The organism is Paenibacillus sp. M2, from assembly GCF_046713495.1.
In the GTDB taxonomy this organism is placed as follows: Bacteria; Bacillota; Bacilli; order Paenibacillales; family Paenibacillaceae; genus Paenibacillus; species Paenibacillus amylolyticus_B.
Map to the genome: position 1 here is coordinate 6,218,551 of NZ_CP169648.1, position 230,686 is coordinate 6,449,236.

The 230,686-nt window shown below is 47.7% G+C and carries 167 protein-coding genes, 13 tRNA genes, 4 rRNA genes, 1 pseudogene and 2 riboswitches (2 of these 187 running past the window's edge); of the genes and pseudogenes, 36 read left to right on the forward strand and 149 right to left on the reverse strand.

Annotated elements, in window-relative coordinates; genetic code table 11:
* Positions 1–603, reverse strand: partial view of a PAS domain-containing sensor histidine kinase gene (locus ACETMN_RS28550; RefSeq protein ID WP_091019320.1) — the 5' end (the start) only. The gene continues 2,244 nt to the left of window position 1, outside the view; 603 of the gene's 2,847 nt are visible here — the first part of the coding sequence; its start codon is at positions 601–603; its stop codon lies beyond the left edge, outside the window.
* Between the two features lie 346 nt (positions 604–949).
* Here ACETMN_RS28550 and ACETMN_RS28555 point away from each other — a divergent pair, with 346 nt between their 5' ends.
* Positions 950–1,648, forward strand: a complete 699-nt coding sequence (locus ACETMN_RS28555; RefSeq protein ID WP_036668013.1) for a response regulator transcription factor — start codon at positions 950–952, stop codon at positions 1,646–1,648.
* Positions 1,649–1,697: 49 nt separating this feature from the next.
* Here the strand turns inward: ACETMN_RS28555 and ACETMN_RS28560 are convergent, their stop codons facing one another.
* Positions 1,698–2,117, reverse strand: coding sequence for a hypothetical protein (locus tag ACETMN_RS28560; RefSeq protein WP_210110118.1), 420 nt, complete (start codon positions 2,115–2,117; stop codon positions 1,698–1,700).
* 242 nt (positions 2,118–2,359) lie between these two features.
* Between ACETMN_RS28560 and ACETMN_RS28565 the strand changes: the two genes are divergently transcribed.
* From ACETMN_RS28565 to ACETMN_RS28575, 3 genes are all read left to right on the forward strand, one after another.
* Positions 2,360–3,502 (forward strand): virulence factor, encoded by a 1,143-nt coding sequence (locus ACETMN_RS28565; RefSeq protein ID WP_047841582.1) that lies wholly within the window; start codon positions 2,360–2,362, stop codon positions 3,500–3,502.
* A gap of 147 nt (positions 3,503–3,649) precedes the next feature.
* Positions 3,650–3,865: riboswitch (Lysine riboswitch) on the forward strand.
* Between the two features lie 117 nt (positions 3,866–3,982).
* The gene (locus ACETMN_RS28570) at positions 3,983–5,461 is read left to right on the forward strand and encodes an amino acid permease (RefSeq protein ID WP_091019314.1); all 1,479 of its coding nucleotides are present in this window, start codon (positions 3,983–3,985) and stop codon (positions 5,459–5,461) included.
* 233 nt (positions 5,462–5,694) lie between these two features.
* Entirely contained in the window at positions 5,695–6,336 is a 642-nt protein-coding gene (locus ACETMN_RS28575; protein WP_091019312.1) for a class D sortase, read from the forward strand.
* Between the two features lie 126 nt (positions 6,337–6,462).
* On the opposite strand, the gene ACETMN_RS28580 is transcribed toward ACETMN_RS28575, so the two are convergent.
* From ACETMN_RS28580 to xylA, 10 genes are all read right to left on the reverse strand, one after another.
* Positions 6,463–10,974 carry an LPXTG cell wall anchor domain-containing protein gene (locus ACETMN_RS28580; protein WP_179198628.1) on the reverse strand — a complete coding sequence of 1,504 codons (4,512 nt, stop codon included), beginning with the start codon at positions 10,972–10,974 and terminating at the stop codon, positions 6,463–6,465.
* A gap of 163 nt (positions 10,975–11,137) precedes the next feature.
* On the reverse strand, positions 11,138–12,265 hold the full coding sequence (locus ACETMN_RS28585; protein WP_105601880.1) for a transglutaminase domain-containing protein: 1,128 nt from the start codon (positions 12,263–12,265) through the stop codon (positions 11,138–11,140).
* A 198-nt stretch (positions 12,266–12,463) separates the two neighbouring features.
* Positions 12,464–14,857 (reverse strand): S-layer homology domain-containing protein, encoded by a 2,394-nt coding sequence (locus ACETMN_RS28590; protein WP_341073962.1) that lies wholly within the window; start codon positions 14,855–14,857, stop codon positions 12,464–12,466.
* 227 nt (positions 14,858–15,084) lie between these two features.
* Positions 15,085–16,011, reverse strand: a complete 927-nt coding sequence (locus tag ACETMN_RS28595; protein ID WP_223199777.1) for an alpha/beta hydrolase — start codon at positions 16,009–16,011, stop codon at positions 15,085–15,087.
* A 169-nt stretch (positions 16,012–16,180) separates the two neighbouring features.
* Positions 16,181–16,807: a bifunctional 4-hydroxy-2-oxoglutarate aldolase/2-dehydro-3-deoxy-phosphogluconate aldolase gene (locus ACETMN_RS28600; RefSeq protein WP_091019305.1), complete on the reverse strand. Its 627-nt coding sequence runs from the start codon at positions 16,805–16,807 to the stop codon at positions 16,181–16,183.
* Between the two features lie 243 nt (positions 16,808–17,050).
* Positions 17,051–18,121: a glycosyltransferase gene (locus tag ACETMN_RS28605; RefSeq protein ID WP_218780912.1), complete on the reverse strand. Its 1,071-nt coding sequence runs from the start codon at positions 18,119–18,121 to the stop codon at positions 17,051–17,053.
* 1,082 nt (positions 18,122–19,203) lie between these two features.
* Entirely contained in the window at positions 19,204–19,920 is a 717-nt protein-coding gene (locus tag ACETMN_RS28610) for a glycosyltransferase family 2 protein (RefSeq protein WP_256975288.1), read from the reverse strand.
* A 221-nt stretch (positions 19,921–20,141) separates the two neighbouring features.
* Positions 20,142–21,635: a xylulokinase gene (gene xylB, locus ACETMN_RS28615; RefSeq protein WP_091019301.1), complete on the reverse strand. Its 1,494-nt coding sequence runs from the start codon at positions 21,633–21,635 to the stop codon at positions 20,142–20,144.
* 51 nt (positions 21,636–21,686) lie between these two features.
* Complete coding sequence (locus tag ACETMN_RS28620; protein WP_192135787.1) at positions 21,687–21,845, reverse strand: hypothetical protein; 159 nt, start codon at positions 21,843–21,845, stop codon at positions 21,687–21,689.
* 570 nt (positions 21,846–22,415) lie between these two features.
* Complete coding sequence (gene xylA / locus ACETMN_RS28625; RefSeq protein ID WP_091019299.1) at positions 22,416–23,732, reverse strand: xylose isomerase; 1,317 nt, start codon at positions 23,730–23,732, stop codon at positions 22,416–22,418.
* Between the two features lie 198 nt (positions 23,733–23,930).
* On the opposite strand from xylA, the gene ACETMN_RS28630 reads away from it, so the two are divergent.
* Both ACETMN_RS28630 and ACETMN_RS28635 read left to right on the forward strand, forming a co-directional pair.
* Positions 23,931–25,097, forward strand: a complete 1,167-nt coding sequence (locus ACETMN_RS28630; protein WP_091019297.1) for an ROK family protein — start codon at positions 23,931–23,933, stop codon at positions 25,095–25,097.
* 147 nt (positions 25,098–25,244) lie between these two features.
* Complete coding sequence (locus tag ACETMN_RS28635; RefSeq protein WP_053779005.1) at positions 25,245–25,442, forward strand: hypothetical protein; 198 nt, start codon at positions 25,245–25,247, stop codon at positions 25,440–25,442.
* Positions 25,443–25,582: 140 nt separating this feature from the next.
* Here the strand turns inward: ACETMN_RS28635 and ACETMN_RS28640 are convergent, their stop codons facing one another.
* Together ACETMN_RS28640 and trxB are read right to left on the reverse strand one after the other, a co-directional pair.
* A complete protein-coding gene (locus ACETMN_RS28640) occupies positions 25,583–25,813 on the reverse strand; it encodes a glutaredoxin family protein (protein WP_091019295.1) in 231 nt (76 codons plus the stop codon).
* Positions 25,814–25,875: 62 nt separating this feature from the next.
* Complete coding sequence (gene trxB, locus ACETMN_RS28645; RefSeq protein ID WP_036668032.1) at positions 25,876–26,817, reverse strand: thioredoxin-disulfide reductase; 942 nt, start codon at positions 26,815–26,817, stop codon at positions 25,876–25,878.
* A 256-nt stretch (positions 26,818–27,073) separates the two neighbouring features.
* On the opposite strand from trxB, the gene ACETMN_RS28650 reads away from it, so the two are divergent.
* A complete protein-coding gene (locus tag ACETMN_RS28650) occupies positions 27,074–27,805 on the forward strand; it encodes a ZIP family metal transporter (RefSeq protein ID WP_036606933.1) in 732 nt (243 codons plus the stop codon).
* Positions 27,806–27,928: 123 nt separating this feature from the next.
* On the opposite strand, the gene ACETMN_RS28655 is transcribed toward ACETMN_RS28650, so the two are convergent.
* The 7 genes from ACETMN_RS28655 to kduI form a co-directional block, all read right to left on the reverse strand.
* Positions 27,929–28,738, reverse strand: a complete 810-nt coding sequence (locus ACETMN_RS28655; RefSeq protein ID WP_411735445.1) for an alpha/beta fold hydrolase — start codon at positions 28,736–28,738, stop codon at positions 27,929–27,931.
* 132 nt (positions 28,739–28,870) lie between these two features.
* Positions 28,871–30,886, reverse strand: coding sequence for a heavy metal translocating P-type ATPase (locus ACETMN_RS28660; protein WP_411735446.1), 2,016 nt, complete (start codon positions 30,884–30,886; stop codon positions 28,871–28,873).
* A 420-nt stretch (positions 30,887–31,306) separates the two neighbouring features.
* Entirely contained in the window at positions 31,307–32,614 is a 1,308-nt protein-coding gene (locus ACETMN_RS28665; RefSeq protein ID WP_411735447.1) for a homocysteine synthase, read from the reverse strand.
* Positions 32,615–32,853: 239 nt separating this feature from the next.
* Entirely contained in the window at positions 32,854–33,699 is an 846-nt protein-coding gene (locus tag ACETMN_RS28670; protein ID WP_091019285.1) for a sugar phosphate isomerase/epimerase family protein, read from the reverse strand.
* 37 nt (positions 33,700–33,736) lie between these two features.
* Positions 33,737–34,489, reverse strand: a complete 753-nt coding sequence (gene kduD / locus ACETMN_RS28675; RefSeq protein ID WP_091019283.1) for a 2-dehydro-3-deoxy-D-gluconate 5-dehydrogenase KduD — start codon at positions 34,487–34,489, stop codon at positions 33,737–33,739.
* A gap of 77 nt (positions 34,490–34,566) precedes the next feature.
* Positions 34,567–35,325: a DeoR/GlpR family DNA-binding transcription regulator gene (locus tag ACETMN_RS28680; RefSeq protein ID WP_091019281.1), complete on the reverse strand. Its 759-nt coding sequence runs from the start codon at positions 35,323–35,325 to the stop codon at positions 34,567–34,569.
* Between the two features lie 87 nt (positions 35,326–35,412).
* Positions 35,413–36,252 carry a 5-dehydro-4-deoxy-D-glucuronate isomerase gene (kduI, locus tag ACETMN_RS28685; protein WP_036606918.1) on the reverse strand — a complete coding sequence of 280 codons (840 nt, stop codon included), beginning with the start codon at positions 36,250–36,252 and terminating at the stop codon, positions 35,413–35,415.
* Between the two features lie 197 nt (positions 36,253–36,449).
* Between kduI and ACETMN_RS28690 the strand changes: the two genes are divergently transcribed.
* Positions 36,450–37,343, forward strand: coding sequence for a MaoC/PaaZ C-terminal domain-containing protein (locus tag ACETMN_RS28690; RefSeq protein WP_179198627.1), 894 nt, complete (start codon positions 36,450–36,452; stop codon positions 37,341–37,343).
* Here the strand turns inward: ACETMN_RS28690 and ACETMN_RS28695 are convergent.
* The 33 genes from ACETMN_RS28695 to ACETMN_RS28855 form a co-directional block, all read right to left on the reverse strand.
* Positions 37,340–38,509 (reverse strand): acyl-CoA dehydrogenase family protein, encoded by a 1,170-nt coding sequence (locus tag ACETMN_RS28695; protein WP_091019278.1) that lies wholly within the window; start codon positions 38,507–38,509, stop codon positions 37,340–37,342. The two genes, ACETMN_RS28690 and ACETMN_RS28695, sit on opposite strands and share 4 nt — an antisense overlap.
* A gap of 54 nt (positions 38,510–38,563) precedes the next feature.
* The gene (locus tag ACETMN_RS28700) at positions 38,564–39,700 is read right to left on the reverse strand and encodes a glycosyltransferase family 2 protein (RefSeq protein WP_179198626.1); all 1,137 of its coding nucleotides are present in this window, start codon (positions 39,698–39,700) and stop codon (positions 38,564–38,566) included.
* Positions 39,690–40,922, reverse strand: coding sequence for a sugar efflux transporter (locus ACETMN_RS28705; RefSeq protein WP_091019275.1), 1,233 nt, complete (start codon positions 40,920–40,922; stop codon positions 39,690–39,692). The genes ACETMN_RS28700 and ACETMN_RS28705 overlap by 11 nt, the downstream gene beginning before the upstream one ends.
* Positions 40,923–40,940: 18 nt before the next feature.
* Positions 40,941–42,149 (reverse strand): glycosyltransferase, encoded by a 1,209-nt coding sequence (locus ACETMN_RS28710; protein WP_179198625.1) that lies wholly within the window; start codon positions 42,147–42,149, stop codon positions 40,941–40,943.
* Between the two features lie 40 nt (positions 42,150–42,189).
* Entirely contained in the window at positions 42,190–43,047 is an 858-nt protein-coding gene (locus ACETMN_RS28715; protein ID WP_179198624.1) for an SDR family NAD(P)-dependent oxidoreductase, read from the reverse strand.
* Positions 43,048–43,060: 13 nt separating this feature from the next.
* A complete protein-coding gene (locus ACETMN_RS28720) occupies positions 43,061–44,239 on the reverse strand; it encodes a thiolase family protein (protein ID WP_091019270.1) in 1,179 nt (392 codons plus the stop codon).
* Positions 44,236–45,738 (reverse strand): AMP-binding protein, encoded by a 1,503-nt coding sequence (locus tag ACETMN_RS28725; protein ID WP_411735448.1) that lies wholly within the window; start codon positions 45,736–45,738, stop codon positions 44,236–44,238. The genes ACETMN_RS28720 and ACETMN_RS28725 overlap by 4 nt, the downstream gene beginning before the upstream one ends.
* Complete coding sequence (locus ACETMN_RS28730) at positions 45,738–47,402, reverse strand: adenine deaminase C-terminal domain-containing protein (RefSeq protein WP_179198623.1); 1,665 nt, start codon at positions 47,400–47,402, stop codon at positions 45,738–45,740. The genes ACETMN_RS28725 and ACETMN_RS28730 overlap by 1 nt, the downstream gene beginning before the upstream one ends.
* An 83-nt stretch (positions 47,403–47,485) precedes the next feature.
* On the reverse strand, positions 47,486–48,289 hold the full coding sequence (locus tag ACETMN_RS28735) for an energy-coupling factor transporter transmembrane component T family protein (RefSeq protein ID WP_091019264.1): 804 nt from the start codon (positions 48,287–48,289) through the stop codon (positions 47,486–47,488).
* Positions 48,290–48,291: 2 nt separating this feature from the next.
* Complete coding sequence (locus ACETMN_RS28740) at positions 48,292–49,155, reverse strand: energy-coupling factor transporter ATPase (RefSeq protein WP_091019263.1); 864 nt, start codon at positions 49,153–49,155, stop codon at positions 48,292–48,294.
* Positions 49,140–49,949: an energy-coupling factor transporter ATPase gene (locus tag ACETMN_RS28745; RefSeq protein ID WP_179198622.1), complete on the reverse strand. Its 810-nt coding sequence runs from the start codon at positions 49,947–49,949 to the stop codon at positions 49,140–49,142. Before ACETMN_RS28745 ends, ACETMN_RS28740 begins: the two co-directional genes overlap by 16 nt.
* A gap of 77 nt (positions 49,950–50,026) precedes the next feature.
* Positions 50,027–50,599: a biotin transporter BioY gene (locus ACETMN_RS28750; protein ID WP_091019259.1), complete on the reverse strand. Its 573-nt coding sequence runs from the start codon at positions 50,597–50,599 to the stop codon at positions 50,027–50,029.
* A 72-nt stretch (positions 50,600–50,671) separates the two neighbouring features.
* Positions 50,672–51,655 (reverse strand): zinc-dependent alcohol dehydrogenase family protein, encoded by a 984-nt coding sequence (locus ACETMN_RS28755; protein ID WP_091019258.1) that lies wholly within the window; start codon positions 51,653–51,655, stop codon positions 50,672–50,674.
* A 226-nt stretch (positions 51,656–51,881) separates the two neighbouring features.
* A complete protein-coding gene (cyoD, locus tag ACETMN_RS28760) occupies positions 51,882–52,211 on the reverse strand; it encodes a cytochrome o ubiquinol oxidase subunit IV (protein WP_091019256.1) in 330 nt (109 codons plus the stop codon).
* Positions 52,212–52,832, reverse strand: coding sequence for a cytochrome o ubiquinol oxidase subunit III (gene cyoC / locus ACETMN_RS28765; RefSeq protein ID WP_091019254.1), 621 nt, complete (start codon positions 52,830–52,832; stop codon positions 52,212–52,214). It lies immediately after the preceding gene.
* Positions 52,833–54,803, reverse strand: a complete 1,971-nt coding sequence (locus ACETMN_RS28770) for a cbb3-type cytochrome c oxidase subunit I (RefSeq protein ID WP_076212762.1) — start codon at positions 54,801–54,803, stop codon at positions 52,833–52,835. It abuts the gene before it with no gap.
* 21 nt (positions 54,804–54,824) lie between these two features.
* Positions 54,825–55,799, reverse strand: coding sequence for a ubiquinol oxidase subunit II (cyoA, locus tag ACETMN_RS28775; protein WP_036606906.1), 975 nt, complete (start codon positions 55,797–55,799; stop codon positions 54,825–54,827).
* Between the two features lie 318 nt (positions 55,800–56,117).
* Positions 56,118–56,381 carry a hypothetical protein gene (locus tag ACETMN_RS28780; protein ID WP_036606904.1) on the reverse strand — a complete coding sequence of 88 codons (264 nt, stop codon included), beginning with the start codon at positions 56,379–56,381 and terminating at the stop codon, positions 56,118–56,120.
* A 359-nt stretch (positions 56,382–56,740) separates the two neighbouring features.
* Entirely contained in the window at positions 56,741–58,102 is a 1,362-nt protein-coding gene (locus ACETMN_RS28785; RefSeq protein ID WP_091019252.1) for a GH1 family beta-glucosidase, read from the reverse strand.
* 16 nt (positions 58,103–58,118) lie between these two features.
* Entirely contained in the window at positions 58,119–60,500 is a 2,382-nt protein-coding gene (locus ACETMN_RS28790; RefSeq protein ID WP_091019250.1) for a glycosyl hydrolase family 95 catalytic domain-containing protein, read from the reverse strand.
* A gap of 189 nt (positions 60,501–60,689) precedes the next feature.
* Positions 60,690–62,387, reverse strand: coding sequence for an ABC transporter substrate-binding protein (locus tag ACETMN_RS28795; RefSeq protein ID WP_373419888.1), 1,698 nt, complete (start codon positions 62,385–62,387; stop codon positions 60,690–60,692).
* 322 nt (positions 62,388–62,709) lie between these two features.
* Entirely contained in the window at positions 62,710–64,413 is a 1,704-nt protein-coding gene (locus ACETMN_RS28800; protein ID WP_091019249.1) for an ABC transporter substrate-binding protein, read from the reverse strand.
* 374 nt (positions 64,414–64,787) lie between these two features.
* On the reverse strand, positions 64,788–66,476 hold the full coding sequence (locus ACETMN_RS28805; protein WP_074096481.1) for an ABC transporter substrate-binding protein: 1,689 nt from the start codon (positions 66,474–66,476) through the stop codon (positions 64,788–64,790).
* 186 nt (positions 66,477–66,662) lie between these two features.
* On the reverse strand, positions 66,663–67,565 hold the full coding sequence (locus ACETMN_RS28810; RefSeq protein WP_036606894.1) for a carbohydrate ABC transporter permease: 903 nt from the start codon (positions 67,563–67,565) through the stop codon (positions 66,663–66,665).
* 15 nt (positions 67,566–67,580) lie between these two features.
* Positions 67,581–68,564, reverse strand: a complete 984-nt coding sequence (locus ACETMN_RS28815; protein ID WP_036606891.1) for an ABC transporter permease — start codon at positions 68,562–68,564, stop codon at positions 67,581–67,583.
* Positions 68,565–68,842: 278 nt separating this feature from the next.
* A complete protein-coding gene (locus ACETMN_RS28820) occupies positions 68,843–71,752 on the reverse strand; it encodes a glycoside hydrolase family 2 protein (RefSeq protein ID WP_091019247.1) in 2,910 nt (969 codons plus the stop codon).
* A gap of 175 nt (positions 71,753–71,927) precedes the next feature.
* Positions 71,928–73,526, reverse strand: a complete 1,599-nt coding sequence (locus tag ACETMN_RS28825) for a response regulator transcription factor (RefSeq protein WP_091019245.1) — start codon at positions 73,524–73,526, stop codon at positions 71,928–71,930.
* Positions 73,519–75,309 (reverse strand): sensor histidine kinase, encoded by a 1,791-nt coding sequence (locus ACETMN_RS28830; RefSeq protein ID WP_091019244.1) that lies wholly within the window; start codon positions 75,307–75,309, stop codon positions 73,519–73,521. Before ACETMN_RS28830 ends, ACETMN_RS28825 begins: the two co-directional genes overlap by 8 nt.
* Positions 75,310–75,526: 217 nt before the next feature.
* Entirely contained in the window at positions 75,527–75,949 is a 423-nt protein-coding gene (locus tag ACETMN_RS28835) for an OsmC family protein (protein ID WP_091019242.1), read from the reverse strand.
* Between the two features lie 277 nt (positions 75,950–76,226).
* The gene (locus ACETMN_RS28840) at positions 76,227–76,973 is read right to left on the reverse strand and encodes an amino acid ABC transporter ATP-binding protein (RefSeq protein WP_047841601.1); all 747 of its coding nucleotides are present in this window, start codon (positions 76,971–76,973) and stop codon (positions 76,227–76,229) included.
* 16 nt (positions 76,974–76,989) lie between these two features.
* Positions 76,990–77,634, reverse strand: a complete 645-nt coding sequence (locus ACETMN_RS28845; RefSeq protein ID WP_017692207.1) for an amino acid ABC transporter permease — start codon at positions 77,632–77,634, stop codon at positions 76,990–76,992.
* A 32-nt stretch (positions 77,635–77,666) separates the two neighbouring features.
* Positions 77,667–78,518: a substrate-binding periplasmic protein gene (locus ACETMN_RS28850; RefSeq protein ID WP_091019240.1), complete on the reverse strand. Its 852-nt coding sequence runs from the start codon at positions 78,516–78,518 to the stop codon at positions 77,667–77,669.
* 114 nt (positions 78,519–78,632) lie between these two features.
* A complete protein-coding gene (locus tag ACETMN_RS28855; protein ID WP_091019239.1) occupies positions 78,633–79,265 on the reverse strand; it encodes a TetR/AcrR family transcriptional regulator in 633 nt (210 codons plus the stop codon).
* Positions 79,266–79,479: 214 nt separating this feature from the next.
* Here ACETMN_RS28855 and bacA point away from each other — a divergent pair, with 214 nt between their 5' ends.
* Positions 79,480–80,289, forward strand: coding sequence for an undecaprenyl-diphosphate phosphatase (gene bacA, locus ACETMN_RS28860; protein ID WP_017692204.1), 810 nt, complete (start codon positions 79,480–79,482; stop codon positions 80,287–80,289).
* A gap of 268 nt (positions 80,290–80,557) precedes the next feature.
* Here bacA and ACETMN_RS28865 read toward each other — a convergent pair whose 3' ends face one another.
* The 6 genes from ACETMN_RS28865 to ACETMN_RS28890 all read right to left on the reverse strand — a co-directional run bounded on the left by ACETMN_RS28865 (position 80,558) and on the right by ACETMN_RS28890 (position 84,217).
* On the reverse strand, positions 80,558–80,740 hold the full coding sequence (locus ACETMN_RS28865; protein WP_091019237.1) for a hypothetical protein: 183 nt from the start codon (positions 80,738–80,740) through the stop codon (positions 80,558–80,560).
* A 210-nt stretch (positions 80,741–80,950) separates the two neighbouring features.
* Positions 80,951–81,277 (reverse strand): thioredoxin family protein, encoded by a 327-nt coding sequence (locus tag ACETMN_RS28870; protein WP_091019235.1) that lies wholly within the window; start codon positions 81,275–81,277, stop codon positions 80,951–80,953.
* Between the two features lie 85 nt (positions 81,278–81,362).
* Positions 81,363–82,271, reverse strand: a complete 909-nt coding sequence (locus tag ACETMN_RS28875; protein WP_091019234.1) for an aldo/keto reductase — start codon at positions 82,269–82,271, stop codon at positions 81,363–81,365.
* 179 nt (positions 82,272–82,450) lie between these two features.
* A complete protein-coding gene (locus tag ACETMN_RS28880) occupies positions 82,451–82,621 on the reverse strand; it encodes a hypothetical protein (protein ID WP_179198621.1) in 171 nt (56 codons plus the stop codon).
* Between the two features lie 216 nt (positions 82,622–82,837).
* The gene (gpmA, locus tag ACETMN_RS28885) at positions 82,838–83,581 is read right to left on the reverse strand and encodes a 2,3-diphosphoglycerate-dependent phosphoglycerate mutase (RefSeq protein WP_091019232.1); all 744 of its coding nucleotides are present in this window, start codon (positions 83,579–83,581) and stop codon (positions 82,838–82,840) included.
* A 63-nt stretch (positions 83,582–83,644) separates the two neighbouring features.
* Entirely contained in the window at positions 83,645–84,217 is a 573-nt protein-coding gene (locus ACETMN_RS28890; protein WP_017692198.1) for a DUF420 domain-containing protein, read from the reverse strand.
* 379 nt (positions 84,218–84,596) lie between these two features.
* Between ACETMN_RS28890 and ACETMN_RS28895 the strand changes: the two genes are divergently transcribed.
* Positions 84,597–85,787 carry a cation:proton antiporter gene (locus ACETMN_RS28895; RefSeq protein ID WP_091019230.1) on the forward strand — a complete coding sequence of 397 codons (1,191 nt, stop codon included), beginning with the start codon at positions 84,597–84,599 and terminating at the stop codon, positions 85,785–85,787.
* Positions 85,788–86,089: 302 nt separating this feature from the next.
* Here the strand turns inward: ACETMN_RS28895 and ACETMN_RS28900 are convergent, their stop codons facing one another.
* The 10 genes from ACETMN_RS28900 to ACETMN_RS28945 form a co-directional block, all read right to left on the reverse strand.
* A complete protein-coding gene (locus tag ACETMN_RS28900) occupies positions 86,090–86,575 on the reverse strand; it encodes a DedA family protein (protein WP_091019228.1) in 486 nt (161 codons plus the stop codon).
* 13 nt (positions 86,576–86,588) lie between these two features.
* The gene (gene pssA, locus ACETMN_RS28905; RefSeq protein WP_091019226.1) at positions 86,589–87,134 is read right to left on the reverse strand and encodes a CDP-diacylglycerol--serine O-phosphatidyltransferase; all 546 of its coding nucleotides are present in this window, start codon (positions 87,132–87,134) and stop codon (positions 86,589–86,591) included.
* A 21-nt stretch (positions 87,135–87,155) separates the two neighbouring features.
* Positions 87,156–88,904 carry a sensor histidine kinase gene (locus ACETMN_RS28910; RefSeq protein ID WP_091019224.1) on the reverse strand — a complete coding sequence of 583 codons (1,749 nt, stop codon included), beginning with the start codon at positions 88,902–88,904 and terminating at the stop codon, positions 87,156–87,158.
* On the reverse strand, positions 88,901–89,581 hold the full coding sequence (locus tag ACETMN_RS28915; protein ID WP_091019223.1) for a response regulator transcription factor: 681 nt from the start codon (positions 89,579–89,581) through the stop codon (positions 88,901–88,903). Before ACETMN_RS28915 ends, ACETMN_RS28910 begins: the two co-directional genes overlap by 4 nt.
* A gap of 250 nt (positions 89,582–89,831) precedes the next feature.
* Positions 89,832–90,644: a bifunctional hydroxymethylpyrimidine kinase/phosphomethylpyrimidine kinase gene (gene thiD, locus ACETMN_RS28920; protein WP_017692191.1), complete on the reverse strand. Its 813-nt coding sequence runs from the start codon at positions 90,642–90,644 to the stop codon at positions 89,832–89,834.
* Positions 90,645–90,749: 105 nt separating this feature from the next.
* Positions 90,750–91,448, reverse strand: coding sequence for an ABC transporter permease (locus ACETMN_RS28925; RefSeq protein WP_179198620.1), 699 nt, complete (start codon positions 91,446–91,448; stop codon positions 90,750–90,752).
* Complete coding sequence (locus tag ACETMN_RS28930) at positions 91,441–92,364, reverse strand: ABC transporter ATP-binding protein (RefSeq protein ID WP_091019219.1); 924 nt, start codon at positions 92,362–92,364, stop codon at positions 91,441–91,443. The genes ACETMN_RS28925 and ACETMN_RS28930 overlap by 8 nt, the downstream gene beginning before the upstream one ends.
* 128 nt (positions 92,365–92,492) lie before the next feature.
* Positions 92,493–93,425, reverse strand: a complete 933-nt coding sequence (locus ACETMN_RS28935) for a sensor histidine kinase (RefSeq protein ID WP_091019218.1) — start codon at positions 93,423–93,425, stop codon at positions 92,493–92,495.
* Positions 93,422–94,087 (reverse strand): response regulator transcription factor, encoded by a 666-nt coding sequence (locus ACETMN_RS28940; protein WP_317452004.1) that lies wholly within the window; start codon positions 94,085–94,087, stop codon positions 93,422–93,424. The genes ACETMN_RS28935 and ACETMN_RS28940 overlap by 4 nt, the downstream gene beginning before the upstream one ends.
* Before the next feature lie 204 nt (positions 94,088–94,291).
* Complete coding sequence (locus ACETMN_RS28945) at positions 94,292–95,143, reverse strand: DegV family protein (protein ID WP_411735449.1); 852 nt, start codon at positions 95,141–95,143, stop codon at positions 94,292–94,294.
* Positions 95,144–95,448: 305 nt separating this feature from the next.
* Here ACETMN_RS28945 and ACETMN_RS28950 point away from each other — a divergent pair, with 305 nt between their 5' ends.
* The 4 genes from ACETMN_RS28950 to ACETMN_RS28965 all read left to right on the forward strand — a co-directional run bounded on the left by ACETMN_RS28950 (position 95,449) and on the right by ACETMN_RS28965 (position 98,787).
* Positions 95,449–96,225, forward strand: a complete 777-nt coding sequence (locus tag ACETMN_RS28950; protein WP_091019213.1) for an ABC transporter permease — start codon at positions 95,449–95,451, stop codon at positions 96,223–96,225.
* The gene (locus tag ACETMN_RS28955; protein WP_091019211.1) at positions 96,222–97,022 is read left to right on the forward strand and encodes an ABC transporter permease; all 801 of its coding nucleotides are present in this window, start codon (positions 96,222–96,224) and stop codon (positions 97,020–97,022) included. Before ACETMN_RS28950 ends, ACETMN_RS28955 begins: the two co-directional genes overlap by 4 nt.
* A 22-nt stretch (positions 97,023–97,044) precedes the next feature.
* Positions 97,045–98,013: an ATP-binding cassette domain-containing protein gene (locus tag ACETMN_RS28960; RefSeq protein ID WP_091019384.1), complete on the forward strand. Its 969-nt coding sequence runs from the start codon at positions 97,045–97,047 to the stop codon at positions 98,011–98,013.
* Positions 98,014–98,109: 96 nt separating this feature from the next.
* Complete coding sequence (locus tag ACETMN_RS28965; RefSeq protein ID WP_091019210.1) at positions 98,110–98,787, forward strand: succinylglutamate desuccinylase/aspartoacylase family protein; 678 nt, start codon at positions 98,110–98,112, stop codon at positions 98,785–98,787.
* A 90-nt stretch (positions 98,788–98,877) separates the two neighbouring features.
* Here the strand turns inward: ACETMN_RS28965 and ACETMN_RS28970 are convergent, their stop codons facing one another.
* The 10 genes from ACETMN_RS28970 to ACETMN_RS29015 form a co-directional block, all read right to left on the reverse strand.
* The gene (locus ACETMN_RS28970; RefSeq protein WP_091019207.1) at positions 98,878–99,279 is read right to left on the reverse strand and encodes a MerR family transcriptional regulator; all 402 of its coding nucleotides are present in this window, start codon (positions 99,277–99,279) and stop codon (positions 98,878–98,880) included.
* Positions 99,280–99,304: 25 nt separating this feature from the next.
* The gene (locus tag ACETMN_RS28975) at positions 99,305–100,798 is read right to left on the reverse strand and encodes an alpha/beta hydrolase family protein (protein WP_411735450.1); all 1,494 of its coding nucleotides are present in this window, start codon (positions 100,796–100,798) and stop codon (positions 99,305–99,307) included.
* 83 nt (positions 100,799–100,881) lie between these two features.
* The gene (locus ACETMN_RS28980) at positions 100,882–102,444 is read right to left on the reverse strand and encodes a glycoside hydrolase family 32 protein (protein WP_091019204.1); all 1,563 of its coding nucleotides are present in this window, start codon (positions 102,442–102,444) and stop codon (positions 100,882–100,884) included.
* 45 nt (positions 102,445–102,489) lie between these two features.
* Positions 102,490–103,320, reverse strand: a complete 831-nt coding sequence (locus tag ACETMN_RS28985) for a carbohydrate ABC transporter permease (RefSeq protein ID WP_373419887.1) — start codon at positions 103,318–103,320, stop codon at positions 102,490–102,492.
* The gene (locus ACETMN_RS28990) at positions 103,317–104,201 is read right to left on the reverse strand and encodes a carbohydrate ABC transporter permease (protein ID WP_091019202.1); all 885 of its coding nucleotides are present in this window, start codon (positions 104,199–104,201) and stop codon (positions 103,317–103,319) included. Before ACETMN_RS28990 ends, ACETMN_RS28985 begins: the two co-directional genes overlap by 4 nt.
* Before the next feature lie 147 nt (positions 104,202–104,348).
* Positions 104,349–105,677: an ABC transporter substrate-binding protein gene (locus ACETMN_RS28995; protein WP_411735451.1), complete on the reverse strand. Its 1,329-nt coding sequence runs from the start codon at positions 105,675–105,677 to the stop codon at positions 104,349–104,351.
* Between the two features lie 161 nt (positions 105,678–105,838).
* Positions 105,839–106,819, reverse strand: coding sequence for a LacI family DNA-binding transcriptional regulator (locus ACETMN_RS29000; protein ID WP_411735452.1), 981 nt, complete (start codon positions 106,817–106,819; stop codon positions 105,839–105,841).
* Positions 106,820–106,910: 91 nt separating this feature from the next.
* Complete coding sequence (locus ACETMN_RS29005; RefSeq protein WP_411735453.1) at positions 106,911–107,330, reverse strand: FixH family protein; 420 nt, start codon at positions 107,328–107,330, stop codon at positions 106,911–106,913.
* Positions 107,331–107,373: 43 nt separating this feature from the next.
* Positions 107,374–107,823 carry a disulfide oxidoreductase gene (locus ACETMN_RS29010; RefSeq protein WP_091019195.1) on the reverse strand — a complete coding sequence of 150 codons (450 nt, stop codon included), beginning with the start codon at positions 107,821–107,823 and terminating at the stop codon, positions 107,374–107,376.
* A gap of 187 nt (positions 107,824–108,010) precedes the next feature.
* Positions 108,011–109,633: a copper amine oxidase N-terminal domain-containing protein gene (locus ACETMN_RS29015; RefSeq protein ID WP_411736445.1), complete on the reverse strand. Its 1,623-nt coding sequence runs from the start codon at positions 109,631–109,633 to the stop codon at positions 108,011–108,013.
* A 335-nt stretch (positions 109,634–109,968) separates the two neighbouring features.
* Here ACETMN_RS29015 and ACETMN_RS29020 point away from each other — a divergent pair, with 335 nt between their 5' ends.
* Entirely contained in the window at positions 109,969–110,175 is a 207-nt protein-coding gene (locus ACETMN_RS29020) for a hypothetical protein (protein WP_105601930.1), read from the forward strand.
* Here ACETMN_RS29020 and ACETMN_RS29025 read toward each other — a convergent pair.
* Positions 110,172–111,062: a phosphotransferase gene (locus ACETMN_RS29025; RefSeq protein ID WP_411735454.1), complete on the reverse strand. Its 891-nt coding sequence runs from the start codon at positions 111,060–111,062 to the stop codon at positions 110,172–110,174. The two genes, ACETMN_RS29020 and ACETMN_RS29025, sit on opposite strands and share 4 nt — an antisense overlap.
* Positions 111,063–111,255: 193 nt before the next feature.
* Between ACETMN_RS29025 and ACETMN_RS29030 the strand changes: the two genes are divergently transcribed.
* Positions 111,256–112,362 (forward strand): stalk domain-containing protein, encoded by a 1,107-nt coding sequence (locus ACETMN_RS29030; protein ID WP_091019191.1) that lies wholly within the window; start codon positions 111,256–111,258, stop codon positions 112,360–112,362.
* Positions 112,363–112,450: 88 nt separating this feature from the next.
* Here ACETMN_RS29030 and ACETMN_RS29035 read toward each other — a convergent pair whose 3' ends face one another.
* The 3 genes from ACETMN_RS29035 to ACETMN_RS29045 all read right to left on the reverse strand — a co-directional run bounded on the left by ACETMN_RS29035 (position 112,451) and on the right by ACETMN_RS29045 (position 116,025).
* Positions 112,451–113,131: a hypothetical protein gene (locus ACETMN_RS29035; RefSeq protein WP_411735455.1), complete on the reverse strand. Its 681-nt coding sequence runs from the start codon at positions 113,129–113,131 to the stop codon at positions 112,451–112,453.
* A 35-nt stretch (positions 113,132–113,166) separates the two neighbouring features.
* Positions 113,167–114,219 (reverse strand): hypothetical protein, encoded by a 1,053-nt coding sequence (locus tag ACETMN_RS29040; RefSeq protein WP_411735456.1) that lies wholly within the window; start codon positions 114,217–114,219, stop codon positions 113,167–113,169.
* 90 nt (positions 114,220–114,309) lie between these two features.
* The gene (locus ACETMN_RS29045) at positions 114,310–116,025 is read right to left on the reverse strand and encodes a DUF6138 family protein (RefSeq protein ID WP_411735457.1); all 1,716 of its coding nucleotides are present in this window, start codon (positions 116,023–116,025) and stop codon (positions 114,310–114,312) included.
* Positions 116,026–116,356: 331 nt separating this feature from the next.
* Between ACETMN_RS29045 and ACETMN_RS29050 the strand changes: the two genes are divergently transcribed.
* On the forward strand, positions 116,357–116,599 hold the full coding sequence (locus ACETMN_RS29050; protein WP_091019186.1) for a hypothetical protein: 243 nt from the start codon (positions 116,357–116,359) through the stop codon (positions 116,597–116,599).
* Positions 116,600–116,723: 124 nt separating this feature from the next.
* Here the strand turns inward: ACETMN_RS29050 and ACETMN_RS29055 are convergent, their stop codons facing one another.
* From ACETMN_RS29055 to ACETMN_RS29065, 3 genes are all read right to left on the reverse strand, one after another.
* Entirely contained in the window at positions 116,724–118,376 is a 1,653-nt protein-coding gene (locus ACETMN_RS29055; protein WP_091019185.1) for an extracellular solute-binding protein, read from the reverse strand.
* 135 nt (positions 118,377–118,511) lie between these two features.
* Positions 118,512–120,104, reverse strand: coding sequence for a response regulator (locus tag ACETMN_RS29060; RefSeq protein WP_091019183.1), 1,593 nt, complete (start codon positions 120,102–120,104; stop codon positions 118,512–118,514).
* Positions 120,079–121,839 (reverse strand): sensor histidine kinase, encoded by a 1,761-nt coding sequence (locus ACETMN_RS29065; RefSeq protein WP_411735458.1) that lies wholly within the window; start codon positions 121,837–121,839, stop codon positions 120,079–120,081. The genes ACETMN_RS29060 and ACETMN_RS29065 overlap by 26 nt, the downstream gene beginning before the upstream one ends.
* A 162-nt stretch (positions 121,840–122,001) precedes the next feature.
* On the opposite strand from ACETMN_RS29065, the gene ACETMN_RS29070 reads away from it, so the two are divergent.
* From ACETMN_RS29070 to ACETMN_RS29080, 3 genes are all read left to right on the forward strand, one after another.
* Positions 122,002–122,280 (forward strand): hypothetical protein, encoded by a 279-nt coding sequence (locus ACETMN_RS29070; protein WP_210110091.1) that lies wholly within the window; start codon positions 122,002–122,004, stop codon positions 122,278–122,280.
* Positions 122,281–122,587: 307 nt separating this feature from the next.
* Positions 122,588–123,508, forward strand: coding sequence for an ABC transporter permease (locus tag ACETMN_RS29075; protein WP_036668173.1), 921 nt, complete (start codon positions 122,588–122,590; stop codon positions 123,506–123,508).
* 34 nt (positions 123,509–123,542) lie between these two features.
* Complete coding sequence (locus ACETMN_RS29080; protein WP_017692164.1) at positions 123,543–124,421, forward strand: carbohydrate ABC transporter permease; 879 nt, start codon at positions 123,543–123,545, stop codon at positions 124,419–124,421.
* Positions 124,422–124,480: 59 nt separating this feature from the next.
* On the opposite strand, the gene ACETMN_RS29085 is transcribed toward ACETMN_RS29080, so the two are convergent.
* From ACETMN_RS29085 to ACETMN_RS29110, 6 genes are all read right to left on the reverse strand, one after another.
* A complete protein-coding gene (locus ACETMN_RS29085; RefSeq protein ID WP_091019178.1) occupies positions 124,481–124,672 on the reverse strand; it encodes an aspartyl-phosphate phosphatase Spo0E family protein in 192 nt (63 codons plus the stop codon).
* A gap of 248 nt (positions 124,673–124,920) precedes the next feature.
* Positions 124,921–125,940, reverse strand: a complete 1,020-nt coding sequence (locus tag ACETMN_RS29090) for a hypothetical protein (protein WP_411735459.1) — start codon at positions 125,938–125,940, stop codon at positions 124,921–124,923.
* Between the two features lie 27 nt (positions 125,941–125,967).
* The gene (locus tag ACETMN_RS29095; protein WP_411735460.1) at positions 125,968–126,966 is read right to left on the reverse strand and encodes a hypothetical protein; all 999 of its coding nucleotides are present in this window, start codon (positions 126,964–126,966) and stop codon (positions 125,968–125,970) included.
* A gap of 28 nt (positions 126,967–126,994) precedes the next feature.
* Positions 126,995–127,915 (reverse strand): helix-turn-helix transcriptional regulator, encoded by a 921-nt coding sequence (locus ACETMN_RS29100; RefSeq protein ID WP_411735461.1) that lies wholly within the window; start codon positions 127,913–127,915, stop codon positions 126,995–126,997.
* An 83-nt stretch (positions 127,916–127,998) separates the two neighbouring features.
* Positions 127,999–128,187, reverse strand: coding sequence for a hypothetical protein (locus tag ACETMN_RS29105; RefSeq protein WP_074096524.1), 189 nt, complete (start codon positions 128,185–128,187; stop codon positions 127,999–128,001).
* A 250-nt stretch (positions 128,188–128,437) separates the two neighbouring features.
* Positions 128,438–128,761, reverse strand: a complete 324-nt coding sequence (locus ACETMN_RS29110) for an ArsR/SmtB family transcription factor (RefSeq protein WP_105601952.1) — start codon at positions 128,759–128,761, stop codon at positions 128,438–128,440.
* A gap of 205 nt (positions 128,762–128,966) precedes the next feature.
* Between ACETMN_RS29110 and ACETMN_RS29115 the strand changes: the two genes are divergently transcribed.
* Positions 128,967–130,346 carry an MFS transporter gene (locus tag ACETMN_RS29115; protein ID WP_411735462.1) on the forward strand — a complete coding sequence of 460 codons (1,380 nt, stop codon included), beginning with the start codon at positions 128,967–128,969 and terminating at the stop codon, positions 130,344–130,346.
* 202 nt (positions 130,347–130,548) lie between these two features.
* Here the strand turns inward: ACETMN_RS29115 and ACETMN_RS29120 are convergent, their stop codons facing one another.
* The 3 genes from ACETMN_RS29120 to ACETMN_RS29130 all read right to left on the reverse strand — a co-directional run bounded on the left by ACETMN_RS29120 (position 130,549) and on the right by ACETMN_RS29130 (position 132,569).
* The gene (locus tag ACETMN_RS29120) at positions 130,549–130,998 is read right to left on the reverse strand and encodes a nuclear transport factor 2 family protein (protein WP_074096526.1); all 450 of its coding nucleotides are present in this window, start codon (positions 130,996–130,998) and stop codon (positions 130,549–130,551) included.
* 214 nt (positions 130,999–131,212) lie between these two features.
* Positions 131,213–131,623, reverse strand: a complete 411-nt coding sequence (locus ACETMN_RS29125; RefSeq protein WP_091019160.1) for an RrF2 family transcriptional regulator — start codon at positions 131,621–131,623, stop codon at positions 131,213–131,215.
* Positions 131,624–131,729: 106 nt separating this feature from the next.
* Entirely contained in the window at positions 131,730–132,569 is an 840-nt protein-coding gene (locus ACETMN_RS29130; RefSeq protein WP_091019159.1) for an AraC family transcriptional regulator, read from the reverse strand.
* A gap of 118 nt (positions 132,570–132,687) precedes the next feature.
* On the opposite strand from ACETMN_RS29130, the gene ACETMN_RS29135 reads away from it, so the two are divergent.
* Entirely contained in the window at positions 132,688–133,692 is a 1,005-nt protein-coding gene (locus tag ACETMN_RS29135; protein WP_091019157.1) for a Gfo/Idh/MocA family protein, read from the forward strand.
* Between the two features lie 20 nt (positions 133,693–133,712).
* The gene (locus ACETMN_RS29140) at positions 133,713–134,660 is read left to right on the forward strand and encodes an aldo/keto reductase (protein ID WP_105601956.1); all 948 of its coding nucleotides are present in this window, start codon (positions 133,713–133,715) and stop codon (positions 134,658–134,660) included.
* 270 nt (positions 134,661–134,930) lie between these two features.
* On the opposite strand, the gene ACETMN_RS29145 is transcribed toward ACETMN_RS29140, so the two are convergent.
* Together ACETMN_RS29145 and ACETMN_RS29150 are read right to left on the reverse strand one after the other, a co-directional pair.
* Positions 134,931–135,950 (reverse strand): Gfo/Idh/MocA family protein, encoded by a 1,020-nt coding sequence (locus ACETMN_RS29145; RefSeq protein WP_091019154.1) that lies wholly within the window; start codon positions 135,948–135,950, stop codon positions 134,931–134,933.
* Between the two features lie 85 nt (positions 135,951–136,035).
* Positions 136,036–136,812: a sugar phosphate isomerase/epimerase family protein gene (locus ACETMN_RS29150; protein WP_105601958.1), complete on the reverse strand. Its 777-nt coding sequence runs from the start codon at positions 136,810–136,812 to the stop codon at positions 136,036–136,038.
* A 197-nt stretch (positions 136,813–137,009) separates the two neighbouring features.
* Between ACETMN_RS29150 and ACETMN_RS29155 the strand changes: the two genes are divergently transcribed.
* The 5 genes from ACETMN_RS29155 (at position 137,010) to ACETMN_RS29175 (ending at position 143,365) form a co-directional block, all read left to right on the forward strand.
* Positions 137,010–137,840, forward strand: a complete 831-nt coding sequence (locus ACETMN_RS29155) for an AraC family transcriptional regulator (RefSeq protein WP_411735463.1) — start codon at positions 137,010–137,012, stop codon at positions 137,838–137,840.
* A gap of 93 nt (positions 137,841–137,933) precedes the next feature.
* Complete coding sequence (locus ACETMN_RS29160) at positions 137,934–138,635, forward strand: response regulator transcription factor (protein WP_210110081.1); 702 nt, start codon at positions 137,934–137,936, stop codon at positions 138,633–138,635.
* A 20-nt stretch (positions 138,636–138,655) separates the two neighbouring features.
* On the forward strand, positions 138,656–140,098 hold the full coding sequence (locus ACETMN_RS29165) for a sensor histidine kinase (protein ID WP_411735464.1): 1,443 nt from the start codon (positions 138,656–138,658) through the stop codon (positions 140,096–140,098).
* Positions 140,099–140,201: 103 nt separating this feature from the next.
* Positions 140,202–140,960, forward strand: a complete 759-nt coding sequence (locus tag ACETMN_RS29170) for an ABC transporter ATP-binding protein (RefSeq protein ID WP_411735465.1) — start codon at positions 140,202–140,204, stop codon at positions 140,958–140,960.
* 2 nt (positions 140,961–140,962) lie between these two features.
* On the forward strand, positions 140,963–143,365 hold the full coding sequence (locus ACETMN_RS29175; RefSeq protein ID WP_411735466.1) for an ABC transporter permease: 2,403 nt from the start codon (positions 140,963–140,965) through the stop codon (positions 143,363–143,365).
* 79 nt (positions 143,366–143,444) lie between these two features.
* Here the strand turns inward: ACETMN_RS29175 and mmuM are convergent, their stop codons facing one another.
* From mmuM to ACETMN_RS29215, 8 genes are all read right to left on the reverse strand, one after another.
* Positions 143,445–144,512 carry a homocysteine S-methyltransferase gene (gene mmuM, locus ACETMN_RS29180; RefSeq protein ID WP_411735467.1) on the reverse strand — a complete coding sequence of 356 codons (1,068 nt, stop codon included), beginning with the start codon at positions 144,510–144,512 and terminating at the stop codon, positions 143,445–143,447.
* Positions 144,490–145,902, reverse strand: coding sequence for an S-methylmethionine permease (mmuP, locus tag ACETMN_RS29185; protein WP_149846818.1), 1,413 nt, complete (start codon positions 145,900–145,902; stop codon positions 144,490–144,492). Before mmuP ends, mmuM begins: the two co-directional genes overlap by 23 nt.
* A gap of 92 nt (positions 145,903–145,994) precedes the next feature.
* Positions 145,995–146,096, reverse strand: a riboswitch (SAM riboswitch).
* 70 nt (positions 146,097–146,166) lie between these two features.
* Entirely contained in the window at positions 146,167–147,369 is a 1,203-nt protein-coding gene (locus ACETMN_RS29190) for a Ger(x)C family spore germination protein (protein ID WP_149846819.1), read from the reverse strand.
* Positions 147,366–148,466 carry a GerAB/ArcD/ProY family transporter gene (locus tag ACETMN_RS29195; RefSeq protein ID WP_091019132.1) on the reverse strand — a complete coding sequence of 367 codons (1,101 nt, stop codon included), beginning with the start codon at positions 148,464–148,466 and terminating at the stop codon, positions 147,366–147,368. The genes ACETMN_RS29190 and ACETMN_RS29195 overlap by 4 nt, the downstream gene beginning before the upstream one ends.
* A gap of 33 nt (positions 148,467–148,499) precedes the next feature.
* Complete coding sequence (locus tag ACETMN_RS29200; RefSeq protein WP_210110075.1) at positions 148,500–150,212, reverse strand: spore germination protein; 1,713 nt, start codon at positions 150,210–150,212, stop codon at positions 148,500–148,502.
* A gap of 149 nt (positions 150,213–150,361) precedes the next feature.
* Positions 150,362–151,267 (reverse strand): PAS domain-containing methyl-accepting chemotaxis protein, encoded by a 906-nt coding sequence (locus ACETMN_RS29205; protein WP_181155606.1) that lies wholly within the window; start codon positions 151,265–151,267, stop codon positions 150,362–150,364.
* A 457-nt stretch (positions 151,268–151,724) separates the two neighbouring features.
* Entirely contained in the window at positions 151,725–152,252 is a 528-nt protein-coding gene (locus ACETMN_RS29210; protein WP_411735468.1) for a VOC family protein, read from the reverse strand.
* A gap of 227 nt (positions 152,253–152,479) precedes the next feature.
* On the reverse strand, positions 152,480–152,923 hold the full coding sequence (locus ACETMN_RS29215) for a VOC family protein (RefSeq protein ID WP_076253518.1): 444 nt from the start codon (positions 152,921–152,923) through the stop codon (positions 152,480–152,482).
* Positions 152,924–153,010: 87 nt separating this feature from the next.
* Here ACETMN_RS29215 and ACETMN_RS29220 point away from each other — a divergent pair, with 87 nt between their 5' ends.
* Positions 153,011–153,979 carry a helix-turn-helix transcriptional regulator gene (locus ACETMN_RS29220; RefSeq protein WP_411735469.1) on the forward strand — a complete coding sequence of 323 codons (969 nt, stop codon included), beginning with the start codon at positions 153,011–153,013 and terminating at the stop codon, positions 153,977–153,979.
* 38 nt (positions 153,980–154,017) lie between these two features.
* Here ACETMN_RS29220 and ACETMN_RS29225 read toward each other — a convergent pair whose 3' ends face one another.
* On the reverse strand, positions 154,018–155,199 hold the full coding sequence (locus ACETMN_RS29225; RefSeq protein ID WP_411735470.1) for a CynX/NimT family MFS transporter: 1,182 nt from the start codon (positions 155,197–155,199) through the stop codon (positions 154,018–154,020).
* Positions 155,200–155,368: 169 nt separating this feature from the next.
* Here ACETMN_RS29225 and ACETMN_RS29230 point away from each other — a divergent pair, with 169 nt between their 5' ends.
* A complete protein-coding gene (locus tag ACETMN_RS29230) occupies positions 155,369–156,250 on the forward strand; it encodes a LysR family transcriptional regulator (RefSeq protein ID WP_149846820.1) in 882 nt (293 codons plus the stop codon).
* Positions 156,251–156,271: 21 nt separating this feature from the next.
* On the forward strand, positions 156,272–156,946 hold the full coding sequence (locus tag ACETMN_RS29235) for a VOC family protein (RefSeq protein WP_411735471.1): 675 nt from the start codon (positions 156,272–156,274) through the stop codon (positions 156,944–156,946).
* Between the two features lie 43 nt (positions 156,947–156,989).
* Here ACETMN_RS29235 and ACETMN_RS29240 read toward each other — a convergent pair whose 3' ends face one another.
* Entirely contained in the window at positions 156,990–157,310 is a 321-nt protein-coding gene (locus tag ACETMN_RS29240) for a MerR family DNA-binding protein (RefSeq protein ID WP_411735472.1), read from the reverse strand.
* Between ACETMN_RS29240 and ACETMN_RS29245 the strand changes: the two are divergent.
* A pseudogene (locus ACETMN_RS29245) lies at positions 157,264–157,589 on the forward strand (nitroreductase family protein); the annotation flags it as partial. The gene ACETMN_RS29240 and the pseudogene ACETMN_RS29245 overlap by 47 nt on opposite strands.
* A 200-nt stretch (positions 157,590–157,789) precedes the next feature.
* On the opposite strand, the gene ACETMN_RS29250 reads toward ACETMN_RS29245, so the two are convergent.
* From ACETMN_RS29250 to ppc, 14 genes are all read right to left on the reverse strand, one after another.
* The gene (locus tag ACETMN_RS29250) at positions 157,790–176,776 is read right to left on the reverse strand and encodes a non-ribosomal peptide synthase/polyketide synthase (protein ID WP_411735473.1); all 18,987 of its coding nucleotides are present in this window, start codon (positions 176,774–176,776) and stop codon (positions 157,790–157,792) included.
* An 85-nt stretch (positions 176,777–176,861) separates the two neighbouring features.
* Complete coding sequence (locus tag ACETMN_RS29255; protein WP_411735474.1) at positions 176,862–178,595, reverse strand: ABC transporter ATP-binding protein; 1,734 nt, start codon at positions 178,593–178,595, stop codon at positions 176,862–176,864.
* On the reverse strand, positions 178,592–180,418 hold the full coding sequence (locus ACETMN_RS29260; protein WP_091019116.1) for an ABC transporter ATP-binding protein: 1,827 nt from the start codon (positions 180,416–180,418) through the stop codon (positions 178,592–178,594). Before ACETMN_RS29260 ends, ACETMN_RS29255 begins: the two co-directional genes overlap by 4 nt.
* The gene (locus tag ACETMN_RS29265; protein ID WP_091019114.1) at positions 180,408–183,719 is read right to left on the reverse strand and encodes a non-ribosomal peptide synthetase; all 3,312 of its coding nucleotides are present in this window, start codon (positions 183,717–183,719) and stop codon (positions 180,408–180,410) included. Before ACETMN_RS29265 ends, ACETMN_RS29260 begins: the two co-directional genes overlap by 11 nt.
* Positions 183,720–183,886: 167 nt before the next feature.
* Positions 183,887–198,892 (reverse strand): amino acid adenylation domain-containing protein, encoded by a 15,006-nt coding sequence (locus ACETMN_RS29270; protein WP_411736446.1) that lies wholly within the window; start codon positions 198,890–198,892, stop codon positions 183,887–183,889.
* Positions 198,893–199,055: 163 nt separating this feature from the next.
* A complete protein-coding gene (locus tag ACETMN_RS29275) occupies positions 199,056–199,310 on the reverse strand; it encodes a hypothetical protein (RefSeq protein WP_143786562.1) in 255 nt (84 codons plus the stop codon).
* A 293-nt stretch (positions 199,311–199,603) separates the two neighbouring features.
* Positions 199,604–200,887 (reverse strand): diaminobutyrate--2-oxoglutarate transaminase, encoded by a 1,284-nt coding sequence (gene ectB, locus ACETMN_RS29280; RefSeq protein WP_091019112.1) that lies wholly within the window; start codon positions 200,885–200,887, stop codon positions 199,604–199,606.
* Positions 200,888–202,194: 1,307 nt separating this feature from the next.
* On the reverse strand, positions 202,195–204,027 hold the full coding sequence (glmS, locus tag ACETMN_RS29285; protein ID WP_076217241.1) for a glutamine--fructose-6-phosphate transaminase (isomerizing): 1,833 nt from the start codon (positions 204,025–204,027) through the stop codon (positions 202,195–202,197).
* 749 nt (positions 204,028–204,776) lie between these two features.
* Positions 204,777–206,117 carry a phosphoglucosamine mutase gene (gene glmM / locus ACETMN_RS29290; RefSeq protein WP_017692121.1) on the reverse strand — a complete coding sequence of 447 codons (1,341 nt, stop codon included), beginning with the start codon at positions 206,115–206,117 and terminating at the stop codon, positions 204,777–204,779.
* A 72-nt stretch (positions 206,118–206,189) separates the two neighbouring features.
* Positions 206,190–207,686 carry a YbbR-like domain-containing protein gene (locus tag ACETMN_RS29295; protein ID WP_179198617.1) on the reverse strand — a complete coding sequence of 499 codons (1,497 nt, stop codon included), beginning with the start codon at positions 207,684–207,686 and terminating at the stop codon, positions 206,190–206,192.
* Positions 207,679–208,515, reverse strand: a complete 837-nt coding sequence (gene cdaA, locus ACETMN_RS29300; RefSeq protein WP_017692119.1) for a diadenylate cyclase CdaA — start codon at positions 208,513–208,515, stop codon at positions 207,679–207,681. The genes ACETMN_RS29295 and cdaA overlap by 8 nt, the downstream gene beginning before the upstream one ends.
* Positions 208,516–208,829: 314 nt before the next feature.
* On the reverse strand, positions 208,830–209,444 hold the full coding sequence (locus ACETMN_RS29305; protein WP_036614042.1) for a zf-HC2 domain-containing protein: 615 nt from the start codon (positions 209,442–209,444) through the stop codon (positions 208,830–208,832).
* 136 nt (positions 209,445–209,580) lie between these two features.
* Positions 209,581–210,147 carry an RNA polymerase sigma factor SigW gene (sigW, locus tag ACETMN_RS29310; protein ID WP_017692117.1) on the reverse strand — a complete coding sequence of 189 codons (567 nt, stop codon included), beginning with the start codon at positions 210,145–210,147 and terminating at the stop codon, positions 209,581–209,583.
* A 261-nt stretch (positions 210,148–210,408) separates the two neighbouring features.
* Positions 210,409–213,201: a phosphoenolpyruvate carboxylase gene (ppc, locus tag ACETMN_RS29315; protein WP_091019108.1), complete on the reverse strand. Its 2,793-nt coding sequence runs from the start codon at positions 213,199–213,201 to the stop codon at positions 210,409–210,411.
* Between the two features lie 578 nt (positions 213,202–213,779).
* Between ppc and ACETMN_RS29320 the strand changes: the two genes are divergently transcribed.
* On the forward strand, positions 213,780–214,133 hold the full coding sequence (locus ACETMN_RS29320; protein ID WP_091019107.1) for a WGxxGxxG family protein: 354 nt from the start codon (positions 213,780–213,782) through the stop codon (positions 214,131–214,133).
* A 235-nt stretch (positions 214,134–214,368) separates the two neighbouring features.
* Here ACETMN_RS29320 and ACETMN_RS29325 read toward each other — a convergent pair.
* From ACETMN_RS29325 to ACETMN_RS29415, 19 genes are all read right to left on the reverse strand, one after another.
* A tRNA-Gly gene (locus ACETMN_RS29325) sits at positions 214,369–214,439 on the reverse strand.
* An 11-nt stretch (positions 214,440–214,450) separates the two neighbouring features.
* Positions 214,451–214,524, reverse strand: a tRNA-Pro gene (locus tag ACETMN_RS29330).
* 14 nt (positions 214,525–214,538) lie between these two features.
* Positions 214,539–214,615: transfer RNA gene (locus ACETMN_RS29335), tRNA-Arg, on the reverse strand.
* 7 nt (positions 214,616–214,622) lie between these two features.
* A tRNA-Gly gene (locus tag ACETMN_RS29340) sits at positions 214,623–214,697 on the reverse strand.
* A 10-nt stretch (positions 214,698–214,707) separates the two neighbouring features.
* Positions 214,708–214,788, reverse strand: a tRNA-Leu gene (locus ACETMN_RS29345).
* A 6-nt stretch (positions 214,789–214,794) separates the two neighbouring features.
* A tRNA-Lys gene (locus ACETMN_RS29350) sits at positions 214,795–214,870 on the reverse strand.
* 9 nt (positions 214,871–214,879) lie between these two features.
* Positions 214,880–214,954, reverse strand: a tRNA-Gln gene (locus tag ACETMN_RS29355).
* Positions 214,955–214,964: 10 nt separating this feature from the next.
* Positions 214,965–215,040 (reverse strand) — tRNA-Val (locus tag ACETMN_RS29360).
* A 7-nt stretch (positions 215,041–215,047) separates the two neighbouring features.
* A tRNA-Glu gene (locus ACETMN_RS29365) sits at positions 215,048–215,119 on the reverse strand.
* A gap of 10 nt (positions 215,120–215,129) precedes the next feature.
* Positions 215,130–215,202 (reverse strand) — tRNA-Thr (locus tag ACETMN_RS29370).
* Positions 215,203–215,205: 3 nt separating this feature from the next.
* Positions 215,206–215,281 (reverse strand) — tRNA-Asn (locus ACETMN_RS29375).
* An 84-nt stretch (positions 215,282–215,365) separates the two neighbouring features.
* A 5S ribosomal RNA gene (gene rrf / locus ACETMN_RS29380) occupies positions 215,366–215,482 on the reverse strand.
* A 79-nt stretch (positions 215,483–215,561) separates the two neighbouring features.
* Positions 215,562–218,489: ribosomal RNA gene (locus ACETMN_RS29385) — 23S ribosomal RNA — on the reverse strand.
* A 208-nt stretch (positions 218,490–218,697) separates the two neighbouring features.
* Positions 218,698–218,773, reverse strand: a tRNA-Ala gene (locus ACETMN_RS29390).
* Positions 218,774–218,795: 22 nt separating this feature from the next.
* Positions 218,796–218,872, reverse strand: a tRNA-Ile gene (locus ACETMN_RS29395).
* A 36-nt stretch (positions 218,873–218,908) separates the two neighbouring features.
* Positions 218,909–219,025 (reverse strand): 5S ribosomal RNA (rrf, locus tag ACETMN_RS29400).
* A 158-nt stretch (positions 219,026–219,183) separates the two neighbouring features.
* Positions 219,184–220,736 (reverse strand): 16S ribosomal RNA (locus tag ACETMN_RS29405).
* Together the 16S, 23S and 5S rRNA genes with 13 tRNA genes alongside form the textbook arrangement of a ribosomal RNA operon.
* Before the next feature lie 479 nt (positions 220,737–221,215).
* Positions 221,216–221,446 (reverse strand): hypothetical protein, encoded by a 231-nt coding sequence (locus tag ACETMN_RS29410; RefSeq protein WP_017692114.1) that lies wholly within the window; start codon positions 221,444–221,446, stop codon positions 221,216–221,218.
* A 153-nt stretch (positions 221,447–221,599) separates the two neighbouring features.
* Positions 221,600–222,217 (reverse strand): stage II sporulation protein M, encoded by a 618-nt coding sequence (locus tag ACETMN_RS29415; RefSeq protein ID WP_091020555.1) that lies wholly within the window; start codon positions 222,215–222,217, stop codon positions 221,600–221,602.
* Between the two features lie 122 nt (positions 222,218–222,339).
* Between ACETMN_RS29415 and pdaB the strand changes: the two genes are divergently transcribed.
* Positions 222,340–223,116: a polysaccharide deacetylase family sporulation protein PdaB gene (gene pdaB, locus ACETMN_RS29420; RefSeq protein ID WP_091020553.1), complete on the forward strand. Its 777-nt coding sequence runs from the start codon at positions 222,340–222,342 to the stop codon at positions 223,114–223,116.
* Positions 223,117–223,216: 100 nt separating this feature from the next.
* Here the strand turns inward: pdaB and ACETMN_RS29425 are convergent, their stop codons facing one another.
* The gene (locus ACETMN_RS29425) at positions 223,217–223,849 is read right to left on the reverse strand and encodes a KinB-signaling pathway activation protein (RefSeq protein ID WP_091020551.1); all 633 of its coding nucleotides are present in this window, start codon (positions 223,847–223,849) and stop codon (positions 223,217–223,219) included.
* A 125-nt stretch (positions 223,850–223,974) separates the two neighbouring features.
* Here ACETMN_RS29425 and gerD point away from each other — a divergent pair, with 125 nt between their 5' ends.
* The gene (gerD, locus tag ACETMN_RS29430; RefSeq protein ID WP_091020549.1) at positions 223,975–224,730 is read left to right on the forward strand and encodes a spore germination lipoprotein GerD; all 756 of its coding nucleotides are present in this window, start codon (positions 223,975–223,977) and stop codon (positions 224,728–224,730) included.
* A gap of 88 nt (positions 224,731–224,818) precedes the next feature.
* On the opposite strand, the gene ACETMN_RS29435 is transcribed toward gerD, so the two are convergent.
* The 4 genes from ACETMN_RS29435 to ACETMN_RS29450 form a co-directional block, all read right to left on the reverse strand.
* Positions 224,819–225,919, reverse strand: coding sequence for an Mrp/NBP35 family ATP-binding protein (locus tag ACETMN_RS29435; RefSeq protein WP_091020547.1), 1,101 nt, complete (start codon positions 225,917–225,919; stop codon positions 224,819–224,821).
* Between the two features lie 79 nt (positions 225,920–225,998).
* The gene (gene cwlD / locus ACETMN_RS29440) at positions 225,999–226,754 is read right to left on the reverse strand and encodes an N-acetylmuramoyl-L-alanine amidase CwlD (RefSeq protein WP_091020545.1); all 756 of its coding nucleotides are present in this window, start codon (positions 226,752–226,754) and stop codon (positions 225,999–226,001) included.
* Between the two features lie 68 nt (positions 226,755–226,822).
* Positions 226,823–227,992, reverse strand: a complete 1,170-nt coding sequence (gene sat / locus ACETMN_RS29445) for a sulfate adenylyltransferase (protein ID WP_091020544.1) — start codon at positions 227,990–227,992, stop codon at positions 226,823–226,825.
* A gap of 23 nt (positions 227,993–228,015) precedes the next feature.
* The gene (locus tag ACETMN_RS29450; RefSeq protein WP_047841119.1) at positions 228,016–228,708 is read right to left on the reverse strand and encodes a phosphoadenylyl-sulfate reductase; all 693 of its coding nucleotides are present in this window, start codon (positions 228,706–228,708) and stop codon (positions 228,016–228,018) included.
* Between the two features lie 203 nt (positions 228,709–228,911).
* Here ACETMN_RS29450 and ACETMN_RS29455 point away from each other — a divergent pair, with 203 nt between their 5' ends.
* Positions 228,912–229,103: a hypothetical protein gene (locus tag ACETMN_RS29455; protein WP_091020542.1), complete on the forward strand. Its 192-nt coding sequence runs from the start codon at positions 228,912–228,914 to the stop codon at positions 229,101–229,103.
* A gap of 388 nt (positions 229,104–229,491) precedes the next feature.
* On the opposite strand, the gene rpsI is transcribed toward ACETMN_RS29455, so the two are convergent.
* The 3 genes from rpsI to truA all read right to left on the reverse strand — a co-directional run.
* Positions 229,492–229,884, reverse strand: coding sequence for a 30S ribosomal protein S9 (rpsI, locus tag ACETMN_RS29460; protein WP_017692105.1), 393 nt, complete (start codon positions 229,882–229,884; stop codon positions 229,492–229,494).
* A gap of 19 nt (positions 229,885–229,903) precedes the next feature.
* Entirely contained in the window at positions 229,904–230,341 is a 438-nt protein-coding gene (gene rplM, locus ACETMN_RS29465) for a 50S ribosomal protein L13 (RefSeq protein WP_024633564.1), read from the reverse strand.
* A gap of 205 nt (positions 230,342–230,546) precedes the next feature.
* Positions 230,547–230,686, reverse strand: partial view of a tRNA pseudouridine(38-40) synthase TruA gene (truA, locus tag ACETMN_RS29470; RefSeq protein ID WP_091020540.1) — the 3' portion only. The gene runs 634 nt beyond the window's last position; 140 of the gene's 774 nt are visible here — the last part of the coding sequence; its start codon lies off the right edge, out of view; its stop codon occupies positions 230,547–230,549.

Below are 230,686 nucleotides of genomic sequence, written 5' to 3' on the forward strand. Positions count from 1 at the left end.
GAGAGAAACAAATACCACAAAGGCGACTACGTATTTAAACGCAATTCTTGTTAATGGAATGGTTCCCGTCCGCTTTGATTTGTGTTCACCAGTGGTGATCCAGAAATCAACTACAATTCCCGCAATCAGCGCATTTACCATACCAATCACAGCAATATACATATACTCATACTTCAAATCGTCTATATCTAAACCCAACATAAAATGCCCGGAATAGATAACAGGAAGTAACATCACTACCCAAAAGACAGCATTAGCCTTGATTAGGCTGCCATTCTTCCAACGGATCTGCCAAACGAGCATCCAGATTAATTCCAAGAAGTGGGCAAGCATTACAGTTAAGTTGTGCGGCACAAAGCCGACAAAGACAGTATTCAGCAGATGGATGACTGTAAGGGTTACAAATCCATAGATGGCCCCATGCAAACGAAGAGCAACGAGTGCTGCCGCGCTACCAATCATATACTGTACACCATAGAATAAAGTAAACGGAAAAATAGTGCTTAGTGAGCCCAGAATGATCAAAATGCTGGTCCCAATCCAGGGTATTCTCAGCTTCAACACGACCCAATCTAGCATATGTCTTGCCTTTATACGATCCATAAGCAATTGTCCTCATGGATCATTTTTTCTACTGTTTTCAACAACAACGTTGGTTCCCCCTATAAACTTAAGCGGATACAAATATTACTTTTTTCCCCTTAACTCGTTCTGATCCATTATACTGTAATTAGTACTTGGTGTAGATTTGGGAAATTCTGATTGATCGGCAACCAAACTGCATTCATGCTAGAATATTGAAGTTCATCAAAAAAAGCGTATTCTTTCTCTACATATACATCCTATATTTTGGGATAGAAACATTAAAAAATTTGCGGCATTTATTCGCAATTCACCTTGTTTTTTTAGCATTTTCTTAACATATTATTTTCACCAGGAGTGTGACCCTATGACTATCAAAGTACTTCTTATAGAAGATGAGAAAAATCTGGCCGACATGATTGCTTTCTTTCTTGAGGAGGAAGGATACATCACTGAACGGGTTCATCATGCCCGCGAGGCACTTCAACTGTTTCCACAATTCCAGCCGGATATTGTTGTAACGGATCTCATGCTTCCTGAAATGGATGGAAATGATCTCGTAGAAGCCTTTCGCCAGCACTCCACTGTGCCCATTCTGATGATCTCGGCAAGCACCATGCTGAATGATCGACTTCGCGCATTGCATAATGGTGCGGATGACTTTCTGTGCAAACCATTTAGTTTGAAAGAGCTGGATGCCCGGATCAAAGCACTGCTGCGAAGATCAATCATTTCCTATAAGGATAAACCGGTAAAAGAAGATAAGCAGGCAGAGGTTACTGGGCATGTGAATGTGAATGAGTACAGAAGAACTCTGTTTGTGGATGGTGTTGAAATCGAGGTCACTCATATTGAGTTTGAGATTATGAAGGAATTGTACCGCAATCCGGGTAAAGTGTTCACCCGCAATGAACTGATGGATCGGATCAAAGGCTCCGAACGCGCCTATCTGGATCGTACCATTGATGTTCATATCTCAAGTCTGCGTAAAAAAATTGAGCCTGACCCCAAGAACCCACGTTATATTAAGACGGTTTGGGGAACAGGCTATAAATATGTGATCTAATACGATCTTAACGATTAAGAAGTTAAACATCTTTGGCCATATCTCTCTTTTATCTCATGGATAAGATGGGTGGTATGGCTATTTCTGATTTATGGATAGACGAAGAATGAAACCAATTTTCCATATCCTTGATTAGTTGATTCGGGTCATGCTCGTTCCAGAGAATCATCTTCATCTCACCTGTACCTGTAATCTGTTGCAGGTGACGCTTCCGAATAAGGGATTTGAAATCCGTAATGACCAGTAACGGAAGTTGTGGCATAAAAGCCCGAATGGCATTTGCTGCTGACACCGCTTCTTCGGCAACCTGATAATCAACAATGCAATAACGGGCATTTTCCCAACTTCCCCGATGTGTTTCTATCGCAGAACCAGATGCTGAGTCCTCAATCCAGTTCCTGAACAATTGAATAATATTCTCATATGCAATACGACGTTTTCCATCCGAGAGCACGGTAATGGGTTCCATAGGTATAACCTCCAGTTGATTCTTATCTTTATTGTGCCAATTTTCGTTTAAAAATGTTTGTGCGTGAACATGAAAGAAGTGTTAACAAATTTCGTACTTCTTCACATTAAGTGTTAGAAACGTCCACTTCACTTCTGGATGATTTCGCAGATTCCACACATTGATGTAAAATAGAGAAATACCCGTGTGATTTAATTTACGGGAAGTTAAAGATGAATCTGGTACTATAGGAGGTTACATTGATGAATATTGTTTCCATTGAACCAACACCGAGTCCAAATACGATGATGCTACATCTCGATGAACGTCTGGAGGACGGAATTCGCAAAACATATACACTGGACAACGAACGATCTGCTCCGGCGTTCATTCGCCAGATGCTTCATATTCCCGGTGTAAAGAGTGTGTTCCACACAACAGACTTTGTGGCACTTGATCGTAAAGGGAATGCCGACTGGTCCGTTATCTTGGGTGAAGTCCAAAATCGCCTTGGACAGCAAGGCATTGATCTGGACTGGATTGAATCCGAAGATGGTTCAGGTGAGCACTTCGGAGAAGCACAGGTATTTGTACAATTCTTCCGAGGCGTACCGATGCAAATTAGGGTCAAGGCCGGGGTCAAGGAAGAACGAATCTCGTTGTCCGATCGCTTTGTCAAAGCCGTGACAGAAGTCGCCAGTGCAACAATGATCAAAGAACGCAAACTGAGTGATTACGGTGTTCGATATGGTGAATTGCCTGATATTGCACGTGAAGTTGAGCAGGAATTGGAAGCCGCTTACCCCCCGGAACGGCTGGAGCAGGTCATCAAACAGGCCATTGAACATGGTACCAAATCCGAAGAGTTCGTCGAGCGCCGCCGTGAATTGGATGGAGCCGAACTTGAAGAGGCTCTGCGAAACGAGGACTGGAATGTTCGCTATGCGGCATTTGACGGCATGGAGCCTACGGCCGAAAGACTGCCTCTCGTAGCCCATGCCTTGCATGACAACAAAATGCAGATACGTCGCTTGGCTGTCGTATACCTGGGTGACATTCGTACACCGGAAGCGATGGAATTGCTGTATGAAGCGCTTCAGGACAGTTCTCCTGCGGTACGCCGGACTGCCGGGGATACCTTGTCTGATATCGGTGATCCTGCCGCCACTCCAGCCATGACAGCTACGTTATCCGATAAAAGTAAACTTGTACGCTGGCGTGCAGCTCGTTTTCTATATGAGGTCGGAACAGAAGAAGCAGAACAAGCGTTGCGAGTTGCAGCCGATGATCCCGAATTCGAAGTCAGCCTGCAGGCCAAGATGGCTCTGGAGCGAATCGAATCCGGCGAACAAGCTGCTGGAACGGTATGGCAGCAGATGGCTGGTCGTAACAAAAAAGAGGAATAGTCGTCTCTCAGACCTCACATCCAACAATTGTTATTGCACTGGAAAACCATGCGCGTTATACTGATTGTCTGTTTACTAAACAGGACACACGATGTTAAGTTGTGTTGTTCATAATTTCATAGACAATAGATACACCTCATCCATTGATGGTGAGGTAGAGGTCGCGGGTGCGATCAGTACGCTGATGGAGGCGCTAAGGAGCCGCTTATGAGATCAGCCGAAAGGTGTACCCGCCGAAGCTCGCTGGACGTTCCTTATACGGTCCGGTGAGCTGGGGCTGCTGTCGAAAGGCGCAGAACTGTCACGGAAGTACATTTCCTTTATATTAAGGTATGAATTCTTCTGTGTTGAGCTATCTTAATCATCTGGGACATGGTGCGGACATTGAAATATTAAAGACCGCAGGCTGATGCCTGTGGTCTTTTTGTTTATGAATTCAAGTATCGCAAACATCAGTATATCGAATGAAGGAGTGTTTCCATGCAAGACCGCAGTAACCCAACAACAACTGGACCTTCCCTGAAAAAAGGATTACGCGCACGCCATATGACGATGATCGCCCTCGGTGGCTCAATTGGTACCGGGCTGTTTCTCGCAAGTGGTACCGCCATCTCAACCGCAGGCCCTGGTGGAGCATTAATTGCCTATGTGGCCGTTGGCATCATGGTTTATTTCCTAATGACCAGCCTTGGTGAGCTTGCTACCTTTATGCCGGACTCCGGTTCATTTAATACGTATGCCGCACGTTTTGTCGATCCTGCTCTCGGGTTCGCCATGGGCTGGAACTTCTGGTACAACTGGGCGGTAACCATTGCAGCAGAGCTTGCTGCCGCTACTGTACTCATTAAATACTGGTTCCCCGACAGTTCATCCATGTTATGGAGCTTATTGTTCCTCGTGCTGATCTTTTCCTTGAACGTGTTGTCTGTTAAAGGCTATGGAGAGTCCGAGTACTGGTTCGCCATTATCAAAGTCGCTACTGTTATCATCTTCTTGGCCGTTGGTGTGCTCATGATCTTTGGGATTATGGGCGGAGAAGCGGTTGGTTTCAGTAACTTCACCATCGGTGATGCGCCCATCCATGGCGGATTCTTCGCCGTGTTAGGCGTATTCATGGCTGCGGGATTTTCATTCCAAGGTACCGAGCTTATCGGGGTAGCCGCTGGTGAAAGTGAAAACCCGCGCGAAAATGTACCTCGTGCGATTCGTCAGGTATTTTGGCGCATTCTGATTTTTTACATTTTGGCAATTACCGTGATCAGTCTGATCATCCCGTATACGCATCCGAATCTGCTCAAAGGTGACCTGGAGAATATCGGTGTCAGCCCGTTCACACTGGTATTTGAGAAAGCTGGCCTCGCCATTGCAGCTTCCGTCATGAATGCCGTTATTTTAACCTCTGTACTCTCTGCCGGTAACTCAGGCATGTACGCTTCAAGTCGGGTTCTCTATGCCCTTGCCCGTGACGGTAAAGCCCCTCGTTTCCTGGGCAAGCTGAATAAAAAAGGCATTCCAATGAATGCACTTTTGCTTACAACAGCCGTTGGTATGTTGGCATTCCTTGCCTCCCTGTTCGGCGATGGAATTGTGTACACCTGGTTGTTGAATGCATCCGGGATGTGTGGTTTTATCACTTGGCTGGGTATCGCTATCAGTCATTATCGCTTCCGTCGTGCATACGTTGCACAAGGCAGGGATCTGAGCGATCTGCCTTACCGTGCACGCTGGTTCCCGTTTGGGCCGATCTTTGCTTTTGTCCTGTGTATCATCGTGATCATTGGACAGAACTATCAGGCATTCACGGGTGATCAGATCGACTGGAGTGGAGCCATCGTTGCCTACTTGAGCGTACCCCTGTTCCTGATATTGTGGCTTGGTTACAAATGGATCAAAAAGACCAAAGTGGTGCCGCTGCAGGAATGTGATTTCACACCTACCGATTCACCAAGTGATAAATAGTAGCTCCAACGTGTACCACCATTAACTGATTCAATCCGACTCTATATAAAAAAACCTCCCCGTGGCGTTGCAGTTTTCCTACTGTAGCGATACGGGGATATTTTGTTTTGGGTCCACTCTCCCCTTCGAACATTCCCGTACGTCCTTTCGTCCCTGTCCATATTTTGTATAGGTCGGTAAGTAGAATATAGAAAGGTATACTATTTTTCTTGGACAACGGGAGTTGATGTATAATGAAAAAATTCTCTATTCTGCTCGTTCTATTGGGCATCCTGATCATCAGCTTTCCTTTCCTGCGGGAAACGTATTATGACTGGCAGCAAACCCGTGTCATGAACGATCTGGAACAATTGCAAAACGGCTTGTCTAAGCTTAATCACTCCTTCGAACAAGGCATACAGGATGCAGCTTCTGCCGAGCCGACTACTGACAATACAGGTACAGTACAAGAGGCCTCCTCGGATACGTTGGGGGTACTATCGATTGACAAGATTGATGTCCGCTTACCGATTCTGGAGGGTGCAACGGAGGACAATATGAAGGTAGCTGCAACCCATCTTGTCGAAACCACCCGTATCGGGAATAAAGGTAATGCTGCCATAGCCGCTCATCGCGCCCACAAAAAAGGACGGCTGTTCAATCGTCTGGGAGAACTCCAGATTGGTGATTCAATGGAAGTCACCTTGGCAAATCGAACAATTATCCAATATAAGGTAGATCAGATATCCGTTGTAGAGCCAAATGACTTATCTGTGCTGGAGGATCCCGGGCTTGGGCAGGTCCTTACCTTGATTACCTGTGATCCACTCGTCAATCCAACACATCGCCTAATTGTAAGAGCTATTGAAGTGAAACCAAATATTACGGGGACTTGATCCTGCCTTAATATCATCAAAAAATACCCTCTAGCATATTCACACGTCGACGCTAAGCCTTCGTAGTGATTGCTAGAGGGTATTTCTATCTACACACGATGAATTTTAGATACTTTGTGTTTCGATCTAGCGTTGAAGCTGTTGTCTGCGGCGGAAGTACATGAATCCCGCGCTACCTAACGCCATCAGCATCATGCCCACAGCAGTGTAAGCCATTGTGCTCTCTTCACCTGTTTGTGGCAACATTCCCTGAGATAACGAATTTCCGTTTGGCTGTGATGCAGAATTTCCATTGCCCTGTGACCCATCTGTACCCGTTCCAGCAGGAGGTGCAAGTGCACCATCCCCATCCGGTGCATCTGTATCCCCAACTGGAGGTGCATTGTCGTCACCGTTGGAATCGCCAGGCGAAGGAGGAGTTACTCCGTAATCTTCATCTGTTGGAATTTCGGTTCCGCCTTCAGGTTCAGTAGGTCCAGTAACCACTGTGCCTGGGATAGACGTTCCTGGTGTTTCCGGTCCTGGTGTTACTGGTTTCTCCGGATCTGGTGTTACACCCGTAGTAGGTGTTCCCGGATTATAAGGTCCACTAGATCCACCACCCGATACCGGGATGGCCTGATTCGTTTTTTCCACAACTACGGCTTCGGTTTGTATGTTCGTAATTTCAAATGGAACTGGTGTTGTTTCCAACATGTATCCGTTAGGTGCTTTTATTTCAACCAACTGATATTTATTGATATCCAAGCCTTCCAGTACAATTTCACCTTGTTGATTGGTTGTCAGTGTAGCTTCATCTAGACCTGTTACCTTGTGGAACTCCCAATTCCCATTTGCATCCATCAATGCAGTCTGAGCCCGTAATTCAAACACAGCTCCTTGAAGGTGCTGAGTTCTACCCGCATTGGTTTTAATCAATTTAACAGAACGATCATTTTTTTTATTTTCAATGGTCAATTGAGTTTCCGGTTTGATAATAGATACAAGGGTCTCCGGCTGTTCAATAACAAATCCTTCTGCCTTGGTTTCTACCAATGTATACGAACCATAGTCCAAACCATCGAATTCAATGATCCCATTTAGGTCGGTTACTTTTGTATCGATGACACTGTTGGAACGATCACGCAATTCGAATTCAATTCCGCTTAATACGGACTTATCCTTGGCATTTACTTTGGTAACGACAAGTTTACCGCCTGCACCCATTGCATTCGACTTCGTCAGTGTAATAATCTGAGTCTGATTCTCTACAATCGTAAACGGAATTGGTGTAGCATCCAATTGATAAAACTCAGGTGCCACGACTTCTACCAATTCATAATCCCCTGGCAACAGTCCACCTTTGGCGATCTTCCCATCTTCCCCTGTCGTTAACTCATCGATTTTCTCTCGCGTTGCTCCGTCCTTGGAGTACAATTCGAAAGTTGCACCCTTAAGTGTCTTGGAGGAGTCCACCGCATCTACCTTGGTTAATTCAAAGCCTTGACGAATCTTTTTATTTTCAATTTCAAAGGAGATATCCGCATCCTTGAATTCAATCGTTTTACCTGAGGCAGAGCCATATTCAGGATCAACCAAGTATCCTGCCGGTGCAGATAATTCTTTTAACTTATAAGGTACACCGTTGGTTAGATTGTTTAATCGATAGTTTCTGGAGCTTTCAACCACACCATTCTCGTCCGTTGGTTTCAAGGTTTCCAGAAGCGTAGTTCCAGACGCATTATAGATTGCAAATATTGCACCCTCCAGCGGAACTCCTGTATCACTGACTTTGTGAATTCTGATTTTGCCCAGACCTGTAGAGGCTCCTCCACCTGCTCCAGCCAAGGAAACTTTGATTCCCGACTGATTACCTTCTCCGATTACCGAGGAAGATTGGCCTGCAAATTCAACCTTATTCACAATTCGGGCGCCATGATCGGCATTAATATAAGACTGATATTCCAAAATGAATGCGGTATGAATATCTTTCTTGAAGGTGAAGGTAAATGTATTGCCCTCCACGTCCAATTCATAATCAGCCGGATCAACAAGTCCAGCTTTGGTGGATACATTGCCTGAATTGTTGGCAGGTAAATTGGTTGCATATAATCTCAATGAATCAGCCAATAAAATCTGGTTCTCTGACAAGGTATCTGTTAATTGATTACCCGCAGGAATGAAAGATTGACTTGGATTGATATTTACCGTCCATGATGCTTTATCCGTTGTACCTTCTTGCTTCCCTGTTTTGCGGACGTATACACCACCGTTGGCAGGTGTAACACTGGCTGATCTATTAAATCGTATTGCACCACCCTCACCATCCGTCAGAACAGCCTGGTTGGCATAAGCGCCTACGACAGAATATGGTCCATCCAGACTTGTTTGGTACTGAATGCGATAAGCCATTTTGCCCATGTTACCCAGATCCAACACAAAACCTTTACCGTCCGGATTCAGCTGGAATTGACCAGGTGTGAGCGGAACCTCGCTACCTACAGCAGTAACATTATTGGCTCCCTGTAACTCTAACTCATGAACCTTCAGTGAGCCGTCTACGAAAGATTGGTCTCCAGTGTAAGCATCCTTTAGGATTGCATCCTGAATATCAAACAAATTGTAGTTTACATCGATTGTCCAGGTGATCTTTTTATCTTTGGCGCTATATTCACCCTTTTTGTTACCATTTTGAATCGTGTAGTCTTGCGGTTTGACCGCAGCAGATTTGGTAATCGCCGTCTGTTTTACATCAGACTCTTCCCAATCGATCTTGGCTGAGTTGCGATATTCATCATTCGTTGGCATACCCGCTGTGGGATCGAAGCTTGTCTTATAAGTAATAACATGCTCCGTACTGAGCGTTACGCCGTCCTTCAAGCGAAGTGAGAATCCTTTTTCATACGTTGGATCAGCCGGGTCTGGAGTCAGTTCAAAGTCGCCTTTGTTAACACCACTCACTTGAAGACTACCCGGAATCAGTTTCATATGTCTGCCTTCGTAATTGTCGGTGATGACGATATCCGTCATGTCCTGCAAATCACGGTTCAAAACAATCTGCCATTCGATTTCTTTTGTGTTGAAGTTTTCACTTTTTACACTCTTTGCAAAAATGACCTCCTGAATGTCTCTTCGCCCTGTTTTGGAAGTACCATCATACATGTTCACTGTGTTCGTAATGGTGTCGTTTGTATAAACACGATGAATGGATTGTGTATCATATTCGATCTCATAGGCCTTTGTAATATCGTTCTTAAAATGTAATCTGAAGCCATCATCGAACCCTGTACCCATCGCTTCGAGTGTGTATTCATTTGGATTGATCAGTGTTCTGTTCGAAGCCGCTCCACTTGCATTAATGTCCACTTGATACACTTTGACGGAATTGTTGATCAGTTGCTGTTTTGCCGTATCAAAGCGGTCTTCAATCCATGCATTCGTTTGCATGATTTCTTGCTGATTGTAGTTATATTGCACTTTCCATGTAATCGTCTGTGTCACCGGATCATACGCACTATCTTGCCCTGACTTGTTCAAAGGCTCATTAAAACTCACACGAACTCGGCCAATATCTGTTTCGTCGTGCTCGCTCTGATCCGTTGTAAGCGCAACCTGGTTTTGATACTCCACGTTGGTGAACGGAGCAGTGGTTGGTGCTTTAACACTTGTCGTATAGGTTACACGATAGGCCTTATCTGTATCTCCCAATTGAATTGGAAACTGTGGTTCCGTTTGAACTACTGGGCCTTCTTTTACAGATCCATTCAATTGCACTTCCAATTCGCGAATTTCGATATTGCCCTTGAGCTCCAGCTCTGCTGGAAATGTGTCTGCAAGAACAGCATTTTTCATAGCCTTCTCGCCTTGGTTAAAATCTACGGTCCATTTAATTTCATCCGAGTTGAAGTTGTCTTTGTTTGCGCTTCCCGATTTCTTCAACTTATCTACGGCTGTGTTGGCAAAATGTACATCAATGATGCCCTGCCCTACGGAACTAAAGTCTATCTGTTGTTTCAAACCATCTACCATCTTGCTCTCATCAAACTTAATCCACACGTAGAAGTTGCCTTCCAGCTTCTCATGCTCGATCAGTTCATTAAAGGTAAAGATGATTGTGCCATCTGGATTCACCACATACTCTCCAACACCGCCATCCAGATTACCCTTAAGCTGCGATCCAATGATGAATTTATCGGGCAAGTTAAAGGTGAACGTAGAGCCATCGCTGTAGTTGTGGTTGTCATCTGCAAGTCCCCATGTAAAGACTACAGCCACCTCATCCTGAATGCGTGGTCGAATATCCTCGACTTTATCTCCTTTGACTTCAATCGTCCCATTCCCGTTGTCTTCTGGTGCCTGATTGTACATCTGCACACTGGTAATCAATTGATCTGTAATTACCGGGCCTGCAGCTGCGATTGCTAAACTGCTCTGGTTGAGGTTTCCCTCCCCCTCTTCTTCCGGAGTGGCAGCAACGTCAACGTTGTTGACCTCTTCCGAACCTGCCAAACCTTCTTCTGACGCTGTATCGCTGATTGCACTGGCTGGCAAGTTAGTTAATTCATCCTGAGCATGCATTGTTGGTGTAAATATCCAACCCTGCATCATTTGCGTGACCAGTAACAGAGCAATGATCACTATGCTCACTTTTTTCCTCATTTTTTGCATATCCTCCTCGTACGTAGTGTTGGCATACGCCGAAGATTAGAATAGCAAAGCGACATATACAAAAAATAGACAACACTAAAATCCTCGCTTTTGGACACAAAATTGAACACAAAAAAGGATACTCCTCAATCGGAGCATCCTGTTCAAATGGTTGTTATATTGTCCAGTTAATTTTGACGCGCAGATCGGTAGTACCTTCCATTTTGGACACATAATAAGATATCGATTTCATGCCAAGTTGGTACAAATCCTGCAAATCTTCAATCAGCCCAGCCTCCGTACCCTTGTACCTGAATGTCAGCGAGGTTCCGCCTTCCTTCAGCTTACTCTGAACCTTGGTCTTCAGGGCAGCATGGCCTTTAACCGCATCCTCTTCATCATACAGGGAATAGTCGAGAGCGTGGTACAGCTTCTGATAAGCGGCTTTTTTGCTATCTCCAGCCTTCACCAGCTTTAATAAAGCTTCTCGATATGGGGCTGGCGCAGCGGGGTACTTGCTTTTGCCTGTCCAGATATGGTCACGTGCCATCTCATCATCACTCAGCAAATAATAGCTGTGGCTCACCTTACCTTTGCGGTCAGGGGTAGGATCATCCCAGGTGGTGTCCATGTGATACCACTTGCCGTCCAGGTTCACGATATTCCAGGCATGAAGCTGCCCACCTGCTGTACCTTCCACAATCCGGTTATCGATACCTACTCGCTCCAGCATCCGATAGGCCAACAGTGAATATCCCTGACATACGGTACTGCCTGTAACAAGCCCGTCGTAGGCCGTATATTTCTTGAGCGAAGTATCGTAGGAAAGGTTAAGCACAATCCAGTCATGGATGACCTTGACCTTCTCATGATCCGTCATGCCTGGTTTGATGATTTCTTTCAACACGTTTGTGACTTTACGATTCACATAATCCGTCTGCTCCTTGGTCTCCCGATAGGAGAGAGTCACATGCACCTCGGCGGACACATTGGATCCTTTATAATTAAATGCATAACTTTTAACGGTATATTGGATATAGGGGTCACTCTTCATTGCCTCATCGATGGAGGTTTGTAATTGTTTTTTGAGGCCTTTCACATTGCCTTTGTATGTAAAAACAAGTTCCTCCGTTCGCTGTGACATTGCGGTAAGCAAGGTCTGGCGCAAATCTGTTGCCGTGGATATATCCGATGTCCCTGATGCAGCATACAGTTGATCCAGATCAACCGTACGTGGTAACGCTACAGCAATCAGACAGCCTGCCAGCAGTATGGTGATAATTCGTTTCCCGTTCTTACCCATGAAAGGAACCCACCCTTCTTTGCAAAGTTCTCACGCCCTATTGTATCACAAAAGGGTCTGTCGTCATTCTAGTTTTGTAAAAGCAAATCAAAAGAGACCTTCTATGGAAGGTCCCTTTGATCTTTAGTTCATTGAATCACGATTACCCGTTATCTTCATCCTATGATTCGCTTGGGCATGATATGAGTGATTCCTCGTCTAATACAGGCGATTACCACTCATAAATGTATCTGTTTTACCTTGAAGCTTCGCCAGCCGTTCCAATACCTGTGACGCTTCAGCTACCGTCACTTTGCGTGCAGGCATGAACCGTCCTTCAATCGAAGGAAGCAATCCCAGCTTCAGACTCAGGGAAACCGCTCCCTTACTTGTAATGGCACTGGCATCCGCAATGTTGGGAAGATCCGATGGCAACGTATAGAATCCGGCCAGCTTCTCATAGCGTAAAATACGTACAAGCAGCACTGCCAATTCTTCACGTGTCATCTCTTCCTGCGGATTCAAATTCTGTTCAGGGTCCGCTCCGGCAAGCCAGCGCTGATCGATTAATGCCCGAACTGCCTTATAATACGGGCTGTCAGGTGTCACATCAGCGTATAACTTGTCATCTCCGTCCCCACTGTAGTACAGATCCATATTTGGATTAATCGCTCTTGCCAGATAGTTAAACCAATCTCCTCGGGTAATCACACGATCCGGGAATACGCGTCCCTGCTCATCAGCAAGCAATACGCCATGCTGTGTCATATTGCGTAGAGCTGCTTCGGCCACATGACCCAAGATGTCCGTAGGTTCAGCCTCGGTTGCTGAGCTTGTGTCCCCGTATAAAAGCTTCCACTCTCCTGTGTTCGCATCCAGCGCTTCATAGTTGCCATAGATTGAATTCTCATCACGTGTAGGCATATAAGCAAGGTTCACCCCCGCTGGGATGACTTGACCACCGTTCGTACCATATCCCCCATAACGGGAATATGCGAGGATCAGCTTGAACTCCTCCAGATAGAGTGCCTTGGCCTCTTCATAACTGATGGCTGGCTTATCATCTGCTGGCAATTGTTCAGGTGTTGCGGCAATGCGTGTATAGAACTCGTTCACGGTTCCATCGTTCAACACCTGCACTTGTGCCGTATCATCTTTCACCTGAATTCCGTTCAGATAGCGTTGGAACATAAACGTACGAGCATCGTCTATCTCAATAACGTTAGCCAGTCGGAACTGCTCCGTTGCGTCTGGAACTAGCGCAATCACTGTGTCCATCGCCAGTTTCTCAGCCTGCTTCCGCGTTACCAATTTGCCTGCCTTCTCCTCAGCCGGCTTCTCCTGTTCCATCTCCGGTCCGATTCGTTGCATCATCGTATAGCTGTAGATCTGCCCGGTAACTGCATCTACCTGTGCTGAGATATCCCGCATGAACATATAGGACATATTGGCACTTCGATCACTCCAGCTCAAACTCCACACCTGATTGTTCGGACTTGAGTAATATCCCTTGCCCAGCTGGCTATGTTCCAGCTTATAACCCTTGGGAATATCAAAGTTTGTTGCGACCCGATTGGCGGCCTGTTGAACATTTAACCTCGTACCATTGGCCGGCACAAAAGGCGTTACATCACCTTTCAACTTCGTATCCTGCTGCAAAGAATCTTCATCCACAGCTTTACCTGTTAATGTATTAATCCGTTCCAACGTATTGGCTTCAATCGGAACGATACTGATATTTTTTGGTGTATATGCAAGATAATACTGCTGACCCTGTTTGGAAGATAGACGATCTTTGGCGATATAAGCCAGTTCCACATCGAACTGTTCTTCAAACTGCTGTCTTGCCTTCTCTTCTGAAGCTGCCGGTTTCGATGAGGGATACTTGGCTTCAATAGTACCTCGTGAGTAACCTGTCACCAAACCACTTTCATCCACATTAATGTAGACTGTCTCTGCATCAGATAACAATCCATCATGTTTTAACTGGTACCCGTATCGATACTCTGTTCTGCCAAACAATGACTCTTGTTCAATGGAAGAATACAGATCTCCAAGCGGAGCATATTCATTGTCCTTAAGACCTGGAATCGCTTGGTACAACAATGCCACGGCCTTTTCTTCAGCTTCAGCTTTGGTTAGCTTCACATCCGATTCCGAGACATGTTTGTCTAGGATATCCGACGGCAAATGTACACTTAACACTTCCCCTGTGCCTGCATGTACAGTTCCACTGAATCCCGACGTATGATTACCTTGTGTAATCTGGAACCCGATCTCCCATGCCTTGTAGTCTGGCGTTGGATAGGAATTAGGTGAATCGAATCGTGCAGATGAGATTGTTGCTTTTTTTAACAATGGAAACAATTTCAGTATATTTTCACTGGCTTGCCTGGATGAGATTTTTGCTCCCTCTGGCACGTCATTGCTCGTTGCGTCTAGTTGTTCATTTTCCCCCGTTGTCGCTTCGGTCAACTGCTCTGCTTGCGCGGCTGATGCACTGCCTGCAAAACCTGGTGTTTGCGAAGCAAGCAGCAGTGTTGCCATCGCTGCGGTTGTTGCTTTGGTTGCGAACATTTTCAAAGTTAGATTACACTTCCAATTCAAACTCAAATCTGGACCTCTCCCTTCAATTTCATACAAAGAAGCATAACAAATAACCTCGCATGAATATTGCCAGTCTATTCTATGATACCATAAGCTTCCTTTTTAATCGTCGTTTTCGGGGCAATTTTACAAATGTGAATTTCTGCATATTGCTATTAACAGCAAAAAAAACGCCAACCACGTTGGCGTTTTCTCTGTTAGCCTGCACTCTTATGTAGGCTGATTCTACCTTGTCAACTACTCGCTATAGACGAATCGTTCGACTTCGCCTGACCTTGAACATGGATTTTCAAAAAGGGAATCACGGTATCCCAGAAGGCGGGATCTTCCTCGGAACAACTGTGTCCTCCGCTGTTGACCCATAGATGTTCAACAGGCGGATCGGCTTTGGACATAAAATATTCAAGCTCACTCGGGGGAATGAAATTATCTCCCTTGGAGTGCACCATAAGCATTGGCAGTTGCATCCCCCTGCGCCGTTCATTCAGCATCATCACCGGTTCACGCTGACGATAGGATTTCAGAGATTCACCCAGTCGCCAGAACCAGATTCTCGGAATTAACTGGGCTAGTGGAAATAAGGGCAGACGCCGGCGTCTCAGCTCCGAACTGACGATTACCTCAAATTGCGATGGCATCGAGTCCGTAATCACTGCTGATACAGGAATTCCCTCCGTCACTGCAAGAATCGTACCCAGTCCACCCAAAGAATGTCCAAGTACTCCGATGGCATCCGCATCAATCTCTGGTCGTGCAGTCGTATACTGCAACGCCGCGAGCAGATCATCCCGGAACAGGTAGGCAGATGCAGCACGAACCGGATCACTGGCCCCATGACTACGCACATCATACATAAATAAGGCATATCCAGCTTCCCAGATCGGACGTGCGTAACGAAGAACACGGGAGCGATTGGAGCCCCATCCATGTGCAATGATAACGAGCGGCCATGGTTTCGGAATGTCGGCTCTGGCCGGGATGAACCAGCCATGCACCCGACCTCCCCCACTGTCAAAGGTCACATCCTCAAATGGCATTGGGGGTGTCAGTGTGATTGGAATCTTCTTAGGTGTCTGGCTCTTTACCGCTGCCTTCCATAAACCACCTGCCGTTACTGCGGCCACGGCGAGCATGCCGCCTATCATTGTTTTAGCTTTCACAGGGCATCTCTCCTCTCCGAATTCTGGCATACATCCATCATAAAACAATAGAGTGAACGGCATGTTAAGTCACATGGGTTTTTATGATAAAGATTAATCCAACAACTAATTTTTCGGAACCATCATATATATACCCAAATATACATATCCCTCATCTGATGCTGGAATCCTAGACTACAGCTGCTTCCACAAATCTCCGTGCACATGCTGCAATCCACTCATGATCTCCTGCCACAAGAGCTTCTCGTGGTAAAAGTGCACTTCCCAGACCTACGGCAGCAGCACCTGCTGCATAGTAGTCAGCAATATTCTCCAGTGTGGCGCCGCCTGTTGCCAGCAGTGGAATATGATTCAATGGAGCTTTGATCTCCCGCAGATACGGTATGCCCAGACTCGCCATCGGAAACAACTTCACAACTCGTGCTCCCGCTTCATGGGCAGCGACAATCTCCGTGGGTGTCATGGCTCCAGGCCAGATCTCGACACCATGTTCTACAGCATATTCAATGACAGACAGATCGACATTGGGAGACACCAGAAATTGTGCTCCTGCAGCGACTGCTTCCTTCGCCATCTGCACATTCAGAACCGTACCCGCTCCAACATAAGCCTTTCCTTCATGCCGCTCACGCCAGTCTGCAATAATATCATGTGCTCCAGGTGTGTTCAGTGTGACTTCCATCAGTCGGATGCCACCACCTGTCATACCTTGTCCAGCTGTTACTGCCGCTTCACGACTTATACCACGCACAATCGCGACCAGCCTCGACTCTAATAAAACTTCCGTCAGATTCATATCCAGTTCCCCTTGCTTCATCAATTCGGCAGCCGAAGACAGGCAATCATGGTCACCGCTTTTCCGTTATTCATTATTGTAAAGCATATCCTCCCCTGGATGAAATACATTAATCCATTACTGAAGTGAATTCGAGAGATACTATAAAGTGAATACATTTCAACGTAAAAAAACCTCTCCATGGAAATGGGGATGATTCACCCATTCAATTCCACGAAAGAGGCAGTATTTCGACTGAAAATACTAAGCATTTTCCAATACGTTATCCTTCTCCAAATCTTTAAAGTATCGATCGTTATATAACATGCTCGGATGTGTTGGATGATAGGCGAGTGCGATATCATTATGTTCTCGGGCCTTGGCACGGTTACCCATCCGGTCATAACACACACATAGTTGCAGATGCGGCATCCAGGTCCAGGCTGCTTCATTCAGCACTACCATAGGATCATCGGGACGTACAGCACGAGTCGCCTGTTCGTACCAGAACAGGGCCTTGCGATAATCTTCACGGTCGGCAAAATAACCACCCAATCGACAGCAAATCTCGGCTCTTGGCAAATCATAGGCAAATGATCGGAACAACGCGGTGACTTCCTGTTCCGGACGTTCAAGTGCAGCTTCACAATCCGCAATTTTCTGGCACGCAGCGATCTGATCTTCCACCCAGCCCAGCCCGGTATCCAGAAACTTCTCATAGTACTTCACCGCATCCTCATGCTGTCCATGGTCCTTCAGTTCATTACCGAAGTAGTACAAGTCACGCGGCCCAAATTCCTCTCCGGCCTGTTCCCTTTTGCGATAGATCCGCAGATTCCGATCGGTATACTCCTTATCTTTTTTGTGGGTAACCGCTATATCACTATGCAGCAGATTGCCCGCTACAGCCAGGTATTCATGCACCGCGCCAATCCAGCGAAATTGCCGATCCCGACGCACCAGACGATTCCGGCGCAGGTTGTAGGCTACCTTGCCATCTGCTGTGAATGACAGATTGTAATCCATCGTGACACTATCAACATCCGGGTCCAGCGAACGTTTCAAGGCGATCAGTTTCGCCCGATCTTCCGGTTCAAACACATCGTCGGCATCCAGCCACAGAATATATTCACTCTTTGCCTGATCGAAGGCATAGTTGCGTGCTGCTGCAAAGTCATCCACCCACTCAAAATCAACAATACGATCCGTATATCTGGAAGCAATCTGACGGGTACGATCCGTCGAACCGGTATCCACGATTACAATCTCATCGGCAATACCGTTGACCGAGTCCAGACATCTGGCAAGGGAAGCTTCTTCATTTTTCACAATCATACACAGGGTAATACTGATCGTCTCCTCACCTCTTCTCGCCCTGCGATTAAAGGCGGATACCCCCGGCAGTTCGGACAATCGATAAATGTGGTACGCAGGGAAATGAGTATCGACGAACAAACGAAAACCCAGTGCCTGAGCACGAATGCAAAAATGACGATCTTCACCCCAGAAGGATACATTGGGGATCTGGTCATATGAAACTCCTGCTGCCAGCACATTTTTGCGAATAAGAGTACATGCCCCCAGCCCTCCAACTTCATAACAACCCGGGATCCGCAACTGACTCAGAAAAGCAGTCGTTTGTGTGCCCTCGTCCTCCGCCTCGGTTCCGTCTAATGTTTTACCACCGCGGCGATACAAGGCATACTCATCTTGCAGCCATACCTGCGGCATTTCCCTGGCATCTTGCTGCCAGCGGGTCCAAAAGATATTGGATACAATGTCTTTGCCACTCGATACAAGTTGCTCCAGCGTCCGTGGATGCAGCACCAAGTCAGAATCAATCAGGAAAACCGCATCGTAGTGGTTTTCACGTGCATATTGCAATATGCGATTTTTCAAACCGGCTACACGCCAAATCTGCTCATCCTGCCAATAGTGTCCTCCCTCATCCTTGCTGTACACCCCTTTGTTGTCAGGACTACCGCTACCATGTTCATCTGCTTGAATAACCGTCCCCTTATGCTGAAGCACAAATTCTTGCAATATATTCGATGCGGCTTCTTCCACGTTATCGTCAACAAACAGATAATCCGTCTTCACTGTTGTTCGTTCCAGTGCATGCAGAGAATCCAGAAATTCACGGAGCACCGGCGTTGTCTGGCGAACCGGGCTGGCGATCAGTATTCTTTCCTGGCCAAGCTCTTCAAGCTTTTCCGATTGGCGGGTTTCCAGCGATTTATCAGAACGTCTGGACGGTCGATGATTACTCTGGCTCTCTTTCTGGTTTTCATGTTGGTTTTGATGTTGCTTCTCTTTCTGTTTCTCATTTTCTTGGGAATTCGGCTCTAATGGAGGTTTGGATTCTTCTTGCGATTGGTGTAACGGGTCTTTCTTCAACGTGCTCACTCCCCCTCTCCTTATTCGACCCATGCCAACAGTCGTGGCTCTTGATCCAATATCGATTCGTACTGTTCCTTCCAGCCGTATTTTGCTTCAGGGTCCAGTGCTTGATAACGTTCATATTTGCGGATGCGGTCTTCTTCCCGCGCCCAACCATAGTGCTTCACCCGGGGAGCATGACATCCATAGGACCAATGCTGGATCGTTAACGGAAAACGCCCACAATGCTGGGGTGTCTCTTTCCATTCATAGTTCATCCCCGGGTGATAACGAATCAGAAATGGCCGATAATAGGCATGCGCCTGCCAGAACTCATCTTCCCGGTAATGCGTCTCACTCCACATATCAAACAATCTGAAATAGATCGCATCTTCATTGCCACTGAGCAGCAGATCACGTACCACCCCAAAGTCACTGGTTAGAATCTCATCCGCATCCAGATTCAAAATCCACTCCGGATTGGTCGCCACCGTCTCTTCCCATTGCTGTTTTCTCAGGCTTACCTCGTCTGCAAAACGTGAAGCAGCGTTCTCCACTAATACGAGTGGAATACCGTCCAGAAGTTCCCGGCACAGCGCGACCGTTGCATCCGTACTTCCGTCATCAATGATTACTGCGCGATCAATCCAGGGACGATGTCTCTCCAGTGCCTGCCTGAGATAGCGATTCTCTTCATTACGAACGATCATCGACAAGGTAATATGTGGTCTTCCATGTTCCTCATGTCTATCCAAAGCTTCACCCCCTTGCTCAAGCTTCTACCTATTAAAATGTCGGACACACGATACCTGGACGAATCACAATCCTCTATTTCCAATCTATGCAGAGCCGGAATGCGGATATGCAGGCCAAGTAAACCTTTCATGGGGTTAATCTTGATGAACGACAAAAAAAGCACCCGCCTTCGCGGATGCTTTTAAGGTAATCACAAGATTAATGTAGTGAAATAAATGAATTAACGGTATTCAGCCAAACGATCATTGAGACTACGTGTCTGTCCATAGACTTCCTGGTACAGTGTGAACAGTCCATCATAGACGGCAACCGTTTCCGGGTTCGGCTCATAGGACTTCGCTGGACGAATAAACGCTGTTGCACATTCCTGCAAGGACGGGAACCAGCCACAACCATAGGCAGCCAGCATTGCTGCACCCATCGCAGGACCCTGTTCGCTCTCCAGCTTCACAATCGTGGCGTTAAAGACATCCGCCTGCATTTGCAACCAAGCTTCGTTCTTGGCACCGCCACCAATGGAGATGACTTCATTGACGGTTTTACCTGCGCCGCGCAGAATATCAATGGATTCGCGCAGCGAGAAGGTAATGCCCTCCATTACCGCACGTCCAAAGTGCTCCAGCTTGTGCCCTGCATCCATACCGATGAAGCTGCCACGGATATTCGCATCCGGATGAGGTGTACGCTCCCCAACGATATACGGTGTGAACAACAATCCATTGCTGCCCGCCGGAATCTGATCAATGCCCTGCAAGAGCACATCAAATGATTTGTCCGCGGCAAACGTATCCTTGAACCAGGACAGGCTATATCCTGCGGCAAGCGTTACCCCCATAATATAGAAGGCATCTTTCTCCCCGTGATTGAAAAAGTGTACTTTGCCTTCGAAATCGAGATCTTTGCGCTCTTCGTAGGAAAGCACCACCCCGGACGTTCCGATGCTGCACATCGTCTGTCCTTCACTCAGAATGCCTGCGCCAATCGCACCGCATGCATTATCCGCACCACCTGCATATACTTTCGTCGCAGCCGCCAGACCCGTTTGATCCGCAATCTCAGGAAGCAACGTGCCCACTTCCTCAAACGATTCCACAAGACGTGGACAAAGAGAGATTGGCAGCTCTAATGCTTCTGCAATCTCGTTGCTCCACTGCTTGCCTGCAACGTCCAGCAGCAAGGTACCCGCTGCATCGGAATAATCCATAGCGTAATCCCCTGTCAGGCGATAACGCACATAGTCTTTTGGCAACAGGAACAAGGATGCTTGCTGTAACAATTCAGGCTCATTCTCCTGAACCCACAGAATTTTCGGCAAGGTGAATCCTTCCAGTGCACGGTTCCGGGCAATGCTTAACAGCTTGCCATCCAGCACTTTTTCGATGCGACGGCACTGAGCCGTTGTGCGTGTATCATTCCACAAGATTGCATTCCGCAGTGGTTTACCTTCGGCATCAACCAAAACCAGTCCATGCATCTGTCCGGAGAAGCTCAGACCTTCAATTTCCGAAGGCTGCACGCCAGATACTTCGAGCAGTTTGCGCAGGGAAACAATCGTCTGCTCTACCCAATCTTCGGGATTTTGTTCACTGTATCCAGCCTTGGGCTGGTACAACGGGTATGCCTCGGATGCTTCAAATGCCACTTTTCCCTCACGATTAACCAACACGGTTTTGACCGCACTGGTTCCCAGATCGACACCAATTACGTAACTCATAGGTTAACTCCTCTCGTTTATAACAGGATTGTATAAATGAAACCTCGATGCTCATGTGGTCACTTCGTGAGCAGAAAACCCTTGGATCGCCGTTACCCCCGGATTTCCTTTATACCCTTTGGCAAGGGTGAAATCCGGGGATAAATGCGACCGCTTTGCTTCCTCAGGTCCTTTCTGCTCACTCCGTTCTGCATACACCATCTTAGACAACCATTTATATCAAAACAGTAAAAACGTACTCGTTTTTGTAGCAAAAAAATTGATCCAATGACCTTGATTCATCATTGGTTATAAATGAAACCTTGATGCTCATAAGGTCACTACCTGATCAGAAAACCCTTGGATCGCCATTACCCCCGGATTTCCTTTATACCCTTTGGCAAGGGTGAAATCCGGGGATAAATGCGCACGCTTTGCTTCTCGGGTCCTTTCTGCTCACTCCGTTTTGCATGCATGATCCTGGACACACATGGATATGAAACGAGTAAAACGTACTCGTTTTTGTAGCAAAAAAATTGATCCAATGACCTTGATTCGTCATTGGTTATAAATGAAACCTTGATACGCATGTAGATCACTTGTGCATGATTGGCTCAGGTATCAAAAAACCGTCCCCGCCTTCCCAGGGGAAAGTCGGGGACGGTCCGAATGTCATGCTTGTTCAGGCGTTCCATGGTACAAGCTAATCTTGTGTGCATAGGCTAGTTTGGATACTAATGTCCCAACCACATATGAGTAACCATCGGTTGTCGACGTACACGAACCCTGCCTAATTCGCTATTAGTCAGCCAAGATGTACTGGTTGAGTTGTGCTCTCAGCAATTCCTGACGTCCGGATTGGTTTTTGCGTGGGCTTTCGTTGTTGAGTGCATACTCAGCAAGGGATGCCAGTGTTGCTTTACCTGCAACCACATCTGCACCAATACCTTCGCTGAAGCTGCTGTAACGTTTTTCGATGAAGTCATCGAATACGCGATCTTCAATCAGTTTTGCAGCCACTTTCAGACCTTTAGCATACGTGTCCATACCTGCGATGTGTGCCAGGAACAGATCGTCTGCTTCAAAGGAACCACGACGTACTTTCGCGTCAAAGTTCACACCACCACGGCCGATACCGCCGTTTTTCAATACTTCATACATAGTCAGTGTCGCATCGTACATATCAACCGGGAACTCATCTGTATCCCAACCGATCAACATATCGCCTTGGTTCGCATCAAGGGAACCGAGCATACCGTTGGTACGAGCAACACGGATTTCGTGATCAAATGTATGGCCAGCCAGTGTAGCATGGTTTGCTTCCAGGTTGAGTTTGAAGTGTTTGTCCAAACCGTATTTTTGCAAGAAAGCAATGGAAGTTGCTGCATCATAATCATATTGGTGTTTCGTTGGCTCTTTTGGTTTAGGCTCGATCAGGAATTGTGCGTCAAAGCCAATTTCCTTCGCGTAGTCTACAGCCATGTGGAACATGCGAGCAATGTTGTCTTGCTCCAGTTGCATGTCTGTGTTCAGCAATGTGTCGTAACCTTCACGACCGCCCCAGAAGACATAGTTTTCAGCTCCCAGACGTTTACCAACTTCCAGACCTTTCTTGATCTGTGCTGCAGCGTGAGCATACACGTCTGCGTTGCAAGTGGATGCTGCACCAAACATGAAGCGTGGGTTCGAGAACATGTTCGCCGTGTTCCAGAGCAGTTTTTTGCCGCTGGATTTCATATGATCTTCAATCAGATCAACGATTGTATCAATGTTGCTGTAGAACTCGCGCAGGTTGTTGCCTTCTGGTGCAATGTCCACATCGTGGAAACAGAAGAACGGGAGATTCATTTTTTCCAAAAATTCAAATGCTGCTTCCACGCGTACTTTCGCGAGGTCCAGACCCGAGTATTTATCCCATGAACGAACAGCTGTCTCTGCACCGAACGGGTCACTGCCGCCTGCAGTTAATGTATGCCAGTAAGCCATGCCGAAACGGAAATGTTCTTCCATCGATTTGCCGGCTACCACTTCTTCCGGATTATAATGTTTAAAAGCAAAAGGATTCTTGGAATCTTTACCTTCGAATGAAATTTTATTAACGGATTCAAAATAGGCCATGTGTAAAATGCCTCCTCAATAGTTTTAAGAAATCGTTTACACCGTTATCCTATCACATCGAATTTACTTTGTCTATTGGTTAAACAAAGTAAAAATAAAATTGTTTTTTACACGCTTGTTTACGCTATAATAGTCGAATAACTTGTTTCGGATGTGGGTCAGAACCCTTTAACAGAAGAATAGGAGTGCCTTAACGATATGAAAATAACCGGAGACCAGATGCTGGTCAAAAAAATAAACAAGTCGATCGTTCTGGATACGATCCGGCGCCATGCCCCTCTTTCTCGCGCACGAGTGTCCGAGGTTACGGGGCTGAACAAAGCAACGGTATCCAACCTGGTTGCTGATCTGATCAGTGATGACCTGGTACAGGAGATTGGCCCTGGGGAATCCAGCGGCGGACGTAAACCACTTATGCTGCTATTTCGAGGGACATCAGGCTATGCAGTCGGTCTGGAACTCAGTGTGACCCATTTGAAAGGCGTGCTTACAGATCTCGAAGGACACATCATTACAGAGTACGCAGTAACCTTGGAACATCATGACGTCTCCTCTGTACTGGAGCAATTGAAATTGGCAGCAAAACAGCTCATTGAAGCAGCTCCTGCTTCCCCTCACGGTGTCATTGGTATTGGCATCGGCGTGCCGGGCATGGTGGATGAGGCAGGAACGGTCCTGTTTGCACCCAACTTGGGGTGGGAGAAGGTAGCTCTGCGCTCGATGCTTGAAGAAGAATTTGAACTGCCTGTAACGATCGATAATGAAGCCAATGCTGGTGCCCATGGAGAGCTGAATTTTGGGGCAGGTATCGGTGTCCGTCACATGATCTACATCAGTGCAGGCATGGGGATTGGTTCAGGCATCATGGTGGATGGTGAATTATACAAAGGTGCGTGGGGATACGCAGGGGAAACAGGCCATATGTCCATTGAAGCGGAAGGTCTTCCCTGTTCCTGTGGTAATCGTGGTTGCTGGGAGTTATACGCATCGGAAAAAGCCTATGAACACCCGGATCATCAGCTAAAATTACCTGCTCATACCACACGCGAGCTTATTCATCATGCGGAGCAAGGCCACGATGCTGTTCAAGAATTATACAACACGATTGGACGCAAACTGGGGATTGGCATTACCAATATCGTTAACAGTTTCAACCCGGAACGTATTATCATTGGCGGTCCGCTCTCTGAAGCAGGTCCCTGGATTGAAACAGCGTTAAAACAAGTTGTCGAGGAACGTACATTACCTTATCACCGCCGCAGTTTGCAGATTGAATGGGCAGCTCTGGGCAGCCGTTCCACCCGGGTTGGTGCCGCTTACTCTGCAATATCCCAATTTTTAGGTAAAATAAGAGTGTCCGTCTAATAACAGATGAAAATTGACATCATTTCGCCCCATTTCCTCCCTTTTTGTTAAAGAAATCCAGATGTATAATGGGGTTATGTGATTTTTGTCATGGCTGTGTGGATATAGCTGTGTTAATTCCGATAACGAAACGGAGTGAAAAGAAGCGTGACCTACGTGGATACTTCAGATATCTCGGCGCAAATGTTTGTCACCGTACTCCTGTTCCTGATTGTGCTTGCGCCCCTGTTCAGCCTTGGCATACTCCGATTGTTTCAGAGCAAAAAGAAGGCTGGTTTCATGTACATGCTGTCAGGAGTGCTGGTATATGTTGTGTTTCAGACTTTCATGAGTATTTTTTTCTAAATTATATTCTGCCTTAGCCACAAAAAACCGTACCCTTCCGGGTACGGTTCTTTCTATATCCTAACGGCTCGCGAAAACCGGAATTGCATATGAATCGAAAATTTCTTTCAACATATGATGATTCAGATAATCAGCCTGATTTAAGCTTCCAATGCTTTAGCAAATTGAGTTTTGTTCATACCCAGAATGCGGTGTTCACCAATTACAGTCAATGGCACGGCACGTACGCCCATGTCCCATACTTGTTGTGCAAATTCATCGCTAGTTTCGATGTTGCGCTCTTCATAAGAGATACCTTTGTCAGCCAGGAATGTTTTTACGGATTTGCAGTTGGGGCAGTTCGTTGATGTATATACAATTACGTTTTCCATGTTTAATTCACCTCATATGGTTTTATATTAATCTATAGTTTGGTTGGAATCAGCTAGTTCTATTAAAGAACAACTGCGCTGTGCTCCAAGCTTTCAATATATTTCTCAGTATCCATAGCAGCCATACATCCGCTACCTGCCGCTGTGATTGCTTGTTTGTAACGTGTATCCTGAACGTCACCACAAGCGAATACGCCTGGGATGTTTGTCTCGGATGTGCCTGGTGTAGTCAGGATATAACCGTGTTCGTCCGTAGTGATCTGTCCGCCAAGGAAACCAGTGTTTGGTGTGTGACCGATAGCTACGAATACGCCGCTTGCCGGAATCACTTCTTCTTCACCTGTTTCATTGTTCAACACTTTAAGTCCGGTTACGCCGTTGTCGCCAGCAAGTACTTCGAGTGGTGTACGGTTCAAAGCCATCTCTACTTTTTCGTTGCTGCGTGCACGATCCTGCATGATTTTGGAGCCACGCAGTTCTTCACGACGGTGTACCAGTGTTACTTTGGAACCGAAACGGGACAAGAAGCTTGCTTCCTCAAGGGCAGAGTCGCCACCGCCGATGACGATGATTTCTTTGTTACGGAAGAAGAATCCATCACATGTTGCACATGTGCTGACACCGCGGCCTACATTCGTTTCTTCACCAGGAATACCGAGGTATTTAGCAGATGCACCTGTAGACAGGATCAATGTTTCGGATACGAGTTCCCCCATACCTTCAACTTGAATCTTGAATGGACGCTCGCTCATGTCGATGTTGTTCACCCAGCCTGTGCGGAATTCAGCACCGAAACGCTCAGCTTGTTTACGCATGTTGTCCATCAGTTCAGGACCCATAATGCCATCAGGGAAACCTGGGAAGTTCTCCACTTCCGTTGTTGTTGTCAGTTGGCCACCAGGTTGTGGTCCTTCAATAACGAGTGGGTTCAAGTTGGCACGTGCCAGATAGATTGCTGCTGTCAGCCCTGCAGGGCCTGTTCCAATAATAATTGATTTATACATGTATAGTTCCTCCCCCGGGTTCTGCAAAAAGGTTAGACCCTCCGGCATCAAAAGCTTAGGCTTTTGCATACACTAGAACGAAAAGCCCACATCATGTCCACAAGACCTGCCTGTGATATGACAATGGCCCTATGCAGAAACGGAATTCTAATTTATAATCATTCTAATCTGTTGTTCATTATGATCTCTTTTATGTACGGTGTCAATGCTCGGCAGCGATTATGAAGAAGTCTTCATCAGGAGGGAAAATGGAAGCATGAACGATGCACTCATTGGCAGTTTTATATCAGCCATGTCAACGGGCCTAGGGGCCGTACCGATTCTATTTATGCGCAAAATATCGCACCGTCTGCGTGATATCTTGCTGGCATACGCCGCAGGTATTATGACCTCGGCCTCGGTGTATAATCTCATTCCGGAAGCGCTTGGCCAATCGAATCTCTTTGTACTTGCATTTGGTATTATGCTTGGTAGCCTGGTTCTACTGGTGCTGGAGATGAAGATTCCACACGTCGATCTGGAGAATCCCGAGAAAATGCCTTTTAAAATTGAAACCAAAGCCTTCATGATTATTGCAGCCATCACCATGCATAACCTGCCAGAAGGGTTATCCGTTGGCGTTAGCTATGCAAGCTCGGATGAGAACCTGGGCAATCTCATTGCCTTTTCCATCGGATTGCAGAATGCACCGGAAGGATTCCTGGTCGCCCTCTTTCTTGTGAACCAGAACATTGGCCGCTTCAAAGCGCTGGGTATTGCCACCCTGACTGGAGCGGTAGAGATTATTACCGCTATGATTGGTTACACATTAAGCAGTCTCGTAGCTGGTCTTGTGCCTTATGGTCTGGCCTTTGCAGCTGGTGCGATGATGTTCATTGTTTATAAGGAACTTATTCCAGAAAGTCACGGCGATGGCAATGCACGTGTGGCGACGATGTCCTTTTTGCTCGGGCTCATCACGATGATTGGTCTGACCGAACTGTTTTAATTGAAGACTAAAGAACCCGAGCGAACAGTCCAAGACTGTCGACCGGGTTCTTTGTTTAGCCACAAATGAAGATTCCATGAAATTACTGGGACCGTCTGTCAGAGGTATTTCGCCCTCTCCTGATCAGGATTGGATGAAACGAATCAGTTCCGAATTGAATTTTTCCAATTCATCATAGAATGCACCATGACCACTCTCTTCAAAAGCAATCAGTTGAGACGAAGCGATGCCTTGGTGCATCTGCTCGGCGAACTCAAACGGACAGATCTCATCTTTTTTCCCGTGCAAAATGGCCATCGGCACCTGAATCAAACTCAGGTCACCTCGCAAGTCCTCATCCCGCAACGCAATTGCACTGCGAATGGTACCATAAGATGAAGCTTCCATGCCGAGAGCGTGGAACCAATCCATGAATGGCTGGCTGTGTTTCTTCGCGAAGAACATGCCGCCAAACGTCTCCAGCAACTTCGGACGATCTGCAAAGATCGGCTCAATGATCTGCTCATTCAGCTGCTCTGGAGTCAATCCATACGGATAACCTTCACGCTGTGTGAACACAGGTGCTGCCGCAGATAACAAGGCCAGCTTGGAGACACCATGTCCCTTATGTCTGGCCATGTAATGTACTGCAATCGCTCCACCCATGGAGAACCCTGCGAGTACCGCGTCTTTCAATTCCAGATCATCGATAACGGCACGAACATCATCTGCCATGCGATCATAATCATATCCTATGGAAGGCTTATCCGATAAGCCATATCCTCTAAAATCTATCGCAATGGCACGAATGCCATGGTTCGGCAGTACATTCAACTGATATTCAAACATTTTATAATTAACAGGCCAGCCGTGCAAAAAGACAACCGGGGTGCCTTCGCCAATATCTTCAACATATACTTTTACATTTGGTTCCACTTGTACATAACGTCCCATATTTCACAGCTCCCTTATTATCGAACCGTCTCTTCGAATCATTACCCGCTGACCCAAGGTTCAAACGTAAGCCGTTCAACCAGCCGCATACTACCAGCGAAACCAATTAACCATCTTCCTCTCCAAATCTGATTACCGTAGTAGCCTAAGTCCATTCAGAATAACCAGAATTGTACTGCCTTCATGACCTACCACACCCAAAGGCAATGCGACGTCTTGGAGGAAGTTACCTGCAATTAAGGCCAGAATAACGGTGATGGCAAAAAACATATTTTGTTTCACCGTACGCTGAGCTCGACGAGCCTGCCCAATGACCCAAGCGATCTCTTCAATGTTATCGTTCATCAGTACCGCATCAGCGACCTCCAGTGCAGTTCCGCTGCCGGACAATCCCATCCCCATACCCACAGTAGCTGCTGCAAGTGCTGGTGCATCATTTACGCCATCCCCTACCATCAGCACAGGACCATATTGGTTGCGGAGCACTTGGACCTTCTTCACTTTATCTTCTGGCAGCAAGTCTGCATAGACCATGCTTACCCCCGTTTCACGCGCAATCACAGAAGCTGATCTGGCCCGATCTCCTGTTAACATCGCAACTTTTACACCCATGGCTTCCAGCTTTTTCACTGCAGCTGCTGCCTGTGGCCGTACGGTGTCCCGCATGGCGATCAGCCCAACTAATTCACCATCAGCCATAACAACGGATACGCTTTTCCCCTCCCCCTCAAGACGGGAGCATACATCGCCCCACTCAGAAGATACCTTCACATGGTTAACACCATGTTCATCTGGATCACCAACGTTGCTATCTTTCATCTCCTCTGACTGCATTGATCCCAGTACGTCTGTTTTGCCAATGCTCCAGACCACACCATTTATAGTTCCTTCGATACCCCAGCCTGTTAGAGCCTGGACGTGCTCCGCTTCCTGAAGTGTAATGTTCTCCATGTTCGCCTGATCTACGATGGCACGAGCCAAAGGATGCATGGAGAGGTTCTCAATTGCCGCTACCGCAGCTAAGAGCTGGGCACGATCTACATTCTCAGCCGTAATAATATCGGTGACTTGTGGGGTGCCCATGGTTAATGTACCTGTTTTGTCAAAAGCCACGACCCGCGTGCGAGCCATATTCTCCATATGGGCACCACCCTTGAAAAGAATGCCACGGCGCGCACTGCTGGACATCGCGGACAACATGACAGGCATGATGGAAGACACCAACGCACAGGGTGAAGCAACAACTAGAAATACCATCGCTTTATAAAATGCCTCATTCCATGTCCAACCAAGCAGCAGTGGAGTTCCTGCAATCACAAGTAAGGTCACCCCTACAACAATGCGCGCGTAAATCCCTTCAAACCGCTCCATAAAACGCTGGGAATCCGGCACTTCTGCCTGCGCTTCTTCCACCATTTTTATGATTTTGCCAAACAGTGACCCTTCAGCCGATTTGGTAACCTCTACGTATAAGGCTCCCTCCCCGTTTAACGTACCTGCATAGACTTCATCCCCCGCAACTTTGTCCACAGGCAGGGATTCTCCGGTGATGGACGACTGATTGATAAAAGAACTCCCCCGGTACACGACACCATCTGCTGGGATGAGTTCTCCCGGTTTGACCAACAGCAGATCACCCGGCTGCAGATCATCAATAGCCACGAGGTTCATCTGTCCATCCTCAATACGCAGTGCTGTCTCCGGCTTCAGCGCGAGCAACGATGAGATATCCTTATGACTGCGCTCTGTCGCATAACTTTCCAACGCACCACTGAGTGCAAAAATAAAGATCAGCATCGCGCCTTCATTCCAGTAACCAATGGCTGCTGCCCCAAGGGATGCGGCAATCATCAGCAGGTTTACATCCAGATCGCGGTCCTTCACCAGTTTCTCGATGCCTTCCTTCGCTTTGGTCCAGCCGCCAACGGCATACGCCACAATGTAGAGCATGATGGATAAAGTACCAAAATACGGTGCAGTTCCCCAGGCAATCAGCATCAACAGTCCGCTGCCCAATGCTGATTGCATCTCTTTATTCTGCACCATGGCTCGAAAATCAGGCTTCTTGCCACGATTGGGGCCGGGTGTTTGGGATGAGCTTTGTTCTACTTGTTTCTGTCTGTGTAGAGGTTGATGTATCGCTTGCATATAAATCACGTTCCTTTCGAATGGTAGGTTTGCGGAGAGTGAATGTGCTCCAGTTCCGCTTCCAGAAATGAAGTTGTATTGAGAATGAGAGCCATTGTTAATACCATAAAAATGACACATGCTGCTGCGGGAATCCCGCAGCAGCATGGTTTTGTGAATGATTTTGAAATAATCTCGAATGAGAATGATAATCATTTTTGTGCTTATGCAATTATTTTTACCCAATACAACTTTTAATCAGTATATGCCTGTAATCCTCATTTGTAAATGGATATTTTCCGGACGGTTACTCCTAAATGCGCGTTAAAAAGGCAAAAAGCCGCTGTCCATGGGACAACGGCTTAAAGCATCTATTGATAGGCGTTTGATTATTTTATAGCATATCGCTTAAGTGAATGTTTCACATCCACCCAATACCATTTATGCGCCTACACTTGCTCCCTGACTTGCTTTGATCGCTTGCTCCAGATCATGGATAATGTCTTGAATGTTCTCTGTGCCAATAGACAGACGAATCAGCTCCGGATTAACCCCTGCGGCAGTTTGTTCATCTTCAGTCAACTGCGCGTGAGTCGTACTTGCCGGGTGAATGATCAGTGACTTGGAATCGCCCACGTTTGCAAGGTGAGAGAACAGTTTAACATTTTCAATCAATTTACGACCCGCTTCCGCACCACCTTTGATGCCAAAGGTCAGAATGGCGCCCTGCCCTCTTGGCAGATACTTCTGTGCAAGCTCATAAGAACCATGGCTCGGCAGACCTGCATAACTTACCCAGGACACATCCTCATGTTTCTCAAGGAATTCAGCAACCGCAAGCGCGTTGCTACTATGGCGCTCTACGCGCAAGTGCAATGTCTCCAGTCCTTGCAGCAACAACCATGAGTTGAATGGAGAGATCGTTGCACCCAGGTCACGCAGAAGTTGTACACGAGCTTTGATAATATAAGCAATCGGTCCAACCGCTTCCGTATATACAACACCGTTATAACTGGAGTCCGGCTCCGTCAATCCAGGGAACTTGCCACTTGCTTTCCAGTCAAATTTTCCGCTATCCACGATAACGCCACCAATGGATGTACCATGACCGCCAATAAATTTCGTTGCAGAGTGAACGACAATATCTGCACCATGTTCGATTGGACGAAGCAGGTACGGACTTGGGAACGTATTATCCACGATCAAGGGAATTCCATGTTCATGAGCGATGGCTGCTACCGCTTCAATATCCAGTACATTCCCCTTTGGATTACCGATCGTTTCGGCATACAATGCTTTCGTTTTCTCCGTAATCGCTGCCCGGAAATTCTCAGGATCACTGGAATCCACAAATTTCACGTCCAGACCCAGTTTCGGCAAAGTTGTCGAGAACAGATTGTATGTACCTCCATACAAACTCGCCGAAGACACGATCTCATCGCCTGCACCAGCAATATTCAGAAGTGAAAACGTAATGGCTGCCTGACCAGAAGCTGTAGCCAGCGCTCCAGCTCCGCCTTCCAACGCCGCAATTCGTTGCTCAAACACGTCGGTTGTTGGATTCATCAGACGGGTATAAATGTTGCCAAACTCTTTCAAACCAAACAAGTTAGCTGCATGCTCGGTGTCCTTGAATCCATAGGATGTTGTCTGATACAAGGGAACCGCTCGTGCGTTGGTGGTTGGATCAATCTCCTGGCCTGCATGAATTGCCAATGTTTCAAATGAAAGCTCACGTTCGTTTGACATAAATCTGAATCCTCCCTCAATATATACGTTCGATAAATTTCATGATGTCTTGACATGGTGGCGTTGTTTTCCATATTCTCTCACAAGATGTTGCATTTGAAAAGACTTATTTCCGATTTTTCCGATGAGAAATATTAAATATGTACATTATCATTTCTATACCAAAAAAAACCTTTGCCCTCGCAAAGGTTTTTCGGCTGCTGCAGATGCGCTGCACCACTTTTCAATCCGGCTGTCTCTTAGACCCGAACTGCACTCCATACTTCACGCAAATGTTTGGCCGCAGGTACAGCTTCCTCCGCAGTTACACCTTCAAGTGAAATATCAATATGTGGCTTATACGTTTTTAGCAATTCAAAAAATAACGGGTAATCCAGTATCCCTGCCCCAGGTACCGGATTAAACTTCTCTCCCTGTGCATCAAAGGCTACATCTTTGGCATGGATCACAATCATCCGCTGATACAGCGATTCCATCACCTCGCGCAAGAAAGCCCCTTGATCTGTAGCATGTGGTTGCTTGATCAGATTACACGGGTCGAACAGCATCCCCAGATTCGATGAAGGAATCTCTTCAAACAAACGTGTCATATGTTCATGCGTATGAAGAGTATGTGTGGACACAGGCTCAATCGCCGCATGCACGCCCCATTTCTCGGCTTCCTCAGCCAACTCCTCAACCGTTTCTTTCAGCACACTCCACGCCTTCTCTTCATATCCATCCGGATGTGTATCCTGATAGGTGTCCAAGTCCCCGGTCTCCGTTGCTACCATGCTGCAACCAAAATCCCGGGCATAACGCAGATGCTCCTTGAATCGATCAATGTCCGCACGTCGTCTTACCGGATCAGGGTCAATCGGATTAATATAACAGCCCAGTACCGCAATCTTCACCCCGCGCTGTGCAAATTGATCTCCGATCTCATTCGCTAGCCCTGGGCTCAGCTTGCCATTTGATGAGTCCACATCTGATAATGCTTTGGCCAGCGCCAGCTGTACGGAATTAAATCCGTTATCCGCAATCGTCTGCGCAAGCTGTGCTGTAGGCTGTTTGCCAAATGTATGCGCCAGAATACCAAGTTTCATCTCACTGCCTCCTTATGCTAATCCGATTATCAGGTGATTAACGTGCCATCCAGCCGCCATCGACATTCAGCACATGACCATTCAGATAATCCGAAGCGGCAGATGCCAGAAAGACAACCGGGCCTTTCAGATCTTCAGGTGTTCCCCAGCGCCCCGCAGGAATACGGGCTGTAATATCCCGGTAACGATTCTCGTCCGCACGGATCTGGGTAGTATTATCGGTTTCCATATAACCAGGTGCGATACCGTTAATCTGGATTCCTTTACCTGCCCATTCATTGGCGAGTGCTTTGGTTAAACCGGCAACGCCATGTTTACTGGCTGTATACCCTGGCACGTTGATCCCACCTTGATAGGACAACATGGAGGCAATATTAATGATTTTGCCACTTCCGCGTTCAATCATATGTCTGCCTGCCAATTGGCTTAGGAAAAATACAGTGTTCAGGTTCAGACCAATGACATCATGCCAGTCCTGCCCTGCATGATCAGCCGCAGGTGTGCGACGAATGATTCCGGCATTGTTGACGAGAATGTCAATTCTGCCCTGGAACGCAAGCGCCTGTTCGAACACAGCCGACAACTCATCTTCACGACTTAAATCCGCTTCAATCACATAAGCTTTGCGTCCGAGTGCTTCAATGGCACTTGCCGTTGCCGCAGGTTTGGAATAAGAGACCAGCACCACATCAGCACCTGCTTCTGCCAAACCAATGGCCATCCCTTGTCCAAGTCCTCCCGAGGTACCTGTCACCAGTGCAACTTGTCCGCTTAAATCAAATGGGTTCATGAATGATTCCTCCGCATGGTTTTGATATGCAATCCTTAGATCCGTCCGTACTTTAATCCAATGAATAATGAATGAGGTTAACTTTGATAATCCACTGTGACACCGCTCTGCTCGTATAAGGCAGCCGTCTCTTCATCCAAACGACTATCGCTGATAATATAGTCCAGTTCCGAACACTGGGCGAAAGTTCGCAGTGCAAATTGTCCGAATTTATAATGATCCACAACGCCGTATACCTGCTGCGAGGCGGATATCATTGCTTTTTTCAAAGGAACCAGATCTCCCGTGTATATGGATAATCCAAATTCCGGATGAAGGGCTGTCGTGGATATAAAGGCTTTATGAATGTTAAGACCGGAGATAAAGGTAGCTGTATCATCCCCCACCAGCATATTCCGAACACGAGCCCCGCCAGGCACAACCAGTCGTACCTGCTCCTTCTTGGTAAGCTCCGCAATAATGAACAAGTCATTGGTCACCACCGTCAACGGCTGATTGTCGAGACGTTTGGCCATCTCCAGCGTGGTGCTGCCACCATCAAGAGCAACGATATCTCCAGGTCGAATGTAAGCCAGAGCACGTTCAGCAATCTCCGTTTTCTCCGAATGATGCTTCTCGGTAACTCCGCGGCTATTCAAGATGCCATATTGGTCATTCTGGGCCAACATAGCACCACCATGGACACGTACGAGCAGTCCCATACTCTCCAACTTGTCGAGATCCTCTCGCACTGTTTTCCCAGTCACCTGCAACAATTCACTCAGATCACTGACGGTTACCTCCTGGCGCTCCAGAAGAGCCTCCATGATTTTTTCATGTCTTTTCAATGGATTCATCCTAATCAACTTCCTATACCACCTGAGTCAAATGAATGAGTGTTCTAGTGTCTACCCTGTCAATTTAACTCAGACATCTGTAATTTATTATTTCAGGTCTTTCATCGCTACGCCGTCCATATCTTCGAACGTCTGGTTCTCACCAGCCATCGCCCAACAGAAGGTGTAATTGCTTGTACCCACACCACTGTGAATGGACCAGCTTGGAGAAATGATTGCCTGGCGATCACGTACAACCAGATGGCGTGTTTCGTTTGGCTCACCCATCATATGGAATACAACACCGTCTTCAGGCAAGTTCCAGTACAAGTATACTTCGGAACGGCGGTTATGGGTATGTGCAGGCATCGTGTTCCACATGTTACCCTTGTCGAGTTCGGTAATGCCCATCACCAACTGACAACTCTGAATTCCACCTTCTCCTTGGTGAATGTAACGATAGATCGTACGCTCATTGGAAGTTTCGATGCTGCCCAGATGATTTGGCTGAGCTTGTTCTTGCGTTGCTTTTACTGTTGGATAGGTGTGATGAGCCGGTGTGGATACAAAATAGAATTGTGCAGGTTGAGCCTTGTCACTGCTTGTGAACACAACTTCCTTCACACCTCTACCGATGTAGAGACATTCCTTCGCTCCAATCTCATAACCTTGTCCGTCCGCTGTCACTGTTCCGTGACCACCGACATTAATGATACCGATTTCACGACGCTCCAGGAAAAAGTTCGTTCCGATATCTTTCAGGTTCACTTCAAGAGTAATGTCCTTGCTCTCAGGTACAGCCGTTCCCACAATATAACGATCCACATGAGAATACACCGTTACCAATTCATCGGTTGCAAACAGTTGCTCCATCAAAAATTCCTCACGCAGGCGAGATGTATCATACGTTTTCACTTCATTGGGATGTGCAGCATAACGATTTTCCATTATTAATCCATTCCTTTCGTCATTTAAATTAGTTGAGATTGAGTTTGAACATGTTCATATAAGTTCATTTTAGTTCATTATGTATCTTTTGTGTACCTTTATTTTCGAAAAAAGAATTTTCTGCGATAAAACATTTATGATTCTAACTGTCTTCGATATAATACAAGACATGTTCAGTCAAGGGAGAGATGCAAGCTATGGATTACCAATCGTGGATCGGAGTACCTACTCCTCCCAAGAAAATGGTTATTACCACAGATCAGATTGTCCAGTTCACACAAGGCTTTCCAGAAGAATTTCGTCCCGACGCAAGATCCATCCCTCTCACCTTTCCGATGATATGGTGGCAACAGACACACTTACCCTGGATGGAGCTTCCTGGGAAAATTATGATCCATGGCCAACAATCGTTCACATACGAACGTAAATTGAAGTATGATGCAGCTTTATTTTACCGGATTGAACTTGCAAACGTACGCGAAACAACTGGATCCCTGGGGAAGATCCAGCTCCTTGATTGTACAATGAAGGTTACGGACGTCATGAAACAACACGTACTCGTTGCTAACACCACATTAATACTTCTGGACTCTCCAGCGTTGCAGCCTTCGTACTCCGAACTCGAGCCTGTGTATCCGCAATATCCCTCGGAGATTTATTATCAATGGGATGGGAAACACCATCTCTCATCTGATGAACTCCTGTTCGACGCTTGTCTTGGAACCATAACCAGCGCTATGCTCATCGCCTATGCAGCCACATCGAGCGATAATAACCCAATTCATCTGGATGTTCCCAAAGCACATGAAGCAGGTGCTCCTCGCCGAATTGCACAAGGTATGCTTATCGGTGGCATGATTGGAAACCGACTACAAATGCTAGGATTGGATAACTGGATTCTATGCGATATAAAATACCGATTCCGCTCACCCGTGATGGAAGGGGACGTCGTCCGTGTGCTTGTGAGTGTCATCAATACGGATAACCTCTCCCATCTGGCATGCAGTATCACAGTCTATATTGAACATCGAGCGGGTGTTCCTTCTGACTTGCTAGCCTATGAAGGATCCGTTCGTTACACGGCCCGTTAATCCCACTCTCCAATTCGGACATGACCCTTAAGCAGATTGCGGGAAATAATCATGCGTTGAATCTCGTCTGTGCCCTCGAAGATTCTCCATACTCGCATTTCCCGATACCAGCGCTCGATTGGCAAGTCCTTCGAATATCCGATTCCGCCAAAAATCTGAAGGACCCGATCCACAATATCGTTTGCTCTACCCGCACCGTACAACTTGGACATCGTTGCATGATGTCTTGCATCCAGCCCCTGATCCACCCTCCAAGCAGTATATAATACCAGCCATTTGAGAGCCTCCAGCTCAACAGCAGAGTCGGCAATCATCCATTGGATGCTCTGCCGACTTGCCAACTGCTCTCCAAATGTCGACCTTTCTTTAACGTAATCAATGGCCATATGGATCAGCCTGCCAGATGCACCCACAGCAATAGCCGGAATCACCCAACGCCCTCGACTGATCCACTGCATCGCTGTTGTTAACCCCTGCCCCTCTTCACCGAGCACATTTCCGTTTGGCACGAACACTTGGTTAAACGTAAGTACAGAAGGGCTTTTATCCCCACCCATCGTAGGAATCGGCTCTGACGTCCACCCCATGTCCCGGTCCACCAGAAAGCAAGTGATCCCTTTGCCAGGCTCAGCCTGGACATCAGTCACTGCAAAAACAATCGCAAAATCCGCCTCGTTTCCGTTTGTGATAAATACTTTCTCCCCATTGAGTACCCAGCCATCCGCCACACGCTCAGCCCTCATCTGAATTCGACTTGCATCGGAACCTGCCGAACGCTCTGTTATCGCAAAACAGGACTGCCTCTCACCCGCAATAACGGGAAGTAAATACTTGCTCTGCTGTGCCTTGCTGCAAAGGTACAGGATATTGTCCGCTTCCCCTCCAAAGACAAACGGAATACACGTGCGTCCTAGCTCCATTTTCAGGAGTGCACTAGTGACCGTTCCAAGATTTGCTCCCCCATACTCTTCTGGTGTCTCAATACCCCATAGGCCCTGTGTTTTCGCCTTTTGTTGAAGCTCTCTAATCTGTCTAAGTTCGATCCCGGGTCTCCCCTCACGCTCGTTACGTAATAATTCAGGTTCCAACGGAATCAGTAGCTCGTCCACAAAATGGCGTGCGGCGGATTGAATCTGCTTCTGTTGCTCTGTCAATTCAAAATTCATGTCAACCTCCCGTATAAAATGTCATCAATTGCGGCCACAACAGCTGATCCATGATCACTTGAAAATTTCATGTTTCACAATTCCCCTTACTGCATACTGATGATACAAGTCGATTAACTGATCTTCCGAAGGATGCTTGTAATACAAAACATCAAATTTCTCGTTAATACATTGGCACAAGATATCCAGGTCCGATGATGGTGTCTTATCTATAACCAACACTTCTCTATGGGCAGCTTCTGCCGAAATGGTCTGGATCAGTTCCGGGCCCTCGGCATAGACAACCATGATGCTGACAGGTAATCGATCCCCCTCGTAACCCTGATGTGCTCTTACAACCTTTTCGAAGCGAATATAACAATCCCACCATGATTTTCTAATCTCTGGATCAAAAAATTCCTTTAAGATGTTTTGAGCCTGTACTTCAAACATCGGATGACATTCGAGGAAATAATCCAGATTCGTTTTCCAACCATCATAACGATTCTCATCAAACTCGGAAGGGTGAAAGATATGGAAGGTTAACGCTTTTTTGTTCAATACGAACGTTCCCCCAGCCTGTTGCAGGCGATAGCCAAGCTCGCTGTCCTCCAACCCCCACCCCTTAAACCCTTCGTCAAACATACCCGATCGGATCAGTACTTCTCTGTTTACAGAGAAATTGCAGCTGAAAGACAGATGCCACGCTGTGCGGAATGCGCTTCCATTTTCCGAAAAACGTTCCATGAGCTGAAATCGTTCATCTGCTTCTGATGATGTAATAGCAGCATGCACCCATCCCGGATTTAACGACGTTATATCAATGCTCTCTTCACCCAAATATCTTCGAAACCCTATGACAAGTTTCCCCCCGGCCAGCTTGTGCACTCTCAAATGCTCATAGATAAAGTCCGATCCGGCGAGTTGATCTCCGTCAAGGAACACGATCACATCTCCATTCGCGATAGTAATCCCCTTGTTTCGTGCCGCTGCCCGACTTGATTGCTCCGTAGAAGGAATGTAATGATATCGTATAGGAAAATCATACGTAAGCCCGCCGATCATCTCGCCCGTGCCGTCTATAGACCCGTTATCGATAACCACAACTTCGTATTGATCGCCTTCGCACAAACGCTGTCGCGATAAGGAAGACAAACAGGCTTGAATCACTTCTTTCTGATTATGCGATAGAATAATTACACTAGCTTTCATACGTATCTCCTCCCACATGCCGGACTACCTTTTTATTTGAGCTCGGCACTAATAATAATGCAAATCCCAGGAAGGCAAGTGCTGCCGAACAGGCAATCACTATTTTAAAACCAAAATAATTTCCGAGTGCTCCGGCCAGTAATCCACCACCCATGGAACCAATGATGTTTGCATTGTTGTACAGCGTTGTGGCCGTGCCTGTCATTTTAGGAACCAAATCCTGAAAAAAAGTCATCCCAACTCCAAGTACAATCGCGATAAAAATGGCACTGAATATCTGGATAGCAATGATCTGCCATCCCGATTGGGTAAACCAAAATAGTGAAAAATAGGCGACTCCAAACAATCCCGCACATTTCATAACTGTGATACTACCAAACCTTTTGGCCAGTATTCCCAGAATGATCATGGTGGGGACCTGCAAGGCTGCGTTAACACCCGAGATCATGCCAACGTCCAACTTCCCGCCTTGCAACTCTTGCGTAACATATAAGGGAGTTACAATGCCCCCCATCGTATTAGCCAACTCAAATGCCATGAAAGCAAGTAATGAAAACACAATCTGCGGTGCCATCAGCAGCCGCTTGAAGCTACGTACTGAGTTAGATGATAATTCCGTTCCACCCCCCGGTTCCCGACTCTCGTGTGCTCGAATCATCAGTACAAATACGGCAACGAGCATGTACATCAACGAAACAACCAGAAACAGGCCTGTGTACGAGAACTGGTAGATTATAAAAGACGCCATTACAGGACCAAGAATCCAGGCCAGAGACACCAGAGCTCGCAATACAGCCATAACAACGGTGACATCTTCACTCGCCTCCCTCTCGACTACTTCTCTAGCAAGAGCAAATAATTGCGGAAAGGCCGAGAATGACAAAGCCATGAAAGTACAGGAAACCAGCATTAACACAATGTAACTGTCCGTATTTGCATAGAATACATAGCTTACAGAAGCAGATACACATGATCCAACAATAATCCACTTGCGCACAGGCTTTTTATCGGACAATCGACTAAACAGCGTACTAATGATAATGCCGCTTAACGATCCACACGCCATAAAGATCCCTAATGATAAGGGGCTCATTCCAGCCCGTTCTACTCCGAATAATGGCATGAATGGTAGCGTTAATCCGTATCCCAAACCAATAAAAAAAATGCATACGGATAACAAAAGTAAGGCCGGGCTTCTCAGGACAACCAAAAGACTTTTCAATAGAACCTTGCCCCCTCTTTACAACAACCGACGAATGAGTTCAGCTGCACGCTCGGCTCCTCCGTACTGCGAAGTACAGACGTTTTCCTTCAGCGCCATAGCCTTATCCATGTCTCCATTAGTCATCATCGCGTTAACGGTCTCAGCTAGAGCGGATCCCGTAACCTCACCTGGGGACATGACTCTGCCACCGCCAACGTTCTGTAACTGCTTGGCATTAAACTCACGTTCTGCCCAGGTCGGAATGACCAACGACGGCGTACCTGTTAAGATCGTTGTCATGCAACTTCCATGTCCGCCATGGTGAATCATGACATCGCTATGCTCAGCTGCCATAACTCCCGATACATATGAGGTGAAGTGTACATTAGGGGGAACTTCCACGCTGTCCCCTTCCAATGGATTAAAACCAGTAGCAATCAAAAGCTCCGTCGAAGTGTTACCGAGTGCTCTAACGGCTTCCCTGAAAATATGACCACCACTCTCCACACCCCATTCCACGAGACGACTTGTGTACACAAATACACGTGGCCTCCTGTCGTTGACTGATTTCATCAACCAGTCCGCAGGCATTCCTGTCTCATTTGTATCTCTCCATACCACGGGACCGATATATTCAATTGGAACGGGCAGCTTCCCGATCTGTACCGGATCAAAATCCGGTATACTCGGAAGAAGGGCAAGATTACCCGCCAGAAATGTGAGAATGTTGTCCGTTTCAGGCAGACCATACTCAACCAACGCTCCGTTCAACACATTCGTGACATCTGGTATGTCTCCATATAATCCATAACTCGTTGTAAAAGGAAGACCACCTGGAAGTGTACTGGACTGATTCATAGAAACGAGAGGAATGTCCAGCTTACAGGCAATGAACGCTGCGGGGACACTCGAATCGGAAATAACAAGGTCCGGTTTAAAACCAATGGTTACCCGCAGACGAGCTTCAAGCTCATTTCGCATGTAAACAGGGTCCGAGTACCCCATCATGGACAAAAAGTGATTCATATCCTTGAAGTTTGGGTGGAAAACCTGTACCTTGGGAGCAGGAATAACTGGAATCGGAATATAGGTAAAACCCATCTGTTCCATCGCGACCCCGGCATTTCCCCAGATTGTGAACGCCACCTCATGTCCCATCTCTCGTAACTTTAGTGCTATGGGAAGACAACGATTCACTCTCCCCATCCCGGCCATCATCCCAATAAAAATGCGTTTTTTCTTCAACAAAATTTCCTCCATCAATTCGTATATTTCGGAAATAGTTCTACACTTTCACGTAGGCTGACAACACTTGCTCAAAGAGTTCGCCTGCTTCCCAACCGTTCTCCCTACTGGATTGGGTGGCAACTATACGGTGCTCTGGAGGGGACCACACACCGATCTTTCCACCATTAACAGAGAAGATCTGACCGGTAACCCTACGGCAACGCGGCAGACATAAGGAAAGCATCAATTCGGCCACATCTTCCGTTGAACCTACTTTCCAGTACTCGGGAAACGACTCACTTTTCATTTCGGCGGTCTGCTTCGCCCGTTCGATGTATGGCATTGTCATGTCAGTACGCGCTGCGGGAGAAACTGCATTCACATTAATGCCATAAGATTCAAGTTCCAGCGAAAGTGTCCACGTCATGCCTATCAATCCGGCTTTGGCAGCACTGTAATTTAATTGCCCGATCATTCCGGTCAAGCCCGCCACGGAGATCATATTAATAATGCTGCCTTCCCTTCGTTCCCTCATGCTCGGCAGAGCGGACCGGATACAAGCAAAGGCTCCCTTAAGATGCGAATTCAATACAAGATCCCACTCGGTTTCACTCATTTTATGGGCCATCTTATCGTGAACAACTCCGGCGTTGTTCACCAGGATATCAATCTTGCCGAATTCGCGAAGACCCTCCGATATGATGCGTTCACCACCGGCCATGCTTGCGACGGATTCAACGACCCCAATAGCGGTCCCACCCTGATCCCGAATCAACTGAACAACGTCCCATACCCCACCTTCTTGTACACCGTTGACAACTACCTTGGCTCCTTCTTGTGCCATACGTATTGCGGCTGCACGCCCAATTCCGCGGCTGGAACCCGTAATGACTGCTACCTGTCCCTCTAACAACAAAGGCTGTTTCCTCCTATTCGCACTTCTCCCACATTGATGCAAGCCCAATCCCGCCACCAATACCCAGTGTTGTGATTCCCCGAGTCCCCTTTATATGCCTCATCTCGTTGAATAGGCGTGTAACCAGGATGGCTCCCGATGCACCAAACGGGTGTCCAAGCGCCAGTGCCCCGCCTCCCACATTAACAATGTGAGTTGGAATATGCAGTTCTCTTAAAGAGGCCAGAACTTGTGAAGCGAACGCTTCATTGAATTCCACAAGATCAATGTCTTCCATTGCCAAGCGATTTCGGCTGAGCAACTTGGTAACGGCAGGAACCGGACCGATACCCAAGTAGTTCGGGTCAACCCCCACTGCCACACTGTCGATAAATTTCATTAGGGGTGTAAGTCCTAACGATAATGCTTTTCCCATTGACATGATTAAAACGATAGCGGCACCATCATTTAATGGACAGGCATTACCAGCCGTCACTGTACCATCCTGTTCGAAAACAGATGGCAATGCTGCAAGCTTCGTAAGTGTTGTATTCGCCCGAGGACATTCGTCTGTATGAATGATTCTAAGTTGCTTACCCTCAGGGATAGACAATGGAACGATTTCATTGTCGAAACGCCCGCTTTGTATTGAAGCAATCGCTTTCCTATGACTGGAAAGCGCATATTCGTCCTGGTCCATTCGAGTCACACCGTACTTCTTAGCAACGTTGTTAGCCGCCTTCCCCATATCTGGATCTCCGATCCATTCCGGAGAGAATCTTGTGCGAGTGATTACTTGAGGTACTACACTCCCGTACAGAGACAAGGGTTTCTCCAATCTCCAGGGTGCACGACTTGTGCTTTCGACACCACCAGCCAGATACACTTCCCCGGCACCTGATTGAATCAGCCTCGCTGCTAAATGAATAGCTTCAAGACCAGATCCGCATTGACGATCAATCGTCACACCAGGGACCTCTACCGGGAGTTTGGCTTGTAACGCGGATAACCTGGCGATGTTACCTCCCCCGCCTACTGCATTACCCAATAGAACATCATCAATGTCACCGGGGGGGATGGGAACGTCGCTTAAAATGGCCTGAATGACTTCTGCAGCCAGTATTTCCGGCGGTGTCTCCTTAAACATCCCCCCGTATTTGCCGATTGCAGTTCGCTTCGCGGAGAGGATAACAGGAATCAACAAATTTTTCATATTTTTATTTTCAGTAACTCGTTCAGTTTTGTTCGCGAAATCTTTCCACTCGTTGTGTAGGGGAAGGCATCCACCCGTATAATTTCCTTTGGACACTTGTAGGTAGCAAGCTCACGACGGCACAATGATACAATCTCATCATCATTAACCTCGCTACCCATTCTGAGCTTGATAAGTGCGCTCACCTTTTGGCCCCAGTATACATCGGGTACACCTACAACGATGACCTCCTCAATGCCTTCCAATGTTAGCAACAGCTTCTCAATTTCCTCCGGATATATATTAAGCCCTCCGCTAATAATCATGTTTTTCTTTCGACCAACCAGATATAAATAGCCTTCGGAATCTCGTGTTGCAAGGTCTCCCACAGTTGCCCATTCACCATGTACAACTTGGCTGGTTTCTTCCTCGGAACCATAATATCCTGTAAAGATCATCGGGCTCTTCACAAACAATTGTCCTACTGAGCCTTCGGTTACTTCCGTACTATCCACTTCACGAATGGATACCTGCACACCAGCAAACGGTTTACCGATTGAATCAGGTTTATACCGATTTCCTTCCGGATCAAGTACTGTGACAAAGCTTAGCTCGGAGGCACCATAAAATTCATACAAGCCTGCATTCTCAAATACCTCTTTCACCTTCCGTTTTGATTCTGGCGACCATTTATCACCTGATGTAATGAGAGATCTGACGGATGACAGCGCAGTAACTGAATCAGAAGCCATGAACGCTTTGTAGAGTGCTTCAAACATCGTAGGTACAAGATAAAGATGTGTAACCGCATGTGTTGCTAACGTCTCCAATACATATTCCGCTCGGAATTTGCTTGTTAGATGGAATGTCCCGCCAATATACAAAGTTTGAATGCACGCATATAACGTAAGTGAATAGACCAAAGAACCCGGCGCCAATACATGGTCTCCTTCATCATGCACGAATGTTTCACGCGCATATGCAAAGCTCGCGATCCATGAACGCTGAGAACGGAGATAGCCTTTCGGTCGTCCGGTCGTCCCAGAGGTATATCCCATGTAGAACAGGCTATCTTCAGTTGAGGATCGCTGTGGTTCACCTTCTTCCCTTCTGAGAGAACGAGGTTCACCCGTATCCACAGTAATCACCCTTGTTGACGATGGAATATGAGATATTCTGGCTTTGAACTCCACATCTATGACAAGCACACGAGGTTCACATTCATTAATAACCTCCGTCAGATTTGCATCGCCCCACTTGGGATCAAATACAGCAGCACACATTCCAATTTTGGTGGCTGCAAGAAAATATTCGATCATCGAGGCACTATTGTTCATCAGCAGGCCGACAAGAGGAAGTTCATCGGCTTCGAAATCTTCCTCAGTAGCCAGAATTGTATTTGCTGCCAGCTTTATTCCATGGTATAGCTCGGCGTACGAAATCTGCCGGGCATCATCAAAGATGGCAGTTTTCTCCGGATTCTGGGAAGCATGTATGCGTATCGCATCAGCCAGTAACATCATTTCACCTTCCTTACTGTATTAACTAAAGGGGTAGCCGGAAGCACTATCTCACCTGTTTTAACCAGATACAACCCTTTGTCCGATACACGAATATGTGGCAAATGTGAAGCTGTCAGAAATAAAAGAGAATACAGAGGATCACCAAATCGGTAACCGTGGACACGCATTTTCTCATTGAACTGATCCACACTAGCGCCGATTGATGCCACGCTCTCCAAGCTCATAGCTCCACTGAGTGGAAGAGGAATGTACAGTTGCTCCCCATCCACGAAATATACTAATATTCCTTCCCCGCGAAGTTCCAACTCCTGAGATGCTTCGCGCATGGCAGACAGAGATCGCCCAAGCAAAAGTGTATCGTTCGAAGCGTTGTACGTACTTGCTAATGCCTTGATCCCACACGCTAAACCTTTGATTCGGGTGTTGATCACCCAACTTCCGTTAACATCCATCAATGTCATCCAGTTCTCATCCGTTTCCAATCCCGCTCGGGGATCAAAATGGTACGATTGGGTGATAACATCGTTCACCAGTTCAATACCGGTGTCGGTTCGAGTTTCCATCTGGTCCAGCCTCAGGTTAACGATCGTTCGTCGAGACGGAAAAGTGGAGCGCAACCAAGTGCGTATCTCTGCTTCATCTGGCTCTACTACTCGCCTTTGATTTTGGACCACCCACTCGCCTCGTTGCAGGACATGCAGTGGATCAGGTTCATTTATGGAGGTTAAGACGTTCAAACAAGCCAGTCTGCCTGGTGCAATCCCGCCTAAGTCTTCATCCAGACCGTAATATACTGCCGGATTTAAGGTAGCAAGACGAAAGGCATCCGCTACAGATATTCCCGTCTCCATACAGATCTTGATCATGCTGGCACAGCTCGTCCTCTCCACATAGTTTGGTGACGGGCCATCGCTGGTAAGCATCATTCGGTTCATATTGAACCGGGAATCACCTTTCATCCCTTTAAGGAGGTGTGGCAAATCAGGACGAATAGATGAGTATCGAAGAGAGGCGTGTAGCCCCGCTTTTAATCGTCTAAGTACATCTTCGGCATGGAGAGCTTCGTGGTCAGCTGTGATGCCCGCTGCAGCCATGGTACTTATTTTTTCATAAGATACGCCAGGCAAATGTCCTTCCGCCCTCATCCCATGATGAGCCTTCGTAAGATAAAGTTGCTCTACCAATACTTCGTCGTTCGCCAGCAGTTTGGGCCATTCGGTCAGTTCCCCGCTCTGTATCACAAGGTTATGTTGTAGCCACTTGTCCATAGTCATTGGATCAGCTCGATCAGGACGGTCAATGTTACACCACCATAGGAACATATGATGACTTGTCTCTTCCAGCTTCTCAATGAATGACAAAGCTTCAGTTCCTAGAAACGTTAACAAAGACAGATTATCATTAATGGACAAGACCGTACCCTTCTGTAATAGAGCTTCTCCCCATGTATAAGGATTGTACATTTGGCATGGGTGTGCATGAGGTTCAATATATCCTGGGACAACAACTTGATCTTTCTCCAATTCAATGACCTGGGTCTGGTCTGAAGTGGGTAGTTCCTTGGCTCCAACGTAGGCAATACGACTTCCGGACAGATAGATATTCGCTTGTTCAACTTCCCCTGTGTATACGTTCAAGTAAGATGCCTGTCTAAACCACATTGTCGCAGGCTGATCACCTTTAGATACTGAAATGAGTCTGTGATATTCATGTAGATTTGTCGGGTAAATCCTCATAGCTTACCTCACTTTCGTAATGCCAACAAAAGTGCGAAACCAAAAATGGATATGAGCAGCACTTGATAGTCGAGCTTTTTGAAAGCTAACATTCTCAGTTGCGTTCGATTCATGCCAGGGCTATATCCGCGTGCCTCAACGGCCAGTGAAGCGCTTTCGGCTTTCTGGAATGCTAATAGAAGGATAGGGACTACAATTGGGATAAAACTTTGCAGACGACGAACGATATTACCGGAATTAAAACGAACACCTCTTGCCCGCTGTGCCTTCATCACGTTGTCGGTTTCATTCAACAGAATTGGAATAAAGCGGATCGTCCATGAGATCATCAACGCAAATTCCTGTGTAGGAACACCCAGCCGCTTGGCAGGCTTCAACAGATCTTCAATAGCCTGTGCGAGATCACCCAGCTTTGTCGTAAGTGTCAACAATGAAGCGATGACGAGAAGAAGAATGATGCGAATGGCTATATTACCTGCTTTAATGACACCCTCCTCGTAGATCGAAAACACTCCCGCTTCAAGCCATAACTGCCCCCCTTGTGTCAGAAAAATGTGAAATACAGATGTGACAATGACTATTAGCCAAACAGGTTTCAATCCTCTAACAATATAGGAGGGTGGTATTTGCGATATAGTGACTACACACATCACAAACACCGCAGACAATACGTATGAAAGCCATGAGTTCAACAGCATGACAGACAACATGAACAGAAACGCGATGACGAGTTTGGCTCTTGGATCAAGCCGGTGAATGATGGAGTTTCTGTGGACATACTGACCGATGATAAAGGATTGAGATAAGGACATAACTACAATTCCTTCCTTTGAAAAAAATCAGCAATATATGACAAAATCCATTCTTTCTTTACCGACTCCAGCTGCAATTCAACGTTCAATTTTACATTTATGGCTTCCACGAGCTGGAGTGCTTTAGGCAGCTTTAATCCCATATTTTTCAACTCATCTTGATATTCAGTGAACAATTGGAGCGGAGTCGTATGTCTTTGCACTTGACCACGTTCAAATATAATCACTTCTTCGGCGTACTCGGCAACAGTCTCCATATCGTGCGTCACCATAATAATCGTACTCCCCTGTTCCTGCTGCCAGGAACAAAAGAGTTCCATCAGCTGCTCTTTCCCTTCCGAATCCAACCCTACGGTTGGCTCGTCGAGAATAAGCACCTCCGGGTTCATCGCTAACACACTTGCAATTGCCACTCTCCGCTTCTCTCCGCCACTTAATTCAAACGGTGATCTATTGCAGAAAGATTCGTCCAGACCTACCATCTGTAATGCATCCAAGCATGTACTACGCACTTTTTCGGCCGACCAGCCCAAGTTCTTGGGACCAAAGGAAATGTCTTTTAATACCGTATCCTCGAATAATTGATGCTCCGGGAATTGGAATACAATACCTACTTTATCGTAGAGAACGTGCGTTTTCTTTCGATCGGTTGTCATTCGAAAATTTCCTATATCCACTGTTCCATTTGTAGGTTGCAGAAGCCCATTGAGCAGCTGTACAAAAGTTGACTTGCCTGATCCTGTTTTTCCCACAACAGCAAAGATACGATTATCGCCCATGGTGAGTGTAATGTTGCTCAATACGTTGTTCTCCAATGGTGTTCCAACATGATACGAGAAGTCCACTTCTTTTAGTGTAATTTGCATAAATCATCCACCAAATCTTCCAGAGTGAGTGCTGAAGAAGAGTGTAGCCCCTTCTGGTTAAGTGCCTCTCTTGCCTCGACGATAAAAGGAGCCGTTATCCCGGGAAAACGCCAATATTCGCCCTGAAACAAGGCCTCGGGCGATCCATCATAACAAATGTCACCCTGATCAAGTACAATAACCCTCGAAGATGCTGCAATCTCCTCTAAGTCATGCGTAATCGTTACAATCGTAATTCCTTGTTTATGCAACTCTCCCATCAGCAATGCAATCTGATCTTTGCCTTCCGGGTCGAGCATGGAGGTAGATTCATCAAAAACAATAACTTCTGGTCCCATAGCGAGAACTCCCGCAATAGCGATACGCTGTTTTTGCCCTCCTGATAACGAATATATATCAGAATTATAATAATCCAGCATCCCCACTTGCCTCAATGCCTCTGTTACATGACGCTCAATATCTTCAGTAGGGACACAGACGTTTTGCAGGCCGAAGGCAATATCTTCAAACACTGTAGATGCCACAATTTGATTCTCTGGATTTTGAAAGATCATTCCGATTCTCTGACGAATGATACTTAAATCATCTTCATTGGATGTCACATAATCATTAAAAGTTACTTGACCTGTGGTTGGAAGGAGTAACCCGTTCATTAACCTAGCTATGGTGGATTTCCCTGCTCCATTCCTTCCAGCAAAGGCCACGTATTCACCAGAACAAATATGAAGGTTAATGTCGTTTAACATTGTTGCTCGGTTTGCATAACCAAACGTTACATTGGAAAAATGAATCACTGTAGTACCTCCATCACTTGGCGCGATTTACTTGTACAGAAGTGCTTAGGAATGTGCAGTCTCTGAGTATCATGTTGTTAGACACCCGGTGTCTGCCTCTTCGTATTTTGGATCATTGTAGGACTTACCTTGAGAATTCTAACAGCAATAAGTGAAGCAAGCACCGCTTTGAGCAGGTCACCTGGAATGAAAACAAGGTTGCCTATGATAGCCTGTGTAATTGGTACATCCGTTATAAAGGACAGGAATGGAATACCAACTGCATACACAACAAGGATTCCACCCACAATGTTGCTCAGTAGAAAGTTCCAAAATTTAATGCCTGCAACGGATGTCCGTTGAACCAGCAACCCAATCACAAAAGCAGCAATCGGATAACTAAGAACATACCCGCCTGTAGGTCCAACCAGAACACCCAAGCCCCCTCTGCCACCGGACAACAATGGAGCTCCTAAACCGATCAGAACAACAAAGAGCAAGAGACTTATCCCTCCCAATCGAGCACCAAGGATACTGCCTGCCAGCATCACTCCCAGCGTTTGGACTGTAATTGGCACAGGTATAAATGGTAGTGGAATCGGAGGTAACAGTCCAAGTACTGCAATAACGGCTGCCATAATCGCAGTAAACATCATATCTTTAATCTTCACAACAAGGCCCCCAATATGAATTAGTTGATAATTACGCATTCCTTATGTTGAGTTTTTTCCAAATCTTATGTACTACTGTATTAAGAGAACCTTCCCCTCGATACCCGATTCAGCCGCTGCAATAGCCTGTTGTACATTCGTTAGTTCATACGTCGCCCCAATGTTTGCCATGACAAGCTTCCCTGCTCTGACCAGCTCCATCACCTCATGAAATACCTGTTCCCAGCGTTCTTGCGAACAGCGTTCCACCCAATGCTTTAACCAGAAAAGTTTCACATGAACTTGTGTTCCTCGGGTTACTTCATGCCATAACGGTGTGATCCCCGAAAGCAATCCTACACTGATGACCGTACCATTTGGCTTAAGGCAACTGACCAACTGTTCCCCGTCCGTCCCTCCAATACAATCCACGGCTGCATCAGCACCGCACCCCTCTGTTAATTCTGCGATTCTAGCCTGGAGCAACTCTTTCGTTGTATTGATAACAGAAACTGCTCCAAAACGATACAGTTCAGCAGTATGACGATCATCTCTCGTAAGCGCAATCAATTTAAATCCATAAATTTTTGAGATCTGTGCAAAGATTCGCCCGATTGCAGATCCCCCTGCATTCACAATCAGGGTATCACCATACGTAAGCTTAAGCACCTCTGTACAGATCAACCAAGCCGTAACCGGATTAATATATAGCTGACTGGCTGAGTGATCATCGATATCATTCGGCACGATGATTGTATGACGATCCAAGGTCTTCACGACGTCCTGCCATGTATTCTCGCCTTTCAAAGGCAAGACGCGGCGTCCCAACATTTGATTGGATACTCCCGGCCCTACTGCTTCTACTATCCCCACACCCTCAAACCCGGGAACAGCTGGTAATCGGGTACGATGCGGGTAAGCTCCTCGAACAGGAATGAGATCGGAGGGATTGATAGGCCGAGCATGCATCCTCACTGCTAATTCACCAGGGCCAGGGGGTATCACATCTTTTTCTTCCATACATAACACTTCACTTGGTTCGCCAAAACGATAATAACGGATTACCCTTGCTTTCATTGGTGCATCTCCTAAAATAATTTTGCTGGAATAGCTCTAACTAGGATATTGAATATATTTCCAGAGTGTATAACAATAGTATCACTGGTAAATTATTTCATCAACGACTTATTATGATATAATCCAACTTTTTTTTCATTAAAATATGCGATAACTTCTGCTTAGTAACAAAAAAGAGCCTCACAACCTTGAATTCCAAGGTCGTGAAGCTCTTTAAACATATGAATTAATGTGCAACAGCATTGTTAAGCATGATCCAGATCGAACCAATTACGATGGTCATCATAATCAGTAATCCGAAAATAAGGGCCATGACATTCCAGCGTGGTTTCTCTGTTTCCCGAATATGCATGAAGAAGAAGAGTTGAACCACAAACTGAAGTGCTGCTGTACCAAGAATCACAATGAGTGTTCCTGTTTTGCCCATCATGTCGTTCAAAACCACCACAAGTGGAATGATTGTCAGTACGACAGACAGAATGAAGCCGATGACATAAGACTTCAGTGAGCCATGTTGTTCATGGCCGTGGGAATCATGTGAGTTGTGCTCTGCCATCTACATCACCCCCATGAGATAGACGATCGACAGGAGGAAGATCCATACGACGTCCAAGAAGTGCCAGTACAAACTGATAACGTTGATTTTACCGCGAGTAACATCAGTAATACCACGTTTTTTCAGTTGGAACATGAGTCCAATCATCCAGATCAGACCAAGCGATACGTGAAGTCCGTGAGTACCCACGAGGGTGAAGAATGCACCAGAAGCAGCACTCGTTGTAAAGCTAAACCCTTCGTGAATCAACTCAATAAACTCATAAACCTCCAGGGCGATAAAGCTTGCACCCAGAACAGCTGTAACAATCAGCCAGTTAATCAATTGTTTCACTTTACCCTGGTTCATTGCTAGAACGGCAAGTCCGCTCGTAAATGAACTTGTGAGCAAGATAAATGTCTCGGCGATAACGCCAGGCATTTTGATCAATTCAGACAAAATCGGTCCGCCCGCCGTATTGTCACGCAACACAATGAAGGTTGCGAACAATACGGAGAACAGGATAACGTCGGAAATCAGGAAGAACCAGAAACCGAGAATTTTCATTTCCTGTGGATCATGATGTCCATGGTCATGACCATGTGCATGATTCTCACCGTGTTTAGCGGCTGCTTGAGCCATCTATACCGACCCCCTTAACGACGCTTCGGTACGTTTAATTTCGTCGACCGGAATGTAATAATCCGTATCGTATGAGAATGAACGGGCGATCATACAGATCCCTACGCCAGCGAGTCCGAGAATTGCCATCCACAGCCATCCGAAGACAAAGCCGAAACCAGCGATGAACCAGAAGACAGACATGATGAACGGAATTCCAGAGTTCTTCGGCATATGAATCGGCTCAAGCGGTTGCTCTGGCGGATAGATGCCTTTGGCACGACGTTCTTTCTCTTCCCACCACTCATCAATATCATCTCCGCGCGGTGTAACGGCGAAGTTGTATTCAGGAGCTGGTGAAGGAATTGACCACTCCAGCGTACGGCCATCCCATGGATCGGCAGGAGCTTTGAGTGATTTGTATTTGCGAATACCGTCTGCAATTTGTGCAACTTGGAACAGGAATCCGACCCCCATCAGGAATGCCCCGATTGTGGATACGAAGTTCAGTTCCCACCAGCCAGTATCCCAGCCGTATGTGCTCAGACGACGTGTCATACCCATCAGACCGACAGCGTACTGCGGCATGAAGCAGACATAGAAACCAATATTCCAAGTCCAGAATGCCCATTTGCCCAGTTTCTCTTCGAGTTGGAAACCGAACATTTTAGGCCACCAGTAGTACAGACCTGCGAAGTATCCGAAGACAACGCCACCGATCAACACCTGGTGGAAGTGGGCAATCAGGAAGTAACTGTTGTGGAACTGGAAGTCAGCAGGAGCAACGGATAACAGAACGCCTGTCATACCCCCGACAATAAAGCACGGGATAAAGGCAAGTGTCCACATCATCGGAGTCGCCATGCGAATCCTTCCTCGATACATGGTAAACAGCCAGTTGAATATCTTAACCCCTGTTGGAATAGCAATCAACATCGTAGTTACGGCGAAGAATGCATTCACGTCTGCTCCGGAACCCATCGTGAAGAAGTGATGCGCCCATGTGAAGAAGGACAGGAAGCTGATGATCAACATTGCGAATACCATCGACTTGTAGCCAAACAGTTTTTTCCGAGAGAAGGTACTTACAATCTCGGAGAACACACCGAATGCCGGCAAGACGACAATGTATACCTCAGGGTGACCCCACATCCAGATCAAGTTGATATACATCATTGGGTTACCGCCCAGATCAAGTGTGAAGAAATGCGCCCCGGCAAACCTGTCGAGGAATAACAATGCAAGTGTCACGGTCAAGATCGGGAAAGCAAACAAGATAATGATACAAGTCGAGAATACCGACCATGTGAACATCGGCATTTTCATCCATCTCATGCCTGGCGCACGCATTTTAATGATGGTAACCAGGAAGTTGATACCGGTAGCCAGGGAACCGATACCCGATATCTGAATACCCCATATATAGAAGTTCTGTCCTACCCCAGGGCTGTGCGACAGCTCCGATAGAGGCGGATAACTCAGCCATCCTGCATCCGGTGAACCCCCGATAACGAATGACAGGTTAAACAGCATTGCTCCCAGGAAGAATAACCAGAAGCTCAGTGCATTCAGGAACGGGAACGCAACGTCCCTTGCTCCGATCTGTAATGGCACGATAACGTTAAATAGACCAAACATAAATGGCATCGCCATGAACAGAATCATGATCGTGCCGTGAGTTGTGAAGACCTGATTATAATGCTCAGGATTCAGAAATTCATTGTTAGGCATAGCTAGCTGAAGGCGCATCATTAGCGCATCCACACCACCACGGAATAACATGATAATGGAAGCGATGATATACATGATACCGATCTTTTTGTGATCGACAGTCGTTAACCAGTTACGCCAGAGCCAGCCCCATTTTTTGAAATAAGTTAGCACCGCTACAATAGTAATCATGGTAATTCCGATAGCTACCATCGCACCATAAATGAGCGGATCACCGGTTACGAAAAACTCCGATGCAAACTCTTTAAGTCCCTCTAACATTGGGGGCCTCCTTTCGAATCTTTAGTTAGCACTCTTGTCCTCGTCTTGATTGGACGTATCCGTTGCATTTTGAATGGCTCCAGAAGCTTCTTTTGAAGTTCCATGCTTACTGTGAGCACTTTGACCATCTACAACATACTTGGTCACAATATTTTGGAACAATCCTTCTGGGAAAGCAGAATAATAAGCAACGTTGCTTGTTCCTGGCTCAGCCAGTGCTTTGTAACCTTCTGTAGTCAACGCTTGAGAACTCTGTTTCACTTCAGCTACCCAATTGTCAAAATCTTCGTCCGATGTAGCATTCACATCAAAACGCATTTCTCCAAAATGCTCACCTGTGAAGTTAGCGCCTGAACCCCAGTACTTGCCTTCATGATCTGCCTGCAGATACAAGGTCATCGCCATACCCGACATCGTATAAATCTGTCCTCCAAGTTGCGGAATCCAGAATGAATTCATCGGTGAATCCGCAGTGAGTTCAAATTTCACAGGCCGGTCTGCCGGAATATTCAACGTATTAACCGTTGCAATTCCTTGTTCTGGATACATAAACAGCCATTTCCAGTCCAGTGAAGACACTTGGATGGTAATTGGTGCTTTCTCGTGAGCCAACGGCTTCGAAGGTTCCAGAACATAAGTGTAACGAATCGTTACAATTGCAAGTATCCCAATAATAATAATTGGAATGGTCCACCATACAACCTCCGCTTTGGTGCTATGAGCCCAGTTAGGTTCATATGCTGCTTTGTTGTCCGGTTTCTCACGGTAACGCCATACGATTACGGCAGCCAAAATGAGTACTGGCACAATGATGACAGCACACAAAATTGTCGAGATGACAATCAAATCTCTCTGCGAAGCGCCAATTGGCCCCTTCGGATCCAGAACAACGTACTGTCCGCCTGCCAGCATTGGCCAGACAATCAATGCAATTGTAACCAACGTCAGGACAACCGGAATGATAATCCGGATTAGCGACCTAGGTTTCTTGTTCATTTTGATCCCCTCTCCTTAAATTCGCTCATACTGAAAAATCAGTATACTACTCTCTTCCTACTAAAGATATCAGAAATGAACAACTTTTTTGTTCTTGTTAACAAATTTGTCGATTTTACACCTTAAATGTGTGAATTTTTTCTCACAAATCGCTTGCATGCTTGATATTTGTACTTCGTAATCTTTACACATCAAGTCGCAAAATAAAACCCTTTGCAGTCCCGTTGAACAGTGTCAACGAATCCGCAAAGGGCTTTATTGACTGGATTCCGGGAACTTATCCAGTCTTATTATGAACGAATTAACGCAGGATTATAATCAATCGGCGCCTTCGTCTTCCCGGCGTGTATGAACAAGGCCAATTGCTTTGGCAATAACGTAAATAAATACACTACCTACAAGGAATCCAATACCAACCATCAAGCCAAGATTACGATCATTAAATTCGTTCAGATTGATCAGACACATGATCACTCCAGTAATGAGTGCGACCCATGCCAGAACTGTCATCGTCAAGACGGCGCGCCGCATATTTTTGTCTTTGCGCTCCAATTGGCTAACCATTGCTGTCTTCGATGCCATAGTAAACACTTCCTTTTCCCTTTTTGTAAGTGCTTTCCTTATACCAATATACCACATCAGTATGATTTTTAGTCAACAAATGTTCAAATTTTATTCGCAATTTGGACACTTTATTTTAAATTTATCCGTTGACAAAGCATTATTCGTTTCTTCCTTACTTCTTATAACCCAAAAATAGACTCTTCATAACAGGAACTGCACTTGACCTTATGAAACCTTTATGAACTACTCATTCCCAACGGTAAAATACAAAAAAAGACGGCGCATTGAAATACTCCAATGTTACCGTCTTTTTCATCTTCAATAAGGGAACCATATATAATGAGGACCTGCTTTTCCCTTAAAACCTGCCACCCAAACTATTGGGGATTATGTTCGTTCCGTGTCTCCAACCAATTATTCTTGATGACGTTCTGATACCAGTAATAACTCTCCTTTGGTGTTCTCACGAGTGAACGATAGTCCACATGTACAAGACCAAAACGCATGCGGTAGCCTTCTGCCCACTCGAAATTATCCATCAGTGACCATGCCATGTACCCTTTCAGGTTAATGCCGTCATTAATGATGCGGTGAATTTGAGCCAAATGCTGCTCATAATATGAAATCCGGCGATCATCGTTAATTTTTCCGTTCTCCAGGTCATCGTTGATGCAGGCACCATTCTCTGTGATATATACATCCACATTGCCGTATTTTTGCAAGTAATGCATAAATTCATACAAACCACGTGATTCCACTGGCCAGCCAATATCGGTTTTGGTGAGGCCCATATCAACTTCTTCCGATTGCAGAGCACCTGCCTCCGGATTGAAGCGATTAATCCCCATCGTGTAATAGTTAATGCCGAGCAGATCGATCGGTTGCGAGATAATCTCCATATCGCCTTCCTGAATGGGCACGGTAGCCCCTGCTTCTGCAAACCAATCCACCATAAACTGCGGATATGAACCTTTGTAGATTGGATCAAGGAACCAATCGGTATTAAGCGCAATGGATCGGTCACACGCAGCTTGGTCCTCAGGAGATTTGCTGTACGGCTCAGCCCAGCATACGTTCGGAGCAATACCAATCTGACCGGTTGTTCCCAAGCGACGGAAGGATTGAACGGCTTTACCGTGAGCGACTAGCAATCCATGAGCAACATTGATTGACGTCTGCAGGTCTTTGTTTCCTGGCGCATGAATCCCGAGAAGGTTTGACAGAAACGCGATGCACCATGGTTCGTTGAATGTCAGCCAGAAGTTGATTTTGCCAGAGAATTCTTTGAAGATCACTTCGGCATATTTCACAAAAGCATCCACAGTTCTGCGGTTGCCCCAGCCCCCGTCATCCTCCAGCGTTTGCGGAAGATCCCAGTGATACAGTGTGAGGAACGGTTCAATTCCAGCCTCGATCAATGCATCCACGAAGCGGTGGTAAAAGTCCAGTCCTTCCCGATTGATCTCCCCATCTCCGTCAGGAATAATACGCGGCCAGGCAATGGAGAACCTGTATGTATTAATCCCGAGTTTCTTCATCAGTTCGATGTCTTCCTCATACCGATGGTAACTATCACACGCTACATCTCCATTATCTCCGTTATATACTTTGCCAGGGGTGCGCGCGAACGTATCCCAGATGGATACCCCGCGTCCACCTTCCTGTGCCGCTCCTTCTATTTGATAGGAAGCTGTTGCTGTACCCCAGCGAAAATCTTGTGGAAATTTAAAAATGGTCATGGTTGGCTCCTCCGTCTCATGATGACACGCGGATCGTCTGTCCTGCGGTCATGGTTAAAATAATTACATAATCGCCCTGAGGCGTAAGCTCTGCCTTGGCTTGTTCATTTCCTTCTACACGCAGCGGATAAGCACTGCGAATGGTCAGCGAGTCACTTCGATCTGCCTTAATAACCGCTGACACAAGCTTGTTGTCCGTCCACGTTATTGCTACCGTGTAACCACCTCTTGCACGAAGCCCTTCAACACGACCTTGAGTCCAGAGTTCAGGAAGTGCAGGCAGTAAATGTAACTCGTTCAAGTGGCTCTGCAATAACATCTCTGCTATTCCAGCCGTGCCTCCAAAATTACCATCGATCTGGAATGGTGGATGGTCATCAAACAGATTTGGATGTGTGGACCGCGCCAGCAACGTGCGGACAAACTGATGTGCCTGGCTGCTATCCAGCAGTCGTGCATACAGGTTGATCAACCACGCACAGCTCCATCCTGTATGCCCGCCCCCTTGTGAAATACGACGTTCAAGCGATACCCTTGCAGCTTCCACAAGTTCTGGTGTGTGCACTCGATTGATCTGCTCTCCCGGATACAGTCCATACAGATGGGAGACGTGACGATGCCCTGGTTCAGATTCAGCAAAATCTTTAAACCACTCCAGCAATTGTCCTTCGCTTCCAATTCGGAATGGATAGAGTTTCTCAAGAGCCTCAACCCACTCGCTCGCCAATGAATCATCTAGATTCAATTGCTTCGCGGCCTCAATACAGTGGCTGAACAGTTCACGAATTAACGTCATATCCATCGTTGAAGCCATGGATATACTGCGTGCCTCCCCAGCATCTGTGAGAAACTTGTTCTCTGGTGAAGTGGATGGAATCGTAACCAGATAACCATCGGGCCCTTCCACCAGCCAATCGAGACAGAACAAGGCGGCCTCTTTCATGATGGGATACGCACGTTCCTCAAGAAAACGCTGATCCCCGGTAAATTGGTAATGCTCCCATAGATGCGAGGTCAACCAGACGCCGCCCATCGGCCAGAAAGCCCAGCTTGCATCTCCACCTGTCGGTGTAGAGGTTCTCCAGATATCCACGTTATGATGGGCAGTCCATCCACGGGCTCCATACAGAATCCGCGCCGTTCTTCGTCCTGTATCACTGAGATCGGTCAGCATATCAAACAGCGGCTCATGACATTCACTGAGATTGCAGACTTCTGCTGGCCAGTAATTCATTTCCGTGTTGATATTGATTGTGTAATCACTATGCCATGGCGGCTCTACCTGATGGTTCCAGATTCCCTGCAGATTGGCAGGCTGGCTGCCCGGACGTGAACTAGCCATTAACAGATATCTTCCATATTGAAAATACAGTGCCTCCAGTCCAGGGTCTTGTTGCCCTGCCTGATAAGCCTGCAACCGCTCATCTGTAGGTAATTCGGCGTTAGCCGATACCCCTAGATCAATAGAGACTCTGTTAAACAACGCGCTATGATCCTGAATATGTCGTTTACGAAGCGCTTCTGCGCCATGTGTGGTCGCTTTGGAGATCATTTCCTTGCATTCCTCTTCCAATACAAGATGATCCTTCACAGGCAAAACATCATAACTTTCAAAGGACGTAGCTGCTGCCAGATAAAACACAACCTGATCAGCACCCTGAATATGTAACTTGCCTTCCAGATTGGAGACCTTCACCTGATCGCCAGATGCCGTAAACGCTACACGGACAGCATAAGCCGTTCCCCGATCCTCTTCATAGAGGACGGATTCCGGGTGATCCCTGAAGTAATTGGACTCCACATGACTCGGGCACCGACTGAACATGGTTAGAGCCTCTCCCGAAGTCTCAACGCGATAAGGATGGGGACTGTCTAGCGTAACACTTACACTCACAGCGCCCTTCTGATCAGCAGTTAATGTGCAGACCATTAGATCATCCAAAGCGCTGGAATACACTTCACGTACGTATTGAGTTCCTTCCAATGAGTAGGTTGTGGTTGCAATACCCGATTCCAGATCAAGCTCCCGTTCAAATACATTATATGAAAGATCATCCAGACCCTCATGGTGCAATAGAAAATGACCCATCGGCTGGTAGGCCTCTACATCACGACCCAGCATTTCACGGTTCAACAAATCCTCAGCTTCACCATACTGCCCAGACATGATCAGCTCTCGCGTCTGCTTCAGATACCGTTGACTGCTGTATTGAATCGTATCCCGTGGAAACCCTGACCATAATGTATCTTCATTGAGCTGAATTCGTTCATCTGCTGCGCCACCGTACACCATGCCTCCAAGACGGCCGTTTCCGATGGGCAATGCTTCTTCCCAGCGTTTTGCCGGTTGTCGATACCATAGACGATTGATTTTAGTTTGGTTATTGTGTTGGGACATGAATAGCTCCTGTTCCTAAATCAGCTTTATATTTCTTATGTCATAAAACGTTTTCGGTAAGTGCTTACAATAATAAAATTATATGTGATTTCAAAATTTGCGTCAATGCAAATCATCACATCATTACACAAAAAAAGGCCCCATATAGGGCCCTTTCCTTGTGTAACCATGGATCACAGACAATCCATATTATTTTACGTCTTTTCCTGTCCACAGAGAGACACGTTCCTTAACCCAAACCGTAAATTGTTTCTCCATTTCAACTGCACCCGCTTTGTCCAAATCAGCCAGTAAAGCATCATAGGTTGCATCAAAGTTTGCTGGTGTAGTCAGAACAGCTTCCGGAATCCGTTTACGGATGATATCCTGCGTTTTCTGGAACGTTACCTCATAGTCTGTACCGGAAGGTACGGACATGTTATACGCTGCGCCCCAATCCTTAACTGGCAGATCTTCTTCAGCCGGATAGAACTCTTTCCAAGTCGTGATACCGTAAGCTTTCAGCGTTTCTTTCTCTGCAGCCGTGTAACCAGCTACAATTTGCTCAGGGAAGTTCGTTGTGTAGTAGTTATCGGTAGAATCTTTTACACCATCACCGTATCTTGCGCTAAATATGTTATACATCCCAATTCCTGTTTCCTTACTGAAATTGGAGTTGTCATTCGTTTTGCGATCCTGAACGTCATCTGGAATCACTCGTTTACCATCTTCTACGTTGTAATGTTCGCCTTCGATACCCCAGTTTCTCAGAACTTGTCCTTCATCGGAAGCAAGCCAATCCATGAATTTGATGATACGCACTGGATCTTTGGCCGAAGTTGTAATTCCGATACCATAACCGTCAAATCCTGCTGGTTGGAACGTGTGATCCACAATTTCATCGTTAAGTGATACAGAGAAGTGAGCATATGTGGCATCATCCTTGCCCGATGATTTGAGCGCGTTCTCCGCTTCTTGGTAGTTCCACTCTTGGTCAATCAGACCGAGGACACGGCCACTGGCAATTTTGGACTTGTATTGGTCATCCTTTTGAACAAATGCATCTTTGTCCAGTAGGCCTTCATTGTACATTTTGTTCAACCAGCGGAAATATTCTCTTTCCTCTGGACGTTTGTAGTGCAATTTTGCTTCATACGTTTCAGGGTCAATGTAATATTCACCATCATCCGGTGCACCTGTTGCCTGGAAAGCCGGGTTTGTTACCGTGATCATGATCTTCCAGTCATCTGCATTCAATGTTAATGGAATGGTTGGTTGACCATCAATGGTTGGATGTTTTTCATAATAGGCTCTGAGTACATTCTCGTAATCCTCAAGTGTCTTCACTTCAGGGTATCCAAGCTCTTTCAATACTCTTTGCTGAATTTCAAATCCACCTGTAGCGTCAAACGTAACATTATCAACGCCCATATTGGTTGGAATGGTATAGATCGCTTGATCTTCCAAACTGTATTTCAAACGGTTCATCTGTTCCCCATAGATTTTTTTCAGATTGGGAGCATGCTCTTCAATCAGATCCGTGAGATCCAGCATCGCGCCTGCATCCACAAGTTTGGATAAGTTACCTTTAGGGTATATCATATCAGGAAAGTCACCACTGGCAGCCATCAGTGCAATCTTCTGGTTACCACCATCGTTTACATCATACTCTGCTTCAATGGTAACGCCTGTTTGCTCCGTAATCTTTTTACCAACAGCATCTTGCATCTTGTTCCAGGTTGGACTAGCATCCGCCCCGAAGAATGTAACTGTGATCGGTTCGGTTCCGCTGGACTCTGAAGTCTCTTTGGTTCCCGAATTCCCGCAACCAGCTGTAACCAACATTGCACTTGCGAGCATCAGCATTGCAAACGTCTTGGGTGTATTGCCTTTCATTTTGCCTCTCATTGTCTAGTTCCCCCTATTATTTATGAAGGTTTTATCTGTATAACAGGCTTTATGCCTGAGGATACCACTTTTTTTTGAATGCGCTTTCGGTATCGTTTATTCCGACATATTTACTGAAGCCGACGTTTAGATTCTGCAAAAAGAAAGATTCTTCTTCTAACAAACGTAAAACGTTTTCGTAAATGGAATAAACCGCTTACTGAAAGTGCTTACACGATAGATTATAGGCTATCCATCACCTCACGTCAACAATAAAAAAAGCCCTTTCTCAAGGGCTCTTTTTGCTATGAAAATCCTTAACTTTAATGCTTGGTTTTCAAGCTTATTTCACATCTTTTCCAGTCCAGAGAGCTACACGTTCTTTGATCCAAACCGTGTATTGTTTCTCCATCTCCACTGCACCCGCTTTGTCGAGTTCAGCCAGAAGACTATCATATACGCTGTCGAAGTTCTCAGGTTTGGCAAGGATCGCCTCTGGAATACGTTTACGTACGATATCCTGTGTTTTCTGGAACGTTACGTTGTAATCCGTGTCAGATGGTACAGGCATGTTGTATGCTGCACCCCAATCTTTCAGCTTCAGATCATCGTCGGAAGGATAGAAATCTTTCCATGTTGTTATACCATAGGCTTTCAACGTTTCCTTCTCAGCGGCAGTGTAACCAGCTTGAATCTGTTCAGGGAAGTTCGTTGTATAGTAGTTATCCGTGGAATCTTTCACACCATCACCGTATCTGGCGCTAAATATGTTATACATGCCTACGCCTGATTCTTTGGTAAAAGCAGAGTTATCATTGGTTTTGCGATCTTGTACGTCAGCCGGAATGATGCGTTTCCCATTCTCGACTTGGTAATGTTGGCCTTCAACACCCCAGTTTCTCAGGACCTGACCTTCATCGGAAGCAAGCCAATCCATGAATTTGATAATACGTACCGGATCTTTGGCCGAAGTTGTGATTCCGATACCATAACCGTCAAATCCCGTCGGTTGGAACGTATGATCCACAATATCCTTGTTCAAGGACACGGAGAAGTGGGCATATGTTTTATCGCCACCGTTAGACGATTTCAAAGCATTCTCCGCCTCACCATAGTTCCACTCCTGGTCGATTAGACCGAGTACACGGCCACTGGCAATTTTAGATTTGTATTGGTCATCCTTTTGAACAAATGTATCTTTGTCAAGCAGACCCTCGTTGTACATTTTGTTCAACCAACGGAAATATTCCTTTTCTTCAGGGCGTTTGTAGTGTAGAACAGCTTCATAGGTCTCAGGATTAATATAATACTCACCATCATCCGGTCCACCCGTAGCTTGGAATGCAGGGTTCGTTACCGTAATCATAATTTTCCAGTCATCTGCATTCAATGTTAACGGAATAGTAGGTTGACCATCAATCGTTGGATGTTTTTCATAATACGTTCTCAGTACGTTCTCGTAGTCCTCAAGCGTTTTTACTTCAGGGTAGCCAAGCTCTTTCAATACTCTTTGTTGAATTTCGAATCCGCCCCTAGCGTCAAACTCAACGTTATCTACACCCATATTAGTCGGGATCGTGTAAATGGCTTGATCTTCCAAACTGTATTTCAGACGGTTCATCTGATCACCATAGATTTTTTTCAAATTGGGAGCATGCTCCTCAATTAGATCGGTCAGGTCCAGCATCGCGCCTGCATCCACAAGCTTAGACAAGTTGCCTTTAGGATAGATAATATCAGGGTAATCACCACTGGCAGCCATCAAAGGAATCTTTTGGTCACCACCATTATTCACATCATACTCAGCTTCAATTGTAACTCCCGTTGCCTTAGTAATCTCTTGACCGACAGCATCCTTCATGTTATTCCAGTTCGGACTCGCGTCTGCACCGAAGAATGTAAAGGTCACTGGACTGGTTGTATCTCCGGAATCAACCGGTTTCTCTGAAGCGTTAGTTCCTCCTCCACTGCCGCTGCATCCTGCTGTAATTGCAAGTGCACTGGCTAACAGAAGCATTGCGAATGTTTTTGGTGTTTTGCCCTTCATGTGTAATCCCCCTTATGGATATTAATGAAGCTGTATATTTGTATAACAGGCTGACCTGCACATACCGTGACCAGATGAAACAAATGTAATTTTCTTGTTTTTATAACATTAGAAGCGTTTTCCTAAAAAGAAAAAAATGTTCTTCTTGCCTTACTTCCTCTTCATTCTGCAAATGTTTACTTTGAGATTCAGGTGTATGCCACGTGTTGTACAAGTAAATGTAAGTGCTTTCATAATTGAATAATAATCTCTCCTATATCCCTTGTCAATAGTGAATTTATAAAATTGAAAACGTTTTTTAGAAAACGTTTTAGGTAGTAAAAGAACCCAGATATTCTGGGTCCTTTTTGTTTTAGATCTGAATTGCTAAACGTTTATTTAGCCTCTTCACCGCTCCACAATTGAACACGGTTTTGAACGAGTTCTGTATACTGTTTCTCCATATCCTCTGCTCCTGCTTGGTTCACTTCTGCAATCATGCCGTCATAGATCGCATCGAACTGTTCAGGAGTACTCAGAATGGCTTCCGGGATACGTTTCCGAATGATATCCTGTGTTTTCTTGAAGATGACGTTGTAGTTGGAGTCACCTGGTGTTGGCAGATTGTATGCTGCTCCCCATGGTTTGATTGGGAACTCATCTTCACTCGGGAACAGATCTTTCCACGTCGTAGCACCGTAAGCTTTGAGTGTTTCTTTCTCTGCATCGGAATATGCTGCCACGATCTGTTCAGGGAAATTCGTAGTGTAGTAGTTATCCGTTGAATCCTTCACACCGTCTCCATAGTGACCGGACATATTGGTGTACAATCCAATACCCGTTTCTTTCTGGAATACGGCTGCATTATTGGTTTTCTGATCCAGAATGTCGGCAGGAATGACACGTTTGCCGTCCTTCACTTCATACTGTTTGCCCTCAATTCCCCAATTCATCAGCACTTGCCCTTCTTCAGAAGCCAGGTAATCGAAGAATTTGATCGTACGAACCGGGTCAGGATTTGATGTTGTAATCCCTACACCCCAGCCCGATACAAAACCAGGGTCTTGGTAGGCATGATCCTTGATATCCTCGGACAGGGTTACTGGAAAGTGTGAATACGTTGCTTCAGTCTTACCAGCGGATTTCAATGCATTTTCTGCATCGGAGTAACCCCAATCCTGGTCAATGACACCCAGAACACGTCCACTTGCAATTTTGGATTTGTATTGGTCTGTTTTCTGGATAAAGCTGTCCTGATCCAGCAATCCAGTGTTGTACATATGGTTCAACCAGCGGAAGTACTCTTTTTCCTCTGGGCGTTTGTAATGGAGACTTGCTTCATACGTCTCTGGATCGATGTAGTATTCACCGTCATCCGGAGCTCCTGTTGCCTGAAAGGCCGGGTTCGTTACGGTAATCATGATTCTCCAATCATCCGCGTCCAGTGTTAACGGGATCGTTGGCTGACCATCAATTGTTGGGTGTTTCTCTTTGTACGCCTTCAATACATTCTCGTAATCCTCAAGTGTACGCACTTCCGGGTATCCGAGTTCTTTTAGTACACGGTGCTGAATGCCAAATCCACCACCTGCATCAAAGTACTTCTGGTCTACCGCATAATACGTTGGCAGCACATAAATAGCCTGATCTTCATTACTGTATTTCAACCGGTCCATGTAATTACCATACAGCTTCTTCAGATTGGGAGCATATTGGTCGATCAGATCTGTCAGATCGAGCATTGCTCCGGCATCCACCAGTTTGCTGAGTTCTCCTTTGGGGGAGACAATATCCGGATAGTCTCCGCTCGCCGCCATTAAGGATATTTTATCTTGACCACCACTAACGGCAAATTCACCGTTAAGGGTTATCCCTGTTTTTTCCGTAAGGACCTTACCTACTTCATCCTTCATGCCATTCCAGTTCGGACTGGGGTCAACGCTGAAGAAATCAAAAGTAAGTGGAGTTGTCTCTGCGCTTGTATCCTTGAACGACGTATCACTGCCGCTTCCTCCACCGCAACCTGCGAGTAAAGACATTGCAAGCACTGGTGCCAGTGCAATCTTCATTTTGGAACTTGCCATAATGGTAATCCTCCCTGTTTCATATGTCTGTTTGTCCGGGACTTTTTTGTCCCTGTCTATAGCTTCATGAATACCACACCGCAGCCCTATACGGTGAAGCGCAGACCAAATGGCTGCGCTTCGGGTATCCTGATGCTTCATTTGTAGATGTACGGCCGCTCTATGTGGCAGCCTGTACCCAATTGTTTAACCTTTTACTGCGCCCAGTGTCATACCGCCAACAAAGTACTTCTGAAGGAATGGATATACAATGAGGATTGGAACCGTTACAACGATCGTAATCGCCATTTTGATCGATTCCGGTGAAATCTGTGTCATTTGCTGCGCCATATCATTGGCATTTCGTCCAGCACCTGAGCCCTGCTGTGTACTTTGCAATACTTTCATCAGCTCATATTGGAGCGTGGTCAAATGTGCCTTTGAACCATTATACAGGTACGTATCGAACCACGCGTTCCATTGACCTACAGCCAGGAACAATGCGATGGTAGCAAGCACTGGTTTACACAGTGGCAAGATAATTCTGTAATAGATTGTAAAGTCATTCGCTCCGTCCAGCTTCGCGGATTCCTGCAATGAGTATGGCAGGCCATCAATGAATGAACGGATGATGAACACGTTAAATGCACTGATCATGCCAGGTAGTACATATACCCAGAATGTACCGATCAGGTTCAAGTCACGCATCAGAATGTACACCGGAATCAGACCACCGGAGAAATACATCGTGAGCGCGAGCGTTGTGGAAACAAATTTTCTAAGTCCAAAATCAGGTCTGCTCAGTGTAAAAGCGATCATGGATGAACTGATCAATCCGAGCACGGTACCTACAAGTGTACGCAGAATGGAGATCTGCAAACCTTGTAACAATCCATCATATTGGAAAATCGTTTTGTAGTTCTGTAATGTGAATTCGCGAGGCCACAAGTAAATTCCGCCACGTACTGTATCTGTCGAGTTATTGAGTGAGATGGCTAGTACGTTAAGGAATGGATAAAGTGTTACAACCAGCACCATGGTCATCGCGAGGATGTTGAATATATCGAACAGTTTATCGCCCCGAGTAGCATTGAATGCTTTGTTCGCCATAATGTCGTCCCCTCCCTACATGATGCTTTCTTTTGTGAATTTTTTGAACAAGCCGTTCGCAGTAAACAGAAGGATGATACTGACAACGGAGTTGAATATACCTATGGCTGTACCATACGAGAATCGTCCCATATTCAAACCATAATTGAGCGCGTATAGATCAAGTACTTCCGAGTAGTCTGTGACCAGACTGTTGCCAAGCAAGAACTGCTTCTCGAAACCGATACTGATAAGATGTCCAATTGACATGATGAAAAGTACGGAAATCGTGGTCCGTATGCCAGGCAGCGTAATATGCCACATCTGTCTCCAGCGGTTGGCTCCATCCACACGGGAAGCTTCATACAGCTCATTGTCGATACCTGTAATCGCCGCCAGATAGATGATGGCATTCCAACCGGTTTCCTTCCACATATCTGAAGCGGTTACAATGTACCAGAACAAGTTCCCCTTGGCCATGAATTGGATCGGCTGATCGATAATGTTCAGTCCTACCAATAGATCATTGATAATCCCTCCATCGGTGGAGAGCATCTTCGTAATGATCCCGGCTACAACAACCCAGGATACAAAGTGAGGCAGATATGATACCGTTTGCACGGCACGTTTGAAGAACATGCCTCTCATTTCATTCAGGAGAATAGCGAAGAATATCGGTACGATAAAACCGACAACCAGTCCCATCAAGCTCATTGCAAGCGTATTACGAAGTACCAGATAGAAACGATCATCACTGAACAGCTCTACAAAGTGTTTAAAACCAACCCACTCTTGATCACCAAACGATCTGGCAGGTTTATAATTTTGGAAAGCCATCGTCCATCCCCATAGTGGCAGATAGTTAAATACGAAAACCCAAGCTACGAATGGCAATGACATGAGATAGAGATATTTCTGCTGTTTCATTCTGTCCCAAATTCCGTTCCGCCGATTCTTTAAAGGCGGTTTGGGGTCACTGCTTCTGTTCGCGGAAGCGGATTTTTTTGTTAGCGTTTCCATCTCCGTTCCCCCTCCTCTGTTTTATAAAATAATCATACTCGATAGAGCGTTTTCAAAATACCATCTGGATTTTAGAGAAAATCATATAAAAATTAGATATAGACATATATAATCAGACATTAATTCGTTAAAATCAGTGATAAATTCTACTTTTAAATGATATTAAAGTAATATTAAGGTTAAAAACTATCTAAAATGGTAAATTTCGAAAACGTTTTATAGTAATCGTTTACTTTGACCACATGGCATACAAAAAGGACCCTTTCGGGTCCCTCTGATTACAATGTAAACTGAATGGTTTGCAGTTTAACGATGCCGAGTAATTGCGCTACGGATATGGAGGTTGCTGGACGGAATTGATCTCCATTCAAATACGCAAGTATCTCCTGAAATAAGTAGGCGGCTTCCGGACGCTTCATTAAAGCCAGGTCAGCAAACGGAAGTGAGGATATCAAAATCTTGCCCTTTCCTACTTTTGCCTCAAAGGCATAAGCGAGTCGTTTGGCCCGATGGAAATGGTCCACCACTTCGACCAGCGGTTCCACCCCGGGCAACGTATCCAAACATATCGCTGGTGTCCCGTTCACCAAGTGATACCAATGCCAGTCCGAAGCTCCATCATGCGGGAAGGAGCCTAGTAGTGCTAGCTGTTTTCTCAAATACATGCCCATCGTTGCACCAGGCTGTGTAGCAAACATCAGGTAATTCCAGAATACAGGCAGATACTTGGTCTCCACTGAATCATATAACCCTTCTGCGGTTGGCTGTAGCCAAACACTTCCCCCGTTGACCACATAATCAACGACATTGGGTGTTAACGACTGAACGATAACCAAGTCAATCTCCCGATTTTTCAACAACTGAAATCCATCGATTCGATCTACGCAATCATCATGCGCTTCACCCAGGAATGGCTTCAACTCTGCCAAGGTATTCCAGAACCGATTCGAACCCGGATGAGACTGATAAAAAGGAAACGACCAGCCATGCCATACATTCACTACAGTTCTGTCCAAATCGCCTGATATCAACTCCGCTTCGATCCGAAAAGCTGCTGCCCCTTCATGAGGAGCGGTAGCGACGATGCTTCCCAGTGACATGACAGACCCACATTGGATATCTCCGGTCTTCCATGCCCTTTCAGTAAGTATCACATCATCGCTTATTAACCTCCACTGAATGACCGCGTCCTCAAGCGGCTCCTTACCGTAGTGAGAGATGCGTACATCGACATGAATGGGTTCTCCGGCGTAAAATGTACGCTCCTTGCAGCTTAACAACAGCACCACATCTGCGTTGAAACGCATGAATTCTTCTGGAGTTGTAACGCCTTTGTCATCCCAAAATACATCCAGAATGCCCGTCGTAGCATGTCCCTGCCCTGGAAAATCACGAATGTCCAGAAGCTGTACGCCCGCAGCGTCCGGTGTTCGCCGAATTCGCTCCATGGCTTCTTTTAAGGAACGTACCAGATGGGTACCACTGACCTGTTGAAAATGCTCCAGGTCCTCCATCATGCCTTTGTTTGTTAACGATTCTTCGATCGGTCGTAACCAGCTAGGACGCAATACGCCAGTATACTTGGCTCGCTCTTGGGGCCGCACATACATGGTGTACTGTGCATGTTCGTGTCCAATGACGGGATGCTCCGCAAGGCGGGTGACTGCATGATAATCCAGTGTGGTATCCGGTACAGCAGAATATGCGGATTCCAACGGGGGATGCCAGTTCAACGATTGAATATAATAATCACCTTCCCTCCCTTGCGCCGGAAGCTGTCCAAAACCTGTATTGTCCGTATATAAGCGGGTCGGGTCCATATCCCTTGCTCTAGATACCCATGCATTGAGTTCAGGGTGGCCATTCGCACCAATGAGTTCATTCCCCATGGAGAACATGACAAATGAAGGATGTCTATGCAGCGACTGAAGCAACCCGTCCAGTTCTTGTGTCAGATAGGACAATACTTCAGCTGGCGCAGACTGATTCGATTGCTCAAAGAAACGAGACCAATGTGGAAGTTCTGCCTGCACCAGCATGCCAGCTTCATCAGCCGCGTCCCAGAAAGGCTCAGGCGCGCTCCACCCATGCAGACGGACGTGGTTGAAGCCGTATGTTCTGGCGATTCGAAACTGCTGAAGATAATGTTCCTTATCCCACACAGGATAACCTGTCAGTGGAAAGATACAGCAATCGACGTACCCGCGCAGATACACCGGTGTCCCATTCAATTCAAGCTGCTTCCCGTTTGTTGCAAAGGAGCGAACACCAAATGATTGCTCCAGCCGATCCAGTTCCTGCTCACCGTCATGCAGACGGATCACTGCCTTGTATAATTCGGGGGATTCATCCGACCATCTTGCAATAGATTTCCCTGTACCAAGTTCCAATCGCCACTGATCTATTACAGCGTTGATTTCAGTTAAACCTGCTGAGCTTATATCCACATGTGATGGATCACTCAGATTCACATTACAACTATATCGATCAAGCCATATGCCATCCGGATGCTGGATATCCACATGTAATTGCATCGATCTAGTCGATTCATTTGCGGGAGCGCTTACAATACAATCAATCCGAAGAGTTCCGTTCTCAGCATCTGGTTGAATACGTAACGTCTGTAATCGGCATGGGGGAAGAATGTCCAAATAAACACCACCTGTGATTCCACCCCAGGCTGTGGCCGTATGCAATGAATGAATATGGCTACCCGCCAGCGGAAGTTTCATCGTATTATCCACGCGGATCTCCACCCGATTCACTTCTCCCTGCTTCACCAGAGAGGTAACATCCCACTTCTGTTGATTCACCAGACTATCCTGCTGCCCGGCATACTGTCCATTGATCCAGAGATTCGTTGTCCATCGGACACCTTCCAATCTGAATACATAGTGGCATCCGGGATCGTCTGATGGAACATGAACATCCTGAGCATACCAGGCTGAGCCTTCATACTCGCGTACCTTGGTCCAGGTATCAAGCCTTTCGTATTCAGGCTCATCTCCGTATCCTTGCTCTTCCCATGAACCGGGAATCTGAATGGTCTCCCATGATGTATTTTCACACTGTGAAGGCGGTAATATCTCTTGCTCAACGAGTTTATCGGACTCCAGATCCAAACAAAACTGCCATGTTCCATTTAAGTTCAATGTATGACGTGCCGTACCTATATCAGACAAATTCATATCGTATAACCATCCCTTCACCTGAGTTCTTGTAAACCCAGTCTATGATGTGGTACACTCCGTGACCATTGCTTATCATGGGAAGTGCATGGACAATATGATGAATCCGGAAATTTCTCAGCAATACCGAAAACGTTTTACACAATAGACAGGGGCAAAGCCCAGCACTCTATACTTATTCCTCGTTTATATCCTTAGCCGTTCCTTTAATTGATGATTGGGTTCTGGCCTGTTTGTAAGCGGAAGGGGATTCCCCTACATACTTCTTGAACTTACCGTGAAAATAGTCCACATTAGCATATCCCACTCTCGCCGCGACCTGATGGACCTTCAGTCCTTCGTCCAGCAATTCTTTGGCCTTTTCCATACGAACCTTGTCCAGAAATGCATTGAAATACTCTCCAGTATGATTCTTGAACAACTTACCCAAGTAACTGCTGTTATAGTTAAACACTTCTGCCAGTACTTCAAGCTTGAGATTCTCGCCAGGGTTACGCTGGATAAATTCAATCATCTGTTTCAATACAGTATCCTTGCTTCCCCCACCCATACGTTGAATAAGTCGATTCAAATGTTCCGATGCCATGACTTTGAGATCAGACATCGTAAATTGATGATAGACTTCATTAATCAGAACCGAATGTTCTTGCATAATGGAGTGCATATGTTGATTCGTCGCTGCAAGCTTGTTGAACGCCAGGGAAAATACCTGTGAGAACGCCGTCTTGATCGCTTGCTCTGTTCGGTGATATGGAACCAGGCGCTCTTCCATCTCACCCAGCACCCGCATAACGGACTCACTACTGCGGATGTCTAACGCATAATACAGCTTGTCCGCGAGTTCGTCTTCAACTGGCTCATGTGCTTCGTCCACAGCTCCAACTTCTGGCTTAACAATGCTTTCGCCTTCGCTACCTTCAGTCCACAGAATGATGCGTTGCTCCGTGAACAAGAAGCGTTCCCCGAGTAAACGATTCGCCTGCGTGTATGATCGCGCAATTTCAGAAGTGGAATGTACAGGTTCTCCCGCAGCACCGTACATGTGAACCTCCCATTCTCCTAGCAGTCCTTCCAGCTCATCATACAGATTTCTTGCAGATGACTCGGATGTGATTATTTCCTTACTTAACAGCCCCAGACCGGAATGGAATGAGAATACAATACCTCGGTCTTTATGGTCAAATGCTTCAATCAGTTTGCGTTTCATAACACTTCCCCGTTGCAGATCAGGGGCCGCATGCATCTCAAGCAGCACGATCTGATAGTGAGGCCAGTGCAGACCCAGGCTGTCTTCTTCCATACTGCCTGCACCCTCCAGACTGTCAAAGAGTAAAGCCTCGATCTGGTGCTCCAGATAGACAGTATCTTCACCAGCTTGACGTGCCATTGTCTCCCGTTCACGGGTCAGGATCGTAGCAATCCGCTCCAGTTCACTAATCATCTCATCTTCATCCACCGGTTTGAGCAGATAACCATCTACACCAAAACTGATGGCTTTTTTTGCATAATCAAAATCGGCATAACCGCTCAATATCAAAAAGTGCGAATCCGGATGATTCCGGCGCACTTCTTCAATCACATCCAGCCCGGTCATACCGGGCATGCGAATATCAATAATCGTCAGATCAGGCTCCAATTCCTCAAACCGGGAGATGGCCTCACGCCCGCTGGCAGCTGTAGCGATGACCTGGAATCCGTATTTTTCCCACTCGATAATGGTTGTCAGTCCCTCACGTATGCTCGGTTCGTCATCCACCAAAAACACTTTATACATGTTGGTCCCCTCCTGCTGGCAAAGTGAAAGAAACCTCTGTCCCTTCCCCATATACACTCGTAATCTGTAATCCATATGGCTCCCCGTACGTCAATGTTAAGCGTTGATGTACATTACGCATGCCGATCCGACTCTTCTCCTGTTCCTCCGGACCACAGATAAACTGCATCACCTCAGCCAGTCGTTCTGGCGTTATGCCTGCACCATTGTCATCCACACGGATCTGCACAATGTTCTCTACTAAACGAATACTTATACGAACACGGACTGTACCCTCTTTGTTCTCCAGACCATGGACAATCGCATTCTCAACCAAGGGTTGAATAATCAAAGGCGGAATGTACATCTTCTCCACCTCGGGATCGATATGGATCTGGAATGCAAGGCGGTCGCCGTAACGAAATTTCTGAATTTCCAAATAGGAACGTACCATTTCAAGTTCAGCCTGGAAGGTTGTTTTTCCACTGCCAATCTCCAGACTCTTGCGCATCAGCTTGCCCAACAGCCTGACGATGTTGGCAATCTCTGCTTCTCCCTTAATATGCGCTTTCATCCGAATGGACTCCAGTGCATTAAACAAGAAATGGGGATTGATCTGACTCGCCATCATTTTCAGTTTAATCTCTTTTTGGGCGATTTCCAATTGATTGTTCTGTTCGGTCGCTTCTACCACCTGCGTCATGAGTTCATTGATACTTTTCACCATATAGTTGAACTGTCGTGACAGTTGTCCAATCTCATCGTTTCCATCAATCCGTGAAGTCACGTTCAGGTCTCCTAATGCCAGCTTGTTGAGGTGTTTACTCAGCCGGAGCAATCGGTTCGAAGTGAGGAACGAGATGATATATACGAATAGTAGGGCAATGACCAGCACCAGTATAATAAAAATCATGCCGATCAAGCTGACAGTGTTGGCGTCCTTGACTATATTTTTGGTGGCAAAAACCGAAATCACCTTCAGGCTGTTCATACTCGATCCAGGGCCTAACTCATCAATAACAATATTAGATGGTTCCCCCCGGAAATCACCTTCTATGGTGCCTTTTGCCTGATTCTGCAGATCAACGCCAAAATCAAGCTCATCCAGCGTTTTACCCACCAGCTCAGTATTCTTGGCTGCAACCACATACCCCTGCTCGTCCGTAATCATCGTCTCGAACTGTTCCTGACGCAACAATCCATTCAGCTCATCCTGATTGATCACAATCATCAACACGCCCTCTGTCCGATACTCGGCAAAAGGTACTTTGCGCACCAGGCTGAGCTTGTGTACAGGATTATCTTCCTTGTCCGGAATGTAGAACCACCCGATGCTGGTTGTTTTCAGTGCCTGTTGGTACCAATAACTCTCTTCAGTCTGCTTGTCTACCGGGATGAATTCGAGGTTGTTGATCAATGTTGGGTTAGTTGAGTAAAAACGAATGCCGGCTATCTCACGGTACAAACGCCTGTACTCCTGAAAGTCTTTGTATGCAAGATACGCTGAGGTTAACTCCACAACGCTCTTGTACCGCTTATTCACAATCTCCTTGAGATCCGCATTAAACATTAAAAGATTGGATATATCGGTGGGTACACGCAGCATGGTTGCCGTCTGGCTCTTGATCTTGTCCACATTGATGATCGTCTGTCCTATTGCATTGTCCAGGGCTTGCTGGCGAAAATAACTGGTCACAGCAAGACCCACAATCAGGACCGGAATCATGACAACCAGTACATAAGAAATGAGCAATTTATGCTTTAATTTGAGATTATTAGTGGTTCGTATCAGCCTTTTCAACATGTCTGCACCTTCCGTCATCTGTATAAGCGCTTACATATAAACAGCAGGATCAGGATGTTCTGTCCTTAGAATTAATCATACCACATAACCGTCAGAATTCGGATTGTCATTGCAATGGGTACTATACTGCCATGCAACAAATCAGCCTAACCTCTAACAAAAGAGGCACTCCCACGATTGGAAGTGCCTGCTTAGTATAGAATCTGTTCGTTTGTTATTAAGGACGAGGTGTACTTATCCCATTGAGGATCAGTTTAGGATGAATATCGGCGTTCAGCGAAGCGGAAACTGCACAATATTTTTCCTCAGCCATCTGGATGGCTTTCCAAATGCGATAATCCGGGATATCCCCATCGACTTTGAAGATCAGATCAATGGATGTGAAGCCTTTGGGCATCTCTTCACTGCGTGTGCCCTGCGCTTCAATCTCAATCGATTCAATTTTGTCCAGAAAAGCGTCCAGAATCATCGTAATATCGATTCCCATACAGCCGCCGAGACCCGCCAGTAACAATTCCATCGGGGTCGCCCCCTTGCTGTCACCACCATAAGCAGCAGTGGCATCCATGCCAACAGCGTAGCCAGAGGGTCCTTCGGAAGTAAACGCGCGTTTGCCTTTCCATACAGTTGTTACATTCATGATGTTATCCTTCTTTCTCAGAATAGGTTAATTTCAAGCGAAAAAGGTTTGCACTTGCCACTCCGATGACAGAATAACCTTCCGATCGCTGTTATCCCCAGATTTTTTGATTCCCTTCTTCAAGGGGAAAATCAGGGGATAAAGGCGCACGCTCCGCTTCTTCAGGTTTCTTCTGTCCTCTCCGTTCTTGTGCAAAAAGTTTAGTTGAACTGATATCGTTAACGACCTTAAATACCCGCTCCGGGTACGTTCGTTCTTCCGATCGCTGTTATCTTCATCAAAATTCAGTAATCTGTTGCAAGAAACGACGGGTGCGCTCTTGCTTCGGCTGTTCGAAAAAGGCCTGTGGACTTGCCTCTTCCACAATCGATCCATCCGCCATAAAGACGATTTTGTTCGCCACATTACGGGCAAACTTCAATTCATGCGTCACAACCAGCATCGTCATGCCTTCCTCTGCCAGCTCCTTCATGACGGAAAGCACTTCTCCGACCAGTTCAGGATCAAGAGCTGAAGTGGGCTCATCAAACAACATCACTTCCGGCTCCATTGCAAGTGCACGTGCAATGGCGACCCGCTGCTGTTGTCCACCGGACAATCGGGATGGATACGCATCCTGCTTGTCCGACAAGCCGACCCGATCCAGAAGAATCCGGCCGCGTTCAGCCGCTTCGTCCCGCTTGATTTTTTTCACCGTAACAAGACCTTCCATCACATTACCCAGCACTGTCTTGTGCGGATACAGATTGAATTGCTGGAATACCATGCCGGTCTGGCGACGAATCTCCAGTACCCGGGCACGCTGGACTCGCAGCGGATCTGCACTGTTAACCACAATGCCGTTCACTTCAATCTGTCCTCCAGACAACTCTTCCAGCCCATTCAGACAGCGCAGCAAGGTACTTTTGCCTGAACCACTGGGGCCGAGCAATACAACAATATCTTTGGCATCGACATGAAGATCGATGTTCGTAAGTACTTCATTTTTCTGAAAACGTTTGGTAAGTCCAGTTGTTGTAATCATCGGTTCTCTCCTCCCATCAATAAGCCCGGGCCAACCGGCGCTCCACTTGTTCCAGAATGGCCGAGAAGCCGATACTCATGATCCAGTAGATCACACCAATTGCCAGATAAAATGGCATGTTCAATGCATATTGTGATACCAGCAGTTGTGCTGACCGTAATAACTCAGTAACACCAATCGCCGCCACAAGTGATGTTTCCTTCAACATGCCAATAAAGGTGTTCCCCATCGGCGGGATGGCAATGCGTACAGCCTGCGGGAAGATAATCCGTCTCATCGCTTGAGCCGGGGTCATTCCCGTTGCATATGCAGCTTCCGTCTGTCCTTTAGGCACAGCCTGAATGGCTCCACGGAACGTCTCCGACAGAAATGCACCTGCATTCAGACTCAGTCCCAGACAGGCAGCCGTGAGTGATCCCAAGGTCACTCCATAATCGACCAATCCGTAATAAATAACGAATAATTGCACCAGCAGCGGGGTTCCCCGCATGATGGATACATAAAACCTTGCGATCAACCTCAGCCACATCGGTCCCTTCAGACGAGCAATCGCAACAAGGACCCCGATGATAAACGCAAAAAACATGGAGATCACAGTTACATACAGCGTATAATAGGCCCCCTTCAGAAAGAAGGGGATATTCTCAAATACCAGTTCCATGGGTCAAATCTTCCCTTCGCCTTGCAGGTTCATTATTGCGCAGGCTCTTCACCAAACCATTTTTTGAAAATGGTATTGTACGTGCCATCATCCTTCATGCCTTTGAGAGCATCATTCAGCGCTGCTACGAGTTCTGGATTGTCTTTGCGAACAGCGATACCTGCTTGGTCACTCTTGATTGCTTCGCCCACAGCTTTGATCTTTAATCCGTTGGCATCAACAATCGGTTTCAGTGCGTACATGTTGTTGATTGTGGCGTCAATCCGTCCAGCATTCAGGTCTTTCAGTGAAGAGATGACATCGTCATAGGTTTTAATCGTGAAGTCTCCCACTTTAGGTAACACTTCATTACGCAGATATGATTCATCATTTGTACCCAAACCTACGCCAATTGTTTTCCCTTTGAAATCTTCCAGCTTGGTAATATCGTTATTGTCTTCTTTGACAATGATTTTAACTTGGTTCGTAATATACGGATCACTGAAGTCGAGTACTTTCTTACGATCATCGGTAATCGTCATCTGGCTGATAATGGCATCCAGCTTTTTGGCTTGCAGACTCGGTGTCAGACCAGAGAACTCCTGGGATACAAATTCAACTTTAACCCCAAGACGTTTCGCAACCTCACGTGCGATATCTGCATCGTAGCCGTCCATTTCTTTTTTATCGTTCAGGAAGTTGTATGGTGCATATGTGCCCATCATGCCTACTTTGATCACGCCAGCAGACTTGATCTGCTCCAGTTCATTGCTTGCCTCTGCACCATTTGTACTTCCATTGTCTGTCGCCTTACTACCACAAGCACTAAGTACCAGCACGGTCATCAGCAGAATTGCTGTCAAAGACCAGCCTTTACGAGTTTTCGATCCATATGTTTTGTTCATTACGTTAACTTCCTCTCAGTCGTGTATTAATCTGGGTGTACATTTGGTTACTTTATTGTGACTAAACCGCAGTTGTACCCATTATTCCCTGCTATTTGTTTAATCATGTGAATCTTATGTGCCCAATAGTCCGTAAAACTCAAAGCTTGCTGCCTCAGATGCCAGCGATGAAGCTGTCATGGCTGAGAATTTGCTGTGCAACTCATCGGAACCGAACAACCAGCGTGATATCATGCCTTCAATCATGCTTACCAATAACGCTGCTCGAAGCGGTACATCCATGCCCTTAGGCAACATGCCGAGTTCGATGGCTCGTTCCATATTGTGACGAAACGCAGTTTCCACAGCATTACGTGTCTCCTCAACCAGGCGTTGTACGGATTCTTCCGTCACGATGCCTTTGAGCAACAGTTCCATAAAATAGCGATTCTGCGCGGCAAACAAGAACAAGTCAGTGAACAGCCTTTCCGATGCTTTCACCATATCCTCTACCGATCCGGCATCCTTGCGGTACCCTTGTCCGATCGCCTCAAGCAACTCCTCCTTGCCCGTTAAGACAATCTCTGAAGCAATAGCTTCTTTACTCTTGAAGTGCCAGTAGAATGTCCCTTGCGCCACACCAGCCTCGCGGACGATATCGGAAATTTTCGTCTGATGGTAACCTTGGGTTGCAAAACGCTCCATCGCTATGCGTATTATTTGGTCCCGGCGTTCTTCACCGGGTTCCAAACCGTTAATTTTGGTCATTCATGTAACCCTCCCGATTGATCAGTCAGTCAGTTAATTTATATCCTATGGGATAACTAGGTTTTTGTCAATATAGTTTTAAACAAATGGTTACAAGCATAAGTTGAAGTTGAGTGCATTTGTGATCATAATAGGTGATAGCCTTGTTCAAATGAACAGGCATGGTCAAGCAGGACAGCCTGTGCTGTCACCTGCATTTCAAGGAGGAAGAGAATTGGACATTATATCATCCATTATTATGGGCATCATCGAAGGTTTGACTGAGTTTTTGCCCGTGTCCTCTACTGGACACATGATTCTGACTGCCCACTTGCTGGGTTTATCGGAGGACAACGAGTCAGTCAAAACGTTTGAGGTGGTTGTTCAACTCGGGGCTGTACTTGCTGTTGTTGTACTGTATTGGAACAAATTCATTGATATGTTCCGCTTCACCGGAGGAAGCAGACCTTACTCCCGCCGCCTCAATCTGGGACATATCTTCCTGGCGATGGTTCCTGCCGTAGTCATCGGACTTGTATTCCGCGATTGGATCAAAGCACATTTGTTTGGTCCGGAAACAGTGCTGTACAGTCTCGTTATAGGTGGTATATTGATGATCGTGGCCGAACGCTGGAGCCGGAAGAGTGGGCGGATTACTACCCATGATGTCGATGATATTTCCTACAAACAGGCATTCGCGGTGGGTATATTTCAGATCTTGGCATTGTGGCCAGGCTTCTCCCGTTCCGGGTCAACGATCTCAGGCGGTCTCTTTGCAGGGGTAAGCCGTGTAGCCGCTGCGGAGTTCACATTCCTCGTGTCTGTGCCAATTATGATTGGTGCTACGGGATATGACCTGTACAAAAGTATCGATCACCTGAACGGCAGTGATTTTCCAATCTTTGCGATTGGATTCATCGCTGCTTTCATCGTCGCCATGCTTGCGATCAAGACGTTCCTGTCCATTTTGAAAAAATTGAGCCTGACCGTCTTTGCTGTGTATCGCTTTGTCTTGGCAGCCGTGTTCTTTATTATTTTGATGTAAGCATTACAATTCAAGTAATTAGATAGGCAAAATCAATGGCGGCCTCACGTTCCCTTGGGAAGCGAGGCCGCCATATTTTATATTCTGAACTATGTTTCTGTTGCTTCACGATTCTGTTGCTGCTCCAAAGACAGGAATATCCGTAATTAGAAGAAGCCTGATTCTTCATTACTTCCTTCTTTAGTGGGTTGGATCATTGGTGATGCCGACTAGGTTTATTATGTATCATGGACAACCATATTTATGTTCACTTCTGAAAGCAGCCTGTCTAATACCACTCTTTTATTTGAAAGTTCCGGTGTTTCTTTCGATTCTTTAATCTCTCACGCAGATTATATCTATTCTCCTTTTGTTCCTGCAGCAATTGCTTCACCCCGATCATCAACAATCGGTATCTTCGGTCATCATTGTGACTTAATTGGTGCATTTCTTCAAAAATTTCATTCTTCATACGGATCTTGTTCACTCCAAATATTCAGTTTGTTCTCACAGTATACATGGGAGCACTGAACAAATTCTAAACAAGCGTTGTTTCTCAACTTCAGTTATTCAAATGCACATCATGCGGACTGGAATGAAACAGAAAAACCCCTTCCGTCGCAGGACAAGAAGAGGTCTCCGTAGATAAGGTAATGATCAAGCTGCTTTTGCCTTCATACGCTTAAACTTTGGATTCAAGCGTCTCCAGATACTCGGAGATTTGAGCAGGTGTTTTAGCCCATTTGCTATGCAGATGTGCGATTTTCTTGCCGTTCTGGAAGACGAGCAGGCTTGGAATGCCGCGCACACCATTTTCTTCGGCAAACGGCTGGAACTTCTCTGCATCCAGGGCATAGAAGGTTTTGTCCGCATGTTGGTCGATAACATCCCCGATAAAACGATCCAGATTTTTGCAATCCGGACACCAGGTTGTATCAAATTTAATGACGGTAAAACCATCAGAATTAATTGTATCCAGATATTGCTGTTCACTTTGGATTCTTTCCATATGTCTTCTCTCCCTTATATGTTCCTTTTTTGGCTGATCTTCATTGTACCTCGTATGGTTACAATTGAAAATAGGCTTAATGGCGTTACCTATGCTGCTTGTACAGATTAGCGGGACTGAGCTCTCGTATTTCCTGAATCTCCGCAGCTGTGAGTGCAGGCGAATTTGAAGCGGCAATATTGTGCAGCAACTGCTCTCTTGAACTGGCACCTGGGACAACAGCTGCTACGGCAGGATGGGATAACGCATAACGAATAGCCGTCTGAGCCATGCTGCGTTGGTCCGTAACAAGACGACTTAACCCTTGCCGAATGGTATATAGTTGCTCTGGCGTATAGTCCAGATAACCTTTTTCTGCCTTGGCAGATCCGGAATCGGCGAGCACACCGCTGGCTACGGGCCCACGGGCAATTACACTGATCCCCTTTTGTTCCAATAAAGGCAGCACTTCTTCTTCCGCTCTGCGGTCAGCAACACTGTACTGGTTCATCACACTGACGATGGATGCCCTCTTTACATACTCCCGAATCACATTGGGACGAATGGAGGAAATTCCGTAATATCGGATAAGTCCTTCCTTCTTCAGTTCCTCAAACGCTTCGATCGTCTCTTCGATGGGGTCGTCCAAGGTCCCGCCATGCAGCTGATACAGATCAATGTAATCGGTCTGCAACCGCTTCAAACTTTCATGTACAGCCTGCTTAATGTAGGCTTTGGACGGGTCCCATGACCAGCCCTCTTTGCCGGGCATACGACGATTACCTACTTTGGTCGCCACAATGACTTGGTCTCGCCGCCCTTTAATAGCTTGTCCTACAATTTCTTCATTACGCCCTGCATCGTACAGATCGGCTGTATCCAACAGATTGACCCCATGATCCAGAGCCTCATGAATCAGGCCCATAGCAGGTTCCATTTCGGTCCCAAGTGACATACATCCCAGCCCAATCTCAGACACCATCAGTTCGGATGTACCCAGACGATTTTTCTTCATATGTGCATCTCCCTCCATACGTTCTGCAAGTATCCATTGTATCATTCTTGCTGGCAAAAATCGCATTACAGATGAAAGCAAGGAATTGCTCTCAGATTGCACAAAAAAACCTGGAACGACTGCATCTCCAGGTTTCTCATGATCATCATTTAATTCAATCGATAAACGAAGATCGAAATCTATTTCACTTCCACACGTGGTCTGGCTTTACTTGATCCATTGGACGAATTGGAGCTTTTCATCATACCCGAAACCGTGCTAAACAGCTTATCTCTTGCCTGTTTGTTCCTCATCAGATAAGTCACACCTGCGCCGATCGCCGTCATGAGTATTCCTCTTCTTTTAGACATGTGCTTCTCCTCCTTCAGGATTAATGTACATCGTGTCTTGTTTGACAATTACCCTGTGGGAGCAAAACGAAACGAAGTACAGGCTTGATCGCAGAAAAAAAAGATGACCTCCGAATTCAATTCAGCGGTCATCTTCCAATCGTCCAGTTGAAACATCAACCGAACGAGATAAATCATACAAGCTTTCTTACAATCAAGACAAACGTCCATGTCCAATTAATCAGATGGCGTTGCCACATGGGTCATTTCTTCATGTTTGTAGGTCGAACCATCCGCGGTCAGATAGAAGTGACCAATCGGATGCAGATCTTCATCCAATTCGTAGACAAGCGGAATGCCCGTCGGGATATTGAGCGCCATCACGTCTGCTTCGGACAGTTGGTCCAGATGCATGACGAGTGAACGAAGCGTGTTACCATGCGCAGAGATCAGCACTCTTTTGCCCGCCGACACCATCGGTTTAATCTCCGCATTCCAATACTCCAGCACACGCTTAGATGTATCCATCAGATTCTCCGTTACCGGGATGGTGCATCCGAGCCGCTTGTATTTGTCCAGATCCTGTACATATCGTTCATCGGTTTCGTCCAGTGCCGGGGGAGATACGTTAACGGAGCGTCTCCATTCCTTGACTTGGTCCTCTCCATACTTCAGCGCAGTCTGCTGTTTATTCAGTCCTTGCAGCGCACCATAATGGCGTTCATTCAGCTTCCAGGTCTTCGTAATGGGAATCCACATGAGGTCCATCTCATCCAGCGCGATGTCAAGTGTACGGATGGAACGTTTCAGGACGGAGGCATAGGCATAATCAAAATCAAACCCCTGTTCCTTCATGATCTTCCCAGCTTTACGAGCTTCTGCGTAACCATCCGTCGTCAGATCCACATCTGTCCAACCGGTAAAACGATTCTCTACATTCCACATGCTCTGTCCATGGCGAATCAAAACAACTCTGTACATAAACGTGAACCCTCCTTCCATGGAAACATTACCCGCGAGTCGAGCAAGATATGCTTAATTACATTAATAATACGGTGCCATCATCAGATATACTACAACACCTGTAGAACTTACATACAGCCAGATTGGCATAGTCCAACGTGCAATTTTACGGTGTTTCTTCAATTGATTCGTCCAACCCCATACCAGTGTGAACAACGCCAATGGAACAATGAGGGCTGCCAGTATACTATGGGTAATCAGAATGAAGAAATAAATGGAACGAATGATGCCCTCGCCTCCGTATTTGGACGTCTCTGGTGAGAGATAATGGAACGTCAGATAGGTCACGAGGAATAACAGTGTTGTTGAGAATGCAGCAAGAATAAATCGTTTGTGCAGCTTCACATTCCGCTTGATAATAGCAATAAGCGCTGCAAGCAGGAAGATGAAGGTAAAGCTGTTAAACACGGCATTAAACCGCGGCAACACCGTAATATCAAAGGTTACATCACCTTTGTAACCAATAGACGGTGCGAAGAACAATAATAAAATAATGACATTAGCGAGAATGGAAATCGTGATAATGATACCTGCAAAATTTTTATTGCTCGTCGGGGATGGAATGTTCGGTTCCCCTTTGTTATTTTTGCCCAATTCAAAATCCTCCTCATATCCTAACTTCTATGTTCTATATCATTATATCTCGGCAATTCCGGGCTGTTAAGTGACAACACTCTGAACAAAAACCGCTGCACTCCCCTATAAAATGCCCCTTTACGGCCGTTTTCAATCAAATCCAAACCGGCTCCCATTTACCCAAGTCTTTATTTGTGGTATAATTAATGCAATTAATCACATACGCGTTGAAACTGGAGGAGCCTGTCACCAAGGGCCCCTCTTTGTCTTTTTTAGGCATAAAAGCGGCACTCTTAACAAGCGCTGTTTTTATGCCTTTTTTTGTTCTAAAGGCTTGGAATGATCCCCCCTTGGGCAGGTAAACCTATAAACGCTACTGCTGGAGAGGAGCACACCTATGGAATTTATTTTGGTTCTTGCACTTATTTTAATCTTTACCAAACTTGCCGGTGATCTATCCGTCAGATTGGGTCAGCCGTCGGTACTGGGGAAACTGATTGTGGGTGTCATCCTCGGGCCTGCAATTCTCGGTTGGGTTCAGCAAAGTGATTTCGTCCATTATATGGCCGAAATCGGGGTACTATTGTTGATGTTCATCGCTGGATTGGAGACCGATCTGGAACAATTGAAGAAAAACTGGAAAGCAGCCTTTGCCGTTGCTGTGGGTGGTATTATTTTACCATTCATCGGAGGATATGGTTCGGCCATGGCGTTCGGTATGTCACAGACACACGCATTGTTCTTTGGACTTTTATTCTGTGCCACGTCCGTCAGCATTTCCGTTCAGACACTAAAAGATATGGATCAACTCAGCTCTCGTGAGGGTACAACAATCCTTGGTGCAGCTGTTGTCGATGATGTTCTGGTCGTTGTCATTCTTGCTGTTATGATGAGCTTGCTGGGTACAGGCGGAGGAGACACTTCGATTTCTCTGCTTATTGGCAAGAAGCTGTTATTCTTTGTGATCATCATCGCTGCCAGCTGGTTCCTTGTTCCTCGCATCATGAAGTGGATGGCACCACTGAAAGTAACCGAGACCGTCATTACTGCGGGATTGATTATTTGTTTTGGCTTCTCCTACTTTGCGGAGTGGATGGGTGTTGCCGGAATCATTGGTGCATTTGCCGCTGGGATCGCCATCTCCCAAACCAACTTCAAACATGAAGTTGAAACCAAACTGGAACCGATCGCCTACGGAATTTTTGTTCCGGTGTTTTTTGTCAGTATTGGTTTGAATGTCACGTTTGATGGTGTGGGTTCACAAATTTGGTTTATTGTCGTTATAAGCCTCATTGCAATTGTAACCAAGCTGATTGGTGGCGGAGCTGGTGCACGACTGACTGGATTTAATATGTCATCTTCATTGGCCATTGGCTCAGGAATGATATCAAGAGGTGAAGTTGCGCTCATTATCGCTTCAACGGGACTTGCTTCCGGCTTACTTGATCCGGAATACTTTACGAGCGTAGTAATCATGGTCATAATCACTACACTTGTTACGCCACCTCTGCTCAAAATTACCTTTGCACGCAAAAAGGGTGAAAAGCAAGTCGAAAGAGGAATTGAAGAATCACATTTAAGTGGGTAACTGTAAAAGAATATCTACGTTTAGCTTACCTGATGGCTTTGTGAAATATTTTTAGTTTGGGAGATATTGGCTATATCTTCTTTAGAAGATTCAATACGTTCGTGAAGCACACGCCGCTTTGATCCATTCCTCCCCTTCAACATGAAGGTTAGAGGTGGTCAGAGCGGTTTTTTTTGTATTTTTACAAGTCATACGTATTCGTTACTCACTCAAGTTCGCTATATCGTAGAAAACAAAAAAAGACCACCTTACACTCAAGAGGTCTTCCATCTTTGCCCGTTGTTACAACAGGCTGTCCCATTTTAAGTTAACACACCAACATAAAAACCAATCGAGATAAAGACAACACACCAGACAAATGCACCAATGCCCGATACAACTACGTACCTGCCAATTGCCATGCGGCTCATCCCTGAGAAACAACACATCAGATGACGAATGCCCGGAATGAAGTAACCGAGGATGATTGACCAGTATCCATATTTCAGAAACCACGACTCCACCCTGCTAAATCGTTTGGCATTCACGCCAATCCACTTGCCATACTTATCGAACAGCGGCCTGCCTGCCTTCTTGCCAATCATGTAGCTGAGCAGCCCCCCGGTAAATGCGCCACCGAAACTGACGGCGATGGAAACGGAGTAATTCAATACCGAGATGGAGGCGAGATAACCGACAAACGTCATCATCACCTCATCCGGAATCGGCATGCCAATAACGCCAAGAGCCAGTAGTCCGTAGATTGCGAAATAACCATATTGACCAATAAATTCTTTTGCAAATTCCATACTGACTCGCTCCTTATTTCGGTTCCACAATATCCTTCTCATGTGAGGCTAGCACTTGTTTTAGAGACGGGAATCGGATTTGGCTCACCATGAGACCGGATAATACAATAATGACAAGATAGGCTACACCATGTGTGAAATAAGGACTCCAGAGTGCGAAAAAGGACATCAGACCTCCCGCAAATGTAATCGGCATTCCGACAAAACCACTGCTTGCTGTCTTCTGACAGTTATAACGGGCCAGACGCAAAGCACCACAAATGGGAAATAATGCAGTCAGTGCCATCCCCAGCACACTCACTTCAATCATGGAATTCAGGTACAGAATCAGCACGGGCGCTGTTCCGAATGAAACTACATCCGCAAGCGAGTCCAGGGACTTGCCGAACTCACCCTCACAATGCAATTTACGAGCCGCATACCCGTCAAACAGATCAAAGAACATCGCTACCCATATCATCATTACAGCCAGGGCAAATTCACCATGAATAGCCATAATGATTGCCAGCATGCCTGAACTCAGATTCCCCAAGGTTAAAATCGATGGTAAAGACTTCATAAGATTTGACTCCCTTTCGTACTAGGCTTTAGGAAAAATAATATAAAAACGGACTCCATCCGGTGTATTCTCCACTCCATAACTGCACCCATGCAGATCAAGAATCTGCTTCGCAATGGCCAGACCGAGCCCGGTCCCCCCCATTTTACGATTACGTGAGCGCTCTACCCGATAGAACCTCTCCCATATATACTGCCGCTCAGCTTCAGCGATCTGCTCACCCTTGTTCTCAATGGAAATATGGACAAAACCCTCACGCCTGCTGATCTCAATAGTTATATCGGTATGTGGTATCGCATGACGTATAGCATTCATCATGATATTGAAAATAACCTGCTCCAGCTTGCTTCGGTCACCCTCAACCGTCTGTTCTGTTGTGGATACAAGCACCACATCCAATCCTTTGTCCTTCAGTTGCGGACCCAGACGGCCGGCGATATCCTCAATCATATCAGCCAGTGCAACAGCATCCGTATTCAATTGAACCGCTGAGGATTCCAGTCGCACCAGATCCAGCATCTCTTCAACCATTGTTTCCATTTTGATCGTCTCATCGGCAATGATCTCAATGTAACGCTCCCGTTTGCTCTCGCTCACGCCATCCTTCAGCCCTTCAGAATATCCCTTAATAATGCTGATTGGTGTCTTAAGTTCATGTGATGCATCGGCAAAAAACTTGCGCTGACGCTGTTCAATCTCCTGCTTCATTTCCATATCTGTACGCATCTGCGTGTTGGCCTGCCTCAGCTCTTCCAGTGTCTGACCCAAGGTTCCCGATAAGGCATTAAGGCTGTTAGACAGACTGCCGATTTCATCATTACGCCGGATGGGTGATTTCACCGTGAAATCCAGCGTAGACATTTTCTTGGCGACATGGTTCAAGGCCAAGAGCGGCTTCGTTACAATTCGGGACAGGAGTAACGCCAGCAACAGAATCAATATAAATGCCCCTATGCCAAAATACGCATAGAACAAACGTGTTGCCTCATTCGCTTCCCTCATCTCCTGTAGAGACGTGAGCGAGAAGATCAGTTGTTGCTCAGGTCCGGAACGATGCACTGGAGCAATGGTGATGACATTGCGAACACCGCTCCAGCTATCCATCCATTCTTCATTGAGCATTTTGCCATTCGCCAAGGCCAGTTGGTCTTCGGTGGACAAAGGGAACCGGCTATCCAGTGCTTGCACCAGCAGTCCCTGCCTCTGACTCCACGTTGCCAGATTGGGAAGAACGACCTCGGTCAATACACCTGACCATTCCTTTACCGGTTCAATTGATTCCTGAAAGCTTTCAGTTCCCCATGCGGCAGAAGTGGCATCCTGGATTTTGAATGGATAGACCATGGATTCGCTGGCCGGACCTTTCACCGTAAGTTCTTGCCCATATTTCAGATGGGATGTAATCCAGCCAGCATTCTCACTATTGATAAACAAGGACAAGGACACTTTCACGTGACTTCCATCCTCTTGAAGCAACGTAATGTGGAACGGGTCATTAACCAGTCTTCCGGTATTCGTCAGAATGACCAGATGTGATTGATTCTGACGCATGAACTTCCCGGTCTCCTTAGCCAGCTGTAAATCACTCCAATGTCCATTGGAATATTGCTGTTCGAACTTGGACAGCTTTTTCTTCATACTACTGACCTTTTGATGCTGATAGAAATCGGGGAACCAGACCAACTGGGCAAAAACCGTCGTCCCATATAGAAGTACCAGACATCCTGCCATGACCAGGAAAAGTTTCATTGTTACGCCATTTCTTCTCATGCTTCTGCCTCGAAACGATATCCAGTGCCAATCACCGTACGGATACACTTGGCTTCATCACCCAATTTGCTCCGCAGCTTCTTGATGTGGGTATCTACAACACGTGAGTCCCCTTCAAAATCAAATCCCCAGATCCGATTCAAAATGGCATCCCGGGACAACACAATACCTGCATTACGTACCAGATAAAGCAACAGATCATATTCCTTTGGTGCAAGTTCCAATTCAATTCCGTCCTTCTCCAAGCGTCTGGCCCATGGATCAAGGGTTACCTCTCCGAAACGAATCACACCCTGCTCTCGTCCAAATGCACCTTCAACACGCTTCATTAATGTCTCTGCACGTGCAACCAGCACACGTGGGCTAAACGGCTTGGTAACGTAATCGTCTACGCCCAGCTGAAATCCATGAATTTTATCGTCATCCTCGGACCGTGCAGTCAGCATGATAATAGGTACGGTGGATTGGGATCGAATATGCCCACATAACGTCCATCCATCCATTTCAGGCATCAAAACATCCAGAATAACCAAATCCACCTCATGCAGAGCCAACAGTTCCAGTGCCTGTACTCCATGTTCTGCTTCTATGACGTTCCATTGTTCTTTTATGAAATAATCGGCCACAATCTCACGAATGCGGCTTTCATCTTCCACCAGAAGCACTGTTCTGATCATGGCCGACTCTCCTTTTTAGATTTCTGATGATAACATACCTATTCCATGTGTCGTTCATGTGTCCATACATGTTTTGGAATGCTCCCATGATATATACGATTAATATAAGCCAAAAGTTACTAATTTTTATAAAAATTCGCATAAAAAAGAAGCCATCAACGAGCAAGCTCCTGCTCATTGACAGCTACTTGAATGAAATCGAAGTGTGTTATCCAGAATTGATGCGCTACTGCGCGCTCCCTGGCAACACTTAACGTTGTTGCTCCAGACGGTGTGCCACATGCAGTGTCGGGCCAACAAAACGGTTCAGCGGGAATCCGCCGGCAATCGCTTTGGTCACGAAGGCTTTACCTTCACGAACAGCCTCTTTCACTGAAAGACCACGAGCCAACCCTGCGGTAATCGCCGCAGACGTTGTGCAGCCCGCACCATGCGTATATCCGGAGCCGACAACATCGGCTTCAAACCATTCGTAGTTGGTTCCATCATAGAGTAGATCCATTGCTTTACCCGGGCTAATGACACCTCTGTCCTTAATTAGGACATGTTTCGAGCCATGGGCATGAATTGCTGCTGCCGCTGCTTCCATCTGTTCCTTGGAACGAATCGGTCCACTCTTCGCCAGTTGGGATGCTTCGAACAGATTAGGTGTAACCAGATCAGCACCTGGCAACAGGAATTCGATCATCGCTTCCGTATTTTCCGGTTGCAGTACTTCGTCTGTACCTTTGCAGACCATTACCGGATCGATAACGATCTGTGGCAGACCGCTACGGCGAATATGTTTTGCTACCAGTTCAATAATATCTACAGAACCGAGCATACCTGTCTTCATGGCATCAAAACCGATACCGTCCAGAACCGTGCGAAGCTGCGCTTCAACTACATTTAATTCAACAGGAAAGACCTGGTGATCCCATGTTTCGGGCTCCATTGCCACAACCGTAGTCAGTACGGTCATGCCATACACACCCAGCTCCTGAAAAGTTTTCAAATCAGCTTGAATACCTGCTCCGCCGCTCGTGTCCGAACCAGCTATTGTTAATGTTTTTGGAATCGTCATGGTAGTTGCATTCTCCTTCGTGTCTCAGTTGACATTATCCTATCCCTTGTACGAGCGGATGTCAATGGCATCTGAAGCCATACAGAGCATGGTTTTCCGAATGATTCAGTTCACATCTTTTGTCTCCAGACGAACCATGGACATCGAAGCAATCCATATCCCTATTGCTCCAAGGGTCAGAGGGATAATAACAAGCGAATGAATGGAAACTTCCGACCCGTTGAATCCGGAGCAGACAATCAAAACCAGCAAAATGGACGAGACCATTGTAGTTGTAACAGAATGCTTACGCATACCGAAGAATAGGGGAATGAGTGCCATACACGCAGCCGATAAAGAACTCATACTGTACTTCACCAGAAGTCCCAATATATCCTGATTTGTCAATGATCCGGGAATGAAGGAGCAGAAATGATTAACAATCAACAGCAGTGAACCCATCAACAGGTCGGTAACCATAATCATCACAAATGTAAAACCAAACACGATAATCAATTTGGCAGCAATGATTTTATGACGCTGGATAGGATAGGTGAACATGACGTTCATCGTTTTATTTCTATACTCACTGATCACCAGCTTGGATAATAAAGCTCCTGCAAATATGATAAAGGTCGCTCTCACAAACGTATCGATAATCATAAAGGCGGTCTGGTAATCGGCATAGGCATAATCTTCTGCTCCCACATCCACGAATCCAATCATGATCAGGAAAAGAAGAATGGCTATACTGGCAATACCTGCCCCTGCAAAATTACGTGCAAAACGGTGCTTCCGCATCTCAAGTCTGATTAGTTTAAGCAACGTCTTCATCCCCTTTCACAAGCTTCATGAAGTGTTCTTCCAGGGAATGAGCCCGTTTGGATATCGATTCGATCTCAATGCCGTGCTGGATCAGCTTGGTGTTCAGTTCCGATGGAATGATTCCCGGATCATAGATGCGTAACGTTTGGTTATCAACCAGTTTATAATTACTCAAACCAAGCTGGTGTTCAATGACATAGGTCGCTTTGCGGATATCCACCGCCTGTAACTCAATGTACTCATTTTGACTTCCACGAATGCTCTCCATTGATACTTCTTCCACCAAACGACCGCCGCGAATGACACCAACTGTGTCCGCAATCTGCTCTATCTCACCAAGAATGTGACTGGAGACCAACAGGGTAATGCGATACTCATTGCTAAGCCGCTTGAACAAATCTCGCATCTCCCGGATCCCTACAGGGTCCAATCCGTTGATCGGTTCATCCAGAATGAGCAGTTCAGGTGTGGTTATAAGTGCACGAGCCAGTCCCAGCCTCTGCTTCATGCCCAAGGAGAAGTCTTTGACCGGTTTCTTGCCCGTATTCTTCAGCCCTACCATTTCCATCGTGTTGTCGATGATCTTTTTATTGTAGAATCCCATGTATTCACAGTGAAGCTCCAGATTCTCGCGAGCAGACAGTCTATCGTAGAAAAAAGGATATTCAATAATACTGCCCATTCGCTTCAGTACTTCATAAGAGGTCGGCGTAAGCTTCTCCCCAAACAGTTCTATCTCCCCTGTGGTTGGTTTGACGAGATTGGTGAGCATCTTCATGATGGTTGTTTTACCAGCACCATTTGGACCGAGGAATCCATAGATCTCACCTTGCTTAATATTCATATTGACGTTGGATACAACCTCCACCCCTTCATATACTTTGGTCACATCTATTGTTCGTGCGATATAATTCATCGTCCTTGTTCTCCTTTACGTCCCCTGTCCGGGTTCCTATATCTATATTGTAAAGAGAAAAGTCTTCTTTTTTATTAATCAAATCTTACAAAAACCTTAAGTCTGACCGGACAAGCCAAACTCAGAGTCTACCAAGCCTTTAGGGTAACCGAGAATACAGTCCGTTGATGTGGCACACTATGCAAGTGAATACTTCCACCCATCCGCTCAACTAGCCGTTTCGTAATGGTCAGACCCAGGCCGCTGCCTTGATAGAGTCGATTGCGGGAATCCTCCAGTGTATACATGCGTTCAAACACACGACTATGCTCGCTCTCAGGAATCCCTTTTCCCTGGTCCCAGATCTGTAGCGTCACAGGTTCACCGATCGAATGATCCAGTGAAAGCCCCAGTACCTTACCCTCTGCTCCATATTTCATTCCATTGGTAATGAGATTATCCAGCACACGGTCCAATGCTTCTTCATTCGCTTGCACGAAGATATCACCATCAGGAATCTCTAGCTCCACGTGTAACCCTAGATTCGTCAACATTTCATAAAAGGAAAGCATCTTCAACCGGCATAATTCGCTGATATTCACTCGACTAAGCACTAGCTCCGTGTCTCCAGATTCCAGCTTTGCCAAGTCAAAAAAGGAATGGATCAAACGCAGCACTTCCTGCGCCTTATCTTGTATTTTCTCCGTCATAATCTTCCGTTCCTGATCGGTCAGTGATGGACTGTGCAGCAAGGTCTCACTATAACCCAGCACAACCGTGAGTGGCGTTTTCAGATCATGTGAAATGTTGGAGAGCATATTACGCATCTCCTTCTCCTGGTTCGCATAACCGGCCTTGGCGCGGTGGGCATAGTCAAGCAGCTGGTTCATGTCTTTCAGAAGCTGACTGACTTGGTCATCACTATTGAATACAAGCAAGCGCTCAAAGGTGCCTTGGTCCAGAATTGCGGATATTTTCTGATGAATATAGGACAGGTGTTGGTTTCTTTTCCGGAATTTCAACCACAATACAATGAAGGCAATGGCCAGAATAGCTGTTGTACTGGCAAAAATCAGTGTCATCCCTGCTCCGCCTCCAGCTTATATCCGATGCCCCAGAGTGTCTTGATATACTGGGGAGCCGAAGGATCTGCCTCCAGTTTCTCACGCAGACGACGCATATGTACGTTAATGATATTTTCGTCTCCATAATAATGATCGTTCCAGACGGAGGCGTAGATCTGAGCCTTGGTGAACACTTTGCCAGGATGGGTAACCAACAGCTTCAGAATTCCAAATTCCTTGGATGTCAGCTTGACGGGTGTACCTTCACGTTCTACCTCGTACGTCTCCATGTCAACTACGAGTCCTCCAATGTGAATACGCTGATCTTTAGCCACTTCAGCCACAGGCTGAGTCGTATAATTGGCGCGGCGAATCGCAGCTTTGATGCGGGCAGTCAGTTCGATTAACGAGAACGGTTTGCTCAAGTAATCATCTGCACCGAAGCCCAGACCTAACGCTTTGTCCACCTCCCCATCCTTCGCAGACAGAATGAGCACAGGTACCAGACTGACTGCCCGAATGCTTTGCAGCACATCCATCCCACTCTTGCGAGGGAGCATCAGGTCCAGAATAACCAGATCATACCCGGGTTGTGACTGGCTGAACTGACGTTCTGCCTCTAAGCCGTCATATGCATAAGTGACGTCGTAGCCCTCTTTTTCCAGATAAGGTCCGACCATTTCACTAATTGAACGATCATCTTCAACAAGCAACAAGCGGTAACTTGACACGATTTCCCCTCCAGCATGAACATTTTTTCTTTATTACCTCACAGTTTGTTTGAATTGGCAATGATATACGAAAAACCTGACAGGAAGTACACTTCGGTATAAAGTGTGTTTCCTGCCAGGTCTATGAGCGTTTACAGATGAGTGCTTGTTCGTCTAATCTCTATATCCGTTCTCGCTGTGTATCCAGCACAGTCCAATGGTTCCTGCACCTGCATGAATACTCACCACAGGGATAAACGGCATGATTTCGGTCTTTAATTTAGGGAGCAGATTGGCAATCTGCTTCTTGATCGTGACGGCTTCTTCCTGATTGTTCGCATGCATAATGCACACATGTTTTACTTTCTCCATATCCAGCTTGAGCATATCCAGCATGCGATCTTTCGTTCGCTTGAACGTGCGAATCTTCTCATTCACAACCACTTTGCCCTCTTCAAATCGAAGCAGCAGATGGATCTTGAGCAGTTGACTGATGATTAGCTGTGTGCCGGACACCCGTCCACTGCGATGAAGATTCTGAAGACTGGCCGGGATGAGGTAAAAGGACATGTTATCAATCATCTGTTCAATGTTTACTTTGATCTCGGCAGCTGAACATCCCTGCTTCTGCCATTCCAGTCCTTGCATAATCATCTCACGGTGAGGATAGGCACCTGCCTTCGAATCAATTGCGGTCACCGTCACTCCTGCAATCTCTGCAGCCTGCATGGACGTATGCAGCGTTCCACTAAGCTCTGTAGAGCAATGAATCGTAATAATCTCATCGTACTTGTCTTTGAGCGACTCATACAGTTCAATGAATTCGCCAATGGGTGGCTGCGAACTGCTCGCACGTGAAGCCTCCGCAAGTTTCTCATAGAACATTTCAGATGTAATGTCATCGGTTTCCCGGTAACATTCCTCTCCAAATACGATGCGCAGCGGTACGATGTAGATATGATTTTGCTCCGCAAAAACGGGATCCAGTGTACTGGTACTATCGGTGACCCATGCAATTTTCTTCATGACATCCTTCTCTCTTGCCGGATTGTTTGTTCTGTATCTTCAATCGTCAAGCACAAGCCCGGCGGTTTATTTAAAATTTGAATATTTCACATTGTAAACGTTTGCGATACTACCTCTCAATTATAAATGAACGGACAGACCGTTGTCTTGTGGCGCAATCATGAACACCCCTGTTAATACCATTATTAGCTAAAAAAATGTCTTGCCTGTGAAGGAATAAATTGGTATGCTGTTGTCCTTCTCTCTTTTTCGCCTTGACTGAAGTGAACGGAAACGCCGTTCAATCCACTTATCGGAGGTGTCACATGCTTTATTTCACTCTGGCTTCCAAAGCCTACTCCCGGAATCTGCAATACCGCGGGGCACACATGGTACATAACTTGGCAAGCGCCATGTTTGGTTACATGTATGCCTGCCTCTGGATCGGCATCGGGGCCGACCATACGCTCGGAGAATACGGGACACAGGGGATGATCAGTTACATTGCGTTCACGCAATCTTCTCTCTGGATCTCGGGTTTTCTCACGAACGGATTGGGTATTCCCTTATCCGTCAGGACAGGGCAGATCGCACTTGATCTGATGAGGCCTGTTCATCTGTTCACCCACTTGATGGCACGCGAATGGGGGCAGATTGCCTACCAGTTCGTGTACAAAAGTATTCCGATCTACCTGCTCTTCTCCATTGTCTTTTCCCTGGATTGGCCCTCAGACGTTTCAACACTATTCTATGCCGCACTTGGTCTTGCCGGCGCCGCATACTTGTCCATCTGCATGAACTACATTATTGGTGCCACGTCGATGTGGACCACGGAGTCCTCCTGGCTTCACTGGGGCAATCACGCGATGATGAATCTGCTGGCTGGTTTTTTCATTCCGCTGGAATGGCTACCGGACTGGCTTGAACAACTTGCCTGGATATCCCCCTACCCTTTCCTGCTCTATGTACCTACCCGAATCTATCTTGGTTTCGAAGATGGCTCCTTGTTATGGGGAACCTTGCTTTGGTGTGTCTGTATGACGTTGATCTGTCTTGCGATTACCCAAGTGTTACGTCGTAAAGTGGAGGTACAAGGCGGATGAAGCGAACTTCCTGGTTCAATTTATATAAAATGCTGATTCGAACAAGCATCCGCAGCCGGATGCAATACAAGTTCAATTTCATCATGGCGTCCGTACTGGCCGCTTTAATTCAGATCTCCGAGTTTCTGATGGTTGCTCTCGTGCTGCACAAATTCGGAGCAATTAAAGGCTGGTCCCTCCATGAGATCGGTTATCTCTTTGCCATCATGACGTTATCCAAAACACTGTATCGCACATTCGGAAACGAAGTTCATCATCTGGAAAAATATCTGGTTAATGGTGAGCTTGATCAACTGTTAACACGTCCCATGCCCGTATTGCTGGCACTGCTGCCGCAAAACTTCCGCATCATGGCTGGGGAAGTCCTGCAAGGCGGGTTCATTCTCTGCTGGTCATTGGCAGGCATGATGCATAGCGGACAGATTGGCTGGATCGCCATTCCCTTCTCCCTGTTTATTATCCTGACGGGTGCAGTCATTCTCTTTTCCATTGGACTCGCTACTGCTACACTCGGATTCTGGACCACACGCATCGAGGAATTACAGACGATTACTGAAGATGCAGCACGAACGGCTGCCCAATATCCGCTAACGTTATATCCCAAATGGATGTCTGGCATTCTGCTAACGGTGATTCCCGTGGGATTCGTCAACTATATTCCGTCACTCTATCTACTGCGGGGTGAAGGAGGAGCATGGGTCCTTGTTGCTGTTGCTGCGGTTGCCGTACTGAGCTTGGCTGCAAGTCTGCGTTTCTGGCAATTCGGCATGACCAAATATCAAAGTACAGGTAGCTAAGGAGGCGTAACGAATTATGAACATGATCACAGCACGGCATCTGCAAAAGGAATTCAAAACTCCTGTTATTCGTGAAGGACGTTTCTCAGGTCTACGTACGTTATTTTCACGTGAATATGTGTCCAAGGAAGCGGTACGCGATATCAGTTTTGATATCGGCCCAGGTGAGTTTGTGGGTTACATCGGTCCGAACGGGGCTGGCAAGTCTACCACAATCAAAATGCTGACAGGTATCCTGCACCCCACCTCGGGTGAGGTAAGGCTTGACGGTATGAACCCGCATCAGGACAGGCGCAGGACCGTGGGTCGACTCGGCGTTGTGTTTGGACAGCGCAGCCAGCTCTGGTGGGATCTGCCCGTGAAAGATTCATATGATATTCTGGCCGAGATGTACGGTGTCCGTGCCGAGGACAAAAAGAGACGGCTGTCCCAGTTCGCCGAGCTGCTGGACCTTGAATCGTTCTGGGCCACGCCTGTCCGCAAGCTTTCGCTTGGACAACGCATGCGCGCGGATCTCGCAGCTTCCATGCTGCATGATCCCGAACTGCTTTTTCTCGATGAACCAACGATTGGACTGGATGTGAACGCAAAGCGGAACATTCGTCAATTTCTACGTACATTAAATGAAACGTTTGGCAAAACGATTTTGCTGACCACCCATGATATGGATGACATTGAGCAGTTATGCAGTCGGGTGATGGTGATCAATCACGGTCAACTTACATATGACGGCTCGATACCTTCTCTGCGTGACACTATCGGTCTGCCGACACTTATCCGAGTTACGTATCGGGGTTCATTTCTTATGCCTGATACCATACCGTCCGCCATTCAGATCACAGGAGTGGAAGGGCAGATTGTTACCGTCGAAGTTAACCGGAAGGAATGGAGCACGATGGACATTCTGAAGCAGCTTGAACAATGGGGTGAGATTGAAGATGTGGAGATGAAGGAACCCGATTTTGAAGATATCATCCACCGGGTGTATTAGTTGGCCCATTTTGTGAGGAAATAGGATGAAGACCTGTTCTTACGCCGTTACATGAAAGAGGGACATGGCGTACTGTACTAATGGAGGTGAAACGTCATGCTTGTGACCAAACATGTCCTTGCAGCATCCAGTGTACACGCCACTCCCTATTTCATCGTACGGGGCATGATGCCGGGACCCGTAATGTTCATTACGTCCGGGGTTCACGGGAACGAAACGGCGAGCATGGCTGCTGCGCAAAAACTCGCAGATGATTGTGCGACAGGTCGTCACGCCATTCAGCGGGGGCTGTTAATTATCGTGCCACGCGTGAACCAGCAAGCCTACGTTAAGAAAATCAGAGGCAAGCCAGATCTGAATCGTACGTTTCCACGCCGTATGTCAGGCAAGGCCAAGCATCCGCTCGCTGCGGCAGTTTTTCGTTTGGCGCGTGAACATCGGGCCGACTGGTGGCTCGATCTGCATGAAGCCAACGGCCTGTCTCAACTGAGTTCGCGGGTGCTTGGACAGACGTTGATCACCAATCCCGGCAGTCGCACCATTCCAGCTTGCAGAAGAGTTATCGAACGGATGAATCGATCGATTGCCATTCGTGATCGTCATTTTAACCTCAAGCAGCATGAATTGCCGGGATCTGCCCGTACAGCGGCTTCAAGACTATTACAAGCCCGTTCTGTTACGGTGGAGACCTGCTGGAGTCTGAAGCGCGCGACCCGTATCAAGTATCAGACGGAGATTGTTCACCATTTTCTGCGTGAGGCGGGCATGTCGTGATGAAGAACATTACAATAGAACTAAAAGAAACCTCGGACAGAGAGCGCCCGAAGTACATCTTAAGGCGCTCTTTGTTCGAGGTTTTACAGTTTATAACTCTTTCTTTTGCACCCTGAACGATTGAATATAATTGTCAATATCGTCCTCCGGTGTATGCAACAGTCGTGCCAGATGAATCTGCATCTGTTCCAGATGGTCAATATGCTTCTGAATATCAGCGATTTGGTCACGGACGAGTGTTTTTAACGTATCTTTTTCCATGTCTTCCTGGCTGAGCAGTTGCAGGGTCTCTTGTATCTCCTTTAAGGAATAACCCAGCAACTGGGCATCCTTAATGAACTTAATTTTGACCAGATAATCCTCGGTATACACCCGATATCCGTTGGAGGAACGACGGGGAGCAGGCAGAATTCCACTATCTTCGTAATAACGGAGAGTTGCCATACTCACACCTGTACGCTTGGCCAACATTCCTCTTGTCATGGTTTCCATGCCTACTCCTCCACCCCTTGCGAATTTATTGTGTTTGTTTGTTGCGTATCTTGGTATACGTGGCATCATAAGTAACCTCAGAAAACTGAGATGCAGGGCCTTGCAATAACGGCTGCTCCTCTCCTTTGAGATAACGGTCAAAGAATGCGAGCGCATAGGATCTGGTTATATCCACATTATGTTCTGGCGTCATGCCTCTGGCAAATAGTTTCGGTGAAATTAATGAAATATCCGTAAAGCTTTGATGGAAGAAATTCTCCACCTTCAGATAATAGGTATCATTCAGACTGCTCGTCATCACATGGTCCAGATCCGGCTCAAACTCAGGGTAGAACACGTTATCTTTGGATGTAGCATTCGGATCGAAGCTTTTAGCCGTTTCACCAGACATGATGTACATAAAAGGCTGTTTTAATGACGTCTTGGAGACGCTACCCCAGAAGCCGCCTTCCAGACTGAGTCCTGCACGTAAACGTTCATCCTGTGCGAGTGCTTCGGCTGTTGTAGCCCCGCCATAAGAGTGCCCCATAATGCCTGTATGATTCAGGTCAAGCTTGCCCTCCAACACCTGATTGGGATCATTCCGATTCCACTGTTCAAGCGTGTCGAGTACAAAACGTGCATCTGCTGCACGAATGCCTACGCCCTCAACATTATATTGATACAGTTCTTCTGACGTTGCAAATTCAGGCCCGGCTTCATAAGACACTTTACGCCCATCGGGGAAGGTAACGCGAGCTGAGGTATACGGATGATCCATACCTACAACAATATAGCCATGGCTGACCAGCTCCTCGACAGCAGTCATGCTCTGGAAACGGGCAGAACGGACACCGGGAGAGAACAGCACCACCGGATAAGAAGGGCTTGCGTCTGATATGGCTGCGCCTTTAACCACATGTGTCGGAATGGTATCAAGGTAGCTGAACACCTTGGGCGGGATACCAAATACCAGACTGATGGCTTCTCCAAGTTCAGACGGGTAAGACTCAGGAGTTATCCCCTTGACATCCTCCGGGTTCACTGGATACCACACGTTAATCATCAGTTCCCGCTTGTCCCCGCTTTCGGGTGTAAACGTCTCTTCACGGGTTTCATCCACCAATTGTTGCGAAAATGTACCGATTGCAAACTGCCCTGTAGGATCAGGTATCGTAAATGCTGGAAAATACCAAGTGAGCAGTCCTGAGCCAGCGCCAGAGACCAGCGCCAGCATCGCAACCAGCGTGAGTTGAAGCCAAGAACGCCATTTCGGTTTCTGCTTCTCTGCAAAATACCCAGTGACTCTGTTACGATACTCTTTCACTACCTTAATGATTAATACGATGAAGATTATGCCTGCAACAAGATACGTTGGCAGCAGCATCACGCGAAACGAATCTAATATGCCGTGAAGCAGCAATGCTAATATCAAGGCAGCCGACATCCCTGCCGCAAGTTTCCGACGCTTTGAGTACAAAGGTATACACAACGCTGCAGCAATCGTTACAAGTACCAGTATCCATTCCATTAGTTTCATCATTTATCCTCCAAACGTTGTTGATGAAACAAGAATAAACCTTGAAGTATACTTCAAGGTCAAGGCTGAATTTCAGAAACAATTTATTGAGGAATTCGTATATCCCATTTGCGAAGTTCGGTCAATGTACACGTTCCGGACGCGAAAGCCTTAATACCTGTTGAGTTCGGCCCAGGATATATCCGCCCTGTCATTACCTGCTCTCCCTGCTGAATGAACACCTCAATGGAGCTGACATCCATAAAAATATGAAGTTCCAGCTTCCCGTCAAGCAGTTCCACGGTCGCAGCACGTTCTCCCCCCGGCCCTTGTCCCGCCCGCTCGCGATTTAAGCATAGACGACGCTGCTGCACATCATAGGAAATCACGGTTTCTTCGTCCTCACCCGTGCGCAGTTTCAACCCAAAGTGCTGTGCTTGCTCCGCTTCGAATACAGCATACATTTCGTAACGGTCTCCGCTGATTCCAAGATCAAGATCATGTTCATCACCACTTAAATGTATACCATACTGCTCATTGCCTTCCGATCTGTACTGTATAAGTTCAGGCAGAGGCCGGAATATCAATCGTTCTCCTCTGCGAATTAGTTGTCTCGGCAACGTCATCGCTCCAGCCCAGGCATGAGACTGTTGTGTCGGGATTTCCGTTTCCCACGTATCCATCCAGGCCACCATGATTCGTCGTCCCTGTGCATCCTCCATCGTCTGAGGTGCGTAAAAGTCGAAGCCGCAATCCAGTGGAACGTACTGCTCGTACTTCAGCACACCTTGGTCTTCATCCAGCGTTCCCATTATATAAACGGTCGAATGCAAGTTGCGATAGTTATCTCCCTGAGCAGGCATGCGCTGCGGAGACATGATCAGCACATCTTGACCATCCAGTGTGAACAGATCGGGACATTCCCAATTGTCGCCAAGCGTCCCGTCACTCTGGGCCATAATGTTAACATAACTCCAATCCTGCAAGTCCGTTGAACGGTATAACAGAATGACACCTTTGCCCGCAGCATCATTCGATCCAAGGACACAATAGTACACACCGTTTCGTTCAAACACTTTTGGATCACGGAAGTCCTTGGGACTGGTATGCGCTGGGATTTGATCCAGTCGAATGACCGGATTCATCGCGCTTTTGACAAAATCAATTCCATTGTCCGAGACAGCGATATTCTGTGTCTGCAAGTAATCGTTATCCTTGTCGGGTCCAGTCACCACATGCCCCGTGTACATCAGCACCAACTTGCCATCCTGCACGATCGCACTTCCAGAGAAACAGCCTCCACTGTCGTAGCTCTGATCGGGTGCCAGTGCAACAGGCAGATACGACCACGTAACCAAATCACGGCTCACTGCATGGCCCCAGTGCATCGGCCCCCATACCGGTTCGTAGGGATAATGCTGATAGAACATATGATACATCCCACCAAAGTATATGAAGCCGTTGGGATCATTCATCCAGCCCACCTCCGGCATCAAATGATAGGCCATTCGATAGGTTGGATCAACCTGATGTCGATGCTCCTTGATATATGTGTTGGCCCCGGCGAGTGTATAACTCTCCTTCGTGTGAGCCGAAGAACTCGTCAGTCCAAGGTCTGTCTCTTGCCTTGTGTCTATTTCCTGTTTCTCGTATCGTTCCTGATTCATATGCCCTTCAACTCCTGTCTCTCTCTATATATCACCCAACTGAACTTATTTGATAGCCCCTTGCATGACCCCCTGAATAATGTACTTCTGCGCAAACAGATAAACGATCAGTACTGGCAGCAGGGTCAAGACCAGACCAGCCATCAATGGACCGTAATCGACTGTGTATGTCCCATAAAAATAAAACGTGGACAGCGGCAGCGTACGCTGCTCGGATGAAGTCAACACCAGGGAAGGCAGCAGAAAATCATTCCATATCCACAATACATTCAGCACGCTAATCGTTACGGTTGTTGGCAGTAACACAGGCAGTACGATTCGAAAAAAGGTTTGCACTCTACCGCAGCCATCCATTAGAGCCGCTTCTTCAAGCTCCAGGGGAATACTTTTGATAAAGCCATGATAGATAAATACGGCGAGCGGACTGCCAAAGCCAATATACATGTAGATCAGCGACCACTTGTTATCCAGCAGGCTGAGCGAGCCGTATATTTTAACCAGCGGAATCATAATAGCCTGAAACGGAATAATCATCGCAGCTACCATCAGGAAAAAGAGATACTGATTCACCTTGCTATTGTGGCGAACAAAGTAATGGGCTGTCATCGCCGCAAAAAGAGCAATCAGTAATACACCTGCAATGGTTATGAGCAACGAATTGCTGAAGGCGGATACATATCCCATTTTGTCAAACGCATTGACATAATTATCGAATTGAAAGGAGCTTGGTAACCCCAGCGGATCGGAAGTAATTGACTGGTTAGCCTTGAACGAATTGACGATGAGAAGTACAAACGGAAATACAAACAAAATCATCACAACGATTAATGCACTAAACTTTATCCAGTTGAAAATGCGCGATTGTCCAGCCATCATGCCTCGACCTCCAGTTTTTTGCTGAAATAAACCTGGAGCAGTGTAATGGCGGCCACGAGGATAAACAGCACAAAGGCTTCTGCCTGCCCCAATCCGTAGTCACGAGCAAGAAAGGCCTGCTCATAGACATGCATGGATACCATCTCGGTGCTCTTGAAGGGCCCGCCACTGGTCAGGGAGACGTTCAGATCATACACCATGAATCCCCGTTGCAGTGACAAAAAGATGCAGACAATAAACGAAGGAACCATCAGCGGCAATACAATGCGCGCCAGCATTTTGCGATTACTTGCCCCATCTATGCTGGCTGCTTCCATAACATCCTTCGGCACATTCATCAGTCCTGCAATGTAGATAACCATCATATAGCCGGCATACTGCCAAACGGTCACCACAATGAGTGCCCAGAACGCTTTGTCCGGGTCAGCCAGCCAGGAGGTGGAAAACAGAGTGAGGTTCATTTTTTGTCCCGCAAAGACGAGTACCTGATTAAAAATAAACTGCCAGATGAAACCAAGCACGATTCCACCCACCAGATTCGGCAGGAAAAATCCGGCCCGAAACCAGCCCTGCGCCTTCATTCCCCGGGTTACAGCATAAGCGAGCAGGAAAGCAACTGCATTGGTGAGCACAACGGTAATAAATACGTACTCCAGCGTCATCCCGAATGATTTCCAGAACACGGTGTCCTTGAACACACCAATATAATTATCCCAGCCAACAAAGTTTTGATCGATGGCGATGCCATCCCAGTTCGTAAACGTCAAATAAATACCATACAGAAATGGAATAATCATCACTGTAGCAAACGCAAATAATGTCGGGCCAGTAAAGATCAGACGGGTCCGCAGACGTGTCCATAATCCTTTTTCGGTCAGCATTGTCAACCTCCACTCTATCCAAATGATTAGCCTAACGGTTATGCCGGAAACAAGTCGAACAGACCTCGTGTGGAAGCTGTATATTCATCATCTCCGGCGTACCGCAAGTCTCTCTCTATGTGCTGCTCAGGGCTAAAATTAACTCCTTTATTTCACGTTGCTCCAGTATGCCTGAATTTCGCTGGCAAGTCCGGCACGGTCAATGACGTCAGCCAAGTATTTCTGCATAGATGCACCCAGTTTGGACCAGTGATCCGCAGGAAGTGTACTCATTGATTCCTCGATTTTGCCTGCCTTGATGTATTCACTAATGGATTTGCCAAGCGGATCGGTTGGCTCCAGTGTAATGTTGCTGAATGCCGGAATAATACTGGCTTGATTCACCAGGAAATCCTGACCTTTTTCGTTATAAACAATCCACTCCAAAAATTTCTTCGCAGCTTCCTGCTGCGCTGGTGTGCTCTTTTCCTTATCCAGCAATATTCGTTTGGATACGGCAGCAGAGATTTGCGTATTACCGAAATCATCCGCATTATTGCTCACAGGTACCGGCAGGAAGCCGTATTTTCCATCTGCTGTATCAAAGCTTGAAATTTGTGGCCATGCCCAGTTGCCCTGGAACCATATGCCAACCTCACCCTTGCCAAGCACCTCCGGTCCACGCTCATAGGTTCCGGAAAGTGGAGAAGCCTTGTCAATATTGTAGGTTTTCATCAGATCAAATGTATCTAACAAGCCATTAAACACGGCGTTTGAAGCAAGGTCCACTTGACCTGCCTTCAGATCCGTAATGAATTGATCCACCTTCGCACGATCCGGCGACTGCCCACCATATGCAAGCCCCAGATAATGCGCACCAAGTGACCAATCCATCGGAGATACAATCAAAGGTGATTTTCCAGTAGTAGCGATCTTTTGAAACAGCTCATCAAGCTGTGCAGTGGTCTGTACAGACTTTGGATCGAATGTCCCACCTACCACCTGATCCAAAACATTCTGGTTATAGATGAATCCATAACCTTCAATAGAGAACGGGAAGGCATAATTTTTGCCATCAAACGTTGTAGCCGCTGTGCTATTCTCCACAGCGTCCTTCATCCAAGACTCGGATGTGAGATCCAGAACACGATCCTTGAATTTCTCGACATCCCCTGTATCCAGCATCATCATCGTTGTAGGGCTGCCGGAAGCATACAAAGCAGACGCTTTTTCAAACGGAGACTGTCCACTTCCTACAGGTACAATTTCAAGTGTGACATTTGGATTTTCGGCATGGAAGTCTTTAGCCGCTTGCTCCAGCTGACTGTTAATTTCCGACTTGGAATTGAGCAAGGTGATTTTGACACTCTCACTGCTGCTCCCCTTTGAGGAGGAGTTGGACTCCGTCGCTGCTTTACTTCCACATGCCGACAATACAAGCATCATAATCAAAGACAATACCGATAATTTCATCATCCATCTCTGTTCTCTTTTCATCTTGTTATGGCCCCCGATCAGTAGTTTAAAAGGAAACGCTTACAAATCGAATTATAATGTCAAAGGTTTGACATGTCAATCGTTTGACATACCATTCAAAAAAAAATTATTGCGCCTTTTTTTTTCGTGGCAAAAGGACAAACAGGAAAAAACGACCTGTATCAGGTCGTCTCTCTCTCCACTAAGGTAACTGGCAAAATATGCTCCATTCCGATCTTCTCTTCCGCGAGCTGGCGCCGAATCAGATCAATCGCCAGCTTAGCCATGGCCTCCACCGGCTGCCTGATCGTTGTTATGCCAGGCAACGTATACGCTGCCGCACGACTGTCATCATAACCTACAATAGCAATATCGTCAGGTACCTTGCGCCCACCTAACATGATCTGCTTCAGCGCATGCACCGCCATCAGATCACTCGTTACAAAGAGCCCATCCACCTCCGGGTGTTGTGCAAGCAGCTTATCCACCAATTCCGTATACTGATGCTGATCAAACACATTCAGATCGGTTTCATGAATCATGACCGGCTTGACTCCATGAGCCTGCAATGTATCAACGAAACCTGTCGTCCGGCGATTGGACAGCATTTGCAATTCCAAATTACCGCAGATATGTGCCAGATTCCGTCTGTTCTTCGAGAGCAGCAATTCAGCAGCCATAACCCCTCCCTGATAGTTATCAGATGAGATAAAGGGGATGTCTTCACCGATCTTACGATCAAAGGTCACGATTGGGGAATGTAAGTTCATATACTCATCGACTTCCAATGTATGACTTCCCATAATAATGCCATCCACGCGATTACCCTTGAGCATTTCCACATATTCACGCTCTTTGGAAGGGTCCATGTGGGAATTGCATAACATAATTTTAAATCCATTCTGGTATGCATGGTACTCAACATAGTTAGCCAGTTCTCCAAAAAATGGATGGGATACATCGGGAATAATCAAGCCTATAACATTGGATTGTTTACGCAGAAGAGAACGGGCAATTTCGTTGGGTCGATAGTTCAGTTCGTTCATGGTTTGATACACTTTGTCCCGAGTCTTCTGACTGATATATCCCCGGTTGTTTAATACACGCGAGACGGTAGTTACAGAAACTCCTGCCCTGAGTGCAACATCATGAATAGTTGCCATAACAGCCTCTTTTCCTACAACATTCTTCATACAGATATTATTATAAACCTATTGCTAACCCTGAACCAATCCGCGGTATCTGCCCGCTCTTTCATTCCGCTATAATTCTCGCTCTCGGCATGCTATGCATAGCTCCGTGCGTAACATGGACCTGTACCACATACGTGCCTGGTTCTTCAAAGGTATGCTGGATTTCATATTGCCCTTCCTCTGTCTCATTGGCAGTAATAGCCCCCTGATTCTCCAGTTCGTCCGCTGTCATCATACCTTGTTCCGGAGATACAGAAGGCGGATCGTCAAGCTCATTCCAGACCTGAAATTGCACATTGTCGGCATGGCTTAACGGTACATCTCCCTGTGTAAGCTTCACCTGCAACTGTATTGGTTTATGAAGAGAAGCCTTCTCTGGAACGACAAGTTTCACTTTGATCATCTCTGGCATCTCACCCGATTGTGACTGTTCCTCATAGGAGCATCCTACTGTCAGGAGGACCAGAATAATGAAGGGCATGAACCAACGAGCTTGTCCACTCATCACCATCTGTCCTTTCTTATCAAGAAGATTTTGGTGTTTTGCCGATGCCCCACAGCATCACGATGATGATAATAAAGGCAACCAGTGCGAGTAATGGAATCGTGATGAAACCAAACCAGTTCAAATAGTCGGTATAACATGGAACCTTGCCGCATGCAACGGCGTTGCCTGTAGCCGAGAAAATACGCTGGATCGTTACGTGATATAACGAAATGCCACCACCGACAAAACTAAGTGGGAGTACGTATTTCGTGATGCCCACGTCATCCTTGAAGTAGGCAATACCCAGCAAGATGGTTAGTGGATACATGAATATACGCTGATACCAGCACAGATCACATGGTAGATATCCCTTGATCTCACTAAAATATAGACTCCCCCCTGTTGCAATAACGGAAACGGCCCAAGCAACAAATAACCGGGTATCCACATTTCTCGCTGGACGCTCCGATTTTGATGATGTACTCATCCTCTGTCCCCCTCTTCATTTTGCTTATACCAAATTATCATACCTCATTCTGGACTCCATCGGCTATTCAAGCTGTTATGTAGGTCATTACTCGATGATTATACCAAATATTTGAACTTTTGGGTGTAACCAAAAAAAGCTGCCGTATGGGGCAGCTCTTTTGGTTTAATCTGATTTAATTCTACAATTACATCGATTTAGTCAGTGTAATGGAACCATCTTTTTGTGCCCATTTCACATCCCAGTTCAGAAGTTCAGCAATGAAACGCAGAGGTACTTGCGTACGTCCATCTTTGTTTACGAATACCGTTGCACCCACGTTTTTCTTAACGCCGTTCACTTCCATAACGTTGTTGTTCACCCAGAATTCCAGGGTATCATCGCCAGCCATTACCGTTACTTGTTGTGCTTTTTTGTCCCATTTCACTGTTGCCCCGATACCTTCACTCAAGAAACGCAGTGGAATGTAGGTTGTGTTTTTCCAAAGCACTGGTGTGGTGTCCATGTTGGTTGTTTTGTCGTTAATTTTCAGCATTTTGCTGTTCAGTTGCATCCATACTGTTGTCATTTCTGGTGCTGGTGCTGGTGTTGTTGGCTCTTGGAATTTGTCGTTAAATTGAGTCACAATGGCATTACCCAATGCTTGACCTACACCAAACATCACTTTGAAGCCTTCACGATTGGTTGTATAAGAAGCATCATAATTGCCTGCTGCATATTGATTCAATACGTTTTGCACTTGATTTTCATGTGTTGTCAGTGCTTGTTGTCCTGCTGCTTTTGGCAGATTTCCAGCTGTTGCCGAATCCAGGAATGTAGCGAATTCTGTTGTAAATCCGTCAATACGTTTCTCTACTGCTGCACGAGCCGCAGTATCGTTGTTTTTAACAGCTTTTACATAGTCGCTTTGCGCATTAACGTGATTGGTTACCCAAATTTTCTCGAAAGCATTGGCACCATCGTTACCATAAACGGAAGCGATCGCTGCTTTGAAGTCAGCTGTGTTTCCAGCTTCAGCTGTAATCAGTGCGTTGGAAGCGGCTGTACGTCCATCAAATTCCTCTTGCATTTGCAGAGCCGAAAGCGCAAAGTGTTCGGAAGCCAAGTGGTTGAGTGCAGATCTCAGATCAGCTGCTTTTGTATCCGCTTTGGTATTTTTGAATTTCTCAGGCATTTGTGTAGTAATTGCTGTGGAAAGCGCCTTACTTACGTCAAACATTTCTTTGAAACCTTCACGATAAGCCTTGTATGCATCAGCGTGATCTCCAGCTACATACTCATCAAATACTTTTTGCACGAGATCTTCATGTACTTTCAGCGCCTGTTTGGCTGCTGCCTTTGGCAATTTGCCTTCGGTAGCTGTGCTCAGGAACGTGGAGAACTCATCCACGAAACCGTTGATGTTGGCCTGTGCTTGTTTGATCCCAGCCTGGTTGCCCATTTTGGTTGCTTTCACCAGATCATCGGTGTATTTGTTATGAGCGCGGAAGATGCGTTCGAATTCTTTGGCACCTGCCTCACCATATAGGGAAGCAATCGCTGGTTGCATATCCAGTGCATTCTGGTCGAGTGCTTTGTAGGCTGCATCTGCATCTTTTGCTCCGTCATATGCTTTTGCCATTGCCGTTACTGCGAGTGCAAAGTGCTCGGACAGCAGGTGGTCCAGGTTTGCTCTCAAGTCAGCCGCAGGTGTATTTACGGATGCTTTCATCATTGTCATTGGTGTCTGTGGAGCGGAAGCTGCTCCAGCGATCCCCGGCATCAACAGTGTCAAGCTAAGTACAGGTGCGATAAACTTCTTCATCTTCATTTTCATTACGTGTTCACTCCTCGATTATGTTTTGTGTATAATTTCTTTCCTCGTCGTCGTCTTCATAGGGTGTAACGCAGGGTTTTCTATTCTGGATCACTCTGTGGGCAAAAAAAATTACAGCCTTCCGTGAAGAAAGCTGTAAATGCCTGATGTATCAAGGTTTTTTTGAATTAAAAAAAACTAAAATTATAGTGATCTTTCCGATCCAAGACTACCTACATACTGTAAGACAGATACTTCATTTCCCTATATTTCTCAATTAAAGCTTACATCAAAGGTTATCCTGAAGTACAATGAAGACATATCAACTTATTCGCGAAGGAGGTCCATTCATGACCTGGTTGCCTTATGTTTTAATTGTCGGTATCGCCTTGTTTGGAGGTATTGCTACCCTGATTATCGGTAATTCCAAAGCCAATCAGACCAGCAACCCCGAATATGATCGTCGCACAAAGCAAAACCTCAGTAAACTTTCCTATGTATACGTTGGTGCAATTGTACTGGGTTTTGGCGGACTAATCCTCTATCTTTTCAACTAAAATGTTTCGATTCGGCAAAGAATACGTTCAAACATGCCTAGCAGCTTAAGTTTTCGTTCTACATATCCAATGGCTGAGGGGCCATCTCCCCTCTCCCTGATTACTGCCAAAAATCCGCGTAACATCCATACTTGTAACTGTTCGTAAAGCTGCCTCCTGTTAAAATTAGCATTTTCCTGCACATAACCCTCTTCAAAGTCAGCCATAATCTTTCCAAGTTCTTGCCTATGTGTTAATGAGGGAATTGTAGAAGTCAGTACAGCTGCCAGATCAAAATGATGATCGTCCATTCTTACTTCACCAAAATCAATAATGTAGATGGACTCTTTTGTAAACAACAAATTCCACATGCCCAGATCCCCATGAATGACTGAATGGTTCGTCTTGCGAAATCCCAGACACTCCACTGTAAGCTGGGCTAAAGTACGAATTTGTTCAGATGACGAAGCTAACACTACATTGGAAACCTCACTCCATAATTGAGATAACTCGAAACGATCTTCCATACCAGCAACCTTAAGATGACTCGTCGTACGATGAAAAAGACCGATCACCTGACCTAACCGAACAAAGTCAATGTTACTTTGGGAACGCGGAAGCAAATCCTGTATGTAGATCTGCAAATTATAAATCTCATTATTATATGTAATATACGGAATCTTGTATTTTGTCTGTACCATGGATGGTGAAATGTTTACGCTTGCCAATACCTGAACCAATTCATACTCAATCCAAGCCTGTTGTTCGTTCCTCAGTTTACGTAAAACGAACTTACCTTGTGTAGACTCAATCAACATCGCTTTAGAACTATTACCGTGTTTTATGGCATTATATTCTACAATATTCCCTATATCATAATGAACTGCCACGTAATGAAAAATAGTCATGCCTTCACCTCGTTTCCTCATCCTAAGCGATCTATTCAACAGACAGATGCTAGTCTCCTGTATATACACACATGTTTACAAGTTGGAGATAATTCAGAATTATTCTGGATATGTTCGGGGTTTAATATAAAGCCATAAGGGACAGCGAGCCCATTAAACAAAACCAAACCCCAACTTGAAGGAGAGATATATGATGAAAAAAAACATGAAGAAATCCGTAGCAACGATGATGGTACTGGGCATGACATTAACAGGAGCGACTGGCGTATTTGCCGGAACGCAGCTGGAGAAGATCTCGGCATACCTTAACCATGGAATTAGCTTCAATGTGGATGGCGCGGCTTATTCACCAACGGATGGCAACGGCAACAAACTGGCTCCAATTACCTATAACAACTCTACTTACCTGCCTGTACGTGCACTTGCAGATGCGTTGCATATACCTGTATCCTATGACGGCAAAAAAGGTCAGGTCATTATTGGCCAAGCAACAACCAATCCATCAGCCCTGACGAATGTAACGTATAGCGCTGCACAAAAAGCGGCAATTCAAAAAGCTTTTGCCCAATTCGATGGGTTTGAAACAGCTTATGCCCCTCAGCAGATGATCGCAGGTGACACGTTTAAAAGTGTAGGTGCAGGTGGCGACGGCGTCAGCTTTGTTTTCAACCATATGAAAGTGGATGTATCTCCAAGAGATTATTCGGACGGTTATACGAGCAAAGACGTTAAACTGTCCAATGGCGTTATCGCCAAGTGGTACACACCCGATCAAACGGGCATGCTCACCTTCCAACTGGATGATCGCTACGTTACCCTTAGCTCCCCGGATCATAAGCTGAGCCAAACTCAGTTGCAACAAGTCGCGGTCTCTGTTCAAAAGGCAACTGGCAGCAACGATCAAGGGACCACTGCATTCGCTGATGTGAACTATAGCAAACAACAATTGGATAACATGCGTAAGGCATTTGCGAAGTTTGACGGATTCACCACTGCTTATGCCCCTCAACATATGGTTGCTGGAGATACGTTCAAAAGCGTAGGTGCAGGCGGTGATGGTGTAAACTTTGTTTTCAATCGTATGAATGTCACGGTATCCCCTAAAGACTACTCGTTCAGCTATGATGGCAAAACGGTAAAACTGCCTAATGGCGTATCAGCCAAATGGTATACACCGGATCAAACGGATATGCTCACATTCAAGCTGGACGATCGTTATGTAACCATCAGCTCGCCGAATAACCAATTGACTCACACTCAACTGGAGCAAATGGCGGTATCTGTACAAAAAGTGAAATAAACGATGCACGATCCTTAGATCGAAATAGGAAATATAAACACACATCATTTCGGTCCCACTTTATGATCTGGGGCTGATTTGATGTGTGTTACGTATTCTCAAGTTCTGCTTCAAAGACCTCTGCCTTATTCATGACTTGGCGAAGCCAGTAATACCGATGCAAGTCCATGATAAAATGGAACACCACAAGAGCCAGCATAATGTATACAGACATTAGCACAACAACCACAGCCTGCTGTGTAACAAAGGCCAGTGAAATATTGGCCAGAAGATATGCTCCGCCCGTAATCAAGGTTAATGTGGTAACAGGCACACCCGTGCTCTTATCCCCTTTTTTACGCTGAGGGGGCTGCTGCAACCTACGCAAACGAAACTTCACGTATTGGAATAAGGCAAAACCATATACCGCAAATGATCCAATGGCGTACCAAGGTGTCGACAGACCAAGTGTCCCGTAGGCAAACTTCTGTATAGTTACCATAAATCCCACAGAACAAACGATGCCAAATACGCCTCGGAACAGTACATAATTCAGTTGGAGTCTGCGTGGGGCAACAATCAGGGCAATCGCCCATATATTCATAAAGGCTAGCGGTGGCACGAGAATATACGCATACAGCGATTGGAACGGGACACTGAACACGGGAATAAGCAGAAATACATTAAGAAAAAACAGGACAAGTATACCTGCACTCAGCCGAATACCATCTACTGCATAGATAACATAAGATGAAACTTCATACGGTTTTGAACGTTTATTGTTCGCCATAATAGCTCTTCCTTGATAGATACGTTTCGTCATAACTACAATGTCCTGTCCGTTAAACGAACAACCCTGCGATAGTACATCGCATCCATCAAATCCTCCCAGTCGAGTTCACTGGCATTAACGTCTCGATAATATACCGCAGCAGCAGGCAAGAAACCAACCAGCGGCCCTGTACCACCACATATCAGACTCCCGCCGTCTCCGCCTTTGGGCATCACATCCCCAGCCGAATCTAGCGTAAGCTCATATTTGTAGGGATCACCAGCAAACTTTATGCCAAAGAAATTCGGCAGTTCCAGATCATAAGCACGATCATCCTTTTCTTCAACTCGTGAAGAGGCCGTCTCTGCCGATCCATCCACAATCTCATCCACGCCTTCCAGACTGCCAAAGTGCTTCAATCTCATTGTATAGTCAAAGCTGTCTCCCCAGGGAAATAATGTGCGACAACCGCCGCCATAGATGTACTCCCATTCGTCTTCGGTCAGCAAACCAAAACCCGCCGCAGCTTCCTCCCTCACAACGTCTTCCAGCTCTATTCCTTCGTTGAACCACAGGATTCGCACTTCATCTTCACTTTGGCGAATCAGACGGAATTGTTGATGCAATTCATATTCACGGATCTCCGACTGTTTAAACTGCTCCAGTGCTGCCGGAAAATCAGAATCTTCCTGCACGAAGGCTTCCTCCTCGGACACTTCAATCCAGCCCAGCGAAATGGTCTCACATTCCACGAGCATGGGCGCAATGTTAACCGTTCTGACAGGTGACATCTGACTCGCCAGAAACGAATCCACGTCCTCCACACCATACTCACTGACTGTCCCATGCAGATCGGCTGAGGTCTCTTCGTTCATTCCATGTTGCCAACGATCCCAGCCGAGCGTGACTTGATCTCCAGGCACAAATACAAATCTAAGCCCATCCTCCGTAAATACACCTGTCTGGATTCGCTGACCGAATCGCTCAAATGTTTCAAGTCCTTCATATACCATACCTTCCGGTAACTGATGAACCAGCTTACGCATCCAAGCCTCTTTGTCCTGGGCATTCAACTCCTGCCACATGTCCCGTCTTAATGCTTCCATAACTCTCCCCACCTTTACTTATACACTTCCACTTCTCCAAAATGCTTTACTGGCTGGCACAGCACAATCTGACTTGTCTTGTTTACATTTTTATTTCCCTGCGGCCTGCAACAGTTCCAGCAATAATTCCTTCCGTCTTCCCTCCGCTTTGCGAGCGAGCGTTGAGAGCTTATCCACCTTGCCAAAGATCGGATAGAGTACACGTTCCGCTTCATAATACTCAAGTTCTTGAATCTGTCTAACCAACAGTTCGAGTATTTCCTCATTCTCCAGCTCGGGCTGAATCTTCAGCTTCAGACTATCCGTCGAACGACGCAAGCTGGTGACTAACGCAGGTATGGATTGAGCCGTTACACCCTGTTTTTCCACAAATGCAGCAATGAACTTATCCTGAATTAACTGATGCTCATCATCCACTTCGCCCATGTAATATTCAATCAGCGGGAAATACCGCTCATCCACGAGCCCCAGCCCAAAGGTTGCATAACTGCCTGGCATACCGTTTTTCTCTCCCTCGGTATCCTCATAAAACTCAAACTCTTGGATAGCCTCACGCGCATACTCTTCAAGGAGTGGATGTAGCTCCGGATACTCCAGTGCATTGGCAAAGAATCGGTGGGTATCCGACTTCGCGAGTCCTTTGATCGGCAAATACTGCTTTACGCTGGACTTGAGCTTGATCTTATAACTTTTCGGAAAGCCCTGTTTCAATAAATGAGTGATAAAGGTAAGTACCTGTTGATAGGCACCCGGCACTTCCTTACGAATGTGAATATTAATCAGAGCAAATACATCATTTGCTTTGCATTCTACTTCTTCCGTTTTCAAATGAATATCCTCTTTCGCATACGTCCCGCTGCCTTCCGTCATCATCAGTGCCGCACGTCTGCTGCCGAGTTGCTTCGCGAGTTCCAGGAAAGTCTGACCTTGAGCTTTGCTATAATTCGGCTCAAATCGTAGAATCAACACCGCCGCGTATAACAGCAGATCTATGGGGTGAGTCCCGGGTATTTGCGCCTTCTGCATCTTATCCGACGATTGGTCTGTCCGTGATTCAACATCCCATTCCAACGTCGCTCCTGGCTTAAGCGAATATTCATTGGTACGATATTCAGAAGACTGCACATCATAATATTGTGGCAAAAACTGATTCTCCGCCCATGCCGTCACCGCACGAGTAATATCACCACGATGCTCGGCAAGTGCCTCCGGACGACCCTGATTCAACTCTTGAATCCGGTCATACTGCCTGATGGTCCATGCCACATCCAGTTCAGGAAACAGTGTAGGATCAAGCAGATGACGCGTCAAAAAGAAGGATTCCAACGGCTTTGTTGGATATGCACCGTTCTCCAGCTTCTGCTCAATGTATGTATGAATACGCTCAAGCAACTGCTGCTTTTTCTCTTCATTGATATATTCCAGCAAAGTCAGTTGCAGCTTTCCTTCTGTTGTAGGGAATTTACCACGGAAGGTAAATCGATAGTCAATCAACGGGGAATCTGCCAGCTTGTCCAGTCTTCCCTGAACAACCTCTACAAGCTTAGGTCCAATCTCATTACGAACCTGTTCATCGGTAAAGGCTCCTGCCTGCTTCGATTTCAGACCATCATCCAAACCCAGATCCACACTGTCTACTGTAGTCCGTCCAGGTCTATAATCCAGCAAAATATCATTGAAAATGCCTATTTGCAGCGTAGTTCGCTTCGTAACATTTTCCAAGTCATCCCGCTTTTCCTGTTCATCAAACCATTCATGAATTGTCGTCATCATCTCTTCCATTGCCTGGTCATAAAGTGTACTCATCCAATCTCCTGCCTTCCCATGCATCTAATGATGTTCATCAACCAAACTTGAACCTCTATGAATCCCGGACCAATCCGGGGCATCTCTGTTATAAATACGTATTGATGTTCGTATACTACCTATTATTTTACTCTCTCAAGTACACCGGGAACAATAAGGCAGCAGGGGGAGAAAAGGTGGTGAAAGCTGCCCATAAGTGGTATTTAAGACACGCCCTAGTCAAAGAGATCTACGGATGCCTTTCATATCTATGTAGGCTCTCGGTATGCCCTCGCTATCATCATCCCGACGTTGTATAATCATTGTATTCCTTTTCAGGAGGTCAGACGAAATGAGCTACAGCAAATACTTCCCTTTGGAAAACTATTTGAATCAGGTTGCAATCACCCTTACATATGCAGAGCTTGAGGAAATTCTCGGATTTACGTTACCCCCTACAGCGTATAATCGCGAACAATGGTGGGTAAATAATTCCAATAATCATACACAGGCACTATCTTGGTTAAATGCCGGATGGAAGGTAGAGAATGTGATTTTAGGAAAAAACGTGACGTTTGTCCGCGGCGAGTCCTAAATGATTATGTATGATATAGATTGTTAGTTATAACTCCAAAGGCTCTATTGTTCCATAATTGTTATTCGAGACAAAAAAAGCAGGGTAGACTGATGAATCCATCAGCTCTCCCCTGCTCTGTAAATTAATTGACTGTCTTATACCACTCGTTCACTTCGGCGGTAATATCATCCCCGCCCATGGATTTCCACTTCGTCACAAACGCATCAAATTCCTCAATGCCCACCTGACCATAGATGATCTTGCTGAACGTATCCTTCTCCAGCTTGTCGATCGCGTCCTTCTTCATTTTCATCGTTTCGGTTGGAGCTCCCGTGAACTTGTTCTTGATCGCATTATCTTTATTCGCAACGACCACTTCAGCGGCCGCAAATACTTCAGGTTTGTTCGCAATCTTCGTATTTTTCTCAAAAGGCGTCTCTGGCTCTTTACCCTTCGCAAGTTCCGCCAACGTATCCATCATCAGATTCGGAATCCGTGCACCATCATACGTAATCGTATATTTGAGGGGTGATACGCCGTCCTTCACTTCAGCTTCACCAACAACTTTGCCATCCACGATGTCATAGTCATATCCTTGCGCAAATCCATGCTCGAACTCGCTGCCCACTTCCGGGTTGGCAAAATTGTCGAACAGATAATTTTGATACGTGAAGAAAATCTCTGGGTTCGCCATGTCTTTGTTAATCAGCACAACGCCGTTACTTGCACCAGATCCATGTTGGTGGCTCTCACCTGTTGGCCCTGTAGGTAATGCAATGGCTTTGTACGTGGCACCATCCACATTTTTCTTCACATCATCAATCGGCCAGTTCGGCATCCAGTGTGGTCCCACAATAATGCCTGCTTTACCTGCGGTAAACAGTTCTGCTGCCTTGATCTCGTCATAAACGCCAGCTTCTTTGGGCAGGTAACCTTTGGACAACCAATCCTTCATCGTCGCAAGGCCTTCCTTCACACCTGGCTGAATGGAACCATATTGCAGTGTTCCGTCTCCGGCATCATTCCACTGTCCAGGCATCGTGTTGTACATGCCGAAGATCCAGCCGGATTCCGTCATCCAGGTATTAAGTGCATTCTTCATGCCGACGGTCAGACCATACGTATCTTTCTTGCCGTTCCCGTCCGGGTCCTGATTTGTAAAAGCATCCATGACCGTAACCAGCTCATCCATGGTTTTTGGTTCTTCCAGTCCAAGCTTCTTCAGCCAGTCTTCACGGATGAACATGACCGAATCGCCATTGTAGGCATAATCGAAGATTGGAATGCCATAACGCTCGCCCTCATACATGTATGGGTACCATTCTTCTGGTGCCGATTCGGATGCCTGTTTCCATGTGTCCGAAGCATACTTGTCAAACAACTCGCCTGCATTCGCAAATTTGCCGGACTCAATTAATTCCCGGACCAGATTGTAGTCTCCCCGAATGGAGACGATATCCGGCAGTTCCTCGTTAGCCGACAGGGACAAGCGCAATTTTGTGTAAAATGCATCATTGGTCACCGATACGGCCCACGGTGTGGTCAGATCAATGCCAAGTCGTTCCTTGGCCCATTTGGTATGCACATTGTTCTGTGCTGTTTCCCCATTTTTGAATTTCGTATCATCATTCCAGGCCCGCAGATAACTCATCTGTACCGTCGGTTCATACTTCCCGTCTTGCAGAGCAAGTGGCGCAGCGGCTTCCTTCGCCGGTTCTTCCTTGGCCCCCGAACTGCATGCCGTTACGGCAACCATCGTGATTGCGAGCAATGTCGTCATCATTTTTCTATACATGAACTAACCCCTCCTCAGGTAACTTGGATACCCTCTTGTGCCAAATGGATTGTTGCCAAATGCACCTTACATGAAAAGGATAGTGCAGCCGGGGAGGCAAACATATATCACAATTTCAATGTTCATATCGATTTGTTAACCGTTCCGAAAATCCTGCGGGGTCAGTCCATAATGTTTGCGGAATACCTGAATGAAATAAGGCGTGTTATTGTACCCCACTTCCTGACCGACTTCATAGATCTTCATGGCTGTATGTTTGAGCAAATGAACTGCACGTTCCATTCTGGAACGGATAATATAATCACTAATGCCTTCACCCGTGGATTGTTTGTATATTTTCGACAGATATACCGGGTGCAGATGCACCTCTCCGGCAATGACTTGCAACGATAGATCCTCGCCTAGATGATGATCAATCCAGTGCTGCACCTGCCGAATCAGCGTTGATCCGGCATCCTGTCCCGCATCGCTTGTGCTCTCTTCCCACTGCTGCATCACACTTCTGGTCCACGTTTCCAGACTACGCAGCGAGATGCCATAACCATCCTTGAGCAGCTGCTGGTACTGCTCGCCAAGCACTTCGGCTAACTGTCTTCCTTCCCGGTGAGCCATATATGAGAATGCCGCCGCCAAATAATGAAAAGCCACATACACATGTTCCGGAAACACACTGTTCGAAAGTTCGGCAAAGATCTGATCAATCTTACGGTATGCATCCTCCATGCGTCCGGCTTCCAGTAACGTCGTCAGACCCGGCGGTTCATACAGCGCCGCAAGTGACTTTAACGTGGCCGCATTGGTTCCCGCTGCCGCATTCAGATGTAGTCCTTTGCCTGCATCGGCTTGCTTGCGAAGCGCACTGACAGCTTGATGATATAGCTGAGGCACCTGATCTGGAAAACGTCCCATACGACTAACGGACAGGGAAATGGTCGCGTTCAGATACTGCCTTACACTGTGAAGCAACCGTTCTCCAAGTCGTCCCATTAGCACTTCCGGTTCGGCTTGGGTTTGTTTGGGGCTGGCCATAAAGACCAGATCATCATAGGCGTCATCCGTATGGCAGAGGTGATAGGTACTGCCGTAGATCTCTTCCACTACATTCGAGATGGCGTACTTCATCAATCGAAACGCTTTATGAGTAGGTTGATGGTCATCATAACGGATGAGCAACAGTTGCATTTTATCCTTTGGACGGAATCCGATCTCCAGTTGCTCCAGCTTGCCTTCGAGTTCAGCATCCGCAAATTTATGCCCTAACAATACATCCTTCATCAGCTCCGCCCGCTTCTCGGGCAGATGTTCCCTCACTGAATACATGGCCCGCTGATGCAGCATTTGTTTCTCACCCTCCAGGCGAATCTGCACGGCGGCCTGCTGCACGGATTCGATCAGTTCCTCATCTCGAACCGGTTTGAGCAGATAACTGACCGTCCCATGTTTAAGCGCCTGCTTCGCATAATCGAAGGAAGCATGCCCGGATAAAATAATACATTTGGTCTGTTCCCATTTTTGCCTGATATGACTGACCAGATCCAGACCCGAAAGACCCGGCATTCGGATATCCGTGATAATAATATGGACCTGATGTGTTGCCATATGTTCCAGTGCCTCTTTGACTGAATAAGCTTTGAATACCTGACCAATCCCGTGTTCTCTCCACGGTATGGAGACAGCGATCGACTCTACTGCGGAATGTTCATCATCCACGACCATCAGATTCATCATGCGGTTGTTCCTCCTCAAACCATCGAATTTCTACACTAAGTCCACCGTAGGGAATCGCTCCAAAATGAAGCCCGGACGACAGCCCATATCGTGTAACGAGACGCTGGTGCACATTCCACGTCCCCGTTCCAATCTCTTCGCCCATCGGTTCATTAATCTCACGTTCCAATTCTGCAATCTCTTCCGCTGTCAGCGTGACCCCGTCATTGTCTACAAACAGGCTATATCTTGTATATTTTCGTCCCTCAATATGTTCGGGTACCGCCATCCCCGTTACGACGACATGCCCACTGCCTTCCATGGGCTCAATGCCGTGGATCACCGCATTCTCTACGATTGGTTGAATGAGCAGTCGCGGAATGTGAAGCTGCATCAGTTGCTGCGGTACGGCAATCTCGTAGGTCAGCCGATTGGTCCGCATCTGTTGAATGGACAGATAATGGTCCAGCAGCCGAATCTCTTCTTCCACTGTTGTCATGTCATTCTCGCCCCGCGTAATGTAGCGATAGTAGTCTCCCAGACTTAGCGACATGGCAATAACCGCTTCACGGTTGCCAAGCTGGGTCATATTTTTGATATAAAACAGGCAGTTGTACAGGAAATGCGGGTTGATCTGTGATTGCAGATGCTTCAATGTCGCTTCCCGTGAGCGAATACGTTCCTCGTATACCTTCTCGATCAGTTCCTGAATCTGCTCCGCCATATGGTTGAAACTCTGGGTCAGGTACGCGAATTCATCACGGGAGTGATCGACCGGAATCCGAGTGGACAACTGGCCTTTGCGAATCTGTTGCAACCCTCTCATCAAACGATGGATGGGCACCTGAACTTTTCGATACAAAAGCAGTGCGGCCCCGATACTGAGCACGAGCAGTAACAATATGGAGGTAATAAACATATTTCGGCTCTTATCCATCGGGTTCAGCAGATCATCCAATACCACCGGGTTCACGTACACTGCTTGCAGTTGTTTGGAGTGCACGTAACTGACCAGATACTGTTTGTCGCCCACCTCCAGCTGATGATTACCTTCCCTCTCCGGTCCGTTAAAGGGGATATCTCGCATGATCGCTTCGACCAGTTCGGGGTCCGCCGTACGGTTCAGCAACGGATCGTTACCTGGTACGAGCAAGAAAGGATCTCCGCCCTGCGTTTCTTTGAAATCATCCAACATGGCAACCACGTTCATCGGGTCAAAATTAATCTCCATCACCGTTCGCACGCCTGTATTCACCGGTTTTTCATTCCAATCATAGTTATCCGTGAAAAAGTAGGTGAAACTCCCTTTCTCCAGCTGCCATTGGCCTGGTTGCGGAAACGTCAACATCTTCTCATCGTAGACCGTCCGGCTGGACATGGTGGACAACACAAGTTCCGCTTGCGGTAGCACAATGGTAATATCGTTCTTCCAACGGCTGGTGGACTGGTACAACGATAATTTGTCGAGAATATCCAAATAGATGCTGTTTTTCTCATATTGGCTGGTGGAGTCCGTCATGTAACGGTAGTGCAGGATACTCGGATCTCGCAGCAACGTCAGGCCATACAGCGAGAGCTGCTCGATATTTTTATCCACCTGGGAACTGAAATAATTGAACTGGTTCAGACTCGACTGTTGTTTCTCTTCAACGACCATGTCCACATTTGCCTGGTTCGCGTACGTATAGAGCAGCAGAATGGGTACGAGCAGGCAGATTAAGAGAATGACCGTCTTCGCAAATACTGTGAATTTCATCGTTTCACCCTGTCCCTGAATTTGAAGTCCTTCTATACCGAAGTCCTATTTTATATTGAAAACCCTTACATTTCTAGTTGATTTTATATTAGCCCCGCTTTCCTGCTACTTGTAATCCCCTTATACTGGGAGTGAATCAACATTTCATGAGGGGGCTCTGTGATGCAACTGACAGAACAAGGCATTTTACATATTGAAGAAGAAGATATCTCCAGCTTGTACTGTTACCGGGACATGGATGGCATGGCTTTTGATGCTTCGTTCCTGTTTGAGTTACAGCTTCAGGGGTTAACGTTGACACAAGGCAGTGTTCGTGGGATTCAATTTGATTTTGAGGATGAAGAGGCCCCCCTCTATGAGGATAGGGAACGTCTAGTGGCTGAGGTGCAGTCAGCGGTTCGTACCATTGATGCGCAGTATGATGGCTCAATTGTGAAATGATATAGGCAGGTTCAGCATAAAGGGCATATTGGAAGCAGACAGCATATGGCAGGAACACAACCTGATGACAGGAGCATTGGACTTTCGAGTCGGATGCTCTTTTTTTGCTGTTTCCATCAACAAGTTAATATTTCAACATCCGCATTGAAATGTTGTTCTATAGTCCGCCCTTTTCCATTGCTATAATTCAGTTGCTCCACTCTGTGCAGAGGCTTTCTCGCCTTATGTTGCCAGGGTTGGACGAGATAAAGGAGGGACCCTGATGGCTATCGAACAACCGTTAACAACCCATACGCCGGTGCGAAAAATGACACCCCATCCACGCAAACGTACCCGCTGGAATTTCAAACGCACGTGGCCGCTGCATCTGATGCTGCTGCCTGCTGTACTGCTCACATTGCTGTTCGCCTATGTGCCCATGGGCGGCATTATTATTGCTTTTCAGGATTTCAAACCGTGGCTGGGGTTCACTGGCTCCAAATGGGTGGGCTGGGACAACTTCCGGTTCATGTTCGAATATCCCGACAGCGTTCAGGTCATCTGGAATACGGTACTGATCGCTTCAATGAAAATTGTGGCCGGACTTGTGGCCCCCGTGGTGTTCGCCATTTTGCTAAACGAGGTTCGGAACTCTACGTTCAAACGTTTCTCACAGACCTTGGTGTACCTGCCCCATTTCCTGTCCTGGGTTGTCCTGGGCGGCATTCTGCTCGATATGTTATCACCGGAAGGTGGGCTGGTAAACCAGGTGTTAGCGGCGGCTGGTGTTGAACCGATTTTCTTTCTAGGGGATGGCGACTGGTTCCGTGTAACGGTGGTTGTCAGTGATGTGTGGAAGGAGTTTGGATTCGGAACGATTGTATTTCTGGCAGCACTTGCGGGCATTAACCCGGCATTGTACGAGGCTTCGGAGGTAGATGGGGCAACGCGGCTCAGACAGACATTACACATTACCCTGCCTGCGCTTGTACCGATGATTATCGTGGTAGGTACGTTATCGCTGGGCAATATCCTGAATGCAGGCTTTGACCAGATCTTTAACCTGTACAATCCGCTGGTATATGAGAAAGGTGATATTATCGATACCTTTGTCTACCGGATGGGAATTCTGAATGGCAAAATGAGCTTTGCGACCGCTGTTGGACTATTCAAATCATTTGTCGCGATGTTCCTGGTCATCTCTGCGTACCGGATGGCGTACAAAATCGCCAATTATCGTATTTTCTAAAAGGGTTAGCATCATGCATTAAGGAGGAATCAAGGTGTATCACAAAACAACCGGGTACCGTATATTCAATGGTTTCAACCTGATATTCATCGCGGCCGTCTCCATCCTGTGCATCCTGCCGCTGGTCCATATTCTGGCGGTTTCCTTCAGTGGTAAGGCGGCAGCATCCGCCAATCTGGTGACACTTTGGCCGATTGATTTTACGGTGGACGCGTACACCAAAACATTTGGTAACAGTAACTTTCTCAGTGCACTCTGGATTTCAGTCCAGCGTACGGTTCTGGGCACACTGCTCAGTATGACACTTGTCTTCCTAACGGCTTATCCATTATCCAAGGAAAGTCTGCACTTCAAGGGGCGTTCATTATATGCCTGGTTTTTCATCTTCACGATGCTGTTCAGCGGGGGATTGATTCCATCCTATATTTTGATTCAGAAGCTTGGACTGATTAATACGATGTGGGCTCTCATTTTGCCGGGAGCGGTGGCTGTCTGGAACCTGATTCTCATGATGAACTTTTTCCGCAACGTACCGAAAGAGCTGGAAGAAGCTGCATTCATCGATGGGGCCAATCATATCACGACCCTGTTCAAAATTTATCTGCCTGTATCCATGCCCGCCATTGCCACGATCTCCTTATTCACCATGGTAGGTCAATGGAATTCCTGGTTCGACGGGCTGATCTATATGAATGATGCTTCCAAATATCCACTTGCCACGTTAATGCAGACCATTATTGTACAGCAAGATTTCTCCAACATGAACGTGGATGCAACGCAGCTCCAGAACATGTCTCAACGTACGGTGAATGCGGCTCAGATCTTTATTGGCGCTCTGCCGATTCTGCTCGTATATCCGTTCTTGCAGCGTTTCTTCGTAAAGGGAATTGTGCTCGGGGCGGTAAAAGAGTAAGGCAAACACACGGAATCCCGTTAGGGATTCTTTTTCGTTCTATAAGTGCATTCTATAGCTCATGATTTCAGTTGTTTTGATATTTTTCTGCTGCGAATAGCGTTGTTATATTCATTAATCAATTCATCCAGCACCATGGATTGGCGAATAACCTCCGGATGCCATAGTTCCGCATATTGATCAGCAATCTGGTAGAGCCTTTGCCTTGCATGTTCGATACATTCCTGAATGGTTTCCGGATTATGTACCATACTCCCGCCCCCTGTTATCCTTGAATATCATCATCCAAAAAAGACCATCTAATATAATATTCGGAACAAGAGGGGGTTTGGATTACCCCAAAATTAAAATTTTGGTTATTTTTCTTTTAAAAGTTATTATTAGCGTGGATCATATGAACTGATGTACACATATGTTCAATGCAAATAAACCGGATCGGCTGCGGCCTGTCCGGTTTATTTCAGCTGTGCTTTGCAATATGTTAGCTATCATGCTTCATTCACCTCAAGCCTACGTCGTCAAAACGATTGCCTATCGTCTCTGGAAAGGCACGTTTAATGGCATCAATGGCACGTTGTTCCGTAGCCCCTGCCTTCCGGATAAGCTCAATTACCCTTTGCACACATTCCGCTTCTCTCGAATCCCAAGAGATGGAGTCATCTATCACCTCAACGATCATTGTATACAGGTTTGCGAGCAGCTCATACTCGTTTATTACCTGATCCATTTGAATAGACAGATGCTTAAGTCCTGCAACATAAGAGGCAATATCCAATCTTGATTTGGCATAATAGCGAAGTACAGCTGCCGCTTGTTCTGTGTCATATGTTCCTGTCTGCAAAACAGCGGCAATAGCGTCATACGCTGCCGCTCCACAGGCATAATCTTGGGGCGGCAGCATATAGTCATGGGTATCCCATTTGTACACGGCCTGGATTAACGATTCCTTGCAGACTTCCCATAGATCTATGGGTGCACAGGCTTCCAGCACCTGATAATACCAGTAGGGTGTACTGTTCCTCCCAAACGAATCATAGGGCAGACGAATGATTTCATCACCTTTACTTTTACAGATGAACAGCACCCGTTCCACATCATCATAGCCAATAACAATGACAAATTGATCGTGCCAGAGAATTGCACCTATGCCTCGGTCAATGGAAGCTTTAATATCCAGCAGAGCCTGCTTCTGATAGAGCGGAAAAGTCGGTTCAAATGAAAATCCACCATGTTGTCCCGTTGTCACACCAATGAAGTCAGCTGCGACAAAGTTCTCTGCCATCCAGTTGTAAGCCGAAATTGATTCTGACGTCAGACGCCGATCCACCACTAATCGGAATGCACTTGCTGTCATACCTGCAATCATGTGGTGTGGAAAAACCGTCCACTGTTTATGTAATAAAATGCGAAACAACGCATCTGTATACGCGCTTACACCGCTCCATGATCTACATTCATCAGCAGAATTCACAGCTTGCGAGGATCGAATCCAGTCCTGCAATACTACTTTTGTCGCCATCATCCTTCACTCCCTTCCTCTCTCATCCTATCGTGCGGAATGTGCTCCCCACCGTGGTATAGTGGACCTTTTACGGTCAGGATACTTCCTGGATATCACTCGAAAATAATCAATAGCCTGCTCTTCCAGTGCTTTCGCCTTCACGAGTACCTGTGCTAAATCTTCTGTGGTGTCTGGTCGCAAGACACGTCTATTCTCCTGCTGAACCATATATCCTTTCATTTGGTCAATTAACGTCCCAAGCTGTTCATAACATGCACAAGCATGGTCCAGTTCGTTCCATATCTCTCGAACACCCTGCAAATACATCCTTATTTCGGTTCGCGAATGACAGAAGGATTCCAAGATATAACCTGCACCGGATTCATCGAAATCCCCACTCCGCAGGGCCTGCACCCACACATCATATGCCTTTCTACCTGAAGCAATATTCTGATCAGGTAACAGACGATAGGGAAGATCCCAATCCTCAATCGCCAGTCTCAGGGATTCCAGCAGCATCTGCTGTTCAGGGATGCGGACCTGATCACCAAACACCTGACAATACCAAAATCCGGTAAGGTTTAAGCCGAAATTGTCATACAACAAAATCTGCGGTTCCTTGCTCCATCCGTCTTGCACATAAAAGATGCGGTCACGGTCATCATATCCATGAATAACACCGAACTCAGGAATCCAGTAAATCACACCAGTGCCTTCATCAATACTCCGTCTCACCCAATTCACTGCATCCTGCTGGTAATAACCAAACGTGGAATGACGTGTACGTCCCCCATCCCAGATCGTAAATATTCCCAGGTTATCGACTCCCGGACGATGTGCTTCCCCCCATTGTCCATACGCTGTAACCGACATGGAAAGTAGTCTGCGATGCACCGCCAGCTTAAAAGCCATGCCCGTATATCCGGCAAGTAGAACCTTGGAACCTTGAAACTGGCCTGTATGGGTTAGTATCGCATGCAGACTATCCACGTACGATTTGGACTCCCTCTTCATGATGAGGTTATCTAAAATATTCTCAGCCAAGGACGGATCTTCTCCTCTCTATACTGCTTTATTCCACGTTTTGCTTACGTTGTATCGAGAGCCTGTCAATTAATCCTTCTGCTCTTTGCTGAAGCTTGCGTCTAAGCCACCCAGGAGACAAAAGTTCCTCCCATTCGCTAATAAACAAATGCTGCAAGAAAGCCTCCGTGTCATAAAATTCAATCAAATAAATCAGATCTTGCCTAGCCCGAATACGATACCCTTGCCATAGGTCCATTTGCTGCAATTCCTTCAAGCGAATCTCAGCTACAAACGGTTTACGCACAGGCAGTGGTTCTTCCCATCCACCTAGGAGGGCATCTGACCTGTACTCAAATCTATCATCCGAGATCGATACATGAACTATGCCCTCCAAGCGAATCGCCACTTGCTGCACAGGATCTGCTTCATAACCCACCACGTAATCGGCGTTAAACTGGGATATCATCTTTAATGGACACAAGGAAAACTGCCGTTCTCCATCGTGATCCCTGTAATGAATATGTACTCTGCGCAAGTCAGTTATGGCGTGGGACAACAATTCAAAGAATTGCAGCTGCTTCGGTTGCGCCGAAAACACCGGAAGCGCACCACTCCCCATCTGTTGTTCCTCCAACGTAAAACGCTCCAGTAAATGCGCTACACGTTTCACCGCGTCCGATTGATCATAATCGTAATGTCGATAGCGGTGTGCCAAATATTTCAGGACACGTTGCTCTTCTTCTGTCATATATAAATGGGGCAATCGAAAGGTCTGATCCTCGTAACAATAGCCCCGATATTTCGCCATATATACCAAGGGGGCGCGCAGGGAGTTTGCCATATATTCAATATCACGCTGAGCCTGACGACGGGAGATTTCAAATTCACGGGCAAGCCAGCTGCTATTCGGAAAACGTCCACCCCGAATCTGTTCGTCAAACCAGTGAATCCGATGCATGTTACTCATCTTCCCGCCCCCATCTCATCCATTCCTAATATATTCGATTATATCAAAAGACATGGCCTGTTCCGAAGAACAAGCCAGTTATGTTATACATGTGCCTTATCCACTCTGGATTGCACGGCTTTGAAGCATTTCTTGCATACTTTCAGACTTGTACCGTCTGTTTTTGTTTGCGTATACAACAATTTAATTCGGGTACTGCTGCACACCGGGCATGTTCCCCGGCCCCTGGAAGGAAGACTCCACAAGACGCGTCCTCTTTTGGTTTTTGCCAATGGTTGTGAACCTCTTTTCGATATGGTTTGTGTGTTCACCGTTATTATATATGGCATGGTACGACACAGAATGTCGCATCAGTTTTAAAGGTTGTTCAAAAAGTCCCCAATTGATCACGAAGTAGCCCAAGAAGCGAACTCGACATCGAATCTTGCGTTCACCTTCTCGGTGCTGAATCGTTAACTTTTTGAACATGCCGTATTAGAAAATAAAAAATGTCCCCTCTTCGACCTGAAGAAAGGACAACATTTAGGAAAGATCTGTGCTCGACTGAGCTGCGGCCTGCAATAACGGTTGCAGGAGTCCTGGAAAACGCGTTTCCAAATCATCGGATCGCAGGGTGAGAAAATGCTGTGTACCCTGCACTCTGACCCGAATAACTCCGGCTTCCCGCAGGGTTCGAATGTGGTGTGACATCGTTGACTTCACAACAGGTGCATGAAAATGACTGCACGGTTGCTCTCCGCTTCTGGCTGCTTCCGCAACAATCCCAAGGCGAGTCGGGTCACTCAGCGCATACAGTACGGAGGAAAGTTCAATATCTGACACCTGTGGATGATGTAAAATTTTCATACGGTAGTCTCCTTTTTTCAGACTATGCATTGTATTCTAACACAGATCCATGATATATTTCTAATGTTCGACACCAATCGAACTTTAATGATTTCGTTATGAAACCCCTGCTGTCAGGCACGGGATTGACATCATACTACATTTTGCAAATGTTACACACCGTTTCTGAAATGTTGCGAAATACACATCACTTTAGGAGGTTTTTATGAACAACACCGCAACCGCATCATCAGGGGAACGGACCGGAATACAGGAAGGATTAATTGTAAGCTTGCTTGGCTTCACCGTTGTACTCGTTGTTATGAATACAATGATGTTTAATCTGGCCCTACCCAAAATTGCAGCCGAATTTATGCTTACATCCGTCGCTTCCTCATGGATTGTTACAGGGTATTCCATCGTATTTGCCATTTCCTCGATTACGTTCTCACGTCTATCGGATTTCATACCTATTCGTACATTATTCACGACCGGGCTTACGTTACTTGGTGCTGCATCGGTACTCGGGTTCTTCAGTAATCATTTCATCATTTTGCTCATTGCACGTCTGATCCAGGCTGCGGGTGCTGCATCGGTTCCGGGGCTTGCCATTGTGCTGATTACCCGGTACATTCCACATGATCGCCGGGGTAAATCGATGGCTGTCATCATGTCCGCGAGTTCACTTGGGCTTGGACTTGGTCCCGTCATTGGCGGAAGTATCACACAATTTCTGGGATGGCATGATCTGTTTATCGTTACGGGATTAACGTTATTCTTGATTCCTGTATTCTTCAAACTGCTTCCTCGGGAAACACCGCAAAAAGGTTCATTTGACCTGCTGGGTGCCGTGCTTCTTGCCATCGGTACTACCGGTGTGCTGTTATTCCTGACTTCCCGTCAGTGGTTCACGCTTGTTATCGGTGCTGCGGCACTGCTTCTGTTCTGGCTCCGAATTCGGCGCGCGGCAGATCCGTTTGTTCAACCTGCTTTATTCAAAGACAAAAAATATATGATGCTCAGCTCGCTGGGGATTGTATCGTACATTAATAACTTCTCAACGTTGTTCCTGTTACCTCAAATTTTGGCGCATCTATACGGACTGACACCTGCTCAATCCGGACTCGTCATCTTCCCCGGTGCAGTTGTGTCCATGCTGCTGTCCAACCGGATCGGCCGCATGATTGACCGACATGGCAATACGTTGCTGTTGAAATTTGCACCATGGTTGCTACTGGCCGCTGCCGGATTGTTCGCCTTATTTGCAGACAATAACATCTACGCCATTATGGCTGTGTATGTCCTGCTCAGCGTTGGCTTCTCTTCCCTAACCACCAGCGTGTCCAATGAATTGTCTGGCAATCTGACCATGGATCAGGTGGGCGCAGGTATGGGACTGTTCCAACTTAGTCAGTTCTTCAGCGGTGCTTTCAGCGTTGCTGTTACTGGTGTAGCATTAACGGCGATGCAGAACTTGCCACTCTCCTCGGCGTACACCAATATTTTCTGGGGTATGACCGTGGTCGCACTGGCATCCGTTATTTTCTCTCAGGTGTATCTAAGAATGCAGTCACGGAAAGTCACGAAAACAAGTAACCGGATTTAATATTATATTTAACCAAAAGAAGTCAGGAAGGGGCCCTCGGGTTCTGAACCTGGCTTTTTTTCTACCTATTTTCTATGCATGATACATGTGACAGCTGCCCTCTTCCATTAACACAAAAAAGCCCCAAGGATGCGTTCATCACGCTCCTCGGGGCTATTATTTTATGGTTGACCAACTTCTCTATTCTTCTAAACTGAGTATACTATTCAAACAGGTCCAAACGAAGACGTTTCAAACTTGTATGTTTGATGTACCACTGGCCGTCGATTTTGACAAAAGTTTCATGGTAGTGCCCAAATCCGTGGAAGGATTTGTTCTCATTGCCCTCTGGGAACGTTACCCAATCTTCCATTGGGGAGATGACCTTCGCTTCATTCTCGGATACAAATTCAACTTCGGCGCTATGTACATGATGCACGGTTACGGCAACATCCACCAGATCACGGAATACTTGTACGATCGTATCACGGCCTGTTAGTACCGGAATTGGATTGCCTTCTGTGCTGAAATCGGCCACGGCATCCGGAGCAAACACATCACCCAAGGTATCCCACTGTTTCGTATCAATATAGCGGCAATAACGTGCCTTGGTATTCCGAATGTTTTCCAGCGCGAGCAATTGTTCCAGTCCTGTGATCGTTGATTGGCTCATGTGTTGTCCCTCCAGAGATGTAAAATGTGATGTAAGATTAGGATCATGTATGTATGCATACTATACCTTCCTTATTGTACCATTCGCCTTCTATTAGGTACAATGATACAAAAAAATCTTTCCTTACCTCTCGCGAGGTTGGGGAAAGATCTGGATATACCTATGTGCCAGACGAGTTATTCCCATCAATTCAAGCCTCACTTTTATCCCCAAGCTACTGCTGTGCACTCCAACTCTTCATCTGGGAAGCAAGTTCTGACATTTTCTTATTGTTCAAAAAACTTTCCATCTCTTCTTCCGCCTGCACCATCACCTGCTGGATCAAGCAGCCTGCGTTATGATTCTGGGAACATTCGAACAGGGACGCCTGACCTTCAATCGCATGAATGATCTCCAGGAAAGAAGGATCGGGATTTTTACGACTAAGCCGATAACCACCATTGGCACCGGATGTGGATTCGATCATGCCCGCCTTAACCAATTTGGTCAATATTTTGGACAAATAGGTTGGTGATACCTTCTGCAATTCTGCAAGTTGGTGGACACTAACCAGCTGTTCGGGGGCAGTACTTACAAGATGAAGCATGGTATGCAAAGCATAATTTGTTGCTTTTGAATATTTCATGAGGGCACCTCATTATACACGGATTTAATTTATCCATAATAGACTTGATTGAGCTCTCTGTCAAACCACTATACCTAAAGCGCTGGCCACATCGAAAGGATACGGGTTAATTGTGATACAATCCGCGGTAATCCGTGGGTGTCATCCCCTCATGAGCCATGAACTGGCGATTAAAATAACTGGCATTGGGATACCCCGCTTCCTCCGCGATTTGTCCAATGTTGGCCGTAGGCCGTTCGAGTAACCATTGCTTCGCCATCTGTAGTCGTGAACGAGTGATAAACTCCATAGGTGTCATCTCTACAGCACTCTTGAACATTTTGCAAAAGTAATACGAACTCACACCTGCGAGATCCGCCCAGTCCTGTAACAGGAAAGGTTGACAGGCCTCTTGTTGCATCTGTGGAAGAAGTGCAAGAACCCGACTCTCCGCCTTACTTGTGGTACGTGTGCTCTTTAAAGGTACTGCATGCTGCACGAACTCGGCGAGTACGGCATAGGTCAGTGTGGATAGCTGAGCCGGACGCAGCATTGTGTTCTGTTCCGCTTCAGTGAGCAAGGCCAGATGAGCCTCTTCCCAAGAGCTGCGTTGCCGCAGTGTCCACAATAGATTGCGGTGTAACCCCCGCTCGATCATATAATCATGCAGACGTTCACCGTAAAAATGAACCCATCGTACATCCCATGGATCATCTTCACTACTATAATAATGCTGCCGCTGCTGCGGGAAATAGAGGAACGCCTGACCTGCGCGAAGCTCATGCACCACTCCGTCCACTTCCACATATCCCTTGCCCGAAGCGACGTAGTGAATATTAAAGTTGTTCAGTGCGCCAGCCTCACGCAACACGGAATGCTGGACGTGGTCCATATAATGTCCAACGGACTCGGGATAACAAAAATATGGAATATCCTGCAGGGTAAGCAATACGGTTTGTCTCATCATAGCCGGTTCTCCTTGATCAACAATATTGTGTTAACTAACTTCAATATATTATCATTTTAATTCGCTGGTCTATTCATTATAATCACAATATACATTTATACACAGGAGGATACAACACATGAATTCAGTTCAAAAATTACGTTGGGGCATTCTTGGTAGCGCTAGCATTGCTGTGGAATCCGTCATTCCTGGGTTGCAGCAATCCGAGTTGAATGAAGTAACCGCGATTGCCAGTCGAGACGAAGATAAAGCCAAACAGACGGCCGAACAACTAGGGATCGACAAGGCTTATGGCAGTTATGAAGCTTTGCTCGCTGATGATTCCATTGATGCCGTATATATCCCGCTTCCGAATCATCTGCATCGGGAATGGACGATCCGGGCTGCTGAAGCAGGCAAACATATTTTGTGCGAAAAACCATTGGCTCTGACAGAGCAGGAAGCTCAGGAGATGGTTCAAGCTTGTGCAGATGCAGGTGTGCATCTCGCGGAAGCATTCATGTACCGCCATCATCCACGTTATGAGCAGATCAGGGATATCATTGCCAGTGGTGAGATCGGTGAGATCCGTGGTATTCACAGCACATTTTCATTTAATAACTCCAATGCATCCGGCAATGTCCGCTTTCGGAAGGAGTGGGGTGGCGGTGCACTGTATGATATCGGATGTTATTCCATCAGTGTTGCTCGCCTGCTGCTAGGCCAAGAACCAAGCGCAGTTACCGTTATTGGCATGTTCTCCCCACAGCATGATCAGGTCGATATGATGGCTTCCGGACTGCTGGAATTCGATAATCACGTTGGTGTGACGTTTGACAGCAGCATGTGGGCAGCCTTCCGCAACACGCTCGAAGTTCTAGGTTCTGATGGCATCATTGAGGTACCATCGGCCTTTATCGGTCGTCAGGATCGCAGTTCCAACTTCTATGTAACGGCTGGCGGTGAACGCAAAGAGATTGAAGTTCCGCAAGTGAACCACTACTCTCTGCAGGGAGATGACATGGCACGTGCCGTACTTCAGGGCAAGGATCTGCGCTTCGCCCCTTCCGATGCAGTAGCTAATATGAAAGTGCTGGAAGCTTGCCTTCGTTCAGCGGAAGAACGTACACGAATTACACTATAATTGAGAGGATGAACTGACTTATGGAATATATCGAAATTGCTGGTGCAGGTAAACGTGTCTCCCGATTGATTAAAGGAACCGATTATTTCGTGCATAATGCCTACGATAAAGCAGCTACGAACATGGATGCTTTTCTGTCGATTGGCGGTAACACTGTAGATACAGCACATATTTATTGTGGTGGACAGAGTGAAGAAGTCCTTGGTCGTTATATGAAAGAACGCGGTAACCGTGACCAGATCGTCATTCTCACCAAAGGCGCGCATCATGACCAGAATGGGCCACGCGTGAACGCTGATGCCATCCGCAGTGACTTGATGGAAAGTCTGGAGCGTCTTCAGACAGATCATGTAGAGATGTATGCCTTGCACCGGGATGACCCAAATATGCCTGTCAGTGTTATTCTTGAAGCATTAAACGAACATATTGATTCCGGCAAAATCGGCGCAATTGGCGCCTCCAACTGGACCTGGCAGCGCCTTGAGGAAGCCAATGCGTACGCTGCGGCAAATGGCTTGAAGGGCTTCACATTCAGCAGTCCGAACCTCAGTCTCGCCAAAGCAAACGAACCTTTCTGGGCAGGCTGTGTGTCGGCAGATGCAGAGACACTGGCATGGCATGAGCAAACCAAGCTGCCATTGCTATCCTGGTCCTCCCAAGCGCGCGGTTTCTTCACGGGAAGATTCACACCTGAAGTTCGCGATAACGAAGATCTGGTGCGTGTATTCTACAGTGATGGCAACTGGGAACGGTTACGCCGGGCTGAACAATTGGCTAATTCGAAGAAAACATCACCCATTCAGATCGCACTCGCTTATGTATTGAATCAGGCGTTCCCAACCTGTGCCTTGATCGGTGCCCAGAATCAGGCGGAACTGCTCTCCTGTGACGAAGGGTCCCGCATCATGCTGACTCCTGCTGAAATCGCATGGCTGGATCTGGGAAGTGATGTACCTGCTGGCATCTAAAGAGAGCTAGTCATTCTATCATTTAATAATAATGACTCTAAAGGGCTGATTATCCGCGATAGCGCGGGTAATCAGCTTTTTATGCTGTGTAAAAGCGATACATTATTGTAAAGCCTATTGCACAATTACCGTAGCATTGTTCTCTTTCCCTCACTCGGTTGGAGACAAATATAGAAGGACTTACCCCAGAACAGATCTCTGAAGGTAAGTCCCTTATATCATGGATTAAGACATATAGAATGTTAGAAATTGCACTGTCATTCGTATGGATTACAGTTTAACGATCTGACCTGTTTTCTCGGATTCGAATGCTGCCAGGATCACTTGCAGGGAACGTAAGCCCTCTTCCCCGGAAATCGCTGGAGGTGTTTGCGTTACAATTGACTCTACAAATGCGTCAATTACACCACTCGGCACTTGTTTCTCGTTGGTAGCCATGGCACCAACTTTGTACGTCTCAACTGTACCATTGGTCAGTTCAACGATCACTTCATCGCCTTCCACTGTTCCGATCTTCATAACACCATTCTCGCACCACAGAACTGTACTGTTGTCTCCAGCTCTGTATTGTGTCCAGCTTGCTACTAGCGTTCCGATCGCTCCGCTCTTCATACGCAGCAAACAAGTTGCGTTATCGTCAACTTTAGTACCTTCCTTGTGCAGTGTGCTGATAAAACCAGCCACTTCAGATACTTCATCATTCAGCAAGTAACGAATGAAGTCGGATTTGTGCACGCCCAGGTCGCCCATGGCGCCCATAATAGCTTCTTCTTTACGGAAGAACCAACTATCCGCTCCGTCCACACTCCATCCTTCTGGACCCGGGTGACCAAATGATGTACGGAAATTAAGAACTTTACCGAGTTTGCCGGAGTCGAGAATCTCTTTTGCTTTTACGTGTGGAGGCATCAGACGCTGGTTGTGTCCAACCATCAGATACACGCCATTTTTCTTGGCAGCTTCGATCATTTGCTCGCCTTCTTCAGTGGATACTGCCATTGGTTTCTCAACCAATACATGCTTGCCTGCATTGGCAGCAGCAATCGCCATTGGCGCATGCAGATAGTTTGGTGTACACACACTAACGGCATCCACCGTTTCGTTTGCAAGCAATTCTTCGTAACTGGAGTACGCTTTACCTCCGTAAGTCTCGGCCATCTTCTCCGCACGCTCCACAATCGGATCGGCAAAAGCGACAAGTTCTACGTTCTCATTGGCAGCGTACTCTGGAATATGTCTGCGCTCGGCAATGGCTCCACAGCCGAATACAGCAACTTTAATTTTACTCATGTATATAAGTCTCCTTTGACAAATAAAATTCAGCATTTTTCATAATTCGATTCAATTCGCTCTTTGGATTATGCAAAATGTTAGATTAAAATTGGCTCAAATAGTTCTGTTTCAACCAGTTGTAGCTGTTGGATACGCTCTCAAGCGGAGGGTTCTGACATACGTCTTGTTCCACGATCAGCCATTCCACGCCTGCATTCGTAGCCCCTTCAATAACAGCTGGCAGGTCAACCGAACCTTGTCCCAATTCCAGTGTTTTCATCTGGCCCTGTTCGTCTTTGCTGAAGTCCTTCAGATGAAGCAGCGGCAAGCGACCCGCATATTTATTAATATACTCGATCGGATTTTGTCCCGCAAATTGTACCCAACATACGTCCATTTCCACTTTTACCGCTTCCGGTGATGTTTGAGCGAACATGGCATCAAAAGCATTGGCATCGCCAACCTGGCCATGGAATTCAAAGTCATGGTTATGGTATCCAAAGATCAACCCTTGTTTCGCTGCTTCAGCCCCATATTGTTGTAACTCAGCGAATAGCTTGGTCCAGCCTTCTGCATTCTCAGGACGATCCTCAGGCATCAGGTAAGGACAAATGATATATTGTGCACCAATCGTTTTCAGGTAATCGATTTGTTTTTGCAAGTCTTCACGCATCGCATGTAGTGAAACGTGGCTGCTGAATCCTTTCAGTCCAAGTTCATCTAGTAGCGCTTTCATTTCCTCAGCTGGAATATCACCATATCCGGCAAACTCCACACCTTCATATCCAAGGGCCGCTACCTTACGCAACGTACCACGAAAATCTGCTGCAGTTTCATCACGGAGTGTAAACAATTGCAAACCAATATTAAGTTTTTTCATGTAGGATACACCTCTGTTCTCAAATTTGCTTTCATTGCTCTATCTGGTATCATCCTAACGCAAAACAGGCTAGAATGAACATATACAATATAGTCAGAACATGAACTATCTGGTCAAATTTTATTTCCATCATTTTGCATCTATTGAATGTACCCATTTGATTGCATGCAGGATGTACATATTGGGGGATTTTATCTTTGGATACGTTAGAGACATCTGTACTGATCTGTGACTACTCATACCACTATAAAGCGTTCACACATAATATGAGGGGCGAGCTGCAAACCTATCTGTTCCGTCTACAGACAGAAGGTTCGTGCAAAGTGTATGTACAGGATGAAGAATTCAGGATGACTAGCGGGGATTTACTGCTCTTAAAGCCTGGTGACGACTACCATCTCGTTGTAGATGAACCACATAAGGAAGGACGCTTGTCTAGTGGAGACTATTATCTGTTCTGCGAGGGCAGCTGGATCGAGAACTGGTGGAAACGGCAGCAACGATCTACCGTGAGCCGGATTGGACTTGATGATAAGCTCATCAGCCTATGGAGAAATATGTTGCTTGAGAAACGTCGGGGACCTCTTGAGGAAAATGCGGAGCTAAAGGATGCGTTACTGCGCGGATTATGTCTATATATTGACCGGGCAATTAAAGAGAATATTCAGACCGATCGAGCAGTTTCCTCTGCGCTGAAGTTAAAACGTTATATTGAGGAGCATGCCACGGTTACGTTCAAGCTTGAGGAAGCGGCACGTTATGCCGGACTCAGCCTGTCGCGTGCAGTCCGTTTATTCAAGGAGCACTACAATCAGACCATGATTCAATACGCAATTGAGATCCGTCTGAATGCAGCGTTAGAACGCATGAAATACAGCGAAATGACACTGGAGCATATTGCGGAATCCTGTGGTTTTGCGAGCTACTCCTATTTCCACCGGGTATTCCGGGCGCACTTCGGTGTGTCTCCGGCGGAGTATCTCAAATCCAGACAGCATGAGCCTATTGATGATCTAGAGCATGTATGATGTTCAGTATCAGAAACCCATGACCTTAAAGAGGTTCATGGTCTTCATACATACCCATTAAATTCACATCTATCATATAATGGAGCGATACATATGCTAACCCACCAGCGCAAAGTCCTCATCATCGAGGATGAATCAGATATTTCGCGCATTCTGCGAGATTATTTAACCAAAAATCAATATGAAGCCGCCGTGGCAGCCACTGGACAAGATGGACTTCAGATTATGGAGCTTATTCAACCAGACTACATCATTCTGGATATTATGCTTCCGGACATGGACGGGATCGAGGTCTGTCGAGAGATCCGAAGGCGCAATAATATCCCCATCCTCATTCTAAGTGCCAGAGGCAGTGATACCGACAAGGTACTTGGACTTGGCTTTGGAGCAGACGACTATATGACCAAGCCCTTCTCGCTGAGCGAACTGTTAGCACGGATTAATGCCCACTTCAGGCGTTATGACAGCATGACTTCCGTTGGAGATAGAACAAATCTACTGCATCTTGGAAACCTGGTAATTGATAAAAAAGCCTATAAAGTTACATTAAACGGATCGGAAGTTTCTCTGTCTGCCAAGGAATTTGAACTACTTCATTACTTGGCAAGCCACAAGAATCAGGTATTCTCCAAAGCCCAGTTGCTCGACGCCATCTGGGGATATGCAACCTATGGCGATGAAAATACCGTAACCGTATACATTCGTAGACTGCGTGAAAAAATTGAGGCAGATGCCTCGCATCCGACCGTTCTGAAGACGGTATGGGGTGTCGGTTACAAATTCAATTACGAATAAGTGAGATTGGAGGCACCCACATGTCATTGAACAGGTGGTCCAAACGCTGGTTGTTAACAACACTTGGGCTTCTCATTATTATCGTTTCAAGTATCCTTGCACTGTCGATGATGCTGTTACAAGATCGAAATTCAGGCGAATCCAATCTGTCCCTGAATCAGGTTCGACTCAAGGTCAATCCGATCTTACTCGCTTTGGAGCAAAATCATCAGCATCTTAATGAACAAAATATTCGTGAAGTCATACGTTCCACCGCCAGAGAGACCGGGGTTCTACTTACCTATCTAAACTTGGATGGAAAAATCATTCTGTCCTCCGACCCCACCTCTGAAGGGACGCAAGTTAATCTGCGTTCAGCTCTCCATTATGATCTGCATCATGCCACGCAGGCCGCGGACGGTAACGATACGCTTGATATTGCGTTTCCCGTGATGGACGGACCGATGGGAAGTCAGATCGGCAATGCCATCTTTTCCATCCCCCAAGCGATGGTTACGATTCAGCAACCGATGACTTTTCCGGTTATATTGATTAGCGCACTCATGCTCCTGTCACTGATTCTGAGCTTATTTCTATTCTGGATGAAACGAAAACTGGACAAACACCTGCTCTCTCCCATCCATCAATTGAAGCAACATGCGGAATCCATGCTTAAAGGCAATTATGAAGAAAAAATCCAGTACAACCGGAACGATGAATTGCTCGAAGTATATGCCATGTTTGATCTAATGCGCACGGAGATTAAACATATGAGCGAGCAGCGTATTCAGCAGGAACAAGCACAAAAAGAACTCATCACCAATATATCTCATGATATTAAAACACCAATTACCACGATAAAAGCATACATAGAAGCTATTGAGGAAGGACTATGCAACGATCAGGAGACGCTGATGAAATATATGGGAGTCATGCGGACCCATACGGATAAAACGGCACGCCTTGTGGAGGATCTGCTGGTTCATGCACTTCAGGAATTGGGGCAAATTTCGGTGGAAACCCGTGAAATGTACAGTGGGCCTATACTGGAGACGATGTTGAAACCTATTGAACATGTTGTCCTAACAAAGGGGCTTATCTATAAAGGACCCAACTACATCCCCAATGTGTTAATCGCTATCGACCCCACTCGAATTGAACAGGTGATCTCCAATCTTGCCGCCAATGCCCTCAAGCATACAGCTCCAGGAGACACGATACGTATAGATTTGGAACTGGAATCCGGGCACTTGAAAGTGACGATTGCCGATTCGGGTCAGGGAATACGTGTACAGGACATGCCATTTGTTTTTCAGCGTTACTTCAGAGGCCATACGAGTCATGCAGAACAACATGTTCAGGAAGGTACAGGGCTGGGCCTTTCCATCTGCCAAAGCATTATTGAAGCACATGGAGGTCATATTTCCTTTACTAGTAAAGAAGGACAAGGTACTACCTTCCGGTTCTATCTGCCGATCTGCTGAGCCCACACTCCACAGCTGTAATACTTTATTCATAATTTGATAAGGCTTCCTCAACATCCCTCCTCTAGAATGAATCCTATACTGCACTTGGGAGTGATTCGACTTGTCCAAAAAAGTGATTATCCGTGCACAGAATCTGTGCAAAACGTACAACAGCGGAAGTGAACAATATCATGCCATCCGTAATGTTGATCTCGATATCTATGAAGGAGAATTCACGGTCATCATGGGTAACTCTGGCTCTGGCAAATCAACCCTCCTATACCTGCTAAGCGGACTGGATCAGATCACAGCAGGTGAGGTCTATTTTCATGACCAGCGGATTGACGCTTACAGTGAACGGGAAATGTCCAACTTCCGCACCCGCCGGATCGGTTATATCTATCAGAGCATCAATCTGGTCCCGGACCTTTCCATCAAAGAAAACATTGCTTTACCGGGATATATTGCAGGAAACAAAAAGAAGGACATCCTATCCCGCGTTGCTGAGCTGATGAATGCCATGGATATTGATGGACAACGTAACCGTCTCCCCTCCCAAACTTCCGGAGGACAGCAGCAACGAGCTGCGATTGCACGGGCTTTGATCAACTCACCGGATATCATTTTTGCGGATGAACCGACCGGAAGCTTAAATATGGAACATGGCACAGCTGTTCTCGATATCCTTACAGATATCCATCGAAAAGGACAGTCGGTAGTTATGGTTACGCATGATATTAAGGCTGCCTGTCGGGCAGATCGCCTGATCTATATTCAAGACGGCAAGATTGGCGGAATCCTTGAGTTCGATACCTATGACGAACATCAAATTCAAGATCGTGAAGCGATTATCTTCGCTTTGGTTACGGGGAAGGAATAACGATGGCAGTCATGTTTAAACTTAGCTTGTCGTATCTGGGTAGGAACAAAATACAAAATGCGCTGATTGCGCTGCTCCTGCTACTCTCGACACTTCTTGTATCTACAGCTATTGTCATTCTGGCGAACACAGGCAATCAGTTTCATGAAATGCATATCCGCACCCATGGGTCTCATCAGATTCTGACTTTTGAGAAAGGGCTGAATGACCCGGAGACGGTGCACGATTGGTGGGCTTCCCAGGATGACGTTCAGGTGTCCCCGTTACTATCGTATCGTTCATTGTCAGGCATCATCTTGAATGAAACTCACATCCCTAACATCTACCTGTACATGTTTAATACACCTCCGCCGCCATGGGGTGTGGATGAACTTATTTTTTCAAGTGGAACACCCAGTACGACTCCCGAACCGGGCTCCGTCTGGATTCCAACGTCCATGGCAAATGCCTATCATATTTCGTTAGATGATACCATTGGCTTCAAAACCGGCTCAAGCACACTCGAATTGAATGTGTCGGGTATTGTCATCGACGTACCGTACGGAGCACCCTTCTCCAATACTGCACGGGTCTGGATGAATTCTGCTGATTATCAACGTGATTTCACCGCACTCGCTGGCAACGAGAATTACATGATCGGTATTCATTTCAACGATTACAGTATGAATTCATTGTATTGGGAACGGTACAATCGCGAGACAGGTACTCCGTTTCTGGAATCCAAAATGGAGTTCGAAGCGATCTCCTCTTTTTATCTGATTATTAACAAGGTTATTGGCTTCATTATGATTTTCATGGGCGTTGTCATGCTCTCCATCGCTTTGATGACCATCGGGTTCACAATTTCGGATGCCATACTGGCCAATTACAGAACGATAGGTATTCTCAAATCACTCGGGCTAACTGCCCGGAGAACAATAGGTACCTATGTTATTCAATATGCGATGCTCTCCATTGCTGCCATTATCCCCGGAATTGCACTTAGCGTATGGATCTCCAGGTGGATCATTAATATATCCGTGTCCTCTCTTCGAGTGGACCATCAGAACATTCCAGTCCAAGGATTGGACGCTGCCATTATGGCTGGTGTGCTTCTATTTGCTATAGTGATTCTGTCCGTTGTGTTATATGCCAAAAAAGCACGCAGCATACAGCCTGTGCAGGCCATTCGTTATGGTATGTCGGAGACAGATAATAGCCGGATGGCGGGCAAAATGAATTCACCCTGGGCACGATGGATCGGGTTCACACGACTGCCTGTGACTATGGCCCTTGGACTTCGACATTTGTTCAAAAACACCAAAAGTTCTATTCTAACCCTCCTGCTGACTACGATGGCATCCTCTGTATTGGTTCTAGGGTATGTTCTGCTGACCAGCATAACCGGAATCTATCAGACCGCAGCCCATTGGGGGTATGATAATGCCAACATCGCAGCAGTCGTGGTGAACAAAAGTACCTTCCCCCAGGCTGAGCTGAAACACGTGTTAGAACAGGATTCAAGGATCAGCAATGTGGGCTGGCAAGGGAACACAACGGGTGTCATTAGCCCGGAGTCTTCTAAGGGAGTGCAAGACCCATTCATCAGTCTCAACTTGAGTGTACTGGACGGAAAATATCAGGAACTTGGGTTCACAACGTTGAGAGGCGATAACCCTCGCCATGTGAATGAGATTGCCATTGGTGTAAGTATAGCCCAAACATCCAATAAGGATCTTGGTGATCTCATCGACATCTATATTGAAGGAGAAAAGAGGACATTCCTCATCACAGGAATCTATCAGGCGATCGCCAACATGTCTGTTTCAGGCCGAATCACGATCGATGCCATGAGAAGTGTGAACCCGGCTTATGGTGAATTCGATGCCATTTTCATCAATGTGAAGGATATTACACAGGCGGATCTGATTGCCGGGGAATTGAACGAACAATTTAAAGATTTTGCATCCGTAGTCACCCAGAAGACATTGCTTGATTCAGTATACGCGGAAGCTGCCAATATCCTGATCTATCCCATGAGTCTGATTGGATTGCTGTTCATCGCTGTGACGTTCATCATTATTTTCAGCACCTGTCGGATCAATATCCGCAAAGAGAGCAGAAACTACGGAATATACAAATCACTGGGAATGACATCCCGCCAGATCCGATTCTCGGTCACGATGGGAATGATCGTGCTGTCCTCCATCGGAGCGATACTGGGTATGCTCGTCGGCGTATATGTACTGCCTCTTCTGCTCGAACTGGTCCTTTCCGGTTATGGTATCGTCGAGCTTCCGCTGATCCTGAATTGGGGTGGAATGATACTGTTCGCCTGTCTAAGTATCATTGCAGCGGGTCTTGGTTCATGGTTCTCTTCGCGAATTATTCGTGAGGCATCGCCACGTATGTTGGTTATCGAATAAGGTAGTCAGGATTCTATAACGCAATAACAGCCCTTCCATGCCTTTATAAAAGGTGGAAGGGCTGTTATTGATATATGATTTAACTCCGCCATTTCTTCGCAAGTTCACCAATCTGATGTGGCGTAGTTCGGCAGCAGCCGCCAATAATTTTTGCGCCCGCAGCAACCCACTGCTCCGAAGCATCACTCATACTGCCACATGTCCCCTGTCCACTCCACGTCTTCGTTGCTGCATCATATACTTCTCCCGAGTTCGGATACACAATCACAGGTTTATCGCTGGTACGGCTCAAAATACCCACTGCGTCCGTCACCACTTCCATCGGAGCACAATTCAGGCCAATCGCCGCAACCTGCGGCTCGGAGCCAAACGTCTGTGCACATACCTCAAGCGGTGTGCCTTCGCTGATGCTTGTCCCGTCTTTTAAAGAAAAAGATAACCAGGCATACGCATGAGGAAACTCCTTCAGTAAATCAACCAGCACCTGTGCTTCCTGCAAGGAAGGAATCGTCTCAAACGCCAGAATATCAGCACCCGCTTCAATCAGCGCCGCCATACGCGGACGGTGAAATGCGGCAAGCGTCTCATCCGACACGCCGTAATGACCCACATACTCTGAACCGTCCGCCAGATAAGCGCCGTACGGACCTACGGACCCGGCAATAATTGGACGTAGACGAAGACAATTTCCTTCGCGATCCCCTGTACGATCTGTTATATACTCCTCATTCTCCACCGTCTCAGCACGTACCGAAGAAGCTTCTACAAGCTGACTTGTCGAGCTTTCTCTCCCTACTAGTCTACTCTGCACTTCTGCCCACACGTCATCTCTCGCCTGTGCAGCCAGTTCCACCGTCTTGCGGATCAGCTCCAGTGCTGCCTGTTCATCGATCCCTCTCTTGCGGAAACCATCCACCGTCGCCTGATAACTGGATGTAATCGCACAGTCGGCTCCTGCTCGAAAATAATCTGCATGGACCTGAACGATAACATCCGGATTCTCAAGTAACACACGAGCAGACCATAGTGGATCATCGAGATCACATCCATGCTGTTCGAGTTCCGTTGCCAGCGCTCCATCCAGAATCATGACCGGATGTTCACGCAGGATCTGTTCTAAGGGGTTAGTCTGTTGTGCTTGCGTCATGTACTTGTCCTCTTTTCTTATTCACACGTTCTGTCAGATAATAAGCAGCGTAACACACTGCAATAAACGGAACCCCACAATATAGCGCAATTCGCTGTGTCGGGTCAAAGGCAATACCTATGCATGAAGCCAGGCATAATATAAATGAAACAATTGGTACCACCGGATATAGTGGTGTGCGGTAGACCAGATCTTTGACCGCATGTCCTTCCCGGATATATTGTCTGCGGAACATGTATTGGGAGACACTGATACTCATCCATACCGCAACGACAGCCAGACCTGAAATGGAAACCAGTGTAATATACACGGTACCTGGCGCAATGATGCTGGACAGCAAGGCCAACGCACCACCCACCATACTAATCAGAAGTGCATTCAGCGGTACCCCGCTTTTGGTCAATTTGGCAAACCACGGAGAGATCGTTTTTTTGTCAGCCAGAGACCAGAGCATCCGTGAAGATGCATATAGGCCCGAATTGGCAGCAGAGAGAATCGCCGTCAGAATAACAAAGTTCATAATGTCTGCTGCATAGGGTACACCCACCCGCTCCATTACCGCTACAAACGGACTTTCCAGTACACTGGCATCCGACATGGGCAACAAGGCCGACAAGATAATAATCGTTCCGATGAAGAAAATAACCAAACGCCACAGCGTTGTATGAATAGCTTTCGGTATCGTCTTTTCCGGGTTCTCCGTCTCACCCGCGGCAATGCCGATTAACTCGGTGCCTGAGAAGGCAAAGTTTACAGCAAGCATGGTCATCAATATGGCTGTAGCCCCATGAGGGAACCACCCGGATGCGGTAATATTCGATAGAAATGGAGCCGGTTCAGAATCCGCCATGGGAATGAACCCAAACATGGCTGCGCCACCGATAATAATGAAGATTACGATAGTCACTACTTTTACAGATGAGAACCAGAACTCGGATTCCGCAAATAATTTCACCGTTAATGCATTAAACAGAAAGATCATCAGTGCAAAGAGCGCACTCCATATCCATACGTTCACCGATGGGAACCAGCGCTGCATCAGCAATCCAGCGGCTGTGAATTCGGAGCCAAGCGCAACAGTCCAGGTTAACCAGTATAACCAAGCCACCGTGTAGCCTGTTGCCGGTCCGATATATTTGGCTGCATAACTATGAAATGCTCCCGTCTCTGGCATATGAACAGACAGTTCACCAAGGCAGAGCATCACCAGATATACAACGATGGCTCCGATTAGATAGGACAGAATGGTTCCCAGTGGTCCCGCCTGCTGAATGGTGTAACCTGAGCTGAGGAATAATCCCGTTCCAATGACTCCTCCGAGAGAGAGCATGACCACATGCCGTGCTTGCATTTTCCGCTGAAAATGCCCTTTGTCGTTGTTGTTTTCCATACCAGCTGCTCCCCTACTTCTTCATCCAGAAAAAACAAAAAAGACCCACTCTGCCTAAAGAGTGCGCCGTTACTGACAAATAAAAACAAACGCTCCTATCTATCAGGCTTTCACCCGCTGGAATTAGCACAGTATCCTTCAGATCTGTTGCTGAGGTTTCTAAGGGCCAGTCCCTCCACCTCTCTGGATAAGAAAATGATTTTTTACTAATATAGCGATCTATCATGAATGTGTCAACATTTAAATAATAAATGGCACACCTCGCTATTCCGTGGAAGACCCCGGATTGGTGATGGTGGTCTTTACCTCATACGTGATCGGCACGGTGCTAAAAATTTTATCCCAATCGTCTTTGACTTTTTTCCATGTTTTAGGTTCTTTAATACGCAAGCTATCCCGAAAATCCGCAACATCTACTTTATAGGTATGCTGCAGTTTGTATAACACCTGTCGAATCTGTTGTTCAGCCAGTTCAGCAAATTCTTTTTCCAATTCTCTGAGATAAGCACCTTTTTCCTCTTCCTCTGGAGCACGCCAATCCTCCATCAACCAGCCTTCGGATTCAGTCTTCACATGGAATGAAATATCATCGCCAACCACTTTTGGAATTATTTTTGTTTTTTTCTTCTTCATTTCATATACAACAGTGAATCCCGCTTTATTGTATGTCTTCAAGATGCCTCCTTTTTCTTTAGGTCTGATCCACGACAGCCCTTCTAGATCCGTTTGGCTGAGTTCCCCGATGAATTTGGTCGTTTTCCCATCAAAGATACTGGCACCGGAGAACTTGTCCTCTCCATTGAAGTTCAGTACATTCTGGAGCAAAAAGCTGGAACCGGATTGCATTTGTGCATCTAGTTTGGAGAGTAAAACGGGGTCCAGGATTTTATTGGACAAGTACGAATTACCGGTAATACCTGTAAGATAAAATGCTGGAATCCGGGAAGGATCATCTGAAGTCAGTACATCAGCAGCGCGATGATGGCTAATCAGCACCAGACAGTTAGGACGAATATCGTTATCCCGAAGTACAAAATCCAGCAGCTGGTCCAGACCATACTTTTTGGCGATATCCTTGGACACAACGATAACCTTCAGATGATGCCCGATGAGCGGATGATCTCGCCTTAGTGCAAACTGACGAAAGATTTGCAGCAAGGAATCTCCGGTAAGCTGTTCATTGGAGTAGGACGTTTTACCAGAAGCAGGTGACCCGGATTGTTGGCTCTTCTGACTGCTGGAGTTACCGGGAGCAATCTGTACCGTGGCTGTCACATTGTTCTGCTTGGAATACGTTCCTCCCTGATTAGCGATGTTTTTCTCAAATTCCGTCTCTTTGCCAATATCGATCCCAAGACCAACGTATACACTTAGATCCTCTATCTCCCGACTGCTCCAACATCCGGATATCGTTAAGAGTATGCATAATACAGTGGCTAAGCGTAACAACATACGGAATGTAATCATGCATGCTTGCCTCCTTTTTTACGAATCAGACTTAACAACAGTAGTACCAGAGGTAAAATGGCAAACAACCATACGGACACGTTACCCAGCATATCTCCTAGCTCGAAGGTATCATCCACGGTCTTGGGCATCATTGCTATCAGATAGATGAACGGAAGCAGACCGTACATAATACCTTTGATTTTTTTGGAACGGAACAAATCACGAATACCCACCGACGCGCAGTAATGTGTGATCGCTGTAGTCGAGAAAATTTGCATAATCCAGATGACCAGCAATAAGGATTCGAATCTTTCGAATATTAAACCTTGTATCTCAAAGCTTCTTACCAAATCCAGCGTTGGCCAGGTTCGCGTTTTGATCCCGTCAAGGGATAAACTGCCTATGACCATGACAACCGTGATCAAGTAGATAATGGTGGATATGAATATCCCCCAGCTCATTGCTTTATTGCTTTTCTTCGGATTTTTCATATAGGCAGTCATGACTAACATCACCTCATAGCCCGTATAAGACAATAGTGATGGTTTTAGCCCTTTGAAAACGGGCATAACCCCATCACCGAGAACGGGTCTCAGATTGCCTATCTCGAATAACTGATTACTGAGCAAAATTTCAATTACAAATATAATGATCGTAATCGGCAGAATAATCTCGAACACGCGTACAATGACACCAAGCCCACCCGAGATCATATATATACCGATCCACATGAAGACCATAACAATTGCCCAGGTGGGGGTGCGTTCGAGTAGATACATTCCTGTCACATCAGCCATGACTCTTACTTCAAAAGCTGCAATGACCGTGAAATACATAATCATAGCAAATCCCAGTATGTAAGCAATCCAGTTCCCCGTAATTTCACGGGTGAACTGGAACACGGTTTCCCCCGGAAATCTGCGACACAGGGTAACCATAATTATTCCAATACCTGTAATAATCAGTCCAGACAGTATAATGGAAATCCAGACATCTGGTGTTCCTACAGCCTTGCTAGTTGTTCGAGGTAACGTCAATATCCCGGCACCAAGCATGTAATTGACAATAATTACAACGGCCTGTGTCGTGGTTAGCTTTCCTTGGGAGCCATTCACTTTAGTTCACCTCCAGACCTTCTGTGAGTTAGCTTATTTTTTTCGGTCCTGATCTATCGGATTTGTCATTTTGGGACGCATTCTCATCATATTTAGCGGTGCACGGATAACGAAGTCCTTCCATTCATTGATGTGATAAGGAACCGCTGGTGCCACATAAGGTACGCCAAAGCTTGAGAGTCGTGCCAGATGCGTACACACAAGCAGAAAGAACATAACCACGCCAAACAATCCGAGTACGGCTGCGCTGAACATAGCGGCAAATCGGAGAATCCGTAGTGTTAATCCCGCACTATAGACTGGAATCGTAAAGGAAGAAATGGCCGTAACCGCTACGACAATGACCAGAAATTGGCTTATAATTCCCGCCTGCACTGCTGCTTGGCCAATAATCAGACCTCCTACGATACCCATCGCTGGCGCAATTGGTTTAGGCAGCCGTATCCCTGCCTCCCTCAGAATTTCAATCGAAAGTTCCATGATCAGTACTTCAATGATCGAAGGAAACGGCACGCCTGTCCGCGTTTCAATAATCGTCAGTACCAGCTTCGTTGGAATAAGACCCGGATGGAAGGAGATAAACGAGATATAGAGCGCAGGAGCAAGCAATGCCAGCATCGCGGCCATAAAACGCAGCACTCGCAAAAATGTTCCGGGAATCCAGCGTTCATAATAGTCCTCGGGTGACTGAAGCAACATGCTAAAGGTCACCGGTACAATTAATACAAATGGCGTTCCATCCAGCAAAATTGCCACTCGGCCTTCCAGAAGGGCACCCATTACCCGGTCAGGTCTTTCTGTATTCAGTACCTGCTGAAAAGGACTCAGCGTATTATCTTCGATGAGTTGTTCCACATAACCTGATTCCAGCATCGAATCCATATCCATCTCTTCAATTCGCTTGCATACTTCAGCCACGAGTTTGGGATCGGCAATATCCTGAATATAGGCTATCGCCAAATCTTTTTTGATCCGTGAACCCACTTCATACTTCTTAATAAACAGGCTCTGATCACTTCCATAACGACGCAAAATGCCTGTATTATCGCTTAATTGCTCTGTAAAACCAATACGAGGTCCACGGAGCAATCCCTCTGACAACGGTTCATTTACACCACGTGTTTTGATCTTATGAGCTCCAATTAATAGAGCTCCCGGCAATCCATCGACCAACAGTGCATTCTTGCCAAAAAGCACGCCAACTGAGACCTTTTGAAGGGACTGGGTCTCCTCAATCAAACTGACAGGTAGTAGCTGATCTTGCAGGTAGGCCGATAGTAAATGTGCATTATCCGGATGGAGGAAACCTTCCTGCTTAAGTAAAGGGACACCTTCTAACATCAACGGTGTTATCAAGTGATCATCAATTAAGTCCTGATCTACCAGACCTTCGGTATATACAACGGCTGCCCGTGTATTCGTTCCCCTAATCGTAAATTCCCGAATATGCACGTCAGCATTTTGACCAAAGCTTTCTCTTACACTGGTCAGATCCGTATTGTACTTGCCGGTTAATTTAATATTCGCATATTGGCCTGTTTCGGTCCCTTCACCCTGCCCTTTAGCTGCTGGGGAGATATCCTTCGAGGATACGGACGATTGCTTCGAACGAGAGAAGCTTCCGCGCTTAATGGCAGCATTGATCCAGCGCGCGCTCAAGGTAATACCAATTGGAATGATGAAGACCAAGAATGCCTGGATCCATATGGACCAATCCGGCACGTAGGATACAATTGTTGACCACATGTTCCCACCCCAACATTTCTCTGCATGACAAAGCTGCAGGTATTCCCAAGTATTGTGTCCCCGTTTGATCACAATAATTCCCGTTTTTTTGTGTACAGAACAGCAAAAAAAAAGCGGTTCCTTTATTAGGAACCACTATTTGCTCTATATTATACGATTCTGGTCACATGCTCCGCTTTGGCATCCAACAAGTGAGCTGATGCAGCAATTGCTGTAAAATCATTCAGTGCAATCTCAATCTGCTTCTGGCTCTGCTCCACATATTCTTCTACCTTTTTGGTACCACCTGTGATATTACCAATCTCCTTCGTTATTCCGGTAACGCTATCACGAATCTCATTAATCGAACTCTCCACCATTGCGGATAGTTTCTTAACTTCCTTGGCCACGATATCGAATCCTCGTCCAAATTCTCCTGCATGTGCAGCCTCAATGGCAGCATTCAACGCGAGCAGTTGCGTCTGAGACGAAATCTCGCGTATCGTTCGTACCACGCCTTGAATTGATCCGGCTTGTTCCTGCAAATGAGTCAACGTTGCACGGTTAGAAGTCGACACCTCAGAGATATAGGAGATACTTGACATTAATTCCTGGCTCCGTTCAATGCCTACATCTGCCTGCCCATTCAGTTCATGGGACATCGTTTTCAGCTCATTCACTACGACCGAAATGTTGTTCTGACGGTTGGTAATGTTGGTGGCGATTTTGGAGACACCAAGTATCTTCTGATTCGTCTCATCGTACACCGGCATATATGTCGCCTCAAGCCATACGGAATTCCCCTTTGCATCCTTTCGTTCAACCTTGTCCTGGAAGCTGACACCATTAAATATGCTATTCCAAAAAGCATCATAGTCCGGGGTATTTGCAAATTGACCAAAGCATAGTTGCTGATGCTTCATGCCATACATCTCATCTACCGTATATCCCATCGTTTGGGCAAAGACTTCATTCACGTAGGTTACCCGGCGATCCAGATTGAATCGAATGATAGCAAGATTTTTCTCCATCGCCTTGATGACCATTGCATCGGTGACAACATCTTTCTTTTCCATATCTAATATAGACACTTGATAACCCCCACAGTTCATTCCATAATAGACAGCCTTTAACTAGCAAAAACGATCATAACAACGTATGTATCCATCAGGTTCTAGATGGCTCTACTATTGATACCCGATTTGCAGCATTTTGGATCATCTGTTGTCATTTATTTTTTTAAGAAAATCTTTGTTTCAATGCTTCTTCAATATCCTGGATAAAAGGCATCCGTCAACATACTTTCGGTGCATGTTCATCATCCAGAAAAGAGAGGTTATAGCTTATCTTATCCGTAAAATATCTCTGTATCTACTTGTACGTATCGTAACATAGGGCAAAGAGGTATACACTTCTGTATTTGTAACGTATTTGTAACATAATTTCTGTTTTTTAGTGGCCGTTTAGCCCCTATATACAAGAAAAACAGAACGATTTGTCGTGCATCGTCCTGTTTCTTATCCAGTCTCATCGTTATTTTTTTTTTCGTGGTGTCCAGCGCTTCGCTTCACTATGATTCGGATACTGGATGCCCGCAGGGTAGGAGATCAGCTCGATCAGCATCCCCCAAGGTGCTCTTCCATACACAAACTGATTGCCTTCCCCGCCTTCAATATGACCGGACAACGCCCCAGGCTCTGTTAGCAACACCCCGCCCGCTTCTTTGAAGTGTCGTGCAGCTTCTTGCATATCGTCCACATACAACGCCATATGCTGCAATCCGTAATCCGATGCCCTAACTGGCTCCGATTGTGCTGTATTCGTGTACTGAAATAGCTCTATACTGGCGCTCTCCCCAAGAGATAACATCCGAATATGAATAACCTTTGCTCCTGAACGCAGTCCTAATTTAAGCTCTGCCTCAGGTCCTTCCTGTGGGGGATCATCCGGCGTTATATGGTCATAGGCAAGTTGAGCTCCAAACGCCTGTTGTAGAAATAGTGTCGCCTGCGCCATATTCGGTACAGTTATTCCAATATGGTCGATTCCTCTCGTAATCATAGTATCCCTTCTTTCCTTTATCCACTGAACTTGCTTGTACACAGCGACATCCATACCTATATGATTTACACGAAAAGAGTTCTGATGTAACCATCGATTGCTCGAACAACCTTGTATAGAACCGAAAAAAGAAGAGCGCATGATATCCATGGCTCTTCTTTCTTTGATGTTTTTAAGTTAGTTACAGGTTTACATACCGAGTGCTTAACTGGTGGCCTGAACTCATTTTAAAAATCATGCACAGTTACACATAACTGAATCGCAATGCCAAATGGGTCCCGTACAATGCCATAACCTGGGCTGAATTCATTTTGCTCGTAAGGTACCAGTACCTTCACGCCCTCATGTTGCATCAGAGAATGATACAGTTGATCGATTGTATCTTTATCCTTCGATTGAATACATAGTGACGTGCTGTTCCCCAGCTGCCATGCTCTCTCCGTGTCCATTGCTTCTTCCGCAATCATGACTTTGTTAACCCCAATCTCCAGCACCGAATGTGTAATATACTCATCTTGACCGGCAGGGTACTCAAAACCCGGGTTCATCTCCTTCATCTCTTTATAACTTTTCTTGAATATCACCTTGGCGCCCAGAAACTCCTCATAAAAAGCAATGGCTGCTGCCGCATCACCGTTCATCGACAAAAATGGTATCACTTCAAAATTCATTATATTGCCTCCTTGTTCCTATTGGATTACACTTATCACTATAACAACAAAAGGTGCCAATCCATGGCACCATTAAGAGGGTTTGATATGAAAAAATCAGAACGTATGAACCAGATGCTGCGCTTTATTAATCAAAAACAACAGTTCACTCTGCAAGATCTCATGCAGGAGTTCCAGATCTCCAAACGAACCGCTTTAAGAGATATCGCTTCATTGGAAGAGTTAGGTGCGCCCATCTATGTCGAATATGGACGCTATGGCGGATATCGACTGCTGCAACAGATGCAGCTGCCTCCCATTTCGTTTAATACGGGGGAGCTTCATGCCCTTTATTTTGCGATGCAGGCTCTCCGCAGCTTCTCCAACTTACCTTTTCAAGTCTCTTTCCGTACCATTCATGAGAAATTTATGAGCGCGTTATCCGACAAGCAACGACAGGATATTGAGAACATCCAGCACCGGGTTTACTTCCAACATACCGAGCAGATCCGCGACAGTGCACATTTGGAGTTTCTGTTGATGGCTGCTGTGCAGAATATAGTGATCCAGATTACGTACGCTAATCAGCGTAGATCCTCTGATCAAAGGTCATCTTCTGCAAACACCAATATCCGCACCATTCAACCCATCGCGCTCTATGCCAGGAAAGGCTATTGGTATTGCCAGGCCTATGATCTGCATAAACAAGCGTATCGTGTATTCCGCTGCGACCGTATCGTTTCAGCCGAAACAACGGAGATTGAGCCTTTAACTCATGTAAAGGAACTCTATTCACAGGATGCCCAATCTTTATGGAAACCATCGGAACAAGCAATTCCATTTAAATGCCTGATTGATGAAGCCGGGATGGAGCTATTCCAGCAAGAACATTTCCCATCTATGCAGATCATCGAGCAGATGGGACACATGTATCTTGTCGGTTCGTATGAACCTCACGAGCTTGATTTCATAGTGAGATATCTTGCGGGCTATGGTAAATCGATTAAGATTATGGAGCCCGTCATCTTACAGAAAGCATTAAGGCAGTACTATCTGGACTTGTTGGATCATGTATAAAGATCATATTTCTATATCCATTTTACTTCACATGCCTTTTAGCTCTGCTCCCGGCTAACTTTTAACATTTTTTTATTACCAATAGCCAATTGAACGATAATCTGCAACACGATGATGATAGCCAAGCCATAAAATGCTTGCACGAAGCTGCCTGTTAGATCGCGGAGCCAACCAATCGCCAGCGGCCCAAGTGCTCCAAGAATGTAGCCACCAGATTGAGTCATCGCGGACCAGCTACTCGCTTCCTGAGCATTTTTTGTCTCATCAATTGGCAACATGAGTGCAATCGGGAACAGTCCACCTGCACCAATACCGAGCGGGATCGCTGCGAACCACGGACTGACAGAGAGATTCAGCATCAGGACACCTGTTAATTCCAACATCGCACATCCAACAAGCCAGAAGACACGTCTTTGGTATCGGTGTACAAGCATGGGAATGAATAACGTTGAGGGCAGTGATATCAATGTAAATAACGTTTGGATGTTGCCAGCAGTCTCTTGGCTATATCCATGGCTTTGAATGGCTGGCGCAAGCCAGGCGGTTAATGAATAGAAGATCGCGGCCATCAGTCCGAAGAACAGTGTCAGCACCCATGCACGCCTGTTCTTCACCGGAAGTGGTGCATGAATGACAGCCGAGGTTTGTCCGGATTGTCGCTCTGTACGCGCAGACCAAGCTAATTTTAACCAGATCGGCAATGCAATGGCAGCGAGTAATGCCCATGTAGCCAAAGAACCTCTCCAAGATCCCCCCAACGTATGCTGAAGCGGAACCGATAATCCCACACTAATGCTGGCCCCCATCACCATTGCTGTAGAGTAGATGCCGACCATGGCTGCCACTCGGTTAGGGAAATACTGCTTAATGAAGCTGGACAACAGCGGCCCTGCCAATGCAATCCCTACACCTGACAGAAAAGAAGTGAACATCATCAACGGAGTTGCGCCTACGAACAATCGTAATCCCGTACCTATCCCAATAAAGATTAAAGCCAGCACAATGGCACCTTCGTTCCCCCACCTTCTACTTAGTCTTACAGAGAATGGAGCGAATATGCCCATACATAATACCGGTAGTGTAGTTAACAGACTGGCGGTCATGCCGCTCAAACCCAGATCATTCTGTAAGGTACTCATCAGAGGTGAAATGGAAGTAATCGGTGGTCTTAAGTTCAGTGAAGCCAGAATAAGCGCCAATACAATATAAAAAAATTTCATTATGGATCACCTCATGGTAGTAGTATCGTTGCCTTCACCAAAGATCCCATTTGTTAATGACAAGATCTTCGGGTGGTGCACGAATTAAGTATAGGATCATTAGAATGATTGAACAATACTATTATTTCTATTAAAATGATTACTAAAACCAATGATTAGAGGTGAACTCATGGAGATTCGTCAAATGGAAAACTTTATTACAGTGTGCGAGGAGCTTCATTTTACGCGGGCAGCTGAGAAACTTGGCATATCTCAACCTACGTTGAGTCAACAGATACGTGGATTGGAGGATGAGCTTGGTGTCCCTTTGTTTGACCGTGTCGGCAAAAAAATTGTGATGACCCAGGCAGGCACTCTGTTTCTGGAGCACTGTGTACAGATGATCCGGCATTTACAGAATACCCAAGATGCGTTGGCTGAATTTCGGAATGATCAGCGGGGACGATTGGTTATTGGTGTTCTTCCATCCGATTTGGATTACCGTATCACTCCGCTGCTCGTTGATTTTCATGCCCGATTTCCCAAGGTGCAATTGAAGGTTATCTCTTCGATCTATGTCGTAAATCAAGTGTTGGAAAATGAAGTCGACATTGGCATCGAGATCACGTCTGCCCCTGATAGGCGGCTTGTGCGCATTCCTTTGTGCAGTGAAGAATATGTACTCGTTGTTTCCGAGAATCATGATTGGGCTGAACGAAGCACCATTGAAATTCAAGAGCTACGTGATATCCAAACGGTGATGTTCCCCGAAGGATTTACGGGCAGAGAATTGGTCGATGGCTATTGCCGTAAATATGGATTTACCCTAAATACCATCATGGAGACCAGTTCGGCAACCTCCATCATTAGCCTGGTCAAAGCCAACGTTGGAGGAACACTGCTGCCTTTTCCTCTGATCAAAGCCATGAATGAGCCTACGCTACGTTGCATCCGAATTACAGACGATCCGCCATACCGGCACTTTGAGATCATCCATCGGTCCGACCGTTACCTAACGCAGTCGGCCAAGGCATTTATTGAGAAAACAATCGAGTATTTCAATCAAAGGTGAGATTAAAAGGAGGATACTGAAATGAAAATAAGAGAAGTTGGTTTGTTGACACATCAGGTCGAGGCCATAAAAGAGTTTTACGGTACACTACTGGAAATGGATCTTGTGGAGGATAATGCAACATGCGTTTCATTCCGTGCGGGGAACTCGGTCCTCTCTTTCAAGAAGGCGCCAGAACAAGAAAAGCCCTACTATCATGTAGCATTTACGATTCCAACGAATAAACTTGCTGATGCGAAAAGGTGGGCTCAAGACCGTAACATTTCATTGCTCTCCAAAGATGGACAAGATGAATTTTATTTCCCCTACTGGGATGCAACAGCCTTCTATTTTTATGATCCAAGCGGCAACTTGATGGAATTTATCGCTCACCATTCACTCGATAATGCAGTTGATGAAGCTTTTGAAGCGAAGCATCTGTTATGTATTAGTGAAATCGGTCTGCCTGTCGATGATGTCCCTGAGACGACAAACATATTGAATGGGCATTATCAACTTGAACCCTTTGCCGGAGACGGAAAACAATTCTCCCCTACGGGTGATGCAGAAGGCATGTTTATTGTCATTGACAAACAGATGCCCTGGTTCCCAGACGGGCGTATGCCTGGTGTATTTGCCACGGAGGTAAAAATTGAAACTGGGCAGCCCGATAATCTGCGTATACAGGACGATATGTACTCGATTGAATCGATATGATGTAAGAACGTACTGAATGAAAACCTCAAGAGGGATTTCCGGCTCAATACTTACCAAAACCATCCTCACACGTGATATCCGATTTAAGAATTTCGTACAGATTTTGTTTGGAATTCTCTAATTTATTTTGTGTTTCTTCAATTTCTGATATTTTCGCTTGGATAATGCTTGCTTGATCATTATTTGAAAACCCATGTTTAGAGAGCATAGATTGGATCTCATTGATCGTAAAACCAACAGCTAAACATTGTTTGACCACTTCCAGATGCTGAATAATGCTCTGCGCATATATTCGATAGTTATTATGATCTCTCAGCATATGTTCATCCGGCCAATTCAACAAAACAAATGATTTTGATACCATCGTCTTGGAGCGCCATTCCATTAAAGTCTACGACCCTGAAGTGAAAATCAGTCGCGAGGAGATGACCGAAATACTGGCGAAAGCTTCACGTGCCCCTTCGGCCATTAACATGCAACCTTGGCGTTTCTTGTTATCGACAGTGCTGAAGGCAAAGGGAAACTTGCACCACTGGCCTCTTTTAACCAGACACAGGCACTAACGTCTTCCGCTGTCATTGCCGTATTTTACGATGCCAACAACGTTGAGTACATGGAGGAGATTTTCAGCAAATCGGTGGAAAACATTAATTATACGTTCATAAACAAAGGGTCCTGATGACAGCTGTCATCAGGACCCTTTGTTACATAACTTAAATACTTTTGTCAGGTGATAAAAAAGTCGTGAAACCACCACAAATTGTCATTACCACTTCCTCAATATACCGAATGTCGCATATAACGTGCTTAAATGATCCATTTTCACCCAAGCCGGATAAAGGATTAGAAAATAATATCAATAGCCTCTAGCTCATCTTGCTCCTGTTCGGATTGCCCGTTCAGGGAAATATCCTTGAGCAGCACCGAAGGCTGTTCGCCAATTTGGGTGATGATCACGAGCAGGTCCTGAGCGAAATTGTCGATCAGATTGCGCGTAAACAACTTGGTGGCATATTCAAACTGCCCATTCATACCCTCATCCAGCAACGAAATGATCAAGGTAAGGTCAAATTGGGAAACCGTATGCGTTTCTGGATAAGATTCGACCTGGATATCCCCGAAGCTTTGAACGTTATCTTCCTTCGTTTCCACTGCAAACATGACATCAAATACAGGATTGCGGCTTTGATCGCGCGGCACCTGCAGCTTTTTCACAAGTTCTTCAAACGGATAATCCTGGTGGTCGTAGACCCCCAGCATCGTTTCTTTGACTTCGTTCAAGTAATTAAGGAACGTCTTCTCCCCGGATGGATAATGGCGGATCGCCAACGTGTTGACAAACATTCCGATGAGTGGCTCCAGGTCGGCATGTGTGCGGCCCGAAACCGGTGTGCCTACAATGAAGTCTTCTTGTCCCGAGTACTTGCTGAGCAGGATGGAATAGGCCGCTGATAACACCATATATAGGGTAGCACCGTTCTCATCGGCAATACGCTGCAAGCTGTCGGTCATCTGCTTGTCGATACTGAAAGGCAGCACATCTCCCTCAAAGCTGCGAGCGGCAGGTCTGACAAAGTCCGTAGGCAGCTCAAGCGTTGGCAGTTCACCTTCTAGCATGTCCAGCCAGTAAGCTTCCTGACTTTTCAGCCGTTTTTTTACAGGTTCGGACTGCTGCCAAGCGGCGAATTCCTTGTATTGAATCCGAAGCGGTTCCAACGTCTCACCGTTATACAGGCGCAGCAGCTCTTCGATGAAGATACCCATCGACATGCCATCCGTGACGATATGATGAATGTCCAGCATAAGCAGATGACGTTCCGCTTCCCATTCAACTAAGCCCACACGCAGCAGCGGTGGCCGCTCCAAATCAAAGACACGTACAAAGGCATCTGCAATGCTTTTTGTTTCATTTTCCGGCGCTTTTGTATACTCGACGGAAAACTCCAAATCCGAATAAACCCGTTGTACCGGTTCGCCGTCGACCATCTCGAAGCCAGTTCGCAAAACTTCGTGACGAGCGATTAATCCTTGGAGCGCCGCCTCGAATTGATTCCGCTCCAAGCGCCCGACGAGAACCGTCATGCCGGACATGTTGTAGCTAAGCTCGGCACCTTCCATCTGCTGCTGGATGTACAGCCGTTTTTGCACAGAGGAAAGCGGATAATACTCCCTTTTATCCAGAACCGGAATGGAGAAGAATTCCTGCTGCTCCAATCGGCTAATCACTTCTGCCATCGCTTCAATAGTCGAGTACCGGAATACATCGCGCAGTGGCAGGTCCACGTGCAGCTCCTTGTGCACCTTACTGACCAGCATTGTCGCCCGCAGCGAGTGACCGCCGAGGTCGAAGAAGTTGTCTGTCACACCAATCGTAACTGACCCAAGCACGTCCTGCCAGATGGAGACCAGTTTCGTCTCCAGATCCGTGCGCGGCCCCACGTATTCGCGCCCTGCACTTGCTCCCTCTTCCGGTGCCGGCAGCGCTTTCCGGTCGATTTTCCCGTTTGGTGTCAGAGGTAAATGCTCCAGCTCCACGAAGTACGATGGGATCATGTAACCCGGCAGCTCGCTGGAGATCGCTCGTTTCAGGTCGGCCGCCGTCAGTTCGCTTTCCGTTGTGTAGTACGCGCACAGCGCCTTTTGCCCGTTCGCATCACTTCGAACCAGCACCACCGCTTCGCGTATACCTACCACCCGCAGCAGCTGTGACTCAATCTCACCCGTCTCGATCCGGTAGCCCCGGATTTTCGCTTGATTGTCGATCCGGCCGATGAAATCCACGTTGCTGTCCTCCATCCACCGTGCCAAATCTCCCGTGCGATACAACCGCTCACCCGCGGTGAAAGGGCTGTCTACAAACTTCTCTTCCGTCAGCGCCGGACGGTTCAAGTACCCGCGCGCCACACCGACTCCGCCGATAACCAATTCGCCCAGCACGCCGACTGGAACAGGATTCAGATGTGCATCCACGATATAGAACTTCGCATTCAACCACGCTTTGCCAATTGGCACATGGCCAGTCTGCGGCAGTTTCGCCAACTCCTCGTCATAGAAACTGGAGTCAATTGCCGCTTCCGTCACACCGTAGGCGTTAATAATGCGGAACGATGAGCCAAACCGTTCCTGCAAGGTCCGGTAATCTGCCACACTGCAGCTGTCCGAGCTTGTGATCAACAGCTCCATCCTGCTCAACTCCAGCCCTTGCTCATGCACGTATTCCATAAACGGTACGATCAGCGCCGGCGTTGATTCAAAGATCGTCACTTGCTCCCGCTCTATCCAGTAGTGCAGACGAGACGGATCGATCCGGTCGTCTTTCGGTACAATGACCATGGTACCTCCGTTGTACAATGTCCGCGCGATATCGCCCACGAACACGTCAAACGAGAAGCTGGCGAGCTGCAGCAGTCGCACCTGGAACTGATCCAACCGATATTCTCGTCGGTAACCCGCTGCCGTGTTTACCAGGCTGCGGTGCTCAATCATCACACCCTTGGGCTTGCCCGTCGTTCCGGACGTGTAGATGACATACGCCAAATCCTCCGGACGGGCTTCATGGAAGCTGTCCATACCGACAACATCATTTGGATGAATCTCGCCACCACCGTTCACAGCCCCCGTTAGCTTGCCGTTAACTCGATCGGGAGCACTGTTGGAACCTTGGCCAAAGTCCATTGGCACATTGCTTCGTTCCTCGCTGTATGACGTTTCGTCGTCGAGATACAGCACCTTCGCCAGTGCCAGTTCCTCTTCACCGAGCCAGGCTTCGGCACGCTCTCGCAGCTGCGTTTGCGTCAGCAGTACCTTCGCTGCGCTGTCTTCGAGCATAAACCGCACGCGGTCCGCCGGATAATCCGGATCAAGCGGTACATACGCCCCTCCCGCTTTCCAGACGGCCATCACGGCCACCAACAAATCGACCGAACGCTCGGCGAGAATGCCAACAATCTCCTCCCGGCCAATGCCGCTTCCGCGCAGCGTAGCCGCCAAGCGGTTAGCCCGTACGTTCAGCTCCGCATACGTCAATCGATCGTTCTCGTATACGACGGCTTCCGCTTCCGGCGTATGTTCCGCCTGTTCCTCGAACAGCCGGTGGAACGCGGTCGCAGGAGCCACTTCCGGCTGCCCCGGGTTAAACGCGCCGACAATTTCTTCTTTTTCCGCCGCCGTTAAAATATTCAACTCGGCAATCGTCGCTGACGGGTTGGAGAGAATGGATTCAAGCAACTGCAAGTAGTGTGCAGCCAACTTCTCCACCGTTTCCGTTTTATATAGAGCCGTGGCGTATTCAAAAAGATATTCCAAGCCATCCTCAATCTCCGTGACGTCCAAGCTGAGATCAAATTTGGAAACAATTTCTTCGCTGGCATACGTCGACAGATGCAGTCCCGGAAGCTGTATTTCGACATTTTCTGTATTCTGCAAAGCAAACATCGTATCAAACAGCGGATTTCGGCTTAAATCACGAGCTACGTTTACCTTATCCACCAGTTCCTCAAACGGATAATTCTGATGTTCAAAAGCACCCAGCGTTGTCTCCTTGATTTCCTTCAAGTAGTCAAGGAACGTCTTACCGGCAGCCGGGTAACTGCGAATGGCCAATGTATTAACGAACATCCCGATCAGCGGTTGAACGTCGCTGTGATTTCTGCCCGCAATCGGCGTACCTACCACCACGTCTTCCTGACCTGAATATTTATGCAGAAGCACGTTATACGCTGCAAGCAGAACCATGTAAAGCGTTGCGCCGTTCTCAGCTGCAAGCCGTTTCAGACCTTCGCTTTTCTCAATATTCATAAACAATTGCAGCGTGCGGCCCTCATAGCTCTGCATAGCCGGGCGCGGATAGTCCGTCGGCATTTCGAGAACTGGCAGTTCTCCGCGGAACATGTCGTGCCAGTAGGCTTCCTGCTTGGCTAGCTGAGCTTTCTGGTTGTCCGATTGCTGCCATACTGCATAATCTTTGTACTGAATGCGGAGTGGCTTGAGCATCCCCCCGCTGTACAAGTGCACAAACTCTTCGATCAGTACGTCCATTGAAACGCCGTCCGATACGATATGATGTGTATCAAACATCAGAATGTGTCGGTCCGGCGCGAGTTCGGCAATGCCCACCCGCAGAAGTGGCGGCTTTGCCAGATCAAACGCACGAACGAATTGGCGCACCGTTTCTTCCGCCTGCTCCCTGCTGATCTGCACATATTCCACCTGGAAGGTGACTTCTTCGTAAATCCGCTGAACCGCTTCGCCTTCAACCATCTCAAAGCCGGTACGCAGCGTTTCATGACGAGCTACAAGCCCGCGGAATGCTTCTTCAAACCGCTGCCGGTCGAGCTTTCCTTTGAGTAACATAGCTCCCGGTATGTTGTAGCTCAGCTCGCCTCCTTCCAGCTGGTTCAAGATGTAGAGACGTTTCTGAGCAGAAGAGAGCGGATAGTACTCACTAGGTTCCGCAGCCGGAATAGCCGTAAACGAGCCGACCTCTAACCGCTCCATAGCCACAGCCATTTCCTCAACTGTCGAGTAGCGGAATACGTCGCGAAGCGGGAATTCAATGCCCAGCTCCTTATGCATTTTGCTGACAAGTGTTGTCGCCCGCAGGGAGTGTCCTCCGAGGTCGAAGAAGTTGTCCGTTACGCCTACCGCCTGCTCCCGAACAAGCACTTCCTGCCAAATGGCGGCCAGTTTTCCCTCCAGTTTGGTGCGGGGCGCCACGTATTCGCTGCCTCCGCCTGCTCCCCCTTCCGGCGCTGGCAGCGCCTTCCGGTCAATTTTCCCATTCGGCGTTAGAGGCAATTGCTTCAGTTCGACGAAATACGACGGAATCATGTATCCCGGTAGCTCGCTGGAGATCGCCCGTTTCAAATCTGCCGCCGTCAAGCCTTTTTCCAATGTATAATAAGCGCACAACGCTTTCTGCCCCTCTTGATCTTCCCTGACAACAACGACCGTTTCCTTCACGCCATCTACACTCAGCAGCTTTGCTTCGACTTCGCCCGTCTCGATCCGGTAACCCCGGATTTTCGCCTGGTTATCGATCCGGCCGATGAAGTCCACGTTTCCGTCCTCCATCCACCGCGCCAAATCTCCCGTGCGATACAACCGCTCACCCGCGGTGAAAGGGCTGTCTACAAACTTCTCTTCCGTCAGCTCTGGACGGTTCAAGTACCCGCGCGCCACACCGATTCCGCCGATAACCAATTCACCCAGCACACCGACGGGTACGGAATTCAGATGTGCATCCACGATGTAAAACTTCGCATTTAACCACGCTTTGCCAATCGGCACATGGCCTGTTTGCGGCAGCTTCGCCAACTCCTCGTCATAGAAACTGGAGTCGATCGCCGCTTCCGTCACACCGTAGGCGTTAATAATGCGGAACGATGGGCCAAACCGTTCCTGCAAGGTCCGGTAATCTGCCACACTGCAGCTGTCCGAGCTTGTGATCAACAGCCCCATCCTGCTCAACTCCAGCCCCTGCTCATGCACGTATTCCATAAACGGCACGATCAACGCCGGCGTTGATTCAAAGATCGTCACTTGCTCCCGCTCTATCCAGTAGTACAGACGAGACGGATCGACCCGGTCGTCCTTCGGTACAATGACCATGGTACCACCGTTGTATAACGTCCGCGCAATGTCGCCCACGAACACGTCAAACGAAAAGCTGGCGAGCTGCAACAGCCTTACCGGTAACTGATCCAACCGGTATTCCCGTCGGTAGCCTGCCGCCGTGTTCACCAGGCTACGATGCTCGATCATCACGCCCTTCGGCTTGCCTGTTGTCCCTGACGTGTAGATCACGTACGCCAGATCCTCCGGACGGGCTTCATGGAAGCTGCCCATACCGACAACATCATTTGGGTGACTCTCATTACGGTCGTTCACAGCACCCGTCAGCTCGCCGGAGACCAGACCTGAAACCATGCTGGAGCCCATCGGGGCATTTACCCGATCTTCGCTGTATGACGTTTCGTCGTCGAGATACAGCACCGTCTCCAGTGCCAATTCCTCTTCCCCGAGCCAGGATTCGGCACGCTCTCGCAGCAGCGTTTGTGTCAGTAGCACCTTCGCTGCGCTGTCTTCGAGCATAAACCGCACGCGGTCCGCCGGATAATCCGGATCAAGCGGTACATACGCCCCTCCCGCTTTCCAGACGGCCATCACGGCCACCAACAAATCGACCGAACGCTCGGCGAGAATGCCAACGATCGTCTCCCGACCGATGCCGCTTGCACGCAGTGTTGCCGACAGGCGGTTCGCCCGCTCGTTCAGCTCCGCATACGTCAGCCGATCGTTCTCGTATACGACGGCTTCCGCTTCCGGCGTGTGTTCCGCCTGTTCCTCTAACAGGCGATGGAAGGCGGCAACAGGAGCCACTTCCGGCTGCACCGGATTAAACACGCCTACAATTTCTTCTTTTTCCGCCGCCGTCAAAAGCTCTAACTCATGTACACGAACATTCGGATTAGCCGCAACCTGCTCCAATGCACGGGCAAAATGACCGTGGATCTGCCTGATGTCATGCTCTCTGAATGTCAGTGCATTGTACGTAAACCGCAGCAAAATATGCTCTTCCGGAATGACGGTAATGTCTAGGTCGTAGTTCGTTTGTTCCGGCGATTGGATATTAGCGATTTTCAGCGCTTCTTGTCCTCCGCCCACAACCTGCTCAATCTGTTCTTCCATCGGATAATTTTCAAAGACCATAATATGGTTGATCAAGTCACGCTTTTGCTCGCTCAGCGACTGAATTTCGAACAGCGGGAACGTTTCGTAAGCTCCCGATGCCAGCGCTTGATCCTGGGTTTTTCTCAAAATATCGGCTACCGTCTCCTCGGCTTTACCTTGAATACGGACCGGGATCGTATTAATAAACAGGCCAATCATGCTTTCAATGCCCGGAATTTCCGCCGGACGGCCGGATACAACGGAACCGAATACAACATCCTCGCTGTTGTTGTATATCTGTAAGACCAGTCCCCATACAGTCTGCATAAATGTGTTGAGTGTCACCTGCTGCTGGCGTGCCACACGCTCAATCTGCCCAGTCAGTCCTTTGCTGAGTTCCACATCGATCTCAGCCATTTCAAAAGCATGCTGTTTCAGCTGCGTTCTCTCCTGCGGCAGCTTGGTCTGCTGATCGTAACCTGCCAAATACTCAGACCAGTAACCCGAAGCTTTCGCTACATCTTGAGCTTCCAGCCATTCGATATATCGGGAGTACGAGGTAACCGGTGGGAGCTCTGGCGCTCGCTTCTCCTGAAACGCAAAGTAAGTGTCGAACACTTCCTTGATCATGAAGGACATGCACCAGCCATCCATCAAAATGTGATGATGACTCCAAATCACATGGTAGGACTCGTCGCCTGTACGCAAAACGGTCACACGCATAAGAGAGTCTTGGGCCAAATCGAACTTGTTCGCCTTATCCGCGCTGACAAAATCGGCTATCGTCTTCTCAGGGTGTTCATCTCTTGCCGTGCGAATATCTTCAAAATACACTTCACACTTCCGCTCGCGAAATACCACTTGAATCGGCTCGTCTCTCCAGCCGGTAATAAAGTTGGTCCGCAGCGCCTCATTCCGCTGCACCAGCGTATCCAACCCTCGGGTGAAGGCTTCCACATTCAGACTTCCGTACAGATCGAAGGTCACCTGTTCGAAGTAAGCTTCCGAATCCGCATCCAGCAAGCTGTGGAACAACATCCCTTTTTGCAGCGGAGTCAGGGTGTATACATTCTCCAGTTCGCCGAGTGCCGCCGTATGTTCGGACAGCTGCTCCAGTTCCTCCACCGTCACATCTTGAAGCAGTACATCACTAGGGGTAAGCTCCGGCCGCTCTTTCGATACGCAATGGCTGATGACTTCACGCAAACTCGATTGAAGCAGGGCGCCCAAACGCTCAACCGTTTCCCGTTGATACTGGGTTTCCCCATAACGGATCGTGAGTTCCAACACGCCTTCCGACACCATACCATTGATATCTAGGACATAATCCATCACAGCATTTGGGCTTGAATCGGAGCCCGGGCTGAACGGAGAAGGCTGGGAGCTACTGCTTTCGTAATCCTGGTCGAACTGACCCAAATAGTTAAAACTGATCTCCGGCTCCAAAACGAAGCGTTCTGCGTCACGCGGCGCCGACAAATAACGCTGGATGCCGTAGCCGATTCCTTTGTTCGGAATGCGGCGCAAGTTCTCTTTCACCTGTTTCACCTGATGACCGAGTGCCTGAGCGTGACCTGGCTCCAGAACAACAGGGAATTGGCTTGTAAACCAACCTACCGTGCGCGTAATGTCCACATCTGGCAAAACTTCTTCCCGGCCGTGGCCTTCGAGATTCACCAGCACGCGTTCCTGGCCGCTCCAAGCTTGTACTGAGAGGCCCAGCGCAGCAAGCAGCAAATCGTTCATTTCCGTATGGTAAGCACGATGAGCCCGCTTCAGCAGCTGTTCAGTTTCGTCCGCCGTCCATCGAACGGTTACGAGCCCGCTGTCCTTCAGTTTGGATCTGCCTTGATCAAAATCTTTTGGAAGCGGCTCATAGACCAATTGCTCGATAAACTGCCAATACGCTCTCTCGCTTTCCATCGCCGGCCCGTTCGCATAATCAGCGAGCTGTTTCGCCCACGTTTGGAATGAATCCGTTTTGAGCGGCAGACGGATCGGCTGCCCTTGCAGCGCCTGCTCATAGGCGGCAGCAAAATCCTCAAGCAGAATCCGCCAGGATACGCCGTCTACGATCAAGTGATGGATTGCGATGAGCAGATGGTCGCCATCGTTGCAGCGGAACAAACCAAGCTTCACCAGCGGACCGTTTTCCAGATCGATGCTCGCTTGAATATCATTTGCCTTAGCCTCTACCGCTTTTTTCACGTCGCGGGCTCCCTTGAAATCGACAACCTCCAGATCGAACAGCACTTCGCTCTCCCCAGCGCCGCGGTTCCATGCGGTATAACCATTCTCGGTTTGACGATAAACCGTACGAAGAGCATCGTGATGCACGATAAGCTGACGCACCGCTTGGCGTAAAGCTTTTTCATCAAAGCCTTGCTTGGAGAACTGCATGAATGCCTGATTGCTATGATGCACATCGGCCGGATTTTGTTCAAAGAACCAGCGCTGAATCGGGGTCAGGATAACCTCTCCCGTCACTTCGGATTGGCTTGCCTTTCTCTCCGCTGTTTGCAACCGCAAACTAAGGGCGGCAATCGTCGGGTAATGGAACAAATCTTTCATGACCAGCTTGTACCCCGTTTGCAAAAGACGAGAAGATACCTGTAAAGCTTTAATTGAATCTCCACCAAGCGCAAAGAAATTATCCATGGTGCCAACCTGATTCACGCCTAACACTGACTGCCAGACCAAGGCGAGTGCTTGCTCGGCAGGTGTACGCGGCGCCGTGTATGCAGCCTCGGCACGAATGCTTCCTTCCGGCAAAGGCAACGCTTTACGGTCGATCTTGCCGTTAGGTGTAATCGGCAGTTGATCTAAGCGCATGATGCGCGAAGGCACCATATGAGTAGGCAGTACGGCGTCCAGATGGGCCACAAGCCCTTCCAGATTGAAGCTGGAATCCACTACGACATATCCGCACAGATATTTCTGCCCCTGCTCGTCCGTCCGGTCGATGACAAGCGCTTGACGCACCTCGGCAACATTTTTCATGGCCGCTTCAATCTCACCAAGCTCGATCCGATAACCGCGAATTTTCACCTGATTGTCGATTCGGCCGATGAAATCTACGTTGCCATCAGGCATCCAGCGTGCCAGATCACCCGTCCGGTACAACCGCTCCCCAACGGTGAACGGGCTGTCTACGAATTTCTCGGCCGTTAAATCCGGGCGGTTCAAGTAACCGCGGGCCACACCCGCTCCGCCGATAACCAGCTCGCCGAGCACCCCGATCGGCACTGGCTTCAGATTTGCATCCACGATGTAGAATCTGGCGTTAAGCCACGCTTTCCCGATCGGCACGCTGCCGGTTTTCGGCAACTTCTCCAGCGGCTCGTCATAGAAGCTGGAGTCAATCGCCGCTTCTGTTACGCCGTAGCTGTTAATAATACGGAACTGCGAGCCAAAGCGCTCCTGCAAGGTGCGATAATCCGCTACACTGCAGGCATCCGAGCTTGTGATCAGCAGCTGCATCGAGCTGAGGTCCAGACCCTCGGTATACACATGCTCCATGAACGGCACAACCAGCGCAGGAGTTGATTCGAACACTGTCACGGCGTAGTCGCGAATCCAGCCATAGAGGCGGGTTGGATCAATCCGGTCTTCCTTCGGCACAATGACCATAGTTCCACCGTTGTACAGCGTCCGTGCAATGTCACCAACGAACACGTCAAACGAGAAACTGGCAAGTTGCAGCAGCCGGATCGGGAACTGATCCAGACGGTAGTCCCGCCGGTAGCCCGCCGCCGTGTTCACCAAGCTGCCGTGTTCCACTGCCACGCCCTTCGGGCGGCCCGTCGTACCGGAGGTGTAGATGACATAAGCCAGATCGCCCGGCTTGTTTACATTTGCCGGATTTGATGCGAGATCCGCCGCTTGTACGTTCTGCTCAGCTTCTGCCGTGACGGACGTTTCGGCTGCAGCCGTTGCCTCTTGCACCAAAGCCTCCGCCTCCGCGCCCGCTTCGCCCAAAGCTTGTACGCCTACAGCCGTTTCCGCCGCTCCGAGGCTGTACGCCGCGGCGTCATCAAGTGCAAGCACCGTTTGCAGCGTTAAAGCTCCGTTGCAGCGCCAAGTTTCCGCCTGCTCCAACAGGCAGGTCTGGGTAAGCAGCACCGACGCCCCGCTATCCGCGAGCATATATTCTATCCGCTCCGCTGGATAGTCGGGGTCAAGCGGTACATAAGCACCGCCAGCTTTCCATACGGCGAGCACCCCGATCAACAGCTCGGCTGAACGGCCGGCCAGAATGCCGACCACCTGTTCCGGCTTCACCCCACGTGCCCGCAGTACATACGCCAGACGATTCGCTTTGGCATTCAGCTCCGCATATGTCAGCTTGCTGTCTTCGTATACAACCGCTAGCGCTCCCGGAGCGCGTTTCGCCTGCTCCTCGAACAGCTCGTGGAACGTTCTCTCTCTCCATGACTCATCCGCTTCCAGACCTGTACCCTCTGCGGCGGGTTGCTTCACAAGAGCCGAAGACGACACGTCAAACCCGACCAATAAATTATCCTTTTCGCTGTCCGTCAATATATCCAAATCCGAAATCCGCGCACCCGGCTGAGCCAGGATCGACGCCAAAAGCTGCTCGTAATGACCCGCCAGCCGTACCATCGTGTCCTGTCTAAACAACGAGGTAGCGTATTCGATCTTGCAAACCAACTCGTTACCCTCTTCCACGATATCCAAGCTAAGATCAAACTTTGCCGTCTTTTCCTCGATGTCAAACAGTGACCATTGCAAGCCTTCAAGAATTAAATCCAGGCTTTCGTGCTTTTGCAAAGAAAACATGGTGTCAAACAGCGGATTCCGGCTTAAATCCCGGCTCACCTGAAGAGCTTCTACCAGCTCCTCAAACGGATAATCCTGGTGCTCGTAGGCTCCAAGTGTCGTTTCCTTCACTTCCTGCAAGTAATCCATGAACGTCCGCTCTGCCGTCGGACCCAAGCGAAGGGCCAGCGTATTGACAAACATGCCGATAATCGGCTGCAAGTCGGCGTGAGAACGAGCGGCAATCGGAGTGCCGACTACGATATCTTCCTGTCCCGCGTATTTATGAAGCAATACAGAGTACGCAGCCAGCAGAAGCATGTACAACGTTGCCCCCGAATCGCTGGCAAGCTGTTTGAGAGCTTCGCCTTTCTCCGCATCTAGCGTAAACGTGAGCGTTTGACCGTCAAACTGCTGAACGGCTGGACGGGAGTAGTCAAGAGGCAGCTCAAGAACCGGAAGCTCGGAGCTGAATACCCCGCGCCAGTATTCCTCCTGTCGTTTGATGCGTTGACGCTGTTCCTCGGATTGCTGCCAAACGGCGTAATCCTTGTATTGAATCCGCAGCTCCGGCAGCTCTTCCCCATTGTATAGCCGCACGAATTCACGCAGCAGTACATCCATGGAAAGACCATCGGAAGCAATGTGATGCATATCCAGCGCAAGCAGGAATTTTTCTTTCTCCAATTCGATCAGCAGGGCGCGTAGCAAAGGCGGCTGGGTCAAGTCAAAAGGCTGGATGAAGCCTTCAAGAATGGCTGCAACCTGATCTTCGCTTGCTCGAATCTTCTCGACCTTGCAAGCGACGAGCGGATGAATACGCTGAACCGGCTCCCCATTCACGATTTCAAAACCGGTGCGCAGCATATCGTGCCGGGCCATCAAAGTAGTCAGCACATCTTCTACTTTGGCCTCGTTCAAATCCCCCTCCAATTGCAGAGCGCTTGGGAGGTTATAATTCAGCTCCAAGCTATCCAGCTGATGCAGGACGTACAGCCTTTTTTGTGCAGAGGAAACCGGATAGTATGCTTTCTCTTCCGCTACTGGAATCGTGCTGTGCTCTGATTCTTCCAAGCTGGCAATAGCCCCAGCCATCGATTCTACCGTCATATAGCGGAACACATCGCGTAGCGGAAGTTCAACGTTCATTTCCTTCCGAATCTTGCTGACAAGGTTTGTTGCCCGCAAGGAATGTCCTCCGAGTTCGAAGAAATTGTCCAGGATTCCAATGCCCGAGTAACCCAGCACTTCCTCCCAGATTTTCACAAGCTGGGACTCCGTAAGGTTACGAGGGGCTACGTATTCGACACCCGTTTGCAGGCCGCCTTGCGGCTCCGGCAGTGCTTTGCGGTCCACTTTCCCGTTGGACGTCAGCGGCATGCGTTCCAGCTGCACGAAGTACGACGGGATCATATATCCCGGCATTCCCTGGGCCAGCGAGGTTCTCATTTCGCTAACCGTCAGCGTCCGGTCCGCCACAAAGTAGGCAACCAGCGCCTTCTCGCCCCCGTTATCCTGACGGGCGAGCACCACCGCTTCTTCCACACCTTCCACGTTCAGAAGCTGCGTCTCAATTTCGTCCAGCTCGATCCGGTACCCGCGGATTTTGACCTGATGATCGATCCGGCCGAGGTATTCGATGTTGCCGTCCGGCAGCCAGGCCGCCAAGTCGCCTGAGCGATACAGTTTTTCCCCCTCCGCAAACGGGGAATCAACGAACTTTTCCGCCGTCAAATCCGGGCGATTCAAGTATCCTCTCGCCAGGCCCTCTCCGGCTACGTACATTTCGCCTGCTACGCCGATCGGAACAGGACGACGGTTTTCATCCAGGACGTACACGCTCAGCGTCGGGATCGGCTTGCCGATATTACTCTTCGCCGCCTCCATCTCGATCCATGTAATTTCCTTATACGTCACGTGAACCGTCGTTTCGGTAATACCGTACATATTGATCAGCTTTGTCTCCGGGTACTTTGTCTTGAAACCCTTGAGCAACAGCGGGCTGAGCGCTTCGCCGCCGAAGATGACGTTGCGAATCCGCAGATCGTACGGATGGTCCGCTAAAACCTCACGCAGCAGTTGATAGAAATATGTTGGGGTCTGGTTCAAAATCGTGACCCGTTCGCGGCTCAACAGTGCCAGGAATTCGGCCGGATTTTTCGCCGTGAGCGGCGGTACGATAACCAGCCTTCCTCCATTCAGAAGTGCTCCGTACATCTCCCAGACGGAGAAATCGAAGCAGAACGAGTGGAATAACGTCCATGTGTCGGACGTCCCAAAGTCAAACAGGTTCTTGTCGTTGAACAAAAGGCGCACGACGTTTTTATGCTCAATCAACGTTCCTTTGGGTTTGCCGGTCGTTCCCGATGTGTAGATGACATAAGCCAAGTTACCCGTGCCGGAAATCGGCTCCAGATTCGAAGCGTCCAGCTCACCAGCGAATTCCGCCCCTTTGTCGCCCCAAACGAAATCGTCCAATTCGAGGCGCTTTCCTGCGAAGTTGGTCTTCTCATGCAAATGCTTTTGAATCAGCAATAACGGCGCACCCGAATCCTCAATCATGAAGCGGATGCGTTCCTCGGGGTAGTCGGGATCGACAGGCACGTAGGCTCCGCCAGCTTTGAGAATCGCCAGAATGCCGACGACCATATCAAGCGAACGTTCGGCCAGAATCGTTACCAACTGATCCGCTTCGACTCCTGTCTCTCTCAGCTTACGTGCAAGGCGGTTGGATCGCTCGTTCAGTTCGTGGTAGGTCAACTGCCGTTCATTCATGACGACGGCCACGTTATCCGGGTAAAGCTTCACCTGCTCTTCGAACAAGCCATGAATCGTCTGCTGACGCGGGTAGTCTGCCTCCGAATCATTAAAACCGCGCACCAGTTCACGGATTTCCTGCTCCGTTAGCATTTCCAGCGAAGCAATATCCCCTTCCGGCGCTGTTACGATAGTTTCGAGCAGCTTGTCATAATGTCTGGCGAACCGCTCCGCGGTCTCCTGCTTATACAAAGCCGTAGCGTACTCCAACCGGCATTCGAGCTGACCATCCAGCTCCGAAATGTCCAGAAGCAACTCGAACTTGGACGTTCGGTTTTCCAACGGATAAAACGATTGCTCCAGCCCCTCGATGACAATTTGCTCATTCTCCGTATTTTGCAGGGAAAAGAACGTATCAAAGAGCGGATTCCGGCCAGTCGCGCGCGGAATGTGAAGGCTTTCCAACACATCTTCGAACAAATAATTTTGGTGTTCAAAAGCCCCGAGTGTGATTTCCTTCATTTCTTCCAGATACTTAAGGTACGGCTTGGAACGCTCCGGATGGCTGCGAATAGCCAGCGTGTTGATAAACATCCCTACGATCGGCTGCACTTCTTCTTGCGTTCTTCCGGCAATCGGCGTTCCCACGATCAGATCTTCCTGACCCGAATATTTATGCATAAGGATCGAGTAAGCAGACAACAGCACCATGTACAGGGTCGTACCCGTCCGTGCGGCCAGTTCTTTCAGCTTCTCCGTCCGCTCTTTCCCAATATCAAACTTTACGGTCCGGCCATCAAAACTTTGCACCGCAGGCCGCGGGAAGTCTGTTGGCAGTTCCAATACAGGCAGCTCGCCCGACAGCTGTTCCAGCCAGTACTCCTTCTGCGGCTGGACCAACTGCCCGTAGGGTTCGGAATGCTGCCAAACGGCATAATCTTTGTATTGAATATGCAACGGAGCCAGCTCCTCACCCCGATACAGGCGGCTGAACTCGTCGAAAAGCAATGCTGTCGAGATACCATCCGAAACGATATGGTGCATATCGAACAGCAGAATGTGGCGATCCTTGGTGCCTTCGATCAGACCAATGCGAAGAAGTGGCGGCTTGGTCAGATCAAACGGGTGATAGTATGCTTCGACCACTTGGTCCACTTCTCCCTCGCTCACCTGGAAATAATCTACGGCAAACTCCACCTCGTCATAGATGTGTTGCACAAGCTCGCCTTGAACCTGCTCGATCCCGGTACGCAGTGTCTCATGGCGCTGAATCAGCTCACGGAACGCGTACTCTACGCGCGTGCGGTCCAGCTTGCCTTCGAGAAGAAGCGCCGCCGACATATTGTAGCTACGCTCGGCCGCGTCAAGCTGGCGCAGGACGTACAGACGCTTTTGCTCGGATGAAACCGGATAATACTCGGCCTCTGCCGCCTTTGTAATCTCATACGTCTCCTGCTGCTTTAAACCGCTGATTCTTTGGGCGAGCTGTTCGATCGTGGTGTAGCGGAAAACGTCCCGCAGCGGAACCTCGACTTGCAGCTCTTTTCGAATCTTGGAAACAAGCGCGGAGGCCCGCAAGGAATGACCACCCAGGTCAAAGAAATCGTCATGGACTCCAACTCGCGCAATACCCAGCACCTGCTGCCAAATAAGAGCAAGTCTTGTTTCCAGTGTTGTGCGAGGAGCCATATACTCACGGCCCGCTTCTACCTCTCCGGTCGGTTCAGGCAGCGCTTTACGGTCAATCTTGCCGTTCGGTGTGAGCGGAAGCTGATCAAGAGACACCAGCCGTGCCGGAACCATATGTGCCGGTAGCTCTTGCTTCAATTGGGACAGCAGATCACTCAGCTGCAGGGAAGCATCCCCTGCCACGTAGCCGCACAGATACTTTTGCCCCTGCTCATCCGTACGGTCGGTCACCACAGCCTGCTTGACGTCCGGAAGACGCAGCAGGGCCGTTTCAATTTCGCCGAGTTCGATCCGGAACCCGCGAATTTTCACCTGATAGTCGATCCGGCCAATGAAGTCAACGTTGCCGTCTTCCAGCCAGCGGGCCAAATCTCCTGTCCGATACAGACGTTCGCCAGACACAAACGGGCTGTCTGCAAACTTATCGGCGGTCAGGTCTGGACGGTTCCAATACCCGCGCGCTACCCCGGCGCCGCCGATGACAAGTTCACCTGGGACCCCTACAGGAACCGGCTTTAACGCAGCATCGACAATGTAAAATCGGGCGTTCAGCCAAGCTTTGCCGATCGGCACATGACCCGACGATGGGAGCTTATCCAGCGGCTCATCGTAAAAGCTGCTGTCAATCGCCGCTTCGGTAACGCCATAGCTGTTGATGATGCGGAATTGTCCGCCGAATCTTTCCTGCAGCAATCGGTAATCAGTGACACTGCAAGCATCCGAGCTGGTAATCAGCAACTGCATGGAGCTGACGTCCAGCCCTTCTTCATAAATATGCTGCATGAACGGTAGGATGAGCGCAGGTGTCGATTCAAATACCGTAATGTTTTGCTGCCGAATCCAGCCGTATAAGCGGTTCGGATCAATCCGGTCATCCTTTGGCACAATTACCATCGTTCCTCCGTTATATAGCGTCCGCGCGATGTCTCCAACGAACACGTCAAACGAGAAGCTGGCCAGTTGCAGCAGGCGCACCGGGAACTGATCCAATCGGTACTCACGGCGGTACGCATCCGCCGTATTCATGAGACTACCATGCTCGATCATGACGCCTTTTGGGCGTCCCGTCGTACCCGAGGTGTAAATCACATAAGCCAAGTCTTGCGGGGCACTGTCCGCAGATTCAAATTCCACGGCTGAGGTATCCCCGTTATACATCTGTTCATCGTCCATCGCATAGACAGCTTGAAGCTTCAGCCGGCCATCGGCCAACCAACCTCCGGTCCCCTCCATCAGATGACGCTGCGTAAGCAGCACCGATGCTTCGCTATCGCTGAGCATGTACTCAATCCGCTCCGCCGGATAATCGGGGTCCAGCGGTACATAAGCTCCGCCGGCTTTCCATACGGCGAGCACACCGACCAGCAGTTCCACCGAGCGCTCCGCCCAGATCCCCGTAATCGTCTCCCTTCCCACGCCCTGTTCACGAAGGAGCAAAGCCAGCCGCTCGGCGCGTTTGTTCAATTCGCCGTAGGTCAGCTTTTTGTCCATGTAAACAACTGCCGGGTGATCCGGAATGTCTCGGGCAAACTTTTCGACATACCGGTGAAACGCTATTTCCTCGCTCAGTGCTGCCACCGGCGGGTTAAACACGTCCAGAATTCGGCGTCTCTCCTCATCGCCCAGTAGAGAAATCTCGCGTACCCGCAGTTCGGGAGTCTCAAGAAACTGGTCCAAAACGGTTACATACTGTTCCATAATGCGATCAATCTCGGTCGTCTCGAACAGGCCGGTACGATAGGAAGCATGGAGAATGACATGACCTTCATTCAGCATATGGTCGAAGCGCAGCAGTAAATCGTCCATCTCGTGCCTAGCAAAGTGAGCCTCCAGACGTACCTTGATTTCTTCGTACTCCACGATTTTTAAAGGCAGATATTCAAGAGACGTGCGGAACAGCTCCGAAAGATCGTTGCGGCCGTGTTGTTCGCGTAAATCCTGGATCAATTGGTTATAAGGATATTTCTGATGCCGCAGATCCGCCGTATTTTCCTTGGAAACCGTTTGGATCAAGGAAAGCACGGACCCCTCTGGATTCAGACTAATCCGCGTAGCCACGGTGCTGACGAACATACCGATCGTTTCTTTTTCCTTCTTGCTGGTGCGATTGGCAAAAACCGTTCCGACCGGCACATCGGTGCTGTCGGTCAGCTTGTACAATAAGACGTACATGGCGGACAAAAATAACGTATATAAACTGACCTGATATTGTTCGCTAAAAGCCAGAATGCGGTCGTAGCGGGAAGCATCCAAAGTGATGGAACGTTTATTCGATTCGCTTCCAATCGAGAATGGCGGAACCGATTTAATGCCGCTCGTTTCAGGCAAAGTGTTGTACTTGGTCAGCCAGTATTCCTTGCCTTTTTGATAACGCTGCGATTGCTCATATTCATGCTCAGTTGAAATATAATCCAGATAGGAAGGTGCCTGACAACTGTTGAAGATACCTTTGCGCAGTTCGAGGTATTTTTCCATCACCGCATGCAGCAAAGCAGTGACGGACAAGCCATCGGCAATGATATGATTTACAGTCAAATTAAGCCATACTTGGCCGTTCGCAAAATGGATCATCGTAAATTGGTAGAGGTGTTCGTCGAACACACTGGCCGGTTTTTCGGTTACTTCTTTCACCCAAGCATAGAATTTTTCGGTCGTGCCTATTTCGAGGTGGCTTATCCTGGTTTGGACATTCTCTGGCTCTTCGAACCACTGCGTTGGATTTTGCAAATCCCCGCTAATGCGGATTCGGAAAGCGTCATAGGTTTTGACAATCTCTGCCGCCGCTTGCTCCAGCAGCTTGGTGTCGATCTCGCCCGTAATCTGGTAGGTCGCGGAAAGCATCGTGATGGATGTGCCCGGATTCATAATTTCCATGAACCATATCCGGCGCTGGGCTTGCGTTAATCCATATTGCTTGTTCGTATTCTCTCTCACATCGACACACTCCCGTATTAGAGATTGTTTGTAGATAGGCTTTATACCTGAATATCAGAAGGAAGCCGCCCGCCGTAAAGCGGGTCTATCCGTACAGCCGCGCGTAATAACCTCCGAGCGCCAGCAGGTCCTGATGGCGGCCCCGTTCCACGACCGTTCCTTGATTCATGACCGTAATCAAATCCGCATGTTCCACAGTGCTGAGACGATGCGCAATCAAAATGGTGGTGCGTCCCTTCATCAATACGTTCAGAGCTTGCTGTACCCAATGCTGGGATTCGTTATCCAATGCAGAAGTCGCTTCGTCCAGCAGGAGAATCGGAGCATTTTTGAGAATCGCCCGGGCGATCGCAATTCGCTGCCTTTGTCCGCCTGACAACGACGCTCCCCTCTCTCCCACCGGCGTTTTATACTGTTCAGGAAGTTCCTGAATGAAATGGTGAGCGTACGCCGCTTTGGCCGCTTCAACCACTTCTTCATCCGTTGCACCCGGGTTTCCATAGCGGATGTTTTCCTCAATCGTGCCGGTAAACAAAAACGGCTCCTGCGGAACATATGCAATCTGCCTGCGGATTTCGTCCAGCGTATAATGGCCGAACGGTTTGCCCTGGAGCAGGATATCTCCGCTATCCACAGGATAAAAGCCGAGCAACAGCTTGATCAGTGTACTTTTGCCGCTGCCGCTTGCTCCTACGATCGCAGCAACCTGACCAGGAAACACTTGCATGGACATATCGACAAGTACCTTTTTATCCGCCTGATAGGAAAATTCCACATCGCGAAACTCCACCGCAGCCTCCGATACAAGCTCGCTACGAGAAGATCCCAGACGCTCCGGTTCCTCTTCCTCGCTTAGTACCTCTTGAATCCGGTGAGCGCCCGCGAGCGAATTTTGGGTCATCGACAGAACCATCCCCAAGTTCAACAAGGCGTGCGTCAGATTCACTTGCAAAACTGCCAGAGCGGCGACACTTCCCATTCCCATCATTCCGTAGGCATAAAGAAGACTGCCGATGACGATGATGCCGCAAAACGTGACGTAGCTGATAAAATGGTTCACCGCAGCTTGCATACCGTTCTTCTTCGCCGTTTGCCGAAGCGTTTGCGTCATTTGTTCGTTCAACGCCTCGTACTGGCCGTAAATCGTGCGGATGCGGAACAGCTTCACAATTTGAATGCCGCCCATAAAATCTTTGAATTTTTCGGTCATTTTACCGAGCGTTTGCAAGCCTTGTTCGGACAAAGCGCGAATATCCCGTGCAAATTTCAAGCTGACCAGAGAGGACAGCAGCAGAATGACGAAGGATACGCCAGCAAACCGCCAATCGATCACCACCATGGAGGCAATGGAGCCGATGCAAAAGACAACTTGAAGCAGCAAAACGAAGTAAACCTGCGAGAAAGTAAACTCAACGGTCGTTACGTCGTTATTCACCCGCGACAGCAAGTCCCCATGGTGCGTCTGCTCCAGGAATCTCGGCCGCACCCGGCACAGCTTGTCATAAAGACGTTTGCGGATATTCAGCACAGTCAGCTCGACACTGCGCTGGTATAAGTAAATGAACCAGGGAGAAATTATATTTTCCAGGAACAAGGCCGCGCCCAAGATAATAAAAGCTTCCACCATCAGGGACGTATCTCTGGACACGGCGAAATCAACCAAGTTATGTACGACCAAGCTGAAGGCGATCAGAAACAATGTCTGGGTGAGCGCCGTTACAGCAAGGCCAATCGCGTACTGGGTTTTGCGCTTGCGGTTCATAAACGTCAGCAAGTAGCCGAGTTCTTTCACTTGCGATAGCCTTCCGCCCTTTTTCATGTGTACGACACCTCCATGCGTTCGGCAGACTCGGTAAATTCCTGGTAGTACGACTGGGCGTACAGTCCCTTCCTCTCGAGCAATTGTTCATGAGTGCCCTTTTCGACAATATTTCCTTGTTCCATAACCCAGATTTCATCGGCGTTTTGTACCGTAGAAAGCCGGTGGGCAATAACTACTGTCGTTCTCTGCTTCATCAATATGCCCAGCGCTTCCTGAACCGCGCTTTCCGACTCCGGATCAAGAGCCGATGTGGGCTCGTCCAGCAGCAGAACGGGAGCATCTTTCAGAAAAGCCCGGGCCATTGCAATGCGCTGGCGTTGCCCACCGGACAAAAAGCCGCCGCGCTCTCCGACATACGTCTGGTAGCCACCCTCAAGCTGCATAATGAAAGAATGAGCCTGAGCGGCTTTGGCAGCTTCGATAATCTCGTCCATCGACGCTTCTTCCCGCCCATAGCCGATATTTTCGGCGATTGTACCGCTAAACAAATATGAATCTTGGGTTACCACGGAAAAATGCGACCGAAGCTGCTCCGGATCTGCACCGTGGATCAGGCTTCCAAACACGCGGATCTCGCCCTGATCCTCCGGAAGTGGATAAAAGCCGCATACCAGCTTAAACACCGTACTCTTCCCTCCGCCGCTCGCTCCGACAAGCGCAATCGTCTTGCCTTCCGGCACCGAGAAACTAACATTCCGCAGAATCGGGGAACTCTCTTCATACCCGAAGGTTACGTTCTGAAACTGGATGGGGGCGGCGTTTGCTTTTGGAAGCAAACGGCCATTTTCCGTTTCGGTCGGCTGCTCGACGATTTCGGAGACCCTTCTCAGGGCACCGCTCATTTCGAACGTGCGCGTAATGAGCTCGGGAATATGCTCCAGCGGCTCCAGACACAGATTAAGCAAGTACAGGAAGGCAATCAGTTCTCCCGCGCCTAGCTGCCCGTTGTAGATCAAATAGCTACCGTAACTGACGGCGAAAATGATCGGGCTGATCATCAGCGTAGAAAGCAGCGGGTTGACCCAAGCTTCCCGCTTTTTCACAGCTAGCTTTTTTTGAGCCGTCAATTGCAGCAGCACTTGGTAGGAGCGAGATAACATACCGGATAATAGGTAGCTTTTTACAATAGGCATCCCTCCAAGCGTATCCTGGAGGTTGACGTTCATTCGGCCCATGTTCGCCTGGGCTTCCTCCGTCAACTGTTCCAACTGCTTGCCGATCCATTGGGAAACCAGCAGTGCTATGGGAAATAACAGCAGGCTGTACAGCATCAGCTCCCATTGGAGATACATCAAATAAGCGAAACAGCCGATAAACAATAACGGATGATAAAACCACTGGGCGAGGTCCCGAATCATAAATTGCTGGATGAGCTGCAGATCGTTGTTGATCCGCGACAACACGTCGCCGGAGTGTTGTTTTTCCAAATAGGGGACCGGAAGTTTGCCGATATGACGCATGACATGGTTGCGGATATCCTGCACCGCAGAGGCACTGCTTCGCTCCACACCAAAGCTCATGAAAAACTTCGCTGGCACACCGATCAAGATGACCACAAAGACCGTGTATACGATTTGCAGAACGATTGGCCCCGCCCCATTCTCGGCCTGTGTGGTCAGCTGCTCGACCAAACGTCCCGTCCATATCTCAATAACCGCGGCGGCAATTGCGGACAGGATACCGACGATCATCCATCCTTTGTGACGGCTTACATAGGACATCAGCCAGCGGAACGCTTTCCAGGTGGCATATGCGGTTCGACGCTTGGAAGGCGCAGCTGTGCCTTGTTCTTGAACAAACGTCTGCCGGTCAGTTCCCATGCAGGACCCCGGCCTCCGCTTCGATCTGCCGCTTAATTTGCACTAAGATGTCACGGATGACAACGGCCGTTTCGTCCACGCGCGCGAGTTCCAGTAACTCCTCGTGTGCGCCCTCCAGCCGGTAATCGGCGTAAGCTTGCGTCGTTGCCCTCTGCCAGGACGGCAACTGGTGCTCCAGGCGGAACGCTTCGCTGTCCTTCGCAATCAGTTCGTAAATCCGGGCAGTTATCGTTCCTGAATTAATAAGCTGCGCTTCGTACGTCAATGTAGCTTTGATCTTTCGATGAACACGCTCCCGCACGAGCGGATTGCTCATTAATTCCTTCTCTTCTTCGTCGAAATCCGCAAGCATTTCTTCAAGCTCTTTCTCAAACGTTTCATAAGGCGTGAGTGTGTCCTTAATCCATGAGTCCACCATGAGCACGTCCGTTACGGAATACCCTCTTCTTTCCATCGTTTTGGCTACCTCAAACGTCAGGTTGCCTCCGAAGCAGTAGCCCAGCAGCACGTAAGGTCCTTCAGGCTGGATGCGAACAATCTCATCCACATAACGGTTCAGCATGGCCTCGTAATCGATGACATCATCGATAAAATCAATGCCATAAAGCACGAATCGGCCGTCCAGCCTGCTTGCAAGCTCTCGGTAACCAATGCCGAAGCCGCTGCCTGGAGGGAAGCAGAACACGTTTAGATCCCCTGTTTTATTCAGCTTAATGAAGGAGTCTCCCCCTTTATCCAGACCCAGATCCTGCTCTCCAAAAGCCATGGCTTCAACGGTTACACTATGGAATTGGCGATTCAGCGGTATCTCAATGCCCGTTTCATCGTAAACGGCTTGAACAAGCCTCATCAGACTTAAGGAATTGCCGCCCAGCTCAAAAAAGTTATCCTTTACGCCGACCTGTGGAATGCCAAGTGTATCCTGCCAGACACGGACGATCTTCATCTCGAGCAGCGTTCTCGGCGCAACATATTTCGTTCCTCTGGCCGCAGCTTCCTCCGGCACTGGCAGCGCTTTGCGGTCGATTTTTCCGTTCGCGGTCAGCGGCATCTGCGAAAGCTGCACAAGATGCGCAGGAATCATATACCCCGGAAGCTGCTTGGCGAGCTGCTCCTTGAGTTCATTCGCCGCCAGCTTTGTTTCCGCAACGTAATAAGCAACAAGTTGCTTATGACCGTTCGCGTCGTCCCGGGCGAGTACCACCGCTTCTTCCACGCCCCGGGCGTTCAGAAGCTGCGTCTCGATTTCGTCCAGCTCGATCCGATACCCGCGGACTTTGACCTGGTGGTCGATTCGGCCCAGGTATTCGATGTTGCCGTCCGGTAGCCAGGTCGCCAAGTCGCCAGAACGATACAGTTTTTCCCCCTCCGCAAACGGGGAATTAACGAACTTCTCCGCCGTCAGATCCGGACGGTTCAGGTATCCTCTCGCGAGCCCTTCCCCGGCCACGTACATTTCGCCCGCTACGCCAATCGGCACAGGGCGGCGGTTTTCATCCAGGACGTAAACCCTCAGCGTTGGGATCGGCTTGCCGATATTGCTCTTCGCCGCCTCCATTTCGACCCACGTAATTTCCTTATACGTCACGTGAACCGTCGTTTCGGTAATGCCGTACATATTGATCAGCTTTGTCTCCGGGTACTTTGTCTTGAAACCCTTGAGTAAAAGTGGACTGAGCGCTTCGCCGCCAAAAATGACGTTGCGAATCCGCAGATCGTATGGATGATCTGCCAAGACCTTACGCAGCAGCTGATAAAAGTACGTTGGCGTCTGGTTCAAAATCGTGACCTGTTCGCGGCTCAGCAGCGCCAGGAAATCGGCCGGATTTTTCGCCGTGAGCGGCGGTACGATGACCAGCTTGCCTCCATAAAGCAGCGCTCCGTACATTTCCCAGACGGAGAAATCGAAGCAGAACGAGTGGAACAGCGTCCACGTGTCGAACCGCCCGAAGTCGAATAAGTTCTTGTCGTTGAACAAAAGACGCACAACGTTTTTATGCTCGATCAACGTGCCTTTGGGTTTGCCGGTCGTTCCCGACGTGTAGATGACATATGCCAGGTTCCCCGACCCGGAAATTGGCTCCAGATTCGAAGCGTCCAGCGCACCTTCCGAGTCCGCCCCACTGTCTCCTCCCCAAACGAAATCATCTATTTCAAGGCGCGTTCCTGCGAAGTCGGTCTTCTCATGCAAATGCTTTTGAATCAGCAATAACGGCGCACCCGAATCCTCGATCATGAAGCGGATGCGCTCCTCCGGGTAGTCGGGATCGACAGGCACGTAGGCTCCGCCCGATTTGAGAATCGCCAGTATGCCGACAACCATATTGAGTGAGCGTTCGGCCAGAATCGCTACTAGCTGGTCCGCTTCAACTCCCGCCTCCCTCAGCTTGCGCGCAAGACGGTTGGATCGCTCGTTAAGCTCGCGGTAGGTCAGCTGCCGTTCGTTCATGACAACAGCCACATTGTCCGGGTAAAGCTCCACCTGTTCTTCAAACAAACCGTGAATCGTTTTCCCCCGCTCAAACCCGGTTTCGGTATCATTAAATCGATTCAGCAACGTCTCCCTCTCGTCCGGGGAAAGCACATCGGCTTGTCCAAGCTCCAAATCCGGATGAAATACAAGCATGGACAGAAACCGAACAAGGTGGTCGGTCGCCTGTTCCACAAATGCCCGCTCGTATCGATTCCCGTCAAAGCTTATTTCCAGCTCGATAGAGTCGTTTTGGCGGTCGAATCGAAAAACCGTATCGGCCGCCACCCGGTTACCCAGCGGTTCAGGATGAATCGGGGCGAAGGATGCAACAGTGTTGACGACTGGAACGCCTTCCCCTGTATAGTCCAGATGGAGCAGCTCCACCATTTTCCGAAAAGGCAGATGCTGATGCTCCAGCGCCTCGCCGATGGAGGCTTTGATGTCCCCGAGCAGCGTTTTCAGCGTAGTCTGGTTACTTACGGGCGTTTTGATCACCAGGATGTCATGCGGCGGCTGAGTCACGTCCGGGTTCCCGCTATAAGAAGGCATGCCGACCAGTACTTGATCCTGCCCGGTATATTTGAACAGCAGGCTTTTTACTCCTGCCAAAACAATCATGTACAAAGCCAGATCCGAACCATTGGCGAGGCGAATAATTCTCTCCGAGAGCTCACTCGGCAGGGTACGGTGAAGCAAGCCCAGCTCTGCCGCAGCTTCGCCACCCGCAGATAATTTGGAGGATTGACTGTAGGGAAGGAAGCTCAGGCTGTCATCGTTGTCAAATTTGCTGCTCCAGTACCGTTCTTCCTTTTCAAATAAAGATTTCATTCGTACCTCCCCTAAAAATGAAGTGACCGTGTGCCCCGGCGCAGATCCGAAAAAACTTGCTTTCGGCCTGCGCGTTTACGGGCTTGATTTACGGACTTGCAAGTTGTTCGCTGTCTTTCATGGGATGCGCACCACTTTCGCTTGACGGCGGAGGCGCACTTGTAATATTAGAACGCGAATTCGATCGTATCGACGGCACTCTTTGCGCCTGCCGCCGGTTTATGACATTCAATCCGACTTAGCTCAAGTTGTGGATTTTCCGCAATTTGAGAAAGTATCCGCAGGTAATCCTCGGTTAAGGTGCGGATCATCGTTTCTTTGAACAGCTTGGTGGCGTAGAAAAAGCCCCCGCTCAGCGCCCCTTCGTTTTCATACATAAACAGCGTCAGATCAAACTTCGCTTCCTCCAAATGGTCAAGCTCGTAATTCTTCAGGCTGACCCCTTCGAGTTCGGCGTCTCGTTCTTCGATATTTTGCAAGTCGAAAACGGCATCGAACAGTGGGAAGCGGCCCGGCTCCCGCTTCACATTCAAACGCTCCACGAGCTCTTCGAATGGATAATCCTGATTCTCAAAAGCTCCCAGAGCCGTTTCCTTGACTTCTTCCAGGTAGGACAGGAACGTTTTGTTGCCCGACGGGCGATTGCGGAGCGCCAGTGTATTAACGAACATGCCGATGACCGGCTCCAAATCAGCGTTAGTTCTTCCCGCCACCGGGGTGCCCACAATTAAGTCTTCCTGCCCGCTGTACTTGGACAGCAGCACAGTATATGCCGCAAGCAGTACCATGTACAGCGTGCTTTCACGCTCGGCCGCCAATTCACGCAGCCGCACAGAGAGAGAAGCTTCGACGTCGAAATCCAGATGCGCGCCTTCGTAGTTGCGAACTGTAGAACGTTCGTAGTCCATCGGCAGATCCCCCGTCGGCAGCTCGCCTTCAAAGGTTTGCAGCCAGTACGCTTCCTGCCGTCCGATCCGCTCTCGGTGGTCCTCCGACTGCTGCCAAACGGCATAATCCTTATATTGAATGCGTAGTGGCGGGAGTTCTTCCCCGGCGTATAAACTCGAGAACTCATCCATCACAATCGCCATCGATACGCCGTCCGACACAATATGGTGCATATCGAAAAGGAGAATATACCGGTTCGGCTCCAGTTCGATGACTCCGGCGCGCAGCAGCGGCGGCTTGCCGAGATCAAACGGACGAACGAAGTTGCGGACAATCTGCTCGACTTGAGCTGCATCCTCTGGATCCGCTTGATGATGCTCAATAGCAAAATCGACCTGCGGGTAAATCCGCTGAACCGCTTCGCCCTTCACCATTTCAAAACCGGTACGCAGCGATTCATGCCTTGTTATCAGTTTCCGCAATGCGGCTTCCAAGCGGTCTAAATCAAACTTGCCTTCAACCTGCATCAGTTCCGGCATGTTGTAAAGCTGATCCGCTCCATCCAGCGTATGCTGAATGAACAGCCGTTTCTGCGCGGAGGACAGAGGGTAGTACTCTCTCTGCTCCGCTTGAGGAATGGACTCATGCTCCCGCCGTTCCATCCGGGCAATCGCCTCGGCCATCGCCGCAATCGTCGAGTGACGGAATACGTCGCGCAGCGGGAGGTTGACGTTTAATTCCTTAAATACCTTGCCTGCCAGCGTCGTCGCTCGCAGAGAATGGCCGCCGATGTCGAAGAAGTTGTCGTAAACGCCAATCTCCTTCGTAAGCCCCAGCACCTCCTGCCAAATCACCGCCAGCTTCATTTCCAGCTCATTGCGCGGTGCGACATACTCCGTTCCACTTCCCACTTCCCCTCCCGGGGCTGGCAGCGCCTTCCGGTCTATTTTCCCGTTCGGTGTCAGAGGCAGATGCTCCATCTCCACGAAGTACGACGGGATCATGTACCCCGGCAGATCCTGCGCCAGCGCACTGCGCAGATCGTTCACTAACAGCTCCGCACCGATATCCGGCGTGTAATACGCACACAGCGCCTTCTGCCCGTTCGCGTCACTTCGAACCAACACCACCGCTTCGCGTACACCTACCATCCGCAGCAGCTGTGACTCGATCTCACCCGTCTCGATCCGGTAACCCCGGATTTTTGCCTGGTTGTCGATCCTGCCGATGAAGTCCACGTTGCCGTCCTCCATCCACCGTGCCAAATCTCCCGTGCGATACAACCGCTCACCCGCGGTGAAAGGGCTGTCTACAAACTTCTCTTCCGTCAGCTCCGGACGGTTCAAGTACCCACGTGCTACCCCAACGCCGCCGATGACCAGCTCGCCCAGCACCCCGACCGGCACCGGGTTCAAGTGCGCATCCACAATGTAGAATTTCGCATTCAGCCGCGCTTTGCCAATCGGCACATGGCCTGTCTGCGGCAGCTTCGCCAACTGCTCGTCATAGAAACTGGAGTCAATTGCCGCTTCCGTCACGCCGTAGGCGTTGATGATGCGGAACAACGAGCCAAACCGTTCCTGTAAGGTTCGGTAATCCGCCACACTGCAACTGTCCGAGCTTGTAATCAACAGCTCCATACCGCTTAACTCCAGCCCCTGCTCATGCACATGCTCCATGAACGGCACGATCAGTGCTGGTGTTGATTCAAAGATTGACACATGCTCCCGCTCTATCCAGTAGTGCAGACGAGACGGATCGATCCGGTCGTCCTTCGGTACAATGACCATGGTCCCTCCGTTGTACAGCGTCCGCGCGATATCACCCACGAACACGTCAAACGAGAAACTAGCGAGTTGTAACAGCCGTACCGGGAACTGATCCAATCGGTATTCCCGTCGGTAACCCGCTGCCGTGTTCACCAGACTGCGATGCTCGATCATCACACCCTTTGGCTTACCCGTCGTTCCCGACGTGTAGATCACATACGCCAAATCCTCTGGACGAGCTTCATGGAAGCTGCCCATACCGACAACATCAACATCATTTGGATGATTCTCGCCACCACCGTTCACAGCCCCCGTTAGCTTGCCGTTGACTGGATTGGGAGCACTGCTGGAGCCTTGGCCGAAGTCCATCGGGGCATTTACCCGATCTTCGCTGTATGATGTTTCGTCGTCGAGATACAGCACCGTCTCCATTGCCAATTCCTCTTCGCCGAGCCAGGCTTCGGCACGCTGTCGCAGCACCGTTTGTGTCAGCAGTACCTTCGCTCCGCTGTCTTCGAGCATAAATCGCACCCGCTCTGCTGGATAATCCGGGTCGAGCGGTACATAGGCCCCGCCCGTTTTCCATACGGCTAGTACAGCCACCAGCAAATCGACCGAACGCTCAGCGAGAATGCCAACAATGGACTCCCTGCCGATGCCGCTTGTGCGCAGCGTAGCCGCCAAGCGGTTCGCTCGCTCGTTCAGCTCCACATACGTTAGGCGGTTATTTTCATACACGACGGCTTCCGTTTCCGGTGTGCGTTCCGCCTGTTCCTCGAACAACCGGTGGAACGCCGCAACAGGAGCCGGTTCTAGCCGCGCTGGATTAAACGCACTGAGAACTTGTTCTTTTTCCTCTGCTGTCAGCAAGTTCAGCTCGGCAATCTTCGCATCTGGACGGTTTACAATTGTCACGAGCAACTGCTCGTAATGTTTTGCCAGCCGTTCAATCGTCTCCCTTTTATAAAGAGCCGTTGCATATTCGAAGCTGTAATCCAACCCGCCGTTCTCCTCGCCCACATCCAAGCTGATATCAAACTTCGCAGTATCCAGTACGCTCGGATAAGGAATCAGGCGAAGCCCTTCCAGCTCAAATTGCTCATTCTCCGTATTTTGCATCGTAAACATCGTGTCGAAGAGTGGATTACGGCTTAAATCACGGGTGACTTGCACCTTGTCCACCAATTGTTCAAACGGATAGTTTTGATGCTCAAAGGCGTGCAGAGTTGTTTCTTTGACTTCGTTCAGGTATGACAGGAATGTTTTCTCCGAAGCCGGATAACTGCGGATCGCCAACGTGTTTAGGAAAATCCCGATCAACGGCTGCACATCTCCATGATTCCTTCCGGCAATCGGCGTTCCAACGATCACGTCTTCCTGACCTGAATATTTGTGCAAAAGCACGTTATACGCCGCAAGCAGAACCATAAATAATGTCGTGCCCGTTTCCGAAGCCAGCTGTTTCAGGCCGTCGGTTTTTGAAGCGTCGAAGAAAAACTCCAGCGTTTGACCTTCATAGCTCTGTACAGCCGGACGTGGATAGTCAGTCGGCATTTCCAGCACCGGAAGCTCGCCCTGGAACATGTCCAGCCAATACGCCCCCTGATGCTGAAGCCGTTCCTGCTGCTCCTGCGAATGCTGCCAAACGGTGTAGTCTTTGTACTGAATGCGTAGCGGCTCCAATTGCTCTCCACCATACAAACGCACGAATTCTTCAACAAAGATTTCCATCGAAACGCCGTCAGAAATAATATGATGCATGTCGTACATCAGAATATGGCGTTCCGGAGCCAGCTCAACAAGGCCTACTCTCAACAGCGGTGGCTTAGCCAAGTCAAACGGACGGACAAAACCGTGAACCACCGCTTCGACCTCTTGCTCATCCACTTGATAGAACTCCACCGCAAAATTCACGTCCTGGTAAACCCGCTGTGATGCTTCGCCATCCACCATTTCGAACCCGGTGCGCAACATTTCATGCCGCGCCACGAGCTTGCGGAACGTTTCTGCGAACCTTGCCCGGTCCAAAGCACCCTCCAGCAGCATCGCTTCCGGCATGTTGTAGCTAAGCTCCGCACCTTCCAGCTGATTCAAGATAAAGAGACGTTTTTGAGCAAAAGATTGCGGGTACACCTCTCGGCCATCCGCCACTGGAATGGCAACGAATGTTTGCTGATCCAGCCGAGAAATGGCGGCAGCCATGCTCTCGATCGTGGAATGGCGGAACACATCGCGCAGTGGCAGATCCACGTTCAAGTCTTTATGAATCTTGCTGACCAAAGTTGTCGCGCGCAAGGAGTGGCCACCGATGTCGAAGAAGTTGTCGTGAACACCAATCTCCTTCGTAAGCCCCAGCACCTCCTGCCAAATCACCGCCAGCTTCATTTCCAGCTCATTGCGCGGTGCGACATACTCCATTCCACTTCCCGCTTCCCCTTCCGGCGCTGGCAGCGCCTTCCGGTCTATTTTCCCGTTCCGCGTCAGAGGCAGGCGTTCCATCTCCACGAAGTACGACGGGATCATGTAACCTGGCAGCTCCTGCGCCAGCGCACTGCGCAGATCGTTCACTAACAGCTCCGCGCCGCCGGTCTCCGGCGTATAATACGCACACAGCGCCTTCTGCCCGTTCGCATCACTTCGAACCAGCACCACCGCTTCGCGCACACCTTTCACCCGCAGCAGTTGCGACTCGATCTCACCCGTCTCGATTCGGTAACCCCGGATTTTTGCCTGGTTGTCGATCCGGCCGATGAAGTCCACGTTTCCGTCCTCCATCCACCGCGCCAAGTCTCCTGTGCGGTACAGCCGCTCGCCCGCGACAAACGGACTATCTACGAACTTCTCTTCCGTCAGCTCCGGACGGTTCAAGTACCCACGTGCTACGCCAACGCCGCCGATGACCAGCTCCCCCAGCACCCCGACCGGCACCGGGTTCAGGTGCGCATCCACGATGTAAAACTTCGCATTTAACCACGCTTTGCCAATCGGCACATGCCCTGTCTGCGGCAGTTTCGCCAACTCCTCGTCATAGAAACTGGAGTCGATCGCCGCTTCTGTCACGCCGTAGGCGTTGATAATGCGGAACGACGAACCAAACCGTTCCTGTAAGGTTCGGTATTCCGCCACACTGCAACTGTCTGAGCTTGTAATCAACAGCTCCATACCGCTTAACTCCAGCCCCTGCTCATGCACATGCTCCATGAACGGCACGATCAGTGCCGGTGTTGATTCAAAGATCGTCACTTGCTCCCGCTCTATCCAGTAGTGCAGACGAGACGGATCGACCCGGTCGTCCTTCGGTACAATGACCATGGTACCGCCGTTGTATAACGTCCGCGCAATGTCGCCCACGAACACGTCAAACGAAAAGCTGGCGAGCTGCAGCAGCCTTACCGGGAACTGATCCAACCGGTATTCCCGTCGGTAGCCCGCTGCCGTGTTTACCAGGCTGCGGTGCTCGATCATTACACCCTTTGGCTTACCCGTCGTTCCCGACGTATAGATCACGTACGCCAAGTCCTCCGGACAGGCTTCATAGCAGCTGTCCATGCCCACAACCTTCGAATGGCTCTCATCTCCGTCGTTCACAGCACCCGACAGCTCGCCGGAGACTTTACCGGAAACCACGCTGGAGCCAAGCGGTGCATTCTCCCGGTCTTTGCTGTATGACGTTTCGTCGTCGAGATACAGCACCGTCACCAGTGCAAGTTCCTCTTCGCTGAGCCAGGCTTCAGCACGCTCTCGCAGCGGCGTTTGCGTCAGCAGTACCTTCGCTCGGCTGTCTTCAAGCATGAACCGCACCCGGTCTGCCGGATAATCCGGGTCGAGCGGTACATACGCCCCGCCCGCTTTCCAGACGGCCAGCACAGCCACCAGCAGGTCCACCGAACGCTCGGCGAGAATGCCAACAATCTCCTCCCGGCCGATTCCACTTGCGCGCAGCGTTGCCGCCAATCGATTGGCCCGCTCGTTCAGCTCCGCATACGTCAGCCGATCGTTCTCGTATACGATGGCCTCCGCTTCCGGTGTCCGTTCCGCCTGTTCCTCGAACAGTCGGTGGAACGCTGCCACAGGAGCCACTTCCGATTGCGCCGGGTGAAACGCGCCGAGAATTTTCTCTTTTTCATCTTCCGTCAACATGTTCAGCTCAGCGATCTTTGCATTCGGATGGCTTACGATCGCCGCAAGCAAATGTCCAAAATGAATCGACAGCCGCCGGATCGTGCTTTCTTTATAAAGAGCCGTTGCAAATTCAAAGTTGCACTCCAGTCCGCCATTTTCTTCCGTAACATCCACACTCAGGTCGAACTTGGCCATACCATATTCGCTAGAGTACGGGGACAATTTTAGGCCTTCGAGCTCAAACTCTGACTCCTCCAGGTTTTGCAGGGAGAACATCGTGTCAAACAGCGGGTTGCGACTCAAATCCCGGCTAACCTGCACTTTATCGACGAGTTCTTCGAACGGATAATTCTGATGCTCGTAAGCGCCTAATGTCGTTTCTTTCACTTCTTCCAAATATGACAGGAAGGCCTTCTCCGAAGCCGGATAATTGCGGATCGCCAGCGTGTTGACGAACATTCCGATCAAAGGCTGCATGTCGCCGTGCGTTCTGCCTGCAATCGACGTTCCAACGATCAAATCATCCTGACCTGTGTATTTATGCAAAAGCACGGTATATGCGGCAAGCAACACCATATATAGCGTCGTTCCTCTTTGAGCGGCCAGCTGTTTTAAGCCTTCGTTCGTTGCCTCGTCCACGAAGGATGTCAGCGTATTTCCCTCATAGCTCTGTACAGCAGGACGCGGATAGTCCGTTGGCATTTCCAGAACCGGCAACTCGCCCCGGTAACGGTCCAGCCAGTAAGCTTCCTCGCGTTTCAATTGCACTTTTTGCTCGTCCGATTGCTGCCATACCGCATAGTCCTTGTACTGAATGTGCAAAGGCTCTAATGACTCGCCGCCGTACAAACGAACGAGTTCCTCAACGAATACGTCCATCGAAACCCCGTCGGAGATGATATGGTGCATGTCAAACATCAGTAAATAACGTTCGGTTGCCAGCTCTACGAGTTCGGCACGCAGCAATGGTGGCTTCGCCAAGTCGAAAGGCCGGATAAATGCCTGCACGACTGCAGACGCTTCTTCCTCGTTCGCATGTCGACACACGACGGCAAAATCAACGCCCTCGTAAATACGCTGTACCGCTTCGCCTTGCACGATCTCAAATCCGGTTCGCAACGTTTCATGACGTTCGATCAGTCCGCAGAAAGCTTTCTCCAGCAAGCTATGGTCAATCGATCCTTCGAGCAACAGCACACCCGGCATGTTGTAGCTCTGATCGGCTCCTTCCAGCTGATTCAGGATAAACAGCCGCTTCTGAGCTGAGGAAAGTGGATAATACGCTCTTTCATCTGCCAGCGGAATCGACGAGAACAACTGCTCTTCAATCCGGGAGAGGGCGAGAGCCATCTCTTCGATCGTTGAGTAGCGGAATACGTCGCGCAGAGGCAGTTCGACGTTCAACTCCTGATGCACCTTGCTCACCAGTGTCGTTGCCCGCAAGGAATGGCCACCCAAGTCAAAAAAGTTGTCATGAACCCCGATGTGCTCCAATCCAAGCACGCTTTTCCATATTTCAGCCAAGCTGGCTTCCAACGGAGTCCGAGGTAGAGTATGTCCTTCGCCCGGTTGCAAGCTCTCCTCAGGTGCCGGGAGGGAGCGGCGGTCAACCTTGCCGTTCGTTGTCAGTGGAAGCCGTTCCAACTGGATCAGGTACGCCGGGATCATATAGGCAGGAAGTTCCTGGGAAAGAACGCTCTTCAGCTCGGCCGCCGGAAGCTCGCGGTCTGCTTCATAATAGGCGCAAAGTTGCTTCTCGCTGGAGGCGTTTTCCCGTGCGAATACCGTCGTTTTCCGAATTCCCTCCACTTTCTGAAGCTGAGCTTCGATCTCGCCCAACTCAATACGGAAGCCGCGGATTTTCACTTGGTCATCCGTACGCCCCACGTATTCAATCGTGCCGTCCGGTAGCCATTTCGCCAAATCCCCTGTCCGGTACATGCGCTCTCCCGGCACAAACGGATGGTCCACAAATTTCTCCGCCGTCAGTTCCGGCCGGTTATTGTAGCCCCGTACCAACCCTTCTCCGCCGACGCAAAGCTCCCCGGCCACGCCGATCGGCAGAAGTTTATTCTGGCTGTCGACGATATACACCGTCGTATTGCTGATCGGCCGTCCGATGGGTACGGTAACCGCGGACTCATCGACAAAGTCGACTGGAAGGTACGTGGTATAAACCGTGCTTTCCGATGGGCCGTACAGGTGGTTGAGCCTGCCCGGTCCGATATGAGCGAGCGCTTTACGCACATGGCCGACCGACACGCGCTCTCCTCCGAACAAAATCGCCCGGACATCCCGCAGGCAGTCGACGTTCACATCCACAAGGACGTTGAAGAAAGCCGTCGTAATCAGCATGACCGAAATTCGCTCGCGCTTGATGAGATCCGCCAGCTGGCCGATCTCCAGCAAAGTCTCGTGGGGAACCAGCACCAGCCGTGCCCCGTTGGTCAAAGCGCCGAAAATATCAAAAATCGCTCCGTCGAACGAATAGCTCGAAAGCTGGAGGACATGATCCCGCTCAGTGATGTCGATATAATTCGTATTTCGCACGATCCGCACGATATTGCGGTGTGAAACAAGGTTGCCTTTGGGCTTGCCCGTCGTGCCTGACGTATAGATGATGCAAGCCAGATCTGTCGCTTCGTTGCCCGGATTTAGATTTGTGCGGTCCTCGTGATAGAAGGACTCGTCATCCAGTAAAATCACGGAGTAAGAACCCGCCAGGCGCTCGCGCAATCGACTTTGCGTCAGCATGACCTGCGCACCCGAATCTTCGATCAAGAAACGGATACGCTCCTCGGGATATTCCGGGTCAATCGGTACGTAAGCCGAACCGGCTTTGTGTGCCGCCAGCATTCCCACCACCATTTCGATGGAACGCTCAGCCATAATGGCGACCAGACGGTCTTTGGATATCCCGTGGCTACGCAAAGTACGAGCAAGGCGGTTAACGCGTTCGTTCAGCTCGCGGTAGGTCAGTTCTTGCCCATTCAAGGAGATGGCAGCTGCGTTCGGGATGCGCTCCACCTGCTCTTCGAACAATTGAATGAGCGTTTTCCCGCGCGGAAATTCCGTGGTGGTGTTGTTAAAACGTCTGAGAATGTCAGCTTTTTCCGCCTCCGTCACAAGTTCCAGCTCGCCCACGGTAATCTCCGGGTTATCCGCCACCTGCTCCAGCAAATGAACGAGATGCCCCTTGAGCCGCTCAATGCTATCTTTATCAAACACTTCGGCGTTAAAGTCGAATCGAATTTCGATCTCGGCTCCCGGCACCACAGTCACGTTGAAGTTATAGTTTGTCTGCTCCTCCATCTGAACATCAGCAAGCGTCAGGTCGCCGTGCTGCTGGTCCCCCGCCTGCTCCATCTGCTCGTCCACCGGATAGTTCTCAAAAGCGATGATATGGTTGATCAGGTTCTGCTTTTGCACGCTGCGGGCCTGAATTTCATACAGCGGATAGTAATCATAACGCCCGGACTCCAGCGCCCGCTCTTGAAGCTTCGCCATCAGGTCGGCGAACACGGTGTCCGCTTCGCTCGTTACCCGGACCGGCACCGTATTGATGAACAGCCCGATCATGGACTCAATGCCCGGAATTTCCGCCGGTCTTCCGGCTACGACGCTGCCGAATACGGCATCGTTTGTTCCGTTATATTTTTGCAGCATCACGCCCCAAATAGCTTGCAGCAGTGTATTGACCGTAACCAGGCGCTGTTTCGCCACCCGGTCCATCCGCTCGCTCAAGTCCTTTCCCAGCTCGGCGGTGACGTGATCAGCCGTAAATCTGCCGTTGGGTGCCAGTTCCTTTTGTCCCGGGATTACAGTTTGCCCTTCATAACCTGCCAGGAATGCCATCCAATAGGCTGATGCCGCCTGATCGTCCTGTCTCTCCAACCATTCGATATAGGCGCCATAATCCGATCCTTTATCTCCCGCTGACTGCTCGCCGGATGCCAAGGCCGAGTATGCCTCAAACAGCTCCTGCGTCAGCTGAGCCAGGCACCAGCCATCCATCAAAATATGTTGGAAACTCCACAGTACATGATAGCTTTGCTCTTCGGTGCGCAGGATCGTGAACCGAACGAGCGCGTCATGTTCCATATCGAAGCCACGAAGCTTGTCCTCCTCGGCCTTTTTATCCAAGTAAGCTTGTTTTTCGTCCACCTGCAAATGAAGCAGCTCTTCATATTCAAAACCGACTGGCTTGTCGCGGTATATGATTTGCAGCGGCTCGCCCGCCGGTCCTTTCACAAAATTCGCCCGCAGCACCAGATGACGTTTCGCAAGTTCCATCCAACTCCTCTCAAAAAGCTGGACGTCGAGTGCTCCCCGCATCGTAAACCGCGTCTGTTCAAAATAAGCTGCCGTTTGCCGGTCAAGCGCGCTGTGGAACCACATACCCTTCTGCATCGGCGTAAGTGAGTAAATATTTTCGATTTCCCCGAGATGGCCCGAGCGCTGGGCGATTTGCTCCAATTCTGCAATGGTCAAGCCTTTGAATTGCACGTCGCTCGGCGTCAATTCAGTGGTTTCTTTGCCTGCACAGTGGATAATGAGGTCTCGGAGACTTTGCTCAAGCCGCTGAGCGAGGGCTTCCATCGTTTCCTTGCGATACTGCTTCCGGCTGTAGCTGAGATCGAGCGATAAAGCGCCGTCCAGCACCATACCGTTGATATCCAGCACAAAGCTGCGGGCCTGCCGGTCGCTAGCCGGGCTGCCGCTGGAATAAGAAGATATGCCGATCTCGTCCTGGTTGACATCATCGTCGAACTGGCCGAGGTAGTTAAAATTTATTTCCGGCTCTGCGCCCCAAACCAAGCCATCCTCCGATTTCGAGAGATAGCGACATATGCCGTACCCTAGCCCCTTGTTCGGAATACGGCGCAAGTTTTCCTTGACCTGTTTAATCTGATATGCCAAATTTCGGTCGGTTTCCGGCTCCAGGACGACCGGAAACTTGGTCGTAAACCAGCCAACTGTACGCGTGATGTCGATATCCGTTCCGATCGATTCACGTCCGTGTCCTTCAAGATTGATCCGCAACCGTTCCTGCCCCGCCCATTTGCGTAAGGCTATTCCGAGCGCCGTTACGAAAATATCATTCATTTCGGTGTTGTAGGCACGGTGAACCCGCTTCAGTAGCAGTTCCGTTTCTTCGGGAGTCAAACGGACAAACAGCGATTCGCTGTCCTGCTGCGTCGTAACGTCCGCCTCCATATCCTTTGGCACGGCCAGAACCTCCATTTGTTCCACGGCCTGCCAATAGGCCCGTTCCTTTGCCATCTCCGGGCTTTGCGCGTAAGCAGCCAGCTGCTCGGACCAAGTGCGGTACGCATCTGTTTTCGCCGGGAAACGAATTTCCTCGCTTTTGCCAGTCTGCTCGTAACCTAAAGCGAAATCCTCCATCAAAATGCGCCAAGACACGCCGTCTACCACGGCATGATGAACCGCGAGCAGCAAATGATCTCCATCCTCGCACTGGAACAGTCCCGCCTTCATGAGGGGCCCGTTCTCCAGATCGATGCCTGCTTGAATGTCCGTTGCCTTCGCTTCCACAGCCTGCGTGGGATTCTCCGCATCCTTAAAGTCGAACACGTCCAGCGTGAACAGCCCACCATCCTGAATTGCTCGGGTTAACGCACTAAACCCTTGTTCCGTCTTACAGAACACCATGCGCAAGGCGTCATGATGCTCGACCAGCTTTTGAAGCACCTTATACACTGTCTCTTCCTTGAACCGTTCCTTCCGGTAAAACATCACCGACTGGTTGAAATGATGCCGGTCCGCAAATGAACTCTCAAAAAACCAATGCTGAATCGGCGTCAATGCCGTTTCACCCGTTATTTCGCCTTGATCGATGGTACGTCTGATCGGTTTCACATGCAGGCTGAGCTGTGAAATCGTCGGATATTTGAACAAATCCCGGATTTCCAGCTTGTACCCGGCTTGATGAAGCCGCGAAGATACTTGAATGGACTTGATCGAGTCTCCGCCCAACTCAAAGAAATGATCCGTTACCCCAACACGATCGGAGTTCAATACCGCCTGCCACACATCAGCAAGCGTTCGCTCAGCTTCATTGCGGGGAGCTACGTACGCGCCACCGGTCAGTGCGTTTCCTTCCGGGGCAGGCAAAGCCTTACGATCGATTTTGTCGTTCGGCGTGAGCGGCATCCGCGGAAGCTGAACAAAATGCGCCGGAATCATGTAATTTGGCAATTTTTGCGCCAGCGCGCTTCTCAGCTCGCCAAGCGTAAGAGGGAGACTCGCGACCAGGTAAGCGCACAGTTCTTGCCCGCTTTTGCCTTCCCGCGCGATTACAATCGTCTCCTGCACGGAGTCGATCTTCAGAAGTTGCTCTTCAATCTCACCGATCTCGATTCGGAATCCACGGATTTTCACCTGATGGTCGATCCGGCCCAAGTACTCCATATTTCCGTCCGGCAGCCAGCGGGCGAGATCTCCTGTCCGGTAAAGGCGTTCTCCCGGCGCAAACGGATGTTCCACAAACTTCTCTGCCGTCATCTCCGGTTGGTTCAGGTAACCTCTCGCAAGCCCCACGCCTGCCACGCACAGCTCGCCGTCCACTCCCGGAGGCACAAGTTGCAGGTGGACATCCAAAATAAAAATTTGATGATTAGCCAGCGGGCGCCCAATCGGAATGACTCTGCGTTCCGGCTGTTGCTCATCCGCATCCCAAAGCGTCGTAACAATCGAAGCTTCGGTAGGGCCGTAAGCATTGAAATAATGGACCTTCGCTTTCCACTGCTGCACGAATTCGGCCGATACCGCCGAACCTCCCGTTACAAGCTTTGTTAAGCTGGGAAGACGGTCCGGGTTCAAATGAGCGCTGTATGTCGGGGGCAGAATCGCCGCCGTAATCGCATGCTCGTTCATATAACTCTCGAACAGACGAGTGTCGAGAATTGTCTCGGCCGTCGGGATGTACAAAGTCGCGCCAAAATAGAGTGCTTTGAAAACCTCCCAGCAGGATGCGTCGAAGGACAAGCTCGCAAATTGAACGATCCGGTCTTGCTCCGTGATGCCCAGCCTGTCTGCGAACATCAGCTTCAAGCTGACCAAACCACGATGCTCCAGCATGACCCCTTTGGGTTTCCCCGTTGTACCTGACGTATAAATGACATAAGCAAGATCATTTGGACCGCTGGCCGCCTCCAGGTTCGAGCCATCGTCGCTATAGGCTTGTTTATCATCTAGCGCCAATACGGTCCCTTCGAACGGGACTTGCTGTAAGAGCTCTTTTTGAGTCAGCAGCAGCTGCGCGTTCGAGTTCTCCAGAATGTAGCGAATACGTTCTTGCGGGTACTCCGGGTCGATCGGCACGTAGGCACCGCCAGCTTTCAGAACCGCCAGAATGCCAATGACCGTCTCCAGCGATCTCCTGACCATCAAGCCTACCAACTGATTGGGCAGCACACCGACCGATCGTAGCGTACGCGCCAGCCGGTTCGCCCGTTCGTTCAACTCTGCGTATGAAAGCCGCTGCCCCTCAAAGAAAACTGCAGTCGCCTCAGGCACACGCTTCGCTTGCTCCTCCACAAGCTGATGAATCGTCCGATCACGAGGATAGTCCTTCTCGGTATCGTTAAAGCTTTGTAGTAATTTAAATTTTTCGTCCTCCGACAGCATGTCCGCTCGCACGATGTCCAGCTCCAACTCATGAAGCCCCACGGACAGCAGGCGATTCAGATGGCCGACGACCCGAGTCATGAACTCGGAGTCATATAAGTGCTCGTTATATGACAGCGCTAGCTGTATCGTCCCGCCGGTTAAACTGAATTCAAAGGAACAGTCTGTGACCACGTTTTGCCCAATTTCGTCCAGATGCAGCTCCTTAAGGGATACTAGCGTATGGACAAAGGGTATCCCTTCTGCATATTGCAGATCCAGCTTCTCCGTCATTTTCAAGAACGGAATATGTTGATGCTGAATGGCTTCCGGCAAGGAAGTCCTCAGTTCGCTCAGAAGCGTTTTAAAAGTTGCTCCCACCGAAAGGGAGTTTTTCAAAATGACCGTATGATTAACGGATCGACGCGTCTCCCCCTTTTTCGGCACAACCGGCATGCCGACCAGAATGTCTGAAGCTCCAGTATATTTATGCAAGAGTGCCTGAACACCGGCGAGCAAAATCATAAAAGCAGCCAGCGGAGCACCCTTGCTCATTTGAAGGACGCGCTGCGCCGCTTCCTCTGAAAGCAAACCGCCAACGGTTTTCACATTGGGCACCAGGGAGTTTGGAGCTTTGCTGTAAGGCAGCCGCGTCAAGGTATAATCGTCACTACCGAATTTTTCGTTCCAAAACAACGTTTCTTTTTCAAAAGCCATCTGGATCGTTCCCCTCTCTTCATCGGTAAAAGCAATCCGGCAGAGCATATGCCGAAGCAACGCTCCCCTCCTTTTCAAACATCTGACAACAACATCAATGGCTTGCGCAATGTCACCGCTTATATTGCCTGGTTGATCGCATGCGGCAATCCTCTGCCTACCAGCTGTCCCGCTCGGCTCCCATGCGTAAAGGACAACAACAAGCATCGTTCTACGCAAGAGATGCGGTTACTTCGGACTCTTCTTCTTCAATGCGATTGCTGCGGACGAGCCACCCGAAGACGGTATTTGGTTTAACATGGGATTCGGAATTGGATTTGGGGATAGACGACAAGGAGTGTTCCTCCTGTCGATGTAAGGCTTGCCGCAGGGTTCTCCAGCCGCCCAGCAGGAAGTCGACCGTACCTCCTGATTTGGCACCCGAGCTGCCTTCGACGAAGCCTATGTTTAAGGGGTATTGATACACTCTATGTACTATTTGCTTATTCCCCCACAGCCCTGGTGTGGATAAGTAAGATTCGACTGCGGGGTAGTGAGCTTTTCCTGACGATTAAATTTAACGAGGGTACTGCATGAGACTCAAGGAATGCTCCGTATGGCACGAACGGTACTGCCCTTGGATTGCCGGATAATTCCATGCGGATTGACGTCACCGCAGGTAGCATGAGGAGAAAGCGCTACCTTAACATCAAGTCCGCACGCCCTCCAGAAGGCACTTTCATGCCTCTTGCCGGGGGCGGCCCATCGGCTTGGCCAAGCTTAGGTCGTTACTAACATATCCTTGGTCTCCTGAGAGATCACCTGCTGCATACTGGACTTGATAATGGCGCAGCCGGCGGTCAGATGCTCCATCGAGACGGTCAGCGGAGGCATGATCTTCAGTACACGGTCTCCTCTGCCGGCTCTTTCTAAGATGAGCCCGTTCTCGAAGCTGATATCCGTCACCCGCTTCGCCCCGGCTTCATCCATGAACCCCGAGACGTCGATGCCCCAGATCAGGCCGAGTCCGCGGATGGCGATGGACGGATGCAGAGGCTTGATTTCTTGATCAAGGAACGAGCGCACATACTCTTCCTTCTGCTTCACCTGAGCTTCCAGTTCGGTTCTGTCCCGGTACTCGAGAGCAGCCTTCGCGGCCACAAAAGCCAGCTGGTTGCCGCGGAAGGTGCCGTTGTGCTCGCCCGGCGTCCAGATATCCAGTTCGGGCTTCAGCAGCAGCAGGGACATTGGCAGGCCGTACCCGCTGATCGACTTCGATAGGGTAATGAGATCCGGCTCGATCCCCGCACGTTCGAAGGAGAAGAATTCGCCTGTCCGGCCGCACCCTACTTGAATCTCGTCTGTAATGAGCAGAATATCGTGCCTGCGGCAAAGTTGCTGCAACTCGCGTAGCCACTGCGCGTCGACAACGTGAATTCCGCCCTCAGCTTGTACCGTTTCAAGCAGGATCGCGGCCGGCTTGTCGATTCCGGAGTGCGAATCAGTCAGGATATTCTCGATATAGCCGAGCGTATCCATTTCTGCGAAAGCCCCGCTTGGGTGCGGCATGAACGTAACTCCGTCCAGAGGAAGCCCCGCCCCTTCTCTCATGGACTTGGAGCTTGTCGCCGACAGACTGCCGAGCGACATGCCGTGGAAGCCACCCATGAATGCGAATATTCCACTTCTCTTCTTCGCCTTGCGTGCGAGCTTCAGGGCCGCTTCCACCGCATTCGTCCCTGTTGGACCGCAGAATTGAAGCTTGTAATTCAGCTTCTTCGGCTCCAGGATCCGCTCAGAGAAGCTCTGGATGAATTCACGCTTGGCCATTGTATACATATCCAGACCGTGCATAATCCGGTCGGAGGTCAAGTAATCGAGAACCCGGTCTTTAATATAATCGTTGTTATGGCCGTAATTGAGCGCCCCGGCACCTGCAAAGAAATCAATATATGCTCTTCCGTCCTCAGAATATAAAAGGTCTCCCTTGGCCCGGTCGAATACCACCGGAAAGCTTCTGCAGTAAGATCTTACATTGGATTCCAGCTTTTCAAAAATGCTCACTCACTTCATCCTCCATCGGAATTGGGATAAGGTTGGCCCATCTTTCTGAACCTTCCTTTCTGAACCTTCTGACGTCATGGAGCAACATATTCTAGGCTGTCATTTTCACAATTGTTGGTCCCCGCATGCCGGCTTGTTGGTTAGCCAGTATACTGGTCTCTCGCACACAACTTGGATGGGTATAAAAAACCCTACAATTCCATTTATTAGAATAATAGGGAATAAGACCTAGGTTGAATTATATCAAAATTTACAAGAATGTATAGTGATTTTTTTGTTAAATATAGTCATTATATTGTTAAATTTGGTTTATAAAACATAATGTGTTAACATTTTTCGTTAAAAAAAGTGAATGGAAAAGAAACGTTGGGAATGATTTGACATCAATCGAGGAATTCAACGAGTGTTGACATCCATCCTTTTTAAAGGTAAATTTGGTATATACTACCTTTAAATATTCTTTGCCGGTGTTCCGATTCCTTGTACTTTGTAATAACTTAACTTGATTACCTGACCATTTCTGAAAGCCTGGCTGGAAACTGGCCACAGTGTCCACACGGATGGCAGCCGACATAGTTTTGTATCACGCCTTCTTCTCTGCGTCTCTGTTAGAGTAAAGGGTAAATATATTCTGCTCCTCATCATTAAACCGTACGGGAGGTTTTCCCCTATTACCTTTCAGATGTCTTCACTCATTTACATGAAGATTACAATAGCGTTCTGAAACCAAGTTGAACGGACAATGATTTCACTTCGCACAATAAGTTCCTTCATCGTGCGCATTGTTGCTGCTTGGCATACCATTTTGTGAATCGCAGAAGGATGTACCAGTCAAGTTTAATCACCTTCCTTTATTGTTCAAATGATCTCATATCCCCGATCTGCATCCTTCTTGAGGATATATTGGCACTTACGAGTTGCGAATGTTAATGACTCTCTTTAAGAAGTTGATTACATTCGTGCACGAATAATATTTCAAATGTGAGAATTACAAAAAGATACTCTTCCTAAGGTACTACATAATCTGGTGGATTTTCGTTCAATGAATGACCGCAATTTACAATGCACAAACACAAAAAAGATGGTTCTAATATTCAGAACCACCCTCCTGAAACATCAAAAAAGTCCTGATGACTTAGAGTCATCAGGACCATTATTTTGTTCATACTGTATTAGTTTACTGAATCTATTGATCAACCCGTTATCCATGTCATTTGGCAATAGTTCGTGTAGTTCCATACTTTTGTTAATGGTTCTCCACTTATTTATCACTAGACAATAAAGTAATTAATACAGAATCCCTTACCTTACTCAACCGTTACACTTTTCGCCAGGTTACGTGGTTTATCCACATCATGACCCAGTGCAAGGGAAGCATAGTATGCCAGCAATTGCAGCGCAACTACAGACAAAGCAGGGCTAAGCAGTGGTAGTGTCTTAGGAATCGCAAACGCTTGGTCTACGGATTTCAGCAATGGTGCTACGTGCTCTTCGTACGTAATTGCCAATACATCTGCGCCACGTGCTTTTACTTCCTTAATGTTGCTCACTGTTTTCTCAAGTACGTTCTCCTGCGTTGCCAGGGCAATAACAGGGATACCATCTTCGATCAATGCAAGCGTACCATGTTTCAACTCACCCGCAGCATACGCCTCAGAGTGAATATAAGAGATTTCTTTCAGTTTCAACGATCCTTCTTGAGCTACTGCATAGTCAAGACCACGACCGATGAAAAAGAGATGTTCATGTTTGGAGATTTGCTCTGCATATCCTTTGATTGCTTCCGCTTGCTCCAACATGGATTCCACTTGTTCAGGCAATGCTTGCATCGCTGCCAGCGTGTGTGCAATCTCTTCTGCAGATTGAGTACCACGAACTTGTGCAAGGTACAGACCAAGCAAGTTGAAAGCAATCAACTGCGAAGTATACGCTTTGGTAGAAGCTACTGCAATTTCAGGACCTGCCAATGTTGCGATAACATCATCTGCATCACGTGCAATGGAGCTGCCCACTACGTTTGTGATTGCCAGTACATGTGCACCATTGGATTGTGCTTCACGCAAAGCAGCAAGTGTATCGGCAGTTTCACCGGATTGGCTCACTACGATTACAAGTGTATCTTTGTGCACGATTGGGGAACGGTAACGGTACTCGGAAGCCACATCTGTTTCAACCGGAATACGTACCAATTGCTCAATCACTGTACGTCCAACCAGACCTGCATGGTACGCTGTACCACATGCAATGATTTGAACGTTACGGATATTTTTAATTTGTTCTTCAGTCATTTTCAACTCAGGAAGTTGAACTTTTTTGCCTTCATTATCGATGCGACCCAGCATTGTATCACGATATGCTTTTGGTTGCTCATGAATTTCTTTCAGCATGAAGTGCTCAAATCCGCCTTTTTCTGCGGTTACAGCATCCCAATCGACACGAATCATTTCCCGAGAAATAAAGTTGCCTTCAATCGTCATCAATTCGACAGCATCATGTGTCAACACAGCCATTTCACCATCATTCAGAATGTACACGTTACGTGTATGTTCCAGAATTGCAGGGATGTCGGAACCAATAAAGTTCTCGCCTTCACCAATACCAATAATCAATGGGCTTGCTTGACGCACAGCTACGAGTTTCTCAGGCTCATGCTCTGTCAATACACCCAGTGCAAATGCGCCACGCAACAACGTGATCACTTTTTGTACTGTTTTGACGATATCACCATTATATTCACGTGCGATCAGGTGAGAGATAACCTCAGTATCTGTCTCGGAAGTGAACGTGTGACCTTGAGCCATCAATTCGTCCTTCAGATCCAGATAGTTCTCAATAATACCATTATGCACAACAGAGAACTTCTGGCTTCCATCCGTGTGTGGATGAGAGTTCTCATCCGATGGTTTACCATGAGTTGCCCAACGTGTATGTCCGATTCCGGCATTACCTACCAGTGGTGCACCATCCAGCTTGGCTTCAAGGTTCGCAAGACGACCGAGAGCTTTTGTGATTTGCAGACCTTCCGGTGTGAATACCGCGATACCTGCAGAATCATAACCACGATACTCAAGTTTCTTCAATCCTTCGACCAATACCGATTGAGTGTTCTTATTACCAATATATCCAACAATACCGCACATAATTTATTTCCTCCGTTTGTATATGAATACTGTGTCACGAAGAGAAACAGGCAGAGGCGGCATATCGGAAAAATGAGTGATTGCCTAGCGTTTCATGAATACTTGGTACTTATTCAATTATCAATGATCAGAGCGACCTCTTGTCGCCCCGCTGTCATCATAAGCTGTTATGAATGCAATCATGAATGTACATCATTTTCCCGTCCGCGTACTGTTTACGCTCTTCACGCACATTCATTTGAATTTTAGTTTAACTCTTGCACCTGCACCGGCGCGTTGTGTGGACAGTCACCTATCCATTTTCCGCAATCCGGTTTACGGCTCTGGTGCTTCACCGGGAGGTCCCCGCCGAACAATCCGAACACCTCCACCTCGTCAGCTTGATTGCCGTTGATCTTAATCAGCCGTTCTTCAACCTAGAAGAAATCCTGATCAACATCATCCCGCGCAACTCCAAGCTCTGGCGCTTGTATAACTTTAACCTTACGTTCCTCACTTTCTGTGTCTGAATGACGACTCCACTCATTATATGCACGTCAGGTCCATTTTGCAATGGAGCAAAGTACCTGTGACAATTTTAGCATATTTACCTACAATCCCGACCTGATAAACGGACCTATGGTCTCATCAGGCCGGGAAGCAGGAATATCCAAGCATAAGTCCTAAATCATGTTATATTAAGCCTCGTTCTACACAACAATCCCCTTAAGAAAACCGTATGCAGAAGGTATCTCTTACATCTTCCAGTCCTATACCAGCTCTTTTTGCACTACATCTGCGATTTGAGACACAAATTGTTCAAGTTCGTCTTTGTCTGGTCCTTCCGCCATAACACGGATCAGAGATTCAGTACCTGAAGCACGAACGAGTACACGTCCATTATCGCCGAGTTGTTGTTCAACTGTAGCGATAGCTTGCTCGATTGCAGCATTACCCTCGTATTTGCTCTTATCTTCAACACGCACATTCACCAATACTTGTGGGTACTGGGTCATGAGCGCTTTTAGTTCACTCAGTTTTTTACCGGAAGCCTTGAGCGTATCCACGAGTTGAATCGCAGTCAGCATACCGTCTCCAGTTGTATTGTAATCCAGGAAAATAACATGGCCAGATTGTTCTCCACCCAAGTTGTAACCGCCGCGACGCATTTCCTCCATCACATAACGATCACCTACTGCCGTTTTAGCTGTTTTCAGTGCAAGTTTCTCCGTTGCTTTGTAGAATCCGATGTTACTCATAACCGTTGATACAACGGTACTGTCCTTCAACTTGCCTGCACGATTCATCGCATCTCCACAGATACACAGAATGAAGTCTCCATCCACCTCAGCGCCAGTCTCATCAATAGCAATCAGTCGATCTGCATCCCCGTCAAAAGCAAGGCCCAGATCCGCTTTATGTTTGAGCACTTCTTGTTTCAGGTTCTCTGGATGAGTTGATCCGCATTGCTCATTAATATTCAGGCCGTTAGGCTCAGCGCCAATGGCAATGACTTCTGCACCTAGTTCACTGAACAATTTCGGTGCCAGTTCATAAGCTGCTCCGTTTGCACAGTCCAAAACAATTTTAAGCCCAGAGAACGATTCATTTACAGTCGTTTTCAGGAAATCAAGGTACCGATAACGGGATTCTTCATCTGTCGTTACAGTACCCAGTCCGCCACCAACTGGCCGTGGCAATTGATCTGTCTCCGCATCCATCAGTTCTTCAATCCGGTTCTCTGTTTCATCAGACAGCTTGAAGCCATCTCCACCAAAGAACTTGATTCCGTTATCCTCAACCGGATTGTGGGAAGCCGAGATCATCACGCCGGCGTCAGCTTTCAACAAACGTGCAATATACGCCACTCCCGGAGTGGATACCACGCCCAGACGGATCACATCAGCGCCAATGGACAACAGACCTGCAACCAGTGCGGATTCCAACATCAATCCCGAGATACGAGTATCCATGCCGATAACCACTTTTGGTCTTTCCACACCACCTGCAAGCACGTAACCACCACAACGTCCAATGCTGTAAGCCAGCTCTGCCGTTAACTCTTTATTGGCAACCCCTCTTACACCGTCTGTACCAAAATATTTCCCCATGATTTAACTCCTTCTATTCGCATCATATACGAGCACTATTATTATTTTTTGAGAATTTTAAAATTAGAACGTTTACGGATTAGCGCCACTTTTACTGCCAGTACCGCTGTTATTATTATTATTTAAATTACCTCGACTGCTTGTGCTCCCCTGTTGGCCCTGATCCTGAGTATCCGTATTCGATTCCGTTTCTTCTTCATCAGGAACAGGCTCTGTTTCCCCATTTTCAACCTCGGCTGGTGTTGGGTCAGGTGCTACCGTTCCCTCGTCTGTCGGTTCTTCGCCAGGAGTGGTCGTAGTATCTTCAGCCTTTTCGCTAATTTTGACCGTCGCACTCAATGCAGTGGATGATTCATCCAGTTTGGCATAACGGGGCAGGTCGGCTTCAAGCTTGATCTCATGCGTTCCGGCCGCAAGTCCAGCAAGATCCCCGGTTAACGTGAGATCATCACTACTCAGACCCTCAAGCATACTTGCTGAGCCTGTAAGTGTGAGGTTCAGACCGCCGCTTCGAGGCGTAACCAGCGTCCCTTCCAGTCCATTCCCCGCACCGGTAAGTGTGATGGGGACGTTCGGAAAGACTTTGGTTGTCTCCTCTGCCTCGTCAAATGGTGATATGGTTACCTTGATCTGAATCGAACTAGGCTCGATTTTCTCAAAACCGGAAGGCGGCGTCAAGTCCACGTTAACTGTCGATGTACCCGACTGATCAAACTGTGTAAGATCAAGGGTTACTTGGTCGTAGGACTGTATACCCGCAAGCGCATCCTCTGATCCATAAACCGAGACTTCTTTCACGCTTGGCTCTACCGTGGAGAGTACCAGGCCTTCCGGAAGCTGTCCCGAATATTTGATTCTTAAGGGTACAGATGTATAGGGCTGATTGACCGGGACTCGTACTTCAACTGTTTGAGGCGTTATAATCGCATTTTCAAGGACCTTGCCCTCAGCATCGTATGCTTGAAGTTTCACTTTTTTCTGTATGACATCTTCCTTGGCATCTTTCACGCTCACACTGCCCTGGACCTTCGCTACAGCCTCGAGTTGCCCTTCGGGCAGAGTTACCTTAACCGGCGTCGAAGGTTCAGTTACGGGCGTTCCAGCGCTGTATCCGGCGGATGGTTGCCCTTCGGGTACAATATTCACATTGAAGGATTTGGTGCCCAATTTTTCTACATTCACCGTAACCATGGAAGGTTCCATACTGACTACTTCTACCCCGGAAGGCAAATCAGGTACAAGTGGCAGTGTATTGGACCCATCTTTCACCTGACTCAGATCGACCAGTACCTTGTAATCGTCATTCGTAAAAATCGATGTTAACATCGAGCGCTGTCCTTTGATCTCCAGTCGGACCTCATCCGTACTTAATGAAGTAAGCACATAGCTGTTACTGTCTAATCCATAAGGTTGAACAGGCACCGTACGTTCCACAACCTTGTTGGTCGTCCCTGTTGTAATCGTAGGGGTGGTTGGTACTTCATCCAGATGAATCATGAACCAGAGCAGGAGGCTCACCGCAAGCGCAAGTATTTTGGCAAAGTTATTATTGTTAAACCACTTATCCATTGTTACGTCCTCCCTTCCGTTTCCAGAAGGTTGTCCAGCCATTCTTTTTCAGATTGGATGTAGGGCGCAACTCCTCATACAGTTTGGCAATCAGCGATTCTTCCTTAATATCACGAACGACCTGTCCATTCATTGCCAGTGACACTTGTCCTGTCTCCTCGGAGACAACCAGACAGATCGCATCTGCAACTTCGGTAATCCCGATTGCTGCACGGTGACGTGTTCCCAATTCCTTACTGATAAAAGGATTCTCTGATAATGGCAAATAACAAGCTGCCGCCGAAATCTGTTTTCCCTGTATAATAACGGCTCCATCATGGAGCGGTGTATTTGGAATAAAGATGTTAATCATCAGCTCCGAGCTGACCAGAGAGTGCATCTTAATGCCCGATTCCGTGTAATCGTTCAGACCCGTTTCACGTTCAAATACGACCAAAGCGCCAATTTTACGCCGTGACAAATAATTAACTGACTTGATAATCTCACCAATTAACACCGTTAATTCTTCATCACTCGCTGCCGCTGAACGTCCAAACAGCTTACCTCGTCCCAATTGCTCCAGACCACGACGCAGTTCAGGCTGAAAGATAATGAATACCGCAACAACACCAAACGTAAACATCTGGTTCATTAACCATTTGAGCGTATACAGGTTTAACCACGTACTTAATGCCCAGATCAATACAAGGAACAGAATCCCTTTTAGGAGCTGAACCGCACGTGTCCCCCGCACAAGCAAAATCAGTTTGTACATAATATAGGTAACGATCAATATATCGATAACGTCCTTAATGGACTCTGTCCACGTTAAGTCAGCAAAATAATTCATAAGCCAGCCCCCGCTATCCCCATTGATGAGTAAACCCTGATCTCATATTAACCCATTAGGATTTTATATAATCCTTTGTCTCCGCATTTTTGCATCATTTGATTTGTGCAAAATGCTTATCTATATGTAGTAGTATGTTCTCTTTAGTATCTAGGTTATAACGTTAACGTTCAGGTTGCAAGTTACGGCAGTCTCAAACTGCACATAAACATCACATTTACCATGAATTACAAAGTTTGCGTATAAAAAAAGAGTACCCCATGCAATCTGGAGGTACCCTGCTTGGTATATACCATTGAAGATTTTACCCTGTTCTAGCGATAAGCCACTTCATTTACCATATTGGTTATTTTGTACCAGAACCAGTCCAGCGCCTGATCAATACTTTTCACCTGACCTGAAATATGCGCCGTTGAAGCCTGAAACAGTTGTCCGTCGATAACCGTCAGATTGCCGTTCACATCACCATATACTTGTGCGGTTCCATTTTCTATCGTAAGATCGCCAGCAATTGACTTACCTTCAGGAACAATAACCGTGTTACCCTGAATCACGATCTGGTCCAGATTATTTCCCTTAACAACCATTTCGTTATTCTGATTCCAGAAATTCAAGGCGCTAAAGAGCATCACGACCAAAAAGAAGGCTGCCGCCGTCAGCGCGGGATGTCCTTTGACCCATTTGAGCCATGCTTGCTGTCTCTTGGGCTGGGGCAGAGCATTCATAATTCGATTGGTCAGCTCATCAGAGGCAGACGGTGAATAGTGTTTCATGGCAAAGAGTAACATTTCCGTCTGTTCCAACTCTTTAAAGCGCATGCGACAATCCGGACAGATCACAAGGTGACTTTTCAGTTCAACCTTCTGGGCCGGGGACAACGACTCATCCAAACATTCATGCATTAAAGAGACGGCCGAGTTGCAATCCATATGAGAGCCAATCCTTTCTTAAATCACTTAGTCCATGTGCCATTAAAAAGCACGCATAAGACTTGCATACATTACATACGCATCCGTTTCGGATATGTTTCAAATAATTTCGCCCATATTTAAAGGCGTTTAATATTTATAACTTATACTCCAATTTTTTACGTAGAAAATCACGGCCCCGATGAACGCGTGTCTTGATCGTTGTTACGGGCATACCTGTCACGTCACTGATTTCCTGTAGCGACAAGTCCTGTAAATATCTCAGAATCATAACGGACTTATACTTGGCTGGCAAACTGTCAATGGCCTCACGAATGAGTGTCTGCGTTTCTGACAGGAGTGCTTCACTCTCCGGTGTACGATCATCACTCGGGAGCATCGCATAACCATCAGATCCTTCCTGGTCATTCAGTTCAGCATCCAAAGAGTATGAAGGTTTCTTTCTGCGCAGTCGGTCAATACACAGATTCGTTGCGATCCGGTAGATCCAGGTTGAGAACTTCTGGTTCGGATCGTACTTCTCCATATTACGAAACACACGCAAAAACGTCTCCTGCACAACGTCTTCAGCTTCATGACGATTGTTCAGCATCCGGTATGCCAAATGAAATAGCTTGTCCTTATATAGTTCAACGATTTCTGCGAAGGCTCTCTGGTCGCCCTTGAGCACCAGTTTCACAAGCCTGTTCTCCAAATTGTCCACCCTTATTCCCCCAGACATGCTGATGGGTCTTCCGTCTTCTGATACCCGTCCACACTTGTAATTCACCAATCAAATCGTAAATCAACTTTGGTCAAAAATCAAGACTGTATGACAAATATCCGCCAAAAACAGTAAAAACGGGAACTCCCGCAGGAGTCCCGTTTCATCTCTCACTCCGTAGAGCAGAGAATGGAGCTTTTATTCAACAAAGTAATGGGTACTTTGTTACATATAATTATTCAAAATGCAGCAGTTCAATCATCAACCTGTGTTACGGAGTCCTGCAGCAATGCCATTGATTGTCAGCAACACTTCTCTGAGCAGTTCCGTATCATCCTCACCACGTTCACGCATATCTCTGAGCTCGCTCAGAAGTTGAACCTGCATGTAGGACAACGGATCTACATAAGGGTTACGAAGACGAATGGATTCTTGAATAACCGGTACATCATCCAGAATTTCAGCTTCTCCGGTAATTTTAAGAATCAGCTCTTTTGTGAGCTTGAATTCGGCTTCGATCTGACCGTAGATGCGATCACGGGCTTCTTTGTTCGAAGTCATGGCTGAATATTCTTTAGCAATCACCAGATCTGCCTTGGCTACGGCCATCTGTACCGTATCAATTAATGTACGGAAGAATGGGAAGCTTTCATACATTTCTTTCAGGACAACCAGATTTTCCTCTTTATCCTGATAGTAACTTTGCAATCCTGTTCCTGCCGCATACCATGCCGGAAGCAGATAACGGCTTTGCGTCCATGCAAATACCCAAGGAATTGCTCTCAGATCTTCGAACTTGTCGCTACCTTTCCGCTTGGACGGACGTGAACCAATATTCAGTTCACCCACCTCTGGAAGCGGTGTGGATTCCTTGAAGAAGGTAAAGAAGTCCGGATCACGGAAAATCAGATCCTGATATTTCGTCAGGGATACTTCCGAAATCTCTTTGATGATGCTGTCCCAATGACGTTCGGATGCTGACTCTTGCGGCTCAAGCCCATTCAGTGCTGCTGTGATTAGAGCCGAAGTTGCCTGCTCCAGACTGCGGTATGCAATCCCCTGTAGAGAATAACGGGAAGAAATAACCTCTCCCTGCTCCGTAATCTTGATGCCCCCACCAATGGTATGCGGTGGTTGAGCAAGAATACTGCGGTTAAGCGGCATGCCGCCACGTCCAAGAGCCCCACCACGTCCATGGAAGAACTTCAGCTTAACGCCGTGTTCATTCCCTACAGCCGTAATAGCATTCATCGCTACACGCAGTTCCCAGTTGGCAGTAACCACGCCGCCATCCTTGTTACTGTCTGAATAACCAAGCATGATTTCATGAAGTTCATTCCTTCCTTTTACGCTTGCGCGGTATACAGGAAGGTTGAACAGCTTCTGCATAATGTCCGAAGCCGCATGTAGATCATCAATCGTTTCAAACAGTGGTACCGCTTGAAGTGTAGATACAACGTCACCGTTGTGACCTTTGGTGAATAAGCCCACTTCCTTGGCAAATACCATAACCTCCAGCAAGTCACTTGCGCCCTGCGTCATACTGATCAGGTAACTTGTGATACAGCCGGTCCCAAATTCGTTCTGGGCACGCTTAATGGTACGGAAGACATCCAGACACTCTTTGGTTCCCTCCGTGTATTGGTGATAAGGAGAAGTAAGAGGACGCGGATCATCCAGCAAACGAGCAAGCAGATCGATTTTACCGTCTTCAGTTAGACGCGCATAATCTTCTACAATGTTCATTTTCGCCAAAATCTCCGACATCGCATTTTCATGCTCCTGACTGTGCTGACGCACATCCAATGCTGCGGTATGGAAACCAAACAACTCGACTTGACGAATCATTTTGCGAATAGTTGTATCCGCTACGTAATCGGCAAAATGATGGCGCAGACTTCGATCAATAATCATCAGATCATCAATCAAATCCTGAGCACTATGATAACGGTCAGCCTGACCTAATTTGTTCTCATCCAGTACATTGTTCAACTTGGCAATCATATAGGCCAATTTGATGCGATATGGCTCTTTTTCATTTCGCCACATATCCACCTTTTTCAACGTTACACAACTACGGTCCTGCTCAATAGACTGCACCAGCTCATCCGATACGTGGATGATGTTCGTGCTGAAGCTGAGATGGCCCATAAGTTCAATCATAATCCGTTGGTATTCACGCAAAGCGAGCTTGCGTTGCATCAACAACGTCTGCCATGTTACATCTGAAGTTACCGAAGGATTTCCATCCCGGTCTCCACCGATCCAGGAACCGAACCGCAAATACGTCGGCACATGCCAGTCATGGTCAGGATAAAATTTGTTCAGGCAGCGTTCCAGCTCCTGATATACATCCGGAAGTACGTGGAACAACGTTTCATGAAAGTAATACATCCCGTTCCGCACTTCATCGAGTACAGTCGGTTTGCGGTCGCGGAGTTCATCTGTCTGCCAAAGTGTAATAACCTCATTCAGCAGTTTCTCACGCAACTGTTCACGTTCACGCAACGTCAGCGTAGGATTATCAAGTAGCATGACATCTTCGGATATCCGTTTATGGATGTCCAGAATAACCCGGCGCATGGCTTCAGTTGGGTGAGCTGTCATAACAAGTTCCAACGACAAATCGTCGAGAATCTCTTCCACCTCTGTATGAGACAGTCCACGTTCCTTAAGATCCTGTACTGCTTTCTCAATCGATCCTGGCTGCACAGCGTCCCCAGCAGAACGTTCATAATCCCGTTTACGCCGGATCCGATGGTTTTGTTCAGCAATATTAACTAATTGAAAATAAATAGCGAAAGCCCGAATAACCTGGTGACGATTGTCCGAGTCTAATTCCTGGATCATCGTTTTGAACTCTGCATAGAGTTCTGGCAGAAATTCTGCACGCAACGATTTGCTCGTTTCCCGAATCTTCTCAACGATATCTAGAAGCTCCGTGCCGCCTTGATGGACAAGAACTTCTCCGAGTATATTGCCCAGGAACCGCACGTCTCGCCGAAGCAGGTTGTTGGATTGGCTTTTGCTGGCGGTTACCATAGTTTCAGTCATGCTTATCCTCCCATCTGATCGTTCCATTCGTACACGTAAATTTGACACCTTCATAACATCATACAATAAAATGGTACGAAAATCTTTATTTTTCTATTAGAAAAAATGGGGATTATCCCCGATTTACAGCACAAAAACACGCTTTTTTATTCATTTTCTTGTTCTGCTTCAATTAATGGTCATATACTGTCGCATGATACCTTTTTCACGTACTTTAGATAAATCAAAAGTCTCATACCTATTCTTAAAAACTCATAAATATACAGTTCTTATAGATATGATCCAATGTACCTGATATTAAGGTTAAACTGCATAATTTCATTATTTGAGAACAGATGATATACAAAGAAACATGACCGGCAAAGCAAGCTTTTGTATACTTTACCACAGTGACGCAATAAATTAAAGATGTAATTATAAATTTCTTCCCACGACAAGTCTGCTTATTAGGGGAGGTTCTTATGTATATACCTAACCTACTGTAAACTTAGGGATATCTTAACAGACCATTTCTACATAATGTTCTTAGCTTTTTGGGCAGATTAATCTGTAGCTCTTACTAAAAAGGAGGAATCCAAATGATGAAAAAAGGTACAACAATTATTGCTTCCGTGCTTCTGGTGGCCGCGATGGCTGGCCCTGCTGCTGCTGATGGTCAAATGTCCAAAGGAATGGATACCAACACTAATGGATCACGTGTCCGGTCTTATCAGGACACCAACTACATGGATCGCACAAACACTAATTCCAACATGAATATGAACATGGATGGAAACTACCGCAACAATGGTGACTATCGTACCAACAGTGTTCGTGCTAACGCCACAACAACCAACCGTGACAACGGCATGGATTGGGGCTGGCTTGGTTTGCTAGGGCTGCTTGGTTTAGCGGGCATGCGTAAAAGAGTGACGGATCACAACGAACGTTAAATTGTAATCACGTCACTATACAATAGCTGCTATGTCTTAGAAGCAGCTCATCCACAGAGATAAACAGAAGAGCCAAGACCCCTTCACTATTGAAATAGGGAGGTCTTGGCTCTTTTTTTAAACAAACCTGTACTGTTTCTTACATAAAATATTATATAAAATAACTGCTAATTCTTACGTTAATAAAAATGAAAGAGCCTCTGCATCTGCAAAGGCTCTTTCATTGTATCCTGTAAGCGGGTGATGGGAATCGAACCCACGCTATTAGCTTGGAAGGCTAAAGTTCTACCATTGAACTACACCCGCATAAGCAAAAATCGGGATGACACGATTTGAACATGCGACCCCCTGGTCCCAAACCAGGTGCTCTACCAAGCTGAGCTACATCCCGATACTAAAAAATAATGGCGCGCCCTGAGAGATTCGAACTCCCGGCCTTTTGATTCGTAGTCAAACGCTCTATCCAGCTGAGCTAAGGGCGCAAAATATTGGAGCGGAAGACGGGAATCGAACCCGCGACCCTCGCCTTGGCAAGGCGATGCTCTACCGCTGAGCCACTTCCGCAAATGAAGGATGCGCGTGGAGGGACTTGAACCCCCACGTCAAAGACGCTAGATCCTAAGTCTAGTGCGTCTGCCAATTCCGCCACACGCGCATATGATGGTGAGTCATGAAGGGCTCGAACCTTCGACACCCTGATTAAAAGTCAGGTGCTCTACCAACTGAGCTAATGACTCATACTAAAATGGCTGGGGATATAGGATTTGAACCTATGCATGACGGAGTCAAAGTCCGTTGCCTTACCGCTTGGCTAATCCCCAATAAAAAATATGGTGGAGGCTGAGGGGATCGAACCCCCGACCCTCTGCTTGTAAGGCAGATGCTCTCCCAGCTGAGCTAAGCCTCCAACTATATGACCCGTAGGGGATTCGAACCCCTGTTACCTCCGTGAAAGGGAGGTGTCTTAACCCCTTGACCAACGGGCCCCATTTCCAAAGCTCTCAACCGGGATCGAACCGGTGACCTCATCCTTACCATGGATGCACTCTACCTACTGAGCTATGAGAGCGAATGGCTCCCCGAACAGGGCTCGAACCTGTGACAACTCGATTAACAGTCGAGTGCTCTACCAACTGAGCTATCAGGGAATAATATGCATTTGCAGGGCAAATGCAATTCATCGTACAACGTCCACATGCAGAGCCTGTTTTCTATGTATGATGAAAGAGTTCGCTTGGCGGCGTCCTACTCTCCCAGGACCCTGCGGTCCAAGTACCATCGGCGCTAGAGGGCTTAACGGTCGTGTTCGGGATGGGTACGTGTGGAACCCCTCCGCCATCGCCACCAAACGCATAGCTGTGCTTACATTTCAGAGATCGTTCTCTGAAAACTAGATTCGAAACGAAACATGCGAATTATCACTTGCTATTGGATAAGCCCTCGACCGATTAGTACTGGTCAGCTCCATGCATTGCTGCACTTCCACCCCCAGCCTATCTACCTCGTCGTCTTCAAGGGGTCTTACATACTGGGAAATCTCATCTTGAGGGGGGCTTCACGCTTAGATGCTTTCAGCGTTTATCCCGTCCGTACATAGCTACCCAGCGGTGCTCCTGGCGGAACAACTGGTACACCAGCGGTACGTCCATCCCGGTCCTCTCGTACTAAGGACAGCTCCTCTCAAATTTCCTACGCCCACGACAGATAGGGACCGAACTGTCTCACGACGTTCTGAACCCAGCTCGCGTACCGCTTTAATGGGCGAACAGCCCAACCCTTGGGACCTACTTCAGCCCCAGGATGCGATGAGCCGACATCGAGGTGCCAAACCTCCCCGTCGATGTGGACTCTTGGGGGAGATAAGCCTGTTATCCCCAGGGTAGCTTTTATCCGTTGAGCGATGGCCCTTCCATGCGGTACCACCGGATCACTAAGCCCGACTTTCGTCCCTGCTCGACTTGTAGGTCTCGCAGTCAAGCTCCCTTATGCCTTTGCACTCTTCGAATGATTTCCAACCATTCTGAGGGAACCTTTGGGCGCCTCCGTTACTCTTTAGGAGGCGACCGCCCCAGTCAAACTGCCCACCTGACACTGTCCCCGCACCGGATTACGGTACCAGGTTAGAACCTAGATACGATCAGGGTGGTATCCCAACGTTGCCTCCACACAAGCTGGCGCTCATGCTTCAAAGGCTCCCACCTATCCTGTACAGATCGTACCCAAATTCAATATCAAGCTGCAGTAAAGCTCCATGGGGTCTTTCCGTCTTGTCGCGGGTAACCTGCATCTTCACAGGTATTAAAATTTCACCGGATCTCTCGTTGAGACAGCGCCCAAGTCGTTACGCCATTCGTGCGGGTCAGAATTTACCTGACAAGGAATTTCGCTACCTTAGGACCGTTATAGTTACGGCCGCCGTTTACTGGGGCTTCGGTTCACAGCTTCGGGATTACTCCCTAACCACTCCCCTTAACCTTCCAGCACCGGGCAGGCGTCAGCCCGTATACTTCGCCTTACGGCTTCGCACAGACCTGTGTTTTTGCTAAACAGTCGCTTGGGCCTTTTCACTGCGGCCCCCTCGTGCTATTCACACTACCGGGGCACCCCTTCTCCCGAAGTTACGGGGTCATTTTGCCGAGTTCCTTAACGAGAGTTCTTCCGCGCGCCTTAGAATACTCTTCTCGCCTACCTGTGTCGGTTTGCGGTACGGGCACCTTCACCTGGCTAGAGGCTTTTCTTGGCAGTGTGAGATCATGACCTTCGCTACTATAATTTTCGCTCCCCATCACAGCTCAGCCTTACAATGTGCGGATTTGCCTACACATCAGCCTTACTGCTTAGACGGACATCCATCAGTCCGCGTCACTACCCTACTGCGTCCCCCCATTGCTCATAACGGCTTACGGTGGTACAGGAATTTCGACCTGTTGTCCTTCGACTACGCCTTTCGGCCTCGCCTTAGGTCCCGACTTACCCTGAGCGGACGAGCCTTCCTCAGGAACCCTTAGGCTTTCGGCGGATCAGATTCTCACTGATCTTTTCGTTACTCATACCGGCATTCTCACTTGTATAATGTCCAGCGCTCCTTACGGTACACCTTCAACCCTTATACAACGCTCCCCTACCCCTGATGCAAAGCATCAAGCCATAGCTTCGGTGGTGTGTTTAGCCCCGTTACATTTTCGGCGCAGAGTCACTCGACCAGTGAGCTATTACGCACTCTTTCAATGGTGGCTGCTTCTAAGCCAACATCCTGGTTGTCTGTGCAACTCCACATCCTTTCCCACTTAACACACACTTGGGGACCTTAGCTGATGGTCTGGGCTGTTTCCCTTTTGACAATGGATCTTAGCACTCACTGTCTGACTCCCGGAAGTAAGTCTATGGCATTCGGAGTTTGACTGAGCTTGGTAACCCTTGCGGGCCCCGCACCCAATCAGTGCTCTACCTCCACGACTCTGTTTTCCGAGGCTAGCCCTAAAGCTATTTCGGGGAGAACCAGCTATCTCCGAGTTCGATTGGAATTTCTCCGCTACCCCCACCTCATCCCCGCATTTTTCAACATGCGTGGGTTCGGGCCTCCAGTGCGTGTTACCGCACCTTCACCCTGGACAGGGGTAGATCACCCGGTTTCGGGTCTACGTCCACGTACTATGTCGCCCTATTCAGACTCGCTTTCGCTGCGGCTCCGGCTCTTCACCTTAACCTTGCACGGGAACGTAACTCGCCGGTTCATTCTACAAAAGGCACGCCATCACCCCTAAAACGGGCTCTGACTTTTTGTAAGCACACGGTTTCAGGTTCTATTTCACTCCCCTTCCGGGGTGCTTTTCACCTTTCCCTCACGGTACTGCTTCACTATCGGTCGCTAGGAAGTATTTAGCCTTGGCAGATGGTCCTGCCGGATTCATACGGGGTTTCACGTGCCCCGCACTACTCGGGATCCGTCTCGGAGGGAACAGACTTTCAACTACAGGGCTTTTACCTTCTTTGGCGGGCCTTTCCAGACCTCTTCGCTTAACCGGTTCCTTTGTAACTCCATGTGAGACGTCCCACAACCCCAAAGAGCAAGCTCTCTGGTTTGGGCTTCTCCGCGTTCGCTCGCCGCTACTGACGGAATCACTATTGTTTTCTCTTCCTCAGGGTACTTAGATGTTTCAGTTCCCCTGGTATGCCTCTACACAACCTATGTATTCAGTTGTGAGTAACTGGAAATTACCCCAGCTGGGTTTCCCCATTCGGACACCCCCGGATCAAAGCTTGCTTACAGCTCCCCGAGGCAGTTTCGTTGTTCGCCACGTCCTTCATCGGCTCCTAGCGCCTAGGCATCCTCCGTGTGCTCTTAGTAGCTTAACCATTTTGTTCCGGTTTCGACTGCTTGCTTCCCTTGTTTTGCTTGCGCAAAGCCAAAAGTCGCTCCCATTCGATACCATCACAAAAGCAATTTAACTACCTTTATAAACACTTCACTTGTTTACACAAGATCAGCTTAAAGGAATGTTCTAATTCGCGTTTGTTTCGTTTCGATATCTAGTTTTCAAAGAACAAACTTGTAAATCATTTTTGGTGGAGCCAAGCGGGATCGAACCGCTGACCTCCTGCTTGCAAGGCAGGCGCTCTCCCAGCTGAGCTATGGCCCCATATAAAGTTTAAAGGTATAGATGGTGGGCCCTGGTGGACTCGAACCACCGGCCTCACCCTTATCAGAGGTGCGCTCTAACCAACTGAGCTAAGGGCCCACATTATATATACTATTTGAACCCAAAATGGGTTACGCTTGGCGGCGTTCTACTCTCCCAGGACCCTGCGGTCCAAGTACCATTGACGCTGAAGGGCTTAACGGTCGTGTTCGGGATGGGAACGTGTGGAACCCCTTCGCTATCGCCACCAAACGTTTGAGAGTTTGAGCTCTCAAAACTGAGCAACGAGTGAGTTGCTTGTGCTCTTCATTTCATCCACACCGAAGTGATGGACCAAAATGAATCGCTATCGCAGGTTCTAAGAACCTGCTTATTTGAATGTTTCCGTTGCAGGAAACGATTCTCCATAGAAAGGAGGTGATCCAGCCGCACCTTCCGATACGGCTACCTTGTTACGACTTCACCCCAATCATCTATCCCACCTTCGGCGGCTGGCTCCTTGCGGTTACCCCACCGACTTCGGGTGTTATAAACTCTCGTGGTGTGACGGGCGGTGTGTACAAGACCCGGGAACGTATTCACCGCGGCATGCTGATCCGCGATTACTAGCAATTCCGACTTCATGCAGGCGAGTTGCAGCCTGCAATCCGAACTGAGACCGGCTTTGTTGGGATTGGCTCCATCTCGCGATTTCGCAGCCCGTTGTACCGGCCATTGTAGTACGTGTGTAGCCCAGGTCATAAGGGGCATGATGATTTGACGTCATCCCCACCTTCCTCCGGTTTGTCACCGGCAGTCTATCTAGAGTGCCCACCCGAAGTGCTGGCAACTAAATATAAGGGTTGCGCTCGTTGCGGGACTTAACCCAACATCTCACGACACGAGCTGACGACAACCATGCACCACCTGTCTCCTCTGTCCCGAAGGAAAGGTACATCTCTGTACCGGTCAGAGGGATGTCAAGACCTGGTAAGGTTCTTCGCGTTGCTTCGAATTAAACCACATACTCCACTGCTTGTGCGGGTCCCCGTCAATTCCTTTGAGTTTCAGTCTTGCGACCGTACTCCCCAGGCGGAGTGCTTAATGTGTTAACTTCGGCACCAAGGGTATCGAAACCCCTAACACCTAGCACTCATCGTTTACGGCGTGGACTACCAGGGTATCTAATCCTGTTTGCTCCCCACGCTTTCGCGCCTCAGCGTCAGTTACAGCCCAGAGAGTCGCCTTCGCCACTGGTGTTCCTCCACATATCTACGCATTTCACCGCTACACGTGGAATTCCACTCTCCTCTTCTGCACTCAAGTCACCCAGTTTCCAGTGCGATCCGGGGTTGAGCCCCGGGATTAAACACCAGACTTAAATGACCGCCTGCGCGCGCTTTACGCCCAATAATTCCGGACAACGCTTGCCCCCTACGTATTACCGCGGCTGCTGGCACGTAGTTAGCCGGGGCTTTCTTCTCAGGTACCGTCACCTTGAGAGCAGTTACTCTCCCAAGCGTTCTTCCCTGGCAACAGAGCTTTACGATCCGAAAACCTTCATCACTCACGCGGCATTGCTCCGTCAGGCTTTCGCCCATTGCGGAAGATTCCCTACTGCTGCCTCCCGTAGGAGTCTGGGCCGTGTCTCAGTCCCAGTGTGGCCGATCACCCTCTCAGGTCGGCTACGCATCGTCGCCTTGGTGAGCCGTTACCTCACCAACTAGCTAATGCGCCGCAGGCCCATCCCCAAGTGACAGATTGCTCCGTCTTTCCAGTTTCCTTCAGGCGAAGAAAACAATTATTCGGTATTAGCTACCGTTTCCGGTAGTTGTCCCAAACTTGAGGGCAGGTTGCCTACGTGTTACTCACCCGTCCGCCGCTAAGTATCAAGGAAGCAAGCTTCCTATCAACTCCGCTCGACTTGCATGTATTAGGCATGCCGCCAGCGTTCGTCCTGAGCCAGGATCAAACTCTCCAATAAAGTATTGAAAAGAGCGATAAGCTCATTTTGAATCTGACGAGATTAAAAATCTCATTTGTGCTCCAGTCGATTCAAGCCAAGGCTTGTTTCAAACTTTCGCGTTCATTCTGCAAGCAGAATGTTTACTCACTCGTTGTTCAGTTTTCAAAGATCAAACATTCAATTTAGTGTTGTTTTTCATGTTGTCGTCGTTTCAGCGGCGACTTTTATAATATATCATGTTGAAGTTCTCTTTGCAAGCATTATTTTTTCGATTATGTTCAATCGCATTATTTTCATGCTCGTTTCGGTGAACCGCTCCTAAAAAAGGAACGAAAATTAATTTACCATATGAAATTAGAAAGGTCAACCCTTTTTCGACAAAAAGTATGATCCCCTTAACAATTTCACATTCGCATGGTTCAGAGGTACAGCACCCGCTATGAAGAGCCGCACCTCACTTCCACTACTGTAAATCGAATATATGACCAGCTTCAGCATTATGGCTTCGACTTTTTCAGCTTCCCGCCTCTTGCATACTTGGACAACTCTTTGGGCGGGGCAAAGCGTGCATACATGCGGAACACAGTCTTATATCGGCTCGCGATAGCATATTTGATCTCTTGGTCAAGACGATTATCACTCAGATCGAACAGCATTTCATCTAATTCTTTACGCAGCACATAGTCTAGTTCCTTGCATTCCTTCTCGTTAAACAACATACCCAGCATTAGAGTTCTCCTTTTTGTGCATAGCCTCTTTATCACACTTACACAAGTTTCATGCAACACCCCGTTCATTCGCTTTTGTGAGTGCTGCTGGAACCCGTTTTATTGTTATGGTCAACTTTCTGAAAATTTATGAATGCCAACCAGCACAAAATTTTATCCTCCCACCAGAGTATACGTAAGTGTGCTTTCGATGATGGCTGCAACAAGAAGCAAGATGACAACCCAGAAGGATGCCGTTAACGTCCTATTCATGAATGCTCTCCACCGGGTACCCATCGTATTTCTCTTATCACTTCCAAGTTGCCCAAGGCTTTTGATAACCAGACCACCAAACTTCAGTCCGAAGGCGCAAGCAATAATAATGACCGGAATCTCAATAATGCCATGCGGAAGTAAACCTTTAACCACAATGTCATAGAAGCTTGCTCCATAATTCATCGTGGTGTGCACAACAAATCCAAGGACCATCCCATTGATCAGCAGGAAGATGACAGGCAGAATTCCGAAGAATATACCGGCATAGATGACAAGTACACTTTTGATAGCATTATTGAAAAAGATAAACAGGAAGAAGTTCCACTGCACATTCCCCCCCTGTTCCAGCCGTTCACTGACTTCACGTAATCCTCCGATTTGGTTCAATAACAGTTCTTCCAGTGGCCCTGTACTCACCCATCCCGCCCCTATTCCTGCGGCAAACAAAACTATGGACCAGATTAATGCACTGCGAATGGCACCAAGATCTCTAAGAAATGTACTGAATTTTAACATAATAACCTCCTGTAGAATCTAAAATGATGGACAAACAAGGTTCCGTTACGAATAACTGGGCAGTACGAGCATACATTGGAGAGTAAACAAGCATTTCTTATGGGAGAGGGGCGCTTATTGAAATGAACTCGTTCTATGTATTTAGCGGCAAAAAGATTAAACGGTACCTGATTGTCCTCGTTGCTGCAATCTTTGCGATCGGTATTATCTATCTGGAGAGAGGCAATGTCTCCGTATTCTCGGAGGAAGCACCATCAGCCGTCTACAGCGTTCCAACCGAGAAGAAGGTAATCGCACTTACCTTTGACATTAGCTGGGGGGATAAACGGACAGAGCCGATTCTGAAAGTTCTTCAGGAGAATAAAGTGCAGAAGGCAACCTTTTTCCTTTCCTCCCCCTGGAGCAAGACACACCCCGAAATTGTTACTGCCATCAAAGAGGCAGGATATGAAATTGGTAGCCATGGTCATAGACATGAGAACTACAGCAGCCTGACTGAGGAAGAAATTCGCAAAGAAATTTCGACAGCTCATAGCATTTTAACCGATTTAACGGGAAAAGAACCGAAATTACTACGTCTGCCCAACGGGGACTTTGACAAGCGAGTGCTTCAGGTAGCCAATAGTCTGAATTATCAGGTTGTGCAGTGGGATACCGACTCCTTGGATTGGAAAAACCCTGGTGTACAGACCATTGTTGATCGCGTGGTAAGCAAGGCCCATCCAGGGGACATCGTACTGCTGCATGCAAGCGATTCTTCCAAACAAACGCATGAAGCACTCCCTGTCATTATCGACAAATTGAAAAACCAGGGCTATGAATTCGTAACTGTGTCTGAGTTGCTTAACCATTCCAGTTTGGAAGGTAAGGAAGTTCGTGATCAAGCCAGCGGTCAATAATTGGTAGATTGCTTGGGCTACAGCTCAAATACGAGTGTAAAAGTTGAAAAGAGCTAACCAGGTTAGCTCTTTTTGGTATGTTTTTTATACAAAATGAATTCTATGCTCGGCTTTCTTTCAACTGTTCTGCCTTTCCACTTACATTCCGGTTCGTAGATACATCCACCAGCCTGTGCAATATCAGCATTTGGTATGCATTACATAGGAGCAAGGGAACCACAATAAATATGGTTGCCGCATTCACATCAATACGTAATACGCCGATCGTCTCCACTATGGTGACGGCAATCATGAAAAAGAGTGTAGGTACAAGCGCGGAGATATGAGTCAGCTTTACTTTAACGTAAGCGGTAACAATTGCAGCTGCCAAAATAATGATTCCCAACACAATATCCGATATACGCTCCCGGTCTCCCCCAACAAACAAACGTAAAAACATCACGTCAAGCAGGGCTAACACCGTCAGTACAATCTGCACGATCTGCCAACCGCGCTTTGGAAATACACCTTTACCCATATAATTCAATATCAGATATGCAAAGAAACCCATTTGTGAATACACGCTGATCATAACCCCTGATCCAAATAGGATCAAAAGATACAGAAGAAAATCATTTAATCCATTTGTTTTCTCCCCGTTCACCAGCATCATAATCAATCCTGTACCCAATGCTCCCGCGGCCCCAATAAGCAAGGCTGTCCAAAACAGGAAAAACCATCTACGTAAATTCAAAAGTTTTCCACCCCCGAGTGTTTATTTTACCAACCTTCTCAGCAAAAAACCATCATTGCTCAACATATTTCCCCCTTTCCCATCACATACTACATCCAGTATCTAATCAAGGAGGGATTGTACACATGAAACGGCCTTTGTGGCAGCTATGCTGTGTCGTACTGGGGCTATCCGTCATGCTTGCCGGCTGCGGTTCAGATCAGAGTTCTTCGCCTCCTCAGGGCAGTTATAAAGAGATGAAAACAATGGTTGTAGATATTTTGAAAAGTGACGAAGGCAAGAAAGCGGTGGAGGAAGCTCTTACAGGTCAAAGCTCATCCAGCGGAAGCAGCGGTTCTGAAGAAGGTGGCGGTTCGGGTGGTGCTTCGGGATCCATTGGTATGAAAATGTTAATGCCTGTGCAATCTTCGGAACAAATACGTATTGCAGTAAAAGATACCATCACAGCTCCCGAATATAAGAAGGAATTCGAAAAGATCATGACTGATCCGCAGTTTGCGGGTGAATTTGCCAAAGCGATCAACGCACAAAGTAAACAACTTCATATGCAATTGATTAAAGATCCCACATATCAAAAGTCTGTTGAAGACATCATGAAGTCACCTGAGGTATCCAAGATGTTCATGGATTTGACGAAGACTCCGGATTATCGCAAACAGACGATGACTGTCATGCAGGAAGTGATGCAAAATCCGTTGTTCCGCATGGAAGTACTCACTTTGCTCAAGAAGGTAGTGCAGGACGAATTGCAACCCAAAGTAGAAAGTGGCGGACAAAAAGGGCAAGAGCAAGGTGGACAGCAAGACGGTCAGGGCGAAGGTGGTGGTGGTGGTGATGGCGGAGATGGTGGAAGCAGTGGAGATTCGGGCGGCGGATCATAAACAGTAGGTGTTAATACGCACCAAAGATACTGAAAAGCCTGCATCCAAATGGACGCAGGCTTTTATTGTATTTATAACACTCATACCATTAGAATTTGGATTCAATGGACCGGGCAACTTCATCGTAGATAGCCCCTATACGGGAATCTGCTTTGTAAACCGAAGGTGAGAAATCAGGCTCGGAAGGATGATTATCCGGCGTGCCTAATGGAATCTGGGCAAGCAGGCTTGTATGCAGACTTTCCGCAAGTCTCCCCCCGCCACCACGACCAAAGACATAATCTTTCTCTCCGCAACTGCCACACTCATAATAAGCCATATTCTCAACAACACCGAGCAACTCATGATCGGTCTGAATGGCCATCGCACCCGCTCGGGCTGCGACAAAAGCTGCCGTTGCATGCGGCGTGGTAACGATGATTTCCTTACTCTGTGGCAACATCTGATGCACATCCAAAGCAACATCTCCCGTACCTGGTGGCAAATCCAGTAATACATAATCCAATTCGCCCCACTGGACATCCGTAAAGAATTGACGCAGCATCCGACCTAGCATGGGTCCACGCCAGATTACCGGGTTGTTCTCCCGAATAAAGAAGCCCATCGACATGACTTTGACGCCAAAACGTTCAACTGGTTGAATAACACCATCTTCAACGACCGGATATTCTTCAATCCCCATCATGTCGGGTACACTGAAGCCATAGATATCCGCATCAATTAAGCCTACTTTTTTACCTTGACGTGCCAAGGCTACAGCGAGATTAACGGTTACCGTTGATTTACCAACGCCACCTTTACCACTGGCCACAGCAATAAAACGAACACCTGATTCAGGACTTAACAGCTCATGTCCATCCAGACCCGCTGCGTGACCTTTTACGAGCACTTCGTCCCGATCTGGCTCATTATCGGGTTGTCCCATATTCAGGCTCTCACGATCATGCTCAGAAGCTGCACGTACACGAATATGTACATCCTTCATTCCGTGCTGGGACAACAGATTACGCGCTGCATCACTCAAGGCTGTTGTATCCTCAGGTCGATTTTCCAGTGTCACTATGGTCAGAGCCACATGATTTTCTTTCACCATAATATCTCGAACCCATTCCAGTTCGGTCAGACTTACTCCCAATTGCGGTTCTTGTAATGGCTGTAATAGTTCAAGTATCTGTTCTTTTGATAACATCAGACAGCACCTCAGCTTTATCTATTGGCATGTAATTAGGTATGCTGATCCAATTATATCATTACCTTTCTTGTTCTGACTAACTTTTAGGCCGTTCTCCTGAGGAATATCTGAGAATTCCATTATAGATTGAAGCAGCTACCTTGCGCTGATAAGCTTCGTCGGCAAGCATACGTGCCTCTTCCGGATGAGAAAGGAAACCCACTTCTACCAGCGCTGAAGGGATCTTCAGAGCCTGTAACAGATAAACCGTATTCACCGTTTTGGCGATTCGATCTGTATTCTCCAGATTACGAACCATCTCTTGTTGAAGCAGATTAGCCAAACCTTCGTTATCCGGATGGTTAGCTGTATAGAAAACCTGAGCTCCACTCCATCGGTTGGAAGGGACACTGTTCATGTGAATGCTAATAAAGAGATCTGCTTGCTTATCCTCTATCCGCCGTACTCTTTGTTTCAGATCTTCCGTCTTGCGTTTGGAGTACCCCTTGGTGTCCGATTCCGCCAAATCAGTGTCTATTTCTCGTGTCATCACCACTAAGGCCCCTGCCTGTTGCAAATAATCTCTCACATACAGGGCGATAGACAGGTTGATATCTTTTTCAATAACCCCCTGTTTACTTACCGCTCCTCCATCTGGACCTCCGTGTCCTGCATCAATGGCAATGACTTTACCCGCCATCGGCAAACTCCAATAACCTGAAGTCTTAGCGGACGGCAGTTCATAGGACATTACCGCCACTAACATGGCCAGCAGACAGAGACTCAGCATGACCCTTTTGATTGTTTTTAGCCTAACCCAGACTACAAAGTGTTTCCCCATATTTTTACGCATAAAAAAACCACCTCGTCCCTATAAATGACTCTAATCATCTATATGGGACAAGATGGACAAATATACCGCTAGGACCGGACTTGCTCCGCCATTCCTTCAATCAGCACCTCAGCTACTTCAGGACGTGTAAATTCAGGTGGAGGGCACTGGCCGTCACGGAGCAACCCGCGTACTTTGGTGCCGGAAAGCGCCATATGATGTTCTTTATCATGTGGGCAAGTTTTGCTGGATGCCATGTTTCCACATTTAGTACAGAAGAAACTATGTTCGAAGAACAACGGAGTGATCCCCAGTTCCTCTGCTGTAAAGTTAGTAAAGATCTCCTGTGCTTCATATGTTCCATAATAATCACCAACACCCGCATGGTCACGACCAACAATAAAGTGGGTACACCCATAATTTTTACGAACCATCGCATGAAAAATAGCTTCACGTGGACCGGCATACCGCATGGCTGCGGGGAACACACCAAGAAACGCACGATCAGCCGGGTAATAGTTCTCCAGTAACACCAGATAACTCTTCATCCGAACATCTGCAGGAACATCGTCCGACTTCGTCTCTCCAACAAGCGGATTCAGGAAGAGCGCGTCTACAATCTCCATAGCGCTCTTCTGGATGTACTCATGTGCCCGATGGACCGGATTACGTGTCTGAAAACCAACTACCGTCTTCCAACCCTTCTCCTGAAAAATCTTCCGGGTATCTGCAGGATCATAATAGAATTCTTCGAATTTCGCAGGTTTTGGACGGTTCAACACTTGGATTGGACCTCCTACGTATGTTGCAGGACGCTCCAACAGTTTTTTAACACCCGGGTGCTCGGGATCATCTGTTTTGAATACACGCCGGGCTTCTTCACCCTGATCCACCTGGTATATACTTTGGACTTCGAGCAGTCCATAAGTGACTCCATCTTGATCACCAACAAGTTTCACACGTTCACCAATTTGGAGGGATGCGGCTTGTTTATCGTCAACAGCAAGTGTGATTGGTATACTCCAGACTGTTCCATCCGCGAGACGCATGCGAGACACCACCGAAAGGTAATCTTCCTCATTCAAGAAACCTTCAAGTGGTGAGAACGCACCTACACCGATTAGATCCAAATCTGATATCGTCCAGGTATTAATAAGCAAAGTAGATAAGTTTTTACTGTCTTGCAACAATTGCTCCCGTTCTTCTCCTTGTACGATACGCTGAACCAACGTACCTCCATGAGGCAGAATCGATGTCATCTTGTCAGCTCCTTGTATATCTATTATTTATGAAGGCCACATTCCGTTTTATCATTACCAGACCAGCGTCCGGCACGTGGGTCCTCTCCAGGCATAACTTGACGTGTGCAATGCTCACAACCAATACTTGGGTAGTTCTGATCATGAAGAGGGTTATATACAACGTTATTGTCACGAATATATTGCCATACATCCTCCGTCGTCCAGTGCGCAATTGGATTAAACTTCATCAGACCGAATTTAGAATCATATTCAACCTTTTTCGAGTTGGCACGAGTTGGTGCTTGATCTCTACGAATACCTGTAATCCATGCATCATACTGAGAAAGAATACGTGTTAACGGTTCGACTTTGCGAATGTTACAGCACCCATTGGGATCAGACTTCCACAACTCTTCACCGTGTTGTGCTGCCTGTTCTTCCGGAGTAATCTTAGGTGACACGCGTACAAATTCAAGATTGTAGTTCTCCTGCATCTTATCACGTGTTTCGTATGTTTCTTTAAAGTGAAAATCTGTATCCAGATAAAAAATATCCGTGGATGGGCTGATCTTCTGCAACATATCTACAAGTACAACATCTTCTGCACCAAAGCTGCATGCAAAAGTGATATTTGGGAATGTTTCAATAGCATACCGAATAATATCCTCTGGACTGGCGTGTTCCAGTTCCTCTGCCTTCGTCCGTGCCAAGTCTTCTTTCTCCAACAAGTTCATCTGTGAATTTCCCCCATTCTGCATTTCAATATACCTTAAAGCCGACTAAACTAATATGAATTATGTTTAGTATAAATCTTTCATTGCGGATGTCAATGCCTGCCATATGGTAAAATAAATCATTTTCTGCCCATTTTTGATCGTCGCTTTTACACAATATTTTGGTTCAATTTATCCACTTCTCTGTTAATGAGATAAAAACAATGATGTTAGCCCAGGTCATTAGGCAGGTAAAAAAACATCTCTTAGCCTTGGAAACCTTTGCTGTTACTGGGTTTGGACAGTCCTTATCGCAAAGAACAGCATCAAAAAATCACTGGGCGACTGAAGATGAAGGAAGAAAAGCTAAAGTTTTAAGAGGAGCAGCATTGCGACTTTTAGCGGTTGATATGTAAGGGACTTTTATCGTTTCCATAAGAAATACTGATGAGACTTACAGTAAAGAATAAAGTGCAAAAACAATAAGCCGAGTACATTCAAGAAATCCGGCGTGAGTTCGAAGCGATGATTTTATAGGAGCTGTTATAGAATGTGTGGTGAGCGATGGGTATGAGCATATTCAAAGATCTAAACGATCAGAGGGTTTCAGTATGATGTAGATGTATTAACGTACATATTATAGGACTGTATTGAGGGAAATTAAGAGAACATTGAAATGGCATTGAAGGAAATAAGCAAGCATGAGGAGAGACATCAGAGCTACCACACAAACTAATATAATATATGGCGTAATAGTCATGAATATATAAAAAAGCCTTTGACCGAGGCCAAAGGCTTTTAATATTAACGTTTGGAGAACTGAGGTGCGCGACGAGCCGCTTTAAGACCGTATTTTTTACGCTCTTTCATACGTGGATCACGAGTCAGGAATCCTGCTTTTTTCAGGGATGCACGGTATTCCGGATCTGCTTTGAGCAAAGCGCGGGAGATACCATGACGGATTGCACCGGCTTGACCGGAGATTCCGCCACCATGAGCAATAACAAGAACGTCATAGTTGTTGAGCGTTTCTGTCAAGTTCAGTGGTTGTTTTACGATCAGTTTGAGTGTTTCCAAACCGAAGTATTCATTAATATCACGTTTATTGATGACAATGCGTCCTTCACCCGGTACAAGGCGAACACGTGCTACCGAATGTTTACGACGACCTGTCCCATAGTATTGTACTTGTGCCATGAAACTGTCCTCCTTTTAATTAACCGCGAAGTTCGTAAACTTCTGGTTTTTGTGCTGCATGTGGATGCTCAGTGCCTCTGTACGCTTTAAGTCTCAACTTCATTTTCTCGCCCATGCGAGTTTTAGGAAGCATACCGCGAACAGCCAATTCCAACATACGCTCAGGTTTGTTTTTAACCATCTCTTCAGCTGTAGTTACTTTCAAACCACCTGGGTGCATTGAGTGACGGTAGTATTTTTTACCTTGCATTTTCTTACCAGTCAATACGATTTTCTCAGCATTGATGATAACAACGAAATCGCCAGTGTCCACATGTGGAGTGAATTGTGGCTTGTGTTTGCCGCGAATCAAAGCTGCTGCTTCGCTCGCCAAACGTCCGAGGGTTTTGCCTTCAGCATCAATGATGTGCCATTGGCGCTCAACTTCGTTAGGCTTCGCCATGTACGTAGTACGCATGAAAAGTTCCTCCTTAAAATGTTCAAAATCATCATTTTCATTTATCTTCGTTCGTTAAGTTATAACTTTAGGTGTTGATGGATTGTAAATTTGATGTGAACCTCTTAATTGGGGCTGTGGGAAAGCCATTAAGAAAACACAACTTTTATATTACATGATAGGCGATTAAATCGCAAGTGTTAATTAAGCTTTTCACTCACCAAATTTATTCTTTTTTGTATTCAAGATCCCAGAGCATTAAACCGCAGCTAACTGCAGTAGGTCCTGCAGCAGATCGATTACATGCAGCAATCATATTTGGTACATCAGAGGCTTTCCGTTTGCCCTCTCCGATCTCCAGCAGTG

Excerpts from the sequence above, each read along its gene's own strand:
- ACETMN_RS28555 (WP_036668013.1), top strand. The coding sequence starts at position 950 with ATGACTATCAAAGTACTTCTTATAGAAGATGAGAAAAATCTGGCCGAC.
- ACETMN_RS28560 (WP_210110118.1), bottom strand. The coding sequence starts at position 2,117 with ATGGAACCCATTACCGTGCTCTCGGATGGAAAACGTCGTATTGCATAT.
- ACETMN_RS28565 (WP_047841582.1), top strand. The coding sequence starts at position 2,360 with ATGAATATTGTTTCCATTGAACCAACACCGAGTCCAAATACGATGATG.
- ACETMN_RS28570 (WP_091019314.1), top strand. The coding sequence starts at position 3,983 with ATGCAAGACCGCAGTAACCCAACAACAACTGGACCTTCCCTGAAAAAA.
- ACETMN_RS28575 (WP_091019312.1), top strand. The coding sequence starts at position 5,695 with ATGAAAAAATTCTCTATTCTGCTCGTTCTATTGGGCATCCTGATCATC.
- ACETMN_RS28580 (WP_179198628.1), bottom strand. The coding sequence starts at position 10,974 with ATGAGGAAAAAAGTGAGCATAGTGATCATTGCTCTGTTACTGGTCACG.
- ACETMN_RS28585 (WP_105601880.1), bottom strand. The coding sequence starts at position 12,265 with ATGGGTAAGAACGGGAAACGAATTATCACCATACTGCTGGCAGGCTGT.
- ACETMN_RS28600 (WP_091019305.1), bottom strand. The coding sequence starts at position 16,807 with ATGAATCTGACGGAAGTTTTATTAGAGTCGAGGCTGGTCGCGATTGTG.
- ACETMN_RS28605 (WP_218780912.1), bottom strand. The coding sequence starts at position 18,121 with ATGATTGTGAAAAATGAAGAAGCTTCCCTTGCCAGATGTCTGGACTCG.
- xylB (WP_091019301.1), bottom strand. The coding sequence starts at position 21,635 with ATGAGTTACGTAATTGGTGTCGATCTGGGAACCAGTGCGGTCAAAACC.
- xylA (WP_091019299.1), bottom strand. The coding sequence starts at position 23,732 with ATGGCCTATTTTGAATCCGTTAATAAAATTTCATTCGAAGGTAAAGAT.
- ACETMN_RS28630 (WP_091019297.1), top strand. The coding sequence starts at position 23,931 with ATGAAAATAACCGGAGACCAGATGCTGGTCAAAAAAATAAACAAGTCG.
- ACETMN_RS28640 (WP_091019295.1), bottom strand. The coding sequence starts at position 25,813 with ATGGAAAACGTAATTGTATATACATCAACGAACTGCCCCAACTGCAAA.
- trxB (WP_036668032.1), bottom strand. The coding sequence starts at position 26,817 with ATGTATAAATCAATTATTATTGGAACAGGCCCTGCAGGGCTGACAGCA.
- ACETMN_RS28650 (WP_036606933.1), top strand. The coding sequence starts at position 27,074 with ATGAACGATGCACTCATTGGCAGTTTTATATCAGCCATGTCAACGGGC.
- ACETMN_RS28655 (WP_411735445.1), bottom strand. The coding sequence starts at position 28,738 with ATGGGACGTTATGTACAAGTGGAACCAAATGTAAAAGTATATGTTGAA.
- ACETMN_RS28660 (WP_411735446.1), bottom strand. The coding sequence starts at position 30,886 with ATGCAAGCGATACATCAACCTCTACACAGACAGAAACAAGTAGAACAA.
- ACETMN_RS28665 (WP_411735447.1), bottom strand. The coding sequence starts at position 32,614 with ATGTCAAACGAACGTGAGCTTTCATTTGAAACATTGGCAATTCATGCA.
- ACETMN_RS28670 (WP_091019285.1), bottom strand. The coding sequence starts at position 33,699 with ATGAAACTTGGTATTCTGGCGCATACATTTGGCAAACAGCCTACAGCA.
- kduD (WP_091019283.1), bottom strand. The coding sequence starts at position 34,489 with ATGAACCCATTTGATTTAAGCGGACAAGTTGCACTGGTGACAGGTACC.
- ACETMN_RS28680 (WP_091019281.1), bottom strand. The coding sequence starts at position 35,325 with ATGAATCCATTGAAAAGACATGAAAAAATCATGGAGGCTCTTCTGGAG.
- kduI (WP_036606918.1), bottom strand. The coding sequence starts at position 36,252 with ATGGAAAATCGTTATGCTGCACATCCCAATGAAGTGAAAACGTATGAT.
- ACETMN_RS28690 (WP_179198627.1), top strand. The coding sequence starts at position 36,450 with ATGGATTACCAATCGTGGATCGGAGTACCTACTCCTCCCAAGAAAATG.
- ACETMN_RS28695 (WP_091019278.1), bottom strand. The coding sequence starts at position 38,509 with ATGAATTTTGAATTGACAGAGCAACAGAAGCAGATTCAATCCGCCGCA.
- ACETMN_RS28700 (WP_179198626.1), bottom strand. The coding sequence starts at position 39,700 with ATGAAAGCTAGTGTAATTATTCTATCGCATAATCAGAAAGAAGTGATT.
- ACETMN_RS28720 (WP_091019270.1), bottom strand. The coding sequence starts at position 44,239 with ATGAAAAATTTGTTGATTCCTGTTATCCTCTCCGCGAAGCGAACTGCA.
- ACETMN_RS28725 (WP_411735448.1), bottom strand. The coding sequence starts at position 45,738 with ATGTTACTGGCTGATGCGATACGCATACATGCTTCCCAGAATCCGGAG.
- ACETMN_RS28730 (WP_179198623.1), bottom strand. The coding sequence starts at position 47,402 with ATGTGGTTTAGACAGGCATCTTACTTGAACGTATACACAGGGGAAGTT.
- ACETMN_RS28735 (WP_091019264.1), bottom strand. The coding sequence starts at position 48,289 with ATGTCCTTATCTCAATCCTTTATCATCGGTCAGTATGTCCACAGAAAC.
- ACETMN_RS28740 (WP_091019263.1), bottom strand. The coding sequence starts at position 49,155 with ATGCAAATTACACTAAAAGAAGTGGACTTCTCGTATCATGTTGGAACA.
- ACETMN_RS28755 (WP_091019258.1), bottom strand. The coding sequence starts at position 51,655 with ATGAAAGCAAGGGTAATCCGTTATTATCGTTTTGGCGAACCAAGTGAA.
- cyoD (WP_091019256.1), bottom strand. The coding sequence starts at position 52,211 with ATGGCAGAGCACAACTCACATGATTCCCACGGCCATGAACAACATGGC.
- cyoC (WP_091019254.1), bottom strand. The coding sequence starts at position 52,832 with ATGGCTCAAGCAGCCGCTAAACACGGTGAGAATCATGCACATGGTCAT.
- ACETMN_RS28770 (WP_076212762.1), bottom strand. The coding sequence starts at position 54,803 with ATGTTAGAGGGACTTAAAGAGTTTGCATCGGAGTTTTTCGTAACCGGT.
- cyoA (WP_036606906.1), bottom strand. The coding sequence starts at position 55,799 with ATGAACAAGAAACCTAGGTCGCTAATCCGGATTATCATTCCGGTTGTC.
- ACETMN_RS28780 (WP_036606904.1), bottom strand. The coding sequence starts at position 56,381 with ATGGCATCGAAGACAGCAATGGTTAGCCAATTGGAGCGCAAAGACAAA.
- ACETMN_RS28785 (WP_091019252.1), bottom strand. The coding sequence starts at position 58,102 with ATGACCATTTTTAAATTTCCACAAGATTTTCGCTGGGGTACAGCAACA.
- ACETMN_RS28790 (WP_091019250.1), bottom strand. The coding sequence starts at position 60,500 with ATGTCCCAACACAATAACCAAACTAAAATCAATCGTCTATGGTATCGA.
- ACETMN_RS28795 (WP_373419888.1), bottom strand. The coding sequence starts at position 62,387 with ATGAGAGGCAAAATGAAAGGCAATACACCCAAGACGTTTGCAATGCTG.
- ACETMN_RS28800 (WP_091019249.1), bottom strand. The coding sequence starts at position 64,413 with ATGAAGGGCAAAACACCAAAAACATTCGCAATGCTTCTGTTAGCCAGT.
- ACETMN_RS28805 (WP_074096481.1), bottom strand. The coding sequence starts at position 66,476 with ATGGCAAGTTCCAAAATGAAGATTGCACTGGCACCAGTGCTTGCAATG.
- ACETMN_RS28810 (WP_036606894.1), bottom strand. The coding sequence starts at position 67,565 with ATGGCGAACAAAGCATTCAATGCTACTCGGGGCGATAAACTGTTCGAT.
- ACETMN_RS28815 (WP_036606891.1), bottom strand. The coding sequence starts at position 68,564 with ATGGAAACGCTAACAAAAAAATCCGCTTCCGCGAACAGAAGCAGTGAC.
- ACETMN_RS28820 (WP_091019247.1), bottom strand. The coding sequence starts at position 71,752 with ATGAATTTGTCTGATATAGGTACGGCACGTCATACATTGAACTTAAAT.
- ACETMN_RS28825 (WP_091019245.1), bottom strand. The coding sequence starts at position 73,526 with ATGTATAAAGTGTTTTTGGTGGATGACGAACCGAGCATACGTGAGGGA.
- ACETMN_RS28830 (WP_091019244.1), bottom strand. The coding sequence starts at position 75,309 with ATGTTGAAAAGGCTGATACGAACCACTAATAATCTCAAATTAAAGCAT.
- ACETMN_RS28835 (WP_091019242.1), bottom strand. The coding sequence starts at position 75,949 with ATGAATGTAACAACTGTATGGAAAGGCAAACGCGCGTTTACTTCCGAA.
- ACETMN_RS28840 (WP_047841601.1), bottom strand. The coding sequence starts at position 76,973 with ATGATTACAACAACTGGACTTACCAAACGTTTTCAGAAAAATGAAGTA.
- ACETMN_RS28845 (WP_017692207.1), bottom strand. The coding sequence starts at position 77,634 with ATGGAACTGGTATTTGAGAATATCCCCTTCTTTCTGAAGGGGGCCTAT.
- ACETMN_RS28850 (WP_091019240.1), bottom strand. The coding sequence starts at position 78,518 with ATGAACAAAACATATGGATCGAAAACTCGTAAAGGCTGGTCTTTGACA.
- ACETMN_RS28855 (WP_091019239.1), bottom strand. The coding sequence starts at position 79,265 with ATGACCAAAATTAACGGTTTGGAACCCGGTGAAGAACGCCGGGACCAA.
- ACETMN_RS28865 (WP_091019237.1), bottom strand. The coding sequence starts at position 80,740 with ATGAAGAATGAAATTTTTGAAGAAATGCACCAATTAAGTCACAATGAT.
- ACETMN_RS28870 (WP_091019235.1), bottom strand. The coding sequence starts at position 81,277 with ATGGAAAGAATCCAAAGTGAACAGCAATATCTGGATACAATTAATTCT.
- ACETMN_RS28875 (WP_091019234.1), bottom strand. The coding sequence starts at position 82,271 with ATGAAGAAAAATCGTCTGGGTACATCCGAACTGATGGTGTCTGAGATT.
- ACETMN_RS28880 (WP_179198621.1), bottom strand. The coding sequence starts at position 82,621 with ATGTCTAAAAGAAGAGGAATACTCATGACGGCGATCGGCGCAGGTGTG.
- gpmA (WP_091019232.1), bottom strand. The coding sequence starts at position 83,581 with ATGTACAGAGTTGTTTTGATTCGCCATGGACAGAGCATGTGGAATGTA.
- ACETMN_RS28895 (WP_091019230.1), top strand. The coding sequence starts at position 84,597 with ATGGAATTTATTTTGGTTCTTGCACTTATTTTAATCTTTACCAAACTT.
- ACETMN_RS28900 (WP_091019228.1), bottom strand. The coding sequence starts at position 86,575 with ATGGAATTTGCAAAAGAATTTATTGGTCAATATGGTTATTTCGCAATC.
- pssA (WP_091019226.1), bottom strand. The coding sequence starts at position 87,134 with ATGAAGTCTTTACCATCGATTTTAACCTTGGGGAATCTGAGTTCAGGC.
- ACETMN_RS28910 (WP_091019224.1), bottom strand. The coding sequence starts at position 88,904 with ATGAGAAGAAATGGCGTAACAATGAAACTTTTCCTGGTCATGGCAGGA.
- ACETMN_RS28915 (WP_091019223.1), bottom strand. The coding sequence starts at position 89,581 with ATGATCAGAACAGTGCTTCTGGTGGAAGATGAAAGCCGCATTCGTGAG.
- thiD (WP_017692191.1), bottom strand. The coding sequence starts at position 90,644 with ATGACGATTCCAAAAACATTAACAATAGCTGGTTCGGACACGAGCGGC.
- ACETMN_RS28930 (WP_091019219.1), bottom strand. The coding sequence starts at position 92,364 with ATGAATTATATCGCACGAACAATAGATGTGACCAAAGTATATGAAGGG.
- ACETMN_RS28935 (WP_091019218.1), bottom strand. The coding sequence starts at position 93,425 with ATGACACTGATTTTTGCCAGTACAACAGCTATTCTGGCCATTGCCTTC.
- ACETMN_RS28940 (WP_317452004.1), bottom strand. The coding sequence starts at position 94,087 with ATGGTCGGACCTTATCTGGAAAAAGAGGGCTACGACGTCACTTATGCA.
- ACETMN_RS28945 (WP_411735449.1), bottom strand. The coding sequence starts at position 95,143 with ATGAAGAAAATTGCATGGGTCACCGATAGTACCAGTACACTGGATCCC.
- ACETMN_RS28950 (WP_091019213.1), top strand. The coding sequence starts at position 95,449 with ATGCTTTATTTCACTCTGGCTTCCAAAGCCTACTCCCGGAATCTGCAA.
- ACETMN_RS28955 (WP_091019211.1), top strand. The coding sequence starts at position 96,222 with ATGAAGCGAACTTCCTGGTTCAATTTATATAAAATGCTGATTCGAACA.
- ACETMN_RS28960 (WP_091019384.1), top strand. The coding sequence starts at position 97,045 with ATGATCACAGCACGGCATCTGCAAAAGGAATTCAAAACTCCTGTTATT.
- ACETMN_RS28965 (WP_091019210.1), top strand. The coding sequence starts at position 98,110 with ATGCTTGTGACCAAACATGTCCTTGCAGCATCCAGTGTACACGCCACT.
- ACETMN_RS28970 (WP_091019207.1), bottom strand. The coding sequence starts at position 99,279 with ATGGAAACCATGACAAGAGGAATGTTGGCCAAGCGTACAGGTGTGAGT.
- ACETMN_RS28975 (WP_411735450.1), bottom strand. The coding sequence starts at position 100,798 with ATGAAACTAATGGAATGGATACTGGTACTTGTAACGATTGCTGCAGCG.
- ACETMN_RS28980 (WP_091019204.1), bottom strand. The coding sequence starts at position 102,444 with ATGAATCAGGAACGATACGAGAAACAGGAAATAGACACAAGGCAAGAG.
- ACETMN_RS28985 (WP_373419887.1), bottom strand. The coding sequence starts at position 103,320 with ATGATGGCTGGACAATCGCGCATTTTCAACTGGATAAAGTTTAGTGCA.
- ACETMN_RS28990 (WP_091019202.1), bottom strand. The coding sequence starts at position 104,201 with ATGCTGACCGAAAAAGGATTATGGACACGTCTGCGGACCCGTCTGATC.
- ACETMN_RS28995 (WP_411735451.1), bottom strand. The coding sequence starts at position 105,677 with ATGAAAAGAGAACAGAGATGGATGATGAAATTATCGGTATTGTCTTTG.
- ACETMN_RS29000 (WP_411735452.1), bottom strand. The coding sequence starts at position 106,819 with ATGGCAACTATTCATGATGTTGCACTCAGGGCAGGAGTTTCTGTAACT.
- ACETMN_RS29005 (WP_411735453.1), bottom strand. The coding sequence starts at position 107,330 with ATGCCCTTCATTATTCTGGTCCTCCTGACAGTAGGATGCTCCTATGAG.
- ACETMN_RS29010 (WP_091019195.1), bottom strand. The coding sequence starts at position 107,823 with ATGAGTACATCATCAAAATCGGAGCGTCCAGCGAGAAATGTGGATACC.
- ACETMN_RS29015 (WP_411736445.1), bottom strand. The coding sequence starts at position 109,633 with ATGAAGATGAAGAAGTTTATCGCACCTGTACTTAGCTTGACACTGTTG.
- ACETMN_RS29020 (WP_105601930.1), top strand. The coding sequence starts at position 109,969 with ATGACCTGGTTGCCTTATGTTTTAATTGTCGGTATCGCCTTGTTTGGA.
- ACETMN_RS29025 (WP_411735454.1), bottom strand. The coding sequence starts at position 111,062 with ATGACTATTTTTCATTACGTGGCAGTTCATTATGATATAGGGAATATT.
- ACETMN_RS29030 (WP_091019191.1), top strand. The coding sequence starts at position 111,256 with ATGAAAAAAAACATGAAGAAATCCGTAGCAACGATGATGGTACTGGGC.
- ACETMN_RS29035 (WP_411735455.1), bottom strand. The coding sequence starts at position 113,131 with ATGGCGAACAATAAACGTTCAAAACCGTATGAAGTTTCATCTTATGTT.
- ACETMN_RS29040 (WP_411735456.1), bottom strand. The coding sequence starts at position 114,219 with ATGGAAGCATTAAGACGGGACATGTGGCAGGAGTTGAATGCCCAGGAC.
- ACETMN_RS29045 (WP_411735457.1), bottom strand. The coding sequence starts at position 116,025 with ATGAGTACACTTTATGACCAGGCAATGGAAGAGATGATGACGACAATT.
- ACETMN_RS29050 (WP_091019186.1), top strand. The coding sequence starts at position 116,357 with ATGAGCTACAGCAAATACTTCCCTTTGGAAAACTATTTGAATCAGGTT.
- ACETMN_RS29055 (WP_091019185.1), bottom strand. The coding sequence starts at position 118,376 with ATGTATAGAAAAATGATGACGACATTGCTCGCAATCACGATGGTTGCC.
- ACETMN_RS29060 (WP_091019183.1), bottom strand. The coding sequence starts at position 120,104 with ATGATGAATCTGATGGTCGTGGATGATGAACATTCCGCAGTAGAGTCG.
- ACETMN_RS29065 (WP_411735458.1), bottom strand. The coding sequence starts at position 121,839 with ATGAAATTCACAGTATTTGCGAAGACGGTCATTCTCTTAATCTGCCTG.
- ACETMN_RS29070 (WP_210110091.1), top strand. The coding sequence starts at position 122,002 with ATGCAACTGACAGAACAAGGCATTTTACATATTGAAGAAGAAGATATC.
- ACETMN_RS29075 (WP_036668173.1), top strand. The coding sequence starts at position 122,588 with ATGACACCCCATCCACGCAAACGTACCCGCTGGAATTTCAAACGCACG.
- ACETMN_RS29085 (WP_091019178.1), bottom strand. The coding sequence starts at position 124,672 with ATGGTACATAATCCGGAAACCATTCAGGAATGTATCGAACATGCAAGG.
- ACETMN_RS29090 (WP_411735459.1), bottom strand. The coding sequence starts at position 125,940 with ATGGCGACAAAAGTAGTATTGCAGGACTGGATTCGATCCTCGCAAGCT.
- ACETMN_RS29100 (WP_411735461.1), bottom strand. The coding sequence starts at position 127,915 with ATGAGTAACATGCATCGGATTCACTGGTTTGACGAACAGATTCGGGGT.
- ACETMN_RS29110 (WP_105601952.1), bottom strand. The coding sequence starts at position 128,761 with ATGAAAATTTTACATCATCCACAGGTGTCAGATATTGAACTTTCCTCC.
- ACETMN_RS29115 (WP_411735462.1), top strand. The coding sequence starts at position 128,967 with ATGAACAACACCGCAACCGCATCATCAGGGGAACGGACCGGAATACAG.
- ACETMN_RS29120 (WP_074096526.1), bottom strand. The coding sequence starts at position 130,998 with ATGAGCCAATCAACGATCACAGGACTGGAACAATTGCTCGCGCTGGAA.
- ACETMN_RS29125 (WP_091019160.1), bottom strand. The coding sequence starts at position 131,623 with ATGAAATATTCAAAAGCAACAAATTATGCTTTGCATACCATGCTTCAT.
- ACETMN_RS29130 (WP_091019159.1), bottom strand. The coding sequence starts at position 132,569 with ATGATGAGACAAACCGTATTGCTTACCCTGCAGGATATTCCATATTTT.
- ACETMN_RS29135 (WP_091019157.1), top strand. The coding sequence starts at position 132,688 with ATGAATTCAGTTCAAAAATTACGTTGGGGCATTCTTGGTAGCGCTAGC.
- ACETMN_RS29140 (WP_105601956.1), top strand. The coding sequence starts at position 133,713 with ATGGAATATATCGAAATTGCTGGTGCAGGTAAACGTGTCTCCCGATTG.
- ACETMN_RS29145 (WP_091019154.1), bottom strand. The coding sequence starts at position 135,950 with ATGAGTAAAATTAAAGTTGCTGTATTCGGCTGTGGAGCCATTGCCGAG.
- ACETMN_RS29150 (WP_105601958.1), bottom strand. The coding sequence starts at position 136,812 with ATGAAAAAACTTAATATTGGTTTGCAATTGTTTACACTCCGTGATGAA.
- ACETMN_RS29160 (WP_210110081.1), top strand. The coding sequence starts at position 137,934 with ATGCTAACCCACCAGCGCAAAGTCCTCATCATCGAGGATGAATCAGAT.
- ACETMN_RS29165 (WP_411735464.1), top strand. The coding sequence starts at position 138,656 with ATGTCATTGAACAGGTGGTCCAAACGCTGGTTGTTAACAACACTTGGG.
- ACETMN_RS29175 (WP_411735466.1), top strand. The coding sequence starts at position 140,963 with ATGGCAGTCATGTTTAAACTTAGCTTGTCGTATCTGGGTAGGAACAAA.
- mmuM (WP_411735467.1), bottom strand. The coding sequence starts at position 144,512 with ATGACGCAAGCACAACAGACTAACCCCTTAGAACAGATCCTGCGTGAA.
- mmuP (WP_149846818.1), bottom strand. The coding sequence starts at position 145,902 with ATGGAAAACAACAACGACAAAGGGCATTTTCAGCGGAAAATGCAAGCA.
- ACETMN_RS29190 (WP_149846819.1), bottom strand. The coding sequence starts at position 147,369 with ATGATTACATTCCGTATGTTGTTACGCTTAGCCACTGTATTATGCATA.
- ACETMN_RS29200 (WP_210110075.1), bottom strand. The coding sequence starts at position 150,212 with ATGTGGTCAACAATTGTATCCTACGTGCCGGATTGGTCCATATGGATC.
- ACETMN_RS29205 (WP_181155606.1), bottom strand. The coding sequence starts at position 151,267 with ATGGAAAAGAAAGATGTTGTCACCGATGCAATGGTCATCAAGGCGATG.
- ACETMN_RS29210 (WP_411735468.1), bottom strand. The coding sequence starts at position 152,252 with ATGATTACGAGAGGAATCGACCATATTGGAATAACTGTACCGAATATG.
- ACETMN_RS29215 (WP_076253518.1), bottom strand. The coding sequence starts at position 152,923 with ATGAATTTTGAAGTGATACCATTTTTGTCGATGAACGGTGATGCGGCA.
- ACETMN_RS29220 (WP_411735469.1), top strand. The coding sequence starts at position 153,011 with ATGAAAAAATCAGAACGTATGAACCAGATGCTGCGCTTTATTAATCAA.
- ACETMN_RS29225 (WP_411735470.1), bottom strand. The coding sequence starts at position 155,199 with ATGAAATTTTTTTATATTGTATTGGCGCTTATTCTGGCTTCACTGAAC.
- ACETMN_RS29230 (WP_149846820.1), top strand. The coding sequence starts at position 155,369 with ATGGAGATTCGTCAAATGGAAAACTTTATTACAGTGTGCGAGGAGCTT.
- ACETMN_RS29235 (WP_411735471.1), top strand. The coding sequence starts at position 156,272 with ATGAAAATAAGAGAAGTTGGTTTGTTGACACATCAGGTCGAGGCCATA.
- ACETMN_RS29240 (WP_411735472.1), bottom strand. The coding sequence starts at position 157,310 with ATGGTATCAAAATCATTTGTTTTGTTGAATTGGCCGGATGAACATATG.
- ACETMN_RS29255 (WP_411735474.1), bottom strand. The coding sequence starts at position 178,595 with ATGAAAAAGGGCGGAAGGCTATCGCAAGTGAAAGAACTCGGCTACTTG.
- ACETMN_RS29260 (WP_091019116.1), bottom strand. The coding sequence starts at position 180,418 with ATGGGAACTGACCGGCAGACGTTTGTTCAAGAACAAGGCACAGCTGCG.
- ACETMN_RS29265 (WP_091019114.1), bottom strand. The coding sequence starts at position 183,719 with ATGAAATCTTTATTTGAAAAGGAAGAACGGTACTGGAGCAGCAAATTT.
- ACETMN_RS29270 (WP_411736446.1), bottom strand. The coding sequence starts at position 198,892 with ATGCTCTGCCGGATTGCTTTTACCGATGAAGAGAGGGGAACGATCCAG.
- glmS (WP_076217241.1), bottom strand. The coding sequence starts at position 204,027 with ATGTGCGGTATTGTTGGATATATTGGTAATAAGAACACTCAATCGGTA.
- glmM (WP_017692121.1), bottom strand. The coding sequence starts at position 206,117 with ATGGGGAAATATTTTGGTACAGACGGTGTAAGAGGGGTTGCCAATAAA.
- ACETMN_RS29295 (WP_179198617.1), bottom strand. The coding sequence starts at position 207,686 with ATGGATAAGTGGTTTAACAATAATAACTTTGCCAAAATACTTGCGCTT.
- cdaA (WP_017692119.1), bottom strand. The coding sequence starts at position 208,515 with ATGAATTATTTTGCTGACTTAACGTGGACAGAGTCCATTAAGGACGTT.
- ACETMN_RS29305 (WP_036614042.1), bottom strand. The coding sequence starts at position 209,444 with ATGGATTGCAACTCGGCCGTCTCTTTAATGCATGAATGTTTGGATGAG.
- ppc (WP_091019108.1), bottom strand. The coding sequence starts at position 213,201 with ATGACTGAAACTATGGTAACCGCCAGCAAAAGCCAATCCAACAACCTG.
- ACETMN_RS29320 (WP_091019107.1), top strand. The coding sequence starts at position 213,780 with ATGATGAAAAAAGGTACAACAATTATTGCTTCCGTGCTTCTGGTGGCC.
- ACETMN_RS29410 (WP_017692114.1), bottom strand. The coding sequence starts at position 221,446 with ATGCTGGGTATGTTGTTTAACGAGAAGGAATGCAAGGAACTAGACTAT.
- ACETMN_RS29415 (WP_091020555.1), bottom strand. The coding sequence starts at position 222,217 with ATGTTAAAATTCAGTACATTTCTTAGAGATCTTGGTGCCATTCGCAGT.
- pdaB (WP_091020553.1), top strand. The coding sequence starts at position 222,340 with ATGAACTCGTTCTATGTATTTAGCGGCAAAAAGATTAAACGGTACCTG.
- gerD (WP_091020549.1), top strand. The coding sequence starts at position 223,975 with ATGAAACGGCCTTTGTGGCAGCTATGCTGTGTCGTACTGGGGCTATCC.
- ACETMN_RS29435 (WP_091020547.1), bottom strand. The coding sequence starts at position 225,919 with ATGTTATCAAAAGAACAGATACTTGAACTATTACAGCCATTACAAGAA.
- cwlD (WP_091020545.1), bottom strand. The coding sequence starts at position 226,754 with ATGCGTAAAAATATGGGGAAACACTTTGTAGTCTGGGTTAGGCTAAAA.
- sat (WP_091020544.1), bottom strand. The coding sequence starts at position 227,992 with ATGACATCGATTCTGCCTCATGGAGGTACGTTGGTTCAGCGTATCGTA.
- ACETMN_RS29450 (WP_047841119.1), bottom strand. The coding sequence starts at position 228,708 with ATGAACTTGTTGGAGAAAGAAGACTTGGCACGGACGAAGGCAGAGGAA.
- ACETMN_RS29455 (WP_091020542.1), top strand. The coding sequence starts at position 228,912 with ATGATGTTAGCCCAGGTCATTAGGCAGGTAAAAAAACATCTCTTAGCC.
- rpsI (WP_017692105.1), bottom strand. The coding sequence starts at position 229,884 with ATGGCACAAGTACAATACTATGGGACAGGTCGTCGTAAACATTCGGTA.
- rplM (WP_024633564.1), bottom strand. The coding sequence starts at position 230,341 with ATGCGTACTACGTACATGGCGAAGCCTAACGAAGTTGAGCGCCAATGG.